A 230686-nucleotide genomic window follows, 5' to 3' on the forward strand; every position below is an offset into this window, starting at 1 on the left:
GAGATGATCTAAGCCGGTAATGACCGTTGCGCCAGTGGTGGTTAGCCCGGAAAACGACTCAAAAATAGACTCGGTAAAGTTTAAATCCGGATGTTCTAACAGGATAAAGGGAACCGCCCCCAAGCAACCGAGAACAATCCAGAACAGCACCACAATCAAAAAACCTTCTCTGGCTCTAAGTTGCTGTTTATATTCACGACAAGACCACCATAATAATGCGCCCACCGCAAAGGTAATGGAAAACGCTTCAAGGAATTCTCGACCGCCACCATCGCCATACACCAACGCCACCAAAGCCGGCAGAAGCATCGTAAGCGAGAAGCTCATCACAAGCACGCCCACAATGCGAATAATAGTAAAAAATTGCACAATTATTCCTTTTCTAAACTTAATTTGCCGGCAAATCGCTGGCTTAATGCTTGCTGGATTTTAGCAAATTCAGTCGGGTTTATCGCCAATTTTAAGGCAATCTTGTCGCTAAATTGCTGATCAAGTAACTCAATATCCCAATCGTTCATCATATGTTGTAGCGTGTTGAATTGCTCATATTCGCAGTGCAAGCGGTAGTTTTCACGTAAAACTTTGCGAATTTTCTCCACATTAAGCAATGCCTGCTGCACGCCATTACCGTAGGCCTTAACCAAACCGCCCGTACCAAGCAAAATTCCGCCGTAATAACGTACCACCACCGCCGTGATTTCGCCCAAGCCTGAGCCTAACAAATAGTTGAGCATCGGCTTACCTGCCGTGCCGGACGGTTCGCCATCATCAGAAAACCCATATTGTTGCGAATCTGTTGGCGTGCTGGCAACCGTAGCCCAACACCAATGCCTTGCCTGCGGATGTAATGCTTTGATTTCTGCCCAAAACGCTTTGGCTTGTTCCATACCTTCGGTGTGGCGGAGGTAGGTAATAAAGCGACTTTTCTTAATTTCTTCTTCAAAAATAACGTCTGTTTTAGGGATAAAAAATTCCATTTGAATACTCGTTGTCGCCAAATTGACATATTTTAGCAAAATTTCGCTAAGAGTTCCCCTTTCTCCCTCACAAAACCATTGCAAACGGTTGCGTAATCTTGTATATCTACCAAAAAACCAACATCAACAGGTAATGACTATGAAAAAAATCCCCTCTCTTTTTGTGTTAAGTACGCTCCTTTCATCACCACTTTATGCGCAGCCAGCCAAGCCTATCACGCTAGGAACAGGAAGTGAAACCGGGCTTTATTACGTAACCGGCAACGCCATTTGTCAATTGGTTAATCGCACCGATAATTTACCGGACTGCAAAGCGCTGGCAAGCGACGCCTCGGTTGATAATTTAAATGCGATTGCCAATGGTCAAATCGAGCTGGGGATTGTGCAATCCGACTGGCAATATAATGCCTATAACGGGGTCGGTTCTTTTGCTGATAAAAAGAATGACAAACTCCGTGCGGTGTTCTCTATTTATCCCGAACCTTTTACCATCATTGCACGTGATGATGCCAACATTAAAACCTTTGAAGACCTTAAAGGTAAACGCTTTAATATCGGCGTAGATGGTTCCGGTACGCAAGCGACAGCAAATGTATTACTTAATGCCAAAGGTTGGACGGCGGCGGATTTCAAGGTGTTAGATAAATTACCACCGGCAGAAATGGTTAAAGCCTTATGCAATAATGGGCTAGATGCGGCAAGCTATAATGTCGGACACCCTAACACGGCGCTGAAAGAAGCAACAGAAAGTTGCGACCTGCATTTAGTGCCGATTACCGGCGAAGTAGTTGATAAGCTCATTCAAGCGCATAGTTATTACGCCAAAGCAACCATTCCGGCAAAAACTTATAACGGTACCGATCAAGCGGTCGATTCTTTCGGGGTTTATGCAACATTGGTAACCTCTGCCGATGTGAGCGAAGAACGGGTTTATGATGTGGTGAAATCGGTGTTTGACAATTTTGAACGCTTCAAAAAATCCCACCCCGCCTTTGCGAATTTGAAAGAGAGCGAGATGATTAAAAATGCGCTTTCTGCACCGCTGCACGAAGGGGCAATCAAATACTATAAAGAACGTGGTTGGTTGTAAGTGTTTACATGTAAGAACATTTAATTTTTGTAGGGTGGGCATCCTTGCCCACCATTTGATTATCCGATTGTTATTTTGGTGGGCAGGGATGCCCACCCTACACCACTTCTTAAACACTAGCTTTTGTGCAAATACTGCATAATACCGTTCTTTTTTCTGATAAAATTTCACTACGTTTCATTTTACTTTTTAACTACGATGTCAAAATTAAATATTATCTTTGCCGGCACACCTGATTTTGCTGCGCAACACTTACAAGCCCTTTTAAACTCCGAACATAATGTAATTGCCGTTTACACCCAGCCGGATAAACCTGCCGGACGTGGTAAAAAACTGCAAGCAAGCCCAGTCAAACAGCTTGCCGAAACTCACCAAATTCCTGTTTATCAGCCGAAATCTCTTCGTAAAGAAGAAGCACAAGCTGAACTTAAAGCATTAAATGCCGATGTGATGGTTGTGGTCGCTTATGGCTTGATTTTGCCGGAAGCGGTGTTAAATGCACCGAAATACGGTTGCTTAAACGTACACGGTTCACTGCTTCCTCGTTGGCGAGGTGCGGCACCTATTCAACGTTCGATCTGGGCGGGCGATCAAGAAACCGGTGTAACCATTATGCAAATGGACGGGGGGTTAGATACCGGCGATATGCTTCATAAGGTAACTACCGCTATCGATCCACAAGAAACCTCTGCCTCTCTTTATGCCAAACTAGCAGAATTAGCGCCGCCTGCACTACTTGAGGTTTTAGACGGTTTGAGTGAACAACGCTTTAAGCCGGAAAAACAAGAAGAAGCACTAGCAAACTATGCAGAAAAGCTCACGAAGGAAGAAGCAAAACTCGACTGGAATTTAACCGCTTGCCAGCTTGAACGTAACATTCGCTCATTCAACCCTGCACCTATTGCATATTTAACGCTACCGGTAAACGGTGTGGAAGAGCGTATTAAAGTTTATCAAGCCGAAGTCTTGCCACATCAGGCTAAAGAGGCAGGCACCGTGCTGGCGGTGGAGAAAAAAGGAATTCAAATTGCCACCCATGAAGGGGTGTTAAACATTACTCAACTACAACCACAAGGCAAAAAACCGATGTCTGTTCAAGATTTCTTAAACGGTCGTGCAGATTGGTTTGTGGTCGGAGAAAAACTCTAAATGTTATCCATTCATCAGGCACAATTTTCGTTATACCAACATCGCAAACTGATTATTGAACAGCTTACCATTCACCCAACCGAATTTTGGGTTGTGGTGGGTGGCAATGGTTCGGGCAAAAGTGCATTGGCACAAGCCCTTGCCGGAGAAATCCCTTGCTATGGAGGAGAATACCAAAATACGTTTTCACGGATTGCATTACTCTCTTTTGAGCAACAGCAAAAAATCATTTCGCAGATTTTCAAGGACCGTAATAACGACACCGTTTCGCCTGATGACTTCGGTTTGACCGCTCGCCAAGTGATCTTAAACGGCAGTGAAAATTGGCAATTATGCGAACAATATGCACGAAAATTGCATATTGAGGCATTTTTAGATCGCCCGTTTATCCACCTTTCCACGGGCGAAAGCCGCAAAGTGCTTTTTTGCCAAATGTTAGTCAGCGAACCTGATCTCTTGATTTTAGATGAACCATTCGAGGGGCTTGATCAACAATCTGTTGCTTACTGGCAAAGTTTGTTGGCAGAACTTGCCGGCAAAATGGCGGTGGTTCTGATTTCAAACCGCTTTAATGATATTCCGACTTGTGCAACACACCTTGCTCTTTTGGATAATCTCCAACTGATTTTACAAGGTACTCGCTCAACCATAGAACAACAAGCGGTCTATTCTCAATTACAATTTGCAGAAAATCATCTTCATACGCCATTACCGAGTCGTGCAACGCCAGCGATTGCTCTTGACCCGCACACTAATCCCTTTGAACTCAAAGAGGTTACCATTCAATACGGCGAGAAAATCATTCTAGATAAATTGAGTTGGACGGTTGAACCTCATCAACATTGGTGGATAAAAGGCCCAAACGGTGCAGGGAAATCGACTTTGCTTTCGCTAATTACCGGCGATCACCCTCAAGCTTACGCCAATAAAGTACGTTTATTCGGACGGCAACGAGGATCGGGGGAAACGATTTGGGATATTAAGAAAAATATCGGCTATGTCAGCAGCCAATTACATATGGATTATCGGGTAAATAGCTCGGTGCTTGATGTGATTATTTCCGGTTTCTTCGACTCGATTGGCGTTTACCAACAAACACCGACCGCCTTTAAGCTCAAAGCAGAGGAATGGCTGGCTCGTGTTAATTTAGCACATATGGCAAATAAACCGTTTCGCACACTCTCGTGGGGACAACAACGTTTACTGCTGATTGTTCGTGCCATGGTTAAACACCCACCGATTTTAATTTTAGATGAACCACTACAAGGGCTAGACGGTATCCATCGTAAATTAGTCAAATAATTTATTGAGCAGCTGGTTGAGAATAGTCAAACTCAACTCTTGTTTGTTTCCCACCAAGACAGCGATGCACCAAATTGTATTACGCACTTGTTTGAGTTTAGGGAAATAGATAAAGGATATCGCTATCAGCAAACCCAAATTAAATCTTAAATTGCAAAATAAGCGGTCATTTTAGACCGCTTTTTTACAAATGCTACCAATCTCATCAAACAACTGCTGGATCTGCTCTGCTCGGTGTCCTAGCACTCGCACCATCAATCCACCTTCGTTAAGTTGAGAAAATCCGATCAACAGATTTTCACTGCTGGTAAACGTCTCTTGAAGTTGCTTCAACATCGCTTTGATTTCCAGCGCACTTTTGGATAAATTCAAATACGTCAGCGAACCTTGATGGCTATAATCTTCCATTTGGCTTAAGGCGGTTAGCGTCATTTTGCTTGGTAACCACTGAATACAATCAGAAACAAGCGGTCGTTTTTCGCCATTTTTTTGCAACGCATAAATTTTCAAATGGGAAGAAAACTGGCGGAACGCAAAACATTCATCATTTAGCACACGCCCAATCGCCACAATTTCGCCATAAATCAGCTCGCTGTTCTCCGCCATTTCGATGGTCGTTTTCTGCTTTAATGCCGAGTCTTTATGCAACACCAACGGATGCGGCAAATAAAATAAACGACTGGCTTCTGCCAGCTGAATTTGCGTGATTTGCTCGGCAAATTCGCCGTCATTCATTGCTTGCACACGGGTAAAAGCCTGTGTAGTGAGCGTAAGTGCGGTCGATTTTCGCAATGAAATTTGAATGTCCAAACGGTCGCCACCGAGCAAACCGGGCGATGAAGACATCTGCATTGCATTCAACCCCTTTTGCCACGCTTCTGCTTTGTTTGTGGAATAATCCGGCAACGTCATCAATTTAAACGGCGGCGAAACAAAATAGTCATCAAGCTGAGTATTACCGCTTGGGGTGAGTTTGGTTGAGATTAAAAGTTTACTATTCATTTTTGTAGGGGCAAGGTTTATCCTCGCCCGAAAGATTATTCAACATACCACGGGCGGGGATAAACCCCGCCCCTACGAATTAACGAACAAGAGAGCTAGGCTCTTCCACGTTTTTCAACAACGCATATTTTTCAATCCAGCCAATTACGCCATCGAGATTTTCTTTTTTCATCAGGTTGGTAAAGATAAACGGCTGACCGTTACGCATACGGCGTGCATCACGTTCCATTACGCTTAAATCTGCACCAACAAACGGCGCTAAGTCGGTTTTGTTGATCACAAGTAAATCAGAACGCGTGATACCCGGTCCGCCTTTACGTGGAATTTTCTCGCCCTGTGCCACGTCAATCACGAAAATGGTTACATCCGCCAAATCAGGGCTGAACGTTGCCGATAAGTTATCGCCGCCCGATTCGATAAACACGATTTCCACATCAGGGAAACGCGCAACCATTTCGTCCACCGCTTCTAAGTTCATTGACGCATCTTCACGGATCGCCGTATGCGGACAACCGCCCGTTTCCACGCCCATAATGCGCTCAGGTGGAAGTAAGCTATTTTTGGTTAAAAACTCCGCATCTTCTTGGGTGTAAATATCGTTGGTAATGACTGCCACGCTGTATTTATCCGCGATTTCACGGGTTAATTTTTCGATTAAAGCGGTTTTGCCCGCCCCCACAGGGCCTGCCACCCCGATTTTGATGTATTTACGCATTTGTTTTTCCTTTTTATGGACAGCGGACGCCAGCGTGGCGTCCCTACCAATCACGTTAAATTTATTTCCGAGAATTTTTCGGAAGTTGTAGGGACGCCATGCTGGCGTCCGCAAAAATCATGACATATATAAACGAGTATAAAGCTGCTCGTGCTGCATCGCTCGGATATCATTCGCTAGCGTTGCCGCCCCAAGCCATTCGAGGTCTGGCGTTAAGCTCTGTTCGACCGCTTCGGCTATTGGTTGGCGTAGGTCGAACAGAATATCCTGCCCGTCCATTTGGCTTAATGGGATCAATTTAACCCCGTTTGTAACCGCCCCCACCGCTGCATTGTAGTAGAACGCATAGAGCGTTTCCGCTTTATCTAATTTCATTGCCTGTGCCACCATCGCAAACACGATAGGGAAATAGCCCTGACAGCGTTTTTCGACAATCGCTTGTTGAAATTCGGCTAACAACGGGTGTTGTTCGTAGCGGATAAAAATTTTCAACAGACGAACACCGAGTTTATAGCTACCTTCACGGCTTTCTCGGGCGATTTTGGTCGCTGCCAATTCTTGATCGAGCTCGAGCAAGCGGTTTAAATCGTTCGCGTCCATCGCATCAAACGCCAGTGAGAGATAAGCACCGTCATTGTAAACCCAGTTTTGCAACAACTGCGTTTGCACATATTCCTCAAGACTGGCTTTGCTGTCCACCTTGCGTTGCTGGACGAAGGTTTCTAAACCGTTGGAGTGGTTAAAACCGCCGATAGGCAAAGTCGGATCGACCAAGTGCAACAATGCGCCGAGTTGTGTTAGTGCTTGTGCCAATTTCCATCTCCGTGATGATGATAGCCGTGATGGTCGTGGCTATGTGAATGAGAATGTCCGTGCCCTTGTGCGGAATTTGCCCGCAACGCTTGGCTTAAACGGCGTTCTGCTTTTTGCGGTTGAAATCCAGCCGCTTGTAGCCACTCAAACATCGGTTTATCGTAAGGTAAAGTAACCTCATCGCCATCTAAAAACAGTGGCGAATGTTTGTTACCGATTTCATAACACGCACGTGCCATTTCCGGTAATGTTTTTGGCGAAAGCACAATCACTTCGCTCGGGACAATTTCAATCGCAATCACAAGGCTATCGCTGATAAAAACAACATCATCGTGCTTTAATCGCTGCCCTTCTTTTAACAGACGAAACGCCACTTCACGCCCCGATTGAGAAGTTTTACGCAAAATGTTGCGTTCGCTTTCATACCATTGTAATTGAACGTAATCCACCGTTTGATCCGTGATTTTGCCTTCGGCACGAAGTGCGGTCAGATTACCGATAATTTCTTCCATAATGGGAAGGATTGGGTTAATTATTTGCATTATTCTTATATCCTATCTTGTCGCAGAGCGACAATACTGCACCTAACCACGTACGTGAGTGCGTGGCTAAACACTTGGCTTGGTATCATTCAACACGGCATACTTCCCATTCATCTCCTCTGCCCAAGCGGTCAAATTTGGGAAATTTTTTGCAAGATCGTAACCGATTTTATCGGCTCTAAATTGCCACCAATCAATTAAACAAACGGCGGTTAATGTGCCGATATTGAGTTCTGTACCGAATGGTTTTAAAGCCTCTTCGAGCTGGTTTAGGCTACGAATATTGCGTTCCATCAGCTGTTGATGACGGCTTGTCCACCATTCGTTTTCAGGACGGAGCATTTTTTCGGCGATCATTGGCATGATATTTTCCATAATGCCATCCGCCAAATTGTGCAACGCCAATACCGCCCAGCGAGGTTTACCACTTTCAGGCAATAGTTTGGGTTGCTTGCCTTTTTGATCGAGATATTCGCAAATTAACAAACTTCCGAAAAGCCAATTTCCACAATTTCGCTGCAATGCCGGCACTCGTCCAAGCGGATTGTCTTGATTGTGTGGCGAATTTGGGTCGAATGATGAAGTAATACGTAATAGTTCTGTTTTATCTTCAAGTTGTTGATGTTTTAAAGTTGCCAACGCTTTACGAGCGTATGGGCTAGTGGTGGAGTACCAAAGTTTCATAAAAACTCCTTAATTTGTTACGATTTGTAGCGAACTTGCTCACAAATAAACATTTTTAACAAGACTACTCAAAAATTCATTTTTTCTTTATAATTCCTTCGTTTTTTAACATAGGAGAATGAAAATGAGTGCTTGGATTTTACTTTTTATTTCTATTGCGGCTGAAGTTTGCGGCACAACCGCTTTAAAACTGAGCGATGGATTTACCAAACCCTTGCCAACGCTCGCCGCTGCGATTGCTTTTACGTTAGCGTTTTATCTGATTTCTGTTGTTTTCCGCACCTTGCCTGTCGGTTTAGTTTATGCCGTTTGGTCAGGTTTAGGCATCATTCTAACATCTGTAATTGCCTTTTTTGCCTTTGGACAAAAGCCTGATTTGTGGGGGTGTGTCGGAATAGCAATGATTTTAGGCGGCGTGCTAGTAATCAATTTATTGTCCAACAGTTCCGCGCATTAGCTACAAGCGGTCAATTTTACAAATTTTTTTGCAAATTCGACCGCTTACCATTAAAACATAAAATACCGCTGCGCAAGTGGTACTTTTTTCGCTGGTTCGCAGGTAATCAGTTCGCCATCAACACGGACTTCATAGCGTTCCGGATCAACGGTGATTTCAGGTGTTGCGTTGTTGTGAACAAGGTCTTTTTTACCGATGTTACGGCAACCTTGTACTGCAATCGTCTCTTTTTCAATACCAAAGGTTTCTTTGATATTGGCTTCAACACCTGCTTGTGAAACGAAGAACACCGCACTTTCTCGGTTGGCTTTTGCGTGCGCGCCAAACATTGGGCGGTAGAATACCGGCTGCGGTGTTGGGATAGACGCATTTGGATCGCCCATTTTCGCATAGCTGATAAAGCCTTTTTTCATCACGAATTCCGGTTTTACACCAAAGAACATCGGTTTCCAAAGAACGATATCCGCAATTTTGCCCACTTCTAATGAACCCACGTGTTCGCTAATACCGTGCGCAATCGCTGGGTTGATGGTGTATTTGGCAATGTAGCGTTTGATACGGAAGTTGTCGTTGCCTTCTGTGCCAAGCTCGCCACGTTGCGCTTTCATTTTGTCGGCGGTTTGCCACGTACGTGTTACCACTTCTCCTACACGTCCCATCGCTTGCGAGTCGGAACTCATAATCGAGAACACGCCGATGTCGTGCAAAATATCTTCTGCCGCAATGGTTTCAGGGCGGATACGGCTGTCGGCAAAGGCAACATCTTCCGGCACACGTTTATCTAAATGGTGGCAAACCATCAACATATCTAAATGCTCATCAATGGTATTGATTGTAAACGGACGAGTTGGGTTGGTCGAAGCCGGCAATACGTTCGGGTACATCGCTGCCTTGATAATATCCGGTGCATGTCCGCCACCTGCGCCTTCGGTATGGAAGGTATGGATAACACGTCCGTCAATCGCTTTCATGGTATCTTCTAAGAAACCGCTCTCATTTAAAGTGTCAGTGTGGATTGCCACTTGCACATCCATTTCATCGGCTACTTTTAATGCTGCATCAATCACAGCCGGCGTAGCCCCCCAGTCTTCGTGGATTTTTAAGCCTAACGCACCAGCACGAATTTGCTCTTTCAATGGTTCGAGTGTTGAGCAGTTGCCTTTGCCAAAAAAGCCCACGTTTACCGGTAAGGCTTCACAGGCTTGGAACATACGTTGAATGTTCCAAGCGCCAGGGGTACAAGTGGTCGCGTGCGTACCGTCTGCAGGACCTGTACCACCGCCAATCATCGTGGTAATACCGTTTTCAATGGCGTGCTGTGCTTGTTGTGGGCAAATCCAGTGGATATGCGTATCAATACCGCCGGCGGTTGCAATTAAATGTGCACCGTTATGCACCTCCGTGCTTGCGCCGATAATCATATTTGGGGTTACATTGTCCATTGTGTCAGGGTTACCCGCTTGACCAATGCCGACAATACGACCATCACGAATACCAATATCCGCTTTAATAATGCCGAGTTTAGCGTCAATAATCATCACGTTGGTTAAAGCAAAATCTAACACATTGGGATTATCACGGGTTGCCGTGCCTGATTGCGCCATACCATCACGCACCGATTTACCGCCACCGAATTTACACTCATCGCCTTTGGTTAATAAATCCTGCTCAATGGTCGCCCATAAATCGGTATCGCCTAAACGGACTTTATCGCCAACGGTTGGTCCATAAGTCGCCACATATTGACTGCGTGGAATTGTTAATGCCATTTTCTTTCTCCTTACAGTTTGCCATCAATTGCGTTATGGAAACCGTAAATGATTTTGTTTCCGCCAAATTCTACCAATTCTACCGTTTTAGCCTCGCCCGGCTCAAAACGAATAGCATTGCCTGAAGGCACATTTAAACGCATACCACGCGCCAAAGTGCGGTCAAATTCGAGTGCGTTATTGGTTTCAAAAAAGTGATAGTGAGAGCCAACTTGAATTGGTCGGTCGCCTTTATTTACCACATCTAATTTTACGGTCTTACGTCCAACATTGGCTTGAACATCACCGTCTGCTAATTTGTATTCGCCTGGGATCATTTTTTTATCCTTTTGTCTTGTAGGGGCGAAATATTTTTCGCCCTGAATGCCCACGATTGCTTAGGGCGAAAGATGTTTCGCCCCTACAATGTCCATTAACGGATTGGATTATGTACGGTTACTAATTTTGTGCCATCAGGGAAAGTTGCTTCAATCTGCACTTCGTGCACCATTTCCGCTACGCCTTCCATCACATCTTCAACGCTTAACAATGTTGCGCCGTATTGCATTACTTCTGCGACAGTCATACCATCACGAGCCGCTTCTTGTAAATGGCTGGCAATATAAGCAATCGCCTCCGGATAATTTAATTTCACACCACGAGCCTTACGTTTTGCCGCAAGTTCGCCAGCAAGAAAAAGCATCAGTTTTTCTTGTTCTCTTGACGTTAAATGCATATTTTGTTCCTTCTTTTAACAATAAATTGTTTGCGTAGGGGCGGGGCGATGTGCCCGCCCGATATTTCATAGGGAAAGCCCCTACAATCCATTATGGATTTAAAATTTTCACTAATTTGTTTTTATCAAAATTCGCTTTATCAACTTTGGATTTTACCAACAATAAAATCCAGCTGGCGACAATAAAACCGATGGTATAAGTTGCCAAACCGGTTTTTGCCACACCAAATTGAATGAACACCGCCATAAGCGAGCCTAAAATCACATAGGCAAAATTGCGTAATTTCGTGCCGGCAAAGGCGCAAGCAACCAATATCGGCGAGAAGCCATAAATCCCATTTGCCAAGCTATTTTGATCTACACCTAACAAATGATGAGCAAATGCCGTACCTATTGCGGCAGCGGCAATCCCCCACATTGCGGCAACGGGTGAGCTAATCGCAATCGCTAAGAAAAGTAACGCCCCTGTTACCGCACTTGAGCCAAAATTCACTTCCGCCCACGCATAAAATGGCGAACGTACCGCATCTACCGTATTGGTATAATCCGCTAATGCCGGCGTGGTTTGTGTTAAACCGAACAGCTCAAATTTCGACACCGCCCAGCAAAAAATCCAGCAACTTAAAACGAAAGGGAAAGTAAACGCCACACGCTTACGTTTCATAAACGCTCGCATAATTAACGTTGAAATAATGGCTGCGAGCAAGCCTAAAATCCAAATTAACGGGTTAGTCGCATCAGTTTCGCCAAAGGTAAACATCACGCACATAAACGCAAGGCTGGCGTTAAAGCCGTATAAGCCTTGATCGATTTGAGCCAACGGATAGCCTAATGCTTTTGCTGTAAGCGTCCCGATTAACGCCCCGAGCAAGCACGCCACCCCCAGTGTCCAATGGCTAAAGAACATCGCAATCACGATAACCAAGCCCGACAACCCGTTTTCTTGCAGAAAAATCTGCCCTACCCCCGTGAGGGTTTCTTTGATGAGTTTTTGCATATTACCTTCCTGTTGTGTTTTTATGGTTTTGTAAGATGTAATACTTTATCGGCTAATTGGTCGCAGAAATCTTGATCGTGCGAGGCAATCAGCATCGGCAACGGCAATGCTTTTAGAAGAGCAGTCAATTTTGCTTTATTTTTTGCATCTAAGCCGTTGGTCGGTTCATCAAGTAAGAGCATTTTCGGCTGCATTGCCAACACACCAGCCAATGCCGTGAAATTTTTTTCGCCGCCGGAGAGCAAATTCACAGGGCGATCTTTAAGATGTTCAATCCCAAGTTGTTGCAGCTGGTTCAGGGCAATCTCGTAGGCTTCTTGCTTATTTTTTCCCTGATTTAAGCAACCGAACGCTACGTCATCTAATACCGTTGGACCAAATAATTGATCGTCTGCATTTTGGAAACAAATCCCCACCGTACCACGCCAAGGCTCAAAATCCGCTTCGGTTTTACAAAGCGTGCCAAAGAGTTCAATCTCGCCCGAATGAATCGGCACAAACCCCAAAAGCGCCAATAATAATGTCGATTTCCCCGTACCGATTTCCCCTTGCAGGAAAAATTTTTGCTGATCGGTAATAGTAAAATTTAAATCAGAAATGACCGCTTGTTGATTGCGACAGAGGGTTAAGTTTTTAACGTTTAAAATCATTGATTTGCTTTCCTGTTTTACTCTTTCGTAGGGTGGGCATCCTTGCCCACCATTTATATCCGATGATATTTTCGGTGGGCAAGGATGCCCACCCTACGTATATTCTCTTTGAAAAATTAAACCCTAAACCCTCTCGCTTTCATTGCCATTTCTGCCTTTTCCGCTTTTAGCATTGCGTGAATAAGCAAAAGTGCCACACGTTGTGAATACACTTTGATTGTATAAAGATTGCACTTTGGCTGAAATCCCCTCGCTTTCATCGCTCTGTCCATTTTCTCGTTCAGCTCGCTTAACAGGGCAATATAACGCACCGTGAGAATAAACAGATGTTTGAGTTTTTTCGGTAGCGGTAATTTGGTGATCGCTTGCACTAAAATGGTGTCAGTCACATGGTGCAGAAAAAGCCAAACCGACAGCACAATCAAATTCATTCTCAGGGTTATCAACTTCGCTAAAGCGATACCGTGCGTATTCAGTTCTACGCCATCGGTGCCGATTTTCCAGCTTAACGTTGCCCAAACCAAGACGGAGAAAAGATTAAATTTCAGCCAACGTTTGAGCAAATGTTTTGGTTGATGGCTATGCAAAAAACACACCCAAGCGGCAATACAAGCGGTTAAAATCAGCAAGAATGTTGCAGATTGAATACTGCTTGCCACAATGCCGAAGATAAAGGCATAAACGAGGCGGTAGTGCGGTTCAAGAAATCGTGTTTGGCCTTCCGTCATCGTTGCAACGCCTCTGGCATCATTTTGGCGAGGGTTAAAATCACGCCTACGCTGACTAGGCTATCGACCACAAACACAGGCAAGTGTGAAACCAGCAACAAACCGATAAGATCGCCATAAGCCTTACCGCCGTCAAAGGCTAATACCAGCGAAGCAACCAATGCCGAACCGCCTACACCGATCACGCCAGCCAGCACGCCCGATAAAATCAACCCTTTGCGAGTGGTCGCTTTTCTTAACATTGGGAACACCAACAAACGCACTGCCAATGCAGGAAGCGCCATAATACAGAGGTTCACACCTAACACCGCAAAACCACCGAAGGAAAAGAGCAACACTTGCAGCACCAAAGCAATCAAAAATGCAGGGAAAACCGCCCAGCCTAAAAACAATCCAGCAATGCCATTTAAAATCAGATGTACGCTGCCAATCCCAACCGGAATATGAATGGTGCTTGCCACAAAGAACGCCGAAGCAAAAAGTGCGGTAATCGAAAGATGTTCATAATTCATCTTCTTTAAGCCAATCGCCACGCCCACCACGGCGCAAACCGCCCCGATTATCAAGGTTGAACTGTGTAACACGCCTTCAGACAAGTGCATTACTTCGCTCCTTTTCTGGCTTTTAGCAATGCCACAACGCCGAATAAACCGAGAATGTAACCAATGCCACCGATCACATCACGCAGATAAATTTTGTTTTTCAGTTGCTCGATCTCTTCACGCAATAGCTGAATATCCGCTGTGTTGGTTTGTGCGACGATTTTTTGCACTTGTGCCTCGGCACGATGCCCTTCCATACCTTCCACAATCACGGTAAAAACGCCGTCTTGCGTGAGAGGCAGAACGAATCGCCCTTCTTTATCGGTTTTGCCGTAAACAACCGGCTCGGTTTCGTTTGGTTTTACCGCTTCCACATACGTTTCTGCTACCGGTGTTTGGTCGGAATAATAGGCTTTGCCCGTGATTTGTTGCCCATCATATTGCGCCGATAAATGCATACCGTGGGCAAACAGATTGGTAGAAAACAGCAAAAAAATGACCGCTTGTAGGTGTTTCATTATTTCGCCTCAAACGTCAGCAAATATTCATAAGTGCGGTCGGTGTAATCCGGATTATCCGCCACTTTTTCCTCAAACTCCGCCCATACTTTATTAAACCCAACAGTTGGTGTGAAGTAAGCAATGCCTTGTTCATCGGTTAAATTAAACGGCTTATCTTCGCCTAAACCGACTTTAATCCCTTTAACCGGCTTCCCATCTTTTAACACTAAAATGGCTAGCGGTTTACCGACCACAGGTTCACTTTGCGGAACAAGCTCATAGGCTTGTTGATGGGCTTTTAACGCCTCGCCGTCCTCCCAGCTTAAAATCGCCTTGCCCAATTTCATCGGGTTCATCGAAAATTCTGCGTTTGGCGCTTCTTTTTTGGTTTTCTCCACATATTTACCGCTCGGCAATTTTGACCAAATACCATTGTTAAACTCAATAAAAACAATGTTGCCTTCCACCGCAATGACGGCTTCGCCTTTGTTGTTGTCCATTTTATTAAATGCAGGAGAAAGCGGGCTAATTTTGCCGTGAAAGAGTTGGCTAACAGAGGTTAGTTTAGAGAGGGGATAAGGTTCTGTGGTTTCGTGACCGAATTTAATGAGGTAATGAGGCATTTTAGTATTGAGAGGGGAACGTTCGAGCCAGACATTATGCGCTTGAGCAATAGTTGAGCCAAATAAACACACGGCGATTGCCGCAACACTTGTCAATTTAAACGAGAAAGCCATTTTCAACCTCTATTTATTTTAAGTGATAAAACAATTTGGGAATATTTTAGAATAGTTTTACTTATCGCTCAAATTAAAATTTCTAATAATCAAGTGAATTTTCTTTCATTTATATAAAAAGTAAATAGTTAAACTTTGCACTTTAAATTAAATTTAGATAAGATGTATAAAAATTTATCTGAGAAAGGGCAAAATCATGCTAAAAATGAATGAATTATCGACACTAACAAACACACCAAAATCTACGATTTTATATTACATTAAAGAAGGTTTACTGCCTGAACCTCATAAAGATAAACCTAATTTCCATCTCTATGACGAAAACAATATTCAATTAATTGAATTCATTAAATATCTGCAAACAAATTTCTCAGCTTCTATTTCTCAAATAAAAGCAATCTTTGAGCAACCTGACTTCGATTTATCAAATCCTTACAAAAGTTTGATCCATTCACTTCACTTAATTATTCACGCAGAAAGCGAACGTTTTACCCCGTCAGAACTTTGCGATGAATTTGGGATTACCGAAATTGAATTAAACGAATTAGTTGAAAATGGGCTTATCAATCCAAGAAATGGTATTTTTACGACACGAGAAAGAGATATGCTCGCCATCATTAGCCGATGTGATGGACAAGAATATCAACTTCTTCAGCAATATGCGGAAATGGCTAAAACACTTGCACAGCAAGAAGTTGAAATTGGCATGAATATCCTACATTCTCAAACCCAACAAAATGAGCGATTAAAGCATTTCTTTGATTTATTACTTTTACTCAAGCCTTACATGCTAAATCAACAAACATTTAATGCTTACCAACAGCTGTAAAAGTACAAAGAAACGCTTTACACTTTTATGAAATAATTCCACTTTTACCCATACCGCCGTTTCAAAATCTCCGTTAAGCGGTCAAACACAAACAGCACTCGTGGCGATGTGATGGTTTGATACGGGCGGTATAAATACAGTTGCCATTTATCAATCGGCAATTCAGGAAATAACTTCACTAACTCGCCACGCTCAAAATATGGTTTGCAGAACAGTTCGCTGATAAAGCCCACCACGTTGCCACGCAGCACTGCTTTTAGCTCACATTCAGGGTCGGAGCTGTAAAAAAGCACCTCTCTCGGTAGCAGTTTTTGCTCGTCATTCATCGCTAAATCCCACGCTCGCCCTGTTTCTACGTTGATCGGCAAGGAAAAGGGGAAATTGCGCTGCAAGTCATCTAAATCTTTCGGCGTTCCCAATCGTTCCAGTAATTTCGGCGAAGCGACAATCCAATCTTGTAAATCGGCAATTTTACGGATAATAAAATTCGGGTTCGGCTCAGGTCCAATACGCAAGCCAATATCAATGCGATGTTCCACCGCATCAAATTTGGTCATATCTTCACGCCAATCAATCACCAACTGCGGATAGGGCGCAAGTGCGGTCAAAAGTTCGTCCAGAATTTTGTCATTTTCACGCCAACGGGGAAAGGTAATCCGCACCACACCTGCCATTTCGTCCGTTTGTTGCTTGCCGAGTTTGAACAGATTATCGGTGTCCGCCAGCAGTTGTTTTGCCTTAATCAAAAACTGCTCGCCAAAATTGGTCAGGCGAATTTGTCGAGTGTTTCGCTTAAACAACTGCTCGCCCAATTCCTGTTCCAATTCCGCAATCACACGCGTGACTACCGAAGGCGAAACCGCCAACTGCATTGCCGTTTCCCGAAAATTCAGCGTTTCGCTGGCAAGGCAAAAATATTTAATCGCATCGAGCTTGTTCATTGGATTGCTCCTTCTTCAAAAAGCAGTCAGATTTTTGATCACTTTGGCTATTGCAAAATCTTGTCAAAATCCGACCGCTCTTTCGTTATAGTTTCTGTTCCATCAAGGTCTTAAGTGGCTCAAGCCCTAAACGTTCATAGAAACGAAATGCCCCTTGATTGTCATTCCAAACGTGCAACGTTACGCTATCGCAACCGTTCTCTTTGGCGTATGCCACCACGTGTTGATACAATTTCTCGCCAATTTTTTTACCCCGTTGCGAAGCGTCCACACAAAGGTCGTCAATGTACAACACCTTGCGATCAAATAAAGCCGGAATGCCCTGCGTAATTTGATATACACAAAACGCATAGCCTTGCACCGTGCCGTTTTCGTCTTCATAAACAAAAATCGGTTTTTGCTCATCTGCCAACAAAGCGACAATTTCTTCATCGTTGTATTTGCGCTTGCCTGCCTGAAAAATATCAGGACGAGCTTCAGCGTGTACAGCGTGAACTTGATACAACAACTCGGCAATACGTGCCACATCTTCGGTTTTTGCGGGTCTGATCATTGTTTTACTCCTTCAGCATTATTCTCTTTTTCAGAAAACTCTATTCTGTTTTTATTGATTGTAGTGCAATCAACCTCCCATTACAATACACCCATCAAAACCCAACAGGAGAACAAAATGAAAAAGGTTTTAGTGATTTCAGGACACCCGAATTTATCGCAATCTATCGCCAACCAAACCATTATTGACAGCTTAGCAAGCGGTCTAAATTCGGTGGAAATTCGCCGATTAGATACGCTCTACCCAACCGAACAAATTGATGTTAGCACCGAGCAGCAAGCTTTGCTCAATGCCGATGTGATTGTGTGGCAATTTCCGTTTTACTGGTATTCAATGCCGGCATTGATGAAAAAATGGCTAGACGAAGTGTTTTTACACGGTTTTGCTCACGGTTCAACGGCGAAATTAGGCGGTAAAAAATTAGTGATTTCCATCACAACCGGCGCCCCCGAAGTGGCTTATCAAGAAGATGCTGTGATGAAACACACAATGGCGCAATTAGTTGCCCCTTTTGAAAGTATTGCGGCGTTATGCCAATTAGATTTACAGAATATCAGCTATTTGAACGGTGTGAGTTATGTGGGGCGTAACGAAGAAAAAATCGCTGAGCAAAAACAAACAGCCCGTAAATATGCCGAGCAACTTATTCAAACCATCAATGAATTAATTGGAGAAAAATAATGTATTTAATTGATATTTCATTAAAAAATTCAACCTTATCCGAAGAAGAACAAGCTAAACAACTTGACGCACATCGTGCGTGGTTTGCCAAATATTTCCAACAAGGCAACTTTTTATTACTCGGTCCTTATTTAGATAAAGAACGTGCCGGTGTGATTATTGCCCAGACAGAAAGCCGTGAACAGTTAGAAAGTATTCTAGCAGAAGATGTTTATTACCCTAACTTAGCCGATTACCAAATCCGTGAATTTAAAGCGGCAATGGTGGCGGAAAATATTCAACAATTTCAAGGAGCATAAAATGAACAACATTGAAAACAAAGTCGTGATTATTACCGGTGCAAGTAGCGGTATTGGCGAAGCCACCGCTTATAAATTGGCACAAGCAGGAGCGAAATTAGTTTTGGGCGCACGCCGTGAAGATAAATTACAAGCCATCGTAAACAACATTAAAGCCAACGGTGGCGAAGCGGTGTATCGTGTTACCGATGTCGTCAAAGCGGAAGACAATCAAGCCTTAGTCGCATTAGCCAAATCCGCTTTCGGCAAAGTAGATGCGATTTTCTTAAATGCCGGATTGATGCCAAATTCCCCCCTTTCTGCGCTTGAAACGAATAATTGGAATGCGATGGTTGATGTGAATATTAAAGGTGTACTCAACGGAATTGCTGCCGTGTTACCGACTTTTGAAGCACAAAAATCAGGACATATTTTAGCGACCTCTTCCGTTGCTGGCTTAAAAGTTTACCCGGGTTGCGCCGTCTATTGCGGCACGAAATGGGCGGTTAAAGCGATTATAGAAGGCTTACGAATGGAAAGCGCACAAGCCGGCACAAACATTCGCACCGCAACCATTTACCCTGCGGCAGTACAATCCGAATTGGTAGCAGGCATTACTAACCCTGAAATGGCTGAAGCAATGCGTGGTTTATATGACACTTACGAAATCCCTGCCGAACGTGTAGCAAACGTGGTGGCATTTGCGTTAAACCAACCCGAAGATACCAATATCTCTGAATTCACACTGGGCCCGACTACTCAACCTTGGTAAATTTTTAGCTTGTGGGGCAAATGTGATTTGCCCCTACAAATAATTTCGTTATAGGTATAATACAATGAAAAAATGGGCTTTTTTATTAGGACTAACAATGAGTTTATCAACCCAAGCCGAACCAATTATTCGCATTTTTGAAATGCAAATCCGCCCCGAAAGCGTGGAACAATTCACTGAATTAGGCAAACACAATATTCGCCAATCGGTCAATACCGAGCAAGGTGTGTTGGGAATGTATGTCATGACCGACAAAACCGACCCGAACAAATTTTATGTCGTAGAAGCCTATGCCGATGAAACCGCCTATCAGGCACATCGTGCTTCGCCCCATTTTCAAGCGTGGCTCAATGGTGCCAAAGAGATGATTGTGTCACGCAAAATGATTGAAACCAATCCAGTGGTGTTTGGTTCAAAAGCGGTGTCTGTACCATAAAAGTGAAATTACCCCATAAAAAATAGGAGCAATAAATGATCCACGCATTTCCCCTTAACCAACCGATTTTAGCCGACAGTCCGATTTTTGAAGAAATTCATCGTATCGTTGAGCAAAATGCGCCAAAACTAGCAGCACTCAACAGCGGTTATCATTCCCCCGAAGAAGTGCGGTCGGTTTTTAGCGAAATATCAGGGCAAAAAATTGATGAAAGTGTCGTGATTAGCCTACCTGTGTATTCGGATTTTGGTAGCCATATTCGCTTTGGCAAAGAGATATTTATTAACAGCAATGTGATGTTTACCGATTTGGGCGGTATTACCATTGAAGATAAGGTGCTAATCGGTCCGAAAGCCAGCATTTTGACCGTCAATCACCCGACTAACCCCACACAACGCCGTGGCTTAATTCTCAAACCTGTTCACTTAAAGAAAAACTGCTGGATTGGTGCAAACGCCACGATTTTACCGGGGGTAACCGTTGGCGAAAATGCCATTGTTGCCGCAGGTGCGGTGGTCAGCAAAGATGTTCCCGATAATGCGATTGTGGCGGGCATTCCTGCCAAAGTCATTCAAATGATTGATTAACGACTTTTTAAGGTAACAACCAATGCAAAAAACAGGACTACTCGGCTTGCTGCTTTCGATCTTTATGTTCCAAAACACCGCTACAGCAGCCGCCCAAGAATTGACCGCACTTTTGCCTTTAACTCTGGAAATGCAGGATCACTTAAGCAATGAAACTAAAAACTCAACTCAAAACCCTTACTACCGCATTATTACTCGGCTCAACATTATTATCAGGAACAGCTATGGCAGATATTACGATTACCCCGGCAAAAAATGTCGCACCGTTAAACTTAACACAACAATGGGATAAAACCTTTAAACTCAGCGACCAAGTAGAACACCACAAAGTGACTTTCAGAAACCGCTACGGCATTACCTTAGCTGCCGATTTATACGTACCGAAAAATGCCAAAGGCAAATTACCCGCCATCGTGTTAAGCGGTCCGTTCGGCACAGTGAAAGAACAATCTTCTGGCTTACACGCTCACGAAATGGCTAAACGTGGCTTTGTAACCCTTGCTTTTGACCCGTCATTTACCGGTGAAAGCGGTGGCGAAGTGCGTGATACCGCTTCACCGGATATTTTCTCGGAAGATTTTAGTGCGGCGGTGGATTTTATCGGCTTACAATCTTTTGTGGATCGTGATCGTATCGGTGTGTTGGCGATTTGTGGCTTAACCGGTATGGGCGTAACCGCAGCAACCGCAGACAGTCGCATTAAAGCGGTCGCAACCACGGCAATGTACGATATGTCTCGCAGTATGAGCAAAGGTTACCAAGATTACTACACCCCTGAACAACGGGCGAAAATTGTCGATCACATCAGCCAACAACGTTGGAAAGATGCGGAAAACGGTACCTTCGCTAAAGGCTGGCACGAATTAGCCTTTGATGATAAAGGCAATATCATCACAGCACCAGCATTATTTCCTGAAACTGCTTTGCCAGAAGATGCGCCTGAAGTGGCGAAACGTTTCTTTGATTACTACAAAACGCCGCGTGGTTTCCACCCGCGTTCAATCAACTCAACCAGTGCATGGACAGCAACAACACCGATGGCATTTTTTGAGTTTAACTTGATGGATAATATTAAATCATATAACCGTCCGTTATTATTGGTAACAGGCGACAAAGCGCACTCTCGTTACTACTCTGAAACGGTGTATGAAAACGCCAACCAACCGAAAGAATTAGTCGTGGTTGAAGGTGCGGATCACGTGGATTTATATGATGACTTCAACAAAATTCCGTTTGATAAATTTGAACAATTCTTCAACGCGAATTTGAAATAATCATAGCGTTGTTACGCAAACGGTAGGGGCAAAACATAGGATTTAGCACAAAATTTTCCATTTGCAAAATATTCTAAATATCTTACCGCTTTCTTTTTATCGCCAAAATGTTACTCTGTTGTGAGAATAATTTTTTAACCGATAAAAGGATTAACCTATGCTACGCACCTACCCTTTCAAACTGGTAAACGTTTTTGCCGAACAACATTTTGGTGGAAATCCATTAGCGGTATTCCCTCAAGCGGACGGATTGAGCGATGAGGAAATGCAACAAATTGCTAAACAGTTCAATTTAAGCGAAACGGTCTTTGCCTTTAGATCACAAACGGCAGAGGCAGATTTACGCATTTTTACCCCAGCTTATGAATTGCCGCTAGCAGGACATCCAACATTAGGTTGTGCTTATGTTTTACTGCAACAACGCCAACTGCCTGAGCAATTTGTGCTGAATACTCGGGCAAAAGCGGTCAAATTAACGGGACAAAATGCAAAAATGGAATTGGCAATTCAAGGCTATGATATTAAACTTTGCCACGCCAGCCATAGCCAGTTAGCCAAAACAACTGGGCTTAATCAAACACAAATTGCCGATACGGCTTACTGGCTTAACAGCGGATCGCCACAGCTCTTACTGCAACTGAATGCTCGTTCTGCTCTTGATGATATTGTGATAGATATTGCGACACTTCACGACATTTGCGAGCAAGATCAGAACAGAACCGTGATTTACCTTTGGTGTGAAGAAAACGAGATCATTTTCTCTCGCCTTTTCTATGTGGCAAACGGGGCTTTGTTTGAAGACAGCGGAACCGGTTCCGCCTGCGCAAATTTAGGAGCCTATTTCCTTTCACAAAATAAATACCCTCTTGAACGCCAAGTTCATCAAGGCGATCAAATGGGCAGACCAAACCGCCTGACACTCAAACTGGACGAACAACAAACCATTTATGTCGGCGGACAGGTCATTGAAGTAGGCGAAGGGGTATTTAAATTGCCGTAAGTCTATGCCCTCCAAGCGGTCAGATTTTGGAAGGAATTTGCAAAATCATCTTATGGGGCAAATATCATTTGCCCCTACATCTATCTTTCCTTAACCAACACCGATGTCATACTGAGCGAGCCTGCGATCAGTTCGTCATTAAACAACGTAATCTCATCATTTTCATCACGTTGTGCCATCACATAAAGCAACGGCAAATAATGATCTGGTGTTGGGACGGAAAGGGTTGCGCTTTCGCCGAACTGTTCAAAATTGACTAATGCGTCATCGTTATGTTCACGCATTGCCTGATTGATTTCATCTCTGAACTGGTACGCCCAATCGTAGCCTGCGCCAACTTGATCGATATGTTCCCAGCTGATCGCCCTTAAGTTATGCACAATATCGCCACTGCCTAAAATCAACACGCCTTGTTCACGCAATGGACGTAATTTTTTCGCCAATTCATAATGCCATTGTGGGGATTTGGTACGATCCAAACTGAGCTGAACCACGGGAATATCCGCCTCTGGGTAGAGATATTTCAACACTGCCCACGCCCCGTGATCGAAGCCTCGAGTTGGGTTGATTTCCACTTGTTCGGGCGCAAGTAACCCTTGAATGTGTTGAGCAAACTCAGGATCACCTTTCGCTGGATAAACAATCTCGCTTAATTCCGGTGGAAAGCCATAGAAATCGTAAATCATCGGCGGATTTTCCGCCCCCATCACTTGCAATTTTGCGCTGTACCAATGGGCGGAAATACATAAAATCAACTTCGGTTTCTCAAAGGTTGCCGTGATTTGTTGAAAGCCTTGATTAAAGATATTTTGCGGATCTAACACATTCATCGGATTACCGTGTCCGACAAAAAGTGCGGGCATTTTTTTCATTGTTTTATTCCTTTTGGATTTAATGTACAAATAGAATAAACCTATTTCGAGCCAAAGAGAATTTAGTAAAACTAAAGAGAGAATTCAGTTGTATAATTTGCCTATCTTTCATATTAAAGAAATAATCAAAACAACAAAGGAGTGAAAGATGAATACACAATTTATGCATTTACAAGAACAATCAGGGTTACTTTTCGTTACATTAAATGAACAGAATTTGGCTTTAAATCTTGCTCGTGAAAAATTAGCAGCCGATATTCAGCATAGTCCAGCAACAAAAGAAGAAATCGAAGCGTTAATTTTAGTTATTGAAAATGAATTGGAAAAATACAGTGAAATGTTTAAGCCAATGCAGAATTTAACCCTTGTTTCAGCTATTCCTGCATTAGACGAAATTGCCCGTTTAGGATTTGGTCAATCAAAAGAGAATGCCATAGTCATTTCACGAGAACAAATCGAACAGCTTTTTACCCGTTTTTCTCGGGTCATCAACGGCTATCCAGCCAAAGCAGAAGGTTTGCCCGAAAGTGTCGATTTTGCTGTTTATTTAACCCTAATTCGCGAAATTATGCACCATTGGCATATTGAATGGTTGAGATGTGAATAAGCAGATTACAAGCGGTGGAATTTGAGAAAATTTTGCCAAACGCCCTAAAATCCCACCGCTTGTTATTGTTTAATGATTAAAACATCCCACGCCCACTTTCCGTTTTTTCAGGCACCGCTTGGATTACGTCCCAATGTTCTACGATTTTGCCGTTTTCACCGAAACGGAAAATATCCACCACCGCCTCGCCACGATCTTCATCGTTTAATTTGCTGTGAACGTGCAACATCACTAAATCGCCGTCCGCCACAACACGTTTAATCTCTGCGCGTGATTTCGGGTTCGCTTTTAAAAACGGTGCAAAGGCATCAACAAAAGCCTGACCGCCGTCCGCCACGGTCGGGTTGTGCTGCAAGTATTCTTTACCGATATATTTATCGGTCGCCTCTTGCACTTTGTGCTGATTGAACGCCATTTCATAGAACGCCAACGCATTCGCTTTATTTTGCTCTGGTGTAGTTTGTGCCATAGCAACGGTTGAAGAGAAAAGTGCGGTTAAAAGTAAAAGTGATTTTTTCATTGGTTTTTCCTTTTGTTAATTCATATATTCAGCATGATTGCTGTTGATGTGTGCATTATATTGAAATAAAAAAGAGAAAAAATAGCGATTTTTGAATATCACTGTTTCAGTTTTTGAAACAACCTTGATTAAATGGCATTTATCATCATAAACGCAGCTGTGCTTTTTGGTAGACATCACTTCGATCACGCCTGCCTACTGCGACCACTTGAATAACAATCTGTTCATCAACCACTTGATAAACCAAACGATAGCCGGAACTTCTCAATTTGATTTTGTAACAATCTTTCATACCGCGAAGTTTGGCACTTGGTACTCTCGGCTGTTCTATACGTTCTTGAAGTTTATCTAAAAATTGATTGGCAATTACCTTATCCAACTTCTGAAACTCTTTAAGAGCCTCTTTCCGGAATACCACACGATAAGTCATCGGCGTAAATCCTCTAAATTCACTTCAACTAACTCATCATTTTGGCGTTCTTCCACAATTCTTGCCAGCTCGGCATCATCTGCCAACTCAATGAGATATTCATAAATATGTGGAGGAACACAATAAAATGCAGGTTCATTACGGTTTAAAATGGCAATCGCTTCACCGCCTGCCGCGTTAAATGTTGCCATAGGATTGGTTTTTAGTTCAGTAATACTCGCAACGGTATTGGTTAAAACGATACTTGGCATAAATAGCACTCCTTTTTTAGGATTATTTATCGCTCTTTTTATCGGTTTTGTCAAGGTGATTTATAGGTTTATCTAGTTTTGGATAAAACAACACGAGAACTACCAACTCACCCCATTAAACCTCTCCACCAAAAATCCACAAGCGGTCGTTTTCGCAAAATCTTTTACAAAATGTCTCTCAAAAACTCTCTCAAACTCAAGCACTGCACTCCCTCAAACGTATTACCGTCAAATTCGTCCATCGTCACCACATATTTCGGGTAGTTGTCTTGGATTTTGAGCAGGTTGCCAAATTCTCTCTCAAGCGTTTTTTCTTCGTTAATCGTGAGTGTGGCTTGCACATAAATACGTTCGCCATTTTTCTCTGCCACGAAGTCAATTTCTTGGCTATTTAAACCGCCGATTTTGACATCGTAACCTGCGATTTGAAGATGATTGAATATGCAGTTTTCGAGCAGTTTGCCACGGTCTTGCACTCGATAGCCAATCAGGGCGTTTCGTAAGCCTAAATCTTCAAAATAGTATTTTTCGCCAATCTCAAAAATGCGTTTTCCTTCAATATCATAGCGTGGAACTTTATGGATTAAAAAAGCGTTGGCAAGGTATTCCGCATAATTTTGCACCTGTGTGCTTGAGGTGGTAATTTTCTGTGATTTTAAAAAATCAGAGATTTTTTTGGCGGAAAACAGGTTGCCGATATTGCTTGCTAAAAATTGCGTGAGCTGCTCTAAAAATTGCACATTTCGCAATGCATAGCGGTTCACAATATCCCGAATGGCAATGGTGGAATAGATATTCCGCAGATATTCAAACACGATATTGTCTTGCAACGGCAAGTCTTTTAAATAAGGCAAACCGCCGTATTTCAAAAACAGCGACATCGACTTATCGCTATCATCCAGTTTCATAAATTCAAGAAATTCAAAATAGGAAAGGGAGTGGACATTGATTTCAATGGCTCGCCCACTCAGGCTGCCTGCAATATCCCGAGAAAGCAAATGGGCATTGCTGCCCGTGCAATACAAATCCAATTCGTCATCTAATAAAAGCGAACGCAACGCTTGTTCAAAATCTGTAATTTCTTGAATTTCATCGATAAAAATGTAATTTTTTTGACCGCTCTTTTTCTGCTCTTGTACAAAATCATTCAGGCTTTCAGCAGTCGTAATGTGACTAAATGCCAAGTCTTCTTTGTTGATATAAATAATGTGAGCATTTTCATCCGCCGTCTGAATTTCTTGCATAATCTGAAACAGCAAATAACTTTTCCCCACACGGCGTTGCCCTGTGAACACTTTTATCAGACGTTTTCCCATAAACGGACGCACCGTTTCAAGGTATTTTTGGCGATAAACTAAATCTTTCTTCATAGCAAATTCCTTAATTTATACCTGATACTTTACCTTTAAATAAAAAAGTTTCAATCATACTTAAAACTTTTGTGAAAAACATCAAAACTTTCAATTATAAAATTAACATCCCACTACCAACTCACCCCATTAAATCTCTCCACCAAAAAATCCACCAATGTGCGGATGGTTAAAGGCAGTTTGTGGCGAGAGGAATATAGGGCGTAAATTTGATAGGTTGGGAGTTGCCAGTCGGTTAAAATTGGCACTAATTGTTGGCTGGCTAGATGCTCGTTTAAGAGATATTTCGGCAACATTGCGATGCCGCCGCCTGCGAGGGTGAGATTTAACAAGGCGCCGGTGTCATTGGTGGTAAATTGGCTGGTGAGTTCTAGGCTGATTTCACGCTCGTTTTGGTAAAACTTCCACTCTTTTCGGTTGATATTGGCGTGCGCTAAATAGATATGTTCCGCCAAATCCTGTGGTGTTTGAGGAACGCCTTTTTGCGCCAAGTATTCAGGGCTAGCAACCAATAGCGAATGGCAAGTCGCTAAAGGGCGAGCGATTAAATTCGGATCGGGCTGGTTGGTAAAGCGAATAGCCAAATCAATGCGTTCATCAATTAAATTGACCGACTGATCGCTTAATTGAAATTGAATGTTCAATTTGGGGTGGCGTTGCAAAAAGTCTTTGATCGCCAGTAACAAATGGGTACTACCAAATGATGAATTTGAGGCTATCCGCAGTGAGCCTTGCAACTCCCCTTGTTGTGCCAAGATGTCTTGTTCAATTTCAGCCGCTAAATCAACCATTTTTTGGCAATGTGCTACGGCTCGCTCTCCTGCGGAAGTCAGCGAAACTCGGCGTGTGGTACGTTGCAATAATCGCGCATTAAACCACTCTTCCACCAATGCTACTGCTCTGGTCACCATTGGACGAGATAAATCCAACCGATCTGCTGTTGCGGTAAAACTCCCCGTTTCAACCACTGTCAGAAAAATGTTCATCGCCTCAATACGATCCATATTAAACCCTTATTATTACAATTTTTGTAACAATTATATTCATAAAACGCTATTTTTACTATTTTTTATTTCAATATAATACCGCTCATTCATTACACAGAGGAAAAAAATGAAACGTTACGATTTAACCCAACCTGAAGACGAATTAAAAATTTATAGCTTTAACCCACAAGAGAACGGTTTATTTTCGGTCACTTCCACCATTATTGAGGCTGAAAATGAAATGATGCTGGTCGATGCCCAATTCCAAAAATATGACGCACAGTATCTTGTTGATACCATTAAAGCCACTGGCAAACCACTGAAAACCATTTACATCAGCCACTTTGACCCTGATTTCTACTTCGGTTTAAGCATTATTGCCTCCGCGTTTCCCAATGCCAAAGTCGTTGCACGCCCAACCACCGTGGAAGGCATTAAACGCAACTTAATCGGCAAAATTGAATACTGGCAACCGATTTTAAAAGAGCGTAACAATGCGCCGAGAATGTTTATGATCCCCGATGTTTATCACGAAGATCATTTTATGGTGGGCAAACATCGCATTGATATTAAAGGCATTGCGCGCGATCCAATGCGTACTTACTTATGGTCGGAAGAAACCAAAGTATTATTTGGCGGTGCTTGGTTGTTCCAAGGTATTCACCTTTGGATTGCCAGCAACCCAACCAAAAAATCTCGTGAGCAATGGATTGATATTTTAGGCGATATGGCAGCTCTTCAACCGAAAGCCGTTGCCCCAGCGCACTTTTTAGGCGCAATTTGCCCAACAGTTATTGAATTTAACAAACAATACTTACTTCGTTTAGAAGAAGAATTAGCTCAAGCTAAAAACAGCCAAGATCTCATTCAACGAATGAAATCAGCCTACCCTGAATTACGTGGCGATACCTACCTTGAAATTGGTGCAACTGTCGTAACAGGCGAAGTGGAATGGCTTTAAGACTTAATGATAAAAAGGAAAACACAATGAAACTATTTGCAAAACTTACCCTAATTTCGACCGCTTTAATCGGCACTTCTGCCTTTGCGGTGGATGTTGAAAACCGTTCTTTAGACGAACTTTATCAAGCAGCGGTTAAAGAAGGTGGCACCTTAGTCGTGTATGCCGGCGGTGACACCGCTGAACAACAAAACGGCATTAAAGCTGCTTTTGAAAAACGTTTCCCAAAAATGAAACTGCAAACCATCGTGGATTACAGCAAAGTACACGATGCTCGCATTGATTACCAACTGGAAACCAAAAATCTGCAAGCGGACGTGGTGCAATTACAAACCTTGCAAGACTACCCTCGTTGGAAAGCGGAAGGCGTATTAATGGCGTATAAACCGCTAGGCTGGGACAAGGTTTACCCTGCGTTTAAAGACAAAGACGGCGCTTGGACAGGCGTATTTGTCGATGCGTTTAGCAACGTCTCAAATAAAACAGCTCTCGGCGACATTCCAACGCCAACCACCTTTGCCGATTACACCAATCCGAAACTAAAAGGCAAAATTATCTCAACGTACCCGAACGATGATGATGCCGTGCTGTTCGGTTATAAATTAGCAGTGGATAAATATGGTTGGAATTGGTTACAAAATTTAATGAAAAACGAACCGCACTTTGTGCGTGGCACACAAGCACCAGCAGATGAAGTGGAGGCTGGAACTTATGCGGCGACTTTCTCAACCGATGGAATGTTAAAAGTTGATCCGACTGCGAAATCCCGATTTGTGTTACCGAGCGAAGAAGGTTTTGTGGCTTGGGCGCAACGTGCGGCGATTTTAAAAGACGCCAAACACCCGGCAGCAGCAAAACTTTATTTAAGCTGGTTATTAGATAAAGATTTCCAAGAAAATGTTTGGTATATGTGGCCTGTGCGTACGGACGTAAAACAACCTGAAGGCTATAAAGCCATTTGGGAATATCCAAACGCAAACTTAGCCCAATTTGAGCAATTTATGGAAAATCGTGCAGACGTGGAAAAATTCCGCGCCCAAATCCGTCTGTTTGTTGGCGATGTGAAAGGTGAATCTTCTGCCGGCGAATGGGGATTAACACCAAATCAAATGCGATAAGCATTGCACGTTAATGACTTGACACAAACAAGCGGTGAGATTTTAAGAGCAGTTTACAAATGCAAAATATCTCTTAAATTTGACCGCTTACGTTCTTTCTCCAAACTTTTCCTTTAAAAATTTTTCCAACACATCAAACACCACCAACACTCTTTTCGGGGTTAGCGTCTGATAAGGGCGGTACAGATAAAATTGCCATTTTTCAAGCGGTAGGTTTGGCAATAAAATTTGCAATTTTAACCTATGACGGAGCAATTACGGAGAACGTGCAAGGGCTAATCACATTAGCCCCACAAATTTGTTCATTAAAACTATAAATCCACAGGCTTCCACTCTTGCCCTACCACTGGCGGTAACCACGGGCTGCCTTTGATGCACATATCCCATAACATATCAGGAATACCGTAGTGATCGGCTTGCGTTGGGTCAAGCTCGCTGACAATTTCGTCCGCTCTACCTCCTGCCAATAATGTGCCGATAGTTGGGTTAATCATTACCGCTTTGCCAAGGGCGATAAACTCTGCCCAACCTGTGCTGTAGGCATCTAAGATTTGCTCAGCCGTTAATAAATTGCCTACGCCAATTAGCGGTAATTTGCCGCCAATACGTTCGTGAACTAATTGCATACGAGTGAGTGACGTATCTGCACCACGGCGTGCTTGCTTGTAGAAATCCCATAATGAAATGTGCAAATATTGCAACGGTTTTTCCACTAAGGCATCAATTAACGCAAAAGTATCCGCCATTGTTAAGCCATTTTCTCCCGGTTCCTCTGGCGAGAAACGGTAGCCGATAATGAAATCCGGGCGGTTGTGTCGTTGGCGTACTGCCGTCACTTTGTCGATAACTGCCATTGGGAACGCCATACGTTTTTCTTGGCTACCACCCCACGCATCGGTGCGGCGATTAGTTTGTGCTGAATAGAATTGTTGGATCAAATAACCGTTCGCACCGTGAATTTCCACGCCGTCAAAACCTGCACGAAGCGCCAAATCTGCGGCGTTGCCAAAAGCATCAATCAACGCCAAAATCTCAGCTTCCGTTAAAGCTCTTGCCTCCACCTCGGCATTTTCGCTTGGTGCGACCATATCCTTACCATTCAGCAACGCTGGAATAGATTTATCGCCACCGTGATGAATTTGTAAAATCGCCTTTGTGCCTTGTGCTTTAAGCAAATTTGCTGTGCGAGCAAGGCTGTCTAATTGACTTTCGTGGATCGCTTCAGGTTGCCTGACAAAGGCTTTCCCACCCTCTGCCACAAGGGTTGCGGCTGTAATAAACAAGCCGATATTTTCAGCACGATTGCTTAAAAAGCGTTGTTCTTGCTCACCCAATATACCATCTGGGTTTGAGGCAAAATGTGTCATCGGTGCAACCACAAGACGGTTCGAGATTTCCACTCCGTTATTTAAGACGTAAGGTTGAAAAAGTGCGGTCAATTTTTCTTTCATATTCTTTCCTTTTGTAGAATTTACTGAGTTTGATGACATGTCTTAATGAACACATAACCGAAAAAGAGGGCAAATAAAAAATCGCCTGCCCCATAAATGGCAAAGAAAATACCTAAAAATAGATTTTCATTCCATAGATTTACCAAAGCATCGCCGTTATTCATCAGCCAATATACCCACGCCGCCACATACACCCATTTTTCGATAAAAAACACTAAAATCAGTTTGGGTACTTGATGATAACGAGCAGAAACGGACAAATACGCCAGCCCCCATAAAATAATCCCCACTTGCCCTAACCAAGAGAATACCACAGGGTCAATAGTCGCAAGAGTTTGATCCGTAAAGAATTTAGTTGGTACTAAAATCCCTGTTAAGTTATAAAAGCCGGCTAACAGAAAACCGAATGTGATTTTTTTAGATACTAAATTTTGCATTGCGTTACTCTCATTATGAAATAATGCGTCATTGTAGCCCGATTATTATCTTGATAAAATCACTAATAAATACATTCTCTATCTCAAAAAATGGAATAATATGAATAAACTGGATGCATTACGTTACTTTTGTGTGGCAAGCGAAACCCTCAACTTTCGTGAAACAGCGGTACGCTTATCTGTATCGCCACAAGTCGTCAGCCGAACTATTGCGGAGCTAGAAAATACTTTGGGCGAACCACTATTCAAACGCAACACCCGTAACGTCCAGCTTACTGAGTTTGGTCAGCAATTTTTAGTGGAGGCACGACAATTTTTAAATGAAGAGGCACGTTTATTCAGTTTCGCCAAAACTAACCAACAGGCTATTCAAGGCACGGTGCGGATTACCCTGCCGCCACTGCCTAATCACACACAAATTTTAGCGGACTTATTACAAGCCATTGCGCCCTATCCTAACTTAGCTATTGATTGGCGTGTGGATTTAACCTCGTTAAAAGCGGTGGATAATCAAATTGATATGGGTATCCGCATTTGCCAAAAGCCCGAACCGGATTGGATTACGCATCATTTAGCCACTGTAGAAGAAAAAATTGTAGCCTCGCCAGCCTTAATCGAAAAATTGGGAATGCCTGCGGATCTCACCGATTTGGCTAAACGTTATCCACTGGCAGCGATGTTTAATGCTCTGCAAGGGCGTATTTGGCAGTGGCAAATCAATGCCGAACATACCATCACACCACCTGCCCCCAAATTTATCAGTAACGATATGGCAAGCGAACTGCAAGCAACCCTATCTGGGCAAGTTTGCTCACAATTATTAGGTATGTTCTGCCAGCCTTATTTGGACAGCGGAGAACTCGTGGAACTTTTCCCCGACATTCCGAAACAACCGTGGCAAATCTATCTCTACCGCCCATATCAAACCGTTACCCCTTTGCGAATTGTGAAAGTGTTTGAACTGTTAAGAGAGGTTTTGAGTAAGCGGTGGGATTTTCAACGTGGTTGGGCGTAAAAATACAAGCGGTGGGATTTTCAGGGAATTTTGCAAATGCAAAACTTATGAAAATTCCACCGCTCTTTTATAAGCGTTGTAAGTAATCCTTCAACCCTTGAATGTCCCCATACAACAACTGGCTCGGCACAATATGCAACCGTTCATCTTTTTCCACAATCAACTGCGGCACGCCTTGCACACCGCAATGGTGGGCGAGTTGTTGCCCGAATTGAAGACGTTGTTCCAATGCCGTTTGGGTAGATTGTTCGCTAAGCAATGGCACCGCTTGGCTAAGGTTGAGCTTGTGCAGCATCTGTTCAATCACCGCCAAATCCGCATTATCCAAACCGTCCACATAACGTGCTGTCTGCAATGCTGCCAACACGGCAAGCTCTTTTTCAGGGGCAATTTGTTGCACCGCTGTTAAAGCCAGCAAACTGTTTGCCGAATCAAAATCGCCTTCGCCTTGCAACACGTTTTCCAAATACGCCTGACTAAACGGCTGACCGGTCAATTTTTCAATCCGCTGATCGTTTCCCCACGCATAGCGGGCGAAATCGGCGTCCATTTTACGACCGCTTTGATAAAACAGACCCGTTGGCGTGAGTGTAAGCGGATAGATTTCATTCAGTTTTTGCAATGTTGCTGACGCCCCATAACACCAGCCACAAAGAGGATCGAATAAGTAGTAAATTTTCATTTTGTTTTCCTATTTTGCTGCCTGTTCAATCAATTCTACTGTCGCTTGCGGTTGCGAAATGATAGACAAATGACTGCCTGAAACGGTTTTGGTTTGAGCGTTAATCATCGCCGCAAAAGATTGTTGTGCCTTAAACGGCAAGGCGTTGTCTTGTTCCGCAAGCAAATAGTAGCTTGGTTTGGTTTTCCACGCTGGCTCTGCAACCGCTTGCCCAAAGGCTTTGGCGCTGATTGGTGTTTGAGTGGCAAACAAGCCTTGAACTTCCGACAACGGCAAGTCGTTCGCCATCACTGCCTGATACACTTCCGCATTTGGCAACCAAATCATTCCGTTTTCATCAGGCTGCAACCCTTCACTTGCTGCTTGATGACGTTCTAACGCCATTACTGCATTTTCGCCGCTATTTGGCACAATTGCCGACAAATAGACTAATTTTTTAACCTTTTCGTGCTGACCAGCTTGGCTAATCACCACCCCCGCCCACGAATGTCCAACTAGCACCACATCGCCATCTTGACGATCTAACACCTGCTTAACCGCCGCCACATCATCATCTAACGAAGTCAGTGGATTTTGCACCGCCGTAACCTGATAGCCTTTGGCTTGCAAAGATTGAATAACGGGGCGATAACTTGAGCCATCAACAAAAGCACCGTGTACCAAAACAATATTTTTAATCATCGTGTTTTTCTCCGTAGCCTGTGCCGTTACCGAAAGCCCGATTAGTGCGACACAAGCCAGTTTTTTCATTAGGTTAAACATTTTTCTGTACTATAAAATTGATTGGTGTGTGTATTCTAAGGAAATAAAAATAAAGAAAAATAGCAAATTTAGAATATAATTGTTTCGGATTAAGAAACAAAAAGGATAACTATGGACAAACTCACCGCTATCAAAGTCTTTCTGAGCGTTGCCGAAACAGGCAGTTTTACCGCTACCGCAGAACGTTTAGAAATTTCCAAACCGATGATCAGCCGTTATGTTGCTTTAATGGAAGAATGGCTGAACGCCCGACTGTTTCAGCGTTCCACCCGCAAAGTCGCCCTGACAGACGCAGGCGAGCAAGCGGTGCTTTTCTGCCAAAAAATTACCAATCTAACCGCAGAAATGGAACAGGAAATGATGGCACAGCAAGGCGAATTGCGTGGCGTGTTGCGTGTAACCAGTAGCCAAACTTTCGGGACGTATCATTTGGTACAAATGGTCAATCGCTTTTTGCAGCTGCACCCGAAATTGAATATTCAGCTATTGCTCAACGATCAGCCAATGGATTTAATCAGTGAGCGGATCGATCTTGCCATTCGGATTACCAACAACCCCGACCCGAATTTTATCGCCCGAAAACTTGCCGATTGCCATTCCTTGCTAGTGGCAACGCCTGATTATTTGGCAAAGTTCGGCACACCAACGCAGCCCAAAGATTTGTATCAACATCACTATTTGTCGCACCACAACATCAACCGCAAAGCGTGAAAATGCACACAAGGGGAACAAGAAGTGTTGCTCGACCTCAACAGCCGTTTCACCACCAACGACACCCAAGCCTTGCTCAATTCTGTGCTGGACGGCAACGGCATTGCGATGTTGCCAAAATATATGCTGGAAACCGAACTGCAACAGGGCAAACTGCAAGCTGTCCTACCCGACTGGCAACTGCCGACATTCAGCATTTATGCGATGTATCCGTCAAGGGATAAACTACCGCTTGCCGTGAGAAAATTGATTGATTTTTTGGTGGAGAGTTTTGAAGGGAAAGCGTGGTAGGGGGCGTTTGCTAATGCACTACTACCCCTTCAACAAAATAAAATGCTCTACTAAACGGATCATTAACTCTTTTTGTTCAGGCAAACTTTCTGCCACCAACAAGGCAAGGGCGACAAGGGTATTATCGTTAATCAATTCATTAACGGGTTTGGCAAGCAGGGCTTGATTTTGGTGTAAATACCATAAAAACAGGAAAGAACCAGTGCGTTTATTGCCGTCTGCAAGCGGGTGGTTTTTGATCACAAAATACAATAAATGTGCCGCACGGCTGGCAATATTTGGATAAAACCACTCTCCACCAAAGCCTTGTTCAATGGTCGCAATCGCTGATGCCAAACCATCACTTCGTAACTGCCCAAACAGCTCGGTCGCCTCGCCTTTGGCAATTAGTTCTTGTTTTAATTGCGAAATAGCGGTTAAAACATCTTCAAATACCAAGGATTTCATTTCAGGCTGCTGCACCGAAATCGCCGCTAGATTTTGCTCATCATACGCCTGCAATAAGCTCCAAGTTCTCGCATAGTCCTGCATCACACCAATAACCGCCTTACCTTCATCACTAATCAAGGCTTGGTTGGTGAGCGTTTGACTTAACAACGCCACTGCTTGGCTAAACTCCACACCTTTTTCCTGCAAGCGTTTTTGATTAATCGCATAACCTTGCACCAAAAATTGTTTCAAAGTTTGGGTTGCCCATTGACGGAATTGTGTCGCACGTTTAGAGCTAATTCGATAGCCCACAGAAATAATGGCATCAAGGTTGTAGTGTTTTCGTTTACGAGAAACCATTCTTTCACCTTCAGTTTGAACTTGTAAGAAATCCTTACAAGTTGAATTTTCATCAAGCTCTTGTTCTGCATAAACATTTCTCAGATGCATTGTTATGTTCTGAGCTTTAACCCCAAATAAGCTTGCCATTTGAGATTGCGTAAGCCACACCGTCTCATTATCCAATGAAACCTGTAAGGAAATTTTGCCGTCTGCGGACGTATAAAGTTGAATTTGGTTTTGCATAATTGATCCTGTTGAATTTGAACTTGTAAGAAATCCTTAGCAGTTAAAATTTAACCAATTCTTTTGAGTTGTTGCATTTTTTGCAATAGCTGAATTTTGACGTAAACATAGAACAAAACCGCAACCAAGAAAACAACAAGCGGTGATTTTTTCGATCAAGATCACAAAAATAAAATGTTGGACAAAAAAAGGGGCGTTCACACGCCCCCTACAAATACTGGCAAATCGCAAAATCTCATCAAAATCCGACCACTCTTTCCTAAGATCTCCCTGTACTCAACCCTGCTTTGCCGTTCTCCCAAAGGGTTTTGAATAACACTTTCCACGGCGAAAGTGTCGGATTTGGCTGTTTGCCATTGCCGATTAACGCCATTTGTGCCATATACCAATCCATTTCCAACACTGCACCGAGTTTGTTATCCACCGGGGCAAAACCTGTTTTTATGCGGGTGGTTACGATAGTTTGATAATTGCCTTGCTGAATTTGGTTTGGTAAATCGGGTTGTAAAGCAAAAGGTCGGGCGATGCCGATAAAATCCAGATGTCCACTTTGCAGTGCCTCGTTCATTGCATTTTCACTGCGGAAACCGCCTGTGATAATCAGCGGTACGTTGCAGACGGCACGGGCTTTTTCGGCATAATCCAAGAAAAACGCCTCACGCTTTTGCGTACTGGCTTTGGCGGATAACATTTCAGGGTTTTCATAATTGCCGCCTGAAATTTCAATAAAATCAATGCCTAATTCCGCCATTTTTTGCACCACTTGAATGCTGTCCGTTTCGTCAAAACCGCCTTTTTGGAAATCCGCCGAGTTGAGTTTTAAGCCGACCAAAAATTCAGGCTGCACCACCGCACGAATGGCGTGGTAAATTTCCACTAAAAATCGCATACGATTTTCAAGGCTGCCGCCCCATTTATCTTCACGGCGGTTGTGGTGCGGCGATAAAAATTGACTGATTAAATAGCCGTGTGCGGCGTGAATTTGCACGCCAGAAAATCCGGCTTTTTCGGCGATTTTTGCGGTGGTGGCAAATTGCTGAATTAAGGTGCCAATTTCGGCTTCGGTTAAGGCTCTTGGCGGATTGATAAAGCCGTCCATTCCCTGCAACGCTACCGCACTCGGTGCAACGGGCGTTGGCGATAACACTTTTGGCGACTGTTTGCCTGCGTGGTTAATCTGCATAATCAGCAACGTATCGTTTTGCGTGCCAGCCTTCGCCCATTGTTGCAAAATCGGCAAACTGCGTTCATCTGTGAGTACTACATCGTTGATCGAGCCTTTGCCGTTTTCAGCGACCATCACATTGCCCGTCACCAACACACCAGCGCCACCCTTTGCCCAAGTGTCATAAAGTTGCACCAACGGCATTGTCGGTTGGTTTTGTTTGGCAAGCTGTTCTTCCATCGCGGATTTGAAAAAACGGTTTTTGGCTGTTTTGCCGTTAGAAAAGGTAAAAGGTTGAAATAACATAAAATTCCTTGTTGAGATTATAGGTTTAAAAATATAAACCTATTTGGGTAAAAAATTACGGCTAAATACCAACAACTCTAGCAATAGCCGTGTTAGGTAATCATAAAAATTAGCTAGTCGTCCAATGGTTTAATACAACCATCTGCAATAAACGATGCCATCAAACGCCGAAAACGCTCGCCGGCTTGTTGTAGGCTCACGGTGTAATAACGCTCTTTGCCTTGCTGATCAACACGCACCAAACCGGCGTCCAACATAATTTTGAGATGGTGCGACACCGCAGGGCGTGATAAATGCAGTCGTTCGGTCAAATCATTGACATTCAAACTGCCGTTTTCAAACAAAATATGCAAAATCATCAAGCGGTTTTCATCGCTTAACACAGTAAAAGTCGGAATGCACTCACGCAAAATATCAACGGTTTTTTGGCTCATATTTGTTTATAGGTTTAAAAATTTGAACGGATTTTAAATGCGGTGGAGTGAATTGTCAAGCGGTGAAATTTCTGCTGGATTTTGGAAATGCAAAAATTTGTGGAAATCCGACCGCTCTTTTATCTTTCTTCAAAAGGATTAAACAACTTCACGCCAGTGCGGGCAAAATCGGCTGTGTTGCGTGTTACCAAAACCAAATTGTGTTGAATGGCACTAGCGGCAATCCAGGCATCATTTTCAGGGGCGTGATCGGGAATGTGCAATTTAGCGCAAATTTGGGCGGTTTGTTCGTTAATTTTTAGGATTTTGCCGTGAAAAGCAGGTTTCACGTCCATTTCAAACCAATGGCGCAAGAGTTCGCCTTGTGTTGTATCTTTACGCTCAATAGACATCACACCACGCTCTAATTCCATCATTACAACCGCATTTGTGAACATCAGATCTTTTGAGGTAGAACGAACCCAATCTGCAACATTCTTATCACATTTATTTTTTGCTAACTTTCTGATTTCGCTAATGATATTAGTATCTAATAAATACATTCTGCTCCCCTAATCATCAAAATCAACCGGGCGGCGTTGCACTCGACTGCGTGGTTGTAATTCCAATTCAACATCCGCCACGTCAGGATTGCTCGGGCAAAGCACATCGGCAATGCTCACAAACGGCTTGGCTTGTTGCACCTTTTCATATTCCGTATAGCTCATCAGCACAAACGCTGGCGTGCCACGATTAGTGATAATCACGGGTTCTTCTAAGGCATATTTTTGCGCTTGGCTGGAACGTTGGTTAAATTCACGGCTGGTCATAATCGGCATATTGCACCTCCAAATGTAGATAAGTAGATACAAGTTTAGTGCGTTTTTTCATAAAGTAAAGCAAAACAGCAAGAAATAAAATCACAAGCGGTAATTTTTTCGAGCGAGATCGCAAAATCTTTTGCAAAACCGACCGCACTTTTCCCCCCTTGCATTTAGTCCCACTTTTGACTAGAATTTCATTTTTAGTCAAAAACAGGACAATCTATGACATCAAAAACGGAAAGCTATTTTTCGGAAAATCCTGAATTTCCGAGTAAATTGATTGTAGCGACCTTATTTATCGGGGCTTTTTTTGGGTATTTGAACGACACTTTATTAAACGTGGCGTTGCCGACTTTGATGACCGAATTTCAGGTAGAGAAAACTACGGTGCAATGGTTGGTAACAGGCTTTTTATTGGTAATGGGGGCGTTTACGCCGATCAGTGCCAGTTTGATTGAGTGGTTTGAAACACGCAAATTGGTGCTGGCAACGCAGTTTACCTTTATTGTCGGGTCGGCGATTTGTACCTTTGCAACGCAATTTGAAATGCTACTTGTGGGGCGTATGGTGCAGGCGATTTCGGCGGCGTTGTTTGTGCCGTTGTTGTTCAATGCGATTTTGGCAATTTATCCGCCACATCAGCGTGGTATGGCGATGGGAATTGTCACGATGATGTTTACCGTTGCGCCGGCGATGGGTCCAACGATTTCGGGTGTGATTATCGACTATTTCAACTGGCGATATTTATTCGGGCTGACCGTGCCGTTTATGCTGTTGGCGATGTTGATTACCAGCAAATTTTTGACTGTGCGTTTAAATGAAATCACTCGCCCCAAAATCGATCTGCTCTCGGCATTTTTATCTATCACTGGTTTGAGCGGTTTGGTTTACGCCAGCAGCAACTTTGCAGCGTTGTCGTTAAGTGCGTTCTTCGCTTTGATGGCAATGTCGTTAGCGTTGATTGTTTGGTTTAGCAAACGCCAATTTGCACTCGCCACGCCACTGCTCAATTTGCGTGCCTTTCATCACGCTCAATTTCGCTATGCGGTCATCATTTTAGTTTGTGCTTATTTCCTATTTATGGGCTTAGAGGTGATGATGCCGATGTACACGCAACAGGTGTTAATGCTCTCGGCAACCGCAATGGGGCTGATTTTAATGCCCGCCAGCATTTCGCAAGCCATCGCCGCCCCGATATTTGGCGGTCTGTTAGATAAAAAAGGCGGAAGATGGGTGCTACTGCCTGCCACAATGTTGCTTGTCGGCGCATTGATTTTGATGTGGTTTTGGCTAGACCTTACCACTTCAACGCTGTTACTCAGCGCATTATTTGCTCTAATGGCATTGTCCGTTTCCGCTTGTATCACGGGCGAAACCCACGGTTTAAACGCCTTAACAAAAGAACTCAACCCACACGGCACGGCAATTTTAACCACCGTTAGCCCAATCGCCGCCGCACTCGGCACCAGCTTTTTTGTGGGAATGATCAATGTTGGCGAACATTTATCCAACGAACTTTCAAGCCAACAAGCCACCTTAAACGGCGTGCATTTATCAATGGCGAGTGCCTTAATTATTGCCGTGATCGCACTCTGGTTTGCCTTCAAAATCAAACCGCACTTATCAAAAGGAGAATTAAATGCATCTAATGGATAAACTGGGGCAGTCGATTGTGCATATCAATCGCCTCTACGAGCAATGGGCAAAGCAACAAGGCATTAGCAACAGCAATTTGCTGTGGGTTTATCACAGCTTAATTCATCATCAAAACCGCACCCAGCAAGAGATTTGCGATGAATTTGATATTGCCAAACAAACCCTATCGCCACTGTGTAAAGAGCTAGTGGCGCAAGGTATTCTAGAAATTTCTCCTATCTGCACCGATAAGCGTGAAAAACGCTGGCAACTCACAGGAAAAGGCCGCTTAGCCGCCACGCCTATTATCGAACGCCTGCGCCAATTTGAACAACAAGCCTTCGACACCCTCGGCGAACAAGAAAGCGAAAAACTGCTTGCTTTAACACAGCAGTTTGGGGAGATATTGGAAAGGCAGTTGCAGGGGAAAAGTTAGAAAGAAAGGCTAGAAAATGGAAAGCGGTGGGAATTGAAAAAATTTGCAAATTGTAAAATCTTCTTAAAATCTGACCGCTCTTTACTTTTATTATCTCGACTTATTCGTCACTTAAACACTTTAAGTTGTAATAACCATGGTGCAAAATATTATTTGACTCGCATACTCTCTCGTTTATAATTTCAACACAAATCTTGTTGTAATCGCAATGGAGTAGAATAAATGCAAGCATTAGGGGATGTTGCAAATATCCAAACAGGTTTTTTATTTCGAGCAAAAGTGCCTGAAGATGCGAACGGCAATGTGGTTGTAGTGCAAATGAAAGATTGTTCATTTTTTGATGGCATAACTTGGGATAACTGTGTTCGTACAAAGCTGGATAAAGTGAAAGAAAGTGATTGGCTTAAAAAGGGAGATATTTTGCTTGCCACAAGAGGCAACAATTATCAGCCGATTTTTGTTGAGTTTTCCCGGCAAAATTTACCAGCGGTTGCGTCACCCCATTTTTTTGTTATTCGTCCTAAAAATGCGGAAATCTTACCTGAATATCTGCAATGGTGGCTGAATTTGAAACAAAGCCAAAAGTATCTTATTCAAAATCTTGAAGGCTCGATTACCAAAAGTTTACGTCTTCCTGCCTTGGCAGAATTGTCGATAAAAATACCCTCTTTAGCAAAACAAAACGTTATCGTACAAATGGTAAAAACACTCGCTCAGGAGCGAAAAACCTTGCAAAAACTCATTGAAAATAATGAGAAGTTGATGAATGCCTTAGCCCAAGAGTTAATTTCACCGTAGGAGAAGAGCAATGAACGAATTAACCCAAACCTTTGAAAGTATTTTCCAAAATCACGGCTACAAAGGGCTTTATGGTGGATTAGATAATAAAGCTATTCACGCTCGCAAAGGGTTACAGAAAAATGAAAAAATTTTAGATCATATGGGTTCAACGGAGCTTGCCGCTAACCTATTCCGAGCCACGCAAACGGAAGAAAAACTACGTAGAGATAATATTCAGACGAAACAGGAAGCCAACCAAACCCATTTTGATGTAGGTAAAAAAGTTCGTCAAACTATTCAAGAACTTGGTGGTACAATGCCCGAAGATTTACCGACACCAGACAAAAGCATTAAAACCCTTGAAAATCATCAGAAAAAACTCACAAATAAGGAATAACCGATGTCCATTAACCAAGACGATATTAATAAAGCCCTGTGGTCTGCTTGCGATACCTTTCGTGGCACGATAAGCCCGGATACCTATAAAGATTTCATTTTAACGATGCTGTTTTTGAAATACATTTCAGACGTATGGCAAGACCATTATCAACAATATCAAGCGGAATACGGCGATGTGCCGGAATTGATTGAAGAAATGATGAAACAAGAGCGATTTGTATTGCCACCGCACGCTAATTTTTACCGCTTGTATGAGCAGCGGTTTGAAGCAGGTAATGGTGAACGTATCGATCAGGCGTTGCACGCCATTGAAGAAGCCAACGGCACAAAACTCAAAGATGCAGGCAAGAGCGTTTTCCAAGATATTTCCTTTAACACTGATAAACTAGGCGAAGAAAAGCAGAAAAACACCATTTTGCGTGAGCTGTTGGAAGATTTCGCTAAACCTGAATTAGATTTAAAACCAAGCAAAGTCGGTACGCTGGATATTATTGGCAATGCTTACGAATATTTAATTAAAAACTTTGCTGCAAGCGGTGGGCAAAAGGCGGGTGAATTTTATACGCCGCCTGAAGTATCGGATTTAATTGCCGAACTGCTCGATCCACAAATGGGCGACAGCATTTGCGATCCTGCTTGTGGTTCCGGCTCGCTGTTGATGAAGTGCGGTCAGAAAGTGGTGAAAAATCATCAAAGTAAAAATTATGCCTTATACGGACAAGAAGCGATTGGCTCAACGTGGTCGTTGGCAAAAATGAATATGTTTTTGCACAGTGAAGATAACCATCGCATTGAATGGGGCGATACTATTCGCAATCCAAAATTATTGGATAGCAATGGCGAATTGATTACCTTTGATATCGTTACCGCTAATCCACCGTTTTCATTAGATAAATGGGGTTATGACGAGGTCAGCCAAGATCGTTTTCAACGTTTTGAGCGTGGTTTACCGCCAAAAACAAAAGGGGATTACGCGTTTATCTCACATATGATTAAAACGCTCAAAGAGAAAACGGGCAGAATGGGCGTGGTTGTGCCGCACGGCGTGCTGTTCCGTGGGGCTGCCGAGAGTAAAATTCGTCAAAAATTGATTGATGAAAACCTACTAGATGCCGTGATCGGCTTGCCTGAAAAATTGTTCTATGGCACGGGTATTCCTGCGGCAATTCTGATTTTCCGTAAAAACAAAACGGACGACAGCGTGCTATTTATTGACGCCAGCAACGAGTTTAAGCTAGGTAAAAATCAAAATACACTTACTGCCGAAAATATCGAAAAAATCGTCCGCACTTACCGCACACGACAAGCGGTGGAAAAATATGCCTTTGTTGCAACTCTCGCCGATATTCAACAAAACGATTACAACCTGAATATCCCACGCTATGTGGATACCTTTGAAGAGGAACAGCTGATCGACTTGCAGCAAGTCCGTACCGAAAGAATGCAGTTAAAACAGCAGTTGGCGGAGTTGGAAACCAAAATGGAAGGTTATTTGAGGGAGTTGGGGTATTGATGGCGAGCTTGTAGGGGCGAGCCGACGTGTTCGCCCGAATATCACGAAATGTTAAATGGGCGGACACATCGGTCCGCCCCTACACAAGCGGTTAGATTTTAAGAAAATTTTACCAAATTAGGTGGGTAAATGAGCAAACAATTTAGTGATTTTATTGTTTACGTTGATGAAAGTGGAGATCATAGCCTGACATCAATAGATAAAAATTATCCTGTCTTTGTACTGGCTTTTTGTATATTTTACAAACAACACTACCGAGAAGTTATCGTCCCTAAAGTACAGCAATTGAAGTTTGATTATTTTGGGCACGATCTTGTCGTACTGCACGAAAATGAAATCCTAAAAGAAAAAGGTGATTTTAACATTTTTCGTTCTCAACAAGAGAAACTCGACTTTCTAGCACGGTTATCCGACATAATGCAAAAAAGCAATTTTGTCTTAGCCAGCTGTGTGATTGAAAAACATAAATTACAATCGAAAGACCGAGAATTACATCCATATCATTTTGCATTAAAGCATTGTTTAGAAACTCTCTTTGAGTTTGTTCAGGAGAAAAATCAGACAGAGAGAATAACGATTGTTGCAGTGGAAAGCCGTGGAAAAAAAGAAGATGCGGAGCTTGAGCTTGAATTTTTGCGAATTTGTAATGGCGAAAATCGATTTAAACAATCGCTCCCTTTCAAGGTAAAAATTGTATCTAAAATGATAAATTCAACAGGGTTGCAGCTAGCTGATTTGGTTGCTAGACCGATTGGTCGCTATATACTAGATCCAACACAACCAAATCAAGCAATTGAAATACTTAAAAATAAGTTTTATTGTGAAGGTGGTAGGAGTTGTGTTGGTCAAGGCTTTGATCAAAAAGGGTTAAAACATTTTCCATAGCCCTAAAAAGCGAAAAGCCTTGATGAAACCCACCAAGACTGTAACGCCGACCAAGCACCCTCGATCCATTTAGGGGTATTTTAAATGAAATGCGAGCCTTGTGTAAACAAAATTTACAGGGAATTAGGAAATAGTATATAGATGCTATTTCAAATTGATATATACAGCGGTTAAATTTTAAGAAAATTTTGCAAATTGGGAAAAGTGAATGAAGAAGTTGAAAGATGGGTGGGAAATAAAAACATTAGGTGAAATTGCAACAATTTCATCAGGCGGAACACCGAGCAGAAAAAATGAAAGTTATTGGAATGGGAGTATTCCTTGGGTAACTACAGCAGAAGTTAAATTTAATACGATTGTAGATACCGCTGAAAAAATTACTGATTTAGGGCTTTCTAATTCATCTGCTAAACTATTCCCGATAGGCACTATTTTAATGGCAATGTATGGTCAAGGTAAAACAAGAGGTCAAGTTGCAAAATTGGGAATAAAAGCAACCACTAATCAGGCTTGTGCTGCAATAATATTGAAAGAGAATTATCACGTTGAATTTTATTATCAATATTTGATGAGTAAATATGATGATATTCGAGAGATGTCAAATAGTGGAGGACAAGAAAATTTAAGTGCGAGTATTGTAAAATCTATCGCAATACCTGTTCCCCCACTAGAAGAACAAATCCAAATCGCCGAAACCCTTTCAACATGGGATAAGGCTATTCAAACTACGGAAAAACTGCTTGAAAATAGCAGACGGCAGAAAAAGGCGTTAATGCAGAAGTTGTTGGGAAAAGGAGAGCAAATTTTTCGATTAGAAGATTTGGGTAGTACATTCACTGGGTTGTCGGGAAAATCAAAAGTTGATTTTGGTAAAGGAAAACCATATATCCCCTATATGAATATTTTTACAAATTCACATATTGATATTCAACATTTAGAGCTAGTTGAGATTGGAAAAGATGAAACACAGAATAAAGTCAGGTATGGAGATATTTTCTTTACTACTTCATCTGAAACGCCTGATGAGGTTGGTATGAGTTCTGTGTTATTAAATGAAGTTGATGAACTATACTTAAATTCGTTTTGCTTTGGGTTTAGATTAAATAATTTTGAAAATTTATTACCTGAATATGCTCAATACTTATTTAGATGTGATGAGATAAGAAAGGCTATATCCTTATTGGGTCAAGGAGCAACTAGATATAATTTATCAAAAACACAGTTAATGAAATTAACTATTAAATTACCAAGCCTTGAAGAACAAAGAGAAATCGCCGAAATTCTTTCAACAGCAGATCAAGAGATCGAAACATTACAGCGTAAATTGGAGTGTTTGAAGTTGGAGAAAGGGGCGTTGATGCAGAGATTTTTGTAAATAAGTAAAAAGAGTAAGGAGTGTTGATATGAAAAAATTATCAGTTAGTGCGGCAGCGGATCACTTAAAAAGAATATCTCAAACATCATTTGAAAAAGCTGTTGCAGAATTAATTTGGAATGCCCTAGATGCAGATGCTACAAAGATAGATGTGTTTTGTAGTACAAATGAATTAGGAATTGAGAATATTAAGGTTGTGGATAATGGAGTTGGAATACCTGTAAATATTGCAGAAAAATCATTCTCTCAAGTAGGCAATTCTTGGAAGAAAAATTGTTTACAAACTCAAAATGGAAGAATAATTCATGGTCAAAAAGGGGAAGGTAGATTTAAAGCATTTGCATTAGGTAACAAAGTTGAATGGAAGACTATTTTCAAAGCTAATGACACTAAAAAGTACTCCTATTCTATATCATCATCTGTTAGTAGTTTAGATCATACAGATTTTTATCCTGTAAAAGAAGAACATAATGCTAATACGGGAACTACTGTTGAAATCTATAATTTAGATTCAAGAATACAAGGAGCAAAAATAGAAAATTTAATTAAAGGATTAACTGTTATATTTTCTAGTTATTTGTATTCCTACTCAGGCATTTCCATTTATGTGAATGGTATAAAACTAGACCCATTTGAAGAAGTATTAAATCAAACTGAGATACAATTAGAATTAGAAGACACTGATAAGCACACATTAAAAATTATAGAATGGAAAAATATATCAGAGAAATCAGTTTTATTGTGTAAGTCTAATGGGGCTATATTAGATACTTATAACCTGAAAAAACAAATAAGATCTCTAGGCTATAGTTTTTCTGCGTATTTATGTAGTCCTATACTAGATAACTTGAATGATGAAAATAGATTAGATCTAATAGAGTTAGATCAAAATGGTATTAGATTATTAAACTTATCTATAAATAAGATTAATGATTTTTTTAAAGAGAAAAGAAATGCTGAGTTATCTGAAAAAGTAAATAAGTGGAAAGAAGATGGAATATATCCATATATCAAAGAAGCAAAAACTGCTACAGAAATAGCTGAAAAAGAATTATTTGACATAATTGCTGTGAATGTAGAAGAGAAATTACCGAAATTTAAAACTTATGATAATCTCTCAAAGAAATTTACATTTACTCTATTATCTAAAGCACTACAAGATAATCCATCAGCTATCAAAAAAATTCTTACTGAAGTATTATCTTTATCACCAAAAGATCAAGATGCTCTAGCTAATTTATTGGAAAAAACAACATTACCTTCTATCATACGTTCTGCAAAAATTGTATCGGATAGATTGAATTTTATTACAGGATTAGAAGAATTATTGTTTGAACATAAAAAATCATTTTTAGAGCGAGATCAATTACATAAAATCCTAGAGAAAGAATCTTGGATATTTGGAGAAGAGTATCATTTATCTGTATCAGAAAAAAGATTATCGGATGTTTTAGAGAATAATTTAGGTATATTAGGAGAGCGTCAAGATATAAATAGTGACGGTTCGGTAGATAAAGACAGAATAGATTTAATGTTAAGTAGAGCTATTGAAGTAAGACCAGCAGAATTTGATTATTTAGTCGTTGAGCTGAAAAGACCTAGTAAAAAAATTGATAGTGAAGTAATTTCTCAAATTGAAAGATATGCAACAAAAGTGGCTAATGATTCGAGATTTGACAAATCTAAAACCAAATGGAAATTTTTAGCTATCTCTAATGAATTTGATGATGTAGCAGAACTAAAAGCAAATTCAAATAGTTTACCTAAAGGACAGATACTTTCTAGTGGGAATATACAAATTTGGATTTTCAAATGGTCTGAAATAATTGGAACTGCAAAAGCAAGACTGAATTTCTATAGAGAGCAGTTAAATTATGAAGCCGATGAGACTTCAATGCGTAAATATTTACAAGATACTTATTCAAAATATTTACCAGATACATTTAAAAATGAATCAAAATAGGATTTTTTTATGTTTTATGTCCCAAAATCCCTCGAAAAACACACCTCCAAACTCCCAGCCATTCTGTTGTTACACAATCTTGGCTGGCAGTATCTTTCTCCTAAACAAGCCTTAGCTTATCGTGGGGGGAAGGCGGTGAGTGTGGTGTTGGACGTGGTGTTGCGGGAGGTGTTGAGCCAACGTTCGATTTCCTATCTTGGGCAAGAGCGTGCTTTGTCGGCGAAGGCGGTGGATAACTTGGTGGCAGAGCTGACTAGCCCGAAGTTAAACGAAAGTTTGGTGGGGGCGAATGAGCATTTTTATAATCATCTGTTATACGGCATTACCGTTACCGAGTTTATTGACGGTAAGAAAATCAGTTGCACCGTGCCGATTATTGACTGGGAAAATCCTGAAAACAATCAGTTTCATTTTACCGAAGAATTTAGCGTGGAGAATACTAACGGCTCATCGCTGCGTACGCCTGATTTAGTCTGTTTTGTCAATGGCTTGCCGTTGGTGGTGATTGAAGCCAAACGCCCAGACGGCAAACCGAAAAGTACCATTGAAGAAGGCATTTCTCAACATTTACGCAATCAACGCCCTGCCGAAATTCCCCACCTTTTTGCCTATGCCCAACTGTTGTTAGCCGTTAATGGTTATGACGGACGTTACGCCACTTGTGCGACCCCTGCCAAATTTTGGGCGGCGTGGCGTGAAGAAGAACAATCCGAGTTGGAAATGAGCCAACTCAAAAATCTTGCTATTTCTGCCGAAAATCTGACCGCTCTTTTGCCAAAATCTGACGATCAGGCTTGGTATCAACAGCTCACCGCTCAGGGAAAATTAGCCGTAACAGGGCAAGACAGCTTGCTGATTAGCCTGTTACGCAAAGATCGTTTGTTTGAGATGATCCGCTATTTCAGTTTGTTTGATCGCAAATCGCACAGCCGCATTATCGCCCGTTATCCGCAAGTGTTTGGGGTGAAACGCTTAATTGAACGGGTAATGTCGCAAAGCGAAAAAGGGGCGAGAAACGGCGGCGTAATTTGGCACACCACAGGTTCGGGCAAGTCGTTTACGATGGTCTTTTTCTCGAAAGCCTTATTGCTCCACCCTGCCCTAAAACAGTGCCGAATTATAGTGGTAACGGATCGGGTGGATTTAGAACATCAGTTGAGCAGCACTTTTTATAACAGCGGCGAACTGGCGACCAAGCGAGATCGTAAAAATGCAATGGCGACCACTGGCAAGCGATTAGCCGAGCAAATCGGTTCCGGCAATGAACGCATTATTTTTTCGTTAATGCAGAAATTTAACACGGCGATTAACCAAGCGGAATGTTTTAATCCGAGTGCGAATATTATTGTGTTGATTGATGAAGGACATCGCACCCAAGGCGGTGAAAATCATATGGCAATGCGGCGAGCCTTGCCTAATGCGGCTTTTGTTGCTTTTACTGGCACGCCGTTGTTAAAAGACGATGAAACCACACAAAAATTTGGCAACATCATTCACGCTTATACGATGCAACGTGCGGTGGAAGATAAAGCGGTAACGCCACTGCTTTATGAAGAGCGGATCCCTGAATTGTCGGTGAATGAACAGGCGATTGATAACTGGTTTGAGCGGATCACCAAGTCGTTAAACGAAGGGCAAAAAACGGATTTAAAACGTAAATTCTCGCGTAAAGGGCAGATTTATCAAGCTGATGACCGTATTCATTTAATCGCTTTAGATATTGCGGAACATTTGGCGAATAAAATTCCGCAAGGCTTAAAAGGTCAGCTGGCGTGCGAAAGCAAAGCGACAGCAATTCGTTATCAGCGGTATTTGGACGAGATCGGGCTGTTTGAAAGTGCGGTGGTGATCAGCCCGCCTGACAGCCGTGAAGGAAATACGCAGCTTGATGAACAAGCAAGTGATGAAGTGGTGCGTTGGTGGGCAGCCAACGTGCAGGGCGATGAAGAACGTTACACGCAACAAGTGTTAAGTCGTTTTGCCGATCCTGAAAGTCCGTTGCGTTTGTTAATTGTGGTGGATAAGTTACTCACGGGCTTTGATGAGCCGAGCAATGCGGTGTTGTATATTGATAAGCCGTTAAAACAGCATAACCTTATTCAAGCAATTGCACGGGTAAACCGCTTGCATAAACAAAAAGAGTACGGACTGTTGGTGGATTATCGGGGCATTTTAAAAGAGCTGGACACAACGATTGCCAAATACCAAGATTTAGCCAACCGAACGCAAGGCGGTTATGCCACTGAGGATTTGGCTGGGCTTTATCGCTCAATGCAAAGCGAATATCTGCGTTTGCCGAGTTTGTATCAAGCGCTTTGGGCGATATTTGCCGAGGTTGAAAATAAAATGGATCTTGAGCAACTTCGCCGCCAGCTCATTCCAACTATGCAATTCGACCCAACAAGCGGCTTGTTTTTCGATAAAAACAGCAAAATACGCGATGATTTTTACCGAGCTTTAACTGCCTTTAACCGCTGTTTACAGGTAGCATTGCAGTCTGAAACCTTTTATCAAGACAAAAACTTTACCGATGCTGACCGCACTTTATATAAAAACACCGCCGCCTTTTTTGCCCAACTACGCCGCTTGGCACAACAGGACGCCGGCGAGCAAGTGGATTATCGCGAATATGCCCATCAAGTTGAGCAATTAATCAATAAGCACGTTGTTGCCTTAGGCGTAAAAGAAGCAGACGGCATTTATGCGGTCAATAAAATGGGCAAAACGGAATATCAAACGTGGAACGACACCAAAACACGCAACGAAGCCGATAAAATTCGCTCTCGTATTGCTCGTAGCCTTGAGATTGATTTTGACAACGATCCTTATGCCAAAGCCCGTTTTTCCGAATTATTGCAACAAGCCATTGAAGAAGCTGAAGCCTTGTTCGACCACCCGATAAAACAGTATCTGCTGTTTAAAGAATTTGAAGAACAAATGGCAGAACGTAAATTGCCCGATATTCCCGACCGTTTTGGCGGCAACTATGCGGCACAAGCCTATTTCGGTGTATTTAAAACAGTTTTACCTGAAACCCTATCGCAAGGTGAAGGTTTTTGGGTAGATTTGGCATTTGAGATCGATCAGGCGGTTTTACGCTGTTTAAGCGAACATTCCATCAACCTTGAACAAGTGGAAAAAGACATTCGCAAGCAGTTACTGCCGATGATATTTAAAATCTGCCAAGCCAACGGCAGCGGTATGTTACAAGCCAAAGAGATTGTCGAACGGATAGTACAAATTGTGCGAGTTGGGCGTTCAAATGGATAAGTTTGATCGGATTATCATTCCTTATGGCGACCAGCATTTTACCGTTCGCTTAATAAAGAATGCCAAATATAAACGGCTACGCCTAACCGTGCAACCCACGGGCGACATCATTGCTTATGCGCCGCCACAAGCGGTCAGAAATGAGCTTATTTTTGCTATCAGCAAACAAAGTCAGTGGATTGCCGACCAGTTACAATTTTTTCAACAAAACCCACCGCTTGTTGAACGGCAATATATCAGTGGCGAAAGCCACCGCTACCTAGGGCGACAATATCTGTTAAAGGTATATGAAACGCCAAATAACCCCAACCAAGTCCGCTTATGGCGTGGGCAGTTGGAAGTGTCTGTGCGAGAAAAAACGGCACGACAAGTTCAACAATGTTTGGATAACTGGTATCGACAAAAAGCCAAACAGATTTTTGCCGAACGTTTAAATTGGCTGCTACCGCAAACCTTTTGGGTCACAACAAACCCTCACATCCGTTTACGCACAATGAAAACCCGTTGGGGAAGTTGCTCCGTTCAAGGCTCACTATGCCTTAATCCCCACCTAATCAAAGCCCCGAAAGAGTGCATTGATTATGTGATTTTGCACGAACTCTGCCACTTCGCCGAACACAACCACAGCGAACGTTTTTACCGCCTAATGGGGCAAGTGATGCCACAGTGGAAGGAAGTGAAGACGAGGCTGGATAGGGTGGGTTAAGGCAAGCGGTGGGATTTTGAAAGAAATTTGCAAACTACGAGCTAGCCCTATTTGGAAAGGAATATTGCAAATAACTTGAAATATACTTAAGGATCCTCATATTTATAAAATAGAAAATTCGATTAGAGTAATATAAAAATGTCTATCAGATGGGAAAATATCAAACCTTTAAAAGGTTCTCAAAATAATGCTTTTGAAGAACTGGTGTGCCAATTAGCACGCCAAGAATTTCAATCACAAGGGAAATTTACCAGAATTTCTGCTCCTGATGGTGGTATTGAAGCAATGTGTGAATTCTCAGATGGTTCGTTATATGGATGGCAAGCCAAATATTTTTTGAGTTCATTTTCATCATCACAATGGCAGCAAATTGAAGATTCTTTTAAAGAATCTTTAAAAAACTACCCAAACCTTACAAAATATTATGTTTGTGTCGCAACTGATAGAGCAAATGCCAATATATCAGGAAACAAATCCTTTTTTGTTAAATGGGAGGAACAGGTCCAAAAATGGAAAGAATTCGCTCAATCACAAGGTCGTGAAATAGAATTTGAATTTTGGGGAAGTTTTGAGTTATCTAATTTATTATCAAAACCAGAAAATGCAGGTAAAAAATTCTTTTGGTTTAATGAAAATGAATTATCGGATAAATGGTTTGAACAATACAATCAACAAGCTATTAGCAATCTTGGCGTTCGTTATACACCAGAAATCAATGTTGATTTACCCATTGCAATACAATTAGAAAGTTTGGCACGAACAGAGAGTTTTAAAGAAAATTTTGGAAACCAATTTAGCCAATTATTAATAGATGTTAAATCACAATATCAATCTTTATATCGTAATGAAGAGTTAAGTCAGTATTTTGAACCTGTATATGAGCTTTTAATTGAAAAACTTAATTTATCAACAATTGATGATTTAGAAATAATCATTGATATTGATTTATTAATTCAGAAAATCAATGAGTTGATAATACATTTTGAAGATTTCTCTAAAAATCATTTAAATAAAGAAGAAAAAAACAATAATGACTATTACTATTTCAGAAAATTAATCAATGGATTAGAAGATATTATTCAACTATTAAATTCATCTGAATTGTCATTATTCAATGGCAAAGTGCTTGTTTTAACTGGTCAAGCTGGTAGTGGTAAATCTCATTTATTAGGAGATTTTGTCCAAAAGAGTCAAGATTCTGGAAGATATGCTTTATTGTTATTAGGTCAAGATTTTACTGAAAAATCTAATGTTTGGAGCCAAATTTTTAAACAGTTAAATCTTAACAATACAACGCCCGATGTTTTTTTGTCAGCTTTGAATAGCATAGGCGAAATGCAGAAAGAACGGGTTATTTTAGCTATAGATGCTTTAAATGAAGGTGAAGGAAAATCTTTATGGAATAATCAACTCAATGGATTGATTGAGTTGGTAAATCAATATCCAAATATTGGATTGGTTCTTAGTGTACGAGATAGTTACCAAAAAATTATTTTTAATCTTGAATTGTCAAACCAAGTGCAACGATTTTTTGAAGTAAACTTCATAAGGTGTTTTCCAACCTAAACATTTACGTGGTCGTAAATTCAGTTTATTGATCACCTGTTGAATATCAACTTCGCTCCACTGATTGATGTCTTGGTGCTTCGGAAAGTATTCACGAAGTAACCCATTTGTATTTTCATTCGTTCCCCGTGTCCACGGTTGATGCGGCTCGGGGAAGTAAAATTCTACACCCAGTGCTTCTGTTACCAAACGATGTTGGGCAAATTCTTTACCACGGTCTGGCGTAATTGACCGCAATATATGTGAATCCAGCAATTCAATCATGGCTTTTTGGACTGCTTCGGCTTTTTTGGCAGGAATTTTCTTCACCAACTCAAAACGACTTTTGCGTTCCGTCAGCGTCAGCAAACAAGCTCCACCCGCTTTACCCAGTACGGTATCGGCTTCCCAATGTCCAAAGCGACTGCGATTTTGCGCCGAAATGGGACGGTCGTTCAAATGGTTGGATATCTGAATTTTGCCACGTTTTTCATGATGATTTTTTGTATGCCGTGTTTTGCCTTTGTGGCGCAGTTTGCGACTGGCTTTGCGTTCGCCTATATCAAACAACCCTGAATAAATACCACGATAAATGGTTGAATAACTAATGGATAATTCAGATTTTTCCAATTTTAATCGTGCGCTGATTTGTTCGGGCGACCAGTTTTCTGTCAGAAACTTTTCTTGCACCAAATTGAAATATTCAGGCTGCTCTAATTTGCGCTGTGCTTTGCTATTTTGACGATGCTTCAAATAGCTGTTTTGTGCGTTCGTTGCACTGTAGCTTTCTAGAGCGTGTCGTTTCAGCTCGCGAGAAATGGTGCTGGAGCTACGTCCCAGTGCTTTGGCAATTTCTGCTTGTTTTTTGCCCTGTGCGAGTAAAATCATTATCTTTTCTCGCTCGTTTATTGTAAGATGTCGGTAGGAAGTACTCATCATTTGGAAGTGGTTTTTGTGTGGAAACAAAATTATATTCTAGTTGATGAGTACTTCTTTTTTTGTTGCACTTGGATTGTAAATTCAGCGTAAATAAAAATTATCTAAATTTATTATATAGTTAAGCTCTGATTTACCATTATAGCTATCAACAAAAGCAGGAAAATTATCCATTACTCTTGCCAAAATTTCGTATAAAGCCAACCATTGATATTTTTTACCAATTCGCTCAATTTTACCAGTATCGTCTCTTCGCCAATGTCTTGAACGGCTTTCCTTATCAAATTTAAGGTGCTTTTCATCATCATAGCCAAATTGCTCAAAAATCATTTGGCACGCATAATTGCTTAATAAATCAACATCAACAATATTACCCAGTTTATAACTTTTCCATCGACGAAACTTAGCTTCAAAAGTGTATCTGCCAAAATCACCATAACCGCAAATACCACGACCATACTCCGTTGTCATTGAATATATAATCGTTTTTTGTCCATCAGAATGATACTTTTCATCAATCTCTTCATTTGTTGGTAAAACATCAGGAAAAGAACTTCTGTATGGTGGTGTTATTCTTGCTCTGATTAAATCAATATCATTCGATGAATAATTATCTTTTTGTAAAGAAAATTCAATAATATGACGAGCATAATCACGAACCAAAACATTGGGATAGATTTCTTCTGTTTCAGGTTTATTAAATATTTGATAGTCTATCTCTAATGCAAGTGCTTTTAAATAAGATATATTTTCTGAATATACAACAGCCCCATGAATGGCAGATAAAATACCTTCCATCACATAAGGATCATTAACTGCATTAAATTCTTTAAATAATTCTAATGCAATGTCTAATCTATTCCATAATAAATGAGCTAGCGCATTGATATACTTATTTCTACTTTGTTTGTCAGTAGAAGTAAATAACCAACTTACAGCGATCGCACCCAACAATAATGCTTCTGGTTCAATATTTTCTTGACCACTTGATTTATGACACCAAATCAATAACCTATCTATTGCTGGGCATTGATAAGAATTTAACACAATAAAAGCAGTCCAAACCGCATCTCTATTTGCTAAAGAAAAAGAATGTAGTTTGTTATGCAAATATCTTATATTTAATGGATGGCCAATTTCAGTAGCTAATTGATATAAAACATCAGTCCAAGTTGCTTGATTAAAATATTGATGATTATTCAGAAAGTGTTGCAATTTGGGCATGTTGATTGTTTCAGGTAGTCTCCAAAAGAGATTTTCCACAATAATTTCAAACCAACCCCAATCTTTTGAGCAATCAAGCACTTCAAAGATTTCAAAATCAAATCGTTCGGGTAATAATACACTCAACGCTTCCCAAAATCCCTTGTCATAACCAACTCTGTTACATAGGGCTTTCCCTTGTTCGGTATTTAGCCATTGAATAAAATCATCTTGATTGTGAATGTTTTGCAATATCAAGTTAGCTTTTTGGTAATCTCCAATTCTTTCATAGTTAAAATAAACATATTCTTTATCTTTACCATAATAAGCATTTTTACTGATAACATTTTCTTTAATTAAGTAATCAAGAAATCTTTTGGCATCTGATTCTGCAATATCTTCTATTAACTCATCACGAACTTTTCTCTTGGCTGTAAGATAATCCAGGCTATATTTATCTTCTTCCAATTGTAATTTTGCAATTACATTGATTGCTCTTTGCACTAAGTTTGAGCCAATATCTTGTTCAATTTGTTCGCAGATACGTTTTTCAACACCCTCCAAATAAGATTTTATAATGTAATTAAATCCTTTATGACCTTTTGGAACACAAAATTCCCCTTGAAATTTTAAAGATTCACAAAATAATTTTAAATACAATGGGTTAGAAAATTCTGGATTAAGCAATGGTACGCTAGGTAATTGTAAGCCGTAGTAGGGGAAAAATATTTGAATGGCTTCAAACTCATTATCCATAAATCCTGTATGCTTGATATAACATAATTTATCTTTATTTTTTGTATTTAATTGATGCTGAATTTACAATCCAAGTGCAACAAAAAAAGAAGTACTCATCAACTAGAATATAATTTTGTTTCCACACAAAAACCACTTCCAAATGATGAGTACTTCCTACCGACATCTTACAATAAACGAGCGAGAAAAGATAATGATTTTACTCGCACAGGGCAAAAAACAAGCAGAAATTGCCAAAGCACTGGGACGTAGCTCCAGCACCATTTCTCGCGAGCTGAAACGACACGCTCTAGAAAGCTACAGTGCAACGAACGCACAAAACAGCTATTTGAAGCATCGTCAAAATAGCAAAGCACAGCGCAAATTAGAGCAGCCTGAATATTTCAATTTGGTGCAAGAAAAGTTTCTGACAGAAAACTGGTCGCCCGAACAAATCAGCGCACGATTAAAATTGGAAAAATCTGAATTATCCATTAGTTATTCAACCATTTATCGTGGTATTTATTCAGGGTTGTTTGATATAGGCGAACGCAAAGCCAGTCGCAAACTGCGCCACAAAGGCAAAACACGGCATACAAAAAATCATCATGAAAAACGTGGCAAAATTCAGATATCCAACCATTTGAACGACCGTCCCATTTCGGCGCAAAATCGCAGTCGCTTTGGACATTGGGAAGCCGATACCGTACTGGGTAAAGCGGGTGGAGCTTGTTTGCTGACGCTGACGGAACGCAAAAGTCGTTTTGAGTTGGTGAAGAAAATTCCTGCCAAAAAAGCCGAAGCAGTCCAAAAAGCCATGATTGAATTGCTGGATTCACATATATTGCGGTCAATTACGCCAGACCGTGGTAAAGAATTTGCCCAACATCGTTTGGTAACAGAAGCACTGGGTGTAGAATTTTACTTCCCCGAGCCGCATCAACCGTGGACACGGGGAACGAATGAAAATACAAATGGGTTACTTCGTGAATACTTTCCGAAGCACCAAGACATCAATCAGTGGAGCGAAGTTGATATTCAACAGGTGATCAATAAACTGAATTTACGACCACGTAAATGTTTAGGTTGGAAAACACCTTATGAAGTTTACTTCAAAAAATCGTTGCACTTGGTTTGACAATTCAAGACCAAAAACCCAAATTAAAATTTCACCACCAACCAGAACCCATTTATTTTCTCAATACCAAAATCAAGAACAATGTCAAACCAAACATTATTTTACTATTCAAGATGATGAATTGATTGATGATTGGGTTAAGGCTAATGATTTTCCTAATATTGAAAATTTGCTGGAATTGACGATTAATGGTGAAAAATGGCTTGTTTTGGAAAGACACGATGATTTTCGTGAAATAGCAAAATTTGGGCAAAAAGAAACTTATGATATTCAGAAATGGGTGCAAATACGTAGTTATTTAGTTAAAGCATATCAATATTCAAAAGCCAAAACTTGGTTGGAACAGCAAAATTTTATGGGAAGATGGATGCCAGAAGGTAAAGAATATTATGGGACTAATATTAATCAATTTTTTATTGAAAATATCTCCAATAAATGTAAATGGCAAGAAATTTCTAGATATAAAGATATTGAACCACCTTTATTTAAAGTGATACCTAGTGTAGATTCACATATTTGGGAATCTACTTATGGTAATGATGGTATTTCATTTTATGCACCTACTCCAATAATTTATCACGGAATGAAAATGCAAAATTCCATTAAAGATGGTTACTGGGTTGATTCACAAAATAATTTAATTTGTTTTAATCCTCAGATAAATGATAAGTTTCAAAATAGTTTATTGGTTAGAAAGGATGAATTCTTAAATTTCTTAAAAGAACATAAACTAAAATTGATTTGGACAGTTTTGGGAGAGAAACATGCTTATACACAAAGCAAATTTTTACAAGAGCTTTCGGGAGTTTATTATCTACATGGTGAAAATCAACAAGTAAAAGGTAAGGTTTCAAGCACTATTCAAGAGATCTCACACTGGGGGGCTGGATTTTAGATTTGGTGGAAATAGCAATATTTCATCGTATGTATAAACCACTCAAGTATTAGGTACTCAGCGTAAAGATTGGAAGTCTTTAACTCCAAAGCTGTTTATCATTATACTAATTTTGCTAACTAAAATAATGGGGCAAATATGATTTGCCCCTAGGCTTGCTACTCTTCTCTTCAATAAGTTACTGCTATTGCCCAAACACCTTCCAAAACGGAACAACCTCAATGATTTTCCCATCTACAATCATCTTATCTTCCTGATCAAAAGTGATAATCATGCCTTGTCCAAAATGGAAGAAATTCATTGCGTCAATAAATCCATCACGTTCACGAGCGATATTTTCCGCACTGAGTTGCCAGCTAAGAAACTCGCAAAATTCTACCGCACTTTTTACGCTATCACTCCGCTTTCGCCCTATCTTCCACCGTCACCGATGTCAATTTAGCCAATTTCGGGGCGAGGTATTCTCGTAGGTCGTCCATTAAGGAATAAACCACAGGCACGAACACTAGGCTCAATAAGGTTGAGGCGGTTAAGCCGCAGATAACGGCGATTGCCATTGGAGCGCGAAATGCCGCACCTGCACCGCTGGCGAACACGGCGGGAACCATACCTGCGACCATTGCGATGGTGGTCATTAAAATTGGACGAACACGTTCTGCGCCTGATTGAATAAGGGCTTGATGGCGTGCCATTCCTTGTTGGCGTTTTTCAATCACGAAGTCCACCAGCAAAATAGAGTTTTTGGTTACGATACCCATTAACATCAAAATGCCGATAACAGAAGACATATCCAACGCCGCACCGTAGGAGAGCAAGCCGACTGCCGCACCGCCGATGGACAGCGGAAGTGCGGTTAAAATCGTCAGCGGTTGCAAAAAGTCTTTGAACAATAACACCAGTACCAATAGCACCATTACCACGCCAGCTGCCATTGCAAAGCCGAATTGGCTGAACATTTCGTCCATCATTTCCGCATCGCCCGATGATGGCACACGCACGCCGTCAGGCAGGTTTTGCATTATCGGCAGTTCGTTGATTTGCGATAATGCGGTGCCGATGGTTTGCCCTAAGGCTAAATCCGCGTCCACTGCAATGCCGCGTTCACGGTCGAAACGTTCTAAACTTGCCGAACCTGCCCCAAATTGAATATCGGCAACGGTATTCAATGGCACGGTGCCGCCATTGCTGCTTGCCACCCGCAGCTGGCGAATGACTTCGGGCTGGTTGCGTTCGTTTTCCGCCAGCGTAACCCGAATAGGAATTTGGCGGTCGGGTAAATTAAAGCGTGCCGCATTGCCGTCCGTGCTGCCTAGCGTTGCAATTTGTAGCAAATTTCCCACCGCTTGTGGGCTAACACCTACTTTTGCCGCCTCGTCCGCACGCAATTTGACTTGCACTTCGGGTTTCATCAGCGGTGCGTTAATCTGCACATTTTCAACGGTGGATAAACCTTGCATTTGCTGTTTCAGTTCATTTGCCGTCTGCTGAAGTTTGATAGGGTCATTGCCGGTCAGCAAAATCGACACATCTCGTGCTGCCATTTCGTTGCGGAAAGTAATCCGCACGTCCGCAAATTGTTTCAAGGTTTCTCGCAATTTGTCTTCAAATTCCTTTTGCGAAATCGACCGCACTTGGTGGGGTTTCAGGCGAATAAGCACTTCACCCTTGTTGATTTCGCTGGAACCTGCAGTGGTAAACACCAGCGCTACTTCGTCATATTGGCGAATAGTGCGGTCAATTTTTTGCAAGATTTCATCGGTTTGTGCCAACGTGCTGCTTGGCGGCAGCATAACGTCTAACTGGCTCATTCCCGTATCGCCTTTCGGCACAAAGCCTGTGGGCAACTGTGGCAAAATCATTGCCGATGCCAACAAAAACACACCACCGAGCAATAATGTGGTTTTGCGAAAATGCAAGGCTTTTGCCAACAGCGTTAAGTAGGCTTTTTTCAGCCTGCTTGAAGAGGTTGTCGCAGATGTTTGAGCGGCAGTCGGTTGCAACAAATAGGCAGCCAACAAAGGCGTTGCCAAGCGAGCCACCAGCAAGGAACTCAACACTGCCACAGCCACCGTAATGCCAAACTGCCCGAAATACTGCCCGGTCATACCGTCAATAAAACTCACGGGCAAAAACACCGCCACAATACTTGCCGTAATCGCCACCACCGCCAAACCAATGGCATCAGACGCATCTAAGGCAGCCCTAAACGGTCGTTTGCCTTGATGAATGTGGGTTTCAATGTTTTCAATTTCAACAATGGCATCGTCCACCAAAATCCCAATCACCAAAGTAATGGCTAACAGCGAAATGCTATTGAGCGTATAGCCAAGCAGTTGCATTATCCAAAAGGCAGGCAAAATCGAAAGCGGCAAGGCAATCGCCGCCACCAAAGTCGCACGCCAATTTCGCAAAAACAGCCACACCACCAACACCGTCAATGCCGCACCTTCCAACAGGGTAGCAATCGCCACATCGTAGTTCTCTTTGGTGGTATTCACCGAATTATGCACTTCCGTAATCTGAATATCGGGATAATTGGCTGCCAACCTTTGCAACGCTTGTTGAACGCCTTTTTCCACCGCCGTATCGCTTGAGCCTTTGGAACGGAATACCTGAAAGCCCAACACTTCACGCCCATTCAAACGCGTACGGCTACGAACATCGGCGTGGCTGTCGCTAATGGTCGCCAACTCCGCCAATTTGACTTTACGATAATCGCTCAACGCAATGGGTAAATTAGCCAAATCCGCAAAACTTGGCTGACTGCCCACCACACGAATGGATTGCTCTTGGTCAAACCATTGCATACGCCCGGCAGGCACATTGGCATTGGTTTGTGCCAGTTGCTGGCTCACCTGTTCGGCAGTAATGCCCAACGCATCAAGCTTTGCCGATTGCAACGCCACACGCACTTCACGCTTTTCACCGCCAAGCCGTTTCACTTGCTGCACGCCATTGACCGCCAACAACTCACGGCTCACCGCATCATCAATAAACCAAGACAGCTCCGTTTGGTTCATATTCGGTGACTGCACCGCATAATAGCCCAACGCACCGCCTTCCGTATCCATTCGCTCCACCACAGGATTATCAATGTTTTGCGGCAAATTGCCCCGAATTTGCGTAATGGCATTTCGCACATCATTCACCGCCCGATCCGTGTCTGTTTCCAACCGAAATTCCACCGCCGTGACCGATGAACCTTCGGTAATGGTCGAAGTAATATGCCGCACCCCAGCCATTCCCGCTACCGCATCTTCCACACGGCGGGTAACGGTATTTTCCAATTCATCTGCCGACGCCCCCGTTTGCGTCACCGTAATATTCACCATCGGAAACCGCATATCAGGATCCGCATTTATCGGCAAGCCTTGAAAAGCACGAATACCAAGCACGGTTAAAAGCAAAAACAACACAATAATTGGGATTGGATGACGAATAGCCCAAGAGGAAATTTTGAAATTCATAAAAGTCCTTAAAATTACTAATTGTTGATAATTTTAGTAAATTTTAAGACTTGTTTCAAGTGGAGGTTGGGGAGATTGAAAAAGAAAGCGGTGGGGTTTTCTGAGTTTTTTGCAGATTGCAAAATCTTATGGAAATCCCACCTCTATTTTTAATACTTCAATACTTCGCTTTCTTTCGGCACAGCGACCTTGCTCAGTTTATTTTCTTTCACAAATTTCCGCATTTCATCTGATGTAACAGCAGCGTGATTTACGGCATCCATATGCACAGTAATGATGTCAGCTTTCGGGGCAACTTGACGAGCTTTGGCGACATCGGCTTTGCCCATAATAATGCCGTCTGAAAAACCTTGCAGTTGGGCGTAACCTGTATTCATTACAATGACTTCAGGTTTATAGCGATTAAGCGCAAAATCCACTTCTTCATTCCAAATGGTATCGCCTACGAGATACAGCGTCTTTTCGTTGTCTGCCTGCATTACTACGCCCATAGCGTCCCCTGCCAATTCAGCCAGCTGCGGAATAGAATACATTTGATCAGTCCCGTGCTGTCCACCTGTTTTGCTTAATTTTACCTTGTTAAATTCGGTATTTTTGCCCAAAACACGAACATCTTTAAATCCTTGCGAACGAATAATTTGTGCATCGCCTGCATTTTGCACGAAAATAGGCAAGGTTTTCGGTAACACTTTTTGTGCGTATTCATCCCAGTGGTCTGCGTGCGTGTGGGTAACAATCACCGCATCTACACCTTGAAGGACTTTTTCGACCGGCTCTGCCATTTCGATCAACGGATTACGTTTTTGGCTATTGATTGTGCCTTCAAATCCTGCGTAGCTGCCTTTCGGAGCAAGATAAGGATCGACCAAAAACGTACTGCCAGCTATTTCAATTTTAGCGGTGGCGTTGCGAATATGCTGATAGCTAATTTCAGCATTAGCACTGGTTGCAACGGTGGTTGCCATTAAAGCAAAAATAAGAGATTTCAGTTTCATTATGTTTCCTTTTGTAAAAAATAAGATAAATCAAACCGCTTGTATGCGATGGGTGTATTATGAAACGAACGAGAAATAAAAAATATTGACTTATTATTCAAATATCGTAAAAATCGGGTCAAATTCATTTAGCGAGTAAAACAGATGTCTATTCCAACCGTTGCCTTAGTGCTTTATCCTCAATTTAGCCCTTTTCATTTTTCCGTGCCTTATATGGTATTTTCTACCGAAATTGACGGCAAACCGTTATTTAACGTGAAAGTGGTCGCAGAAAACCCAACAGTTACCCAATCCAAGCCAGCGATTATTCAGGCAGACGGCGATTTGAGTTTGTTGGAACAAGCAGATTTTGTGGTGATGTTTGGTTGGGACAATTTGGCAGAAATGCCGTCTTCCGCCTTAATACAAGCATTGCAGCAAGCGGCACAGCGTGGAGCGACCGTGGTAGGATTGTGTTACGGCGCTTATCCCCTTGCCTATGCAGGTTTGTTGAATGGCAAAAAAGCCACTACCCACTGGCTGGGCGAAGCGGATTTCAGACAGCGTTTTCCGCAAGTGAAATTGGATTGTAATGCGATTTATATTGAAGATGAAAACATTATCACATCTGCAGGCACGGCGGCAGGGTTGGATTGTTGTTTAGCGATTGTTCGCCGACAATATGGCGTAAAAATTGCCAATCAACTGGCACGTTTGTTGGTCATCTCGCCCCATCGGGAAGGTGGACAGGCACAATTTATTGAACAGCCCATCACTCGCAAAACCGCCAACGAGAACATCAACGAATGGCTAGACATTATGCGAACCAACCTAAATGCCGATTATTCCATTGACACCCTCGCTGAAAAGCTAATGATGAGCCGCAGCACTTTTACCCGTCATTTTCGCAAAGCAACGGGAATGGCATTAACGGAATGGCTGATTGAAGTGCGGTTACAAAAAGGACGAGAATTGTTAGAAAGCACCAAACTCAGCATTGAAGAAATCGCCCACCAAATCGGTTTTCATTCCGCCACCGCCTTTCGTCAGCACTTTAAAGCGAAACATCACATCAGCCCAAAACAGTGGCAAAAACGGTTTTGGGGTGGTTGAAAAAGAAAGTGGTGGAATTTTCTAAATTTTTTGCAATTGCAAAATCCCCAAAACCCCACCGCCCTTTTACTCTTCCCCTTTCAATAATCTGTCAAAATCGCTTTCAAAATGTTGGTCTTGAATAACACGATATTTTTCAAACTCGCTCAAGGCGTGGGCTTTGGCGATTTCGGCGGTAACTTTGCCTGCGTCTTGTAACACAGCTCTGTCGGTGGCGTCTAAAAAGCGGTTGAGCCTGATTTCCCAATCTTGCATTGTCATCGGGATTTGGCGTAATGCCATATCTTCCGCCATATCCAAATAAGCGGACACCAAGCGCTGTAGTTGAGACAACTCATTGTCGGATAAATAATTTTTCGCCACTACTACATCAAAAGGATAAATTTTGCCCTGTGGTGCGTCTTTCCAAGTGGTCAAGCCCATATTCGGCTTGCTGGCGTTTGCTCGTTCCACAATCAATTCTGCAGCGGTATGACCGTGAATTGCCCAATGTAATTTGTTTTGCACCGTGGCAAAAAAGCGTTTGGTCGCTGTAGCGGTGCGGTCGTAATCAATGGAAGTCGCATAAATATCGGTGATTTTTTGGTAAAACTTGCGTTCCGACAAGCGAATTTCTCGGATACGGGCAAGTTGTTCTTCAAAATACTTTTTGCCTAAACGAGTGCCGTCATTTTTCAACCGCTCATCGTCCATCGCAAAGCCTTTGATGGTGTAGGTTTGAATAATCTCGGTCGCCCACTTGCGAAATTGCACCGCTCGCTCGGAATTGACTTTATAGCCCACGGCAATAATCGCTGAAAGATTATAGTGTTTGGTCTGGTAATTTTTACCGTCATCGGCAGTTATTCGAAAATTTCTAATAACTGAATTTTCCGATAACTCATTATCTTCAAAGACTTTTTTTAGGTGATAGTTAATCGTAGGCACTTCAACATCATAAAGCTGCCCCATCATTTTTTGGCTCAGCCAGACATTTTCGTCTGCATAAATGGCATTGACTTGGCTCTCGCCCGAAGCGGTCATAAAGGTGAGATATTCTGCTACCGAAGAAACAATTTCCGATTTGGTCATACAAACTCCTTAACTGAAATCTTGTTTAGTCTAATGGCATTTGCAATGTTGGCAAAGGGGAAAAAGAGCATTTTTTCGATGCGGATCGCAAAAACTTGTGAAAATCTGACCGCACTTCCCCGCTACTTCACCATCGGCTCAACCCGCTCCCCTTCGTTAATCAACGCCCCTGCCTTTTGCACCACTTGTTCACCGACTTTTAAGCCTGATAGGATTTCGGCTGTGCCTTGATTAACTTCGCCTAGGCTAATCGGGCGGCGTTCTATTTGTTGATTGCGATTGACCACCATCACAAAGGCGGTTCCGTCTGCGTTAAAATTGACCGCACTTAAAGGCAAAGTGGTTTGGGCTTGCATTTCGGGCAGTTTGATGATGGCTGTGGCTGGTGTGCCGAGCGTGATTTGAGCTGGGATTTGCAGCTGAATACGCACTTTGCCGGTACGACTTGTTTGGTCGATTTGGGAAGAAAGCAAGCGAATTTGGCCGCTTGTCGTTTGGTCAAGCACTTGAATTTCCGCCTGCAAGCCCGTTTTGAGTAAAGATAGGTCTTCCGCACTGGCATCAACGGTAACTTCCAACTCGCCATTGCGTGCAAGATGAAACAAGGCGTTGCTGTCCGTTAAATTGCCCACTTCCGCACGGCGTTGCGTAATAATGCCGTCCGCGGGGCAAGCACTTCGGCTTTTTTGCGTTGATGACGGCTGTCATCAAGCTGTGCCTGTACCTGAGCGATTTCCGCATTCGCCGCCTGAACCGCTGCACGAGCGGCACGGGCTTTCGCCTGTTGTTGCTCCAATTCCTGACGGCTTATAGCATCGCTTTTCATCAAGGTTTGATAACGTTTCAGCGTAGCTTCCGCCTCGGTTAAAGCGGATTGTTGCGAAACCAAATTCGCCTTAGCTCGCTGCAAATTCGCATCATTTTGACGCAATTGCGATTGCACATTGTTTGTTTCCAACGTGGCTAAAACCTGCCCTTTTTTAACCACATCGCCCACTTCCACATTGACCGATTGAATTTGCAAACCAAGCAATGCCGTCCCAACAGCAACATCTTCTTTCGCCGTAATCGAGCCTGAAAGACGCAACGTCTGCATTAATGCGGCAGGTTGCACCTGAACCACATTCACTTTCATTAATGCAGTTTCGGTTTGTTCGCTGTTTTGCTCTTGGCAAGCAGTCAGAAACAGACTTGGCAAGGCGAATAATAAAATCAATTTTTTCATTTTAAAGTCTCAAAAATTACTAGTTTGCGGCATTATTCGTTATTTTTAAGACCGTATTAAGTAAATTTTAAGACTATTTTTGCTTGAGTTTTTTATTTATGCTGTTAAACTAGGCTCAATTTTGATTATTTTTAGGACTAATTAAATGAGTGATTTTGAAAAACTAGGCAAACAAATCAGTGAAGTGGACGCTACAATGGACGCTTGGATCGCCAAATTAGGCTTGGGTTATAACCATTTTGCGGTGCTGTATTCGTTGGCAGCGGCGGAAAGTGGGCAATGTACGCAAAAGCAGATTTGCGATGAGTGGCTGTTGCCGAAACAGACGGTGTTTAATGTGTGCAAGGAATATAAGGAAAAAGGCTGGATTGAGTTTAGCGAAAGTGCTGTGGATAAACGGGAAAAAATGATGCGTTTGACCGCAGACGGCAAGGCGAAGGCGGAACCGGTTTGGCAGGCGACACAGCAGTTGGCGGATAAAACTTTTGCAAAATTAGGCGAGAAAAAGACCGCTCAACTATTTGCGTTGTTGGCGGAATTTTGCACGGTTTGCCGTGAGCAAATCGATAAAACGGATACGGTGGCTTGATGTCTTTAGAAAATATTGAACCGACCTTTGAGCCTACCCTTGAACCAACAATGTTCCGTTCGCTCAAAAACCTTGCTTTGCAACATAAAAAACGGCTGTTTGCCACATTCGGCTTGGTAGCGGCGGAAAATCTGCTGTTGTTGATTTATCCTTTGGTGGGCAGTTTTGCAGTGAATGCGGTGCTAAACGGGCAACTGGTTTCCGCTCTGGCTTATGCCTTGATGGTGCTGATTATTTGGGGTGTGGGGGCGGCTCGCCGTGCGGTGGACACTCGTGCCTTCACTCGTATTTACACGGAACTTGCCGTGCCGGTGATTTTGAACCAAAGGATTAAAGGCATGGACACTTCAACTACCACCGCTCGTGTGGCGTTGTCCCGTGAGTTCGTCAATTTCTTTGAACACCATTTGCCGACCTTGATTACTTCTGCGTTTTCGATTATCGGGGCGGTGCTGATGTTGCTGTTGATTGAATTTTGGTCGGGCGTGGTGGCATTGTTGATTGTGGTGGGCTTTGGCTTGCTATTGCCGCATTATGTGAAGGTCAATGACCGCTTGTATTTCAAACTCAACAACCGCCTTGAAAAAGAAGTGGATCGGGTGGAACGTGCCAAAAACAGCGAATTGATTAAACATTATCGCTTGGTGGAACGTTTCCGTATCCTAATTTCCAACCGAGAGGCATTAAGCTTTTTATGTATCGGCGTGGCAATGTGCGCGCTGTTTGGCGTAACGCTCACGGTTTTAACCCTCAAACAAGGCGTTACCGCAGGGCATATTTATGCGGTGATTACTTATCTTTGGACCTTCGCCATTAGCCTTGATGACGCACCCAGATTGGTGGAAGAGTTGTCGAAGTTGAAGGATATTGGGAAAAGGGTGGAGGTTTGATTAAGTCGAGATAAAACACTCTACTCCAACGCCTTAATTCCCTTAATAATCTGGCAATGCTCTACGTCTTCCGCTTGGCACTCAATGAACGGTTCAAGCATTGCTTTGATTTGGTTAAGTTGGGCGATTTGTTGTTCAATTTGGATTAAATGCTGGCGAGTGAGTTTATCCGCCACTTCGCAGCGGTTGTGCGGGTTGGCTTGGAGTTCTAGCAGTTGTTTGATTTCTTCCAAGCTAAAGCCAATCATTCGGCAGCTCTTAATAAAACTCAGTTGGTTGAGCTGCTTTTCACTAAAAAGACGATAACCGTTCGCCTGCCTTGTGGCAGCATCAATCAAGCCCAGCTTTTCGTAATAGCGGATTGTTTCTAAATTCACACCGCTTGCTTTGCTCAATTCACTTATTTTGAAAAATCTGCCCATTTTGCTTGACCCTGTAATAACTACGGAGTTTATATTGTGTCGTAAGTTAAATTTAAACACAAGGAAAAGAAAATGAGTTGTTCAAGTTCTTGCTGTGGCTCGCATAGCACACACCGTTCCCCGCAATACCGCCGTGCCCTATGGATCGCTTTGGCGATAAATTTCACGATGTTTATGGTTGAAATTGTGATGGGGGTAAAATCGGGGTCGGTATCATTGCTTTCCGACAGTCTCGATTTTTTAGGCGACAGTGCCAATTATGTGATTAGCCTGATCGTGTTACCCATGGCGTTAAGTTACCGAGCCAAAGCCTCTTTAATCAAAGGTGCAACCATGGGCGGTTTCGGGCTGTTTATTTTAATCACGACCTTATATCGCTGGTTCTACGGCGATCTTCCAAACCATAGCGAAATGAGCATTGTCGGCGTACTCGCCCTTTTCGCCAATCTCGCTGCATTATGGGTGCTTTACCACTTCCGTGATGGCGACAGCAATATGCGCAGCGTGTGGCTTTGCTCAAGAAATGACGCCATCGGCAATATCGCCGTTGTATTGGCTGGCGTTGCGGTTTATTTTACCCAGTCCAAACTCCCTGATTTAGCTGTTGCCTTTATCTTGGCGTTTTTAGCCCTACAAGCAGCAAGAGAGATTATTCTTCGGGCATTAGGGGAATTGAAAGAGAGTAAGTAAACAAGCGGTAGAATTTAAGACAAACTTTGCAAATCGCAAAATCTTCCCTAAATCCCACCGCACTTTTCACATTAAATTACTTGCTCGCCACGGTAAAGCGTTTAAACAAATGAGCTTGTTTTTCTGCATCGTCTGCGATGGCAATGGCTAAATCTGCAACGCTGATACCTGCTGGGGCTTCACCGTTCATTAGCAAATAATCATCGCCTAAACGGTATTCGCCTGTGCGCTCTTCGCTAAAACCTGCGTCTGCACCTAATAAAGCTGGTGGCGAAATGAATGCCCAGTTCACATCACGGCGGTCACGCAAGTCGTTGAGCAAATTACGCGCCGCATTTGCCCCTGCAAAAATCTCTTTCGGGAAAGCGTCTGTGTCAATCAGTTGCACATTTGGTGCAACATACAAGCTACCTGCACCGCCCACAATCAATAAATACGGCACTTGTGCTGCTTTTGCCGCTTCGGTAATCGCATTCGCTCCACGAGTAAAATCTTCGGCGATATTCGGGTTCGTCCAACCTGGGTTAAAGGCACTAATTACCGCATCAAAACCTTTTAATTGCTCGGCAAAATCAGCCGCATTCACATCAAAACTGACCGCTTGCACGTTGTCCGCTTTTGCTACTTTGTCGGTGTTGCGTGCAAACGCCGTTACTTGATGACCACGGTTCGCTAACTCCGCTACCACAGCACTACCTACATAACCTGTTGCACCAATTACTGCGATTTTTTTCATTTTGTTTTCCTTCCGTTAAGTTAATTAAGATTGCCGACTGGCTGATGTGGCGTAGTATAGATATAAAACTTACTTATGAGAAGTACTTACAAATTTGTAAGTTTGAAAATGGTTTTTAACTGATTGAAATTTAAGGAAATAAATTTTGAAATTTTTTGTGGGGGGAGTGTAAACGCACCATCAATGATAAAAAACAGTCGTTTTCGCAAAATCTTTTGCAAAAACGACCGCTCTTTAATCTCCAATTCATCTCGACTTCTTAAACGTCAAACAAAAACTTTCATCAATCAACTCATATAACAACGTCTCATCAATTTCCGCTAAATTTAGGCTCAACCAATGCTCTTTATTCATATGATAAGCAGGGTAAACGCCGTTCATCATTCGCAAAGAACCGATTTCTTCAGGTTTGGCTTTTACATTGACCACTTCAATTTTTTCACCATTTTCTAACCCAAGTTTATGGGCGGTAATGCTCATCAATATCGCAAACCATTTGCGATGGTGCGAATGACGAAACACCGCATAATCAGGGTACTTCGCCCAAGGATATTCAGGCTCAACGCCGTACTGCTGTTGAATGTAAGATGAAAGTGTTAATGTGTTCATGGTTTGATTATTTTGTTGTTTCTTGTGTAGGTTAGTAGAGTGTACACAAATTTCTTGATTTTTGGGTACATTATAAAATCGTAAAATTTTGACCGCGCTTTCCTAAGATCTCCCCGTACTCAACCCAGCTTTGCCGTTCTCCCAAAGGGTTTTGAATAACACTTTCCACGGTGAAAGTGTCGGATTTGGCTGTTTGCCACTGCCGATTAACGCCATTTGTGCCATATACCAATCCATTTCCAACACCGCACCGAGTTTGTTATCCACTGGGGCGAAACCTGTTTTTATGCGGTTGGTCACGATGGTTTGATAGTTGCCTTGTTGAATTTGGTTTGGTAAATCGGGTTGTAAGGCAAAAGGTCGGGCGATGCCGATAAAATCCAGATGTCCGCTTTGCAGTGCCTCGTTCATTGCGTTTTCACTACGGAAACCGCCTGTGATAATCAGCGGCACGTTGCAGACGGCACGGGCTTTTTCGGCATAATCCAAGAAAAACGCTTCACGCTTTTGCGTGCTGGCTTTGGCGGTTAGCATTTCGGGGCTTTCATAGTTGCCGCCTGAAATCTCAATAAAATCAATGCCTAGTTCCGCCATTTTTTGCACCACTTGAATGCTGTCCGCCTCATTAAAACCGCCTTTTTGGAAATCAGCCGAGTTGAGTTTTAAGCCGACCAGAAATTCAGGTTGCACCACCGTGCGAATGGCGTGATAAATCTCCACTAAAAACCGCATACGGTTTTCAAGGCTGCCGCCCCATTTATCTTCACGGCGGTTGTGGTGCGGCGATAAAAATTGACTGATTAAATAGCCGTGTGCCGCGTGAATTTGCACGCCTGAAAATCCGGCTTTTTCGGCGATTTTTGCGGTGGTGGCAAATTGCTGAATTAAGGTGTCAATTTCGGCTTCGGTTAAGGCTCTAGGCGGATTGATAAAACCGTCCATTCCCTGCAACGCCACCGCACTCGGTGCCACAGGCGTTGGCGATAACACTTTGGGCGACTGCTTGCCTGCGTGGTTAATCTGCATAATCAGCAAAGTATCATTTTGCGTGCCAGCCTTCGCCCATTGTTGCAAAATCGGCAAATTGCGTTCGTCCGTGAGTACCACATCGTTGATCGAGCCTTTGCCGTTTTCAGCAACCATCACATTGCCCGTTACCAACATTCCAGCGCCACCCTTTGCCCAAGTGTCATAAAGTTGCACCAACGGCATTGTCGGTTGGTTTTGTTTGGCAAGCTGTTCTTCCATTGCGGATTTGAAAAAACGGTTTTTAGCAATTTTGCCGTTAGAAAAGGTAAAAGGTTGAAATAACATAAAATTCCTTGTTGAGATTATAGGTTTAAAAATATAAACCTTTTGGGTAAAAAATTACGGCTAAATACCAGCAACTCTAGCAATAGCCGTGTTAGGTAATCATAAAAATTAGCTAGTCGTCCAATGGTTTAATACAACCATCTGCAATAAACGATGCCATCAAACGCTGAAAACGCTCGCCGGCTTGTTGTAGGCTCACAGTGTAATAACGCTCTTTACCTTGCTGATCAACACGCACCAAACCTGCGTCCAACATAATTTTGAGATGGTGCGACACTGCAGGGCGTGATAAATGTAACCGTTCGGTCAAATCATTGACATTCAAGCTACCGTTTTCAAACAAAATATGCAAAATCATCAAGCGGTTTTCGTCGCTTAACACGGTAAAAGTCGGAATGCACTCACGCAAAATATCAACGGTTTTTTGGCTCATATTTGTTTATAGGTTTAAAAATTTGAACGCATTTTAAATGCGGTGGAGTGAATTGTCAAGCGGTCAGATTTTATGAAAATTCTGCAAATGCAAAAACTTGTGAAAATCCGACCACACTTTTATCCCCCAACTTGCACACTCGGTGCTACACCAAAATAGCGTTTGTACTCTCGGCTAAACTGACTTGGGCTTTCGTAGCCCACTTGGTAGGCGGTTTCGGCAATTGCCATATTTTCTTGGAAAATCAATCGCTTTGCTTCCATTAATCGTAGGGATTTTTGGTATTGCAACGGCGATAGCGTGGTGATTTCTTTGAAGTGATGATGAAAACCCGACAGAGACATTCCGCATAACTCTGCCAGCGTTTCTATCCGCACCGTTTCACGAAAATGCTGTTGCAAATACTGGGTCGCCTTGGCGATTTTTTGTGTATTTGAACCAAAACTCACCATCTGTTTCAACTTGTTTCCCTGCTCCCCTTTGAGTAATCGGTAATAGATTTCTTGTTGAATAAGCGGTGCAAGAAATGCTATATCACTTGGATTTTCGTGCAAGAGCAATAAACGTGCAAAGGCATTTTTCAATTCACTCTCTAAATGCCATTGCGTAAAAGCGGGCGGATTTATCTCGGATTTTTCAACCGGCAAAGTTTGCTCTAACAGAATTTTATTCACCGCTTGTAAATCAATTTTCATTGATAACACCACAAAAGGCGCTTCGGGACTTGCCTTAGTAATCTTTCCACACATCGGAATATCCACAGGGCAGAACATAAAATGTCGCGGATCAAACAAAAAATACTGCTCTCCCAACCGCACTTCTCGCTCGCCGTTTATCACAATGCAAATACTCGGCTCTTGGATCACATTTTCATAGGAAAACGGCTGATCGCTATGATGAATAACCAGCCCTTTAATCGGTGAATGATAGGCTTGATTATGGGGTATAAGCTGTAATAAGCGTTTAAATTGATTATCTGAAAGCATTAAAATTTAGAGAAATAGGCAAGATGTTTACAGGAATGATATACCGCCAGAGTTCAGAAATCAATATACTGACAACATTCCGATACGGAACGAAATCAAAAAATTAAAAAGAGGAAAAATTATGGCAAACGCTAAACAAATCGAAATTTTACAAGCCTTCGCCAAAGGCTGGTTCGGCACTTCGCAACAACACAGTATTCACGCTGAAATTATTCGCCAAAAAGGCTTTGCGAAATTAGCCGACAAAATGCAAGAAGAAGCTGATGATGAATGGAAAGAAGCACAACGTGTGAACGCTCGCTTGTTAGAATTAGGCGAAACACCTGTGGTTGGGGCGGTGGAATACCCTGTTTTCAACGATGTACGTGAAATTCTTGCTTTCGATTTAGAAGAAGGTTACAAAGGTATGGCGTATTTGAACGAAGTGGTGAATGCGTTTTCGGACGACTACATCACACGCCGTATGTTCGAAGAATTTATCGTGGACGAACAAGAACACACCAACTGGTTGGCGGAACATTTGGGCTTAATTGACCAAATCGGCTACCAAAATTATTTAATGAAACAAATGTAATTAAGAAGAGGGCAGAATCATGCGAGTTTTTGATAAATCATTTTTACACAATCCGTTTAAAAAAGCGGTAATGCAACATCAAGTACAGCTTGGTTTCGGCGTAGTTTCAGGCTCAGCGACCAATGCGGAAATCGTAGCGGGTTCCGGCTATGACTTTATTTGGTTAGATGGCGAACACGGACCGAACACCATTGAAACCATTATCGACCAGGCACGTGCCATTGCCGCATATGACAGCCACGTTGTCGTGCGTCCGCTTGTGAGCGACCGTGCGTTAATCAAACAGCTTTTAGACGCAGGCATTCAATCGATTATCGCCCCAATGGTGGAAAGCAGTGAACAAGCGAAATATATTGCAGAATCAATGTATTACCCGCCACGCGGCAAACGTGGTTTCGGCGCCCCTGCCGTGCGTGCAGGACGTTGGGCGAGATTGCCTGAATACATCAAACACGCCGAAGACGAGTTGTTCCTTGCGGTGCAAATTGAGAGCAAATTGGGCGTGCAAAACGTGGAAGAAATCACTAAAACCTACGGTGTGGATGCGATTTTCTTAGGTCCTGCGGATTTAGCGGTAGATATGGGTTACTACGGCGATTTCTCAGGTGAAGAAATGCAAGCGACCATCAAAAAATTGATCACCGATATTCGCGGTTATGGCAAACCTGTTGGCACTATCGCAGGCAGCCCAGACGAAGCCCAACGCTACATCGAATGGGGCGCGAGCTTTGTGATCGTGGGAGCGGATACCGTATTCCTCGCCAACGCCGCCGACAGTATGTTAGAAGTATGCCGTCATTTGAAAAAATAATCCTAAAGTGCGGTTAAAAATCTTCCCGTTTTTATTACCGTACTTTGCCTCACTAGGAGAATACTATGTTAGATTTTGAAACCACTGTAAAAACTCGCCAGTCAATCCGTAAATTTTTACCAACGCCTATGACCGAAGCGGAAATCAAACAAACCTTAATGGATGCCCAAAATTCGCCATCGGCGTGTAACACGCAGCCTTGGCAGGTGCATATTGCGTCAGGTGAAACGCTGGAACGATTGAAAAAACGCTTTTTAGTCGCTGCGGCAGAAGGCAAATTCACGCCTGATTTTGAATTTAACCAAGCGAAGTTTTTAGGCAAATACGAAGCTCGTTGGCGTAACCAATACGAACACGTTTTCACTACCAGCTACGGCATTCCACGTGAAGACAAAGCCGCTCGCCAAGTGGTTTACGACGACAACTTCGTGGGCTACGGCGCACCACATATGGCATTTTTGTTTATGCCGAGCATTGATAATCATGACGTGAACGTAGCTGCAGATATGGGCATGTATTCGCAAACCTTTATGCTCTCGCTCACCGCACGTGGTTTTGGCAGCATTCCGCAATTAGCCTTGGCTTTATTTGCTGATGACGTACGTGAAGAGCTTGGTATTTCTAGCGATTACAAATTATTACACGTGATTTCATTCGGTCATCCGGACTGGGATGCAATGCAAAACCAAAAACATTTAGGGCGTATTCCTGTGGATGAAAGTGCGACATTGCATTGGTAAAAATAGAGAAATAGGCAAGCATTCTATAGGAACAGGCTACCGTTTTCAGACTGTATTCCGCTACAATGCTTGTATTCCAACCCAATCACAAAAGGACAACAATATGAAAATTTTCTATAAAACATCAGCAACCGCAACCGGCGGTCGTGACGGGCGTACTCAAGTGGATGACGGTTCTATCGGCTTTGATTTAGTCGGCTTTCAAAACGAAAGTGGTAAAGTCGGCACTAATCCTGAACAACTTTTTGCAATGGGCTATGCCGCTTGCTTTGACAGTGCAATGAACCACGTTGCCCCAAGTTTAGGCTTAAAACCAACCAAATCAAGTACCACCGTTGGCGTAGGTATTGGTCAAAAAGCAGACGGGGCATTTAGCTTGGATTTGGATATTACGATTACTGTTGCAGGTTTGAGCGTAGAAGAAGCAAAACAGCTAATTGAAAAAGCCCACGCCGTTTGCCCATACTCCAACGCAACACGCGGCAATGTTGATGTACGTTTGCATGTGAACGTGATTAGCTCATTTGATCTATAATGACAAGCGGTCGGATTTTGTAAAAATGTTGCAAAAACCGACCGCACTTTTATAAGTCAATGAAGGGAAATAATATGCCAACTAATCATCTCAATCAGTCTATCGGCGAAGCATTGCCACATTTCACGGCAGGGCGGCAACCTAACATTCAACAGCTTGTAGGGCGTTACACCATTATTGAGCCAGTGAATGTGGTGAAACATTTTGATGATGCTTACGCCTTTTATGGACCTGAAAGCCCTGAAACGCAGTGGACTTATTTACCGATTGATGCGTTTCAAAACAAAGACGATTTTCGTGCTTATTTTGAAAAAATGGCACAGTCAAAAGATCCTTACTATTTAGCCATTTTAAATAAAGAAACGGGCAAAATCATCGGCACATTTTCCTTGATGCGAATTGATACAGCCAACCGTGTGGTAGAAATGGGTTGGGTGCTTTACGGCTCCGAATTGAAACAGTCTCGCTTTGCTACCGAAGCTCAATTTTTGGTGATGCAATATGTGTTTGAAGTGTTGCGATATCGCCGTTATGAATGGAAATGCGACAGCTTAAATGCACCTTCAGGCAAAGCGGCAAAACGTTTGGGGTTCATATTTGAAGGCACATTTCGACGCGTGCAGGTCTATAAAGGCCGCAGTCGTGATACCAACTGGTATTCAATGCTCGAAGAAGAGTATCAAGCGATGAAACCGAAATTTGAAAAATGGTTACAGCCTGAAAATTTTGATAAAAACGGAAAACAAATTTCCGCTTTAAATGAGAATTAGGAGAAAAATATGATCACATTACACTATCTCAAACAATCTTGCTCACACCGCATTGTGTGGCTGCTCGAAGCACTCGGCGTAGATTACGAACTCAAAATCTACGACCGCTTAGAAGGCACAGGCTTCGCCCCTGCGGAATTGAAAGCCCAACACCCACTCGGCAAAGCACCCGTGTTGCAAGACGGCGATTTAACCATCGCAGAAGGCAATGCGATTATCCAACACTTGCTCGATCGCTATGATGACGAGAAACGCTTCACGCCAGCACATAAAACCAACGACTACTCAAACTACGTTTACTGGCTGGCGATTTCAGCGTCGATGTTCTCGGCAAATCTGCTCGCGTTAGTGTCGAAAAAAGGCGATTTAGGCGACTTTGCGCAATACACCGACGCCCAAGTCGGCTTATATTTCAACCACGTTGAACAATCGTTAGTAGGCAAAAAATGGATTGTGGGTGAGCAACTTACAGGCGCAGATTTCGCTTTAAGTTTCCCACTGCAATGGGGCTTGAATTATGTGGAGAAAGCCGATTTCCCAAATATCGTGCGTTATCTTGAACAAATCGAGAACCACCCTGATTATCTCAAGGCGAATGAAAAAACTGCAGGTCGTTTAGATTTGAGTCGGTTCTAACACAAGCGGTCGTTTTTGCAAAATCTTTTGCAAAAACGACCGCACTTTTATTTATTCCATCGATTTAATAAACTGACTAATGACAACATAACAGGAACTTCAACTAAAACCCCTACTACGGTTGCCAATGCTGCTCCTGAATGCAATCCAAATAATGAAATCGCAACAGCAACGGCTAATTCAAAAAAGTTACTTGTGCCGATTAAACAAGCTGGAGCAGCAACTTGATGGGGTAGTTTTAACCATTTAGCTAAAATATGCGCAAGAAAGAAAATACCATAGGTTTGAGCTAATAACGGGATGGCAATTAACAAAATAATCAATGGTTTTTCTAAGATGGTTTGTGCTTGAAAAGCAAATAACAACACGACTGTCAGCAATAATCCTAAAATAGAAAATGGCTTTAAGTTTTGGCTTAATCGCTGAATTTTTTCACTTGATTGTCCTAATACTTTTCGGGTTATCCAGCCAGCAAGAAGTGGCAATAATACATATAAAATCGTGCTGTATAACAACGTTTGCCACGGAATTTGAATATCACTAATTCCTAATAAAAATCCTGCTATTGGTGCAAACGCAAAAATCATAATGATGTCATTTATAGAGACCTGAACCAAAGTGTAATTGGCATCCCCTTTGACTAACTGTGACCATACAAATACCATTGCTGTACAAGGCGCGACACCAAGTAAGATCATGCCTGCGATATATTCTGTTGCCGATTGTGCATCAACCCACCCCGCAAAGAATACACGGAAAAAGAGCCAACCGATCAGCGCCATAGTAAAAGGCTTGACGAGCCAGTTAATAAATAAAGTTAAAGCCAAACCTTTTGGTTTCTTACCAACATTTTTAATTGCTGACCAGTCAATTTGGATCATCATCGGATAAATCATCAGCCAAATCAGCACGGCAACAGGTAAATTGATGTGTGCAATTTCTAATTTGGCAATCCCAGCGAATAATTCAGGCTGCCATACGCCTAATCCAACACCGACTATGATTGCTAATGCCACCCATACTGTTAAAAAACGTTCAAAAAATCCCATCATTTTGTCTCCGCCGTAATTACGCATCCATCTTCTTTAATAAAATCCGATGGCAAAGGGTAGGGCGAAATTTGCAAAAAAACTTCTGAAGGACGACATAAACGTACGCCTTTTTCTGTTATGACAATCGGACGATTGATTAAAATTGGATCGGCTAACATGGCGGCGATTAACGTATCATCGCTCAACGTTAAATCGTCTAACCCTTTTTCGAGATAAGGTGGCACATTGGTTCTCAATAATTGACGTGGCGTTAATGCCATTTTTATTAATAATTCACGTAAAACAGCTTCACTCGGTGGCTGTTCTAAATAATGAATAATTGTAGGCTCAATCCCCAAATGGCGAATAAGCGCTAAAGTATTACGAGACGTACCGCACTTTGGATTATGATAAATTGTTACACTACACATTCGTTTTCCTCAGATAATTCAAGAGTTATTGAAATAATAGGCGAAAAATTTTTAACAACAGTCAATAGAACAATGCTCATGGCTATTTTTACAACAATTTTGCGTCAAAAATGCGGTTAAATGCAGCATTAACGTTAAATTGGCGTAATAGCGGATAAACCGTCCTTCTTGAATGCTATAAACTAGCTCCGCCTGGCTTAAATTCTTTAAATGAAAAGAGAGATTATTGGGGGCAAGATTGAGCTGTTTCGCTAAATCGCCGGCTGTCATTCCTTCGGTTCCCATTGCAGAAAGGGTTTGAAAAATAGTTAAGCGGGTCGAAGACGAAAGGCTTTCAAATAAAAAACTGGCTTGCTCGGTATTCATAAAAATCAAATAAGATCACAATATTCACTATGATAACGTATTTTTTTAAAACATTTCAACAGTTATTGAAATATAATATTGCCATGAACCACTTTCAAATGAAAATTCAAGCGGTAGGATTTTGATAAATTTTTGCAAATTGCAAAATCTTGTGAAAATCCGACCGCCCTTAAAAGGGTAGTGTGTTTTAAATAATTTTTAAATAGGAAAATTATCCATTTGCAAAATCGGCTAATATCGCTTAGCATACCTATACTTACTTTATATAAGTACTTTCAAAAATGTAAGAAAATAATTTAAGGAAATAAAAATGGAAAAATTTTCAAATTCAATCGAACGAGGCTATGTGTTATCCGCTCAATGCCCTTCTCGTGAGATTTTGCAACATCTGACTAACCGCTGGGGCGTGTTGGTGATGATTGTGTTGATGAAAGGCACAAAACGGTTTAGCGAAATCCGCCGTGAGATTGACGGTGTGAGCGAGCGTATGCTGACCCAAACGCTACAACAGTTGGAACAAGACGGAATGCTTAACCGCAAATCCTACAATACCGTTCCGCCACACGTTGAATATTCGCTGACGGATTATGGTAAAGAGGCTGGCAGTCGCCTTGCGAATTTAGTGGATTGGTTGGAAGAGAATTTAGTCAGTATTTTAAAAGAGAAGAAAGCATAAAAAATGCCTATGAGTTAAAGCTCAATAGACATTTTGTTCTCTTGGCGTTTTTCGGTGTTTTCTAGGCATTTTATTTTTTATGCTTTATTTGCCCAATCCCAAATATTGGGCTTTATTTTATGCTTTTTTCAAGAGAACTAAATGCCGCTCTCCCACTAATTCAGGCACATCTAATTTAATCACTTCGACCAATTCAATCGGCTTACTCACTTCGGCTAATTCTTCCGGTTGATATTGTCCTTTTAATGCATAAAAATGACCGCTTGTATTCGGCAAATGGTAACACCAATCGACCATATCATTTAGAGAGGCAAAAGCTCGGCTTAATACGCCGTCAAATTGTTGCTCTTGATACTCTTCAACCCGACTTAACACAGGAGTAACATTGGTCAGTTTTAACTCACGAATGGCATTTTTGATGAAAGTAATGCGTTTGCCTAAACTATCTAACAACACAAACTGTTTATCTGGGTTAGCGATTGCCAACGGAATCCCCGGTAAGCCCGGGCCTGTTCCCACATCAATAAACTGTTGCCCCTGTAAATGTTGGCTAACCACAAGGCTGTCCATAATATGTTTGACCAACATTTCATCGGGATTACGTACAGAAGTGAGGTTATATGCTTTGTTCCATTTATCCAATAATTTCACAAAATCGACCAACTGCTGTTTTTGCTGATCGGTCAAAGAAATGTTTGCTTGACTGAGCAAGCGGTCTAATTTGGCTAACATTTTACAACTCGCCTCTTTTCAACATGCCTTGCTTTTTCAAATTCACCAACAAAATTGAAATCGCCGCTGGGGTAATGCCTGAAATACGGCTGGCTTGCCCGATAGACACCGGGCGGTGTTGCATCAGCTTCGCACGCACTTCGTTAGACAAGCTTTCCACTTTGTCGTAATCAAATTCAGCCGGAATTTGAGTGTTTTCGTGGCGTTTATGGCGTTCGATCTCTTGTTGTTGATGTTCGATATAGCCTTGATATTTAATCGAAATTTCTACTTGCTCAGCGGCTTCTTTGTCTTCAATCGCCGGCGCAAAAGGTGCAATTTGAGTTAAGGCTTCGTAAGTCACTTCAGGACGGCGAATTAAATCTTCACCGCTCGCTTCACGGGCGAGTGGGCTGTTTAATAATGCATTCACTTCTGCAAGGTTTGCCATTTGTAAGTGTGCCCAAGTCTGTTTTAAGCGAGCTTTCTCTTTTTCGATGTTTTCCATCTTCTCGTTAAAACGTGTCCAACGTGCTTCATCAATCAAGCCAAATTGATGAGCAATCGGCGTTAAACGGGCATCAGCATTGTCTTCACGCAACAGCAAGCGATATTCCGCACGGGAAGTAAATACACGGTACGGTTCTTTAGTACCTAAAGTGCAGAGATCATCTACCAATACGCCTGTGTAAGCTAAATCACGGGTTGGGAACCACGCTTCTTTTCCCTGTACCTGTAAACCGGCGTTAATCCCTGCCAATAAACCTTGTGCAGCTGCTTCTTCATAGCCCGTTGTGCCGTTAATTTGTCCAGCAAAGAATAAGCCTTCAATCGCTTTGGTTTCAAGGGTCGGTTTCAGATCACGCGGGTCGAAATAATCGTACTCAATCGCATAGCCCGGTTTGATAATACGGGTGTTTTCCAAGCCTTTCATTGAGTTTACAATCCCCATTTGTACATCAAACGGCAGACTGGTTGAAATACCGTTCGGGTAAACTTCAATGGTGGTTAAGCCTTCCGGTTCAAGGTAGATCTGATGGCTATTGCGATCGCTAAAACGCATTACTTTATCTTCGATCGATGGGCAGTAGCGTGGACCGATCCCTTCAATAATACCCGTGTACATCGGACTACGATCTAAACTATTGCGGATCAAATCGTGAGTTTGTTCGTTCGTATGTGTGATGTAACACGGAATTTGACGAGGGTGTTGCTCAACGGATCCCATAAATGACATTACAGGCAATACGTCATCGCCGTGTTGTTTTGCCAATACATCAAAATTGATCGTACGCGCATCCAAACGTGGTGGAGTGCCTGTTTTTAAACGATCAACACGTAAATTCAGATCACGTAAACGATCAGCCAACATCGTGGCTGCTGGATCGCCCGCTCGTCCACCAGCGTAGTTATCTAAACCAATATGGATCTTACCCGCCAAGAAAGTACCTGCGGTTAAAATTACGGCTTTCGCTTTAAAGATTAAACCCATTTTCGTTACTGCACCGACCGCACGATTGTTTTCAACCAAAATATCCACGACTTCTTGTTGGAAAATATCTAAATTCGGTTGATTTTCTAATGCTGTACGCACTGCTTGGCGATAAAGCACACGGTCTGCCTGCGCGCGAGTAGCTCGAACTGCAGGACCTTTAGAACTATTTAACGTACGGAATTGGATCCCGGCTTTGTCTGTGGCAGTAGCCATCAAACCACCCATCGCATCAATTTCTTTAACTAAATGCCCTTTACCAATTCCGCCAATGGCAGGGTTACAGGACATTTGTCCTAAGGTATCTACATTATGCGTTAAAAGTAGGGTTTTTAGCCCCATACGCGCAGGGGCAAGAGCTGCTTCCGTTCCTGCATGTCCACCACCCACGACAATCACATCGTAAGTTTTATTATAAATCATATATAGCCTTTTATATTTTATAAGAAATTTGTTCAAATGAAAGATCGACTATTTTACCTTAAAATCAGAAGATCGGGAAAAGAGATTTTTAGAATAAACCGATCCTTTTAGAGGATCGAAAGATCACTAATATTAAAATAGATCTTTTATATAGAGATCTTTATTATTATGATTATTAGCGGTCAGTCATAACAAGGATAACTACAAATTTTAAAGTAAAATCAAAGTGTTAAGGAGATCTTGTTATTGAAAAGATCTTGAGTAATGTAAAAGATATTCCTGTGGATAAAAAGTAAAGTTATCCACAGGGTGGAAAAAGTAATAAGGTTATTTTGAATAGATCTCAAGTTATTCTTGCGATTTTAGCAAAGTTATCCACAATGGGTTTGTCACGCTTTTTATGTGAGAGATTTCTTTTTTAAGGAAATAAGCGGTAAAATTTCTCTACTCTTTTACCTATTTGGAATAGAAAATGTTTGAAGAAAATAAAGCGTGTCCTTGTCAATCAGAGAAAGGTTATGCGGAATGTTGCCAACCCTTCCACTTAAATCAAGATTTTGCACAAATGGCGGAACAATTGATGCGTTCTCGATATAGTGCATATACGTTGGTCAATATTCCCTATATTGTGGCAACAACAGTGCCAAGCCAACAGGGATTATTAGATCAAGCAGCCATGAAAAAGTGGGGAGAAACGACGGTTTGGAAAGGGTTAGAGATTGTGCAGCATTTGCCAGCAATTTCCAAAATACATAGCATCGTGGAGTTTAAGGCCTTTTTTGAAACTGAAAACGGAATGGAAGCGCACCATGAGCGTTCATTATTTGTGAAAATCAATGAACGTTGGTTTTTTGTTGATCCGACTGTTCCACTTCCTTCGCAAAAACAGCCTTGTGTTTGTGGCTCAGGGAAAAAATTTAAACACTGCTGTGGCGCATTTTTATAGTAAAAAGGTGGGATTTCCCACCTTCTTAATCAGTTAATTTTATCTATTTGATAAACTTCAATATGTGATTTTAGTAAATATTTATCAATTTTGCCTTGAATACGCACTTTGGTATTTGGTGAAACGTCTAAGCCGTGCCAAATATGTTCTTCGATTTTTAATCTGATCAATTTGTTTTGCATATCTTTAAAATAGAACTCTTTTTTCTTTGCTTGACTAACGATATAGCCTTCTAACACCACCGTTGAATGATTTGGTAATGCTTCGGCTTGTTCAATGGTTTTGAGATTAGAATTAATCGGGATTAAATCCGGCAAAGGCAGAACTGCTAATGGCGCATAATGTAATAACGAATAGCTTTTTCATATAAACTCCATTTTTTGTTAAGGTAAACTGAGTGTAATTAAAAAATCTTAAGAAATTCTTAATTAAAATCAAGTTTATATAAATTTTTATATTACCATTTTATATTACAACATTTTATTAACATATATTCCATTTAGTTATTTGCCAGCAAAGAATTTTACTTTTACATTGGCAACCAATTTCAGCTTTACCTTTTTGAGGAATTCATTATGTTAAAAAAATTATCCGTTATCGCATTAACAACCTTAGCTTTAGCAACATCAGCAACTTCATTTGCTAAAGAAAGTTTACTGGAGCGCATCAATAATAAAGGCACAATTACCGTCGGAACAGAAGGAACTTATGCGCCTTTTACTTACCACGATGAGAACGGTAAATTAACCGGCTATGATGTCGAAGTAACTCGAGCTATTGCGGATAAATTAGGCGTGAAAGTTGAGTTTAAAGAAACCAACTGGGATTCAATGTTAGCCGGCTTAAAAGCAGATCGTTTTGATTTAGTGGCAAATCAGGTAGCATTAACTTCACCGGAACGTCAAGCAACTTTTGATAAAACCGAACCTTATAACTGGTCAGGGGCAGTATTAGCGGCGCCAAAAGATGAAACCCGCATTAAAAAAGTAGAAGATGTAAAAGGCTTAAAAGCAGCACAATCTTTAACTTCAAACTACGGCGAATTAGCGCGTAAATATGAAGCGGTTATTGTGCCGGTAGATGGCTTAGCACAAAGCGTGAAAGTCATTGAAACCAAACGTGCCGATTTTACCTTCAACGACTCTTTAGCGGTGTTGGATTATCTGAAGAAAAATCCAAAATCAGATTTAAAAATCTTTTGGGAATCAAGCGATAAAGTGGGCGCCGGTTTAGTTGCAAATAAAGGTAATCAAGAAGCCTTAGATAAAATCAGTGCAGTGATTGTTGAATTGAAAAAAGATGGTACTTTGAAAAAATTAGGCGAACAGTTCTTTGGACAAGACGTAAGTAACAAATAATCATCTCGATCATCGATATTTACCAAGCGGTTGGATTTGTAAAGTCTTTTGCAAATTTAATCGCTTTTCTATTTTTGAAATTTACTTTTATAGTTCTGGTGGGTAAACTTAAAACTAGATATATTTAAAATATAGTATAAATAATGGAAAAAAAGTCGTTAGTTTTCTCGAGCGGTATTTTAAAAATTGCACACCTTGAAAACTTTTTATGGGATTGCCAGATAATAAGAAGAAGGATGTGGAAGAAAACACTTCATGCTGAACAAGTTATTGGCTGGGGTCATAGACCATCTACGAAAAAAGCAAGACATTTTGCTCAAAAATATCAGATTCCTTTTATTGCGTTAGAGGATGGTTTTTTACGGTCTGTAGGATTGGGCGTTGAAGGATATTCTCCTCTATCCATTGTGTATGATGATATTGGTATTTATTATGATACAACAGTGCCATCTCGTTTGGAAAAATTAATTTTATCAGTTAATTTAACTAATGAATCTCATCAACAAGTTTCAGACGCAATTACTAAGATAAAGGAGTACCAGTTATCAAAATATAATCATGCGCCAGATTTTGAATTAAAGCACTTAAGCGATAAACCAATAGTATTAGTAATAGATCAAACTTTTGGTGATATGGCCGTTAAGTTTGGTCAGGCAAATGAATGGCATTTCAACCAAATGTTAGAGACTGCGATAAAAGAAAATCCACAAGCTGATATTTGGGTTAAAACACATCCTGATGTAATCAGTGGTAAAAAAAAGGGGTATTTAACTTGTTTACCACAATATGCACATCAAGTAAAAATCTTATCTGAAGATATAAGCCCTCTTTCCCTACTTCAATATGTAGATAAAGTGTATTGTGTGACTTCCCATATGGGCTTTGAGGCTCTACTAATAGGGAAAAAAGTGATTACTTTTGGTATTCCTTGGTATGCTGGGTGGGGGATTACTGACGATAGACATGAATCTATTGTTATGTTACAACAACAAAATCGTCGTTCTGCTAAAACATTTAATGAGCTATTCTTTGCTGCTTATTTTTCTTATAGTCGTTATATTAATCCGAATAATGGGCAAATAGGTTCAATCTTTGATGTAATTGAATATCTTAATAGAGTTAAACAGTGGAATAATCGATTAAGAGGTCAGTTATATTGTGTGGGGATGTCTTTATGGAAACAGGCTGTAATTAAACCATTTTTTAACTTGCCTAGTTGTAAAGTTCATTTTATTCGATCTCATAATGCGTTATCGAAGAAAAATTTGAATTTGGATGCTCGACTATTAGTCTGGGGAAATGGAAAAACAGAACAAATTAGATTTGCTCAACAAAATCAGTTACCTATATTAAGAATGGAAGATGGATTTATTCGTTCTGTTGGACTAGGGTCTAATTTAGTTGCACCTATTTCGCTTGTTATTGATGATATGGGCATTTATTTTAATTCTCAAATGCCATCTAGATTAGAAAAAATTTTACAAGAGCAAGTTTTTTCTAAAGAAGATATAACAATAGCACAAATGCTAAGACATTATTTGGTGGATAATAAAATTGGGAAATATAATGTTGGCGACATAGGTTTCCAATTAACTAAATCCTCGTTAAAAACAATTCTGGTTCCAGGACAAGTGGAAGATGATGCTTCAATAAAAACAGGTTCTCCTTATATAAGAACTAATCTAGATTTATTAAAAAGAGTTAGAGAATTAAACCCTGAAGCATATATACTTTATAAGCCTCATCCTGATGTGGTAAGTGGTAATAGAAAAGGAAATGTAGCATTTGAGGAAGTAAAAAAATTTGCTGATGATATTATTGAAACTGCTAATATATTAGATTGCATTATTCAGGTAGATGAAGTGCATACAATGACATCTTTAGCTGGATTCGAAGCGTTATTAAGGGGAAAAATTGTACATTGTTATGGGTTACCTTTTTATTCTGGTTGGGGGTTAACTAACGATCACTTTAGTTTAAGTGATAAAAATAGAAGGAAAAGACAGTTAAGTTTAGATGAACTTGTTTCAGGCGTATTAGTCTATTACCCGTTATATATTAATCCAAAAACAAATCAATTGATTGATGCTAAACAAGCTATTAATTCTTTAATGTTAAAAAGAGAAGAGTTGAGTTCTAATGGTATTAGAAGAAATTGGGTGGCTAAACAGTCAGAGAAGTTAAAACATTTATTTTATTCAATATTAAAAAGCAAGTGAAACTATGATTAATCATTATCTTGATGACCTATTAAATACTTCTCACCGAATTCTACTTTTGCAAGGACCGATAGGCGGTTTTTTCTTTGAATTTGGCCGATGGTTGAAAAACAACCAAAAGGAAGTTTATAAAATTAATTTTAATGGAGGTGATGCTTTTTTTTATCCGAATAGCACATCTAACACATTTAATTATCAAGATAACTTTATCTATTTAAAACAATATTTAATTGATTTTTGTTTGAAATATCAAATTGACTCAATAATTTGTTTTGGTGATAATCGTCCATGTCATAAGATAGCAAAGCATATTTCTAAGGAGCTGAATATCCGTTTTTGGGTATTTGAAGAAGGATATTTCCGCCCTCACTATATTACATTTGAAAAAGATGGTGTTAATGCATACTCACCTTTACCAAAGCAGGCTGATTTTTATCTTCGTTTGAGTTCTAGTATTGAGGGGGATATTGTTCCTAAAACTGTAGCCAAAGGTTTTTTTCCTATTGCTAAAAGGGCTATTCGCTACTATTGGGAAACTCACAAATTTGCTGAGCAATACCCACATTATAGACATCACCGACATTTAAGCTTATTTCACTATGGAAAATTATGGTCGGGTTCTCTTTTACGGAGAATATGTTATTGGTTGCATGAACGGAGTTTTTCCCAACGAGTGAACAGTGGCGCGTTTGGAAAATTTTTTATTGTTCCATTACAAGTATACAATGATAGTCAAATATCTGAGCATACGGATTTCCCAAGCGTTGAAGCTTTTTTAAGAAAAGTGTTGGACTCTTTTGCTAATGATGCTCCTAATTATTTAAATCTTATCGTGAAACATCATCCAATGGATAGAGGGTTTATTGATTATCAAACGGTAATAAGTGAATACTGTATAAAATATCCTCATTTAGATGGGCGTATTTTTTATATTCATGATGTACCTTTACCTGTATTGTTACGTAAAGGAATTGGTATGGTTACATTAAACAGCACCAGTGGGTTATCTGCACTTTTACATAATATGCCAGTAAAAACACTTGGTAGAGCTAATTATGACTTTGAAGGAATGACAGATCAAAAGGATTTAGCCGATTTTTGGCATAATCCAACCCCTCCTGACCATGCGGTGTTTAATGCATATAGGAAATTTCATCTGAATAAGACTCAAATAAATGGTAGTTTTTATAATGAAGTTCTTTTACCATAAAAAAAGATTATTACACCGTAGATATTTCCTTATTTACGGTGTTTTTATTTTTTTCAATAATTTAAGACTTTTTATTTTGTCTAAATTCACGTATGCTTAGTGAGTTCAATCCGAACACCAAATATAGCAAGTTATGTTTATTTAAGGTTCTACAATATGAAAAAACTTCTTATTGCTTCTATGCTAACGTCAGGTATGGCATACGCAGCTCCACTCTCTCAAGTTAATCCAAATACAGATCTTCATACTTATGAATTTACTAACACCTATGATTTAGTTGTACCAAAAGGTTCTCAGGGTGAAACGAAACTTTGGATTCCTTTGCCTTTTAATAGTGATTATCAAACTGTTAAATCTATTGAGTTTGAAGGTAATTATCGTGATGCATTTATTACGGAAAATAACCAGTATGGAGCCAAAACACTTTATGCAAATTGGGATGAAAAAGCAGATAAACGCCTATTAAAAGTGAAAATGGTTATTCAGACGCAGGACCGCGAACCTATGGTTACTGGGGCATTAAAAGATTATAAAATGCCTGACAAAATAGAATATTCTGTGGATGTGTTACCCTATTTGAAACCAACCGCTCATATTAAAACGGATGGGATTGTAAAAGAGTATGCGGATAAAATTGTCGGAAAAGAAACCAATCCACTTAAAAAAGCAGAATTGATTCATCAATGGATCGTAAAAAATATGGAACGTGATAATTCTGTTCTAGGTTGTGGCGATGGCGATGTTGAAAAAATCCTGACAACAGGCGTATTAAAAGGAAAATGTACAGATATTAATTCGGTCTTCGTTGCTTTAGCTCGAGCATCTGATATTCCTGCAAGGGAAGTGTTTGGTATTCGTTTAGGCGCAGCACCAAAATTAGAAAAGTATTCTAAAACTGCTTTTGGTAGTGCAAAAGAAGGTCTTGCTAATGTAAATGGTGGGCAACATTGTCGTGCTGAATTTTATTTAGCTGGATTTGGTTGGGTTCCTGTTGATTCGGCGGATGTGGCTAAAATGCGTTTAACAGAGAAAAAATCTGTAGAAGACAGTGATACTCAGACTGTGGCAAATTACTTATTCGGGAACTGGGAAGCTAATTGGGTTGGTTTTAATTATGCTCGAGATTTTAATCTTTACCCTAAACCAGAATTAGCACCAATCAATAACTTTGGTTATCCTTATGCTGAAGTTGGAGGCGATCCGCTTAATTCTTTTGATGCAAAAGAGTTTGGTTATGAACTTATCTCTAAAGAAATTAAATAATCGCTTTATTGCTAGTTGTGTTACTGCTGTTATTGCAGCAGTAACCTCTACACTATGTTGTATCGCACCTTTAGTTTATTTAATGTTTGGTATTTCTTCTACATGGTTGATGGAATTAAACCGTTTTGAATATTTACGAATACCTATGTTAATTGTTTCTTTAGGTGCCTTTGGCTATGGTTTTTGGTTATTAAATTTCTCTAATAAAATCATTTGTACCCGATATTTTTCTCGTCAAACGTTGATTGTTTTATATTGGGTTGTGTTTTTTATTATGTTATTTTTTCTATCTTATCCTACTTTGCTTCCTTATATATTAGAATGGATTTCATAAAAATGAAAAAATTATGGTTTATTGCTATTTTTAGTACCTTTATGCCTTTATCTTCACTTTATGCAGTGGAAAATTCTCAAAAACAGGAAAAAAATGTAGAGCGAGAGGTTACGCTTTTGATAAATGAAATGCATTGTCAGCTCTGTGTCTATTTAGTAAATAAGGAATTACGAGCTATAGATGGTGTTATTTCAACCAAAGCGGATATGCAAGCTAGAACAGTCAAAATTGTTACTCAAGCTCAAGTGACAAATGAACAATTAATAAAAGCGATTGGTAATTTACAATATACAGCAAAAGTCATTTAAAAATAACAGTTCCGATTTGTTTTAATGATTATTTTACGTAGAATTTATTTTCTAACTGATATTTATTTTGAAGAGACAATATGAAAAAAATAGTACTTTCAACGATTTTTGCATCGGTATTTTTTGCGCATTCTACACTTGCTCATAATATTACGCTGAATAGTGGTTTAGCGCCTGTGGCTGTTACCAAAGATGGTGAACTGATATTATCTAATGGTGATGTGAATTATCAATCTTGGCGTTCGGCGAATTTGGTGGGGAAAGTTCGTGTTATTCAGCATATTGCCGGGCGTAGTAGCGTAAAAGAAAAAAACGAAGCGCTAATGGATGCGATTAAAGCCGAAAAATTTGATGACACAAAATACCAAACAACGACGATTATCAATGCGGATGATGCGATTATTGGTACTGGCACTTTTGTAAAAAGTAGCGCAGAAAAAGGAAAAAAACAGAATTCGCATAGTCAGGTTATTTTAGATCAACAAAGCTCAGTCAAAAATGCTTGGGCATTGAAAGAAAAAGAGAGTTTGATTGTCGTGTTGGATAAAAGTGGTAAAGTCAAATTTGTGAAAGAAGGAAAATTAACACCGCAAGAAATTCAATCTGTGATTGCCTTGGTGAAATCTTTACTCTAAAAATCATTAAGCGGTTAGATTTGTAACATTTTTTGCAAATTTAACCGCTTATTGTTTTCCTTTCTCGTGTTATTCTTAACACATCTTAAACTGCTCTAAAATTATCTCTTCTTTCTATGATGAATAATAAAAAACGACCAACTTTACAAGATGTCGCTGATCATTTGGGTATAACTAAAATGACGGTAAGTCGCTATTTACGTAATCCTCAATTAGTGGCAGAAAATACTCGACAGAAAATTGCTCAAGCTATAGAGCTGTTTGGTTATATACCTAATCGTGTACCGGATATTTTATCAAATTCAAAAAGTCGAGCGATTGGTGTATTACTTCCCTCCTTTACTAATCATGTTTTTGCCGATGTGTTAAAAGGGATTGAAAGTGTAACGGATGCTGCAGGTTACCAAACGATGTTAGCACATTATGGATATAGTGAGCATAAAGAAGAACAACGGATAGAATCCTTACTTTCATATAATGTAGATGGTTTGATTTTATCTGAAAATCATCATACTCCTCGCACGTTAAAAATGCTTGAAGTGGCGAATATTCCCGTGATTGAGATTATGGATACGCACGAATTGGGTTTACAACAAACAATAGGTTTTGATAATGTTGTAGCGGCTCAAACGATGACTGATACAATGATTGCTCGAGGTTGCCAAAATATTGTGTATTTTTCAGCCCGAATGGATAAAAGAACAACATTAAAAATGAAGGGATATGAATTGGCAATGAAAAAGCATCGTCTTAAACCCAGATTTATTGCAACAGAGGAATCATCTTCTTTTACCTTAGGTGGACAACAATTACGGTTAGCGTTAGATAAATATCCTCAGATGGATGGCATATTTTGTACAAATGATGATTTAGCCATCGGTGCATTATTTGAATGCCAACGCTTGGGAATTCAAGTACCTGAGCAAATAGCCATTGCCGGATTTCATGGACATGATGTAGGGAGATCGATCACACCTAGACTTGCAAGTGTGATAACCCCTCGTTTTGAAATAGGAAAGGTTGCCGCAGAACAGCTATTACACCGTTTAACTCAACAACCTCCGCAAAGTCATTTGATTGATTTAGGATATCAAATTTATATTGGTGAAAGTATTTAATTTATAGATGGGGTTGGATAGCTTGGATACAAGCTTCGACCACCTCTTCAAATGAACCGCTAATATCAATATGAATCACATCAGGTTCATCTGTCTGAGGTACCTCAAGTGTTGCGAATTGGCTTTTGAGCATTTCTGTTTTCATATAATGCCCTTGCCGTTGCTTCATACGTTCTAATACTAATTCGAAACTTCCATTTAAGAATAAGAAACGCACATTTTTATTACCCTGACGTATTTGATCTCGATATTTCTTTTTGAGGGCAGAGCATATGATAATGCCCTTTTCACTTTTTTGTTCGAGACTAAATGCGGCATCGTTAATACGTTCTAACCAAGGGTGTCTATCTTCATCATTAAGCGGTTGCCCACTTCCCATTTTTATGATGTTTGCTCTTGGGTGTAAATCATCGCCATCGATTAATTTTAAGTGGAGGCGACGAGCAACCTCTGTACCAATAGTTGTTTTTCCTGTGCTAGATACACCCATTAAAATAAAACTTTGCCCATTCATATATTCACCTCTTTTTTTATAAGCATAACAGATTTTGTATTGATTGTTATCGGTAATTTTAAAATTTGTGATCTTGGTCTCAAATTTAACAAATAGTTATCATAAACACTTTACTATTACTCATTTTATATTTATGTTATCGGTAACAAAAACGGCGTTTAGCTTAGCTTCAAAAATGTGAGGTTATTATGTTAATTCTTATTATGGTCGCAGCAATTATTACATTGCTTGTGCTTATTATTAGATTTAAGGTGCATGCCTTCGTTGCGTTATTGATTGTGAGCTTATTAACAGCATTAGCAGCGGGTATTTCTGTCGATAAAATTTTACCAACCCTTTTAGGTGGTTTTGGTAGTACTCTCGCTTCGGTGGCATTGCTTGTTGGTTTAGGGGCAATGATCGGGCGAATGCTAGAAATTACCGGTGGGGCGAAAGTTCTGGCTGATACTTTAATCAATAAGTTTGGCGAGGAAAAGGCGCCTTTTGCCCTTGGTATTGCGGCTTTATTATTTGGTTTTCCTATTTTCTTTGATGCTGGTTTGGTTGTTATGCTTCCAATAGTGTTTAGTGTAGCTAAACAGTTTGGTGGTTCAGTGTTACGTTATGCCTTCCCAGTAGCTGGAGCTTTTGCTGTTATGCATGCTTTTTTACCTCCTCATCCTGGTCCAGTTGCTTCAGGTGATCTTTTAGGGGTAAATATGGGGTTACTCGTTTTAGTTGGTTTAATTTGTGCCATTCCAACTTGGTATATTGGTACATACTTATTCAGTAAATTTATCAGTAAACGTGTTTATGTGGAATTGCCAAAAGCATTTTTAAGTACAGCTTCTATTACAGAAACCTCAGTTCAAACACCTCCATCATTTGGAAGAGTTCTACTAGTATTACTATTACCGATCTTCTTAATTTTATTTGATACAGGTTTAAATACATTAAGTGTTGCAAAAGTAGTTGATGGTTCTGCTCTTTGGGTTCAAAGTTTACGTTTAGTAGGAAAAACACCTGTTGCATTATTGATTACACTCATTATTGCTATTTTATTATTACGTGGAGAACGTAGCTATGAACAAATTGAAAGTATTTGCAACAGTGCGTTAGGACCGATATGTTCGATTATTTTAGTTACCGGGGCTGGTGGTATGTTTGGAGGAGTATTACGTGCAAGTGGTATTGGCGATGAAATTTCCAAAATGCTATCAGATACGGGAATGCCGGTTGTTGTTGCAGCCTTTATTATTGCGATGGCTATGCGTGTTGCTCAAGGTTCTGCAACGGTCGCATTAACGACAGCCGCAGCATTAATTGCCCCAACGGTTGCAGCATCAACAGATTTAACTCAATTTGATTTATGTTTCATTGTCATTTCTATTGCATCAGGCGCTACCGTTCTCTCTCATGTGAATGATTCAGGATTCTGGTTAATGAGTCGTTTCCTTGAAATGGATACTAAAACGACATTAAAAACGTGGACAATGTTAGAAACATCAATAGGTGTTGTTGGTTTCGTGATTGCGTTAATAGGAAGTATTTTATTGTAGTTAATTTATTACTTTAAGAATAAATAAGGCGGTTGTTTTTAGATATTTTTTGCAAAAAAGAGTCATAAAATAACCGCTTATCTCTTTATATTCCTTTTTTATTTGTTCTATGCTTGTTTGTACATTTGCAAGCGGTCAGATTTCCCTTACAATCGGTAGAAATTGTTTTTAAGGACTGATTGTGTTAGAAAATCTTTTACTCCAAATCCCTTTTATGGATGAAGCACGTGTAAAGTTAGTCATTGATGCCTTTTGGCCAATGGTTGAGGCGGCGGTGCTTGTATCTATTCCTTTAGCGGTAGCCTCTTTTATTATTGGTATGATCATTGCGGTGGGTGTTGCGTTAATTCGTGTTACGCCGGTTAATGGTGTATTGCATCGTATTGCATTGGCTATCGTCAAGGTCTATATCTCTATTATTCGTGGTACACCAATGCTGGTTCAAATTTCGGTGGTTTTCTACGGATTACCTGCGATTGGTGTGTTTATTGATCCTATTCCGGCGGCGATTATCGGCTTTTCTTTGAATATTGGTGCTTATGCCTCTGAAACCGTTCGTGCGGCGATTTCTTCCGTTCCTAAAGGACAATGGGAAGCTGGTTTTACGATTGGTATGACTTATATGCAGACCTTTCGCCGTATTATTGCTCCACAAGCCGTGCGTGTCGCTGTTCCGCCGTTAAGTAATACGTTTATCGGATTGTTTAAGGATACTTCGTTAGCGTCTGTGGTAACCGTAACGGAGATGTTCCGTGTGGCACAGCAAATGGCAAATATGTCCTATGACTTTTTACCGGTATATATTGAAGCGGGTTTAATTTATTGGTGTTTTTGTTGGGTACTGTTTTATATTCAAGCCAAATTGGAAATTCGTTTTAATCGATTTGTCGCAAAATAAGCGTAAGGAATGAAGATGATAAAAATTAAGAACATTCATAAAACATTTGGGCAAAATACGATTTTACGGGGGATTGATTTAAGTATTGAAAAAGGGCAAGTGGTTGTTATTTTAGGACCTTCCGGTTCGGGAAAAACGACTTTCTTACGTTGCTTAAATGCGCTTGAAATGCCGGAACAAGGCACAATTACCTTTGATAATGCGCAACCGTTAAGCATTGATTTTGGGGCAAAACCGAGTAAAAAAGCTATTTTATCGCTCCGCCGTAAATCAGGTATGGTGTTCCAAAATTATAATCTTTTTCCACATAAAACTGCCCTTGAAAATGTGATGGAAGCGCCGGTTTTTGTTCAAGGCAAATCGGTGGAACAAGCAAAATCGGAGGCGTTAGCATTACTGAGCAAGGTTGGTCTGGAGGATAAAGTGGATTTATACCCTTATCAACTTTCAGGCGGGCAACAACAGCGTGTCGGTATTGCTCGAGCGTTGGCATTACAACCGGAATTAATGTTATTTGATGAACCAACCTCTGCTCTCGACCCGGAATTGGTGCAAGATGTATTAAATACGATGAAAGCCTTGGCAAATGAAGGCTGGACGATGGTAGTGGTTACTCACGAGATCAAATTTGCGTTAGATGTAGCGGATATTGTTGTTGTGATGGATGGCGGCGAAATCGTGGAGCAAGGCTCGCCGCAGCAACTGTTTGAAAACCCTCAACACGAGCGGACAAAACGCTTTTTACATCAAATTCGAGCCGATTAGCGTTTGACCTACCGATTTTTTAGTATTAAAGTAACCGCATTATTTTTCTTTTAAGGCAATATTATGAAAGACGAAAAACCAATTGAATGTACAGGTTGTAATACCTTTGATGTGGGTTCTATTTTAGATAATAGCGAAACGGTGGCAACTTTTGAACGTGTTTATGCAACAGAAGCAGAAGCAAATGATGCGCTTGCGCGTTTAACAGCGAAAGCACACGATGTAGAAAGTGAACCTTGCCAAATCAACAGCCAAATTGTGGCGGTGGAAAATGGCGTTAAACTTTCTGCCCAATTTGGTTTTAGTTGCCAAGCGGAAGTGGTTATTTTTCAATTAGGCACAAGAACCATTTAATGATTATTTGGAGCGAGAAATTTAAGTTTCTCGCTTTTTTATTTTTGTTTAATTTATTTCACAAAATAAAATAAACCCTCTCAAAGAGAAAAAAGACTTTAATTAACTAAATTTTAACAAATTGATGTTTTATAACGCATTTTTGATATGATTTTTGTTGAACATCCCCTTGAGTAGTGAGTATAATCTGGATGATCTTTTATTAAATTACAGTGTGGAAAAAAGGAATAATATGTCGGCTGTAATTACCCGAGCAAAACAACAATATATTAAAGCCATCAAATGGGAAATTGGTGTTATCTTACTCGGTGTATGTTTTGTATCATTGATTCAATTTTCAGCAAGCATGTCTTTTTTTGTCGGCGCATTTTCTGCGTTCCTTCCTCATTGTGTTTTTGTGTATTGGGTTTTCTTTAGAACCGCAAAAAATCAACAAAAAATAACCGCTTTTTATCGAGGCGAAGGTATAAAATGGCTGGTGGCAATAATATTGATTGCATTAAGTTTTATTTTTATCCCTCATCTTAAACTTCTTTTCTTTTTTATTGGTTATATTTTGGTTTTAGGGCTCAATATCGTTTTACCGATAGCGTTAAATCGGCAAGCTGTATAGTTTTTAATTTTAAAAGGATAAATTATGGCTGGAAATACCGCTGACTATATTAGTCACCACCTTTCGTTTTTAAAAACGGGAGATGGGTTTTGGAATGTGCACGTAGATACTCTGTTCTTTTCAGTGGTGTCTGCGGTAATCTTTTTATTCTTCTTCCACAAAGTTGCTAAAACGGCAACATCCGGCGTACCGGGTAAATTTCAATGTTTTGTTGAAATGATTGTGGAGTGGGTTGATGGTTTAATCAAAGAGAACTTTCATGGTACACGTGAAGTGGTTGCTCCATTAGCGTTAACCGTATTCTGCTGGGTGTTTGTCATGAATGCGATTGACTTAATCCCTGTGGACTTTTTACCTCAATTAGCCGCATTATTCGGTATCCATTATTTACGCGCAGTGCCAACTGCGGATATTAGTGCAACGCTTGGGATGTCGATCTGTGTCTTTGCACTTATTATTTTCTATACGATCAAATCAAAAGGCGTTTCTGGCTTTGTAAAAGAATATACACTTCACCCATTTAATCACTGGGCGTTTATTCCGGTAAACTTTGTGTTAGAAATGGTTACCTTATTAGCAAAACCGATCTCTTTAGCTTTCCGTTTATTCGGAAATATGTATGCAGGTGAGCTAATCTTTATCCTTATTGCCGTCATGTATATGGCTGATAACTTCCTACTTCAAGTATTAGGGTTGCCATTACACTTAGCTTGGGCGATTTTCCATATTTTGGTTATCACCTTACAAGCGTTTATCTTTATGATGCTAACGATTGTTTATTTGAGTATTGCTTATAACAAAGCAGATCACTAAACAAAATGAATGGGGAAGCGGTGGTATTTTACGAATTTTTTGTAAAAACAGACCGCTGACAAAACCCGAGAGTGTTTTTTCTTAACTTTTTTATTAACCCTAGCCTTTGGCTAAATTCCTTAAATTATGGAGAACATTATGGAAACTGTAATTACAGCAACGATTATTGGTGCATCAATCCTACTTGCTTTCGCAGCATTAGGTACTGCAATTGGCTTTGCGATTTTAGGTGGTAAATTCTTAGAGTCTTCAGCTCGCCAACCTGAATTAGCAAGCAGCTTACAAACTAAAATGTTTATCGTTGCGGGTCTTCTTGATGCGATTGCAATGATTGCAGTAGGTATTTCTTTACTTTTCATCTTCGCAAACCCGTTCATTGATTTATTGAAATAAGTCGGGATTTGATTAACCGTTATTCATTTGAATAACTTAACCGACTTTTAGGAGGGCGTTGTGAATTTAAATGCAACATTAATTGGTCAGTTGATTGCATTCGCACTATTTGTGTGGTTTTGCATGAAATTCGTATGGCCACCGTTGATTAACGCGATTGAAACGCGTCAAGCAAACATTGCTGATGCGCTTGCGAGTGCAGAAAAAGCAAAACAAGAACAAGCGGATACGAAAGTATTAGTGGAACAAGAACTTGTTAAAGCTCGCGAAGAAGCTCAGCATATTATTGACTTAGCAACTAAACGCCGTAATGAAATTTTAGAGTCTGTTCAAGCAGAAGCTGAAGCAGAACGTTTACGCATTATTGAACAAGGTTACGCAGAAGTAGAAAGTGAACGTAAACGAGTTCAAGAAGAGCTTCGTCAAAAAGTAGCAGCATTAGCCGTTGCCGGTGCTGAAAAAATTGTGGGTCGTTCTGTGGATGCAGCGGCAAACAATGACATTATTGATAAGCTAGTTGCAGAACTATAATAAGGTGGGGCAGATGTCAGAATTAAGTACAGTTGCTCGCCCCTATGCTAAAGCAGCTTTTGATTTTGCTTTAGAGCAAGGTCAGTTGGATAAATGGCAAGAGATGTTACAGTTTTCAGCGTTAGTGGCTGAGAATGAGCAAGTATCTGAATATATTTCAGCTTCTCTTGCAAGCGGTCAGATTGCAGATTTCTTTTGCAAAATTTGTGGCGAACAACTAGACCAATATGGGCAAAATTTCATTCGTATCATGGCTGAAAACAAACGTTTATCTGCATTATCTGCTGTGTTAGCCGAGTTTTTATCACTCAGAGCCGCTCATGAAGCAGTAAAAGAAGTAAACGTCATCAGTGCTACCGAATTAGATCAAGCACAAGAAGAAAAAATCTTGAGAGCAATGGAAAAACGTCTTGGTCAAAAAGTGCGTTTAACCACTCAACTTGATAAATCATTAATTGCCGGTGTGATCATTGAATATGATGATGTAGTAATTGATGGAAGTAGTCGTGGTCAATTAAACCGCTTAAATCAAGCGTTGAGCTTGTAAGAGGAATAAAAAATGCAACTAAATTCAACAGAAATTAGTGAATTGATTAAAAAGCGTATTGCCCAATTTAACGTGGTAAGTGAAGCGCAAAGTACCGGTACTATCGTGTCTGTAAGCGATGGTATTATCCGTGTTCACGGTCTTGCTGATGTTATGCAAGGGGAAATGATAGAGCTTCCGGGCAATCGTTATGCTATCGCACTAAACTTAGAACGTGATTCAGTCGGTGCGGTAGTGATGGGACCTTATGCCGATTTAGCAGAAGGTATGACAGTAAAATGTACTGGTCGTATTTTAGAAGTGCCTGTGGGTCGTGGTTTATTAGGTCGTGTGGTTAATACTTTAGGTCAGCCAATCGATGGTAAAGGCGAGATTGAAAACGATGGCTTCTCTCCGGTTGAAGTGATTGCACCGGGTGTTATTGACCGTCAATCCGTTGATCAACCGGTTCAAACCGGTTATAAAGCGGTAGACTCAATGGTACCAATCGGTCGTGGTCAGCGTGAGCTTATCATCGGTGACCGTCAAACTGGTAAAACAGCACTCGCTATCGATGCGATCATCGCACAAAAAGATTCAGGTATTAAATGTATTTATGTGGCTATCGGTCAGAAAGCTTCAACAATCGCAAACGTGGTGCGTAAATTAGAAGAACACGGTGCACTACAAAATACGATTGTTGTTGTGGCGTCAGCATCTGAATCTGCTGCATTACAATACCTTGCGCCATATTCTGGTTGTGCAATGGGTGAATATTTCCGTGATCGTGGTGAAGATGCGTTAATCGTTTATGATGATTTATCTAAGCAAGCAGTTGCTTACCGTCAAATTTCACTTCTTTTACGCCGTCCACCAGGTCGTGAAGCATTCCCGGGCGATGTATTCTACCTACACTCTCGTTTACTTGAGCGTGCAGCGCGTGTAAATGCAGACTATGTAGAACGTTTCACTAACGGTGCTGTAAAAGGTCAAACAGGTTCTTTAACCGCATTACCAATCATCGAAACACAAGCAGGGGACGTATCAGCATTCGTTCCAACCAACGTAATTTCGATTACCGATGGTCAGATTTTCTTAGAGTCGAGCTTATTTAACTCAGGTATCCGTCCGGCGGTAAACCCGGGTATTTCGGTATCTCGTGTAGGTTCTGCGGCACAAACTAAGGTAATCAAAAAATTATCCGGTGGTATTCGTACGGCATTAGCACAATATCGTGAATTGGCAGCGTTCGCTCAGTTTGCTTCAGATCTTGATGATGCAACACGCAAACAGCTTTCTCACGGTCAAAAAGTAACAGAATTGTTGAAACAAAAACAATTTGCACCGATGCCGGTAAGTGAACAAGCGTTAGTTCTTTTTGCTGCTGAGTTTGGTTATTTAGATGATGTTGAACTTGAACGTATTGGTTCATTTGAAGCAGCATTACTTGCTTACGCAAACAGCAACCATTCAGACTTTATGAAGGATTTAGCGAAATCAGGCGATTTTAATGATGCTATTAAGGATCAATTAAAAGCTATCGTTGAGAGCTTCAAAAAGAATGGTGCGTGGTAATCACGACTAGCGGAGAAAAATTATGGCAGGTGCTAAAGAGATAAGAACCAAGATTGCGAGTGTTCGTAATACCCAAAAAATTACGAAAGCAATGGAAATGGTTGCTACCTCTAAAATGCGTAAAACGCAAGAGCGTATGGCGTCAAGTCGTCCTTATTCGGAAACCATCCGTAAGGTGATCAGCCATATTGCGAAAGGAAGCATTGGTTACAAGCACCCGTTTTTAACTGAACGTGAAATTAAAAAAGTTGGCTATTTAGTGATTTCAACAGACCGTGGCTTATGTGGCGGTCTGAATATCAACTTATTCAAAGCGACTTTAAATGAATTTAAAACGTGGAAAGATAAAGACGTTAGTGTTGTACTTGGCTTAGTAGGATCAAAAGGGGCAAGTTTTTATCAAAACATTGGTTTAGATATTAAGGCTCAAGTAACAGGTTTAGGCGATAGACCCGAAATGGAAAACATTGTTGGGATCGTAAATGGTATGATCAATGCCTATCGTGAAGGCGAAATTGATGCCGTTTATGTTGCTTATAACCGTTTTGAAAATACGATGTCGCAGAAACCGGTTATTGCACAATTACTTCCGTTACCTCAGTTAGAGAATGATGAATTAGAAACAAAAGGTTCGTGGGATTATCTTTATGAACCGAATCCAAAAGTGTTATTGGACAGTTTATTAGTTCGTTATTTAGAGACACAGGTATATCAAGCAATTGTTGATAATCTTGCTTCTGAACAAGCCGCTCGAATGGTAGCAATGAAAGCCGCAACAGATAATGCGGGAACATTAATTGATGAATTGCAATTAGTGTATAACAAAGCTCGCCAAGCAAGCATTACAAATGAATTAAATGAAATTGTTGCAGGTGCTGCGGCAATTTAAGGTGAAAGAGGAACGGTAATGGCAACAGGAAAAATTGTACAGATCATCGGCGCGGTGATTGACGTTGAATTCCCTCAAGATGCAGTACCAAAAGTATATGATGCGTTAAAAGTTGAAACGGGTTTAACCCTTGAGGTTCAACAACAATTAGGTGGTGGCTTAGTGCGTTGTATCGCATTAGGTACATCAGATGGTTTAAAACGTGGCTTAAAAGTTGAAAATACGGGTAACCCTATTCAAGTGCCGGTAGGTACTCAAACCTTAGGTCGTATTATGAACGTATTAGGTGAGCCTATCGATGAAAAAGGTCCTATCGGCGAAGAAGAACGTTGGGATATTCATCGTGCAGCACCAAGCTACGAAGAACAATCTAACAGCACAGAATTATTAGAAACCGGAATTAAAGTTATCGACTTAATTTGCCCATTTGCGAAAGGGGGTAAAGTTGGTTTGTTCGGTGGTGCGGGTGTAGGTAAAACCGTAAATATGATGGAGTTAATCCGTAACATCGCAATCGAACACTCTGGTTACTCAGTATTCGCCGGTGTTGGTGAGCGTACTCGTGAGGGTAACGACTTCTACCACGAAATGACAGACTCTAACGTATTAGATAAAGTATCACTGGTTTATGGTCAGATGAACGAACCACCGGGTAACCGTTTACGTGTTGCGCTAACAGGCTTAACGATGGCGGAAAAATTCCGTGATGAAGGTCGTGATGTTTTATTCTTCGTGGATAACATCTATCGTTATACCCTTGCAGGTACAGAGGTATCAGCGTTATTAGGTCGTATGCCGTCTGCGGTAGGTTATCAGCCAACATTAGCAGAAGAAATGGGGGTATTACAAGAACGTATTACCTCAACCAAAACAGGTTCTATTACCTCTGTTCAAGCGGTTTATGTTCCTGCGGACGACTTAACAGACCCATCTCCAGCAACAACCTTTGCGCACTTAGACTCAACCGTTGTATTAAGTCGTAACATTGCATCATTAGGTATTTATCCGGCGGTAGATCCGTTAGATTCAACTTCTCGTCAATTAGACCCGTTAGTGGTTGGCGAAGAACACTATAATGTTGCACGTGGTGTACAAGGTACATTACAACGTTATAAAGAGCTAAAAGATATCATCGCAATTTTAGGTATGGATGAATTATCTGAAGACGATAAATTAGTGGTTGCACGTGCTCGTAAGATTGAACGTTTCTTATCTCAACCATTCTTCGTTGCGGAAGTATTTACCGGTTCTCCAGGTAAATATGTATCATTAAAAGATACAATCCGTGGCTTCAAAGGTATCTTAGAAGGCGAATACGACCATATTCCGGAACAAGCGTTCTATATGGCAGGTTCAATTGACGAAGTTGTGGAAAGAGCGAGCAAGATGTAATTGTTCCCTACCCCCATTAGGAACGAAAGGAGAACAAAATGGCATCTCAATTTGAGCTTAATATCGTAAGTGCAGAAGAAAAAATCTTTAGCGGTAGCGTTGTTAGCGTTCGAGTAACCGGTGTTGATGGTGAGCTTGGTGTTTATGCAGGACACACGCCATTATTAACATCCATTAAACCCGGAATGGTAAAATATACCCTACAAGATGGTCGTGAAGAGTTTATTTATGTATCGGGAGGCTTCTTAGAAGTACAACCGACAATCGTAACGGTGCTAGCTGATGTCGCAATTCGTGGCGAAGAGTTAGATCAACAACGAATTCTTGCGGCAAAACGTAAAGCTGAAGAGACATTAAGTAAAACAAATAATGCAGAACTTTCTGCAAAACTTTCTCGTGAGATTGCAAAACTAAGGGTTTATGAAATTGTGAACTCGAAGTTGGCAACAAGACGATAATATAAAAAGCCTCAGTCATTTGCTGAGGCTTTTCTATGAGCAAGGAAATATAGTGGCAACAATGAAAGATATTGCGAGTATAGCAGGAGTCTCGCTTTCAACGGTTTCTCACGTAGTAAATAATTCACGCTTTGTAAGTGAAGAAATTACTTTAAGAGTAAAAAAAGTCATTGAGGAGCTAAATTATCGTCCTTCATTGGTAGCAAGAAGTTTGAAGCTCAAGGAAACTAATACAATAGGAATGATTGTTACCACAAGTAACAACCCTTTTTTTGCTGAAGTCGTTCGTCATGTAGAACGTTATTGTGAACGCCATCATTATCATCTAATTCTGGTCAATACTGACGGCAATAGCCAAAATTTACAGCAACATCTAGAGCGATTACTATTGAAGCAAGTTGATGGTTTGTTGCTGATGTGTGCGGAACCCCAAAATTTTGACTTAAGTGTTATTACAAATTTAACACTGCCAATGGTTGTTATTGACTGGTGGCAACAGTCAATTTATGCTGATATTATTCATGAAAATTCAGAATTAGGTGGGTATCTTGCAACAAAAGCACTAATAGATGCTGGTTATCGTGATATTGCGGTAATTACGGGCGAATTGAGTAAGCCATTAGCAGTTAATCGCCTGGAAGGATACAAGCGGGCTTTTTCAGAGAACCATTTACCAATTCGTCCTGAATGGATTATTGAAAGCCATTTCCATTATGATGGGGGGATTGAAGCAATGACAAAATTATTAGTTTTACCTTCACGCCCTAAGGCTGTTTTTGCAATGAGTGACAGTATTGCTATTGGTGCGTATCAAGTAATTCAACGCGCAGGATTACGTATTCCACAAGATATTGCGATTATCGGCTACGATAATATTGAACTTGCTCAATATCTTTATCCTCCACTTTCCACCATTCATCAACCCAAAGCTCGATTAGCTAAAGCCGCGGTTGAGAAATTAATTCTGCGTATTCACCAGCCACAAACTGAAATAGAAACGATAAAACTTACCCCTGAATTAATTATACGAGAATCTTTTTAAACCTATTTTTTGAAGTACTTCACATTTTTAAACTAACTTAGTTGTTTTTTTATTATTTTTTGTCTATCTTTTAGTTATCGAAACGTTTCGATGGTTTTAAAAGGACGGTTTGGTAATGAAAAAGACAACAATCTTAAATGCTCAACTTTCTCATGTGATTGCCACAATGGGACATACTGACGGATTAACCATTTGTGATGCGGGTTTGCCGATTCCCGCCGAACAGCACTGTATTGATCTAGCCTTAACGCAAGGTATTCCGGACTTTCTTTCGACTTTACAAGCGGTATTAAGCGAACTCTTTATTGAAAAAATTCTATTAGCGGAAGAAATCAAAATACATAACCCTCACATTGAACAACAATTATTAGCTCTCATTAATCAAACCGCTCAACACCAAAATAAGCCTATTGATATTCTCTACGTGCCTCATCAGGACTTTAAACAGCAAAGCAATCATGCCAAAGCTGTCGTCAGAACGGGAGAATGCAGTCCGTATGCCAATGTTATTCTCTATTCGGGCGTACCGTTTTAGGTGGATATGATGAAAACCTTACTCAAAATTAGCGGAATAGATAAAGCCTTTCCAGGTGTTCAGGCGCTTAAAAATGCTTGCTTGAATGTCTATGCTGGTAGAGCGATGGCGTTAATGGGTGAGAATGGGGCGGGTAAATCCACCTTAATGAAAATTCTCACCGGAATTTATCAACGTGATGCCGGCACGATTGAATATTTGGGACAAGCGGTGACATTTGCCAATCCGAAGGCCTCTCAAGAAGCCGGATTAAGCATTATTCACCAAGAGCTGAATATTTTGGGAAACTTGTCGATTGCCGAAAATATCTTTCTTGGTCGTGAATTTACGCACCCTTGGGGCGGTATTGATTGGCGTAAAATGTATGCGGAATCCGACCGCTTGTTAGCCCGACTCGGTGTCACCCACTCTAGCCGTTTACCCGCTGGCGAGCTTTCCATCGGTGAACGACAAATGGTAGAAATTGCGAAAGCCTTGAGCTTTGAATCCAAAGTGATTGTGATGGATGAGCCGACGGATGCGCTGACGGATACGGAAACCGAAGCGCTGTTTGCGGTAATTCGTGAGTTGAAAGCGGAAGGTCGTGGCATTGTCTATATTTCCCACCGTATTAAAGAAATTTTCCAAATTTGTGATGATGTGACTGTTTTGCGTGACGGGCAATTTATTGGTGAAAAAGCCGTTGCTGATTTAAACGAAGATCAGTTAATTGAAATGATGGTCGGACGAAAATTGGAAGAACAATATCCGCATATCGACACCGATCAAGGCTCTGTGCGCCTTGAAGTCAATAATTTGACGGGAAGCGGTGTTCATCAAATCTCATTCAACCTGAAAAAAGGCGAAATTCTCGGCGTTTCAGGGTTAATGGGCGCCGGTAGAACCGAGTTGATGAAAGTGCTTTACGGGGCATTGCCTCGTACATCGGGTTCAGTCAAATTAGATGGCAAAGACATTCATAACCAGACTGCTCAAAATGGATTAGATAACGGCATTGTCTATATTTCCGAAGACCGCAAGGGTGACGGTTTAGTGCTAGGTATGTCGGTGAAAGAGAATATGTCGTTGACCGCATTAGAGCAATTTTCCCGCTACGGACGAATTGATAAAGTTCGAGAGAATATGGTCGTCACGGATTTTATTGAGCTGTTTAATATCAAAACCCCCAATGCCGAAAAAATTATCGGAGAACTTTCCGGCGGAAATCAGCAAAAAGTGGCGATTGCCAAAGGCTTAATGACCCGTCCGAATGTGCTGATTTTAGATGAGCCGACCCGAGGTGTCGATGTCGGGGCAAAAAAAGAAATCTATCAACTGATCAATAAATTTAAAGCGGAAGGGCTTAGTATCATTTTAGTGTCGTCCGATATGCCGGAAGTGTTGGGAATGTCCGATCGTATTTTAGTGATGCGGGAAGGACGAATCAGTGGTGAATTTAGCCGTCAAGAAGCGACGCAAGAGAAATTATTGGCGGCGGCAATCGGTAAAACAAGCGGTCAGATCTCATAGGAAATTTGCAAATGAATAAATCGTTTAATCTCACTAAATTTTTAATCGACCAACGGTCGATTATCGCGTTAATCACGTTGATTGTTGTGGTGTCATTTTTAAATCCGGATTTTTTTACCACGGATAACTTGCTTAACATTCTGCGTCAAACTTCGGTGAACGCCATTATTGCGATTGGCATGACCTTTGTGATTTTGATTGCCGGCATTGATTTATCGGTCGGTTCGGTATTGGCACTGACCGGTGCGGTAGCCGCAACGTTAGTCGGCATGGATTTACCGGTTTATGTGGTGATTCCTTCCGTACTGATTTTTGGCGGACTGATCGGCTTGTTGAACGGATCACTGGTGGCGTTCGGTAAAGTACAGGCCTTTATGGCAACCTTGATTACGATGCTGTTATTACGCGGCGTGACCATGATTTATATGGGCGGTCGCCCGATTAGCACCGGTTTTTCCGATAATGCCGATGCCTTCGCCGAAATCGGTACGGGGATTTGGCTCGGTATTCCGGTTCCAGTTTGGCTAATGTTCATCTTGTTTGCGTTAGGTTGGTTTGTTCTCACGCAGACGCGTATGGGACGCTATATTTATGCTTTAGGGGGAAATGAATCAGCAACCGCCCTTTCAGGCATTAATGTAAATAAAGTGAAACTCTTTGTATTTGCGGTCAGTGGTGTACTTGCTGCCCTTGCTGGTTTAATTGTTACGTCTCGATTAGGTTCCGCTCAACCTACGGCAGGAACAGGTTATGAATTAGATGCGATAGCGGCTGTTGTAGTCGGTGGCACCAGTCTTATGGGCGGTAAAGGTCGTATTATCGGCACATTAATCGGTGCATTAATTATCGGTTTCTTGAGCAATGCCTTGAATTTATTAGACATTGACTCTTACTATCAACTGGTTGCGAAAGCACTGGTAATCTTAGCTGCGGTTATCTTAGATAACTTCATTGGTCGTAAAAAAGTCTAGTTGTTCTAAGACATTATTCTTCATTACATAGGAGATTTTTATGAAAAAATTAACTTCATTAGCGATTGCATTAGGTTTAGCATTCAGCACATCAGCAATGGCAAAGGAAACTATCGCACTGGCAATTTCAACCTTAGATAATCCGTTCTTTGTGACCTTAAAAGAAGGCGCAGAGAAGAAAGCCAAAGAATTAGGCTATAACTTAGTTGTGTTGGATTCACAAAATGACCCGGCTAAAGAGCTATCCAACGTCGAAGATGTGACGGTACGTGGTGCAAAAGTGTTATTGATCAACCCAACCGATTCTGAAGCGGTAGGCACAGCCGTTGCGGTAGCCAATAAGAAAAATATTCCGGTGATCACCTTAGACCGTGGCGCCAATAAAGGTAATGTCGTGAGTCATATTACCTCTGATAACGTGGCAGGCGGAAAAATGGCGGGGGATTTTATCGCTGAAAAAGTCGGTAAAAATGCCAAAGTGATTCAATTGGAAGGTATTGCGGGCACTTCCGCGGCTCGTGAACGCGGTGAAGGTTTTAAACAAGCGGTAGAAACCAACCAATTTGAACTGCTTGCCAGCCAACCGGCGGATTTCGACCGTACTAAAGGTTTAAATGTCATGGAAAACTTACTTGCCAGCCACGGTTCTGCCAAAGCGGTATTTGCTCAAAATGATGAAATGGCATTAGGGGCTTTACGGGCGATCAAAGCATCGGGTAAAAATATCTTAGTGGTTGGTTTTGATGGTACGGATGATGCGGTAAAAGCCGTTAATGGTGGACAACTTGCTGCAACTATCGCTCAACAACCAGAAAAAATCGGTGAGTTAGGGGTAGAAGCGGCGGATAAAGTGTTGAAAGGTGAAAAAGTTGAAGCACAAATTCCTGTTCCGTTAAAAGTTGTAACGAAATAATCTTAAACAAGCGGTCACTTTTAGCAAAAAATTTGCAAAATCTGACCGCTTGTTTTTAGCAGGTGGTCAAAATGAAAAACAAACTTTGTGTTCTCGGTAGTATCAATGTCGATCACGTGATTCGAGTACCTTATTTCCCCAAAGCGGGTGAAACCTTAACGGGTTATGGCTATCAAATTGCCTATGGCGGAAAAGGGGCAAATCAAGCGGTTGCTGCAGCTCGTGTTGGAGCGAAAGTCAGCTTTATCGGTGCGATTGGCGATGATCAAATCGGACAAACGATGAAGCAAGCCTTTGAGCAAGATGGCATTGATACTTCAGCAATCAGTGTAATCCCAAATCAATCAACGGGCTTGGCGATGATTCAAGTCGCCGATTCGGGTGAAAATAGCATAGTTATTTCCGCTGGGGCAAATGCGGATCTTTCCGAATCCTTAGTTGAACAACATAAATCACAGATAGAACAAGCTGATATTTTGCTGATGCAGTTAGAAAGCCCGTTACAAGCGGTCACTTTAGCGACAAAATTTGCAAAATCAGCCGGGGTAAAAGTGGTGTTAAACCCCGCACCGGCTCAACCTTTACCGGATAGTTTGTTATCACACATTGACATTATCACCCCGAATGAAACGGAAGCGGAAATACTGACAGGGATTAAAGTGACCGATGAGCAAACTGCAGCAGTAGCAGCAAACCATTTTCATCAACTAGGGATCGAAACGGTATTGATTACCCTAGGTTCAAAAGGCGTGTATTACAGTGAAAAAGGGCAAGGCGAAATTATTCCGGGTTTCCGAGTTGATGCAGTAGATACAACAGCCGCAGGCGATACCTTTAACGGCGCTTTTGTGACGGCATTATTGGAAGGAAAATCAGCTAAAGATGCGATTCGTTTTGCACATGCTGCTGCAGCGATTTCGGTTACTCGAATGGGGGCGCAGACAGCGATTCCTAACAGAAAAGAAGTCGAACAGTTTTTAAATAATTCTTCTGTTGAAAAATAACCTGACTTAGAGTTCAAAATAATCTTTTTGAATCAAAAAACAACAAGCAGTTATTTTTTTTAAATTTTTTACAAAAAAGACTTGCGTAAGTTTCGAAAATCCCTATAATGCACCACACACAACGACGCACTGTTGTGAGTAAGTTAAATTGATTAGCAGTGCGTCGTTATTTTTTGTTCTTTAACAACTTATCAGACAATCTGTGTGGGCACTTGTTGATTGACTTTATTTGAAAATATTATTTAATTTTGAAGTCTTAATAGGTGCTTAAACTAGAAATTCATTTTTACTTAAAAGTAATATGTAAACTTTAGCTAAGCAGTTTATTGAGCGATTAAACTTTTTGAATTGAAGAGTTTGATCATGGCTCAGATTGAACGCTGGCGGCAGGCTTAACACATGCAAGTCGAACGGTAACAGGAAGAAAGCTTGCTTTCTTTGCTGACGAGTGGCGGACGGGTGAGTAATGCTTGGGAATCTGGCTTATGGAGGGGGATAACTACGGGAAACTGTAGCTAATACCGCGTAATATCTTCGGATTAAAGGGTGGGACTTTCGGGCCACCTGCCATAAGATGAGCCCAAGTGGGATTAGGTAGTTGGTGGGGTAAAGGCCTACCAAGCCGACGATCTCTAGCTGGTCTGAGAGGATGACCAGCCACACTGGAACTGAGACACGGTCCAGACTCCTACGGGAGGCAGCAGTGGGGAATATTGCACAATGGGGGGAACCCTGATGCAGCCATGCCGCGTGAATGAAGAAGGCCTTCGGGTTGTAAAGTTCTTTCGGTGATGAGGAAGGCAGGTAAGTTAATAGCTTACTTGATTGACGTTAGTCACAGAAGAAGCACCGGCTAACTCCGTGCCAGCAGCCGCGGTAATACGGAGGGTGCGAGCGTTAATCGGAATGACTGGGCGTAAAGGGCACGCAGGCGGTGACTTAAGTGAGATGTGAAAGCCCCGGGCTTAACCTGGGAATTGCATTTCATACTGGGTCGCTAGAGTATTTTAGGGAGGGGTAGAATTCCACGTGTAGCGGTGAAATGCGTAGAGATGTGGAGGAATACCGAAGGCGAAGGCAGCCCCTTGGGAATATACTGACGCTCATGTGCGAAAGCGTGGGGAGCAAACAGGATTAGATACCCTGGTAGTCCACGCTGTAAACGCTGTCGATTTGGGGATTGGGCTTTAAGCTTGGTGCCCGTAGCTAACGTGATAAATCGACCGCCTGGGGAGTACGGCCGCAAGGTTAAAACTCAAATGAATTGACGGGGGCCCGCACAAGCGGTGGAGCATGTGGTTTAATTCGATGCAACGCGAAGAACCTTACCTACTCTTGACATCCAAAGAAGAACTCAGAGATGAGTTTGTGCCTTCGGGAACTTTGAGACAGGTGCTGCATGGCTGTCGTCAGCTCGTGTTGTGAAATGTTGGGTTAAGTCCCGCAACGAGCGCAACCCTTATCCTTTGTTGCCAGCGGTTCGGCCGGGAACTCAAAGGAGACTGCCAGTGATAAACTGGAGGAAGGTGGGGATGACGTCAAGTCATCATGGCCCTTACGAGTAGGGCTACACACGTGCTACAATGGCGTATACAGAGGGAAGCAATATGGCGACATGGAGCAAATCTCACAAAGTACGTCTAAGTCCGGATTGGAGTCTGCAACTCGACTCCATGAAGTCGGAATCGCTAGTAATCGCAAATCAGAATGTTGCGGTGAATACGTTCCCGGGCCTTGTACACACCGCCCGTCACACCATGGGAGTGGGTTGTACCAGAAGTAGATAGCTTAACGGAAACGGGGGCGTTTACCACGGTATGATTCATGACTGGGGTGAAGTCGTAACAAGGTAACCGTAGGGGAACCTGCGGTTGGATCACCTCCTTACCAAAATGAAGCGACTGCAAGTGTTCACACAGATTGTTTGATAGGAAGTAGACAAGAAAGAGAACGAAACATCCTTTTGGGTCTGTAGCTCAGGTGGTTAGAGCGCACCCCTGATAAGGGTGAGGTCGGTGGTTCAAGTCCACTCAGACCCACCACTCGAATGTGAGATAGTGATATTGAGCAAAGATGAGTGAAAACTAAGAGAGATGTGATGAATTGGGGATATAGCTCAGCTGGGAGAGCGCCTGCCTTGCACGCAGGAGGTCAGCGGTTCGATCCCGCTTATCTCCACCAATCATCATATTTAAGCGAATAGGCAAAGATAGCATGCAAAGTGAAAGCAAGAATTGACCGTTTATTCATTTAAATATGATGATTATCCGAAAGGAAATTGTCTTTTTGTTCTTTAAAAAATTGGAAACAAGCTGAAAAACTGAGAGATTTTTCAAGTCAGCGATGAATAAGCAAATGATTCTGCTGATAAATAAGAAAAGTCTGAGTAGTAAAAAATCTTAACTGAACAAAAGCAGTTAAGTGTTTAGTAGTTAATATCAGTCTCGAATGTCTTATCTTTCTTTAAGATAAAGAAAGTAAAAATGTTTGAGGTTGTATGGTTAAGTGACTAAGCGTACACGGTGGATGCCTTGGCAATCAGAGGCGATGAAGGACGTGCTAATCTGCGATAAGCTTGGATGAGTCGATAAGAGGCGTTTAATCCAAGATGTCCGAATGGGGAAACCCAGTAGATGAAGAATCTACTATCACTTGTTGAATACATAGGCAAGTGAGGCAAACCGGGAGAACTGAAACATCTAAGTACCCCGAGGAAAAGAAATCAACCGAGATTCCGTGAGTAGTGGCGAGCGAAAGTGGAAGAGCCTGTCAGTAATAGCAGTTTTGTTAGAGGAATGAGTTGGGAAGCTCAGCAATAAAGGGTGATAGCCCCGTACTCGAAAACATTATTGTGGTACTAAGCTGACGACAAGTAGGGCGGGACACGAGAAATCCTGTTTGAAGATGGGGGGACCATCCTCCAAGGCTAAATACTCCTGATTGACCGATAGTGAACCAGTACTGTGAAGGAAAGGCGAAAAGAACCCCAGTGAGGGGAGTGAAATAGAACCTGAAACCGTGTACGTACAAGCAGTGGGAGCCCAAAAGGGTGACTGCGTACCTTTTGTATAATGGGTCAGCGACTTATATTTTGTAGCGAGGTTAACTGAATAAGGGAGCCGAAGGGAAACCGAGTCTTAACTGGGCGTTGAGTTGCAAGGTATAGACCCGAAACCCGGTGATCTAGCCATGGGCAGGTTGAAGATTGGGTAACACTAATTGGAGGACCGAACCGACTAATGTTGAAAAATTAGCGGATGACTTGTGGCTGGGGGTGAAAGGCCAATCAAACCGGGAGATAGCTGGTTCTCCCCGAAATCTATTTAGGTAGAGCCTTGAGCGGACACCTTCGGGGGTAGAGCACTGTTTCGGCTAGGGGTCCATCCCGGATTACCAACCCGATGCAAACTGCGAATACCGAAGAGTGATACTCAGGAGACACACGGTGGGTGCTAACGTCCATCGTGGAGAGGGAAACAACCCAGACCGCCAGCTAAGGTCCCAAAGTCTATATTAAGTGGGAAACGAAGTGGGAAGGCTTAGACAGCTAGGATGTTGGCTTAGAAGCAGCCACCATTTAAAGAAAGCGTAATAGCTCACTAGTCGAGTCGGCCTGCGCGGAAGATGTAACGGGGCTAAAATATAGCACCGAAGCTGCGGCATCAGTCGAAAGACTGTTGGGTAGGGGAGCGTTCTGTAAGCGGATGAAGGTGAATCGAGAGGTTTGCTGGACGTATCAGAAGTGCGAATGCTGACATAAGTAACGATAAAACGAGTGAAAAACTCGTTCGCCGGAAGACCAAGGGTTCCTGTCCAACGTTAATCGGGGCAGGGTGAGTCGGCCCCTAAGGCGAGGCTGAAAAGCGTAGTCGATGGGAAACGGGTTAATATTCCCGTACTTGGATAAACTGCGATGTGGGGACGGAGAAGGTTAGGTTAGCAGACTGTTGGATGTCTGTTTAAGCCGGTAGGTGGGAAGTTTAGGCAAATCCGGACTTCCTTAACACCGAGAAGTGATGACGAGTCTCTACGGAGATGAAGTAACTGATACCACGCTTCCAGGAAAAGCCACTAAGCTTCAGGTTTATCTAAACCGTACTGAAAACCGACACAGGTGGTCAGGTAGAGAATACTCAGGCGCTTGAGAGAACTCGGGTGAAGGAACTAGGCAAAATAGCACCGTAACTTCGGGAGAAGGTGCGCCGGCGTAGATTGTAATCCCTCGCGGATGAAGGTTGAACCGGTCGAAGATACCAGCTGGCTGCAACTGTTTATTAAAAACACAGCACTCTGCAAACACGAAAGTGGACGTATAGGGTGTGATGCCTGCCCGGTGCTGGAAGGTTAATTGATGGTGTTATCGAAAGAGAAGCTCCTGATCGAAGCCCCAGTAAACGGCGGCCGTAACTATAACGGTCCTAAGGTAGCGAAATTCCTTGTCGGGTAAGTTCCGACCTGCACGAATGGCATAATGATGGCCAGGCTGTCTCCACCCGAGACTCAGTGAAATTGAAATCGCCGTGAAGATGCGGTGTACCCGCGGCTAGACGGAAAGACCCCGTGAACCTTTACTATAGCTTGACACTGAACATTGAATTTTGATGTGTAGGATAGGTGGGAGCCTTAGAAGCAGTCACGCCAGTGATTGTGGAGGCGTCCTTGAAATACCACCCTTTAACGTTTGATGTTCTAACGAGGCGCCCTAATCGGGTGTTCGGACAGTGTCTGGTGGGTAGTTTGACTGGGGCGGTCTCCTCCCAAAGAGTAACGGAGGAGCACGAAGGTTTGCTAATCACGGTCGGACATCGTGAGGTTAGTGCAATGGTAGAAGCAAGCTTAACTGCGAGACAGACAAGTCGAGCAGGTGCGAAAGCAGGTCATAGTGATCCGGTGGTTCTGAATGGAAGGGCCATCGCTCAACGGATAAAAGGTACTCCGGGGATAACAGGCTGATACCGCCCAAGAGTTCATATCGACGGCGGTGTTTGGCACCTCGATGTCGGCTCATCACATCCTGGGGCTGAAGTAGGTCCCAAGGGTATGGCTGTTCGCCATTTAAAGTGGTACGCGAGCTGGGTTTAGAACGTCGTGAGACAGTTCGGTCCCTATCTGCCGTGGGCGTTGGAGAATTGAAAGGGGCTGCTCCTAGTACGAGAGGACCGGAGTGGACGCATCCCTGGTGTTCCGGTTGTGTCGCCAGACGCATTGCCGGGTAGCTACATGCGGAAGAGATAAGTGCTGAAAGCATCTAAGCACGAAACTTGCCTTGAGATGAGTTCTCCCAGTCTATAAGACTGTAAGGGTTGTTGGAGACTACGACGTAGATAGGCATGGTGTGTAAGTGTAGTGATACATTGAGCTAACGTGTACTAATTGCCCGAGAGGCTTAACTATACAACCTCAAGCGTTTTTGGAAGGAACGTGAGAGAGTTGATAAGCGAAAAGCTTAAACGAACTAAACAAAAAACGAATAAAGATACTCAGACAGCTTGTTTCGAATTAAGATTAAAGAAAGAACAAAAGAAAAGAGATAACAATCATCGACCGGATATTCTGGCGACCATAGTGCGGTAGTTCTACCTGACTCCATTCCGAACTCAGAAGTAAAATGCCGTAACGCCGATGGTAGTGTGGGGTTTCCCCATGTGAGAGTAGGGCATCGCCGGATTGAATTAAGGAACCCTGAGCTTAGAGATAGGCTTGGGGTTTTTGCTTTTTTATATTCTGTGTTGAAACTGTTTTTTGACTTTCGTGTTTTGGAATAGGGTTTACGCTATATCTATCCAAAGGAAAAGAATAAGCGATAGGATTTGCAAAAAGATATGCAAATCCTACCGCTTGATTAGGCTATAAATGACAAGCTTCATAAAGCGGTAATAATTCTCGAATAGTTTGACAAATAAATTCAGCTACATCTATTTTATCTAATTCTTCTTTCTCTATATTTTTTCCAATACAGAAAAAATCCTCTTTATTTTCTAAAATAAGAGAGTCTAAAGAAATCTCTTTTATTTTAGAAAAATCAGCATATTCACTTTCAGTGCCTCGCCAAATATCAAAATCCCCATGTTTTTCTTTATCTAAAAGCGATAGCCATTGATTATATTGGCTAACATTAATTTGTGAGCGATCTGCTCTGTAACAATGCCAATCTAAGCTAACAGATAAACGTCGACGATTTAAGATCACAGATAAAATGGCAGCCGAATTTTGATGAAATTCATATTTATAATAAGCAAAGAAATGCGCCCGGACTTGCCAACCATTACACCATTTTTCAATATGTGGTTCAGCAAATGGAAAACCTAATTTCTGATACACATCAAGGTTTAGTTTTTTCCATATTTCCCAATGTTTTTTATACTCAGACTTAATATGAGGAATATCTTCAGGGCAATATTTCTTCATTTGAGAAAATTGAAAGAAAGGGATATCAAAGAGTGAGCAGGATTCTGATGTGAGCATAATAATTCTAAGTGTATAAATTAAATAAGGGGTGTATTAACCCCCCTAAAGTGATTTATTAAAAGTCTTCAAAGAATTGCTGAATTTTAGCAGGGTCTTTGGTTTGTGTTAAAGCAAGCTGTAAAAGTACTCGTGCTTTTTGTGGATTTAGTGTACCAGAAGCACTGAAACCATATTTACTGTCATCAACTTCTGCATCTCGAGTGGTATATCCTGTTGGTACGCGAGAAGAACGCACAACGGCAACACCTTGTTTTGCTGCTTGTTCTAGTAACGCTAAATTCGCTGCATTCATATTGCCGTTTCCAACGCCGGCTACCACAATTCCTTGATAACCTGCATCAAGTAGTGCTTTAAGTGGTTCTGTTGGCATATTTGAATAAGCATAAATGATCCCAACTTTTGGCAGTTCATTGAGATTATCAACATTGAAAGGCGTGTTTGTTGTATGCTTACTTTCAGGAGAGCGTTCATAATCGACTTTACTATTATGAATGTAGCCTAACGAACCAAAGTTTGGAGAGGTAAAGGTTTGAACTGCAGTTGTACTCGTTTTGGTCACATCTCTTGCCCCCAATACTGTGCCATTCATTGCGACTAACACACCTCGTCCGGCAGAGGCTTTACTTGTTGCAACAACGACGGCGTTATATAGGTTAAGCGGACCATCAGCACTTTTTTCTGTTGCAGGACGCATTGCACCCACCAATACAACAGGTTTCTCACATTTTACCGTCATATCTAAGAAATAAGCGGTTTCTTCCATTGTATCTGTACCGTGAGTAATCACAAAGCCATCGGTTTCTTTACACTGGCTATTGATGGTTTTCGCTAATTTTAACCAAACATCATCACTCATATCTTGAGAGCCAATTTTAACAACTTGCTCGCCTTTAATTTTGGCGAGATTATTCATTTCAGGCACTGCTTCAATTAACGTTTGAATGGTTAATTGACCTGCTTTGTAAGCAGAATCAACGGAGCTTTTACCACTTCCTGCGATAGTGCCGCCAGTTGCTAAGATAGTAATATCAGGCAATTCGGCGGCGTAACCTGTTGAAATACCTAAACCTAACAGGGTTAAAGCGGCTAATTTTTTGAGTTTCATAGAGTACCTCTTCGGATAAGTTAATAGGAATGCGCTATTATCCTTTCAATAAGTAAAGAAGGTAAGAGCCTAAATTTACCGAATTTGATCTAGCTCAGAGGAGGAAATAATTTACAAGAAAAAAGATTTATTTGACCGCTTGTTGCTATTTTGAAGGCATTTTAGGGAATAGGAGCAAATGTTGCTATTTGCTCCTTAGAAAAGCTCTCTTTGGTATTAATTCCCAACGGATAAAAGCAATAAAGGAATCTGACCAATTAAGGCGATGGGAAGAAAAATAATTGAAAGTGGTTCTGTAACAACGGCTTCCAATACTTTTCCTGAATTCGTTTGACGTGTTTGGGTAATCCAGACCTCTTGATTGGCTTTTGCAATGTTGAACGGTTGGCTAAATTTAAGCTTTTGGATTAACTCATTTCGATTACTCACAGAAATTACCCTCCCACCATCTAACAACGCCCACGCATATAAAGCATCAGAAGGCTCATTATTCTCACGCCCAATTCGGAACGGTGCTTCATTGCGGATTTTATCCACAGCTAAAAGTTGCTGTTGCTCTTTTTTTGATAATTTATTTGCCGGCATAACCACACGATAAATAAAACTAACCGCTGGTTTATCATTTTTATGTTCTTTTTCGATCTCAATTTCAGGATAACGGTCCGACAGTCGCTTATGATAGTTTTTTTCAAAACTTAATATCGTAGAAAAGGCAGCAATATTATCTTGACCTTCCAATTCATAGTCATAGGTTTTACCTAAAACAACTAATTTATCACCGATAATTCCCGCCGCTAAAATCTGTTCATCATAAGATCGCTGAAATTTATTTTCCTGTGTTGAGGTGCAAGCCGTTAAAAACACACTGCTAAGAAGAAGTATTTTAGATAAGATTTGGGGATGAAGTAGATTAGCCCTAAATTCTACACCATTTTCTCAACGTTTTAAGTTGCTCTTTTGGTGTCCCAAAGTTAAACCGAAATTCACATTCCTTCAAGAATAAAGGAAAACTTTTTCGGTCAATTCCATTATATTTTCGGAGTATCCGCTTGCCGTTGATGTGATTTTGTTCCACCACAAACAACTCCTCATGGTTAATGCGTTCGTGGTGAAATTCACTTACATCAAGAGCATCATAGCTCCGATAAGTATCGGTATAAACCCGGCTGTCAGGCTTGATTTTTTGCGATAACAGGCATTAGCGTTCTTGTTTTCGTATCATTGACGACCACAGTAAACACTTTTCCTCGTCGTTTTGCCAAAAACAGCCACTTTTCCTGCCGCTCCACGACCTCGTTTTCCTTTATGATTACGATGTCCACAGAAATCGCTTTCATCCAGCCCAGTTTGCCCGTCAAATACTTCATCTGCTTCAAGTGCTAAATGATAGATGATAACCTCACGGATTTTGCGGTAAAACAGGATAGCTGAATTGGGCTGAATACCGAGTAAATCTATCGCTGATCGAGCTGTTACTTCTAATACAAAAAATTCAAGGAGCTTTTTCTGTATAGATTTCTTTAACTTACAATGAGTTATCTTCATTTTTGTAGGTTAGCATCCTAGCTAATCTACACCAGCCCCCATTATAAAATTAAAGCTTAAATATTCTTTCCTGATAGGCTTAAATATAATTCATGAGCATAGCTATCTGTCATTCCTGAAATAAAATCAGTTACCATCAATAGTCTATGATATAGTAGCTCACTTTCATCTTTAGTATTGTCTTTTAATTTTTCATATACAGCCAAGTGATTTTTTGCGATTAGTTGCCATAATTTTTTATCTAACTTTGATTTAGGTTCTGGCAATATCACTGCGGGAATAAATTTATCTAATAAAAATGTTAGTATAGTATGCCCTGCTATTTCTAGTTTTAAAATATCTTTGTTAGAAAATATTTTTTTCTTAGCGAATTCATCTAATACTTTATGTAGTCCCTCGCTATGTGTACCAAAAAATAAATCTTGATCAAATCCCCCCAACATAATTTTATCATAATTATTAGTGAATGAGAATTTGGCGGCATTAATCATTTTTGTACGTATATCTGAGAAGAATAAGTTAGGATTGTTTTTCTTATTATCAATTATTTCACTAATATGCTTTCCTTCATTATTTTTATCATAATTTTCTTTTTGTATTTTTAAGAAGTCTTTAAATTCTTCAAATGTTACAACATTCTTTTCTATAGCATCTTCAATATCATCTGTAAGATATGCAATATCATCAGCAGCTTCTAAAATAAATGTTAATGGATGTCTTGTTTTTTTAGTGGATGTTTCAGAAGTGATTTGATCAAAAATATCTTGTTCAGAAGAAAAGAATCCTATTTTTTTATCTACTAATTTTCCAGTTTTTGGTTCAGTAGATTTTCTAGTATATTTAATCATTGTATTTAAAGTTGCATAGGTTAAGTTCATACCATAATTCCCAGAAAAATTATGTAATTTTGTGACTATGCGTAATGCTTGAGCATTTCCCTCAAAATTAATTAGATCCTGAAAGTGTTCGGGTTTAAGAGAAAATTTTTCATTTTTCTTTTTTAAATGTTCATCAAGATTATTTTTAAACCATTCTCTAATGATATCTTCACCAAAATGACCAAATGGTGGATTACCAATATCATGTAATAAGCTAGCACTTTCTACTATGCGACATATCTTTTCTTTATATGGTTTTAATTCTTCTTTGTAGGTACAAATATCAATTGCAAGCTCTCTGGCAATCATTGCAACTTCAATAGAGTGAGTTAATCTCGTATGAATAAAATCATTTCTTTCTAATGGAAATACTTGAGTTTTATCTTGTAATCTTCTGAAGGCAGGGCTAGTTATAATCCTTTTATAATCACTATCGAAATTTGCAGAATTATTATTATTAGATAATCTTTTTTCACTTAATAAATTTCCCCATTGGAACATAAAACTCTCCTAATTCTAGAATTACTCATTGCTATATAACTATTTATTATATAGCAACAAATATGCTTCATTTTTATTTCATTGAAAACAAATAATTTATATTAACTATTTTATAAATAATAGTCTGTGATTAATTTTACATTATTGCAACACCACCCTCGCATTCCTAAAAATCCGCATCCAAGCCCCGTCTTCCGTCCAGTCTTCTGGATACCAAGAGTTGCTTACTGCGCGGTAAACACGTTCCGGGTGTGGCATCATAATAGCGACACGTCCGTCTAGGTTAGAAATGGCGGTAATGCCGTTTACTGAGCCGTTCGGGTTGGCTGGGTAAACTTCGGTTGGGTTGCCGTTATTGTCGATGTATTGGGCGATAACCAAGTTCTGTTTTTGTAAATTTTCAAGCTGATCTGACCGCTTAAATTCCACCTGCCCTTCACCGTGGGAAACGGCAATTGGCATATGCGAGCCAGCCATTCCGCTGAACCAGAGTGAGTTGGTGTCGTTGATTTTTACCAGTCCCACACGGGCTTCAAAGCGTTCGGACTTGTTACGCACGAAGCGTGGCCAGTTTTCTGTGCCAGGGATAATTTCCGCCAAGTTTGACACCATTTGGCAACCGTTACATACACCTAATGCAAGGGTATTCGGGTTGGCGAAGAATTGGCTGAATTGATCGCGTAGCATTGGGTTGAATAGGATCGATTTCGCCCAGCCGCCACCTGCACCGAGTACGTCGCCGTAAGAGAAGCCGCCGCACGCCACGAGAGCATTGAAGTCGGTGAGATTGCGTCTGCCAGCCATTAAGTCGCTCATATGCACATCAATCGCATTGAAGCCTGCACGGTCGAAGGCGGCTGCCATTTCGTAATGGCTGTTTACGCCCTGTTCACGCAAGATTGCCACTGTCGGTTTCACGCCACGGTTGATAAACGGTGCGGCAATATCTTCATTGACATCATAGGTTAAGAATGCGGATAAGCCTTTGTTATTTGGGCCTTTTTTGGTTTCAAATTCTTGATCGGCACATTCAGGATTGTCACGCAAGCGTTGCATTTGGTGTGTAAGTTCCGCCCAAATTCCACGCAATTCAGAGCGTTTTTCACTGAGTAATTTGCGTGTGCCACTGGTGATTTCAAACAGATCGCCTTCCGCTGCCGAGCCGATGTCTTTGGTAATGTGTAGCAAGTTGTGAGCTTTCAACACATCACGCACCGCATTTAAGTCGCTCTCTTTGATTTGAATAACCGCACCGAGTTCTTCGTTGAATAACACCGCTAAATCGTTGTCGCCTAATGCGGTGATGTGAGCCGATACGCCACAGTTTCCGGCAAACGCCATTTCTGCAAGGGTGGTGATTAAACCACCGTCCGAACGGTCGTGGTAAGCGAGTAATTTATCATCTGCGACTAAGGCTTGCATTGCGTTGAAGAAGTTTTTCAAGGTTTCCACATTCACGACATCAGCCGGTTTATCGCCAAGTTGTTTGTAAACCTGTGCTAACGCCGTTGCACCTAAGCGGTTTTTGCCTTCGCCTAAATCGAGTAACAATAAGCGAGTTGCACCTTTGTCAGTACGAAGTTGTGGAGTAACGGTTTTACGCACATCTTCCACGCGTGCGAAAGCTGAAATGACTAAAGAAAGCGGTGCGGTGACGGCCTTTTGCTCACCGTTCTCTTCCCAAGTGGTACGCATTGACATTGAGTCCTTGCCCACCGGAATGGTAATGCCTAGTGCAGGGCAAAGCTCTTCGCCCACCGCTTTCACCGCTTCATACAATCCTGCGTCTTCGCCTGCGTGACCTGCCGCTGACATCCAGTTTGCCGAGAGTTTAATGCGTTTAATATCACCGATATTGGTTGCGGCAATATTGGTAATACTTTCTGCTACCGCTAAGCGAGCAGATGCTCCGAAGTCAAGCAAGGCAACTGGTGCACGTTCGCCCATTGCCATTGCTTCGCCGTGGTAGCTGTCTAAACTTGCGGTAGTTACGGCACAGTCAGCAACAGGGATTTGCCACGGGCCGACCATCTGATCACGAGCCACCATTGCGGTTACCGAGCGGTCGCCGATGGTAATTAAGAAGGTTTTTTCTGCGACCACAGGTAAGCGTAACACACGGTGGAAGGCTTCTTTAAGCTGAATGTCTTCCTGTGCAAGCGGTGGGTTTTGAACGGTTTTTGACGAAACCTGACGGTGCATTTTCGGGGTTTTGCCGAGTAGCACGTTCATCGGTAAATCAATCGGGTTATTGTCAAAATGATCATCGTGCAGGGTTAAATGTTTCTCTTCCGTCGCTTCGCCGATCACCGCATAAGGCGCACGTTCACGTTGGCAAAGTGCTTCAAATAATGGCAATTTGTCGGCTGCAACCGCTAATACATAACGCTCTTGCGACTCGTTACACCAAATTTCAAGCGGTGACATTCCTTTTTCGTCACACAAAATTTTGCGTAAATCGAATTTACCGCCACGATCGCCATCGTGAACTAATTCCGGCATTGCGTTTGATAAACCGCCTGCGCCCACATCGTGAATAAATAAAATCGGGTTCTCATCGCCTAACTGCCAGCAACGGTCGATCACTTCTTGGCAACGGCGTTCCATTTCTGGATTTTCACGCTGAACGGAAGCAAAATCTAAATCTTCTTTAGATTTGCCAGACGCCATTGACGAAGCCGCACCGCCGCCTAAACCGATATTCATCGCAGGGCCACCAAGCACAATTAACTTCGCCCCAACAGGGATTTCGCCTTTTTGAACGTGTTCGGCACGAATATTACCGATACCGCCAGCGAGCATAATCGGTTTGTGATAACCACGCACTTCTTCTCCGCCAAAGCTGTTTACTTTTTCTTCATAAGTACGGAAATAGCCAAGCAACGCAGGGCGACCAAATTCATTGTTAAACGCAGCCCCACCAAGCGGACCTTCGATCATAATGTCTAACGCAGAAGCGATACGGTTCGGCTTAGAAAGCGGATTTTCCCACGGCTGTTCAAAGTTTGGGATTACCAAGTTAGACACAGAGAAGCCTGTCAAACCGGCTTTTGGTTTTGCCCCACGCCCTGTTGCCCCTTCATCACGGATCTCACCGCCTGAGCCTGTCGCTGCCCCTGGGAATGGCGAAATGGCTGTCGGGTGATTGTGGGTTTCTACTTTCATTAAAATATGTGCATCTTCTTGATGATAGCGATATTGCCCGTCCTGGTCTGGGAAGAAGCGACCTACGGTTGAACCTTCCATTACTGCCGCATTATCTTTATAGGCAGAAAGCACATAATCCGGGGTTTTCTCGAAGGTGTTTTTAATCATTTTGAACAGCGATTTCTCTTGTTTTTCGCCGTCAATCGTCCAGTCTGCGTTGAAAATTTTGTGGCGACAATGCTCGGAGTTCGCCTGTGCGAACATATAAAGCTCAATATCGTGAGGATTGCGGTTTAACGCCGTGAAATTTTCCACCAAATAATCAATTTCATCTTCCGCCAACGCCAAACCTAATTCCACGTTTGCTACTTCTAAGGCTTTGCGACCGCCGCTTAAAATATCTACTGTTGTGAACGGCTTCGGCTTGTGTTGGGCGAACAGTTGGCTCGCTTGGTTCTCATCGGTTAAAACGGTTTCTAACATACGGTCGTGCAACAAGCCTTTTAGGGTTGCCAACTCTGCTTCATTTAACGCTTGTTCAAACTCAAAATAGTACGCCAAACCACGCTCAATACGGTTTACTGCTTCTAGTCCACAGTTATGGGCAATATCTGTCGCTTTTGACGACCACGAAGAAATCGTGCCAACTCGTGGGGTAACAATCAAACAAAAGCCTGTTGGCTCGTGTTCCGCAAGGGTTGGACCATAATGCAACAGCTCTTGAATTTTTTGTGTTTCATCAGCTTCAAGCGGTCGATTTAACTCAACAAAATGCAAATACTCGGCATAGACCGATTTGACAGGCAGTTGATGTTGCTCGAATTTTTGTTGAAGTTGGTTTAAACGAAAGTCAGATAAGGCAGGTGAGCCACGAAAGGTTTGTACAGTCATTTGCATGTTCCGTATAAAAAATAAGAAAAATAACTTTGGCTATTATAACGGATAACGCAAACGTTTGCATTGGGAAATTATATCTGAAGAAATTCCTTATAAACTTCTTTTGATTGTTAATAAAAAGATAAAATTGTAAACAAAATATTTCTATTTGTTTAAATATACTTCTTTATTGGTATTTTTATTTGCGAATATGTTTAAACAAGCGTAGAATCCGACCGTCTTTGAGGGATAAGGCTCCATCAGGTCATTGTTTATTTTATTGATTATGTTTTTATAGAGGACATCATTATGAGTTTATTCTCAGAATCATCAAAACGTCGTTATGGCGTGGCGGTATTTGTTGGTATTGTTGCCGGCATTATTTCAGCATTCGTAAAATGGGGTGCAGAGCATCCGTTCCCACCACGTAGCCCAATTGATTTATTCACAGCTGCGTGTCCACAACCTGTATTGGATGCATTAAATTCAGGTGCATTAGCAATGAATGGTGCATTAGAACAATGTTCACGTGCAGTTTTAAACCCACCGGCAGTATTCTTACGTGATTACATCGGTATTGACCCTTATAACACAGTTGCATTCACTTTTGCAGATCACCCATTTAACTCAATCGGTGTAACACATATGATCTTCTCATTAGTGTTCGCAATTGGTTACTGTATCGTTGCTGAAATCTTCCCGAAAATTAAATTCTGGCAAGGTATCGGTGCAGGTATCATCGCAAATATCTGTGTTCACTACATCACATTCCCAGCGCTAGGTTTAACACCACCGGTTGCAGAATGGCCATTATATGAACACATTTCTGAATTAGTAGGGCATATCTTCTGGTTCTGGAGCATTGAGGTAATTCGCCGTGATTTACGTAACCGTATTACAGGTTTACCGGATGTTGATGAAGCAACACGTTATCCAAATGCGTAATGTTGTGATAAATTGATGAGAAAGCCGCAATATAAATTGCGGCTTTTTCTTTTGATTAAAGTCATAGATCAAGCGGTCAGATTTTGTCATTTATTTACACATTCCGACTGCTTGTCTATTTTAGGATATTAAGCGTAAATTATTCCGCATCCTCTTTTGCCCATTCAAGTGAACGTTTAACGGCTTTTTTCCAACCTTTATAACGGCGCTCACGTTTCTCTTCATTGTTATCTGGTAAGAATGTTTTTTCGACAATGGCTTTATCGCGTAGCTCTTCCAAATCTTTCCAGAAGCCGGTTGCTAAACCTGCTAAATATGCGGCACCTAAGGCAGTAACTTCACGTACAAGTGGTCGTTCTACATAAGTGTTGAGAATATCCGCTTGGAATTGCATTAAGAAGTTATTTGCCGTTGCACCACCATCTACACGTAATGCTTTAAGTTTTTCACCTGAATCGGATTGCATTGCTTCTAATACATCACGGGTTTGATAAGCGATAGACTCTAAGGTTGCACGCACGATGTGATTGCGATTTGCGCCACGAGATAAGCCAAAAATTGCACCTCGAGCGTATGGATCCCAATATGGTGCGCCTAAACCTGTGAAAGCTGGTACAACATAAACACCGTTACAATCAGGCACTTTGGTTGCAAAGTATTCTGAATCGAAACTATCGTGAACAATTTTTAATTCATCACGTAACCATTGAATAGAAGCACCTGCGATAAAAACAGAACCTTCTAATGCGTATTCAGGTTCGCCTTTGGCGTTACAAGCAATGGTAGTTAATAAACCATTTTTCGATTCAATCGCTTTATCACCCGTGTGGAGTAACATAAAGCAACCTGTACCATAAGTATTTTTCGCTTGACCGGCATTTACACATAAGTGGCCATAAAGAGCCGCTTGTTGGTCACCGGCGATACCCGCTACAGGAATACGGACGCCACCTTGTCCACCAATGTTCGTTTGACCATAAATTTCAGAGGAGTTACGAACTTCCGGTAGCATTGAACGTGGAACATTTAAAAGCTCAAGCATTTTGTCGTCCCACTGTTTGGTATGAATGTTAAATAACATGGTGCGTGAAGCATTGGTGTAATCTGTAACGTGTACACGACCTTGAGTTAATTTCCACACTAACCAAGTATCTACCGTACCGAATAGTAATTCGCCACGTTCTGCTTTTTCACGTGCGCCTTCAACATTATCTAAAATCCATTTAACTTTAGTGCCAGAGAAATAAGGGTCTACCACTAAACCCGTGGTTTTACGGATATATTCTTCATGTCCGTCGGCTTTAAGCTGATCAGTAATTGGCGAAGTACGGCGACATTGCCATACAATCGCGTTGTAAACAGGCTTGCCGGTTTCTTTTTCCCAAACGATGGTGGTCTCACGTTGGTTGGTAATCCCGATCCCTGCGATTTCATCAGGTTTAATTCCAGCTTTTGCGACGACTTCATTTAATACAGAACTTTGGCTAGACCAAATTTCCATTGGGTTGTGTTCTACCCAACCAGCTTTTGGGTAGTATTGAGTAAATTCACGTTGTGCGACTTCGACAATATTCGCATCTTTATCTAATAAAACGGCACGAGAACTCGTTGTTCCTTGGTCTAATGCAATGATATATTTTTTGTCAGACATGGTTATTTCCTTCTAAAAATTGGAATATGAACGGAAAATAATTTAAATGAACAAATTGCGTGAGCACCTTACTCTAAATATTTAATAAAAAAAATAACTATTTATTATTTTTTTGAAGCTGATCACAAAATTTCTGCAAGAAAAATAATTTTGTGATCTACATAACATTTTGGGAAAAATCTTATTGAACAAAAAATGAATATCTAGATAATGCTGAATCGCACTACTTTAAAAAAGTAGCTATATTAAAATGAACAAAATTGCTCAATGATTCATTCTAAATAATAAGAATGAGTTTATTATTTTTTATTCATTAGGAGTAATACTCATGAATGCTTATCTTGCAGAATTTATTGGCACAGCCATTTTAATATTAATGGGTAATGGAGTGGTGGCGAATGTATGTTTAAATAAAACAAAAGGTCAGAGTTCGGGGTGGATTGTCATTACCACAGCTTGGGCTTTTGCGGTTTATGTGGGAGTGGTTATTGCGGGTCCTTATAGCGGGGCTCATTTTAACCCCGCCGTTACGATTGCGCTTGCAGTAAAAGGCGCTTTTGAATGGAACATGGTTGCTGGCTATATTGGTGCACAAATGGCGGGAGCGATTGTGGGCGCTTTATTAGTTTATCTTTCTTATAAAGACCACTTTGCCGTAACAGAAGAGGAAGGTTTAAAACGAGCGTGTTTCTGTACAGAACCTGCAATTAGAAACTATGGCAGCAATTTTATTAGTGAAGCGATTGCAACCTTTGTATTGCTCTTTGTTATTTTCTATATTACTGGCGCAGAAATTACAATGCCTGGGGCAACGGAAGCAACTCCGATTGGTTTAGGTTCTGTGGGTGCTATTCCTGTGGCAATTTTAATTTGGGCATTAGGTTTAAGTCTTGGTGGTACAACAGGTTATGCATTAAATCCAGCTCGTGACTTAGGTCCTCGTATCACGCTTGGCGTGTTACTTGGCGGTGTATTAAAAACACCTGCAGACTGGGGATATAGTTGGGTGCCAGTGTTAGGTCCGATTACAGGTGGTGTATTGGCAGCCATTGTTTATAATGCAATTATGTAAATGATTTTGAAATACTAAAGAAACCTTCGATAAAGCCTCAAGTAATATAAATTGCTTGAGGCTTTTTATTTAATAGTGCCGATTTAAAGCAAAATAAAAACCTCAAAATAATCTCTTTATTTGAGGTTTCTATTTTACAAGCGGTTAATTTTGTAAAAGAATTTCCATATTTAACCGCTTGTGATTCTTAAAAGTTTATTTTTTCTTTAAGAATTCAACACCCGTATCAGGGAAGTCAGTAAACACGCCTGTTGCACCTGCTTTATTTAATAAAGCATCGTACATTTCGTTTACATTGGTAAAGAACTCAGGTAGTGCGTCTTTGCGTACTGTGTACGGGTGAAGTTCCATCTTATATTGGGCTAACTCTTTAACTAATGGAGTGTAAACAATGTTGCCTACTTTTGATTTCTCTTTGTCGATCAACATATACCAACCTGGTCCAACACCGTCTGCGTATTTCGCTACTTCTGCCATCGCACCTGGTTTGAACATCCAGTCGTAGTTGTAATTTACCCATTTACCTGATTTGTCTTTTTCTTCCGTTTCGTGCCAGTCAGTGTAAGCCACTAATTGTACAAGTTTCACGTCCATACCAAGTTTTGGTAGCAATTCTGTTTTGATACGTTTTAACTCGTTGAAGTCAAAGGTTTGTAGATAAACAAGATCTGATTTTTGGTCATAACCATATTTTTTCAACACTTTTAAAGTTTCCAGTGCAATATCTTTACCTTCTTGGTGGTGTAACCAAGGGGCTTTGATTTCAGGGTAGATACCGATTTTTTTGCCGGTGGATTTTTCTAAACCTTGGATAAATTCAATTTCGTCTTCAAAGGTGTGAATTTTGAAATCAGATTTCCACATTGGGAAGCGGTTTGGATAGACTTGAACTTGTTTGCCATCTTCTACTTTGAAGTTTTCGGTCATTTCAAGGGTTTGGATTTCTTTTAAAGTGAAATCTGCCACATAATAGCGTCCATCTTTTCTCGCACGATTTGGGAATTTTTTCGCGACATCGGTTAAACCATCAAGGAAATGGTCGTGAATAACTACGAGGCGATTATCTTTGGTCATTGCAAGATCTTGCTCTAAATAATCCGCTTGTTGCCCAAACGCTAGAGCTTTACTCTCTAAAGTATGTTCTGGTAAATAACCACTTGCACCACGGTGAGCGATAATTAATTTATCTGATTGTGTTGCGACTGGGGTTGATGTTGAGCAACCTGCTAATACTGCTGTTGCGACTAAACCTAATGCAAATTTTGTGAGTTTCATTTTGTTTTCCTTCTTATAGTGAGCTATTTTTTACATCTTGGCGTCATATCGTAAAAATAGAGTTCACTAATTTCACGATCATAGCCAGGATAAAAGCCTTTTGGCATCCCTAATACAATTTGTTTGCCTCGGTTAGAATGGATAATCATCTGTTTTGTTGTTGGATTAACAACAAGTCCTTCAATTTCTCCATAATCTTTAACATCTGAAAGTTCTCGTTCTAATACAACTCGACCTTGATTATGTTTATCGGAAATTTCAACGCGATAGAGATGGTCGTGTTCTTTTTCATCTGCAGTACCATCATCTGCGGTTAAATAGAGTTTTCCTTCAAAGGCATAGATACCTTGGATCCATTGTGGAACAGGCTGTAGGTGGACTTTGCGTTTATACTTACCCGTGGTTAAATCGTATTCATAGAGATAACGTCCACTTTCTTCTCCAACCCAAGATGCCATCCACACACTATTATTTACAGTATCTACAGCAATACCTGAAACTTCTACTTGACCGGAATCTGGATTAAAATCAACAGAGCGTTTTAATGCGAGGGTATCGGGATCGTGGATAGCAATTTGAATATTCGTGCCTACCCCATCGGCAAACCATTCTGATGAGATGTAAAGTTCATTGTTATGAATATCAATATCTCCGATATGATTGGCTTCTTTTTGATAACCGATAAAAGGTTGCTTATTTTCAAATATCAATTTACCGTTTAAGTCATATTTAGCTAGGCTAGCACTGCCAGAAACATAGAGATATTTCCCATCTGTCGTAATACCTTGCCGCCCATTTACTTCCATTACTTTATTAAGTTTGTAAGTATATTCAGGTAGGGCCTCACGATATGGCATTTGACACATGTCATTTGCATATAGTGTTGATGTAGCAAGTAAGCACCCGATAGAAACTGCAAGTGTATTTAATTTCATTGAGTCCTCCTGTAGTTGAGATAAAAAAGGAAGATCGTTACATCTTCCTTTTTACAATTAACTATTTACCATAGCTATCTTCTAATTTCGCTTTATGCTTACCTTCTTCAAGCATTACGATAAGCATGAGCAATACCGCCAATACACCACCTGCGATCATGACATAGAAGCCACCATCCCAGCCGTAGTATTCCGCTGCCCAACCAACTACAGCAGAAGCGGCTACAGTACCACCTAAGTAACCAAATAAGCCTGTGAAACCAGCTGCTGTACCTGCTGCTTTTTTCGGTGCAAGTTCAAGCGCATGTAAGCCGATTAACATTACTGGGCCGTAGATTAAGAAACCGATCGTAGTCATTAAAATGAAGTCCATCAATTGGTATGGATTTTCATACCAAGGAAGCGTTGCGTATTGGGCTAATTCAGCTTCAGGTGTAGCAGGGTTCATCCACAATGCAACCACGGCTGCGGTGGTAAGGATCATAAAGATGAAGCCTGTTAAACCACGTTTACCTTTGAACAGTTTGTCAGATACCCAACCACAGAGTAATGTACCTGGAATGGCTGCTAATTCATAAATGATATAGGCAGAAGCAGTCCCTTTGATGTTAAAATGCTTCACTTCTCCTAAATAAACAGGTGACCATTTCAATACACCATAACGAATTAAATATACGAATACATTAGCAATAGCGATGTACCATAATAGTTTGTTTTTCAGTACATAAGTCACAAAGATTTCTTTGGCTTTTAACTCTTGTTCTGATTTTGCTTCATCATAGCCATCAGGGTAATCATTACGCCATTTTTCTATTGATGGCAAACCACAAGATTGTGGAGTATCGCGCATTACGATGAACACTAATACTGAAGCAATTAACGCTGCAATACCAGGGTAATATAAAGCTTCTTGCCAAATATCTTTGGCAGTGGCTTCAACTCCTGTACGAGTAAAGAAGAAATAACCAGCTAAGAATACCATCAAACCTGGCACCATACCGCCTACATTGTGGGCACAGTTCCAAATTGACACAATAGTTCCACGCTCTGATTTAGACCACCAGTGAACCATTGTTCGACCACATGGTGGCCAGCCCATACCTTGGAACCAACCGTTTAAGAAAATAAGTACCGACATTACCACAATACCCGAGGTTGCCCACGGTGCTAACCCCATTAAGGTCATTGTCATACCAGATAAGAACAGACCGAATGCTAAGAAAGTTCTTGGGTTAGAACGGTCTGAGAAAGAAGCCATAAAGAATTTTGATAAGCCATAGGCTAAGCCGAACCAAGCCCCAATACCGCCTAATTCAGCTTTATTGTATAAGCCTGCTTCAATCAAGCCTTTTTGCGCTAAATCGAAGTTACCACGCACAAAATAGTATGCGGCATAACCAAAGAAAATCCCTGCAAATACCTGCCAACGAAGACGGCGGTATGTAGGATCTATTTTATCTGCCGGAAGCTCCGCAATATGAGGAGCCGGTTTAAATGGACCAAACATAAAACACTCCAAATTTATTATTTTGATTAAGTTTCAAACTAATTTAATACTTTTATATATTAAATGCCGCTGCATAATATATGAAATAAAAATAGATGAAAGAAGATTTAATTATATTTGTGATCTGGTTCACAAAATAAAAAATCTTTTTTTTATTTTCTTGATGTAAATAATTGTGTTTTTTAAAATGTACGCAGTTTTAATTATATATTATTTATTGTGGGAGAGAGTGTTATGCCTATATCACCTCGAATGTATCAAAATGCGGCGGATTTTTCGCCGATAAGTACCGATGTCATTATTATCGGTGGTGGCGCAACGGGGGCAGGGATTGCTCGAGATTGTGCTTTGCGTGGTTTGGAGTGTGTGTTACTTGAACGCCGTGATATTGCAACGGGGGCAACAGGACGAAATCATGGTTTATTACATAGTGGTGCACGTTATGCAGTAAATGACCGAGAATCCGCAGAAGAATGTATCAAAGAAAATATGATTCTCAAGCAAATAGCCCGTCATTGTATTGATGATACAAAAGGGCTATTTATTACCTTACCGGAAGATGATTTAAATTTCCAAAAAACCTTTATTGATTCTTGTACTGCCTCAGGCATTGAAGCGGTCGCCATTGAGCCGGATCTTGCAAAATTTATGGAGCCATCGGTAAACCCCAATTTAGTTGGGGCAGTTGTAGTGCCGGACGGTTCGATCGACCCTTTCCGTTTAACCGCGTCAAATATGCTCGATGCGACTGAACACGGTGCGAAAGTCTTTACCTATTGCGAAGTCAAAGGGCTTATTCGTGAAGGCGGCAAAGTTATTGGTGTAAAAGTATTCGATCATAAAAACCAAGTTGAACGCCAATTTTTTGCGCCTGTGGTGGTAAATGCGGGCGGTATCTGGGGGCAAGGTATTGCAGAATATGCCGACCTCAAAATCAAAATGTTCCCGGCAAAAGGGGCATTACTCGTGATGGGACACCGTATCAATAATATGGTCATTAACCGTTGCCGCAAGCCAGCCGATGCCGATATTTTAGTGCCGGGCGATACCATTTGTGTGATCGGTACAACGTCTAGCCGAATTCCGTATGATCAAATTGATAATATGGAAGTGACGCCTGAAGAAGTGGATATCTTATTCCGTGAAGGGGAAAAACTCGCCCCAAGCCTTCGTCATACTCGTGTGTTAAGAGCCTATGCCGGCGTTCGCCCATTGGTTGCGACAGATGATGATCCTTCAGGTCGTAATGTTAGCCGTGGTATTGTGTTACTCGACCATGCGGAACGTGATGGTTTAGACGGTTTTATTACCATTACGGGCGGTAAGCTCATGACCTACCGTTTAATGGCGGAATGGGCGACTGACTTAGTTTGCAAAAAATTGAATAAATCCGACCGCTGTATCACGGCGGAACGCCCATTACCGGGCTCAAATGAAAGCCGTGAAGAAACCAGTCAAAAAATTATTTCACTCCCAAATACAATTCGCCATTCAGCGGTGTATCGCCACGGTTCTCGAGCATTACGTTTGCTTGAAAAAGAACGTTTAGATAAAACGCTGGTGTGTGAATGTGAAGCCGTAACAGCGGGTGAAGTTCGCTATGCTGTTGAAGAGCTGAATGTAAGCAATCTTGTGGACTTACGCCGCCGCACTCGTGTAGGTATGGGAACATGCCAAGCAGAGCTTTGTGCGTGCCGAGCGGCTGGCTTGATGAATCGCTTTAATGTTGCAACATCAACACAATCTATTACGCAATTAGCCTCCTTTATGGAAGAACGCTGGCGTGGTATTCAACCGATTATGTGGGGAGATGCAATGCGTGAAGCGGAGTTTACCAGTTGGATTTATTATGGATTGTTAGGCTTAAATGATGTTCAACAATCTGAATCAGAGGGAGTAAATAGCAATGAATTTTGATGTAGTCATTATTGGCGGCGGTCTAGCCGGGCTGACTTGTGGCATTGCATTACAAGAACAAGGAAAACGTTGTGCGATCATCAATAATGGGCAAGCAGCTATTGATTTTGCTTCAGGCTCAATGGATTTACTTTCCCAGCTTCCAAGCGGTCAAAAAGTTGAAAATGTTTACCAAGCATTAGATGAATTAAGCCAGCAAGCACCAGAACATCCTTATAGCTTGATTGGTAAAGAGCGTGTATTAGCCAAAGCACAGCAGTTTGAACAACTGGCGAAAAAATTGCGTTTAGATTTAATCGGTTCGACGGCACATAATCATACAAAAGTCACCCCATTGGGAGGTTTACGCCGTACGTGGTTATCGCCAAATAGCGTGCCGATGTTAGAGGACAATGCACCTTTTGCTCATCAGAAAATCGCCATTTTAGGGATTGAAGGTTACCACGACTTCCAACCACAGCTTTTAGCGGATAATTTGAAACGCCAACCGCAATTTTCGCATTGTGAACTGACGATCGATTATTTGAACATTCCGGAATTAGATTATTTGCGTGAAAATAGCCGTGAGTTCCGTAGTGTGAACATTGCACAATTATTAGAGCACAAATTATCGTTTAACGAATTAGTCCAAGAGATTAAACAAAAAGCAAAAGAGGCAGATGCCGTCTTCTTACCGGCATGTTTTGGGTTGGACGATCAAAGTTTCTTTAACGGACTAAAAGAAGCGACACGTTTATCATTATACGAATTACCAACGTTACCGCCTTCATTATTAGGTGGTCGCCAACGTAAACAACTTCGCCACTATTTTGAAAGTTTAGGTGGGTTGATGATCAACGGCGATAAAGCGTTAAGCGCAACCTTTGAAGCGGGTAAAGTGAAACACATCTTTACCTCATTGCACGAAGACGACCCAATTGGGGCTGAACATTTTGTCTTGGCTTCCGGATCGTTCTTTAGCAATGGTTTAGTAGGCGAATTTGAGCGTGTTTATGAACCCGTTTTTGAAGCGGATATTTTAAATAGCAAAACATTTGATAAATCAGACCGCTTAACATGGACACATAGCCGCTTCGCTTCGCCACAGCCTTATCAATCGGCAGGTGTTGTGATTAACGGAAGTTGCCAAGTCCAAAAAGCAGGCGAAACTATCGAGAATTTATATGCGGTAGGGAGCGTGATTGGCGGGTATAACGGTATTGAATTAGGTTGTGGATCGGGCGTTGCGATTGTGACAGCGCTAACCGTGGCAGAGCAAATAGGAGCAGCAAAATGAGTATTATGGATTTAATCAATAATGCGAAAAAAGAGATGCAAGAGCCTGTTTCGCATCAATATTTTGACCCGAGTTTTGAGAGCTGTTTAAAATGTACGGCGTGTACTGCTGTGTGTCCGGTTACCAAAGTTAATCCGTTCTACCCGGGGCCAAAACAGTCTGGACCGGACGGCGAACGTTTACGCTTAAAAAGCGAGAACTTCTATGATGAAGCATTGAAATACTGCTTAAACTGTAAGCGTTGTGAAGTGGCTTGCCCTTCAGATGTTAAAATTGGCGATATTATCGTGCGAGCCAGAAATTCGCATATGGATCGCCAAAATAAACCGCTTGTTCATAAATTCCGTGATGCGATTTTAAGTAATACTGACATTATGGGAACGATGAATACGCCATTAGCCCCAATTGTGAATACCATTACGGGCTTAAAAGCAACGAAGTTCTTGCTTGAAAAAACGATTGGTGTGAGTAAACATCGCCAATTACCAAAATATGCGTTTGGTACATTCCGCAATTGGTATAAGAAAAAAATGATGGCGGAGCAAGCCAAATATACCGATAAAATAGCTTACTACCACGGTTGTTATGTGAACTACAACAATCCACAGTTAGGTAAAGAAGTGATTGAGGTCTTTAATGCCTTAAATATCGGTGTGGTCTTGCTTGAAAAAGAGAAATGCTGTGGATTACCGTTAATGGTAAATAGCTTCCCTGAACGAGCGAAAAAAATTGCGCAATTTAATACCGATTACATTGGCAAAATGGTTGATGAAAACGGCTTAGATGTTATTGGCGAGGCGTCAAGTTGTACATTGAATTTACGAGACGAATATCATCATATTTTAGGTGTCGATAACGCTAAAGTACGCCCACATATTCATTTGGCAACGGTTTATCTCTATAAATTGTTACAACAAGGGAAAAAACTACCGCTTAAACCGCTCAATCTTAAAGTGGCTTATCATACCGCTTGCCATGTAGAAAAAGCCGGTTGGGCGCCTTATACCCTTGAAATTCTGAAACAGATCCCAGGGGTTGAAGTGGTGGTTCTACCGTCTCAATGTTGTGGTATTGCCGGTACATACGGCTTTAAAGCAGAAAACTATGAAAGCTCACAAGCCATTGGTAAAACACTCTTTGAAGCCATCAATGAAAGCGGCGCGGATTACGTGATTTCGGAATGTCAAACCTGTAAATGGCAGATCGATATGTCGAGCAATGTTACGTGCTTACATCCGTTTACGCTATTATCAATGGCGTTAGCGAAGTAATATTTCTCTTTTCTTTGCTCCCTCCGTTTACGGAGGGAGCTAGGCGAAGCCTTGAGGGAGGGAAAAGATCAATTACACCTTTTCATCATATTGCAAATAAACCACATGCGTTTGCAGATATTCTTCTAAACCATGTTTACCATCGGCACCCCCAATACCGGATTTACGCCAACCGGCGTGGAAGCCTTGCATTGCTTCAAAGTTCTCACGATTTACATAGGTTTCACCAAATTTTAAACGTGAAACAACTTTCATCGCTTTATTGATATTTTGTGTGTAAACGGAAGAGGTTAAGCCATATTCACAGTCATTTGCTAATGCAATCACTTCATCAACGGTATCAAAGGTTGCAACAGGGATAACCGGAGCAAAAATTTCAGAACGGAGAATATCCATACTGTTATCCACATTATCAATGACGGTTGGTTCAAAATAGTAGCCTTTGCCTTCCACCGCTTTACCACCTGTTAGCACTCGTCCACCGGCTTGAACCGCTGCTTGCACCATCGCTTGTGCATGATCTAAACCCTGTTTGTTTACCATTGGTCCCATATCAAGCGTTTCATCTTCTAATGGGTTACCGGAACGGACTTTTTGCATACGTTCTACCAATTTTGCCACAAACTGATCTTTTACTTCACGTTGAACATAAACTCGCTCTGCACAGTTACACACTTGCCCGGAGTTGATAACTCGAGAAGCAACAATCGCGTTGGCGGCTAAGTCTAAATCAGCATCGGCAAAGACAATGGCAGGCGCTTTACCGCCTAGCTCAAGATTAACCTTCGTGATGTTTTGGCTTGCTGCTTCCATTACTTTACGCCCTGCCGGTTCACTTCCTGTGAGAGAAATTAAGCCCACTTTAGGGTTAGCGGCAAGTTCGTTACCCACATCAGCACCTGAACCGTGAACGACGTTAAAGACCCCTTTCGGCAACCCGACACTATCTACCACTTCGGAGAACAACACGGCATTGATTGGCGAATCCACACTTGGTTTTAAGACAATTGTATTACCTGTTACTAACGCCGGTGCCATTTTGCGAGCGATAAGGAAGAATGGGAAGTTCCAAGGAAGAATACCGGTGGTTACGCCAATCGGTTTTTTGTATAAGAAAATATGTTCATTTGGGCGGTCGCTTTGGATAATTTCTCCCTCATAACGGCGAGCCCATTCCGCCATATAGTCAATATAATCGGCAGTGAAATTCACTTCAACACGTGCAAGCGGTAAGATTTTTCCCATTTCTGACGAAATGACTTTGGCAATTTCTTCGGCTCTTCCTCGGATACCCCCGGCAATTTTACGCAAATAGCCGGCACGTTGAATGGCTGGTAATGCTGCCCACGCATCTTGTGCTGCTTCTGCAGCATCAATCGCAGCCTGTGCATCGGCAACCGTACCTTTGGTAATCACACCGATGACTTCTTCTGTCGCCGGATTTAACACCTCAAAGGTTTTGCCGCTATTTGAAATCACAAATTCACCGTTAATGTACATTGGCAATGTTTTCATAGAATTCCCCTTATGGTTTTGGTTTATCAATTGGGTTGTTCTATTTATCCGCAAGAAACAGACAAATGCAATGCTTTTTGGATAATTGTTAAAAATTTGTGAAATAAATCACAAAATAGACCGCTTATAGAGAGAAATAAAGAAAAAGACATGCCCGATTTTGACAAAATAAGTAAAATTCGGGCGGTGAGTAAAATGAGAAAATATGAATTTAAGTCGTTAAGCTTTGGTTAAAAAATTTCCTAGATGAATAAAAAAAGCTCGATCGAATGAAGTTGCTCGGATTTTTATTTACGAGAAGGAAAATCTATATTATTATGTGGTCTATCAATCACGGAGGAATGGTCGAGTGGTTGAAGGCACCGGTCTTGAAAACCGGCGAGGGTTTACGCCCTCCGTGAGTTCGAATCTCACTTCCTCCGCCATTAAATTTAGAAACCCCGTTATCGAAAGGTAACGGGGTTTTGCTTTTCTAGCTTTTTCCTAATAAGTCTTTAATTAATGTGAGTACAATCGGTAGCTCGGTTACGCCTTCTCGATCACAAAAATGTTGCCCCGTAGGAAAACGAATGTAATCCGCCCCCAAGTGCTGGGCGAGTTGATCGCTAAAAGAATGTTTGACGATTTCATCATTCAGCGAGGCGATGACAAATGATTTTTCAGGTCGGTAAGCGGTTAAATTGGCATAGCAATTTGCAAATGGGTCAAGTTCAGGTAGGTTGGGTAATGGTTGGTAAAAGCCGGAAACAAAAATTGTGCCTTTCACTTTTTTTTGTTCTGTGGCAAGTAAATTCAGGGTTGCGATACAACCTAAACTGTGTCCGACTAAAATCGTCTCTTCGTCTAAGGTAATTTGTGCTTGATGATAGGCGAGCCACTCTTCAGGGCTGGGATTTTCAGGATTTGGCATAGAGAGGCGTTGGCAAGTAATCCCGAGCTTGGTTAATTCATTTTCTAACCACGGGAACCAATGTTTGTCGCCGTTCGCCATATAGCCGTGAGTGATATAAACTTGTGTCATTTTTCCTCCAAAAAGTAAGCGGTCTGATTTTGCCATATTTTTGCAAAAAAGGGCAGAAATCAAACCGCTTGAATGGGGTTTAGTGTGAATTCCCTGAAAAAAGATTGATGACCAATACGCCGCCGATAATCATCGCCATACCAATTACGCCGGCGAAATCGGGCTTTTGCCCAAAAGCGAAAAAGGCAACGAGCGCGGTAAGAACGATCCCAACGCCGGACCAAACCGCATAAACAATTCCGAGCGGGAGGGTTTTGGTAATAATCGAAAGCAGGTAAAGGGCAATCACGAATGCGCCGATAGCGACTATCGTAGGAAGGGGTTTGGTAAAACCTTCGCTAGCTTTAATGCAGTTTGAGCCAATGACTTCAATAACAATCGCAAAGCCTAATAAAATCCAAGGGTTCATATGTTTCTCCGAGTAAAATTTTATTTTACCGCATTCGTTTAAAATAAAAAAACGGCTGGAAGCACCAGCCGTAGAGGAAGTTGTTATTAAGGTTGCTCGCCTTTTAAGGCACGAGGAAAGAGAATTTCATTCTCTAAATGCACGTGTGCAACTAAATCCTCTGCAAAGGCTTTTGTACCTTGATATAGATTTAGCCAAGTGTTACAAGCACCTTCCGGTGCGGTAAAGTGATTTGTTAATTGTTGGATCTGAGCCAAATCGTTATTCGCCTCATCGTGTTCTGCTTCCATGACAGAAATTGGCGCGGCAGCCATAGGACCTCTTCCGCTTTTAATTAAAGGGAAGAGAATTTGCTCTTCTTTCATCATGTGATGCACTAAATCATCATAAATTTTGCGTAATAATGTCGCTAAACCTTTCGGACAAGCAGGACTATCTGCGTGGCGGCTTTCAACTTTTTCTGCCATTGCAATAAGTTCAGGGAGCTGGGTGCGATGTTTATCGTGAAAATTTGGCAAAATAAAATCGATGATTTGTCCGAGAGGGGCATCGTTAAAATGATGGGTTGGGTTTGACATGATATTGCTCCTATAAAATAACCAACTATTTTAGTCAGATTTTAAAGGGCTTATCTTTTTCTTCTATAATCAAAAAGGGGTAAGGATATGATTTGGGTCAAAAAGCGGTCGAAATTTTCACTTATTTTGCAAAGCAAGAAAAATTCCGACCGCTTGTAATGCGATTAGTGATTTAACCACGCCATATATTCTGCCGTACCTTCTGCCACGGTTTTAAATTTACCTTGATAACCGGCAGCTCGTAATGCGGTAAGATCCGCTTGAGTAAAGGTTTGATAGCGAGATTTTAAGTGATCCGGGAATGGGATCGTTTCAATTTCGCCTTTGCCGTGATATTTAATGACCGCTTCAGCCACTGCACGGAATGACTCTGCATTGCCAGTGCCAAGATTGAAAATACCCGAAATACCGTTTTGCCACGCCCAAATGTTTACTTGTGCGACATCGCCAACATAAACGAAATCACGTAGGAAGTTTTCTGAGCCGGCAAATAATTTTGGATTTTCGCCTTTTAAAATTTGGTTATTCAAATGGAAAGCGACACTTGCCATCGAACCTTTGTGCTGCTCACGTGGGCCATACACATTGAAGTATTTAAAGCCGCATACCGGTGATTCTGCTTCCGGTAAAATTTTACGGACATATTCATCAAATAAGAATTTTGAATAGCCGTAAGCATTTAATGGCGATTCAAATTCACGTTTTTCGATGAAATTGTCTGAACGACCACCGTAAGTTGCTGCACTTGAAGCATAGAAGAAGGGGATTTGGCGATCTAAACAAAAATGTAATAACTCTTTAGAGTATTCATAATTGTTGTGCATTAAGTATTTACCGTCCCATTCTGTTGTGGCAGAACAAGCTCCTTCATGGAAAACCGCATCAATGTCGCCAAAGTCATCACCGGCAATAATTGAGGCAATAAAATCTTCTTTATCGCAATAATCAGCAATGTCTAAATCCACTAGATTGATAAATTTTTCGCCATTTTTTAGGTTATCTACCACTAAAATATCTTTACGACCAATATCGTTTAAAGCCTTAACGATATTGCTCCCAATCATTCCAAAACCACCGGTTACGATAATCATATTGTATTCCTTTATATAAACTACAACTGTGGATATTATGCCACGTTTTGCAAAATTTTGCCTAATTTAACTTCTTATTATATTTTTTATATCTACATATTGAAATAAAAATTATTATCATTATAGTTGTATTGTGTTTTTTCATTAATCATGTGAGGTATTATGAAATTTATCGCTTATCCATTTTCTAAAGTGAGTTTAGCCTTTTGGGTTATGTATAGCTCTTCTGTCTTCGCTACAGAGAATGTATCAGAAATTGGAGGGGTTATCGTTACCGCATCAGGTTCAGCTCAGCAACTTAAAAATGCGCCAGCAAGTGTTACGGTAATTAATCAGCAACAATTAAAGAACCAACCAGCAACTAATTTAATCGACATGTTAAAAGATGTTCCAAGTGTTGCTATAAGTGGCAGTGGAGTCAATAAACAAGACATTGCGCTTCGTGGCTTGCCTGCAGATTACACGCTCATTTTGGTAGATGGTAAACGCCAAAATAGCCGTGAATCTCGCCCAAATGGAAATGGTGGTTTTGAGAGCGGATTTATTCCACCAATAGGCGCTATTTCTCGCATTGAAGTTGTGAGAGGACCAATGTCATCACTGTATGGTTCGGATGCGATGGGTGGCGTTGTTAATATTATAACTAAAGAAGCCAGTAAAGAATGGACTGGCGCATTCTCGTTAGGTGGAACATTGCAAGAAAATGATAATGCTGGAAGTGGCTATGATAGTAGCTTTTTTCTCTCTGGTCCTATCATTGCGAATAAATTAGGTGTTCAAGTTTATGGTGGGGGTAATTTCCGCCAAGAAGATAAATTTGTAGGTGGATTTAATAAAAACAATAATAAAAATATCAATACGAAATTAACATTCACCCCAACAGAAAAACAAACACTTATATTTGAAATGGGTAGAAATGTGCAGAAAAAATCTGAGACGGCAGGGAAATCTTTGGCATTACAAACCTGTCGGGCAGGTAGTTGCACACAAAATAGCAATGTAACAACAGTGGCAAGCCGTAATCATTGGAGCTTAAGTTATTTAGTCGATTGGGATATTTTGCGTTCAGAATTAAGTATTTATCAAGAAAAAGCACGCCGCCAATTAGAATATGTAACAGGCTATAACTCTCGACAACCTGAAATCACTAACACCGTAGTAGACGCTAAATTTATGTTGCCTATCCAAAAACATTTCTTAGTATTTGGTGGGCAATATCAACACGGAAAATTATCAGATGATTCGGTAAAAAGCGTAAATCAAGTAACAAATCCAAGAACAGGGGCTACCCGTTCAACAGCTAATTTTGCTTTAACCAATAACAAAGCCATTCAAAAATCGCTCTTCCTTGAAGATGAAATTACACTAACAGATAAGTTACTGCTTACCCTTGGTGCACGCTTGGATCATCACGAAAAATATGGCTCGCACTGGAATCCACGTGGTTATTTGGTCTACCATTTAACTGATAATTTGAGCTTAAAAGGCGGTGTTGCCAAAGCATTTAAAGTTCCAAGCATTCGAGAAGTCAGTGAAGGTTATGTGACTTCAACGCAAGCTGGAGTGGGTGTCATTTATGGTAATGCAAACCTCAAACCTGAAACCAGTGTGAATCAGGAAATGGGCTTTGTGTATGAAAATGCTCAAGGTTTTAATTTCAGCACAATGTTATTTAATACCGATTTTAAAAATAAATTAACCAGTTACGCTACAGGTGGCAGAGATCCAATCACAGGCGCAAATTTATATGTTTACGACAATGTGGGTAAAGCGAATATAAAAGGGGTAGAAATCACCTCAAAAATTCCGTTACACCAAAAAGTGGATTTAGATCTAACCTACACCTTCCAACATTCAAAACGTAAAACCGATGAAGATCGGTCAGCCTCTGGCTTATCTTTAAAAGGCTATCCACTAGATAATACGCCAAAGCATTCAGCGTCAGTTAAATTAACTTGGACTGCAACGGATAAACTCAATTTATACTCACGAGTCCACTATCAAGGTAAACAAATTTGGGCAAATCAACGTAATGGCGACAATAGAAATATCGCTCGTTACCGTTCAGCATATAGTACGGTTGATATTGGTGGAAATTACCAGTTCAATAAAAACGTGTTATTAAATCTTGCAATACTGAACGTAGGTAATGAACGTTCAGATAAAATTGATACTAATGGCGGCAACTGGGCGGTTGAAGATGGTCGCCGCTATTGGGCGAATATAAATATCTCCTTTTAATCAATAGAAAAGGCTATTTTTAACAGTCTATAACTTATGCTGAAATTTATTCTTATCTTTTCATTACTTTTTACTGGTTCGGTTGGGAAAACTCAACCGAATCAAAGTATGCCTACAATTTCAAATACAATGAATAAACAATTTAACATCTTGATCGAAGATTTTCATTTTGAGGGAAAAAATTATCGTATTTTTGTAGCAGCACCACGACAAAAAACAACGTCAAAATATAAAGTTTTATATCTGTTAGATGGCAATGCTCAATTTCCCTTAGCGGTCAATTTGCAAAATTTAGATAAAAATCTACCGCTTATAGTTGGTATCGGTTATCCATCAGACAAAGCCTATCCGATTGCCGAACGCACTCGGGATTACACACCTTTTGCCGACGGAAAAGCCTTTGAACAAGGTGGTGGAGCTGCCAATTTTCTACGTTTTATCACTCAAAAAATAAAGCCTTATATTGCCCAGCATTATGATATTGATTTAAACGAACAGCATTTCTTTGGGCATTCATTTGGCGGTCTATTTGGCTTGTATGTATTGTTTAACCAGCCTGATATTTTTCAGCACTATACCATCGCCAGCCCCTCATTATGGTGGGGAAATGGCGTGATTGTGCCTAAAACAGCCATAAAACTAAAAATAAAACCAAGCTATTTGCAAATTATCTTAGGGGAATATGAGGAAAACCCTGAACGTAACCCAAATATAACACTAGAACGACTCACGAGAATAAAAGAAAGGCAAGGTGTTTTTTCCACCCGACAATTTGCAGAATTATTACAAAAACAAGGCATAGAACCTCACTTCCAAATAATTAAACAAAAAGATCACGGTAATGTTATTGAAGAGGCGATTAAGAACGCCATAGAGCATATCCAACAATAAAAAACAAGCGGTCATATTTCGCAAATTCCTACAAAATATAACCGCTTGCTTATAGATTACTTCGCTCGTGCAATCTGTTTTTTGAGTTTAACCATCTTCTCTTTAATACGTTGGCGTTTTAAAGGGGAAAGATGATCAACGAATAAAATCCCGTTTAAGTGGTCGATTTCGTGCTGAATACAAATGGCAAATAAACCGTCTGCATCATAAACCACTTCTTCGCCTTGGCGGTTGAGTGCTTTCACTTTCACTTTTTCTTTGCGTGGCACAAGTGCACGATGTCCCGGGATCGATAAACAGCCCTCTTCAATGCCGGTTTCGCCACTGCTTTCAATAATTTCCGGGTTAATCAGTACCACTTGGTTGGTTTTATCCCCTTCAATATCAATGGTAATTACACGTTTTAGCACATCCACTTGCGGTGCGGCTAAGCCGATACCTTCGTGTTCATACATCGTATCAAACATATCATCAATAAAGCGGTTTAATTCATCATCAACCACGGCAACCGGTTCACACACCTTTGCCAAATTCTCATCAGGGTAAAGAACAACCTCTAATACAGCCATTTTTTGCGATCTCTCTCGAAAATTTAAAAAGATTTAATTGGATATTTTAGCCGTTTTCTTATGATTAGGGAAATACTCGTGCTAAATTTACGCAAAGGAAGAAAGATGTCGCATTTAGAAGCCCTGCTAAAATTGATGCAAGTGCCGCAAATTGGTGCACAGAAAATTGCTCGTTTATTAGCAGAAGTGGATTTTTCAACGTTTTGTCAGTTTGATAAAACCCAGTTACGTCAAATAGGTTGGAATGAAAAGCAGATACAGCGTTGGTTTAACCCAGACCAAAAATGGATTGATGAGGCACTGATTTGGGGAGAGCAAGAAAATCAGCATATCCTCACGCTTTTAGATCCGCATTATCCTTTTTTGTTAAAACAAATCAGCACCGCTCCACCGATTTTATTTGTCCAAGGAGCGGTTGAGAGTTTGCACTTACCTCAAGTGGCGATTGTGGGGAGCCGAGATTATTCTCACTATGGCGAGTATTGGGCGGGGTATTTTGCCGCTGAATTAGTAAAAAACGGCATCGCCGTAACAAGTGGATTGGCGATTGGCATTGATGGATTTTGTCATCAGCGAGCGGTTGCCGAGAATGGGATTACAATTGCCGTGTTGGGAAGTGGTTTAGCCCAGATTTATCCCGCACGCCATAAAAAATTGGCAGAGCAGATTATTGAAAAAGGGGGCGCATTGGTTTCTGAATTTTTGCCCCATCAGCCCCCATTAGCGGAGAATTTCCCTCGCCGAAATCGAATTATCAGTGGTTTATCGTTAGGGACGTTAGTCATTGAAGCCACCATCAACAGTGGTTCATTAATTACCGCTCGCTATGCCTTAGAGCAGGGGAGAGAGGTGTTTGCGTTGCCGAATGCCGTGCAAAATCCTTACGCACAAGGTTGTCATAAATTGATTAAAGAAGGGGCGTTGCTTACAGAAAACATTGAAGATATTTTGCAGGCAATTCAATATCAACAGCAACGACTACCGGAACAAGTCGGATTATTCGATGATGAACAAGCGGTTGAAAATTCTTTTTCTTTTGTAACCTTTACCCCACCGCCTAAAAATGCAAAAGCGTTACCCGAAATGACCGCTTGTCAGCAACGGATTTTTACGCAAATAGGGCTTGAACCAATAGCCATTGATGATTTGGCAAAAGCATTAACGCTTGATGTTGCGGAATTATTGGTAGAGTTATTGAATTTAGAGCTCTTGTCGGTCATCAAGTCGGTAAATGGCGGCTATGTTCGAGCCTAAAGAAATTACATTTTTTTGTAAAATATCGTGTTAAATGGGCAATAAAAATGCTACAATCTGTCGCTTTAAAAAATTAGACGTCTATTTTCTACACAAATTTTAGGTTTTATATGGTTACTGAGAACAAAAACAAAGCTCCTGAACAGCTTGAAAATAAAGGAGTAAAAAGCAAAGGTTTAAATACAGCTTTATGGATTGTCGCAATTGTTCTTTTAGCAGTTGCAGCAGTAGGTAATGCTTATTTTGCATCTCATTTTTCAGCGGCAATCCGCGTTGTACTGATGGTGTTGTTAGTTGTAGGGGCAGTAGGTATCGCCGCTTTGACAAACCAAGGTCAGAAAGCAATTGGGTTTGCTAAAGAATCTCGCACAGAATTACGTAAAATCATTTGGCCAACACGTCCGGAAGCGACACAAACCACTTTAATCGTATTGGCTATGTGTGTGGTAGTTTCATTGGTACTTTGGGGAATTGACTCTCTTATCGTAGCATTAATTACCTTCTTAACTAATTTATAATAAGGCATAAAAGATGAGCGAAGTAGAAACAGTAAGTAAAAAACGTTGGTATGTATTACAAGCGTTTTCCGGTTTTGAAAACCGTGTTGCAGTAACATTACGTGAATATATTAAATTACACCACATGGAAGAGCAATTCGGCGAAGTATTAGTGCCTACCGAAGAGATTATTGAAAATGTGGGTGGCAAACGCCGTAAAACAGAACGTAAATTCTTCCCAGGCTATGTATTAGTTGAAATGGAAATGAATGATTATACGTGGCAATTAGTGCGTAGTGTGCCTCGTGTAATGGGCTTTATTGGCGGTACGGCAGATAAACCGGCACCGATTTCTAAGAAAGAAGCTGATCGCATTCTAAACCGTGTTCAAGAAACAGCGGATAAACCTCGCCATCGTAATGAATACTTCCCGGGCGAAAGCGTGCGTGTTACAGAAGGTCCGTTTGCAGACTTTACCGGCACGGTGGAAGAAGTGGATTACGAAAAAGGCCGTGTTAAAGTGTCTGTTTCGATCTTTGGTCGCGCTACACCGGTTGAGCTTGAATTTAACCAAGTGGAAAAACAAAACGGTTAATTTGCAAATTGATGATAAAAAGAGACCGCTTGTTACAGTGATGTAGCAAGCGGTTTTTTATAGTACACCCAAAGATTAACACAGAATAAATTTACTATCTCATAGAAAATGCTTGAAATTCGATCACTCTTTCAAGTATAATGCGCCATCATTTACGAGTTAGCTTGCCTAACTCGTATTTTTTGTGTAACAGGGGAGCCGGTATCGGCGTTATTACCCACTTAGAGGAAACTTAAAAATGGCAAAAAAAGTCCAAGCCTACGTTAAACTGCAAGTTGCAGCGGGTATGGCTAACCCATCACCACCAGTTGGTCCAGCATTAGGTCAACAAGGTGTTAACATCATGGAATTCTGTAAAGCATTCAACGCTCGTACTGAGAGCTTAGAAAAAGGTTTACCAATTCCAGTTGTAATCACTGTGTATGCTGATAAATCATTCACTTTCGTAACGAAAACTCCACCGGCAGCAGTATTATTGAAAAAAGCTGTGGGTATCAAATCTGGTTCAGGTAAACCGAACAAAGATAAAGTGGGTACAGTAACTCAAGCACAATTACGTCAAATCGCTGAAACTAAAGCAGCAGATATGACTGGTGCAACTATCGAAACCAAAATGAAATCAATCGCTGGTACAGCTCGTTCAATGGGCTTAATCGTAGAGGAATAATACAATGGCTAAATTGACTAAAAAAATGAAAGCAATTAAAGCTGGCGTAGATTCTACTAAAGCTTATGACATCAACGAAGCAATCGCAGTATTAAAACAATTCGCGACAGCTAAATTCGTTGAGAGCGTGGATGTTGCAGTAAACTTAGGTATCGACCCTCGTAAATCAGACCAAAACGTACGTGGTGCAACAGTATTACCACACGGTACAGGTCGTACAGCTCGCGTAGCAGTATTTACACAAGGCGCAAACGCAGAAGCAGCGAAAGCAGCGGGTGCAGACTTAGTAGGTATGGAAGATCTTGCAGAGCAAATCAAGAAAGGCGAAATGAATTTTGACGTTGTTATCGCTTCTCCAGATGCAATGCGTGTTGTAGGTCAATTAGGTCAAGTATTAGGTCCACGTGGCTTAATGCCAAACCCGAAAGTTGGTACAGTAACGCCAAACGTAGCTGAAGCAGTTAAAAATGCTAAATCTGGTCAGATCCGTTACCGTAACGACAAAAATGGTATTATCCATACTACAATCGGTAAAGCAGACTTCGCTCCAGAGCAATTAAAAGAGAACCTTCAAGCGTTATTAGCGGCATTAGTGAAAGCGAAACCGACAACAGCAAAAGGTATCTTTATCAAGAAAGTAAGCATCTCTACAACAATGGGTGCTGGTGTTGCAGTTGATCAAGCAACATTATAATTTCTTAATCAGAAGTTAAATCTTTACAGGGTCGTAGATTATCTGTATAATTTACGACCTTACCTTGCGAAAGCAAGATGATGGTGCTGAGCCTTATCTCCAGCCCCGTCCAAGACCGTAGGTGAACCTGTGTGAACAGTTTCTTAATGAAAACAACCTACGTAGATGGTGAACAGACAGAATTTTCTGCTTCTGGACACCTGAGCCTCAAGAAGATAGCCGTGCAAGCGGTTGAATTTTTGGGATTTTTTGTAATTTCGCCTCTGGCGAAGTGTATCAGGAGCTAAAACCAATGGCATTAAATCTTCAAGACAAACAAGCAATTGTTGCTGAAGTAAACGAAGCTGCCAAAGGTGCCCTTTCAGCTGTTGTTGCGGATTCTCGTGGTGTAACAGTTGAGAAAATGACTGAGTTACGTAAATCTGCTCGTGAAGCTGGTGTAACTATGCGTGTTGTACGTAATACTTTATTACGTCGTGCGGTAGAAGGCACAGAGTTCGAGTGCTTAAAAGATACGTTTACTGGTCCAACTCTTATTGCTTTCTCTCACGAACACCCAGGTGCAGCAGCACGTTTGTTCAGTGAGTTTGCAAAAGCAAACAAAGAGTTTGAACTTAAAGGTGCAGCCTTTGAAGGTAAAATCCAAGATGTTGCATTCTTAGCGACATTACCAACTTACGAAGAAGCAATTGCACGTTTAATGGGCACAATGAAAGAAGCTGCGGCAGGCAAACTTGTTCGCACTCTTGCGGCATTACGCGACAAATTACAAGAAGCTGCATAATTTTAGGCAGAAAACTTCTTTATTCGTTTAACAAATTTTTTACTTTAGGAATTGATTGTTATGTCATTAACTAACGAACAAATCATTGAAGCGATCGCTTCTAAATCAGTATCAGAAATCGTTGAATTAATCACAGCGATGGAAGAAAAATTCGGTGTTTCAGCAGCGGCAGCAGTAGCAGCAGCTCCAGCAGCAGGCGCAGCGGCAGCAGAAGAGAAAACAGAATTTGACGTAGTATTAGCAGACGCTGGTGCTAACAAAGTAGCTGTAATCAAAGCAGTACGTGGTGCAACAGGTTTAGGCTTAAAAGAAGCTAAAGACTTAGTTGAATCTGCTCCAGCTAACTTAAAAGAAGGCATCTCTAAAGCAGAAGCTGAAGCACTTAAGAAAGAATTAGAAGAAGCTGGCGCGAAAGTAGAAATCAAATAATTTTGATTTTTAGCCAACTTTTCGAAGTTCAAAAAGACCCCGATGTTTCCATCGGGGTTTTTTGTTGTCTCATAAGCCTGCTTTCTATTCTTGCTTGTCTGCTACTCTTGCTTTTCCTCTACCCAAGAACCATAAGATTTAAATTTCTCTAGCACAACTGCCATTTGTTCATTGGAAAGCAGAGGGATTTCTTTGCCGGTTGCCAATAGTTTTAAATACCAATCCGAAATCACTTCCACTTCGTGCGCAATGCTTAATGCTTTATCCAAAGAAACATCCGCGGTAATTAAGCCGTGATGAGCCAATAAAATCGCTTTACTTTTTGCAATGCCTTCACGGACATAATCGGCAAGTTGATGTGTGCCGAATGTGGCATAAGGTACGCAAGGAATATGATCTGTTCCGGTGCAAGCGATCATATAGTGAATAGGTGGAATATCTTGTTCTAAAATCGACACGGCTGCGCAATTTAATGCGTGATTGTGTACCACAGCATTAAGCTCCGGGCGAGCTTCATAAACGGCTAAGTGGAATTGCCATTCACTGGAAGGTAACTTACCTTCCTCGTGTTGCCCGTTGTTATCGACATAAACAATATCATCTTCCGTCATTTTTTCGTAAGGTGTGCCGGTTGGTGTGATGAGCATACCGTTTTGATAACGTACACTAACATTGCCTGCGGTACCTTGGTTTAGCCCGAGACGGGTCATTTCAAGACAGGTATCAATAATCTGTCTGGCAAGAGCTGTTCTGTTCATAATAAAACTCCATCTTTTCGTAAATTTTTCGTGATTTTTAACCGCTTGCCCTACACTGGGGTAACGCCTTTTTTCAAGATGATGTTGCCGTATTTGGCTAATTCGCCTGTAATCACTACGGCATAAGCGGTTTTTGCTCGGTCGTAAAAGGCAAAGCGTTCGACACGTTCAACAAGCGGTGCTTTTCTGTTAATTTTTGCAATTGCAGTGAGATAACGTTCTTCAACCGCTGGATCAAGGCTGTCGCCAGGAACCGCTTGCATCATTGCCAGTGGGCGTTCGACATATTGGTCATATTCAAATAATGGGGTGATCGCTTCAAGTAAGGTGGCAATTTGAATACCATCTGCACGGATCACTTTATGATGTAATTGATGTGCAGGAAAATGGGCATCTGACAATACGATCTCGTCGCCGTGTCCCATCTCTGCAAGCACTTTCAGCAATTCAGGGGAAAGTGCAGGGTGAATGCCTTTTAACATATATTCTCCTTGTATATGCCTCTCGCCCGCTTGCGGGAGAGAGACAGAATTGAGCAAAGCAACGTCTTTGCGAAAATCAGAGAGAGGGCACAAGCGGTTTGATTCCATTAATTTTTTACAACCCCTCTCCCTCCGAAAATCCTTCGGATTTTCTCCTCCCTCTCCCGTAAACGGGAGAGGGGAATTAAGTACCACTCGGCTCCACCCGTTTAAACGCAGGTTTCATTGCCTGTTGAGCTTGTTCGATATTCTCGAATACGCCTGCACCTGTGAGAGTGAACATTGCTGCACCTAACACGGTGGTTTCGGACATATCGACCACATCAATCGGGCGGTTAAGTACATCTGCACGGATTTGGTTCCATAAGCCATTTTTTGAACCGCCACCGACACAGATAATACTTTCTGCGTTGAACTGTCCGACTTGTTGCAATACGTCAAGTCCTGCTTTCAAGCGGTGAGCCATATATTCCAAACCGGCACGATAAATTTCGCCCCGTTGGGTGTGCATTGAAAGCCCTTCGATTGCGCCGGTTTGTTGGCTGGTGCCGTCAAAATTGCCGACCAGTTTTACGCCGTTTGAGCCTGCCGGAACTTGTGATCCTTCGTTAATCATCGTTGGATAATAATCCGATGTGCCTGCGACATCGCTAAAGAAGCGTTTACCGAGCCACTCCATAATGCCTGAGCTAACCCATTGCACACCGGGGTTGAAATAACCTGCTTGGCTGTCAAATTCAATGGTTAAACCGTCTTTGACATATTGCCATTCAGGTTTGGCTTGTTGGGTGCGAGCCATTAAAATTTCCCAAGTGCCTGAGCTTAATACAGGTTGGTTGTAGCCTGCGCCTGAACCGAAGATCGCAAATTGGGTATCGTGTCCGCAAGAGAGAACAGGAATATCCGCTGATAACCCCAGCTCTTCAGCAAGTGTTGGCAGTAATGTGCCGATTTTTTCCCCAGCACTTTTCATCGGTGGGAAATGATTTTCTGTTAAGCCCAACACATCTAACACTTCGCTATCCCACGAGTCGCTTGCAATGTTGGTCATCATTGATGTGCCAGCCATTGTTCTGTCGGTGCTTTGTACGTCTGTTAAACGATAAGTGAGAATGGAAGAAATAAACAAGAAACTTTCCGCTTGTGCGTAAAGTTCGGGTTTATGTTGTTTCAACCAAAGCAGTTTGAATAAGGTGTTAAAGCTGTAATGCCCTACGCCGTTACGTTGGTAGAGTTTTTCCACATCAAGATAATCGCCGAGTGCTCGCATAATCGGCTGAGTGCGTGGGCATTTCCACGAAATAATCGGGTAGAGCTGTTTGCCTTGTTTATCAAAAATCGCCCCATCCACCCCAAAGGTCGTGACCGAAATCCCGACAATATCTTGCCGTTGTTCAGGGGTAAGTTGTGCTAGGGTTTGTTTGGCGCAGGTCATTAGTTTTGACCAGATCTCTTCAATATCCCAAATGTGATAGTCGGTTGCTTCTTCACCTTGTTGGGTATTATTTGCAATGTGATGTACCGCCAGTAATTTGCCGTGATGATCCATTGCCACTGTACGTAAATTGGTTGCACCACAATCGAAGATAAATGCGATTGGCATAGAGCCTCCGTATCGTTGGTTACCTCGCTCCCTACGCTTGCGGAGGGAGCTGGGCGAAGCCCTGAGGGAGGGATTGCAACGGAGTTGCAAGAAATAAGTTAATTTTTACCGCTTGTATACCGCCTCCCTCCGCCTTCGGCACCTCCCTCCGTAAATGGAGGGAGGAAAGGGGAGGACGGTATGGAAAAGCTAACGATAAAGCGGCCCGAAGTTCGCACAAGCACGGTAATCTTGGCCTTCTTTATCTTGTCCGAACATACTCCACGCACTTGGGCGGAACACATCTTTATCTGCCACGTTGTGCATATTGACCGGAATACGCAACATTGAAGCAAGGGTAATTAAGTCCGCACCAACGTGTCCGTAAGTAGCAACGCAATGGTTAGCTCCCCAGTTTGCCATCACAGAGTAAACATCGGTGAACGCACCTTGTCCTGTTAAACGTGGTACAAACCAAGTGGTTGGCCAAGTTTCGTTGGTACGTTTGTTGAGAATGTCGTGGACGTGTTCAGGTAAGTCGATAGACCAGCCTTCCGCAATTTGTAATACCGGGCCGACACCTTTCACGAGATTGATGCGGTGCATCGTAAACGGCATTCCGCCTTTGGTGAGATATTGTGAAGATAAACCACCGCCACGGAAATATTCGTAAACCGCCGGACACCAACGGGTATTTTCTAAGCAACGTTTACCGTCTTCTTCTGTCACTTCCCAGCAAGGTTTTACAACCGGTTTGCCGTCTTTATCGGTATGTTGTCCTGTACCGTCTAATGCAGCTGAACCTGAGTTGATTAAGTGGATAAAGCCACTTTCCGGTCGCCAGCCAGTGACACGTTCTACGGAGTCTTGGCTCCAGTAAGTACGCACATCGGCAAAGATTTGTGCTTGACCGGTTAAGAGATTACCGAACAACATATTGACTGCATTGAGCGAGTCGTTTTCGGTCGCAAGAATATATGGCGGACGAACACCGTTCCAGTCATAAGTTGAGTTGAGTAAGGCTTCCATAAAGTCGCCGTTCGGGCTGTGGTCTGTCCAATGGCGTTGTCCTTGGAAACCGGCTGCGATCGCATTGTGGCCTAAGGCTTCTTCACCAAAATTGAGTTCAGCAAGTTTTGGATTACCCACCATTAAATCACGGGTAATAATGGTCATTTTCACCAAGGTTTCACGCAATTTTGCTTTTTCTTCTGCATTCATTTGGCTTTCAGGTACATTGACATCCACCCCTTCAATGCAGAATTCATTTGCCCATTTCAACGCCAACTCATACTCTTCTTTGTCATAAATGCCACGTTCCATACGGCGAGTGAGTTCAGACATATCGACATATTCGTTACGCATACCAAGGTAATCTTGGAAGAACTCTTGATTAACGATAGAGCCTGCGATACCCATCGAGACAGAACCGATAGAGAGATAAGATTTACCGCGTAAGGTCGCTACCGCTAAACCTGCACGGGCAAAACGAAGTAATTTTTCACGCACATCATCAGGGATAGATTGATCGCTTGCTTCTTGCACTTCTGTGCCGTAGATAGAGAATGCTGGTAAGCCCATTTGGTTATGCCCAGCAAGAGAAGCGGCTAAATAAACTGCGCCCGGGCGTTCCGTACCGTTAAAGCCCCAAATCGCTTTTGGCATATGCGGATCCATATCAATGGTTTCTGAACCATAGCACCAGCAAGGTGTTACAGTAATCACTGCACCCACATTTTCACGTTTAAATTTTTCAGCACAAGCTGCTGCTTCAAATACACCACCGATACAGGTATCGGCAATCACACATTCGACGAAATCTCCGTTTGTATGGCGAACTTCTTGGCTAATGAGCTTCGCCACCGCTTTCGCCATATTCATTGTTTGATCTTCCAATGATTCACGCACCCCAAGACGGCGACCATCAATGGTTGGGCGGATACCAATTTTTACTGGAGTTGATTTGAGTTGAGTCATATGAGTCCCCTTAACCGTAATTCGGCTTCCTGAATAATGGATTGTTGAAAGTATTTTGCCCCTTCTTTGTGGGGAGAGAAGTAATTTGTATGGTTTTTGTGAGTTGGTTCACAAAAAGGGCGGAGAAAGCGGTTAAATTGGGAGAATTTTTTGCAAAAGAGATGCCCGATTTACCAAAGGAACAGGAAAATCGGGCATATTGTCAAGAAAACGTAAGTGTAATAATATGATGATTGTTCATCTAACATGATGAGCTAAATTTAGGAATATATTTTTTAACAAATTTCAATTTTTACACAAGGAAATTCTCATGAAAAAAATGAAAATAGGTTCTTTATGTCTTGCAACATTAATTTTATCTGCTTGTGCTACTGAAGGTTCTAGAGTTATTGCACCAACATCAACTCAAGCAGCAACAACAGCACATCAATATAAAGGCGTAAAATCAGTTATTTCAGTAGGAAAATTTGATAACAAATCAAGTTTCCAAAACGGAGTTTTCTCTGATGGTCCAGATCAATTAGGTAACCAATCAAAAACAATTTTAATCTCTCATTTGCAACAAACTGGTCGTTTTTCTGTTGTTGATCGTACAAATATGAGTGAAATTGCTTCTGAAGCAAAAATCAAAGGAAAAAAACAAAATCTAAAAGGTGCAACCTATGTGATTACTGGCGATGTTACAGAATTTGGGCGTAAAACAGTAGGCGATCACCAATTATTTGGTATTTTGGGCAGAGGCAAAGAACAAGTTGCTTATGCAAAAGTAACTTTAAATGTCGTTAATGTAGAAACATCGGAAGTAGTTTATTCATCACAAGGAGCTGGAGAATATAATTTATCAAATCGTGAAGTACTCGGTTTTGGTGGTACGGCAAGCTATGATGCAACACTAAATGGAAAAGTTCTTGATCTTGCAATTCGTGAAGCTGTAAATAACCTTGTAAATGGCATTGAATCAGGTCATTGGCAACCATCTCGATAAGGAATAAATATGAAAAGAATAAAATATATTATTTTCCTTGTTAGCACAGCAATTTTATCGGCTTGCTCTTCTAATAATACAAATAAAAACCTTTATTATTGGGGAAATTATTCTGATGTTGTATATCATTATTACAATGAACCTGGTGATTTTGGTAAACAAGAAGAGAGTTTAAACCAAATTATTGCAGAAGCAGCGACACATAAAAAAACTGTTGCTCCCGGTGTATATGGGCACTTAGCGCTTGTATTACAAAAACAGGGAAAACAATCCGAAGCTCAAATAGCCTTAAAAAAAGAGCAGGAATTACACCCTGAAAGTGCAACATTTATACAATATCTACAACGTAATAAATAAGGATAATTTATGAAAAAGTTATTTTTTTTATTAACAAGCTTAATATTATTGTCTGGTTGTGCAGGACAAAAAGAAAATCCTTATGATTATACGGAGTTAAAAAATAGTAAACCAAAATCAATCTTAATGGTGATGCCTACAAATAGTTCTGTGGATGTAAAAGCAGATACGAGTGTTTTGGCTAGAGCAAGTTACCCTTTAGGTGAACTAGGTTACTATGTTTTTCCTGTTGCATTAGTTGATGAAATATTCAAACAGAATGGTTTAACTGATGGAAATGCAATCCGCTCAGCAAAAACAAACAAAATCCGTGAAATTTTTGGTGCCGATGCGATCTTCTATGTGAATATTGAGGAATATGGTACGAGCTATAAATTAATTGATAGCGTAACTAAAGTATCCTTAGAAGGAAAACTAGTTGATCTCAAAACAGGAAAAACCTTATGGGAAGGAACAGGTTCTTTCGCAGAAGGGTCATCAAGTAGCAATGATGGGCTATTAGTTATGCTAGTCAAAGCTGCTGTAAGTCAAATTATGGATACGAGTAAAGATAAAGGATATCAAGTCGCCGCTCCTGCAACATCAAATCTTATTTACTTAGGGAGAAATGGAGGTTTGCTTGTTGGGCCAAAACATCCTGATTATAATAAAACTCAAGTAAGTAAATAGAATACTTAAAACAAAATTGCTCTGTTCCTGAACCTAGACCGAAGTAAGGAGCAGAGCAACATTTTTTAAATAGTTATATTAATTTGATGTTGCTGACAATATGCCTGAATGTTGGGGGGCGGCATTTTATCGGTAAAAATATGATGAACGGAAGAGAGAGGCGCAAGCTGAATGAGGTCCTTCCGTTCAAACTTTGTATGATCGGCTAACAGAAAAACCTGTTTACTGGAAGCAAGCATTTTCCGTTTAGCAATCGCATTCATCTCATTCGATTCCCAAATAGTCCCTTCGGCGATGCCTGTGCAGGAAAAAATGGCGATATCAATGTTTAAACGAGAGAGCAAATGCCCAGAAAGTGAACCGTAAAAGGCATCATATTTCGCGGAATACACACCGCCGGTCGCAATAACTTCGATACTGGTTTTATTTGCCAATGCGCGAATGTTATGCATTGAACTGGTTACCACGGTGCAAGGCGTGTCCGGTAAAAGTTGGGCAAAATTCCAACTGCTCGAGCTGGCATCTAAGCCAATGACCGCGCCTTCAAAAAAATGGGCCAATGCATTTTCGGCGATGGATTTTTTCTCCTCGCTATTCATACGGCGGCGTGCATCAAAAGAACGCCCGATATCCCGATTTTTCAGGCTGACGGCACCACCATGGGTACGATGAAGCAAATGGGCATTTGCCATTTTATTTAAATCACGTCTAATGGTTTCAAGTGAAACATCCAGTTGTTCGGCAAGCTCTTGAACACTGGCTTCTTCGTAAGTTTCGACATATTTCAGAATACATTGTTGGCGATGTTGCATAGTGTTTATCCTTAAACAATAGAGATTTTGATTGTAGGGAATTTGGCAAAAAATAACAGGCACAATGTTTTTATTTGTGAACTACATCACAATTTAGTGATAAGAAAGTAGCAATTTTAAGTAGAAGTTTTAGACTGTTTGTGTATCTATTCATCATAAAAGGAGGAAGAAAATGGCAGAAACAACACCCGTTCAAGCAATGATTGAAGCGTTAGGCGGTGCTCAAAATATAGAAGAAGTTGAAGCCTGTATGACGCGTTTACGTGTTTCTTTAAAAAATAATGCTGCAATCAGTAAAGAAAAATTACTGGCAGCGGGCGCGTTAGACGTGTTAGAGGTTAATCAAGTGGTTCACGTAATTTTGGGGACAAAAGCCCAACAATATCGTGATGAAATCCAGCAAGTCTTAGCGGTTTGATAAATAAAGATAAGCGGTTTGTTTTCCAAAGAAATTTGCAAATTTCTTGTGAAAACGAACCGCTTAATTTAGGAGTTTAACTTTTATCGAATATCAAACAATACTAAAACGCAATTTTATACACTTCTAAAATTTCTTCTGCAGTGCAATCACGTGGGTTGCCGCCGGTGCAAACATCATTGAGAGCGTCAATAGAGAGAGCCGGTAAATCTTCTTCTTTTACGCCGATTTGGGAGAGTTTTGGTGGAATACCAACATCGGTAGAAAGTTGTCGAACGGCTTGAATTGCAGCGTTGCGATACTCTTCTTGGCTCATGTCATCAACGCCTTTCACGCCCATTGCTCGAGCGATTTCACGGTATTTTTCGCCGGTGTATTCTTTGTTAAATTCCATCACATAAGGCAGTAATACAGCGTTAGCGATACCGTGTGGGGTGTCGTAGTAGGCAGAAAGTGGGTGAGCCATACTGTGAACCACACCTAAGCCGACATTGGAGAAGCCCATGCCTGCCACGTATTGACCTAACGCCATACCTTCACGTCCGGCTGGGTCATTTTCTACTGCACCACGCAGTGAGCGAGCGATAATCTCAATCGCTTTTAGGTGAAGTGCATCGGTTAATTCCCAAGCTGCTTTGGTAATGTAGCCTTCAATAGCGTGGGTTAAGGCATCCATACCGGTTGCAGCGGTTAAGCCTTTCGGCATTGATGACATCATATCCGGATCGACAACGGCAACGGTTGGCACATCGTGAACGTCCACGCAGACGAATTTACGTTTTTTCTCTTCGTCAGTGATCACATAGTTGATCGTTACTTCGGCGGCAGTACCTGCGGTAGTTGGCACGGCAATGATTGGCACGCATTTTTGGTGGGTTGGTGCAACGCCTTCAAGGGAAAGGACATCGCCAAATTCAGGGTTATTGATGATAATACCGATACCTTTTGCACTATCAATCGGCGAACCACCACCGATAGCAATCATATAATCTGCCCCTGAAGCTTTAAAGCGTTCTACACCTTTTTTGATCACATCAACAGCTGGGTTTGCTTTCACTTCATCAAAAATTTCATAAGGTAAGCCTGCTTCGTCAAGTAAGTTAGTCACTTTTGCCACAACTTGATAACGCACGAGATCTTTGTCGGTAACAATGAGGGCTTTGGTAAAACTACGGCTTTTTACTTCGTGGACGATATGTTGAATCGCCCCTTTGCCGTGATAGCTGGTTTCGTTAAGGATAAGACGATTTGCCATAATATTTTCCTCTTAAAATTTATAAGATCAATATGCATAAGAGAGGGGAAAAGCGTAAACTTTGGATATTATGTTATCGTGTATTTATCGTAGGGGCAGGGTTTATCCCTGCCCTAAAATATGGTATTCCAACGGGTGGGGATAAACCCCACCCCTACGCATTTTATTACATAATGTCGTAAAATTTAGAAGAAAATAGACCGCTTGATCCCTCTCGGTATTATTTTCAGAGAGAGTAAATTTTACCCCTCTCCCAAATTTCAATTCTGAACGAATTGAAATTATCCCTCTCCCTCAAGGGGCGAGGGTTGTGTATGGTTGATATGGGGCGAAAGATCTTTCGTCCACAGATATGGATTAGTAAAGCACCGCTTTCGCTTCTGGCGAGTCGATGTTTTCTTTCGTGACATAAACTACACCGGTGTCGATAACTTTTTCGACTTTTTCGCCTTTGATGATTTTGCCGATAGTATCAACGCCTTTGTAACCCATTTGGTATGAAGATTGCACCACGATACCGTCTAAGGTTCCATCACGGACGAAGTTTTGGAGGTCTGAGTTACCATCAAAACCAACGGCAACGATTTTACCTGCGAAGCCTTTTTGTTTCACTGCACGAGCCATACCCACTGCGGTTGGTTCGTTTGCACCGAAGATCGCTGCGATATCAGGGTTAGAACCTAAAACGTCTTCAGTTTGGTTCAATGCGGTAACCATTTCTGAATTTGAGTAGTATGGACCGACAATTTTGTAATCTGCTTTAGATTTCACTTCATCAATGAAGCCGCCTGTACGTTCAATCGCAGAAGCTGCCCCTTGCGTGAATGACATCACAGCCACTTTACCGCCTTTCACTTTGGCTAATAATTTTTCAGCGGCTAATTTACCTGCTGCACGGTTATCGGTTGCAAGGAATGATTGATAGTATTTACCATCGCTGTTTAAGCCTGAGTCGATTAATACCACCGGAATACCGCTTTCATAGGCTTTTTTCACTGCCGGTACGAGTGCCACAGGGTCAGAAGCTGCAAGGACGATACCTGCAACACCACGGTTTACGGCGTTGTCCACCATATTAACTTGAGCGTCAATAGAGGTTTCAGCTTCAGGGCCTTGGAAAGTAACTTTATATTTTCCGCCTAAATCTGCGCCTGCAGTTTCTGCACCTTTACGCACATTTTGCCAGAAAGTTGAGTTAGCCGATTTTACGATGACTGCGATTTCGTCTGATTTTGCCCACGCAGAGCCTGCAAAGAGGGTTGATAAACCTAATACAGTTGCGGTTACGATTGCTAATTTTTTCATAGATAAATCTCCTATAGGATTAAGAGGATAATTATTTTTTACCGAGTTTTTTCGATTGGCGGAGCTGGTCTAAAGACACGGCTACGATAATCACTAAACCGATAACAATCATTTGCACAAACGATGAGACGCCATTCATATTCAAACCATTACGGAGTACACCGATAATGAATGACCCGATGAGTGTGCCAGGGATAGTACCTACACCGCCCATCAACGATGTTCCCCCAACAACGGCACTTGCGATTGCATCTAACTCGTAAGCCACGCCACCGTTTGGTTGTGCGGTTACTAAGCGAGAGGCAAGGATTACGCCGGTTAAGCCAGAGAGTAAACCACTGGCTACATAGGCATAAATTTTAATCACGTTAGTTTTGATCCCTGATAATCGTGCCGCTTCTTCATTTGAACCGATAGCATAGATGTAGCGACCGACTTTTAATTTCGTTAAAGCGAACGTAAAGAGGACAGTAATGAAGAGCATAATAATCACAGGGTATGGAATACCGGCAAACACCACTTTCGGTAAACCATTCGGACCTTCTTCCACAATTTTGAATAACGCACCGTTACCTAAGACAGCGAAACTTTCCGGCATACCTGAAACCGGTGCAGCGTTCGTTACATAAAGTGCTAAACCACGGGCCACCATCATCATACCGAGGGTGGCGATAAATGGTGGTAACTTCATTTGAGTTACGAGAATACCGTTGGTTAAACCACAAGCGCCGCCGACTAAAATACCGAGCACCATACCAATCGGCACAGGCACGCCGGCGTTTACAATCATTGCTGCGGCAACCCCTGAAAGAGCAACTACAGAACCGGTACTTAAATCAATACCGCCCGTTAAGATAACGCAAGTTGCGCCAATACCGATTAACGCAATGGTGGAAGTTTGTAAGCCAACGGTCATAATGTTATTAGAGGTAAAGAAATAGTCGTTGGTTACACTAAAGAAAATGACTAAGAGGATTAACCCTGCCAATGCCGCCATTTTGCGAAGCAGATCTTTATATTTATCACTCATTTTAAAGCTCCTTAGTTTTTATATTCGTTTTTGAACATATTTCTCACGCCAGTGGCATATTGCATAATCTCTTCTTGGTTGGTTTTCTTGGTTTCCAACATACCTGTCATTCTGCCCTCACGCATCACGATAACACGGTCGGTAATCCCTAAAATTTCAGGTAATTCAGAAGAAATCACAATCACACCGACACCATTGGCGGCAAGTTCATCAATTAACTGATAAATCGCATATTTCGCCCCAACGTCAATGCCTCGAGTTGGCTCATCGAAAATCATCACATTCGCATCACGGAACAACCATTTGCCGATAACTACTTTTTGCTGGTTACCACCACTTAAGTTGTTCACTAATTGCTCTGGTGTTGGCGTTTTAATTTCCATTTTCTTAATAAAGGTATCGCTCGCTTTCAGCTCCTCATTATGTGAAATAATGCCTAACTGATCGCACACTTTATCCATTGAAGCCATTGTGATGTTCTCACGAATAGACATTCGTACTGCCACCCCATTTAGCTTGCGGTCTTCGGACAGATAAGCAATACCGGCTTTAATCGAGTCGCTTGGGTCACGAATAACCACTTTCTTATTCCGAACATAAATTTCGCCACCATCAAGGGGATCTGCCCCAAAAATGGCACGGGCAAGCTCTGTTCGTTTCGCTCCAACCAAGCCTGTAATCCCCAACACTTCGCCTTTTAACAAGTCAAAGTTTAACGGTTCAAACACGCCTTTACGCTCTGCATTCATCACAGAAAGTAACAACTCATCACTGATTTTGGCGGTTTTTGGTGGGAAGTGGTTATCGAGTGTACGCCCAACCATTTTGGTAATGATTTCGTCCATCGTAATGTCTGAGAAACGGTGGCTAGACACATAAGTGCCATCACGGAAAATGGTAATGCGGTCGCAGATCTGTTTCAGTTCGTCCATACGATGAGAAATATAGACAATACACACGCCTTTCTCTTTCAAACGGCGGACAAGCTCAAATAATTTCTCAATCTCTTTTTCCGTCAGAGCGGACGTCGGTTCGTCCATAATCAAGACTTCCACATCAAACGAAAGGGCTTTGGCGATTTCCACCATTTGCTGACGAGCAACGGAAAGGTCTTTGACCAAATCGGTCGGCTTCACATCAATATCAAACATATTGAGCAAGTCAGCGGCATCTTTATTCATTTTAGCTTTATCTACGATGCCGAATTGGTTTGGCTCTCGAGCAAAAAAGATATTTTCTGCCACCGTTAAATGTGGAATAAGATTGAGTTCTTGGAAAATCATACTGATACCGTCTTTCTGAGCTTCTAACACAGAGTTGTAATTGACGGTTCTGCCTTTGTAGGTAATCTCGCCTTCATCGGCGTGATAAACCCCAATCAAGCATTTCATCAAGGTTGATTTTCCTGCACCGTTTTCACCCATCAGTGCGTGGGCTTCTCCTTTATGTAACTCCAGCTGAACATTCTTTAAGGCTTGAACGCCCACAAAAGATTTACAGATATTTTTCATCGAGAGTAACGGTGTGTCGGTTTTTAATGTCGTCATTTCTGCCTCCATTACAATCTGAAATTGGCTAAATAAGCAACTGTGAGTATAGTTCCATAAGCGATATTTTTTTACAAAGAGCTTTTGCAATGAGTTTCTGATTTTGTGAAACTCATCACAAAAAACGCAAAAAAGTATGATTTTTGACCGCTTGCACCTGCCCGATTTGGAGTCTTTTCAAGAAAATCGGGCAGCCTTAAATGAAAAGGGGTTTCTAAGTGAAAAATAAATGAATGGTGGGTATAAGTTTAATTTTAATGCGAAAAAGCAGCGTTCTCTTTATTGCCAAAAAATCATCAATTTGCTATAATTCGCAGTCCAAATTTTGCATTTTGGCTAGATGAATTTTCGTCTAGCCTTTTGTGCTTGAATAAAATTGGCTAAATTTGTGTCGTTTTAATTTAGCTAACTAATTGATTTGTTAGGAAAATTCTAACAAGCGGTGTGATTTTTAGAAAAATCTGCAAAACCGTTCCTCCCCGAGCTAACCGCTGCGGTAGCGATTTTTGACCCTTTGTGTGAACTCGGAAAACGACACCTCGTATCATTTTATAAATGCCACTTCCAACCGAGTCTTCTCGTGTCGGATTGTGAAATCTCAACCAACAAAGCAAAATCAGAGGCTATCTAACAATGGCATACTCCTATTCAGAGAAAAAGCGTATCCGTAAGAGCTTTGGCAAACGTCCACAAGTTCTGAACGTACCTTATCTATTAACACTCCAACTTGATTCTTATGAAAAATTTATTCAGCAAGATCCGGAAGGGCTACAAGGTTTAGAAGCGGCATTCCGTTCTGTGTTCCCGATTGTGAGCAACAACGGTGCAACAGAATTACAATACGTTTCTTACGAATTAGGCGAGCCGGTATTTGACGTGCGTGAATGTCAAATCCGTGGCACAACCTACGCAGCACCATTACGCGTAAAACTTCGTCTTGTGACCTTTGACCGTGAAGCGGCTGCAGGTACAGTAAAAGATATTAAAGAACAAAACGTGTATATGGGCGAAATCCCATTAATGACCGACAACGGTACTTTCGTTATCAATGGTACTGAACGTGTTATCGTTTCTCAGTTACACCGTAGTCCGGGCGTATTCTTCGATTCTGACAAAGGTAAAACCCACTCTTCAGGTAAAGTGCTTTATAACGCACGTATCATTCCTTACCGTGGTTCTTGGTTAGACTTTGAATTTGACCCGAAAGACAACCTTTATGCACGTATCGACCGCCGCCGTAAATTACCGGCAACTATTATTTTACGTGCGTTAGGCTACACCACTGAAGAAATCTTAGCGATGTTCTTCGAAACAGTGAAATTCACCGTTTCAAGCGATAACAAACTTCAAATGGAATTAGTGCCTGAACGTTTACGTGGCGAAACAGCATTATTCGATATTGAATCTGAAGGTAAAGTTTACGTTGAGAAAGGTCGCCGTATTACAGCGAAACATACTCGTGATTTAGTGAAAGCCGGTGTAACGAAAATTGACGTACCGGTTGAATATATCGTAGGCAAAGTAGCAGCAAAAGATTATGTTGATCTTTCAAGCGGCGAAATTATCTGCCCTGCGAATATGGAAATCTCTTTAGAAATGTTAGCGAACCTTTCGCAAGCAGGTTACAAAGAGATCGAGGTACTATTTACTAACGATTTAGACTACGGTCCATATATTTCTGAAACATTACGTGTAGACCCAACTTACGATCGCTTAAGCGCATTAGTTGAAATCTATCGTATGATGCGTCCGGGCGAACCACCAACAAAAGAAGCGGCAGAAGGTTTATTCGATAATATGTTCTTCTCTGCAGATCGTTACGATTTATCTGCAGTAGGTCGTATGAAATTCAATCGTTCATTAAACATTCCGGAAGGCGAAGGCTTAGGGATTTTAAGCAACGATGACATCATCGGCGTAATGAAAAAATTGATCGAAATCCGTAACGGTCGTGGCGAAGTGGACGATATCGACCACTTAGGTAACCGCCGTATTCGTTCAGTGGGCGAGATGGCAGAAAACCAATTCCGTATCGGTTTAGTTCGTGTAGAACGTGCAGTGCGTGAGCGCTTATCATTAGGCGATTTAGATGGTGTAACACCACAAGATTTAATCAATGCGAAACCGATTTCTGCGGCAGTGAAAGAGTTCTTCGGCTCATCACAACTTTCGCAATTTATGGACCAAAACAACCCGCTTTCAGAAGTAACGCACAAACGCCGTATTTCTGCATTAGGTCCGGGTGGTTTAACGCGTGAACGTGCAGGCTTTGAGGTGCGAGACGTACACCCAACGCACTATGGTCGTTTATGTCCGATCGAAACCCCAGAGGGTCCAAACATCGGTTTGATCAACTCACTTTCTGTGTATGCACGTACTAATAACTACGGTTTCTTAGAAACACCGTTCCGTAAAGTGGTAAATGGTCAAGTAACAGAAGATATCGAGTACTTATCAGCGATTGAAGAAGGTAACTACGTTATCGCACAGGCGAACTCAAACTTAGATGAGAACTTCCGCTTTACCGATACTTATGTAACCTGTCGTGGTGAACACGGCGAGTCTGGTTTATACAAACCGGAAGACATCCACTATATGGATATTTCAACGCAACAAGTGGTTTCTGTGGCGGCAGCGTTAATCCCATTCCTTGAGCACGATGATGCGAACCGTGCGTTAATGGGTGCGAACATGCAACGTCAGGCAGTTCCAACATTACGTGCGGATAAACCATTAGTTGGTACGGGTATGGAAAAACCAATCGCACTTGACTCAGGTGTTGCGGTAGTTGCAAAACGTGGTGGTACTATCCAATACGTTGATGCTTCACGTATCGTGGTAAAAGTTAATGAAGATGAAACGATCCCGGGCGAAGCAGGTATCGACATTTATAACTTAATCAAATACACCCGTTCGAACCAAAATACCTGTATCAACCAAATTCCTTGCGTGAAATTAGGCGAGCCGGTTGGTCGTGGTGAAATTCTTGCAGACGGTCCTTCAACGGATTTAGGTGAATTAGCATTAGGTCAAAATATCCGTGTGGCATTCATGCCTTGGAATGGTTATAACTTCGAAGACTCAATGTTAGTGTCTGAGCGTGTAGTACAAGAAGATCGCTTTACTACAATCCACATTCAAGAGTTATCTTGTGTGGCACGTGATACGAAATTAGGCGCAGAAGAGATTACTGCCGATATTCCAAACGTGGGTGAATCAGCGTTAAGCAAACTTGACGAATCAGGTATCGTTTATGTAGGTGCGGAAGTTAAAGGTGGCGACATCTTAGTTGGTAAAGTAACACCGAAAGGCGAAACCCAATTAACACCGGAAGAGAAACTTTTACGTGCGATCTTCGGTGAAAAAGCATCAGATGTTAAAGATAGTTCACTTCGTGTGCCAAACGGTACATCAGGTACCGTTATCGATGTTCAAGTATTTACTCGTGACGGCGTAGAAAAAGACAAACGTGCGTTAGAAATCGAAGAAATGCAACTTCGTGAAGCGAAAAAAGATTTAACCGAAGAGTTAGAAATTTTAGAAGCTGGCTTATTCACTCGTGTACGCAACTTATTAGTAGAAGGCGGCGTAAGCGAAGCAGAATTAGATAAAGTGGCTCGTGAGAAATGGTTAGAGCAAACTTTAGAAGATGAAGCAAAACAAAATCAGTTAGAACAGCTTGCTGAACAACACGAAGAGTTACGCAAAGAGTTCGAACGTAAACTTGAGATCAAACGTAACAAGATCATTCAAGGGGACGATTTAGCGCCGGGCGTATTAAAAGTGGTTAAAGTTTACCTTGCAGTGAAACGCCAAATCCAACCAGGGGATAAAATGGCGGGTCGTCACGGTAACAAAGGGGTTATCTCGAAAATTAACCCGGTTGAAGATATGCCGTACGATGAAAACGGTCAGCCGGTTGAAATCGTGTTGAACCCACTGGGCGTTCCTTCACGTATGAACATCGGTCAGATCTTAGAAACGCACTTAGGTTTAGCGGCACGTGGTATCGGTGATCAAATCAACGCAATGATTAAACAACAACAATCTGTTGCGAAATTACGTGAATATATCCAAAAAGCGTATGATTTAGGTCATGGTTCACAATCTGTGGATTTAAGCACCTTCTCTGATGAAGAAGTGATGCGTTTAGCGCAAAACTTACGTAAAGGTTTACCGCTTGCAACACCAGTATTTGACGGTGCGCACGAAAGCGAAATCAAAGGCTTATTAGAATTAGGTGGTTTACCGACATCAGGTCAAATTACTTTATATGATGGCCGTACAGGGGAAAAATTTGAGCGTCCGGTAACCGTAGGTTATATGTATATGCTCAAATTGAACCACTTAGTTGATGACAAAATGCACGCTCGTTCAACAGGTTCTTATAGTCTTGTTACTCAACAACCGTTGGGTGGTAAAGCGCAGTTCGGTGGTCAGCGTTTCGGTGAGATGGAGGTATGGGCATTAGAAGCATACGGTGCGGCTTATACATTACAAGAAATGCTAACAGTGAAATCGGATGACGTAAACGGCCGTACGAAGATGTACAAAAACATCGTAGATGGCACGCACTATATGGAACCGGGTATTCCAGAGTCATTCAACGTAATCACGAAAGAAATCCGTGCATTAGCGATTGATATGGAATTGGATGAAGCGTAAGAACGACAATTTGTAGGGACGCACTGCGTGCGTCCGTGGACACACTCAGTGTGTCCCTACATTCGTTCCCACAAGCGGTCAAATTTTGCAAAATATTTGCCAAAACCGACCGCTTGCAACCAAAGATTTTCAGTTGAAGTGGGCGACCATTTCAAGAACAAAAACCTCAAATCAGGGGCAAAAACGTGAAAGACTTAGTTAAGTTTTTAAAAGCACAATCTAAATCAAACGATGATTTTGATGTAATTAAAATTGGTTTAGCATCGCCGGACAAGATCCGTTCTTGGTCTTTCGGTGAGGTAAAAAAACCGGAAACCATCAACTACCGTACATTCAAACCAGAACGTGATGGTCTTTTCTGTGCACGTATCTTCGGGCCGGTAAAAGATTACGAATGTTTATGTGGTAAATATAAACGCTTAAAACACCGTGGTGTCATTTGTGAAAAATGTGGTGTTGAAGTAACTCAAACTAAAGTTCGCCGTGACCGTATGGGACACATCGAACTAGCTTGCCCTGTGGCACATATTTGGTTCTTAAAATCACTGCCGTCCCGTATCGGTTTAATCCTTGATATGCCGTTACGTGATATTGAGCGTGTGCTTTATTTTGAAAGCTATGTCGTTATTGAACCGGGTATGACCGATCTTGAAAAAGGTCAGTTATTAACTGAAGAACAATTCTTAGACGCAGAAGAGCGTTGGGGTGATGAATTCGATGCGAAAATGGGGGCGGAAGGTATCCAAGCATTATTACGCGATATGGATTTAGAACACCAATGCGAAACAATGCGTGAAGAGTTGCAAGAAACGAATTCTGAAACAAAACGTAAAAAAATCACAAAACGTTTAAAACTTTTAGAAGCATTCCAACAATCTGGTAATAAACCAGAATGGATGGTAATGACGGTATTACCGGTTCTTCCACCGGATCTTCGTCCATTAGTACCACTTGATGGTGGTCGTTTTGCGACTTCAGATCTGAACGATTTATATCGCCGTGTAATCAACCGTAACAACCGTTTAAAACGTTTATTGGATTTAGTTGCACCAGACATTATCGTACGTAACGAAAAACGTATGTTACAAGAGTCTGTAGATGCATTATTAGATAACGGTCGCCGTGGTCGTGCGATTACCGGTTCTAACAAGCGTCCATTAAAATCGCTTGCGGATATGATCAAAGGTAAACAAGGTCGTTTCCGTCAAAACTTATTAGGTAAACGTGTAGACTACTCAGGTCGTTCGGTAATTACCGTAGGTCCATACTTACGTCTTCACCAATGTGGTTTACCGAAAAAAATGGCATTGGAATTATTCCGTCCATTTATCTACTCTAAATTAGAAAGCCGTGGTATTGCTTCAACCATCAAAGCGGCGAAGAAAATGGTAGAGCGTGAAGAGCCGATTGTATGGGATATTCTTGCAGAAGTTATCCGTGAACACCCAATTCTGCTTAACCGTGCACCAACGTTGCACCGTTTAGGTATTCAGGCGTTCGAACCAATCTTAATCGAAGGTAAAGCAATCCAGTTACACCCACTTGTTTGTGCGGCGTTCAACGCGGACTTCGATGGTGACCAAATGGCGGTACACGTACCATTAACGTTAGAAGCACAGTTAGAAGCGCGTGCGTTAATGATGTCTACCAATAACGTACTTTCACCGGCAAGTGGTGACCCAATTATCGTTCCATCTCAAGACGTTGTATTAGGTTTATACTATATGACCCGTGAGAAAGTGAATGCGAAAGGGGAAGGTATGTACTTCCTTGACCCACGTGAAGCAGAAAAAGCATACCGTACCGGTCAAGCAGAATTACACGCACGTGTAAAAGTACGTATTACAGAATACGAGAAAAATGAAGCGGGCGAATTTGAGCCAAAAACTTCATTAGTGGATACCACCGTAGGTCGTGCAATTTTATGGATGATCTCGCCAAAAGGTATGCCATACAAATTATTCAACCAAACATTAGGTAAGAAAGCAATTTCAAAATTAATCAACGAATCTTACCGCCGTTTAGGTTTAAAAGAATCGGTAGTTTTAGCTGACCAAGTAATGTACACCGGTTTTGCGTATGCGGCACGTTCAGGGGCATCGGTTGGTATCAACGATATGGTTATCCCGGAACAAAAACACGAAATTATCCGTGCAGCAGAAGCAGAAGTTGCTGAAATCCAAGAACAGTTCAACTCTGGTCTTGTAACCGCAGGCGAACGCTATAACAAAGTGATCGATATTTGGGCGGCAGCGAACGAACGTGTTGCGAAAGCGATGATGGACAACCTTTCTACGGAAGAAGTGATCAACCGTGAAGGTAACCCAGAGAAACAAGCGTCATTCAACAGTATCTTTATGATGGCAGACTCTGGTGCTCGTGGTTCTGCGGCACAGATTCGTCAGTTAGCCGGTATGCGTGGTTTGATGGCTCGTCCGGACGGCTCGATCATCGAAACACCAATTACCGCAAACTTCCGTGAAGGCTTGAACGTTCTTCAGTACTTTATTTCAACCCACGGTGCCCGTAAAGGTCTTGCGGATACGGCGTTGAAAACAGCGAACTCTGGTTACTTAACCCGTCGTTTAGTAGACGTGGCACAAGACTTAGTGATCATCGAAGATGACTGTGGTACGGAAGAAGGTATCGTGATGACTCCACATATTGAAGGTGGAGACGAGAAAGTACCATTACGTGAATTAGTATTAGGTCGTGTTGTTGCTGAAGACGTATTAAAACCGGGTTCAGACGAAGTGTTAATCGCACGTAATACGCTGATCGATGAAAAACTTTGTGATGTAATCGATGAAAACTCAGTCGATAGCATCAAAGTACGTTCAGTGGTAACCTGTAACACAGACTTCGGTGTGTGTGCGAAATGTTACGGTCGTGATTTAGCACGTGGTCACTTAATTAACCAAGGTGAGGCAGTCGGTGTTATTGCGGCACAATCAATCGGTGAGCCGGGTACACAGTTAACGATGCGTACGTTCCATATCGGTGGTGCGGCATCTGCGGCAGCGAAAGAATCTAGCGTACAAGTGAAAAACAACGGTACGATTAAATTAACCAATGCGAAATACGTTACCAACAAAGATGGCAAGTTAGTTTTAACTTCTCGTAATACCGAATTAACGGTGATTGACACCTTCGGTCGTACCAAAGAGAACTATAAACTGCCATACGGTGCGGTATTAAGTAAAAACGACGGCGCAGAAGTGACGGTTGGCGAAGTAGTGGCTAACTGGGATCCGCATACAATGCCGGTTATCGCAGAGGTATCAGGTCGTATCCAATTCCACGACATCATTGATGGCTTAACCGTAACACGTCAAACAGACGAATTAACCGGTTTATCATCAATCGTGGTGCAAGATGTGGGTGAACGTGCAACGGCAGGTAAAGATTTACGTCCGGCATTAAAATTAGTTGATGCACAAGGTAACGATATCTTAATCGCAGGCACAGATGTACCGGCGCAATACTTCTTACCGGGTAAAGCGATTGTAACCCTTGATGATGGTGCAGAAATCGCAGTCGGTGAAGCATTAGCACGTATTCCACAAGAATCTGTGGGTACCAAAGATATTACCGGTGGTCTTCCACGCGTAGCAGACTTATTCGAAGCTCGTAAACCAAAAGAGCCGGCGATCCTTGCGGAAATCTCAGGTATCGTATCATTCGGTAAAGAAACCAAAGGTAAACGCCGCTTAGTGATTACCCCAGCGGAAGGCGAAGCATACGAAGAAATGATTCCAAAATGGCGTCAGCTCAACGTATTCGAAGGCGAGATGGTTCAACGTGGCGATGTGATTTCTGATGGTGCGGAAACACCACACGACATTTTACGCTTACGTGGCGTTCACGCCGTAACTGAGTACATCGTAAACGAAGTGCAAGAAGTTTACCGCTTACAAGGGGTAAAAATTAACGACAAGCACATCGAAGTGATCGTACGTCAAATGTTACGTAAAGCGGTAATTACCAATGCTTACGACTCTGAATTCTTAGAGGGCGAGCAAGTGGAAGTTGCACGCGTGAAAATCGCTAACCGCAAACGTGTTGCTGAAGGCAAACCGGAAGTGGAATTTGAACGTGAATTGCTTGGTATTACCAAAGCATCACTTGCAACAGAGTCATTCATCTCTGCGGCATCGTTCCAAGAAACTACCCGTGTTCTTACTGAAGCAGCTGTGGCAGGTAAACAAGACGAATTACGTGGCTTAAAAGAGAACGTTATCGTTGGTCGTTTAATCCCGGCAGGTACAGGTTTCGCTTACCACAAAGCCCGTGCAGAAAAACGTGCGGCAGGCTTACAAGCGGTAAAATTTGAACCGGAAGTTGCAACTCAAAACGCAAACAGCTTCGTAACCGATGCGGATATCGAAGAAGAGTTCGAATTTGTTGCAGACGACGCAACCCAAAGCCTTGCAGCATTATTAAATGCTGAAATGGATGCGGAAGAGTAAAAACGTAGGGTGGGCTTGCCAGAGTCCACCGTTATAGAAAAAGCCCCCAGAGCTAGTGAGTTCTGAGGGCTTAGTTATATAAATATTGAGAACGAACAGAAATAATATCAGTTATATAGTTATTTTTATTTTATTTATTTAAAATAGTAACTACTTGAAAATTAGTGTGGGAACCCTATTTGATGCGTAATTTATTTTCTCGTTGGGGAAGTGTTGATGGAATTAATGCTAAATCCACAGCATTGTCTCCCATTTTATGGATGTTTGGTATATCTTTTACAGGCATAGGTTTACTTTATTGGACCACAAATAATGAAGCTGTATTATATTTCGGTTTTTTTGTTATTGGAATAATCGGACTTGTAGCATTGGGGCTTACGATATTCTTTGCTATTAAGGATCCAGATAGATTGCAATCAGAAAAATTTTCAATTAGGAAGTTAGAAATATCTCAAGGGCTACTTGGCGATAATAATACAGGTCTTTTAGAAGAAGATAGTTCTAAAATAATTACAGATGCACACTATGAAACTAAGGAGGGGAATAATGTCTAAAAAATTTATTGTCCTTGTTGATGAAGCTTTTACAACAGATGAGCGGAATACTATATCGAAATATTTAAAAGATAAATTTGGGTATTGGCACTGGATTGGAAATGCTTGGTTGTTAATTACATCAAGAGATACAGATACAAGTCAGAACATTAGAGATGAGTTGATAAAATTAGTGAATAGAGGGACTATTATTGTCTTAGATATATCAAATAATAATGGGTGGGCAGGCTTTGGTAATACTAAGAAATTTGAGTGGATGCATAAAAATTGGGGAAAAAAGAGTAAGAAGCTAACTCCATAGCTAGCATAACTCTCTTGGCGCAAGTGTACTTGCTTGTGCCAGAATAGTTAAGCCTACTCCTCACTTTAAAGCTTCAATAAAATTCTCATCAATTCCCGAAAATATAAAGAATGTTTATTAGAAACTTTTAGCCTGTTGATGTAACTAACTTTTAGGATCGTAGCTTCCCTTAACAAATCTAAATAAACGATCAAATTGTGCGAAAAACTTACAAAATTCCACCGCCTGCATCAACAAAACAATCACTTCTTTTTTTTCTATTTGTGGTATATACTCGCAATATATACCAAATATAAGGAGTTCAATATGGAAGCCTCAGTATTTATGACAAATCGTAGCCAAGCGGTGCGATTACCCGCAGAAGTGCGTTTTGCGAGCTATGTCAAAAAATTGTCAGTGCGAGTGGTGGGCAATGAGCGAATTTTGGTGCCGATCAACCAAAGTTGGGACAGCTTTTTCTTAGGTTCAGCTACTGTCAGCGACGACTTTATAGAAGAGCGAGAAATCGGCATTTAGCCTGAACGTGAGGAATTCTGATGCTTACTTATATGCTTGATATCAATGTCTCAAAATAATTTGATAACCCATCATTTCCCCCAATCGTCACCCTCTCAAAAAACTGCTAAAATGCACAAATTTCTTTCTTACCAATAAATCTTATGTTGAAAAAGCTGTGTTCTCTTTTTGCCTTATTACCTGCGGTAAGTATGGCGCAATCTTATGTAGTATATGATTTTACCCACGATAGAGTATTAGAAAGCCGTTCGCCTCATTCTGTTCAGCCGATCGCTTCGGTAACAAAATTGATGACGGCGAATGTCTTTTTAGAAAATAATCAAAATCGAAATTGTGCGATTTCAATTACAGATGAAGATGCTGATTATATTAAAGGGACTTCTACCAAATTACCGACTTATACGCCGATTTCTTGCCAAGAGTTGCTTAAAGCGATGTTAGTCCATTCCGATAATTATGCGGCTCACGCACTTTCTCGGGCTGCTGGGATGTCTCGTACGCAATTTATCCAAAAAATGAATGAGAAGGCGAGAGAACTGGGTATGCGTTCAACACGTTTTAGCGATAGCTCGGGGCTCTCCAGTGCGAATGTGTCGAGCGTGATGGATTTAGTGAAACTGGCGAAGTATTCGTTAGGGAAAAGTCAGATTCAGGTTTTATCTAATATGGCAGCGGCTTATATTCATGCCGGGCGGAAAAATATTTTTGTGAAAAACACTAATAAGTTGGTTAGGGAAGAGCTTTTTAGTGCGGCAATCAATAAAACGGGTTATATCCGCGAGTCGGGGTATAATTTGGTGTTTATCAATAAGCAACCTTGTAATTCAGCAACGATTGGGGTCATTAGCTTAAATAACTCAAGCTCGGCATCTCGCTCACAATTTACTAAAAATAAATTGGAACAGTATGGTTGCCCTTCTTCACATGAAGAGTTGTACACTTCGGCAGAGGACACTGTGTATGACAATAGCTATGACCAAGAAGGCTTTGAGCGATTGATTCAACAATTTGCAAATTAAGGTTTGATGTAAGCGGTTATTTTCTATGAGATTTTTGCAAAATCCATGCAGAAAATAACCGCTTGTCTTTAATCTGGAATATGGAAGCGATGACGGAGTCCGGCATCATATAGTGCTTGGTTCGCTTCTTGTAAAAGGCTAATTTTCTCTTCAGGCGTTAAGCTATAAACAGATTTTTGCTCTAGTGCACCATGCAATTTATAGAGCAGTAAATCAGACCCCTCATCGCCTTGCTTAATTATATCGACAAAAGTGGCTAAATAGCCTTTCTGTTTAAACTCATCCACGTTGTGAATGTTGATTCTTTTTAAAATCCGTTCAATTTTCATATTGAGGTTTGTAAGAGAACGAATCTGTGTTTTGAGTTTTTCTTCTTTTCTTGTTCTTTCTTGACGAAGTTCATCTAAAATACTTGTTACCCAAGCAGGAAATTGGGTAGAGCTTAAAATATAAGAAATAGGTAAGGCATAAAAATTTTTCGTATGTATGCCGGCTTTGGGATCATCAAGCACAAAAACACCTTTGACTGCTTGAATATCGGCACTTGTTTCTTGGTTTGTCCTAAGGTAAATGTGGTCATCTTTATAAAGTGCGAACATAAAACCATCAGAAAAAATCCCATAATAAGAAAAATACGTTTTGATTCGAATATCACCAATAATCGGGTTAAAAATTTCATTTACAGTTTGCCTGATTTGATGAACGGGTTGCATGTTTGTGTTTACTCCTGTGTATTTGTAAGAAAAATCGAGGCTATTTTCTTGAATTTAGTTAGACTTTCAACCAATAAATGATGAATTTATGACCTTGCTCGAAAAATGTAGAAAAATATTTAGTTATAAAATATGAATTTGATGCATTTCAAATACAACGGTTCATATGGTAGTTAATGCTGGTATATTTTGCTTAAAGAAAGCCAAAGAAATTTAAAGAGATTAAGTAAAAAACGCTTGCAAAATGATCGTAGATTCTGTATGATTCACGCACTTTCTCGTACATCTTTGCGAGAAGATGTCTTGATAGTCGTTTGGTGTAATCATTTATCAAACGGTGTTACCAATTGGGTAACACATATAATGTTCCTAATCTTGGAACTATAACAGGTGTAACTGAGCTCCCTTATTCTTTATTAGGTAAGTGGTAGTTTGGTTTTTTTATTAGCTAAATTTTAATGGAGCTCTGGTCTAATGCAGAACCAAAGAATCCGTATCCGCTTGAAAGCATTTGATCATCGTTTGATCGATCAATCAACTGCGGAGATCGTAGAAACAGCTAAACGTACTGGTGCACAAGTTCGTGGTCCAATTCCTTTACCAACTCGTAAAGAACGTTTCACAGTGTTGATTTCTCCACACGTAAACAAAGATGCGCGTGATCAATATGAAATCCGTACTCACAAACGTTTAGTTGATATTGTTGAACCAACAGAAAAAACTGTTGATGCATTAATGCGTTTAGATCTAGCTGCTGGCGTTGATGTTCAGATTAGTCTAGGTTAATTGGGAATTTTAAGAGGTTATTACAATGATTGGTTTAATCGGTCGTAAAGTTGGTATGACCCGCGTTTTCACTGAAGACGGCGTGTCTATTCCAGTTACCGTTATCGAAATCGAAGCCAACCGTGTTACTCAAGTTAAAACCCTTGAAAACGATGGCTATTCTGCAATTCAAGTTACTACTGGTACTAAAAAAGCTAGTCGTGTAACTAAGCCAGAAGCAGGCCATTTCGTGAAAGCAGGTGTTGAAGCTGGTCGCGGTTTATGGGAATTTCGTACTGAAGGTGAAACTCAAGAGTTCACTTTAGGTCAAGAAATCAATGTTGACATCTTCACAGATGTTAAAAAAGTAGATGTTACTGGTACATCAAAAGGTAAAGGTTTCCAAGGTGGTGTTAAACGTTGGAACTTCCGTACTCAAGATGCAACTCACGGTAACTCTTTATCACACCGTGTACTTGGTTCTATTGGTCAAAACCAAACTCCAGGTCGTGTGTTTAAAGGCAAAAAAATGGCTGGACACTTAGGTGCTGAGCGTGTAACTGTTCAATCACTTGAAGTTGTTCGTGTAGATGCTGAGCGTAAATTATTATTAGTTAAAGGTGCTGTTCCAGGCGCAACTAATAGTGATGTTATTGTTAAACCAGCAGTTAAAGCATAAGTCTAGGAGATAGAGATGGAATTACAAGTTGTAGGTGCAAACGCACTAACTGTTTCTGAAACTACCTTCGGACGTGAGTTTAACGAAGCGTTAATCCACCAAGTAGTTGTTGCTTATGCAGCAGGTGCTCGTCAGGGTTCACGTGCACAAAAAACTCGTGCTGAAGTGTCTGGTTCAGGCAAAAAACCTTGGCGTCAAAAAGGTACAGGTCGCGCTCGTTCAGGTGATATCAAATCACCAATCTGGCGTTCAGGTGGTATCACTTTCGCAGCGAAACCACAAGATCACAGCCAAAAAGTGAACAAGAAAATGTACCGTGGTGCAATCAAAAGCATTCTTTCTGAATTAGTTCGTCAAGACCGTTTAGTGGTTGTTGAGAAATTCGAAATCGATGCACCAAAAACGAAAGCATTAGTACAAAAATTAAAAGATTTAGCGTTAAATGACGCTTTAATCATTACTGCAAACGTAGATGAAAATCTATTCTTAGCAGCGCGTAACTTATACAAAGTAGACGTTCGTGATGTTCAAGCAATCGATCCAGTTAGCTTAATTGCTTTTGATAAAGTAGTTGTAACTGTTGATGCAGTAAAACAAATTGAGGAGATGTTAGCATGATTCAACAAGAACGTTTGCTAAAAGTGCTTAAAGCACCACATATCTCTGAGAAAGCGACAAATAACGCAGAAAAAGGTAACACAATCGTATTTAAAGTAGCATTAGACGCTAACAAAGTGGAAATTGCGAACGCGGTTGAGCAACTTTTCGAAGTTAAAGTTGATTCTGTACGTACAGTGATCGTTAAAGGTAAAACTAAACGTCACGGTGCTAAATCAGGTCGTCGTAGTGACTGGAAAAAAGCTTACGTAACTCTTCAAGAAGGTCAATCACTTGACTTCGTTGAAGGTGCGGCAGAGTAATTCGGAGGAATAGAAAACTATGGCTATCGTTAAATGTAAGCCGACCTCCGCTGGTCGTCGTCATGTAGTTAAAGTTGTTAATGCAGAACTTCACAAAGGTAAACCTTTTGCAGCACTTTTAGATACTAAATCTAAAACTGGTGGTCGTAACAACTTAGGTCGTATCACTACTCGCCATATCGGTGGTGGTCACAAACAACACTACCGTTTAATCGATTTCAAACGTAACAAGTTAGAAATCCCAGCAGTAGTTGAACGTTTAGAATACGATCCAAACCGTTCTGCTAACATCGCGTTAGTACTTTATAAAGATGGTGAACGCCGTTATATCTTAGCACCAAAAGGCTTAGCTGCTGGTGATACGATTCAAGCGGGTGCTTCAGCGCCAATTAAAGTAGGTAACGCATTACCAATGCGTAATATCCCTGTAGGTACAACTGTACACAACGTAGAATTAAAACCTGGTAAAGGTGGTCAAATTGCGCGTTCTGCAGGTGCATACGTACAAATTATTGCTCGTGAAGGTAACTATGTAACTTTACGTCTTCGTTCAGGCGAAATGCGTAAAGTATTAGCTGAGTGTACAGCAACCATCGGTGAAGTTGGTAACTCAGAGCATATGCTTCGCGTACTTGGTAAAGCTGGTGCTAACCGCTGGAGAGGCGTTCGCCCGACAGTTCGTGGTACAGCGATGAACCCGGTAGACCACCCACACGGTGGTGGTGAAGGCCGTAACTTCGGTAAACACCCAGTTACACCTTGGGGCGTTCAAACCAAAGGTAAGAAAACTCGTCACAATAAACGTACTGATAAATACATCGTACGTCGTCGTGGCAAATAATTTAATACACTAAAAAGAGGATAACCCATGCCACGTTCTCTCAAGAAAGGTCCTTTCCTTGACCTACACTTGTTGAAGAAGGTAGAGAAGGCGGTGGAAAGCGGGGATAAAAAACCAATTAAAACTTGGTCCCGTCGTTCAATGATCATTCCATCAATGATTGGTTTGACCATCGCAGTCCATAATGGTCGTCAGCACGTTCCAGTTTATGTTTCAGACGAAATGATCGGACATAAATTAGGTGAATTTGCACCGACTCGTACATACCGCGGTCACGCCGCAGATAAGAAAGCTAAGAAATAAGAGGTAAAAGATGGAAACTATTGCTAAACATCGTTACGCTCGTACTTCTGCACAAAAAGCTCGCTTAGTTGCTGATTTAATCCGTGGTAAAAAAGTTTCTGCAGCATTAGAAATCTTAACTTTCACAAACAAAAAAGCAGCAGCTTTAGTGAAGAAAGTTTTAGAGTCAGCTATCGCGAACGCAGAGCACAATGACGGTGCAGATGTAGACGATCTTAAAGTTGCTAAGATTTTCGTTGATGAAGGTCCAAGCATGAAACGTGTTATGCCACGTGCGAAAGGTCGTGCAGATCGTATTTTAAAACGTACTAGCCACATCACTGTGGTTGTATCAGATCGTTAATCAGTAGGAGAATAACAATGGGTCAGAAAGTACATCCTAATGGTATTCGCCTTGGTATTGTTAAACCTTGGAACTCTACTTGGTTCGCGAATACACAAGATTTCGCTGACAACTTAGACGGCGACTTCAAAGTACGTAAATTCTTAAACAAAGAGTTAGCGAACGCTTCAGTATCACGTATCACTATTGAACGTCCTGCGAAAAGCATTCGTGTAACTATCCACACAGCTCGTCCTGGTATCGTTATCGGTAAAAAAGGCGAAGATGTTGAAAAATTACGTAACGCAGTAGCGAAAATCGCAGGCGTTCCAGCACAAATCAACATCGCTGAAGTGAAAAAACCAGAGCTAGATGCAAAATTAGTTGCAGATAGCATCGCTTCTCAACTAGAACGTCGTGTTATGTTCCGCCGTGCAATGAAACGTGCAGTACAAAACGCAATGAAATTAGGTGCTAAAGGTATCAAAGTTGAAGTTAGCGGTCGTTTAGGTGGTGCAGAAATTGCTCGCTCAGAATGGTATCGTGAAGGTCGTGTACCTCTACATACTCTTCGTGCAGACATCGATTATAACACTGCAGAAGCTCACACAACTTACGGCGTAATCGGCGTTAAAGTGTGGATCTTCAAAGGTGAAATTCTTGGTGGTATGGCTGCAGTGATTGAATCTGAAAAAGAACCAGCGGCACAGCCTAAAAAGGCGCCACGTGGCAAAGGTCGTAAATAAGGAGAATCACTGAATGTTACAACCAAAACGCACAAAATTCCGTAAAGTACACAAAGGCCGTAACCGTGGTATCGCGGGCGGTACTGAAGTGAGCTTCGGTACATTCGGTTTAAAAGCAGTTGGTCGTGGTCGTTTAACAGCACGTCAAATCGAAGCAGCACGTCGTGCTATGACTCGTGCAGTTAAACGTCAAGGTAAAATCTGGATCCGTGTGTTCCCAGACAAACCAATTACTGAAAAACCATTAGAAGTCCGTATGGGTAAAGGTAAAGGTAACGTTGAGTACTGGGTAGCTTTAATCCAACCGGGTAAAGTATTATATGAAATGGATGGTGTTTCTGAAGAAATCGCACGTCACGCATTTGCGTTAGCGGCAGCGAAATTACCAGTGAAAACCACATTTGTAACTAAGACGGTGATGTAATGAAAGCTCAAGAACTACGTAACAAAAATGTTGAAGAGCTGAATGCTGAGTTAGTAAACCTTTTAGGTGAACAATTCAAATTGCGTATGCAAGCAGCCACCGGTCAGCTTCAACAAACCCACCAGTTAAAACAAGTGCGTCGTAGTATTGCACAAGTTAAGACTGTATTAAACCAAAAGGCGGGTGAGTAATGACTGATAAAATTCGTACAGTACAAGGTAAAGTAATCAGCGACAAAATGGACAAATCATTTGTTGTTGCTATTGAACGTACAGTTAAACACCCTTTATACGGTAAGTTTATCCGTCGTACAACAAAATTACATGTACACGATGAAAACAACGAAGCTAAATTAGGTGATGTAGTTGAAATCAAGGAATGTCGTCCTGTTTCAAAAACTAAATCACACACTTTAGTACGTGTTGTTGAAAAAGCAGTTGCTTAATCAACAATAAAAATTAAAACCCCTAGCAGTAATGCTGGGGGTTTTTGTTTTACGCTTTTACAAGCGGTCGAATTTTCTTTATTTTCTGCAAGTTTTCGGTATCTTGTTACAAGAAGAAAGACGTTACTTGGAAGAGTTTTTCAATTTCGCTGACGTGTTTTTTATCGTTCACAAATAAAATCACTCGGTCGTTGGCTTGAATCTCGGTGGACTTATGCGCAATGATGACGTCTTGATTGCGTACAATTGCCCCTACAAGGGTGCCTTGTGGGAGTTTGAGTTCACGGACTTTTCTACCTACCACTTTTGAAGAATCTATATCGCCGTGAGCGATCACCTCAATAGCCTCGGCAATCCCCTGTTTGAGTGAAACCACTTTGACAATATCGCCTTTGCGAACATAGCTTGAAAGTGCCGAGATAGTGGATTGCTGCGGCGACATTGCAATATCAATGGTTCCCCCTTGTATGAGGTGGAGATATGCCATTCGTTGCACCAACACAATCGCCTTTTTTGCGCCTAAACGTTTCGCAAGGAGTGCCGCCATAATGTTGGCTTCATCATCGCTGGTTAGCGCTAAAAAGAGATCGATATTTTCAATATGCTCTTCAAAGAGCAATTCTTGATCGGAAGCATCGCCTTGCAGAACAAGTGCTTTTTCCAGTTGAGCGGAGAGTTTTTCAGCCTTTTGGCGATCTCGCTCAATGATTTTGACACTACACTGATTTTCAAGATCTTTCGCCAAACCCAAACCAATTGAACCACCACCCACAATCATTACACGCTTGTGGGGGCGTTCAAGGCGTTGCAGTTCGCTCATTATTGCTTTAATGTTTTGCGTTTCGCAAATAAAAAAGACCTCATCGCCGGCTTCAATAATGGTTGAACCTTGCGGAATAATGGCTTTTTCTTGTCGGAAAATCGCTACAATACGTGCATCAATATACGGTAGATGATCGTGCATAGCCGAAATTGGGTAGCCGACTAAAGGCCCACCGTAGTAGGCTTTTACGCTAACAAGGCTCACAAGCTCATCAGCAAAATGGGCAACTTGCAATGTCCCCGGGTAATCAATGAGACGGAGAATATCTTTCTGCACCAATAATTCAGGGGCGATCACGTGGTCGATTGGCAAATTATCGTTACCGAATAGGTTTTCCCTTTCTTTTACGTAGTCGCTATTGCGGATACGGACAATTTTGGTCGGTACTTTAAATAAGCTATAAGCCACCTGACTAGCGACCATATTGATCTCATCGCTGTCTGTAACCGCAACCAGCATATCCGCATCATTTGCGCCAGCCTCACGCAAAATACGAGGCGAAGCGCCATTACCTTTTAACACTCGCAAGTCGTGCTTATCTTGAATTTTATCAAGCAGATCTTGGCGGTCATCAATCAGGGTAATATCATTTTCGTCATTCGCAAGCGAGGCGGCTAACGTGGAACCGACTTGACCGGCTCCCAGAATAATTATTTTCATCGTTACTTTAGCACTTCATTAGTTTGGCATAGAAAAATCCATCGCCCCCATTGTTTTGTGGGAAGAATTGTTTTTCCAGTACTTTTTCTCCGTGGAAATCCATTTCAAGCAGTTTTGCATTCGGTGTGTTAGCAATAAACTGTTGAATTTGTTGGCTGTTTTCTTCAGGAAGAACGGAACAAGTGGCATAGAGCAAAATGCCGTTTGGTTTTAGTCTTGCCCATAATGCGTTGAGGATTTTGCTTTGTAATGCAGCGAGTTCAGCAATATCTTCTTCTTTGCGTAGCCATTTTATATCAGGGTGGCGGCGGATAACGCCTGTTGCCGAGCAAGGGGCATCTAATAAGATACGGTCAAACATCACGCCGTTATCTAACCACTGTTCAGGCTGGCTGGCATCGCCACAGATAACCGTTGCCCGTTGATTTAAGCGAGCAAGATTTTCTTTAACACGAGCAAGTCGAGCCTCTTCAATATCCAATGCAATGACTTTCGCTTGCGGGGCTTTTTCGAGAATATGGGTGGTTTTGCCCCCCGGTGCGGCGCAAGCATCCAAAATCAGTTCACCATTTTGGGCATCAAGCAATTCAGCCGACCATTGAGCGTGTGCGTCTTGCACGGTTGCCCAACCTTGCTCAAAATGCGGAAGCTGATTGACGGAAACGGCTTTTTCCAGCGCAATTGCACAATCAGGGAGGCAAGCGGTAGTATTTTCGGTATTTTTTGCTAAATCGCCTAACAACCCGACATAATCAGCACGGTTGGTATGTTGAGTGTTTACCCTAATCCACATCGGCGGTTTTTGGTTATTCGCTTCGACAATTTCACGCCAATTTGGATACGCTTTTTTCAACTTATTGACCAACCATTCAGGGTGGAGTGTTTGCCAATGTTTATCTACTTTTGCCAAAATCGTTTCTTGTTCACGTAAAAAACGGCGCAAAACACCATTGGTTAAAGCACGAAAACTATCAAGTTTGAGCGATTTAGTCGCATTTACCACTTCATCTACGGCAGCATGCGCCGGCACTCGCATATAAAGCAACTGATATAAGCCCACAAGCAATAAGCAATGTACCAGACGTGTTTTGCCTTTGAGCGGTTTTTCTACGAGCTGTTTGATGATGTGCTCTAAACGAGGAAGCACACGGCAAACGCCAAAGGCGATTTCTTGTACCAAAGGCAAATCTTTGCTCTCAACTTGCGATTGTGCTTCGGGGATAAGAGTGGCAAGCGATTTGCCTTGATCTAAGACCTGTAAAATAATGTGTGCCGCCACGGCACGGGCATTTTGTTTCTTTTTCATAACATTTAGCTAAAGCTTTCAGTATCACGCAATAAGTGAATATTCCCTTTGCGGCGTAAGAAACCGCTGCGGTCGAAATATTCAATAAGTTGTACGGTTAATTTACGTCCATATTGAATTTCATCACGGAGCTGATTAACGGAAATCGCTCCGTGTTCTGCAATAAATTGACGAATGAAATGGGCAAAAGCCGTAATTTGCTCACTTAATAAAAAGCGATCTTTCACGATAGGAATGAGATAGCCCAGTTTACCTGCTTTGTATAATAAATTACGCATTTCCGTTTCATCAACCGAGAGTTCGGTAGCAATATCCCGCACCCAAAGTGCTTGATTTGTCGCTTCAAAAAGTGGTCGAATTTGTTGCCAAATTTGCAACTCTTGAGGGTTAAACTCAATCCGATGTTCGGGTAAATGTAACCAACCTCGTGTTTGTGTTAATTGTTTGGCTTCAACGAGTTCATCAATAAATTGATAAACTAAAGGCTCCGGTTGTTCTAAAGCAGCAATGCGATAGAGACGAGCTTTAGTCAGTCCAAGCTGATCTTGATGATTTTCGTGATATTCTGCCATTTTATCTAAAATACGTTGTTGTATTTGTTGTTTAAATGCTGCGGTAAAAATCCATTTACTGGAAAGCTGAAAACCAAGAGGAGCAACATCCTCCAGAAAACATTGTTCTGCCCATAATAAGAAATCCGTAGGAACGGCTTTCTGTTGTAAATAGAGTTCGACACGTTGGCGGAAATGTTCGCAAGCGGTCGTTTTTGCCAATTTTTCTACCAAAGCCAAGCGTTGTTCGGTGCGTTTGTGACGTTTCGGTGAATGAATTTCTAAAACGGTTGCGCCGCCTAGCGTTTGGCTATCGTCTCCGCTACGTAAAATCAGTTTATCCGAGGTGGCGATATGCAATGGTTCGTCTAAAATAATTTCTGCAAAACATTGCTGATTTTTGACCGCTTGTTTGCGATTTAACAGATTGAGTTTACCGGTAATGTGTGAAGCAAAATGGTATAAATGCACCACACTATTTTCTTTAACCATTTGGTTAGCGGTAAAGGTTACGGTCACTCTTTCGCTTGCGTATTGTGGCAGTCGTTCACAAAGCCAATCGCCTCGTTTAATCTGCTCTTTCTCAACACCGGCAATGTTTAAGGCTAAGCGTTGCCCACCAAAACCAATTTCAGCTTCGTGATTTTGTGCGTGAATGCCTTTGATACGGACTTTCTGTCCGTTTGATAAAAAGATCTCATCGCCAATTTTGACTTTACCGCTTACCGCTGTGCCGGTAACAACTAACCCTGCCCCTTTAATGTTAAATACACGGTCAATCGCATAACGGAACGGTTTGTTTTCAGCCTGTGAATGTTGGTTTAAATCGATAAGATGTTGTTTTAAACTCTCAATGCCCTGTAATGTGGTGGCAGAGGTAATAAAAAATGGACTTTGTGCTAGGAAAGCGTAAGTTTGTTTAACTTTTTCAATCAGTTGTTGAATTTGATTTTCTTCCGCACGATCCGCCTTCGTGATGACCACCATAATATGTTGGAAATTTAAGAGTTTTAGAATTTCCAAATGTTCTTCAGTTTGTGGTTTGATCCCTTCTTCCGCAGAAATCACTAATAAGGCGTGTTGAATGCCGCCCACGCCGGCTAGCATATTCGATAAGAATTTTTGATGGCCCGGAACGTCAATAAAGCCCAAAATATCCTGTTTTCCTTCTGTATCGGTAATCGGTAAATAGGCATAACCTAAATCAATGGTTAAACCCCGTTTCTTTTCTTCAGGTAAATGGGCGGTGTGTGTGCCGGTTAATGCCTGTAATAAAGAGGTTTTACCGTGATCAACGTGTCCTGCGGTAACTACAATCATCTTAAATCATCTCATTTTTCTTAGCCGAAAATTATGCCCAATCATACCACAAGCACCCACGCTCGGCGTAGAAAAAAATCTTCACGCAACAAGGGCTTTTTAGGCTAAAATAAGCAAATTTTCGAATATAAATTTAGCAAAATAGGAAAAACAATGCGTACAAGTCAGTATTTATTTTCAACATTAAAAGAGACCCCGAATGATGCACAGGTCGTCAGCCATCAGCTTATGTTACGTGCCGGTATGATCCGCCCGATGGCGTCAGGCTTATATAACTGGTTGCCAACTGGGATCAAAGTGTTGAAAAAAGTGGAAAATATCATTCGTGAAGAGATGAACAAAGGTGGTGCAATTGAAGTGTTAATGCCGGTTGTTCAGCCTGCGGAATTATGGCAAGAGTCGGGGCGTTGGGAACAATATGGTCCAGAATTATTACGCTTTAATGACCGTGGTAACCGTGATTTTGTGCTTGGTCCAACCCACGAAGAAGTGATTACTGATTTAGTGCGCCGTGAAGTCTCTTCATATAAACAACTGCCATTAAACTTATACCAAATTCAAACCAAATTCCGTGATGAAGTTCGTCCACGTTTTGGCGTAATGCGTTCACGTGAATTTATTATGAAAGACGCTTATTCTTTCCACGTAGATAAAGCCAGCCTACAAGAAACCTATGATGTAATGTATCAAGTGTACAGCAACATCTTCACTCGTTTAGGCTTAGATTTCCGTGCGGTGCAAGCAGATACCGGTTCTATCGGTGGTTCGGCTTCACACGAGTTCCAAGTATTGGCGTCAAGTGGCGAAGATGATGTGGTATTTTCAACAGAAAGCGATTTTGCCGCAAACATCGAATTAGCTGAAGCGGTCGCTGTGGGCGAACGTCAAGCGCCAACCGCTGACATGCAATTAGTGGACACGCCAAACGCGAAAACTATCAATGAGTTAGTAGAGCAATTCAATTTACCAATTGAAAAAACGGTAAAAACTTTGATTGTGAAAGGTGCGACAGAAGAACAACCGCTTGTGGCATTAGTGATTCGTGGCGATCACGAGTTAAATGAAATCAAAGCACAAAAACATCCGTTAGTGGCAGACCCGCTTGAATTTGCTGATGAAGCTGAAATCAAAGCCAAAATCGGTGCAGGCGTGGGTTCACTGGGTGTAGTGAATTTACCAATTCCTGCGATTATCGACCGTTCGGTGGCATTGATGTCAGATTTTGGTTGCGGTGCAAACATTGATGGTAAACACTACTTCAACGTAAACTGGGAACGTGATGCGGCTATCCCTGAAATCTTTGATTTACGTAATGTGGTTGAAGGCGACCCAAGCCCAGACGGCAAAGGTGTGCTACAAATCAAACGTGGTATTGAAGTAGGGCATATTTTCCAATTAGGCACCAAATATTCCGAAGCGATGAAAGCAACCGTGCAAGGCGAAGACGGCAAACCTTTAATTATGACAATGGGTTGTTATGGTATCGGGGTTACACGTGTTGTGGCAGCAGCAATTGAACAGCACCACGATGAACGTGGGATTATTTGGCCTTCAGATGAAATTGCACCATTTACCGTGGCAATCGTGCCAATGAATATGCACAAATCTGAAAAAGTCCAAGCTTTCGCCGAAGAGCTATACAAAGCCTTAAAAGCGCAAGGTGTGGATGTAATTTTTGATGACCGTAAAGAACGCCCGGGTGTGATGTTTGCGGATATGGAATTGATTGGTGTACCGCATATGGTGGTTATTGGAGAGAAAAACCTTGAAAACGGCGAGATTGAATACAAAAACCGCCGCACTGGCGAGAAACAGATGATTGCCAAAGAGCAGTTATTGGCGTTTTTGGCTGAGAATGTGAAAGGGTAATTTTAAATGGCTGAATAGAATGGATATTCAGCCATTTTTATTAGGGGGAGTATTATGCAAAAAATTTTTAAAATTCTACCGCTTGTTATGCTTTTAGGCGGTTGCTCTGTTTCTGAAGTCATAAATCCCGATGAATATGATGCGGCTAAACATTCTCGCCTGAGAATTTTTAGTCATGGCAGTAATGCTGCTGCATTTTTTATTGGCGTAGATTGCGAAACCAACAAAAAAGGGACAAGAGTTTTAGCGGATGGGGTGGATGTTTTTGTCGGGGCACAAGACAAGCAAAAACGTATCGGAATGACACAAACAGATGCGACTGATTATGCACAATCTAAAGGCGGTATTTTTAAAGAATATGTTATTCCAGCCGGTAAAGTCGTTAATATTAGACCTTCTCATCAAATATCAAGAACAGTTTGTCGTGTTGCAGGAAAGCCTTGTACGATTGAAACGGAGGAGCTCTGTCAATATGGTTTTGGGAATGATGTGGTATCTAAAGGCATTAAGTCTATTCGCCAATTCTTTATTCGCACTATCACGCTAGGCGCAACAGATGGTGGAGAACCTCGCGATGATAGCCGTTCATTTATTCCAGAGGCAGGAAAACAATACGAATATGTACCAAATGGATGCAGCGTTGTGATTACTGATATTACTGAAGAAAAAGTAACCATTGTAAATACATCACCATTTTATCAATGTCCTAAAAAATGATGAAAAAACTCTATTTTATCTTTATCTGTTTATTGGCAGGCTGTATTACCCACATTAGCAAACCGATACAAAGTACAGAGCAAATTTATGCTTTTATGATCGAGAATGATAAAATTTATCTTGTTGGTAAAAAATCGGATTATCTTCTTCAAAATCAAGATGTGGGTGCAATGCGAGAGTTTTTAAATAGCCCTTATGCAAAGCAAGTGCTTTTCTTTACGATGAAACTCGATAGCCTTGATAGCGATGTTACCGGTGAATATGCGGTTTACTTAGATGAGAGTAAATATAACGAAGAAGAGAAAAAGCAACTTCAAAAACAGTTTTGGTTTAACCCGATTAGCTATATTCATCCTGATCTATTACCAGCATTACAGATGAGAAATACCGCTTGGCGGACAGACCAGCCGGCACTAAAACGCCAATATCGGGCTTTCGGAAAACGTGTTCGTTTTAAAAACCGCCAAGAAATTTTACAGAAATATGCAATGAATGAGCCTATGACGGTAATGTTATCGCAACGAATGTCGAGCAAAGAGGTAATTGCTGATGACATAGCATTAGATATTGTACGCAGTATTACGTTGTTGCCTGTTGCTGTGGCTTATTCTACTGCTTTAGCTGTAACTATTACGCCAATTGCGGCAACGATGGCGGTAATTTATGTGATAAATGGGCATGAAATGCGGAAATAATAAGCAAGTTTTTATTACTGTATTAAAAAATAGGCGAGGTTGTCCTCGCTATTTTTTTATCTTTTACTTGCAAGCGGTTAAAAAATGCTTATAATTTGCAAAGTTTTGAAACGAAACTTAAAACGAAACAAACTCAAAGGGTAATCGCAAAATGTCAAAACGTAATACACAACAACGCCGCCAAATGATTGTAAATATGGTTATTGAGCAAGGCGAAGTGAGTGTGGAACATCTTGCTCAGCTTTTTGAAACATCAGAAGTTACGATTCGTAAGGATCTTACTGTTCTTGAAGAAGGTGGTTTTTTAGTCCGCCGTTATGGTGGCGCAATTCGGCTCTCTTCGGAAATGATGGACGAAGAAAATGGTGACCAGTTATCGGCACAAAAATTGGCAATCGCACAAGCGGCTTGCCAATGTATTCGTGATCATAATCGTATTATTCTCGATAGCGGTAGTACGACAGGGGCTTTAGCGAAAATGTTACACCAATCGGGGTTAGTCGTGATGACCAATTCGTTGTCATTGGCGACAGAACTCACGGCGTCAGAAGCTGAACCAACGGTACTCATGACAGGCGGTACTTGGGATTCTCGTTCAGAGTCATTCCAAGGAAAAGTGGCAGAACAAGTATTACGTTCCTACGATTTTGACCAGCTTTTCATCGGAGCAGATGGGCTAGACTTAGAACGTGGCACAACGACTTTTAATGAATTAGTGGGCTTAAGTCAAGTGATGGCGGAAGTCAGCCGAGAAGTGATTGTGTTAATCGAATCCCAAAAAATCGGGCGTAAAATGCCAAATGTGGAACTTGACTGGCAACAAATTGACAAAGTGATTACCGATGATCAATTAAGTTTCGAACTGAAAGAAAGAATTGAAAGCAATGGTGTACAGGTCATCATTGCGTATTAAGCATTTATTATCTTAAATAAGGAAACAAATTTATGTGTGGAATTGTAGGTGCGGTTGCACAGCGTGATGTCGCAGCAATTTTGGTTGATGGTTTACACCGTTTAGAATATCGTGGTTATGACTCTGCCGGTGTGGCGGTATTAGGTTCAGATAAATCAATGAACATCGTGCGCCGTGTGGGTAAAGTGAAAGCATTAGATGAAGCTTTAGAAGCGAATCCATTATTAGGTGGCACAGGGATTGCACATACCCGTTGGGCAACACACGGCGAGCCGTCAGAAAATAATGCTCATCCACATCGCTCAGGTAAAATTGCGGTGGTTCATAACGGTATTATTGAAAACTACGAAGAGCTTAAAGCAGAATTACAAGCACGTGGTTATGTATTCCAATCTCAAACAGATACAGAGGTTATTGCTCACTTGGTTGAATGGGAATTCCGTTCTTCTTCATCACTTTTAGAAGCTGTGCAAAAAGCAGTAAAACAGCTACGTGGTGCTTATGGTACAGTTGTATTAAACGAAGAAGAGCCGGAGCATTTAATCGTTGCTCGTTCGGGTTCACCGCTTGTGATTGGTTATGGTATTGGCGAGAATTTCTTAGCTTCAGATCCATTAGCGTTATTAAGCGTAACTCGTCGTTTTGCTTACCTTGAAGAAGGTGATGTGGCAGAAATTACTCGCACGACAGTGGATATTTATAACCGTGCCGGCGAGAAAGTTGAACGTGAAATTCACGAAGGTAACTTTGAAGCAGATGCAGCGGATAAGGGACAGTATCGCCACTATATGCAAAAAGAAATTTTTGAACAACCTGTGGCAATTATGAATACCCTTGAAGGACGTATCACGCACGGTCAAGTAAACATTGAAGCGATCAGCAACAATGCTGAAGAGATTTTGAAAAAAGTAGAGCATATTCAAATCGTGGCTTGTGGTACTTCTTACAATGCAGGTATGGTGGCTCGTTACTGGTTTGAATCTATTGCAGGCGTGGCTTGTGATGTGGAAATTGCCTCAGAATTCCGCTACCGTAAATTTGTAACTCGCCCAAATAGCTTATTAGTAACAATTTCACAATCGGGCGAAACGGCGGATACTTTAGCGGCATTACGTTTAGCGAAAGAATCGGGCTTTATGGCTGCGATGACGATTTGTAACGTAGCAAGTTCATCGCTTGTACGTGAGTCTGACTTTGCCTTTATGACTCGTGCTGGCGTGGAAGTTGGCGTGGCTTCAACCAAAGCATTTACCACCCAATTAACCTGTTTATTACTTTTAACAACGGCATTAGGTCGCTTAAAAGGCAATGTATCAGCAGAGCAAGAAGCGGAAATTGTAAAATCATTACAACGCTTACCGGCACAAATTGAAAGTGCATTAGTGTTTGATAAAGAGATTGAAAAATTATCGGAAGACTTTGCAGAGAAACATCACACACTCTTCTTAGGTCGTGGTGAGTTCTATCCAATTGCAATGGAGTCGGCATTAAAATTAAAAGAGATCTCTTATATTCACGCTGAAGCTTATGCGGCAGGCGAGTTAAAACATGGTCCTTTAGCGTTAATTGATGCGGATATGCCGGTTATTGTGGTGGCTCCGGAGAATGATTTACTTGAAAAAGTGAAATCAAATATCGAAGAGGTGCGTGCACGTGGCGGTCAAATGTATGTCTTTGCCGATAGCGAAGCAGGCTTTAGCTCACAAGAGGGTTATAAAGTTTTAACTTTCCCACGTGTTGATAATGTAACTGCACCAATTTTCTATGCAGTACCATTACAATTATTGTCTTACCACGTTGCTTTAATTAAAGGTACAGATGTGGATCAACCTCGTAACTTGGCGAAATCAGTAACGGTTGAATAATCTAAAAATATCTTGTAAAAAAGGTCTAGCTATTTACTAGACCTTTTTATTTGAAGGAAAAACGGTTATTTTTGTGCATCCACAGCTTCTAAGGCACGCAGCGCATAAGTATAAGCAGCACCGGCATTGAGTGCGATAGCAGTCGCTAATGCACCGGCAATTTCGCTTTCTGTTGCACCGGCTTTTGCCGCTTTTTCTGCGTGAACACTGATACAGCTTTCACAGCGTGTTGTGATAGCTACGGCAATGGCGATCAGTTCTCTGGTTTTTTCATCAAGCGCTTCTGCGGCAGCTGCTTGATCTAAACTCATATAAGCCTGTAACATTTTAGGGTGCTTTTTACCTAATTCCCCGAATGCTTGCTTAACATGTGCTGTATGTTCAGGCCAATTTTGGAATGACATGAGAGACTCCTTGTAAATATAAATAAAAGCCTCGGTATTATGCGACTAATTTAAGCAACCTGCCAAGTATTTATCAAAAAAAGAAATAGAATTGATAAAATAGCTTGCAACGAACATAAAAATCCTTATAATACGCCTCCGTTGCTTTTCGCAATGTTCAATATGCCGACTTAGCTCAGTAGGTAGAGCAACTGACTTGTAATCAGTAGGTCACCAGTTCGATTCCGGTAGTCGGCACCATTTTCTCCTCTTTCTTTTTTCTTCGTTTTTAAATCGTCTTTCTAGTATCCAAAATTTTATTTTATCGTCCTATTTGCTATGCCATGTCTTTTATTTTTATAAAAAAATAGCGGCAAGATTTGCAATTTTCTTACAAAATCTTACCGCTTAAATTTTAAATAGATAGTGATTAGCAGTAACCGTAGCTCATTAAACGTTGGTAACGGCGATCTAATAATTGCTCGTTATCTAGCGTATCTAATTCGGCTAAATCCGCTAAAATTTGTTGTTTTAGGTTTTGTGCCATTTCAGCATAATTGCGATGTGCACCGCCAAGAGGTTCTTGAATGATGCCATCAATCAATTTTAACTCTTGTAAACGTTGCGCCGTTAAGCCCATCACTTCCGCTGCAGTAGAGGCTTTTTCAGCACTTTTCCATAAAATAGAGGCACAGCCTTCAGGCGAAATAACAGAATAAGTAGAGTATTGAAGCATATTCACTTTATCGCCAACGCCAATCGCTAAAGCGCCGCCTGAACCGCCTTCGCCGATAACCGTACAAATGACGGGTACTTTTAATTGTGACATTTCACGTAAATTACGTGCAATCGCTTCTGCTTGTCCACGCTCTTCTGCGCCAATACCTGGGTATGCTCCCGGTGTATCGATAAAGGTAATAATTGGTAAGTTAAAACGCTCTGCCATTTCCATTAAGCGTAAGGCTTTACGATAGCCTTCCGGCGCTGGCATACCAAAATTACGCATTACTTTTTCTTTGGTTGAGCGACCTTTTTGATGACCGATAACCATCACAGGGCGACCATCAAGGCGAGCAATGCCACCGACAATGGCTTTATCGTCTGCGAATGCTCTATCGCCTGCCAATTCATCAAATTCAGTAAAAATATGCTCAATATAATCTAACGTATATGGACGATTTGGGTGGCGAGCCATTTTTGAGGTTTGCCATGCATCAAGATTAGCAAAGGTTTTTTTGGTTAATTCTTCGCTTTTCTTTTGTAAACGTTTGATTTCATCATCAAGATTGATTTTATTATCTTGTTCAGCGACAGCACGGAGCGACTCAATTTTCGCTTCTAGTTCGGCAATCGGTAATTCAAAATCTAAGTATTCCATTTGTTATCCTATCTGTTGTACAGAAAATTCTACCTATTCTAACCGATAGACAGCAATTTGTGGGAAAAAGCGGTCATTTTTCCCTATTTTTTTGCAAATTTAGCAAGAGATCCGACCGCTTATTCAGTCACAATAAATTGCCCGATGGCACCTCTATCGCGGAGCATCAAATCAGAAACGCCAAAATTAAAGGGCAGTTCGGCAGAAGCATTGTGTTCAAATTTGACGAGAATGGTGGTTTCTTGGTCTTTCTTCAACCAAACGGTATCTTTCCACGCAAGGTATTTATTGGCAATACGTTGGCGGTTACGGGTTTCGACAATAAATTTCGCTCCTTGTAAGGTAAAGCCTATATCAACATTGCTGGTTAAGTACCAACGCTCAATACTCCCTTTTTTCACGCTAAAATCGATCCGTTTGGGGTCGAAACGTTGTTGATTGATCAAATAATCTAAAGGGCGTAGGGTAAATTTTCGCTCTTGTTGAATAGTAAATTGAAAATCTTCCGTATTAAATGGCACGGTTTGTGGTTTTTGTTGGAAAGCCGCAATCATACCTTCAGGGCGTAGCTCTAAAATGACGTTATCCGTTAGCTGATCATCATCGGCAAAGAGTAATTTCGCTTTATCAAGCAGATCACGTTTTTCTCCGGTAATCAAGCCAATGTTACTTTCTTTAACTTCAACAAGCACTTCGACACGTTCGCCAGGCACTAGGCTAACCACTTTTTGCTCAAGTGGTTCTGCCAACATCCCCATACCGGTGGCGATGAGATGAAGTGGTTGATCGTTGTCTAAACGTAGTTCATAGGTTCGTGAAAGGGAGGCATTGACGATACGTAATCTCACCCAACCCGGAGAAACCTTTAAATACGCAGACTCTTGCCCATTGACAAACAAGCGGTTACCAAAGAATTGTGCTTTATTGGTATCTAAAACTTGTTTGCCTTCTTTATTGAGTAAGACGTCTTGCAGAATAAGCGGAATATCATTAACCCCATATTTATTGGGTAGCTGTGCATTTTTGCTGTCGTTATCTTCAATGATCCAAAGTCCGGCTAAACCCCGATAAACTTGTAAGGCAGAGTTTAATAGCGTGTTTGCGCTATACCAACAAGTGCAAGCCGGTTGATTGATTGAGATAATCGGTGACCAACTGCTTTTCGGCTCTAGCACACGGTGTGCAGAGCCAATCATTTCAGTAGGAGCAAGCAAGCCTTGAATGTTCATTGAAACAGCTTGCGGCAAGTTGTTTACATAAGTGAGTTTGACAAAATCATTGGATTTAACTCGTACGGTTGGGGCGAGGTATTGTCCGTTTACGCCCCAAACATCTACTAATTTGCCGGCATCAAATTGGGTTTGAGCCGGACGAAGGTCGAGGCGGATTGGTCGCCCTCGTCCTACATCTAGCAGCGGTGGAATTTTTAATGGTTGGCGATCGCTTGCCCAAACCGTTTGAGGAAGGGAAAGCATACTTGAAGCAAGTACAGAACGTTTAAGAAACTGGCGGCGATTCACATTAACCCCACTTATCATCTTATTTTGCATCTAATTTAGCGACTTCGGCATCCAATTCAGCAATTTTGTCTTGCATAATGGTATGGCATTTTTCGATAAGCTCTTTCAGATTTTCACGGGTGTAGCCGCTGGTATCAATCGGTTCTAAAACTTCACAAATCACCGTGCCATTATTTAAGCGGTTTAAATCCACTTTATTATGCAGGGTTGAGCAAACAATCGGCACAATAGGCACACCGGCAGCAATCGCCGTATGAAATGCACCGGTTTTAAAAGGGAGCAAGCCACGACCACGGCTACGAGTGCCTTCAGGAAACATCCAAATTGAGATTTGACGTTCTTGAATGATTTTGCCGACTTTAGTCATAGTATCAATCGCTGCGCTACGTTTTTCACGGTTAATAAAAATATTCCCTGTTGCCCAATAAACCAAACCAAAGAATGGGATCCAAATCAGGCTCTTTTTGCCAATGGTAACGGTTTTAGGTGGAACCATAGAAGAGATGGTAACCATATCGTAATTATTTTGATGGTTGGCAATATAAATTGCCGGCTGATCAAATTCAGGACGTGGACGGCGAATAAGTTTGATGCCCACTAAAGGGTGCATTGCACTATACCAACGTGCGATTTGTCCTACGCAACTTGGATTGCGTAATCGGCATAAAGCATAAAGAGTACCAAAGACAGAAATCGTGATAGCAGCGACCAAAACTGCCAAAATACGGAGAAGTTTTAACATAATTGTTCCTCAAAAAATATTGTAGGGAGTATAGCGAAATTAGCCCAATTTTCCAAAGAATAATCTATTGAATTAAAAGGTTTTATTTCCTAGGGTATCTCGGGTATATTGCAAAAAGTTTTGTAAAAAAACGAGTAAATTTAACCGCTTATTTCTTTTGGAGATTTTATGGCAAACGTAACTTTAGCAGGTAGCCCAATTACTGTAGCAGGGCATTTCCCACAAGTTGGCGAAACAATCGCTGATTTTCAGCTGGTAAACAACGGATTAGAAGATATTGCATTAAGTCAATTTGACGGAAAACGTAAGGTATTAAATATCTTCCCAAGTATTGATACGGGAATTTGTGCGACTTCTGTGCGTGTTTTTAACCAAAAAGCCGCGAATTTAGATAATACCGTTGTGCTTTGTATTTCAGCTGATTTACCTTTTGCACAAGCACGTTTTTGTGGCGCAGAAGGGATTGAAAATGCACAAACACTCTCAACCTTCCGTAACAAAGCGGTACATACTGAGCTTGGTGTTGATATTCAATCTTCGCCGCTTACAGGCTTAACGGCTCGTGCGGTTATTGTTTTAGATGAGCAAAATCGTGTATTACACAGCGAACTCGTGCCGGAAATTAAGCAAGAACCAAATTATGAAGCGGCATTGGCAACATTAGGGTAGTGGTTAAAAAATAACCTATAAAAATTTAGATTTTTCCCCAATTGCAAAAAAGTAAGTAAGATCTTGTTTTACTTACTTTTTTTATCTTCTTCACTCACTTTCTTTAAGTTATACACTTTGATTTTTTAAATCTATCACATTTTTATCCACAGTTGATGGGGATAATTTGCCGGCTTCTGTGCATAAATAACAATTATTTTACAAGGTATGAAACGTTATCCAGATCTTTTTGAAATTTTCGCCAAAAATGAAGATCCGTACAGTAGAAAAAGATCGCTAAAATGATCGTTTTTGCGGAGTTGGAAAAATGAATAAGGAACAGAGTTTAGGTGGGTTATCTACGGCTAATTTAATGAGATCTGACAACTTATCCACAGATTTATGCACAATAACCTTTTCGGCTTGTATAAAAGCCCTATTTGTGAAACAATCTCTGCATTTTTAATTAAACAATTAAGGTGTGAAGTGATCGATTTCGATGGCTATCGCCCAAATGTTGGTATCGTCATCTGTAATAAGCAAGGGCAAGTTCTCTGGGCAAAACGGTTTGGACAAAATTCGTGGCAATTTCCGCAAGGGGGAATTAACGAAGGTGAAAACATTGAAACAGCAATGTACCGTGAGCTTTTTGAAGAAGTCGGCTTAACAAAGAAAGATGTGCGATTGATCTGGGCATCTAAGTATTGGTTGAAATATAAATTACCTAAGCGTCTTGTGCGTGAGAGTAATGGTTCTCAACCGGTTTGTATTGGACAAAAACAGCGTTGGTTTTTATTGCAGTTGGTTAGCGATGAATCCAATATCAATTTAAAAACGACAAAAACGCCTGAATTTGATGGCTGGCGTTGGGTGAGTTTTTGGTATCCTGTGCGGCAAGTGGTTTCGTTTAAACGAGATGTTTATCGCAAGGTGATGAAAGAATTTGCCTCCGTTTTATTAAGTGAAACCTTACCTTCTTCGGAAGAGAAAACCGAAAAGCCTCGAGAAAAATCAAGAGGACAAGAAGGGCGTGAACATCAAAAACCATATGCCAAGCAAGAATTTAAGAAACGCCGACCTTATCGCATATGGCAAGGACAACCAAAAGGGAAATAGTGATGATTGAAGTATTTTTAAGTTGTTTAGCGTTAGGGACTGTTGTTGGTTTTTTAGCAGGATTATTCGGCATTGGGGGCGGCTTAATTATTGTGCCCAGTTTGGTGTATTTGCTTCCGCTTGCCGGTGTTTCGCCTGAACATTTAATGTCTGCGGCATTAGGCACATCATTTTCAACGATTGTGATTACCGCATTTTCTTCCGCCCAGCGTCATCATAAATTAGGTAATGTCGATTGGAATGTGAGCAAAGTGTTTATTCCTTCGATTATGATTTCTGTCTTTTTATGTGGCTTAATTATTAGCGGTTTAGATGCGAAATTAATGTCGAAACTGTTTGCCGTGATGGTGGTCTATTTAGCATTGCGGATGATTTTTTCTTTGCAAAAAGAGCAAAAAATTAAACCGCTTACCACCCAAACAACAGTGATTGCAGGCGGTATTATTGGTGCATTATCCAGCGTTGCCGGTATTGGCGGTGGGGCCTTTATCGTACCGTTTTTAAATGGACGAGGCTTAGAAATGAAACGTGCGATTGGCACTTCTTCATTTTGTGGGGCTTTTTTAGGGCTCTCCGGTACTTTTAGCTTTATTGCCAGTGGTTGGAATGTGGAAGGCTTGCCGGATTACTCTTTAGGCTATGTTTATCTGCCGGCACTTTTGGGTATTACGCTGACTTCTTACTTTACGTCAAAACTAGGCGCAAATGCCGCAAATGTCCTGCCTGTCGCCACGTTGAAAAAAGCGTTTGCAGTGATGTTGGTGGTCATTGCAATCAATATGTTTTTGAAATAAATCTTTATTGCTCCCCCTTTTGAGGGGGATTTTTAATTAGGAAAAACAATGAACGAACAATTTATTACCTTTCCACAAATCGATCCGATTATTTTTAGCATTGGACCGATTTCACTTCGTTGGTACGGTTTAATGTACCTCATTGGCTTTGGTTTCGCCTACTGGCTGGGTATGCGTAGAGCGAAAAATTCCAATGGTGTGTGGACAACAGAAAACGTTGATCAACTTATTTATACCTGCTTCTGGGGCGTGGTTTTGGGCGGACGTATCGGCGATGTGTTCTTCTATAACTTTGACCGCTTCTTACAAGATCCGCTTTTCCTGTTTCGCATTTGGGAAGGGGGAATGTCGTTTCACGGTGGCTTGATTGGGGTTATCGTGGCGATGATTTGGGTCTCAGCTCGCCAAAAACGGAGCTTCTGGCAAACCTCTGATTTTATTGCACCGCTTATTCCATTCGGTTTAGGAATGGGGCGTATCGGTAACTTCATTAACGATGAACTTTGGGGACGTGTTACGGACGTTCCTTGGGCGGTATTATTCCCAAGTGGTGGCTATGTACCTCGTCATCCTTCACAACTTTACGAAGCCTTTTTAGAAGGTGTTGTTTTATTCTTTATTTTACAATGGTTTATTCGTAAACCTCGTCCGGCAGGCTCGGTCGCCGGTTTATTCTTAATTGGTTACGGTGTATTCCGTTTCTTAGTGGAATATGTGCGTGATTTTGACCCGAATGTGAATACAGCCAGCGACTTAATTACCCGTGGGCAGTTGCTCTCTTTACCGATGATTATCGGTGGAATAGTCATTATGCTTTGGGCGTATAAACGAAATCAAAAATAAGCAACAAGCGGTTAAATTTGAAGAAGACTTTGTAAAGTCGGAGAAAAATTTAACCGCTTCTTTTCATGATTTAGGAGAAATGATGTCTTATGCCATTGGCAAAGTATTTGCCTCAGATAAAAAGGCTTATCAAGCCATTGATGACTTGCTTGAACAAGAGGGGATTCGCCGCGATAAAAATTTAGATTATACCTGTGCAATGTACGATGAGAATGATGAGATTATTGCCACAGGAAGCTGTTTTGCCAATAGCTTGCGTTGTTTAGCGGTTTCAAAAAAACATCAAGGCGAAGGCTTGATGAATATGATTGTAACCCATCTCATCAATGAACAATTTGAGCGAGGCAATCCGCATATTTTTCTTTACACCAAATGTGAGTCTGCAAAATTTTTCCAAACATTGAGTTTTTACGAAATTGCTCGTATCGAAAATCAGATTGTGTTTATGGAAAATCAGCGTTCAGGTTTTGCCAATTATTTGAAAAATTTAACCGCTTGTTCGCCAATACCGCAAGCAGGGCAGCGAGTGGCGGCATTGGTAATGAATGCCAACCCGTTTACGCTCGGTCATCAGTATTTAGTTGAAAAGGCTGCCGCAGAAAACGATATTGTGCATCTTTTTATTGTGAGTGAAGATAAAAGCCTCGTGCCGTTTCAGGTGCGTAAAAAACTTGTACAAGAAGGGGTTGCGCATTTACCGAATGTATATTGCCATGAAAGCGGTTCTTATATTATTAGCTCGGCGACTTTCCCGAGTTACTTTCAAGAAAATGATAATGCGGTCATTGAAAGTAATGCGATGTTAGATTTACAAATTTTTGGGCATATAGCCAAAGCCTTGGGTATTCAACGCCGCTATGTGGGAGATGAGCCGTTTAGTCGTGTAACGCACCTTTATAACCAAATTATGCAAACGCAACTCCCGATGCAGGGAATTGAGTGTATCGTTGTGCCCCGTAAGGCAAATTCACAACAAATTATTAGCGCTTCTGCGGTACGGCAGGCGATTAAAGAGAATGATTTTGAGCGGGTAGAAGCAATGTTACCGCCAACCAGCTATCAGTTTTTTTGCAGCCCTGAAGCTCAGCCGATTATCACACGTATTCAACAAAGCGATAATGTTATTCACTATTAAACAATAAGGATAGGTAAATGATGAATTCAAAATATAAAGTGATTGGTTTTGATTTAGATGGAACCTTAGTAAATACCTTACCGGATCTGACTTTAGTGGTAAATTCGATGTTTTTAGAACACGGATTACCAACGACTACCCAAGAAAAAGTGCTGACTTGGATTGGTAAAGGTGCAGATATTTTCTTCCAAAATGCGATTGCTTATACCGGTAAGGTGTTTGACGCAGAGAAATTGGTTCAAATGCGCGTGAGCTTTGATAAGTTTTATGCGACTTATGTGTGTGAAGAGAGCCAACTTTACCCTAATGTGAAAGAGACGTTAGAAGCGTTAAAAGCTAAGGGCTTTACATTAGTGGTTATTACCAATAAACCGACTAAATTAGTGGAGCCGGTGTTATCTTCGTTCGGTATTTATCATCTGTTTAGCGAAACTTTAGGCGGACAATCTTTACCAAGAATTAAGCCGTTCCCTGATCCTATGTTATTTATTTGCGAGAAATTCGGTATTCAACCAAGTGAATTGCTTTTTGTCGGCGATTCAGAAAATGATGTTCTTGCTTCTCAAGCTGCCGGTTGCGATGTAGCGGGTTTAACTTATGGTTATAACTATAATGTTCCGATTGAGCAATCTCACCCAACCTTTGTGATTTCTGATTTTGCAGAGGTGCTTAACATTATAGAATCCGCCAAATAAAACGGGGTTAGAAAGCATTTTGAGGTGCATTTTGTTTAAAAAATAAAATAATCGTTTTTTATTTATCCAAACAATAAAAAAATGAGAAAATATGTTTGACTTCATTTCTAATTTCTCTATAATGCACCTCGTTGGTTAGCGATACTAACCAAGCACTGAAAAGTGCCCGAGTGGCGGAATCGGTAGACGCAAGGGATTTAAAATCCCTCGCCTTTCGGGGCGTGCCAGTTCAAGTCTGGCCTCGGGCACCATTTTAGAAAACGCGGGAATAGCTCAGTTGGTAGAGCACGACCTTGCCAAGGTCGGGGTCGCGAGTTCGAGCCTCGTTTCCCGCTCCATTCTAAATATAATGATAGCACCATGAGGTGCTTTTTTTATACCTAAAATTTCCTCTCTCTTTCTTATTTTCTTTCTAACTGATTACCTTTAGACGTAGAAAAGCGTAAAATAGCCCAAAATGATTTTTTGGCAGGAAAAATATATGAGCAAAACATTACAACAAAAAGCAGATGAAGCCCATAATATGTGTAAATTAAAAGGGAGTTCAATGTTGGATAATGCAGAAAGATCTCTTGCGTTTGAAGCCGTTTACGATACCCAAATGCAGGCAGAACAAGCGGTCGAGTTTTTTACAGAAAAAGCAAAATCGGTGGAAACGGAGCCTTGTCAAATTCGTAGTGAAATTCAACCGCTTGCAGATGGATTTTTAATGAAGATGTGGATTGAATTTAGTTGTCAGGCTGAAGTGATATTATTCCAAATGGCAGTAAGATAACCAAGCGTTAATATCCCCTGAATCAAGTTTGATGTCAGGGGCTATTTTGTCTGCTCAGTGATTACGGCGTTGTAAAAACAGGTAACATATTCCACATGGCTAGAAAATGGAAAAGCGCAGTACATACGCCAAAGAAGAAGACTATCGCAATTAAGAAGCGGTTTCCTCGGCGAGTTTTATAGGCTAAGAGTGCAGGGGTCATACACGTCCAGAGTGTTGCAACCGCACCGGCATAGCCTATTGCTTTTAAAAAGCCAAGTGGCGAGAGTAATGAGAAAAAGAGCGGTGGGAGAAAAGTAACCGCCCAAGCTTTTGTTCGTCCGACTTTATTGTCATCAAATTTGAAAAAGTCAGCAAGGAAATCAAAGGTTCCCAAGCCTACACCAATAAAAGAAGAAAGAATGGCGGCAATAGAAAACGCATTGAGCATTTGTTTGATATAGCTCGTTTCTAAAATGTTGCCAATGCTATCCAGTAAAACATCCAATTCGCTATTACTTGCGATGATTGGTCCGAATTTTTCTCGAGGCAATACGCCAAAAATACTGATAACCCATAAAAGATAAAGCACTAAGGCAATAAATGTCCCAATTGAAATCGCATATTTGGCTTGTTTTTCATTGCCATAATAGGCTCGCATGGAAGAGACCGAGTGATGATAACCGAAAGAGGTTAGGGCAACAGGGAAAACAGCAAGAACATACTTCGCATAGTCTGTGTCAGCCATATTCTGTGTATCAAAAAGATAGCTAACATTCAGGTTTGTGATCAAGCCAGAGATGCTAAGCACAAACGAAATCGCCATAAAGAGAATCAATATCACGGAAATGCGATCGACTAAACGCGTGGAATGCCAAACAAAGAACGAAAAGCATCCAACGAAAATAATCGACCAAATGCGGGAGCCGAATTCGCCTAAATCAATCCATGAATGTGTGAGATTTTCAAGAATACCACCGGAAGCCGTAATATAGGCGTACAAAAGAATACCACCCACGAAATAGACGGCAATGTTGTTGATAACATTCATTTTATTGCCAAGAATATTTTGCGTGACGGTATTAAAAGAAGCTCGTAGATCATAGTCTTTATAAACATCAAGCAAAAGCCAGCCTGAAAAAGTCATGACGAGCATGGTAAAGGTAATCGCAATGATCGTCCAAATTGTCCAAGCACTGGCACCAGAAGCGGGTAGTCCTAACATTCCAGCCCCCACACATACACCGGCAATAATGCATGCGCCTCCAAAAAGGGAAGGTTGTTTTTTCATGTGTTCTCCTAATATGAAAGAAAAACAAGCGGTCGTTTTTGATAAGAAAATAGCAAAAACGACCGCAAAAAGAGTAAATAAAAGCGTTAGTCTTGTGGTTTACGTGATGAACCGAGAATCAGAACTAACAGTAAGCCTAAAATGAAGCCTGCGCCAGCGCCAAATAATGCCCATTCCACGTAAGGTTTTGGGGCTGCGGTAACAGCGGGTACTTTAACGAAATGGAAGGCAACCAATTTATCGTCAAGCGGTTGTACTGATGTCATCATTTTAAGTTTATTTTCCCAGCTTACATCTAATTTGGCATCTGCGGCAGATTTGACTTGTTGGAATAAAGACTTCCATTTTGCTACCAAATCATTGTTTAATGTATCTTTAGTTTGAGTATTTACATAACGTAAATATTCCCCAAATAATTTTTCAGCTTCTTGGGTACTAAAAGAGTTTAAAGTGAGTACATCAGGTTGGTTGTTTCCTGCCACAAATTGGAAGTGTTTACTAAATTGTTGTGCAGCGGCTTGATCAGAGAGCCCTTCGATCTTAGCTTGTACTTTCACAATATCTGATGTGGCTAAAAATTGAGTTAATTTCTCTTGAGATTGAATATTTTTCTTAAATTCAGCATAACTTGCTTCAGCTGCTTTAGCTTCCATTTTGCTCATATCGGCAGCCGTAGCATCGCCACTGATTAAATGGTATGTAGAGAAAAGAGAAAAATAGTTACCTAATTCAGCAATTCGTGGTTGTTCAAATTGTGCAGAGGCCTGCCATTGTGTCGGTTGAAATTTTGCACTGGCAAAACCCACACCTGCGCCCACCGCAGTAACTAAAATTGTAGCGAAAAGTTTACGAAACATAATTTTGACCTTTTAAATTTTTTGTTGTTTTCTTGCACGGCGTTTCATGCGACGAACAAATCGCGTGATTTTCCATGCGCGGACAATCGAGTAAGCATAAAGAAAAAAGAGGGCAATAAAGCCAAGTACCATGGCGGATTGACTCCAATAATAGATCTCACCTAATACGCCAATTGTGGCACAAATGGCCGCCCAGAATGTAATCACCGCCAATGCTTGACGAGAGGTTAGCCCCGCTCGCATTAACAAATGATGTAAGTGCAAGCGGTCCGGTCTGAACGGACTTTTACCTTTTTTCAAGCGGCGGAAAATAACCGCAACCATATCAATGAGAGGAACCGCAATCAACCATAAACCGGTAATAGGGCTAATGGCATGTCCTTGTCCTTGGGTGCTGAGTAAGAGCATCCAAATAATGGTAAAACCAATCAGGGTACTGCCGGAATCTCCCATAAATACTTTCCACTTCGCACCAAACACACTAAGGTTAAAGAGTGCATAAGGTAACAAGGTAAGAATGATAGCTAAACACCAGTAGGCAATCGCATGTTCGCCATTGATCCACATTAATGCGCCGACACCAGCGAAACTCACGCTAGAAAGCCCTGCCAGCAAGCCATCAATACCGTCCACCATATTAAAGGCGTTGATTACCCCAATCGTAATGAATACGGTAAAGAGCAAGCTTAAAAAGCCAAGTTTAATACTAAAGGGGGCAATGATTTGCCCGAGGCTTTCTAATTCTAAACCGCTGTAAATCATCGCACCGGCAAGTACTGCTTGAATACCAGCACGCAATGCCGGGCTAATGTCGAAACGGTCATCTAATACCCCAATAATCAACAAAATGGTTACCGAGAGCAAATATAACCCCGGCAATGGCATAATGTCATATTGGAAGAGATAGAAGGTAAGATTGCCCAAGAATAATGCAATCCCCCCAATGAGTGGAATCAATCCTTGATGACGTTTACGAAAGTTTGGTTTATCTACCAAACCAATTTTTTCTGCGACAGGGCGCATAAAAATCAGTGAGGCAAAGGAAACCAAAATAACGGCTAAAAAGGTAAGCCACATAGACGTTTTCCTCAAAAAAAGTGAGACGATAAAATTGCGTGAAGCATAGCATAAAAGGCGGAGATCTTGAAAAATTTTTCTAAAAAATGACCGCTTGTTATTTGAAAAGTTGTACATGGTAGGGCTGATAACAGACCCTCTTAGTTTTCATTAAGCCTATCTATAATCTCTGTTTATATATCCATTTCTTTTTAAGCTGGTTTTCCAGTAAAATAGCGGTCAAATTTCGTCAAAATTTCGCAAAGGAAACAACAATGTCAAAATCAGAACAACTCTTTGAAAAAGCACAAAAAGTCATCCCTGGTGGGGTAAATTCCCCGGTTCGTGCATTTAAAGGGGTCGGTGGTACACCGGTATTTATTGAAAAAGCCGAAGGAGCTTACATTACCGATAGCGATGGTAAACGTTATATTGACTATGTAGGATCTTGGGGGCCGATGGTGCTCGGGCATAATCACCCAGCGATTATTGATGCCGTATTAAAAGCGGTGCCAAACGGTTTAAGTTTTGGTGCACCAACAGAAAGTGAAATTACCCTTGCAGAACTTGTGTGTAAATTAGTGCCGTCAATTGAATTGGTGCGAATGGTTAGTTCCGGCACAGAAGCGACAATGTCGGCAATCCGTTTAGCACGAGGTTATACCGGTCGTGATAAGATCATTAAATTTGAAGGTTGTTACCACGGTCATTCCGACTCTTTATTAGTAAAAGCCGGCTCTGGGGCTTTAACCTTAGGACAGCCGTCTGGCCCGGGCGTGCCGGCAGATTTCGCCAAACATACGCTTACTTGCACCTATAATGATTTAGACTCCGTAAGAGAAGCATTTGAACAATATCCAAATGAGATTGCTTGCCTTATTGTTGAACCGGTTGCCGGTAATATGAACTGTATTCCGCCAAAAGATGGTTTCTTACAAGGTTTACGTGAACTCTGTACGCAATATGGCACAGTCTTTATTATTGATGAAGTGATGACAGGCTTCCGTGTGGCTTTAGGCGGTGCACAAGCATATTATGGTGTAACCCCTGATTTAACCACGCTCGGTAAAATCATTGGTGGCGGTATGCCGGTTGGTGCATTTGGTGGTAAAAAAGAGATTATGGAATTTATTGCCCCAACCGGTCCGGTGTATCAAGCCGGCACATTATCAGGCAACCCGATTGCTATGGCGGCAGGGTTAGCGTGCTTAACCGAACTTTCAAAAGCGGGCAATGAAGAAAAACTGGCTGCACAAACCAAAACATTGGCAGAAGGTTTCAAAGCATTGGCAAATAAACACGGCGTGCCTCTGACTGTCCAATATGTTGGCGGTATGTTTGGTTTATTCTTTACTGAACAAGCGGAAATCAATAACTTCCAAGATGTGATGAAGTGTGATGCCGCGAAATTCAACCGCTTCTTCCACCTAATGCTTGAAGAAGGTGTTTACCTTGCACCATCTGCATTTGAAGCTGGCTTTATGTCGCTTGCTCATTCCGAGGCAGATATTCAAGCAACGCTTGAAGCGGCAGATCGAGCATTTGCTAAATTAAAATAAATATAATTTGTTAAACTGAAAAATCTGTGCTCTAGGGTGCAGATTTTTCCTATTTATTTGAATCAGGAGGTGAGATAATTTATGATAAACAAACAAGTAATAAACATCGCTTTAGCTGCAGATAGGAATTATGCGGAGCAAGTCATTACGCTAATTAAATCCGTTTGCTATCATCATAAAAATGTCCGCTTTTATCTCATTCAGCAAGATTATCCTGATGAGTGGTTTGATGCACTCAATAAACATTTAGTTAAGTTAGATGCTGAAATTATCCCTGCTACCATATTGGATTCATTTGAATTTGATTCAATACTCCAAAAACACATTACTCAAGCCTCTTTTTATCGTTATTTAATTCCTAAGATACCAGAAGAGAGAATACTTTATTTAGATAGTGATATTGTTGTAGATGGAAATATTGAAGAAATGTATTTTTCGGATTTTAATGAGAAATATGCTTTTGCTGTAGAAGATATGTATATTAGTCATACTAAACATTGCTATATGGAATTTCCCGAAATGAAACCGTATTTTAATAGTGGAGTATTATTAATTAATAATAAGTTATGGCAAGAATATGATTTATTTGAGCATTTAATTCAAACAACAAAGGCATATCCTAAAGTGATTTATGGGGACCAAGATATATTAAATATTCTTTTAAAGAATAAATGGGAGATTTTGAGTAATGTATATAATTATCAAACAGGTGTTATGTATGGTTCTCTTCCTGTAAATAAAAATTTATCGAATGAAGAAATTTTGGAAAAATATCAGAAGCAGGCTAAAGAAGTCCAACCTAAAATAATTCACTATACTTCAAAATATAAACCTTGGCTGAATAATGAATATTTTGTTTTGTTACGAGAAAAATATTGGTTCTATTATCAACTCTCTTGGGAAGAAATTAAAAAACACCACCAAGAGTTTTTTGTATGATAAATGAGAGTTTTTTGAACTTTACTTACATTATGAGTTTATAAAACTTCTAAAGTTTAGAATTATTGTTACTAATATTTGGAGGAACTAAATATTAGTAACAACTTTTCTTATTATGCCTTATTTCTTTATAGCTTAGAACCAGATAAAACTTATTCAGAGTAGTTTTATTATTTAGCTAATTTTTACAGCTTTATATTGACTTTGTGGCTCAACAATTAATGAACGAGCTTTAATAATTTGTAGTTCGTATTTTCCGCTTTGCTGAGTTACACTCATTACATCATTTACCGCATTGGCAGTATGTTCGAAAGCTTCTAAATCTGATTTACCATTGAGTAAATTTGCTAGGAATAGGCTACTTGTTAAATCGCCGACACCTACCGGATCTTTTCCTAAAAACTTATGTAGGGGACGACTAATATGCCAAATACCATCTTGATTCGCTAATACCATTTCAAACTGAGAAGGATTTTGTCCTACCTTGCTTAAATGTTTTACTAAAACACGCTTAACGCCTTTAGCACGGATAAATTTAATCGCTTCAATCGCTTGTTCAAAATTTTCGATGTCTAATCCGGTCAGTTCTCGTAACTCAACTAAATTTGGGGAAAGTATATCTGCTTTTGCCATCGCTTGATCACGTAGAAATTCAGCGACTCCTGGTGCGACGATACATCCTTTATCTGGATGACCCATGACGGGATCACAAAAATAAATTGCTTTGGGATTAACGGATTTAATACGTTCAACACACGCTAAAATTTCTGCTCCTTGTTCCGCTGCACCAATATAACCTGAAAGTACGGCATCACATTCATGTAGGACTTTAATATTATCAATTCCTTGGGTAATTTCACTAATTTGTTCTTTAGGTATAACCATACCTTTCCATTGACCGTATTGTGTATGGTTAGAAAATTGTACGGTGTTGAGTGCCCAAACATCAATACCTAGTAATTGCATAGGAAAGGTTGCGGCTTTATTACCAGCATAGCCGTAGACAACATGAGATTGAATAGATAACACATTTTTCATATACGGAACCCCTTTAAAATCTATATTTATACTTTAATCAGTTTGTGTTTATCAGACCGATATGATATCACACCACTTAAAAGAAATTTCTGCTATTCTATGAAAGAAATGATAAGGGTCCAGATATCATGTCTGAACCCTTTATTTATTCTAACTGATTTGTTGTGTTGGAATAATCGCTTTGCTGGCATCCCAGAAGTCCACAGGGGCATTCACAACAGGTATCACAATGCCGGCGCGGATCACAAAATCGCCAAAGGCTTCATTAGCTTCCCGTTCGGTTGCCCAGCGTCCGATTAAGCGGTCTAATTCCTCCAAAATTTCGCTAAGGGTACGGTTTTCTTGATATAAACGTGGAATACGATAACCCGGTCTGTCGCCACCAATATGCAAGTTATAGCGACCAATGGCTTTACCGACTAAGCCGATTTCAGCCAACATTGCTCGTCCACAGCCATTTGGACAGCCTGTAATACGAGTAATGATATACTCATTTGGAATGTTGTGTTTGGCTAACAGTTTTTCCATTTCAACGGTAAAGTCGGGTAAAACACGTTCTGCTTCCGCCATTGCCAATGGGCAAGTTGGGAAAGAAACACACGACATGGAATACTCACGTTGTTTACTAATCGGCTCAAGTAATCCATATTGGCGTGCTAATTGTTCAATGGTTTCTTTTTGATCTTCCGGCACGCCTGCAATAATAATATTTTGGTTCGCGGTAATGCGGAAATCGCCCTGATGCACTTTGGCAATCTCAAGCATTCCTGTTAGTAGCGGTTTTTGAGGATCGTTGTCGGTTAAGCGTCCACTTTCAACATAGAGTGTTAAGTGCCACTTATTATCTATACCTTTTACCCATCCTAAGCGGTCGCCTAGTTCGGTAAATTTAAAAGGTCTAATAGGTTCAAACGGAATACCCATACGGCGTTCGACTTCTGCTCTAAATCCGTCTAGCCCCATATTTTGAATAGTGTAACGAGTACGGGCGTTTTTACGATCCGCACGGTTACCAAAATTACGCTGTGTGGTAACGACCGCTTCTGCTGCCTGTAAAGTGTAACTTAACGGTATGTAACCGAGTTCTAACGAGATATTCGGGTAAGTAGCAGTGTTGCCGTGCTCCATAGAAAGCCCACCACCGACCAAGACGTTAAAACCAGCCAATTTTCCGTTTTCATCTTTAATAGCAACAAAGTTCATATCATTACCGTAAACATCCACATCGTTTAAAGGTGGGATCGAAACGGTTGTTTTATACTTACGAGGCAGGTAGGTTTTACCTAAAATCGGTTCTTGTTCTTTATCTAATACATCATCGGAGCTGGTTACTTTTTTGCCTTCAATCCAAACATCTAAGTAACCGCTTGTGCGAGGGAGCAAATGTTCGGAAATTTTCTTCGCCCATTCATACGCCTCTTGGTGTAATTCGCTTTCAATCGGGTTTGAAGTACACAGCACATTACGGTTCATATCTGCGGCAGTCGCAATGGAGTCCAAACCGATTTTATGTAACAAGCGGTGCATATCTTGTAGCTTGGTTTTTGGCACGCCGTGATATTGGAATGTTTGACGATTGGTCAAACGAATAGAACGGTAATAGGTGTTTTCACGGGCAAATTTATCAATTTCAATCCACTGATAAGGCTTGATAATCCCACCCGGTAAACGGCAACGTAATAGCATAAACTTGAGCGGTTCAAGTTTTTCATCTAAGCGAGTTGCACGAATATCTCGGTCGTCTTGTTCATACATACCGTGGAAGCGGATAAGCTGAAAATTATCGCCTTTAAAGCCGCCTGTTAAACCATCTTTGAGGTCATCTAAAATGGTGCCTCGTAAGAAATTACTCTCATTTTTTAAACGTTCGTTATCGGAAAGCGGTTTTTCTTGCCATTCCAATCCTTTCTTTTTGTTGCTGTCTGTCATAATGTTTCCCACACTTCGTTAATACTTTTTAATACACATCACGTTGATAACGTTTTTCTTCACGCAAATGATCAACATATTCTTCGGCTTCTTCTCGGCTAAAACCACCTTGCTGTTCAATCACATCAAGCAGGGCTTTATCCACATCTTTTGCCATACGTGAGGCATCGCCGCAAACATAAATATAAGCACCGTCTTGTAGCCATTGCCAAATGGCTTCAGCTTCTTCACGAATTTTATCTTGCACATAAATTTTTTCGGCTTGGTCACGAGACCACGCAAAACTATATTTATGTAAATAGCCGTCTTTTTGGAATTGTTGCCACTCGGTTTGATATAAGAAATCTTTAGTAAAATGTTGATTGCCAAAAATCAGCCAGTTTTTGCCTTCCGCTTCATCTGCCGCACGTTGTTGAACGAATGCTCGGAAAGGTGCAATTCCTGTGCCGGAGCCAATCATAATGATCGGTTTTTGAGGATCGCTTGGTAGACGGAAGTTATTGTTATGTTCAATGAAAACACGGACGGTTTCATCTTCGCCAACACGATCGGCTAAATAGCTTGAAGCCCCACCGGCTCTGGCTTTACCGTTATGTTCATAACGTACGACACCAACGCTTAAATGGACTTCTTCGCCTACTTCTGCCGGGCTAGATGAAATCGAGTACAAGCGAGGTGTGAGTGGACGTAATAATGCCACTAAATCCGTAGCACTGATCGCAGAAGGGAAGCGGTTAAAGAGATCAACAAGCGGTGTATTTTCTGTGAAATTTTGCAATTGTTGCGGATCGGCAACGAGTTGGTTTAATTCTGCATTATTGATTAACGCTGCATAGCCTTTGACTAAGGCTTGGGTGTTTTGCGTTAATTCCAATCGGCTTTGTAATGCGCTGCGCAAATTCAGTAATTCACCATTCAGGCTAACTTCTTCATCGCCATTGAGCGATAAGGCTGCGAAGATTTCTTCAACTAAAGCCGGATCGTTTTCAAACCAAACACCTAATACATCGCCTGCTTGGTAGCGTAGCCCTGAGCCGCTTAAATCAAATTCTAAATGGCGAACATCTTTTTCCGCAGTTAAATCGGTAATGCGCTGATTAGTCAATAAAGGGGCAGGGAAAGGATTGTCTTTATGATAAACGCTTGTCGCTACGGTTTCCGTTGAGGTTGAAACAGACGAGGCACTGGCTTGAGGCTGGCTATTTTTCTGTTTGACGATTGCCACGACCTCTTCAATCCACTGGTCTGCAACCGCTTTAAAATCTAAATCAGCATCTGCTCGTGGCAGTAATCGGCTTCCACCAAGTACTTCAAAACGCTGGTCAAAATCTTTTCCGGCTTGGCAGAAATTAGGATAAGAGCTATCGCCCAAGCCAAGTACCGCAAATTGCAAGCGGTCTAATTTTGGCGCTTTTTTACCATTTAATAATTTGAGTAGCACCACGCCTTCTTCCGGTGCTTCGCCCTCGCCTTGCGTTGAGCTCACTAACAAGACGAATTGTTCATCGGCAATTTGTTTGGCCTTGTAATCGCCAAGAGAGTGATGCGTAGCTTGAACGCCCTCGGCTTGTAAGCGCGCAGTGAGTTTTGCTGCAACGCCTTTAGCATTGCCGGTTTGCGAAGCCGATAACACCGTTACTTTTACTGGTTCCACTGCGGCAGTTGTTAATGTATTTTCGCTAAATGTTGCCGAAATTTGACCGCTTGCACCTTGCGCTTTTGCCCACGTATAGCCCGATAACCAGGCTAATTGCAATTTATCTAGTTTTTCAACCGCTTGTACCACATCAACCGATAACGGAAGCGTGCCGCTTTGTTCAATACTCATAATCACTCCCTCAAAAAATCTGAATGCGCTATTTATAAAGGGATTTTTTATAACGTAAAAATAATAAGAGAATATGTTTTAGATAAAATTGGAATAAAAAAAGTGAAAAACCGAAATGGATCAAATTTGAGGAGAAGCGAGAGGGGAATTCTTCCTTTTTTAGATCATTCAGGAATATCAGAGAAGATTTTGTTCTTTTAAATAAGTGTGCCAAAATGCAGTCTAGATATGGTTATCAGGATTTAAACACTATGCAGTCAAATTTGTATCTCGGCATGATGTCCGGCACGAGCCTAGATGGGGTGGATTTAGCCCTTATCGATTTTACGCAAAGCCCTAAATTGGTTGCCGCAGATTTTGTCCCAATGCCGGAAGATTTACGCACCGACCTTTCCCAATTGCTCAAAACAGGGGAAAGCAGTTTACAAAAACTTGGGGAACTGGACCATCGTTTGGGGTTATTGTATGCCGATGTGGTAAATCATTTTCTTGCCAAGCAGAAATTAAAACCCAGCCAAATTCAGGCGATAGGTTGCCATGGGCAAACTGTTTGGCATTCGCCGAATAGTCCTTTCCCTTTTACGATGCAAATTGGCGATATGAATATCGTGGCAGCCAAAACAGGCATTACGACCATTGGTGATTTTCGCCGTAAAGATATGGCGGTGGGCGGGCAAGGTGCGCCTTTAGTGCCGGCGTTTCATCAAGCGATTTTTGCCAAAGAAGATCAATTGACGGTGGTGCTTAATATCGGTGGGATCAGTAACATTTCTGTCCTTGCTCCACACCAAGCTACGATTGGCTACGATGTTGGTGTGGGCAATGCCTTGATGGACGTTTGGATCGAACAACATCAACAGCAACGTTTTGATAAAGATGCCGAATGGGCAAAAAGCGGTCAGTTACAACCTGAGTTATTGGCACAGCTCCTTGATGAACCATTCTTCACTTTGCCGCCGCCAAAAAGCACAGGGCGAGAGTTATTCAACTTAAATTGGTTGGCACAAAAATTGGCGGCATTCCCTCCGTTTAAAGCGGAAGATGTTCAGCGAACTCTTGCTGAATTTACCGTACAAAGCGTAGTAAATGAGCTGCAAAAACTCCAAACGGCAGATAAAAAAGTCTTGTTGGTTTGTGGTGGCGGGGCAAGAAATCCGTTACTAATGGCACGCTTCCAAACGCTTCTTTCCGATTGGCAAGTGGCTACCACAACCGAATACGGTTTAGATATTGATTATGTTGAAGCAGCAGCCTTTGCGTGGTTGGCTTATCAACGGACGAATAACCTTCCAAGCAATTTACCGAGTGTAACCGGAGCAACACAAGCGGTCAGTTTAGGCGTGATTTTTCCCAAGTAGGTACAAGATGAAAATTCAATTTTATACCTAGCACGCAAAATGCGTACTAGGTTACGCATAGTTGAGTGGCTTTGCCACTCTAATTCTCAGCCCCAAAGAAATTAAAGCACGCTATTCCCGCATTTTCCTGTCTGTTCAATTTCTAAAATGTTAGAAAGTGTCACATCGGAGATATTGTTTAACGCTTCTTCGGTCAAAAATGCTTGGTGTCCGGTAAAGAGCACATTATGGCAAGAAGATAAACGGCGGAAAACATCATCGGTAATCACATCGTTAGATTTATCTTCAAAGAAAAGATCACGCTCATTTTCATACACATCCATACCTAAGGCACCGATTTTTTGGCGTTTCAATGCTTCGATTGCGGCTTGGCTGTCAATTAACGCACCACGGCTGGTGTTGATGATCATCACGCCATCACGCATTTTATTAAATGCGGTTTCGTTGAGTAAGTGATAGTTTTCTGGCGTTGCCGGGCAATGAAGGCTGATTACGTGTGAACGAGCGTAAAGTTCATCTAAGCTCACATATTGACCGCCTAATTCCTCCACTTGTGGATTTTTAAACGGATCGTATGCCAATAATTCCATGCCAAAGCCTTTTAAAATACGCATAGTGGCGATACCGATTTTACCCGTCCCGATAATCCCAGCCGTTTTACCGTACATATTAAAGCCGGTTAAACCTTCGAGCGAGAAATTGGCATCACGCGTACGTTGGTAGGCTTTATGAATACGGCGGTTAAGCGTGAGCATTAAACCCACGGCGTGTTCTGCTACCGCTTCAGGCGAATAAGCCGGCACACGAACGACATTTAACCCCAATTCTTTAGCGGCGTCTAAATCCACATTATTGAACCCGGCGCAACGTAAAGCGATAGTTTTTACGCCAATTTTTGCCAGTTTTTCTAAGACCGCTCGGCTACCGTCATCATTAACAAAAATACAGACCGCCTCAGCACCTTCTGCCATTTTGACGGTTTTTTCACTTAATAAGAAATCGAAGAATTCGAGTTCGAAACCAAATTTTTGGTTTGCGATTTCAAGGTGTTTGCGGTCGTAGTTTTTCGTGCTATATACAGCGACTTTCATAGTACAGCTCCATTTCCTAGTAAAATAATAAGGTATATTGTACGCCTTTAAGCTAAAAAATATAGCAGGCTTTGGCTATTGTATTTATCTAAGTAACAAGCGGTCGTAAATTTTAAAACATTTACGACCGCTTTGATTATTTTAAGAGGCAAGTTTATCTTATTTCTGTCTTAAGAAAAGCGACAAGCCATTCTAAAAGTGTTTGATATAATTGCCTTTGCGTTTTTACCTTATTTGTTTTTTCATGTAAGCTCGGTAACCAACTAAGCAGGTTTTCTTTAATGAATATGCTTTGACTAAGTGAATTTGTTTCAATCAGTTTTATCAACACCTCAAGATAAACGCAGAGATGATCTGCAGGTTCATTTTTTACCTTATTGATTCCTAGCTTAAACTGTTGGAGGTAACCATCCATTTCAGCCAAATGTTGATCCAAAAAATCCCCTTCTAAATAAGCGGAAGCGTATGGTAATGCACTATTTTGCCCATCAAGTAAAAATAATTGAGCATAGTCGGCTGCAAGCTCTAAACGAGGATGTTGATACAGCATACAAGCGGTCAATTCCTGTCTAAATTTTGCAGTGTAATTTGCAAAACCTAATTCTGTCATAAAGCTCAAAAAGGGCTCAAATTTTCCTGCCTGTAAATCTTGTAATTGCTTGTCAGAGAGTTCTTGCCCAAGCAAATTACGAAACCAATCATAAATAAAGATACGCTCTTCGTTGGTTAAGTTTAGTGTCATTAGATACTTACCTCTATTGGGCCTGTAAATCCATTTGGTTCTGGAGCATTACCCACAAATTTTTCAACATTGACTAAACACGTATTTGCTGAAACAGCTTGAGCAAGGCTAGATGAACCGATATCAAGCGTCATCGTATTTGGATCTCCGTAGGTATCAATTGCTCCAATTTGTTCATCTAAAGGAGAATACCAAGCACCTTCTTGTAAACGAACAATACCTGTTGGGAAATTATCTGAGATCGCCGCGCCGACAATGGCTTGCCCGCGGTCATTATAAACACGTACTAAATCACCATCTTTAATGCTAAGTTTTTCTGCATCTTTCGGATTAATGTATAGCGGTTCTCGCCCTTGTACAGTGTATGTTTCACGTAGCTCTTTTGATTCGCAAAGCTGTGAATGTAAACGTTTATCTGGGTGAACAGATTGTAACCAGAAAGCAAATTTGTCTGATTTCGGACCGCCGTGAGAGCGTTCAACTTTCTCAAACCACATTGGATGACCTTTACAATCATCATAGCCATAACTCGCAATTTTATTGCTAAAGATCTCAATGAAGCCGGATGGTGTGCCTAACGCATGTAACTCAGGATCCTCACGAAAATCAGCATGGCGAACCCAAGGTTTACCTTCAGGGAATAAAACATAACCTTTTTGCCAAAACTCATTAAATTCAGGCATTTCAAATTTACCTTTATTTTCATTACGGCAATCGTTATAAAGTTTTTGTACCCATTGCATTTCATCCATTTCTCGACTGTATTCCTGATCTCGTCCAAAACGGCGACAAAGCTCTTTGAAGATTTCAAAGTCGGTGCGAGATTGGTAAAGTGGATCAACGAGTTTCTGCATTGCAATTACGCCTCGGTTGCTATAAGAACCATAAGCGTCAATATCATTACGTTCAAATGGCGTACAAGCAGGTAATACGATATCAGAAAAACGGCAAGTCGCAGTCCAGCTATAATTGATAGACACGACAGTTTCTAATTTTTGGAATGCTTGCTTCATTTTATTACGTTCGGAATGGCGATGCCATTGGTTACATCCCGTAAAAATTGCCATTTTATATGGTGCATATACTACTTTTTGCCCATTAAAGTTAATGGTTTCTCCTGCGTGGAGTAGTGAATCTGAGGCTCTCGCAACAGGAATTACCGCACTATAACCTTTATAGTCGCTATTGTCGTATTTTGGTTTTTTTCCTTCATCAAGATTTAAAGGGAATGCGCCAGGCATTGCTGCGCCAGATTCTGGAATACCAATAGAACTATAATGGTGAGCATAGCTAATACCGCCTCCAGGTAAACCAATTTGTCCTAGCATTGCAGCAAGAACAGCACCCATCCAATAAGGCTGTTCACCGTGTTGTTGGCGTTGAATTGCCCAACCAAAAATTAATTGTGTCCGTTTTCCTGCTAACAAGCGGGCAAATTCTTGAATTTTTTTACTTGAAATACCACAGATCTTTTCTGCCCATTCCGGCGTTTTGGCAATTTTGTCTTCTGTTTCACCCATTAAATAAGGTACAAACTTCTCAAAGCCAACGGTGTACATATCAATAAATTGTTTATCATACAAGTTTTCTGTATAAAGGGTATGCGCCAGAGCAAGCATAAATGCGACATCACTTTGAGGATTGATATAAAGTTGTTCGCAGCCTAGATAATTTTGTGTTTTACTTTTTACGGGATCGATTGAAATAACATTAATCGCTTTTTCAGCCACTTTTTGTTTAAGTTGCTCTAAATAAGCATATGCCTCATGCGTTTCACAGTTCCAACCTACTTGCAAGTTTTTTACCGGATCGCTAGCCCAGAAAATGATATTTTGGCTCTCTTTCAAGATAATTTCCCAAGATGTACCTTGAGAATAAACTTCGGTTGAACCAAGTACATAAGGTAGAATTGTTTGTCCAGCACCGGTTGAATAGTCACCAGCCGTACTGACACTACGCCCGTGCATTCCTATTGCTCTAATCATATGGTTGCCGCAGCTATGGAATTGACCGGTAGAACGCCAGCCTACATTCCCTGTATGTAGGGCCCAAGGGCCGTAGTCTTTTTGGATACGTTCTAGTTCTTCATAAAAAAGATCAAGGGCTTCATCCCAAGTAACACGTACAAATCGGTTATCACCACGTTGTGTTTTATCGCTATTTTGACGATTTTTAAGCCAGTCTAATCGCACCATTGGATAACGAATACGAGCTTCGCTATAAATAAGACCTTTGATACCATTAATCATCTCTGTTGGGTATTTATCATATTCAAATGGCTTAATTTCAGAGACTCGTCCATTAACGATTTTGGCGCGAATAGCCCCCCAATGTGATCCTGAAATTTTCCACTCACTGACATTTTGATTAGCTAATGCTTTTTGTGGAACAAGGAAATTAGGTACGGCAAAAGCACCAGCCATAATTGACATATTTTTTAAAAATTGACGGCGAGATTGTTGCATAGTCTATTCCTTTCCTTATTTACTTTCTGAATGTTTTTCAAAATCTGATGAGTGCATTTGTAAATAACGTAGCACTTCTTTTCCTGTTTGCTTATCAATGTTAGTAAAACCAACCATACCATTGAATAGACCAATCCAGCTATTTGAGTCAAAGTGAGCAACATCAGGTTGTCTGTGGCAAGTACTACATTGTGTTTTATAGATACTTTCTGCGTTTGCCCAAACTGCATTTAAATCTTCAATGAGGTTTGATTTTGCGATCCAAGCTTGCATTTTTACTTTCTGCCAGGTTAAACCAGTAATAGGATCTTCTTTGCGTTCTAATACTTCAAATAGTGGTTTGGTTGCCATAAATTCTTTGTTTAAAACCGCATTAGTAATGTTTTTACCAAAGTCATCATACCAAATCCGCCCAAATCCTTTATCTTTACGCCACATAGAAAGTTCAACTAAATCTGCATTGGTGCCTGATTTTACAAACATAACCGGAACAGCAGTTTCTAAATGTCCAATAGTGTTGTTCATCGTTTCATCACTGAACAGCTCAACATTTCCTTTTGTATAGTAAGTTTTGTTATCAGATAATGATTTTACGACTAAATTTTCAAATTTAGATTTTTTACCATTACCTTCATCTTGTTTTGGTAAATGGTGTGCAATACCTTTATGACAATCTACACAACTTTGATTTTTTTCTTTAGCCGGTAACATCGCTTTACGTGCTTTTTCCGACATCTTATCAAAGTCCATGCGAGCATAGTCGTGGCAAGCTTTACATTGTTTTGAACCATCTTTAGCAAAGCGAGCCCATTCACGTTCAGCCATTTCTAAGCGGTGTTTTTCAAAAGCCCCTTCTTCATCATATTTCCCTGTCATTTCTGCCCATACTTCACGAGCGGCCTCAATTTTGCGAGCATATTTACCAATGGTATCGTGCGGTAAATGGCAATCAGAACAAGTGGCAGAGACGCCAGAGGTATTTGCCCAATGAACGGTTTTCTTTAATTCTTCTAAAGGTTGTTTCATTGAATGACAACTCACACAAAATTCTTCTGTACTGGTTTTATCTAAAACCGTATTAAATGATTGCCATCCAATCACACCAGCAATCATCCCTCCAACCAGTATGGTACCTAATCCCCATTTTGCTGAGGGTTTGGTAAAAAAGTTCTTAATTGAACAATATAATTTCATATATGACCCCACAATAATAATTAAATGAGTAGGAAATATACTATACGATGTACAACTATACATTTGACTTAAGTCAAAGAACTAACCGGCAATAGGTAGAGGAGGGAGAGAATGGGGATTTTTTAGTAAAAAGCATTAGGTATTCTTTAAGAAATAATAAGTAATACTAATCATATAATTTTTTCATGAAATAAAATAATTCAATTAATAATTGGAGCAATAAAAAATAAGCGGTTGTAAATTGATAGGATATTGCAAATGAGGAGTTTAGTAGGGTGGGCATCCTTGCCCACCGAAAACATCATCAGGTATAAATGGTGGGCAAGGATGCCCACCCTACCGAAAGATATTTAGACTAAGAAAACATAAGGCAACACATTCATAATGCCGGCAGTCGTAACCGCTAGGATCATTTTTGACATACCAAACATCAAACCTTGATTTTTGCCTTTATCAAGTTTCACTAAAATATTTGCCAAAGTGGTATTCGCAAAGAGGCTGATAATCGCAAACACAATAAGATAAACAAACGCGGTTACTTCCGATAATGCTTGCAAGGTATAGAACCACGGTAAGAAGAGTAAAATAATTAAAACCGGGGCAATATACACCAACTTCGCCACGCCAAAATTCAATTTTCTGGAGAAATATGATTGCAACAGCACCGCAATTAAATTATTCAGAAAGAACGCTACGGAAACCAAACTTTGACGATCTAATAAGTTGGTAAAAATATAAGGGAAAATCACATAAAACGCCGTCCCCATTCCCAGCGGAATAAAAAGCAAAATATGCGCAAAAATGAACCGCTTGTTTAACACCTCTTTTAGTTGGCTAAAATGGAAGGTTTCTTTCTGCACGTTTTGGCATTCACTTTTTGGAATGCTTTTGAGCATAAAGATTAACATTGCCACTTCAATGGCACAGCTGAGCCAGATTAACCACTCCGCCTTACGGAAATAGATAAAAGGTAGCGCTAAAAGTGGCGCAACCATTGAAGCAAGGCTTGAAATTTTTAAAAATCTCCCTTGTGCGTGCGCTTTTGAAGCATAGTTATCCGCCGAATGGCTGAGCAGAAAAGCTCGGGCATTGGTGCTGAATAACGTACTACCTAAACCAAAACAGAATGTGGCTAATAATAAAAAACCATAATGGTGTGTGGTTAGAATTAAAATATAGGCAATGGCATCTAGCAAACAACCGAGTAACATCACGGCAGAGCGCCCGAAACGATCTCCCCACGAACCGGCAAATAAGGCAAATGCTTGGCTGGCAAAAACCAATAAAGAAAATGCCGTTGCAATTTGGTCGGCTTCAAAGCCTTTATAGTATTGCAAATAGATAAAGAACACGCTCTGCATTGCGGTATAGGCTAAGCCTGAAAAGAACTTTCGCCAAAGAATAAGATTTTGTACATCCATATTTGAACTCGTTATGACAAAAGAAAATTTAATGTGTAATATACCCGAAAAAACAGAGGGAATGATAATGAAACGAATAAAATTTTGGCACCCGATTGCGGCGGTCTTGTTAGGGCTTAGTTTATCGGTGGCAGCGAGTTATCCGGCAATTAAAATTATCCAAACAGAACGAGCACAACAGCAAAGTGAGATTATTGAGTTAGACCTTGCCTTGCGTAAGGCATTGATTGAACATGATATTCCGGCACTGCAAAATCTGTTGGCGGAAGATTTTGAAATTTATACCGTCAATCAAGGCGTATTGTCTAAGGGAGAATGGATCCGTAATGTTCAAAAACGTAGTATCAACTATACTAAGGTTAAAGAACTTGAAACGCCACAAATTCAGGGTAACCAAATTTCAGTACTTTCTGAAGTGAGTGGCGAATTTTGGGGGATTGAAACACAAGATAAACTGGTGCAGACGACCATTCGTTTAGTTGAACGTAAAGACAAATTGCAGATTAAATGTGTCGTCATTAAGTTGGTGTGAGGTTTTTATGACAGAACAAACGCTACTTCGCTCTCTTTCACAAATGATTACCGAGCAACGTAACCCGAATTCGCAAAATATTGACCAATTATCACCGCTTGAAATCGTGCAGATTATCAATCAAGAGGATAAACAAGTCGCCGTTGCGGTCGAGAAATGTTTACCTCAGATAGCACTTGCCGTTGAAAAAATCGAACACGCATTTTTAAATGGTGGGCGATTGGTTTATATCGGTGCCGGGACGAGCGGTCGCCTAGGGGTATTAGATGCCTCTGAATGTCCGCCGACTTATGGCGTCCCGCCGGAAATGGTTGTCGGCATTATTGCCGGTGGAGAGCGTGCGTTACGCCATCCGATTGAAGGCGCAGAAGATAACCGAGAGCAGGGCAAAGCGGATTTACAAGCGGTCAATTTTAATGAAAAAGATGTATTGGTCGGCATTGCTGCCAGTGGCAGAACGCCTTATGTGATTGGGGCATTAGAGTATGCCCGTTCACTGGGCGCCACAACGGTTGCGATTGCCAGCAATCCTCAATCAGCAATGGCGCAAATTGCCGATATTGCGATTGAAACGGTTGTTGGGGCAGAAGTGCTGACGGGCTCAAGCCGTATGAAATCGGGCACAGCACAAAAATTGGTGCTGAATATGCTGACCACTGCTGCTATGGTACGAATTGGCAAGTGTTACCAAAACCTGATGGTGGACGTGCAAGCAAGCAATGAAAAGCTTAAAGCCCGAGCGATTAAAATCGTGATGGAAGCGACCGATTGCTCTCAAGTAGAAGCGGAACAAACGCTCAAAGTCGCAGAAAATAACGCTAAATTAGCGATTATGATGATCCTCTCACAGCTAGATAAAACCGCCGCCGAGCAACTCCTTGCCAAACATCAAGGACGCTTGCGTAGTGCGTTGGTTAGTAAATAATGTGTCAGGAAGAAATAACTCCAATAACTCTTTTGTTTGTTTAAAAATGGAGTTATAATAACTCTATAATGAGTGATTAAGGGGTACTATGGATAGTCGAACGTTAAAGAAAATGCTAGAAGATGATGGCTGGTATGTTGTAGATGTAAAAGGTAGTCATCACCAATTCAAGCATAATGAAAAGAAAGGGAGAGTAACACTCCCGCATCCAAAAAAAGACTTACCAATAAAAACTGTTAAATCTATATTAAAACAGGCTGGGTTAGCATAGCCCCCTTTAATACTATAACGAACATTAAAAAGAGGAAATAGTATGCTTTATCCAATTGCAATCGAACAAGGTGATGAACAACAGGCTTATGGTGTTATCGTACCAGATATTCCAGGTTGTTTTTCTGCTGGTGATACATTAGAAGAGGCATTTCAAAATGCCAAAGAAGCTATTGAGTTCCATTTAGAAGGATTGGTCGAAGATGGTGAAGAAATTCCCAAGGCGAAATCATTAGAAGTACATAAAAATAATCCAGAGCTTTCGGGATTAACCTTAGCACTGGTTGAAGTTGATATTACTCATTTATTAGGTAAGTCAGAAAAAATCAATGTAACTTTGCCTTCGTTACTTATTCGCCGTATTGATGAATTTGTTGCAAGTCACCCAAATTATAAAACTCGTAGCAGTTTTTTAGCACAAGTGGCAAGCGAGAAAATTTTTGCGTAATTTAAAACCTACTTTAAAGATGTTTAAAGTAGGTTTTTTATGTGTTTCTTTTTGCACAAAGTGTTTTGTAATGCTTAGATAAAAAATCAATGACTTATATTTAGTACATTGAATTCTCTAACCCTTGTTTACGTTGGTACTTGTGGCCCCTTTTCAAGGGAACAGAGTATTGTGAAAGGTGGTAGAAATATCGCATATAAACATAAAATAAAATCAATATAACCATAAAATAGAAAATAAATAACATGTAAATAACGACATAAATAACTTGACATTTGTAGGTTAATAGTATAATATTTAAGTAAATAATAACGAAACAAAAGGGTTAAATATGGTAGAAAAAACAGAAAAGAAAACGTGCAGTGTAGCTGAACTTGAAAAACAAATCTTTGAAAAAGAAGGGGTAACTGTTGTGATTAGAGCACCATCAAATGTGCAAGTAGATAACTACCCATACGAAAGAAAACTAGCAGATAATAAAAATCTTGCTGATTTAAGAGATAGAATTGACAAAGCTATTGGTAATAGAGAGTTAGATTATTCAATTGTGCTAGGCGATGGAAATTCTTTGCCACACGGAAGAACTAATATGAGTACAGCAAGGGATAGCTATAAAAATTAAAAGAAAAAGGGTGTAGATGTTAAAATCTATGCCCTTTTCCTTGCGCAACGACAACATAGCTCTCATTCCTCCCTCCTTACCCCCTTAAATTATTCACTTTAAGTAAAGAGTGATTTAACTAAAGTAGTGTTTATCTCTTTTCTAGAAACTCTATAATACCCACATCAAAACGCAACGGCGTTTATATTATTCATCAAAATAAGGAACAGATTATGTTATACATTAGAAAAGCAAATGAACGTGGACACGCAAATCATGGTTGGTTAGACAGCTATCATACTTTCTCTTTTGCGGGCTATTACGATCCAAAATTTATGGGATTTTCGGATTTACGTGTCATCAATGAAGACAGAGTAAAAGCCGGATTTGGTTTTGGTACGCACCCTCACGACAATATGGAAATTCTCTCCTATGTTTTAGATGGCACGATTGCACATAAAGACAGTATGGGTAATGTGGAAGAGCTGAAAGCCGGCGAATTCCAAATTATGTCGGCAGGCACGGGGATCACTCATTCGGAATATAACCCAAGCAATGAAGAAAATCTGCATTTTTATCAAATTTGGATTATGCCGAATGAGCGTAACATTCAACCTCGTTACGATCAAAAAGCCTTTGCCGATAAAGAGGGGGCAACATTGATTTTATCGCCAAATGCCGAAGACGGTTCGTTCAAGGTTTATCAAGATATGAAACTTTGGCGTTATCAATTTAAAGCAAATCATCAAGAAGCCCTTGTGCTAAATGCTGAGCGCAACTATTGGCTTCAAGTGGTTAAAGGCAGCTTTACGCTGAATGGTCAAACGGTTGAAACCAGTGATGGTGTTGCGATTAGCCAAGAAACGTTAGCCAATATTGAAACCCAGAGTGATGTTGAGTTTTTATTGTTTGATTTGGCTTAAATCTATTATTTTTACTCATAAAAGGGACACACGCAGTGTGTCCCTACTTTTTCATAACGAAAATTTCCGTGATATTCCTTGAAAGTATAAAAAACGTTTTCACAGCCTATCTTCATCTCAAAATTTTGATTTTGTTCAAATTTACCCCTTCTTATTCCAAAAAGCTCTAAAACATATTTCCTTTTTATTTTTCAGCTATAAAAAATCAGTCTATAAATACCACACTTTCGACATCAAGTGATTTATGTTGAGGAATTAACGATGCACTTTTTAAAACCTGAGTTTTGGGAAATCCCGACACCGACAGAGCGAGATTTTGCAAATCTTGCTGAAAAAGAGACCGCTTTATTTGAGCGTATTCGGCATATTGCGAGTTCACATCAGAATGTGAAATTGGCGAGTAGTTTGGCGGTGGAAGATATGGTGATTACAGATGTGATTGCAAAAGCCGGTGTTCGGATTGGCGTGTTTACCCTGGAAACAGGGCGGCTCAATGCCGAAACGCTTGCGTTGGTTGATGAGGTCAAAAACCGTTACCCACAGTTGGATTTTCAGCTCTATTTTCCCGAGCCGGAAAAAGCGGCGCAATATGATCGACAAAAAGGTGCATTTGCTTTTTATGAAAGCGTGGAACTGCGCCGAGAATGTTGTTTTATTCGCAAAATCGAACCGCTAAACCGAGCGTTAAAAGATGCTGATGCTTGGCTCACAGGGCAACGCCGTGAACAATCGGTAACACGAACAGCGTTAGCCTTTCACGAGCAAGATCAGAGCCGAGCAATCGATAAATATAACCCGATTTTTGATTGGTCGGAGCGTGAAGTTTGGGCGTATATCTTAAAACATCAAATTCCGTACAACGCCCTCTATAAACAAGGCTATCCAAGCATTGGTTGCGAGCCTTGCACTAAACCGGTCAAAAAAGACGAGGATATTCGCGCCGGACGTTGGTGGTGGGAAAACAAAGACAGTAAAGAGTGTGGATTACATAAATAATCGCCGGTAAAGCATAAGGAACAACATATGACAACACAACATCAAATTGAAAACGGGCATTTAGATTGGCTAGAAGCCGAATCCATTTATATTATTCGTGAAGTCGTGGCGGAATGTAGCAATCCGGCGTTGCTGTTTTCCAGCGGTAAAGACTCAGTGGTTTTACTTGCGCTGGCTCGCAAGGCTTTCCAATTAGAAGGTAGAGAGTTGGTCTTGCCGTTTCCGCTGGTGCATATTGATACGGGGCATAACTATCCGGAAGTTATTCAATTTCGAGATGAGCAAGTGAAAAAATTGAATGCAAAATTGGTGGTAGGGCACGTTGAAGATTCCATTGAAAAAGGCACGGTGGTGCTACGCAAAGAAACCGACTCACGCAATGCCGCACAAGCGGTGACTTTATTGGAAACGATTGAAGCTAATGGCTTTGATGCTTTGATGGGCGGCGCAAGACGTGATGAAGAAAAGGCTCGGGCAAAAGAGCGTATTTTCTCCTTCCGTGATGAATTTGGGCAATGGGATCCGAAAGCACAACGTCCGGAATTGTGGTCGCTATATAATGCAAAACTCCACAAAGGCGAAAATATGCGAGTTTTCCCGATTTCTAACTGGACGGAATTGGATATTTGGCAATACATCGAGCGAGAAAAATTGGAGTTACCACCCATTTATTACGCACACGAGCGTGAAGTGGTCGAACGCAATGGCTTATTAGTGCCGGTTACGCCATTGACACCGAAACAAGTAAATGAGGAAAGCAAAACGGTATCGGTACGCTTTAGAACAGTAGGCGATATTAGCTGTACTTGCCCAGTTGCCAGCGAAGCTAAAACGCCATTGGATATTATTAAAGAAACCGCCGTTGCCGAAATTTCAGAGCGTTCCGCAACCCGTATGGACGACCGAGCAAGCGAAGCCGCAATGGAACAGCGTAAAAAACAAGGGTATTTTTAATTTATACACAACGTAACCCTCGCCCCTTGTGGGAGAGGGACAATTTCAATGCGTTTAGCATTGAAATTCGGGAGAGGGGAAGCGGTCAGATTTCCACGCTATTTTACAAATTCCCCTCTCTCTGCCAACGGCTTCTAAACGAAGCCTTTGGCTGTCTCTCTCCCACAAGGGGCGAGAGTAAAAAAATACAAATGTGCCGAATAATGATAAGAAAGGAACAAAATATGAGCCAGTTAAACCAATATGCACCACTAAGATTTATTACCGCCGGCAGTGTTGATGACGGCAAAAGTACCCTTATCGGTCGCTTACTTTACGACAGCAAAGCATTACTCAGCGATCAATTATTAAGCCTCAATAAAGCAAAAAATAATAATGAAGTGATTGATTTCTCTGTTTTAACGGACGGTTTAGAAGCCGAACGTGAACAAGGCATTACGATTGATGTAGCGTATCGCTATTTCTCAACTGCAAAACGAAAATTCATTATTGCGGATACCCCAGGGCACGAGCAATATACCCGTAATATGGTTACCGGTGCTTCTACGGCTCACGCTGCTGTTGTGCTTATTGATGCTTCGCAGTTGGATTTTTCCGGTAATGAGGTGGAATTGTTACCTCAAACCAAACGTCATTCAGCGATATTAAAACATTTAGGTACACCGCATATTATTGTGGCAGTCAATAAAATTGATTTGTTGGGCTTTGATGTTGCAAAATTTGAGGCAATTTCGACCGCTTATCAGAAATTAGCGCAACAATTAGGGCTTTCTGATGTGCGATTTGTGCCGGTTTCAGCTTTACACGGCGACAACTTGGTTTACAAAAGTGAGCGTACACCGTGGTATCAAGGCGAGCCTCTTTTAACGATTTTAGAAAATTTACCGAGTAATGAAAGTATTTCGGATAAAGCCGAAGATTTTCATTTCCCTGTGCAACTGGTAAGTCGTTTGGATCAGGATAAGGCAGATGATTTCCGTGGTTATCAAGGGCGTATTGAAGCAGGTTCTATTGCGGTGGGCGATGTTGTTCGTATTGAGCCAAATGGCTACCGCTCTACGATTGTTGAGATTATCAGTCCGAATGGCATTGTGGCAAAAGCAAGCGCAGGCGAGCAGGTAACACTCCGTTTAAAAGATGATATTGATATTTCTCGAGGCGATACTTTTGTTGCAGAAAATGCGGCTATTCAAGCCACAAAACAGCTTAAAGCGACCTTGTGTTGGTTTGACCAACGTGCCTTAAATCCGGCTCGTAAATACTTGCTTAAACATACCACTCAAACCGTTTTTGCAAAAGTTACGAATGTCGATCACGTATTAGATGTGAAAACCTTAACCAACTCAACTGAGGCACAAACTTTACAACTCAATGACATTGGCGAGGTAACGATGTCACTCCAAAAACCGATTACCGCAACGACGTATGCCCAAAATCAAGCAACGGGTTCATTTATCTTAATTGATGAAGCAACTTATCATACGGTTGCCGCCGGTATGATTTTGGAACTTGCTTAAATTCCAATAGACAGAAAAAACGTAGTGAGGCTTTTCTTACTACGTTTTTTTATTTTTACGGCAATTTCAGATGAGCAAATGTTATAATGCTTCCATTCTGAATATAACAGGAAAACAAAAATGAAAAAAATCGAAGCAATTATTAAACCTTTTAAGTTAGATGATGTGCGTGAAGCATTAACCGATGCGGGTATTACCGGTATGACGGTAAGTGAAGTTAAAGGTTTTGGCAGACAAAAAGGGCATACCGAGCTTTATCGTGGGGCGGAATATGCCATTGATTTCTTACCGAAAGTCAAAGTAGAAGTTGTGGTTGCTGATGAGCAAGTGGACGACTGTATTGAAGCGATCATTGATGTTGCACAAACAGGCAAAATCGGCGATGGAAAAATCTTTGTCTATGATGTGGAGCGTGCGATCCGTATTCGTACCGGCGAAGAGAATGAGGACGCACTTTAATGGTTAATACATTTGTCAAAAAAACAGGATTAGCGTGGCTTTGGTTAAGTTTGGTGGTTATTGTGGTTGATTTGTGGACAAAATATGTCGTTATCAATCATTTCCAACTTTACGAAACGGTAAATGTATTGCCTATTTTTAATTTAACTTATGCCCGTAATTATGGCGCAGCATTTAGTTTTCTTGCCAATCACGATGGCTGGCAAACCTATTTCTTTTTAGGCTTAGCGATTGTGATTTCTTGCGCTTTGGTTGTGATGTTATATCGTAATAAGGGCGATCAAGCGGTCAAAAAATGGGAAAATGCTGCATATGCGCTGATCATTGGTGGGGCGATGGGCAATGCGATAGACCGTGCTGTTGATAAGTGCAGTTTATTTAACATTATCCCTAACGAGCCTTATAACAAATTAAATGTTTGCCAAGGCTATGTGGTGGACTTTTTAGATTTTTACTGGAATTGGGACGGCTATCATTTTGCGACCTTTAATGTGGCAGATATTGCCATTTCGGTGGGTGCAGGATTGTTAGTGATTGCTTCATTAATCGAAGCGAAGAAGAAAAAGAGTGATTAGATGAAGATTTTATTAGCCAATCCGAGAGGATTTTGTGCCGGTGTTGATCGTGCGATTTCGATTGTAGAATTAGCCTTAGAAATTCATGGTGCGCCGATTTATGTTCGCCACGAAGTGGTGCATAACCGTTTTGTGGTGGACGGTTTAAAAGCGAAAGGGGCAATCTTTGTTGAAGAATTAGACGAAGTGCCGGACGACTCTATTGTAATTTTTTCGGCTCACGGTGTTTCTCAAGCTGTTCGCCAAGAAGCTAAACGCCGTGCATTAAAGGTGTTTGATGCAACTTGTCCGTTGGTAACGAAAGTGCATATGCAAGTTGCACGTGCCAGCAAAAAAGGGACAAAAGCGATTTTAATCGGACACGAAGGACACCCTGAAGTGCTAGGCACAATGGGGCAGTATGACAACAAAGAAGGTGGCATTTATTTAGTGGAATCGGTGGAAGATATTGCGAATTTACCGGTTTCAAATGATGATGAATTAACCTTTATGACGCAAACAACACTCTCCATTGATGATACAAGCGGTGTGATTGAGGCATTAAAAGAAAAATATCCGGCAATTCAAGGTCCTCGTAAAAATGACATTTGTTATGCGACAACTAATCGCCAACAAGCCGTAAGAGAGTTGGCAAAACAGTCGCAATTAGTCTTGGTGATTGGTTCTAAAAATTCGTCTAATTCTAACCGTTTGGCGGAATTGGCGAGCCGTATGGGCGTGAAATCACAGCTGATTGATGGGGCTGAAGATATTGACCCAAATTGGTTAGATGGCGTTGAAACGATTGGCATTACCGCCGGTGCTTCTGCACCGGAAGTATTGGTGCAATCGGTTATTAGCCACTTAAAAACACTGGGCGTAACCGAAGTCGCAAACTTGGAAGGCTTAGAAGAAAATATGTTCTTTGAAGTGCCGAAAGAATTACGGATTAACGAAGTAAAATAGGTAAAAAAATGGCAGAAATTAACCGCTTTAAATTGGAATGGGCGTGCCGTAGAGGGATGCGTGAATTAGATAAAATGATTATGCCGTTTTATCAAAATCATTTTGATAGCTTAACGGCTGCTCAACAGCAAACATTTGCTGAAATGCTGACTTATCCCGATCCGGAATTATTCCGTTGGGTTATGCACCAACTTCCGGCACCAACGCAAGAAATGACCGATTTGATTGAGCTGATGCGAAGTAAGATCGATCGTTAATCTGTTGTACCAAGTACAAAAATTTGAAGATAAATTTGATGAAAGTTTTGGTTGTAAAAACCTCCTCAATGGGCGATGTGATTCACACTTTGCCGGCTTTAACCGATGCACAAAAGGCAATTCCCAATATTCAGTTTGATTGGGTGGTGGAAGAAAACTTTGCGGAAATTCCTCGCTGGCATTCTGCGGTAAATCGTGTAATTCCGGTAGCAATCCGCCGTTGGCGCAAGAACCTCTTTTCTGCTCAAACGTGGCGAGAGTGGCAGCAATTCCACACAGCGTTAAAAGCAGAAAAATATGATGCGGTTATTGATGCACAAGGGCTGATTAAAAGTGCTGTGTTGGTTACGAAACTGGCGCAAGGCGTGAAATATGGGTACGACAAACATTCGGCTCGTGAGGGATTGAGTAGCTTATTTTACGATAAAACCTTTGATATTCCTTATCAGCAACACGCCGTTGAGCGAATTCGGACTTTATTTGCCATGGCTTTAGGGTATGAAAGACCCCAAGACATCGGTGATTATGGTATTGCTTCACATTTTGCAAAAAAATCCGAGAATTCAACCGCTTACATTGTCGCCATTCATGCCACAACAAGAGAGGATAAACACTGGAAAGAAGCCTATTGGACGGAATTGTTACAAAAATTGAGTATGCGAGAGTTAGAAGTTCGCTTACCTTGGGGAAATGAAACCGAAAAAGCCCGTGCAGAACGTTTAGCAAAAATTTCGCCTAACATTGTGGTTTTACCGAAAATGTCATTATCGGCATTAGCCGAACAGCTTGCAGGAGCCAAAGTAGTAGTGTCGGTGGACACGGGGTTGAGCCATTTAACTGCAGCACTTGATAAACCAAATGTGATTTTATACGGTGCAACCGACCCTAAATTGATAGGCGCTTATGGTAAAAATCAGCACTATTTAAAAGGGCAAAATATGGATAACTTAATGCCCTATCGGGTTTTGCAAACATTGGAAGATTTGATCATTCGTTAATCAATAAGCGTTTTATCGGATGCTTGACATTTGATCGTTATCAATCTAAAATTTACTGTCCTTTCAAGTCTGAAAGGCTATTTTAATCTTATTTTTAATAATTTTAACTGGAGCTTTATTAATGGCAACTATCAACCAGCTAGTACGCAAACCGCGTGTGAAAAAGGTTGTAAAAAGCAACGTTCCTGCATTAGAGGCTTGCCCGCAGAAACGTGGTGTATGTACTCGTGTATATACTACAACTCCTAAAAAACCAAACTCAGCGTTACGTAAAGTATGTCGTATCCGCTTAACAAACGGTTTTGAGGTAACTTCTTATATCGGTGGTGAAGGTCACAACCTTCAAGAACACAGTGTTGTATTAATCCGTGGTGGTCGTGTTAAAGACTTACCGGGTGTGCGTTATCACACTGTACGTGGTGCACTTGACTGTGCAGGCGTTAAAGACCGTAAACAAGGTCGTTCTAAATACGGCGTTAAACGTCCTAAAGCTTAATGGATCTCCGCTAAGTAAGGCCAAACGTCTAAATTTTTAAATTTATACCATAAACTCCAGTCAATCGTGATTATTTCGTCACAGTAGATGAGTTTTGGAATATCCTGAATAATATAAACGGAGTATTTACAATGCCACGTCGTCGTCGTATTGAACCTCGCAAAATTCTTCCAGATCCAAAGTTCGGTTCTGAATTACTTGCAAAATTTATTAATGTTTTAATGGTAGATGGTAAAAAATCTACTGCAGAAGCTATCGTTTACGGTGCATTAGAAACATTAGCTCAACGTTCTGGTAAAGAAGCGTTAGAAGCTTTCGAAGTTGCACTTGAAAACGTACGTCCAACTGTTGAAGTTAAATCTCGCCGTGTTGGTGGTTCTACTTACCAAGTACCAGTAGAAGTTCGTCCAGCTCGTCGTAACGCTTTAGCAATGCGTTGGATCGTTGAAGCAGCTCGTAAACGTGGTGACAAATCAATGGCATTACGTTTAGCAAACGAATTATCAGATGCAGCAGACAACAAAGGCTCAGCAGTGAAAAAACGTGAAGACGTTCATCGTATGGCTGAAGCTAACAAAGCGTTTGCTCACTTCCGTTGGTAATCGGTTAGTTACTCATATAAGAGGCTTCATCTCAATGGTTGTGATGAAGCCTATTGCTATAAATTCATATTAGATTCCAAATAAGGTAATAATAATGGCTCGTACAACCCCTATTTCACTTTACCGTAACATCGGTATCAGTGCGCATATCGATGCGGGTAAAACAACAACAACAGAGCGTATCCTTTTCTATACAGGCGTAAGTCACAAAATCGGTGAAGTACACGATGGTGCAGCAACAATGGACTGGATGGAACAAGAACAAGAACGTGGTATCACGATCACATCTGCTGCAACAACAGCATTCTGGTCAGGTATGTCACAACAATATCCACAACACCGTATTAACGTTATCGATACTCCGGGACACGTAGACTTCACAATCGAAGTAGAACGTTCAATGCGTGTACTTGATGGTGCGGTAATGGTTTACTGTGCGGTAGGTGGCGTTCAACCACAGTCTGAAACAGTATGGCGCCAAGCTAACAAATATAAAGTACCACGTATTGCGTTCGTAAACAAAATGGACCGTACAGGTGCAAACTTCTTACGTGTTGTTGAGCAAATCAAA

At 41.2% G+C, this 230686-nt stretch carries 230 protein-coding genes, 6 tRNA genes, 3 rRNA genes and 3 pseudogenes (2 of these 242 cut by a window edge); 145 read left to right on the plus strand and 97 right to left on the minus strand.

Annotation, left to right across the window (positions count from 1 at the left end):
- Positions 1-369 carry the start of a TrkH family potassium uptake protein gene (locus DDU33_RS02630; RefSeq protein ID WP_108922962.1) on the minus strand. Its footprint begins 1110 nt before the window's first position, so the window shows 369 of its 1479 coding nt (coding positions 1-369); the start codon lies at positions 367-369; its stop codon lies beyond the left edge, outside the window.
- Between the two features lie 2 nt (positions 370-371).
- Positions 372-977 carry a YigZ family protein gene (locus tag DDU33_RS02635; RefSeq protein WP_108922964.1) on the minus strand — a complete coding sequence of 202 codons (606 nt, stop codon included), beginning with the start codon at positions 975-977 and terminating at the stop codon, positions 372-374.
- Positions 978-1116: 139 nt separating this feature from the next.
- Here DDU33_RS02635 and DDU33_RS02640 point away from each other — a divergent pair, with 139 nt between their 5' ends.
- From DDU33_RS02640 to modF, 3 genes and pseudogenes are all read left to right on the plus strand, one after another.
- Complete coding sequence (locus DDU33_RS02640) at positions 1117-2067, plus strand: TAXI family TRAP transporter solute-binding subunit (RefSeq protein WP_108922966.1); 951 nt, start codon at positions 1117-1119, stop codon at positions 2065-2067.
- Between the two features lie 198 nt (positions 2068-2265).
- Positions 2266-3216: a methionyl-tRNA formyltransferase gene (fmt, locus tag DDU33_RS02645; protein WP_108922968.1), complete on the plus strand. Its 951-nt coding sequence runs from the start codon at positions 2266-2268 to the stop codon at positions 3214-3216.
- Positions 3217-4668: pseudogene (modF, locus tag DDU33_RS02650) on the plus strand (molybdate ABC transporter ATP-binding protein ModF).
- A gap of 21 nt (positions 4669-4689) precedes the next feature.
- Here modF and DDU33_RS02655 read toward each other — a convergent pair.
- The 5 genes from DDU33_RS02655 to DDU33_RS02675 all read right to left on the minus strand — a co-directional run bounded on the left by DDU33_RS02655 (position 4690) and on the right by DDU33_RS02675 (position 8274).
- The gene (locus tag DDU33_RS02655) at positions 4690-5520 is read right to left on the minus strand and encodes an urease accessory protein UreD (RefSeq protein ID WP_108922970.1); all 831 of its coding nucleotides are present in this window, start codon (positions 5518-5520) and stop codon (positions 4690-4692) included.
- 79 nt (positions 5521-5599) lie between these two features.
- A complete protein-coding gene (ureG, locus tag DDU33_RS02660; protein WP_005821677.1) occupies positions 5600-6235 on the minus strand; it encodes an urease accessory protein UreG in 636 nt (211 codons plus the stop codon).
- A 117-nt stretch (positions 6236-6352) separates the two neighbouring features.
- Complete coding sequence (locus DDU33_RS02665; protein ID WP_108922972.1) at positions 6353-7048, minus strand: urease accessory protein UreF; 696 nt, start codon at positions 7046-7048, stop codon at positions 6353-6355.
- Positions 7033-7590: an urease accessory protein UreE gene (gene ureE, locus DDU33_RS02670; protein ID WP_005821680.1), complete on the minus strand. Its 558-nt coding sequence runs from the start codon at positions 7588-7590 to the stop codon at positions 7033-7035. Before ureE ends, DDU33_RS02665 begins: the two co-directional genes overlap by 16 nt.
- A 66-nt stretch (positions 7591-7656) precedes the next feature.
- Positions 7657-8274 carry a glutathione S-transferase gene (locus DDU33_RS02675; protein WP_108922975.1) on the minus strand — a complete coding sequence of 206 codons (618 nt, stop codon included), beginning with the start codon at positions 8272-8274 and terminating at the stop codon, positions 7657-7659.
- 124 nt (positions 8275-8398) lie between these two features.
- Here DDU33_RS02675 and DDU33_RS02680 point away from each other — a divergent pair, with 124 nt between their 5' ends.
- A complete protein-coding gene (locus DDU33_RS02680) occupies positions 8399-8731 on the plus strand; it encodes a DMT family transporter (RefSeq protein ID WP_108922977.1) in 333 nt (110 codons plus the stop codon).
- Between the two features lie 50 nt (positions 8732-8781).
- Here DDU33_RS02680 and ureC read toward each other — a convergent pair whose 3' ends face one another.
- The 9 genes from ureC to DDU33_RS02725 form a co-directional block, all read right to left on the minus strand.
- Complete coding sequence (gene ureC, locus DDU33_RS02685) at positions 8782-10500, minus strand: urease subunit alpha (protein ID WP_108922979.1); 1719 nt, start codon at positions 10498-10500, stop codon at positions 8782-8784.
- An 11-nt stretch (positions 10501-10511) separates the two neighbouring features.
- Positions 10512-10817: an urease subunit beta gene (gene ureB / locus DDU33_RS02690; RefSeq protein ID WP_005825580.1), complete on the minus strand. Its 306-nt coding sequence runs from the start codon at positions 10815-10817 to the stop codon at positions 10512-10514.
- A gap of 95 nt (positions 10818-10912) precedes the next feature.
- Positions 10913-11215 carry an urease subunit gamma gene (gene ureA, locus DDU33_RS02695; protein WP_005825519.1) on the minus strand — a complete coding sequence of 101 codons (303 nt, stop codon included), beginning with the start codon at positions 11213-11215 and terminating at the stop codon, positions 10913-10915.
- Positions 11216-11306: 91 nt separating this feature from the next.
- Positions 11307-12212: an urea transporter gene (locus DDU33_RS02700; RefSeq protein WP_108922981.1), complete on the minus strand. Its 906-nt coding sequence runs from the start codon at positions 12210-12212 to the stop codon at positions 11307-11309.
- 20 nt (positions 12213-12232) lie between these two features.
- Positions 12233-12862: an energy-coupling factor ABC transporter ATP-binding protein gene (locus tag DDU33_RS02705; RefSeq protein WP_108922983.1), complete on the minus strand. Its 630-nt coding sequence runs from the start codon at positions 12860-12862 to the stop codon at positions 12233-12235.
- A 116-nt stretch (positions 12863-12978) separates the two neighbouring features.
- A complete protein-coding gene (locus DDU33_RS02710) occupies positions 12979-13590 on the minus strand; it encodes an energy-coupling factor transporter transmembrane component T family protein (RefSeq protein WP_108922985.1) in 612 nt (203 codons plus the stop codon).
- Positions 13587-14192, minus strand: a complete 606-nt coding sequence (cbiM, locus tag DDU33_RS02715; protein WP_108922987.1) for a cobalt transporter CbiM — start codon at positions 14190-14192, stop codon at positions 13587-13589. The genes DDU33_RS02710 and cbiM overlap by 4 nt, the downstream gene beginning before the upstream one ends.
- Complete coding sequence (locus tag DDU33_RS02720; RefSeq protein ID WP_108922989.1) at positions 14192-14650, minus strand: carboxypeptidase-like regulatory domain-containing protein; 459 nt, start codon at positions 14648-14650, stop codon at positions 14192-14194. Before DDU33_RS02720 ends, cbiM begins: the two co-directional genes overlap by 1 nt.
- Positions 14650-15369 carry a DUF4198 domain-containing protein gene (locus tag DDU33_RS02725; RefSeq protein ID WP_108922991.1) on the minus strand — a complete coding sequence of 240 codons (720 nt, stop codon included), beginning with the start codon at positions 15367-15369 and terminating at the stop codon, positions 14650-14652. Before DDU33_RS02725 ends, DDU33_RS02720 begins: the two co-directional genes overlap by 1 nt.
- 196 nt (positions 15370-15565) lie before the next feature.
- On the opposite strand from DDU33_RS02725, the gene DDU33_RS02730 reads away from it, so the two are divergent.
- Positions 15566-16198: a MerR family transcriptional regulator gene (locus DDU33_RS02730; protein WP_108922993.1), complete on the plus strand. Its 633-nt coding sequence runs from the start codon at positions 15566-15568 to the stop codon at positions 16196-16198.
- Positions 16199-16242: 44 nt separating this feature from the next.
- Here DDU33_RS02730 and DDU33_RS02735 read toward each other — a convergent pair whose 3' ends face one another.
- Both DDU33_RS02735 and DDU33_RS02740 read right to left on the minus strand, forming a co-directional pair.
- Positions 16243-17139 (minus strand): LysR family transcriptional regulator, encoded by an 897-nt coding sequence (locus tag DDU33_RS02735; RefSeq protein WP_005823208.1) that lies wholly within the window; start codon positions 17137-17139, stop codon positions 16243-16245.
- Positions 17140-17224: 85 nt separating this feature from the next.
- Positions 17225-17692, minus strand: coding sequence for a GNAT family N-acetyltransferase (locus tag DDU33_RS02740; RefSeq protein ID WP_108922995.1), 468 nt, complete (start codon positions 17690-17692; stop codon positions 17225-17227).
- A 117-nt stretch (positions 17693-17809) separates the two neighbouring features.
- Here DDU33_RS02740 and DDU33_RS02745 point away from each other — a divergent pair, with 117 nt between their 5' ends.
- The 7 genes from DDU33_RS02745 to DDU33_RS02780 all read left to right on the plus strand — a co-directional run bounded on the left by DDU33_RS02745 (position 17810) and on the right by DDU33_RS02780 (position 22720).
- Entirely contained in the window at positions 17810-18373 is a 564-nt protein-coding gene (locus tag DDU33_RS02745) for an NAD(P)H-dependent oxidoreductase (RefSeq protein ID WP_108922997.1), read from the plus strand.
- A complete protein-coding gene (locus tag DDU33_RS02750; protein WP_005823215.1) occupies positions 18373-18672 on the plus strand; it encodes a YciI family protein in 300 nt (99 codons plus the stop codon). The genes DDU33_RS02745 and DDU33_RS02750 overlap by 1 nt, the downstream gene beginning before the upstream one ends.
- 1 nt (position 18673) lies before the next feature.
- Positions 18674-19423 (plus strand): SDR family oxidoreductase, encoded by a 750-nt coding sequence (locus DDU33_RS02755; protein ID WP_108922999.1) that lies wholly within the window; start codon positions 18674-18676, stop codon positions 19421-19423.
- 97 nt (positions 19424-19520) lie between these two features.
- Positions 19521-19859 carry a putative quinol monooxygenase gene (locus tag DDU33_RS02760; RefSeq protein ID WP_157951826.1) on the plus strand — a complete coding sequence of 113 codons (339 nt, stop codon included), beginning with the start codon at positions 19521-19523 and terminating at the stop codon, positions 19857-19859.
- Positions 19860-19894: 35 nt separating this feature from the next.
- Positions 19895-20446 (plus strand): DapH/DapD/GlmU-related protein, encoded by a 552-nt coding sequence (locus tag DDU33_RS02765; RefSeq protein ID WP_108923003.1) that lies wholly within the window; start codon positions 19895-19897, stop codon positions 20444-20446.
- A 149-nt stretch (positions 20447-20595) separates the two neighbouring features.
- Complete coding sequence (locus DDU33_RS02775) at positions 20596-21720, plus strand: alpha/beta hydrolase (RefSeq protein ID WP_208620294.1); 1125 nt, start codon at positions 20596-20598, stop codon at positions 21718-21720.
- Positions 21721-21877: 157 nt separating this feature from the next.
- Positions 21878-22720: a PhzF family phenazine biosynthesis protein gene (locus DDU33_RS02780; RefSeq protein WP_108923009.1), complete on the plus strand. Its 843-nt coding sequence runs from the start codon at positions 21878-21880 to the stop codon at positions 22718-22720.
- An 80-nt stretch (positions 22721-22800) separates the two neighbouring features.
- Here DDU33_RS02780 and ygiD read toward each other — a convergent pair whose 3' ends face one another.
- Entirely contained in the window at positions 22801-23592 is a 792-nt protein-coding gene (gene ygiD, locus DDU33_RS02785; RefSeq protein WP_108923011.1) for a 4,5-DOPA-extradiol-dioxygenase, read from the minus strand.
- A gap of 148 nt (positions 23593-23740) precedes the next feature.
- On the opposite strand from ygiD, the gene DDU33_RS02790 reads away from it, so the two are divergent.
- Entirely contained in the window at positions 23741-24199 is a 459-nt protein-coding gene (locus tag DDU33_RS02790; RefSeq protein WP_108923013.1) for a hypothetical protein, read from the plus strand.
- 76 nt (positions 24200-24275) lie between these two features.
- On the opposite strand, the gene DDU33_RS02795 is transcribed toward DDU33_RS02790, so the two are convergent.
- The 5 genes from DDU33_RS02795 to DDU33_RS02815 all read right to left on the minus strand — a co-directional run bounded on the left by DDU33_RS02795 (position 24276) and on the right by DDU33_RS02815 (position 27774).
- A complete protein-coding gene (locus tag DDU33_RS02795; protein WP_108923016.1) occupies positions 24276-24719 on the minus strand; it encodes a nuclear transport factor 2 family protein in 444 nt (147 codons plus the stop codon).
- 145 nt (positions 24720-24864) lie between these two features.
- Positions 24865-25149 (minus strand): type II toxin-antitoxin system RelE family toxin, encoded by a 285-nt coding sequence (locus DDU33_RS02800; protein WP_108923018.1) that lies wholly within the window; start codon positions 25147-25149, stop codon positions 24865-24867.
- Positions 25146-25400, minus strand: a complete 255-nt coding sequence (locus DDU33_RS02805; RefSeq protein ID WP_108923020.1) for a type II toxin-antitoxin system Phd/YefM family antitoxin — start codon at positions 25398-25400, stop codon at positions 25146-25148. Before DDU33_RS02805 ends, DDU33_RS02800 begins: the two co-directional genes overlap by 4 nt.
- A 164-nt stretch (positions 25401-25564) precedes the next feature.
- Positions 25565-26770: an ATP-binding protein gene (locus DDU33_RS02810; RefSeq protein ID WP_108923022.1), complete on the minus strand. Its 1206-nt coding sequence runs from the start codon at positions 26768-26770 to the stop codon at positions 25565-25567.
- A gap of 113 nt (positions 26771-26883) precedes the next feature.
- Positions 26884-27774 carry a LysR family transcriptional regulator gene (locus DDU33_RS02815; RefSeq protein ID WP_108923024.1) on the minus strand — a complete coding sequence of 297 codons (891 nt, stop codon included), beginning with the start codon at positions 27772-27774 and terminating at the stop codon, positions 26884-26886.
- A gap of 109 nt (positions 27775-27883) precedes the next feature.
- On the opposite strand from DDU33_RS02815, the gene DDU33_RS02820 reads away from it, so the two are divergent.
- Together DDU33_RS02820 and DDU33_RS02825 are read left to right on the plus strand one after the other, a co-directional pair.
- A complete protein-coding gene (locus tag DDU33_RS02820) occupies positions 27884-28717 on the plus strand; it encodes an MBL fold metallo-hydrolase (RefSeq protein WP_108923026.1) in 834 nt (277 codons plus the stop codon).
- Between the two features lie 26 nt (positions 28718-28743).
- Positions 28744-29835 carry an ABC transporter substrate-binding protein gene (locus DDU33_RS02825; RefSeq protein WP_108923028.1) on the plus strand — a complete coding sequence of 364 codons (1092 nt, stop codon included), beginning with the start codon at positions 28744-28746 and terminating at the stop codon, positions 29833-29835.
- Positions 29836-30146: 311 nt separating this feature from the next.
- Here DDU33_RS02825 and DDU33_RS02835 read toward each other — a convergent pair whose 3' ends face one another.
- Together DDU33_RS02835 and DDU33_RS02840 are read right to left on the minus strand one after the other, a co-directional pair.
- Entirely contained in the window at positions 30147-31286 is a 1140-nt protein-coding gene (locus DDU33_RS02835) for an NADH-dependent flavin oxidoreductase (RefSeq protein WP_244175329.1), read from the minus strand.
- Between the two features lie 20 nt (positions 31287-31306).
- Positions 31307-31723 carry a hypothetical protein gene (locus DDU33_RS02840; protein ID WP_108923030.1) on the minus strand — a complete coding sequence of 139 codons (417 nt, stop codon included), beginning with the start codon at positions 31721-31723 and terminating at the stop codon, positions 31307-31309.
- 100 nt (positions 31724-31823) lie between these two features.
- Between DDU33_RS02840 and DDU33_RS02845 the strand changes: the two genes are divergently transcribed.
- Complete coding sequence (locus DDU33_RS02845) at positions 31824-32738, plus strand: LysR family transcriptional regulator (RefSeq protein WP_005821001.1); 915 nt, start codon at positions 31824-31826, stop codon at positions 32736-32738.
- A gap of 67 nt (positions 32739-32805) precedes the next feature.
- Here the strand turns inward: DDU33_RS02845 and DDU33_RS02850 are convergent, their stop codons facing one another.
- On the minus strand, positions 32806-33420 hold the full coding sequence (locus tag DDU33_RS02850; RefSeq protein WP_005821003.1) for a DsbA family protein: 615 nt from the start codon (positions 33418-33420) through the stop codon (positions 32806-32808).
- Positions 33421-33429: 9 nt separating this feature from the next.
- The gene (locus tag DDU33_RS02855) at positions 33430-34170 is read right to left on the minus strand and encodes an alpha/beta hydrolase (protein ID WP_005821005.1); all 741 of its coding nucleotides are present in this window, start codon (positions 34168-34170) and stop codon (positions 33430-33432) included.
- 123 nt (positions 34171-34293) lie between these two features.
- On the opposite strand from DDU33_RS02855, the pseudogene DDU33_RS02860 reads away from it, so the two are divergent.
- Positions 34294-35184: pseudogene (locus tag DDU33_RS02860) on the plus strand (LysR family transcriptional regulator).
- Between the two features lie 21 nt (positions 35185-35205).
- Here the strand turns inward: DDU33_RS02860 and DDU33_RS02865 are convergent.
- The 5 genes from DDU33_RS02865 to DDU33_RS02885 form a co-directional block, all read right to left on the minus strand.
- Positions 35206-36198 (minus strand): virulence RhuM family protein/type II toxin-antitoxin system death-on-curing family toxin, encoded by a 993-nt coding sequence (locus DDU33_RS02865; RefSeq protein WP_005821006.1) that lies wholly within the window; start codon positions 36196-36198, stop codon positions 35206-35208.
- A gap of 259 nt (positions 36199-36457) precedes the next feature.
- Positions 36458-37669 (minus strand): NADH:flavin oxidoreductase/NADH oxidase family protein, encoded by a 1212-nt coding sequence (locus DDU33_RS02870; protein WP_108923032.1) that lies wholly within the window; start codon positions 37667-37669, stop codon positions 36458-36460.
- A gap of 113 nt (positions 37670-37782) precedes the next feature.
- Positions 37783-38103: an ArsR/SmtB family transcription factor gene (locus DDU33_RS02875; RefSeq protein ID WP_108923034.1), complete on the minus strand. Its 321-nt coding sequence runs from the start codon at positions 38101-38103 to the stop codon at positions 37783-37785.
- 119 nt (positions 38104-38222) lie between these two features.
- Positions 38223-38645 carry a type II toxin-antitoxin system VapC family toxin gene (locus DDU33_RS02880; RefSeq protein WP_108923036.1) on the minus strand — a complete coding sequence of 141 codons (423 nt, stop codon included), beginning with the start codon at positions 38643-38645 and terminating at the stop codon, positions 38223-38225.
- 9 nt (positions 38646-38654) lie between these two features.
- Complete coding sequence (locus DDU33_RS02885) at positions 38655-38921, minus strand: type II toxin-antitoxin system prevent-host-death family antitoxin (protein WP_108923038.1); 267 nt, start codon at positions 38919-38921, stop codon at positions 38655-38657.
- Positions 38922-39128: 207 nt separating this feature from the next.
- Here DDU33_RS02885 and DDU33_RS02890 point away from each other — a divergent pair, with 207 nt between their 5' ends.
- From DDU33_RS02890 to DDU33_RS02940, 11 genes are all read left to right on the plus strand, one after another.
- Positions 39129-40562 carry an MFS transporter gene (locus DDU33_RS02890; protein ID WP_108923040.1) on the plus strand — a complete coding sequence of 478 codons (1434 nt, stop codon included), beginning with the start codon at positions 39129-39131 and terminating at the stop codon, positions 40560-40562.
- Complete coding sequence (locus tag DDU33_RS02895; protein ID WP_108923042.1) at positions 40546-40977, plus strand: MarR family winged helix-turn-helix transcriptional regulator; 432 nt, start codon at positions 40546-40548, stop codon at positions 40975-40977. Before DDU33_RS02890 ends, DDU33_RS02895 begins: the two co-directional genes overlap by 17 nt.
- Before the next feature lie 222 nt (positions 40978-41199).
- A complete protein-coding gene (locus tag DDU33_RS02900; protein WP_108923044.1) occupies positions 41200-41775 on the plus strand; it encodes a restriction endonuclease subunit S in 576 nt (191 codons plus the stop codon).
- A 10-nt stretch (positions 41776-41785) separates the two neighbouring features.
- Complete coding sequence (locus DDU33_RS02905; RefSeq protein ID WP_005821023.1) at positions 41786-42154, plus strand: hypothetical protein; 369 nt, start codon at positions 41786-41788, stop codon at positions 42152-42154.
- 3 nt (positions 42155-42157) lie between these two features.
- A complete protein-coding gene (locus DDU33_RS02910) occupies positions 42158-43669 on the plus strand; it encodes a type I restriction-modification system subunit M (RefSeq protein ID WP_108923046.1) in 1512 nt (503 codons plus the stop codon).
- A 129-nt stretch (positions 43670-43798) separates the two neighbouring features.
- A complete protein-coding gene (locus tag DDU33_RS02915; RefSeq protein ID WP_108923048.1) occupies positions 43799-44554 on the plus strand; it encodes a DUF3800 domain-containing protein in 756 nt (251 codons plus the stop codon).
- 208 nt (positions 44555-44762) lie between these two features.
- The gene (locus DDU33_RS02920) at positions 44763-45929 is read left to right on the plus strand and encodes a restriction endonuclease subunit S (RefSeq protein WP_108923050.1); all 1167 of its coding nucleotides are present in this window, start codon (positions 44763-44765) and stop codon (positions 45927-45929) included.
- Positions 45930-45957: 28 nt separating this feature from the next.
- Positions 45958-47892, plus strand: coding sequence for an ATP-binding protein (locus DDU33_RS02925; protein ID WP_108923052.1), 1935 nt, complete (start codon positions 45958-45960; stop codon positions 47890-47892).
- A gap of 9 nt (positions 47893-47901) precedes the next feature.
- A complete protein-coding gene (locus DDU33_RS02930; RefSeq protein ID WP_108923054.1) occupies positions 47902-51162 on the plus strand; it encodes a type I restriction endonuclease subunit R in 3261 nt (1086 codons plus the stop codon).
- Entirely contained in the window at positions 51155-51868 is a 714-nt protein-coding gene (locus DDU33_RS02935) for a M48 family metallopeptidase (protein WP_108923056.1), read from the plus strand. The genes DDU33_RS02930 and DDU33_RS02935 overlap by 8 nt, the downstream gene beginning before the upstream one ends.
- A gap of 138 nt (positions 51869-52006) precedes the next feature.
- Entirely contained in the window at positions 52007-53434 is a 1428-nt protein-coding gene (locus DDU33_RS02940; RefSeq protein WP_244175330.1) for an ATP-binding protein, read from the plus strand.
- On the opposite strand, the gene DDU33_RS02945 is transcribed toward DDU33_RS02940, so the two are convergent.
- Both DDU33_RS02945 and DDU33_RS02950 read right to left on the minus strand, forming a co-directional pair.
- On the minus strand, positions 53378-54352 hold the full coding sequence (locus DDU33_RS02945; protein ID WP_012478345.1) for an IS30-like element ISApl1 family transposase: 975 nt from the start codon (positions 54350-54352) through the stop codon (positions 53378-53380). The genes DDU33_RS02940 and DDU33_RS02945 overlap by 57 nt on opposite strands.
- An 81-nt stretch (positions 54353-54433) precedes the next feature.
- Positions 54434-56308, minus strand: a complete 1875-nt coding sequence (locus tag DDU33_RS02950) for a hypothetical protein (RefSeq protein ID WP_244175331.1) — start codon at positions 56306-56308, stop codon at positions 54434-54436.
- Positions 56309-56450: 142 nt separating this feature from the next.
- Here DDU33_RS02950 and DDU33_RS02955 point away from each other — a divergent pair, with 142 nt between their 5' ends.
- Positions 56451-57425 carry an IS30-like element ISApl1 family transposase gene (locus tag DDU33_RS02955; protein ID WP_012478345.1) on the plus strand — a complete coding sequence of 325 codons (975 nt, stop codon included), beginning with the start codon at positions 56451-56453 and terminating at the stop codon, positions 57423-57425.
- On the plus strand, positions 57388-58320 hold the full coding sequence (locus DDU33_RS02960; RefSeq protein ID WP_244175332.1) for a hypothetical protein: 933 nt from the start codon (positions 57388-57390) through the stop codon (positions 58318-58320). The genes DDU33_RS02955 and DDU33_RS02960 overlap by 38 nt, the downstream gene beginning before the upstream one ends.
- Positions 58321-58715: 395 nt before the next feature.
- On the opposite strand, the gene DDU33_RS02970 is transcribed toward DDU33_RS02960, so the two are convergent.
- Together DDU33_RS02970 and DDU33_RS02975 are read right to left on the minus strand one after the other, a co-directional pair.
- Positions 58716-61787: an efflux RND transporter permease subunit gene (locus DDU33_RS02970; RefSeq protein ID WP_108923058.1), complete on the minus strand. Its 3072-nt coding sequence runs from the start codon at positions 61785-61787 to the stop codon at positions 58716-58718.
- Between the two features lie 149 nt (positions 61788-61936).
- Positions 61937-62782: an MBL fold metallo-hydrolase gene (locus tag DDU33_RS02975; RefSeq protein ID WP_108923060.1), complete on the minus strand. Its 846-nt coding sequence runs from the start codon at positions 62780-62782 to the stop codon at positions 61937-61939.
- 144 nt (positions 62783-62926) lie between these two features.
- Here DDU33_RS02975 and DDU33_RS02980 point away from each other — a divergent pair, with 144 nt between their 5' ends.
- Positions 62927-63874: a GlxA family transcriptional regulator gene (locus DDU33_RS02980; protein WP_108923062.1), complete on the plus strand. Its 948-nt coding sequence runs from the start codon at positions 62927-62929 to the stop codon at positions 63872-63874.
- A gap of 66 nt (positions 63875-63940) precedes the next feature.
- Here the strand turns inward: DDU33_RS02980 and DDU33_RS02985 are convergent, their stop codons facing one another.
- From DDU33_RS02985 to DDU33_RS10980, 3 genes are all read right to left on the minus strand, one after another.
- Complete coding sequence (locus DDU33_RS02985) at positions 63941-64945, minus strand: virulence RhuM family protein (protein ID WP_108923064.1); 1005 nt, start codon at positions 64943-64945, stop codon at positions 63941-63943.
- Positions 64946-65067: 122 nt separating this feature from the next.
- Positions 65068-65577 (minus strand): efflux RND transporter periplasmic adaptor subunit, encoded by a 510-nt coding sequence (locus DDU33_RS10975; RefSeq protein WP_244175333.1) that lies wholly within the window; start codon positions 65575-65577, stop codon positions 65068-65070.
- A complete protein-coding gene (locus tag DDU33_RS10980; RefSeq protein ID WP_244175334.1) occupies positions 65565-66170 on the minus strand; it encodes an efflux RND transporter periplasmic adaptor subunit in 606 nt (201 codons plus the stop codon). Before DDU33_RS10980 ends, DDU33_RS10975 begins: the two co-directional genes overlap by 13 nt.
- 145 nt (positions 66171-66315) lie before the next feature.
- Between DDU33_RS10980 and DDU33_RS02995 the strand changes: the two genes are divergently transcribed.
- A complete protein-coding gene (locus DDU33_RS02995) occupies positions 66316-66759 on the plus strand; it encodes a MarR family winged helix-turn-helix transcriptional regulator (protein WP_108923066.1) in 444 nt (147 codons plus the stop codon).
- Positions 66759-67649: an ABC transporter six-transmembrane domain-containing protein gene (locus tag DDU33_RS03000; protein WP_108923068.1), complete on the plus strand. Its 891-nt coding sequence runs from the start codon at positions 66759-66761 to the stop codon at positions 67647-67649. The genes DDU33_RS02995 and DDU33_RS03000 overlap by 1 nt, the downstream gene beginning before the upstream one ends.
- Positions 67650-67669: 20 nt before the next feature.
- On the opposite strand, the gene DDU33_RS03005 is transcribed toward DDU33_RS03000, so the two are convergent.
- Complete coding sequence (locus tag DDU33_RS03005) at positions 67670-68071, minus strand: MerR family DNA-binding protein (protein ID WP_108923070.1); 402 nt, start codon at positions 68069-68071, stop codon at positions 67670-67672.
- 72 nt (positions 68072-68143) lie between these two features.
- Between DDU33_RS03005 and DDU33_RS03010 the strand changes: the two genes are divergently transcribed.
- Positions 68144-68761: a cation efflux transmembrane domain-containing protein gene (locus tag DDU33_RS03010; protein WP_108923072.1), complete on the plus strand. Its 618-nt coding sequence runs from the start codon at positions 68144-68146 to the stop codon at positions 68759-68761.
- 76 nt (positions 68762-68837) lie between these two features.
- Here DDU33_RS03010 and DDU33_RS03015 read toward each other — a convergent pair whose 3' ends face one another.
- From DDU33_RS03015 to DDU33_RS03035, 5 genes are all read right to left on the minus strand, one after another.
- On the minus strand, positions 68838-69497 hold the full coding sequence (locus DDU33_RS03015; protein ID WP_108923074.1) for an NAD(P)-dependent oxidoreductase: 660 nt from the start codon (positions 69495-69497) through the stop codon (positions 68838-68840).
- A gap of 246 nt (positions 69498-69743) precedes the next feature.
- Positions 69744-70106, minus strand: a complete 363-nt coding sequence (locus DDU33_RS03020; protein WP_108923076.1) for an MmcQ/YjbR family DNA-binding protein — start codon at positions 70104-70106, stop codon at positions 69744-69746.
- A 102-nt stretch (positions 70107-70208) separates the two neighbouring features.
- Positions 70209-71420 carry an NADH:flavin oxidoreductase/NADH oxidase family protein gene (locus DDU33_RS03025; RefSeq protein ID WP_108923078.1) on the minus strand — a complete coding sequence of 404 codons (1212 nt, stop codon included), beginning with the start codon at positions 71418-71420 and terminating at the stop codon, positions 70209-70211.
- 112 nt (positions 71421-71532) lie between these two features.
- Positions 71533-71853 carry an ArsR/SmtB family transcription factor gene (locus DDU33_RS03030; RefSeq protein WP_005823192.1) on the minus strand — a complete coding sequence of 107 codons (321 nt, stop codon included), beginning with the start codon at positions 71851-71853 and terminating at the stop codon, positions 71533-71535.
- A 119-nt stretch (positions 71854-71972) separates the two neighbouring features.
- The gene (locus tag DDU33_RS03035; RefSeq protein WP_108923080.1) at positions 71973-72839 is read right to left on the minus strand and encodes an AraC family transcriptional regulator; all 867 of its coding nucleotides are present in this window, start codon (positions 72837-72839) and stop codon (positions 71973-71975) included.
- Between the two features lie 121 nt (positions 72840-72960).
- Here DDU33_RS03035 and DDU33_RS03040 point away from each other — a divergent pair, with 121 nt between their 5' ends.
- The 6 genes from DDU33_RS03040 (at position 72961) to DDU33_RS03065 (ending at position 76905) form a co-directional block, all read left to right on the plus strand.
- Positions 72961-73413, plus strand: coding sequence for a ferritin-like domain-containing protein (locus DDU33_RS03040; protein WP_108923082.1), 453 nt, complete (start codon positions 72961-72963; stop codon positions 73411-73413).
- Positions 73414-73432: 19 nt separating this feature from the next.
- On the plus strand, positions 73433-74224 hold the full coding sequence (locus DDU33_RS03045) for an HpcH/HpaI aldolase family protein (protein WP_108923083.1): 792 nt from the start codon (positions 73433-73435) through the stop codon (positions 74222-74224).
- A gap of 65 nt (positions 74225-74289) precedes the next feature.
- Complete coding sequence (locus DDU33_RS03050; RefSeq protein ID WP_108923085.1) at positions 74290-74964, plus strand: nitroreductase; 675 nt, start codon at positions 74290-74292, stop codon at positions 74962-74964.
- A gap of 103 nt (positions 74965-75067) precedes the next feature.
- Complete coding sequence (locus tag DDU33_RS03055) at positions 75068-75499, plus strand: organic hydroperoxide resistance protein (RefSeq protein WP_108923087.1); 432 nt, start codon at positions 75068-75070, stop codon at positions 75497-75499.
- 74 nt (positions 75500-75573) lie between these two features.
- Complete coding sequence (locus tag DDU33_RS03060) at positions 75574-76269, plus strand: GNAT family N-acetyltransferase (RefSeq protein WP_108923089.1); 696 nt, start codon at positions 75574-75576, stop codon at positions 76267-76269.
- A gap of 9 nt (positions 76270-76278) precedes the next feature.
- Entirely contained in the window at positions 76279-76905 is a 627-nt protein-coding gene (locus DDU33_RS03065) for a glutathione S-transferase family protein (RefSeq protein WP_108923091.1), read from the plus strand.
- A 47-nt stretch (positions 76906-76952) separates the two neighbouring features.
- On the opposite strand, the gene arsB is transcribed toward DDU33_RS03065, so the two are convergent.
- From arsB to DDU33_RS03080, 3 genes are read right to left on the minus strand one after another with little or no spacing between them, the layout of a single operon-like run.
- Complete coding sequence (gene arsB / locus DDU33_RS03070; RefSeq protein ID WP_108925229.1) at positions 76953-77954, minus strand: ACR3 family arsenite efflux transporter; 1002 nt, start codon at positions 77952-77954, stop codon at positions 76953-76955.
- Entirely contained in the window at positions 77954-78367 is a 414-nt protein-coding gene (arsC, locus tag DDU33_RS03075; protein WP_108923094.1) for an arsenate reductase (glutaredoxin), read from the minus strand. Before arsC ends, arsB begins: the two co-directional genes overlap by 1 nt.
- A 51-nt stretch (positions 78368-78418) precedes the next feature.
- Entirely contained in the window at positions 78419-78733 is a 315-nt protein-coding gene (locus DDU33_RS03080) for an ArsR/SmtB family transcription factor (protein WP_005817601.1), read from the minus strand.
- A 310-nt stretch (positions 78734-79043) separates the two neighbouring features.
- Between DDU33_RS03080 and DDU33_RS03085 the strand changes: the two genes are divergently transcribed.
- On the plus strand, positions 79044-79409 hold the full coding sequence (locus DDU33_RS03085) for a winged helix-turn-helix transcriptional regulator (RefSeq protein ID WP_108923096.1): 366 nt from the start codon (positions 79044-79046) through the stop codon (positions 79407-79409).
- Positions 79410-79526: 117 nt separating this feature from the next.
- On the opposite strand, the gene rsmG is transcribed toward DDU33_RS03085, so the two are convergent.
- On the minus strand, positions 79527-80141 hold the full coding sequence (gene rsmG, locus DDU33_RS03090) for a 16S rRNA (guanine(527)-N(7))-methyltransferase RsmG (RefSeq protein WP_108923098.1): 615 nt from the start codon (positions 80139-80141) through the stop codon (positions 79527-79529).
- Position 80142: 1 nt separating this feature from the next.
- Positions 80143-82035, minus strand: coding sequence for a tRNA uridine-5-carboxymethylaminomethyl(34) synthesis enzyme MnmG (mnmG, locus tag DDU33_RS03095; RefSeq protein WP_108923100.1), 1893 nt, complete (start codon positions 82033-82035; stop codon positions 80143-80145).
- Between the two features lie 472 nt (positions 82036-82507).
- Between mnmG and DDU33_RS03100 the strand changes: the two genes are divergently transcribed.
- Positions 82508-82981 (plus strand): YchJ family protein, encoded by a 474-nt coding sequence (locus DDU33_RS03100; RefSeq protein WP_108923102.1) that lies wholly within the window; start codon positions 82508-82510, stop codon positions 82979-82981.
- Positions 82982-83010: 29 nt separating this feature from the next.
- Here DDU33_RS03100 and DDU33_RS03105 read toward each other — a convergent pair whose 3' ends face one another.
- Complete coding sequence (locus DDU33_RS03105) at positions 83011-83298, minus strand: YgiW/YdeI family stress tolerance OB fold protein (protein ID WP_157951827.1); 288 nt, start codon at positions 83296-83298, stop codon at positions 83011-83013.
- Positions 83299-83556: 258 nt separating this feature from the next.
- On the opposite strand from DDU33_RS03105, the gene DDU33_RS03110 reads away from it, so the two are divergent.
- The 8 genes from DDU33_RS03110 to gntR all read left to right on the plus strand — a co-directional run bounded on the left by DDU33_RS03110 (position 83557) and on the right by gntR (position 91426).
- A complete protein-coding gene (locus DDU33_RS03110; protein ID WP_005817614.1) occupies positions 83557-84339 on the plus strand; it encodes an amino acid ABC transporter substrate-binding protein in 783 nt (260 codons plus the stop codon).
- A gap of 143 nt (positions 84340-84482) precedes the next feature.
- A complete protein-coding gene (locus tag DDU33_RS03115) occupies positions 84483-86558 on the plus strand; it encodes a capsular polysaccharide biosynthesis protein (protein WP_108923106.1) in 2076 nt (691 codons plus the stop codon).
- A gap of 4 nt (positions 86559-86562) precedes the next feature.
- Positions 86563-87768, plus strand: a complete 1206-nt coding sequence (locus tag DDU33_RS03120; RefSeq protein WP_005817617.1) for a capsule biosynthesis protein — start codon at positions 86563-86565, stop codon at positions 87766-87768.
- A gap of 156 nt (positions 87769-87924) precedes the next feature.
- A complete protein-coding gene (locus DDU33_RS03125) occupies positions 87925-89031 on the plus strand; it encodes a transglutaminase-like domain-containing protein (RefSeq protein WP_108923108.1) in 1107 nt (368 codons plus the stop codon).
- A complete protein-coding gene (locus DDU33_RS03130; protein ID WP_108923110.1) occupies positions 89003-89365 on the plus strand; it encodes a mercuric transporter MerT family protein in 363 nt (120 codons plus the stop codon). Before DDU33_RS03125 ends, DDU33_RS03130 begins: the two co-directional genes overlap by 29 nt.
- A 2-nt stretch (positions 89366-89367) precedes the next feature.
- Positions 89368-89673, plus strand: coding sequence for a heavy-metal-associated domain-containing protein (locus DDU33_RS03135; RefSeq protein ID WP_108923112.1), 306 nt, complete (start codon positions 89368-89370; stop codon positions 89671-89673).
- 80 nt (positions 89674-89753) lie between these two features.
- Positions 89754-90308 carry a YtfJ family protein gene (locus DDU33_RS03140; protein WP_108923114.1) on the plus strand — a complete coding sequence of 185 codons (555 nt, stop codon included), beginning with the start codon at positions 89754-89756 and terminating at the stop codon, positions 90306-90308.
- Positions 90309-90427: 119 nt separating this feature from the next.
- Positions 90428-91426: a gluconate operon transcriptional repressor GntR gene (gene gntR, locus DDU33_RS03145; protein ID WP_108923116.1), complete on the plus strand. Its 999-nt coding sequence runs from the start codon at positions 90428-90430 to the stop codon at positions 91424-91426.
- A gap of 1 nt (position 91427) precedes the next feature.
- Here gntR and DDU33_RS03150 read toward each other — a convergent pair whose 3' ends face one another.
- Entirely contained in the window at positions 91428-91940 is a 513-nt protein-coding gene (locus DDU33_RS03150; protein WP_005817628.1) for a gluconokinase, read from the minus strand.
- 188 nt (positions 91941-92128) lie between these two features.
- Here DDU33_RS03150 and DDU33_RS03155 point away from each other — a divergent pair, with 188 nt between their 5' ends.
- The 24 genes from DDU33_RS03155 (at position 92129) to rrf (ending at position 114327) form a co-directional block, all read left to right on the plus strand.
- On the plus strand, positions 92129-93478 hold the full coding sequence (locus DDU33_RS03155; protein ID WP_005817630.1) for a GntP family permease: 1350 nt from the start codon (positions 92129-92131) through the stop codon (positions 93476-93478).
- Positions 93479-93659: 181 nt separating this feature from the next.
- Positions 93660-94376, plus strand: a complete 717-nt coding sequence (locus DDU33_RS03160) for an amino acid ABC transporter permease (protein WP_108923118.1) — start codon at positions 93660-93662, stop codon at positions 94374-94376.
- A 15-nt stretch (positions 94377-94391) separates the two neighbouring features.
- On the plus strand, positions 94392-95141 hold the full coding sequence (locus DDU33_RS03165) for an amino acid ABC transporter ATP-binding protein (RefSeq protein WP_108923119.1): 750 nt from the start codon (positions 94392-94394) through the stop codon (positions 95139-95141).
- A 63-nt stretch (positions 95142-95204) separates the two neighbouring features.
- A complete protein-coding gene (locus DDU33_RS03170; protein ID WP_108923121.1) occupies positions 95205-95495 on the plus strand; it encodes a YfcZ/YiiS family protein in 291 nt (96 codons plus the stop codon).
- Between the two features lie 232 nt (positions 95496-95727).
- Complete coding sequence (locus DDU33_RS03175; protein ID WP_005818251.1) at positions 95728-96108, plus strand: ATP synthase subunit I; 381 nt, start codon at positions 95728-95730, stop codon at positions 96106-96108.
- 24 nt (positions 96109-96132) lie between these two features.
- The gene (atpB, locus tag DDU33_RS03180; protein ID WP_108923123.1) at positions 96133-96921 is read left to right on the plus strand and encodes a F0F1 ATP synthase subunit A; all 789 of its coding nucleotides are present in this window, start codon (positions 96133-96135) and stop codon (positions 96919-96921) included.
- Between the two features lie 138 nt (positions 96922-97059).
- Complete coding sequence (gene atpE / locus DDU33_RS03185; RefSeq protein WP_005713637.1) at positions 97060-97314, plus strand: F0F1 ATP synthase subunit C; 255 nt, start codon at positions 97060-97062, stop codon at positions 97312-97314.
- A 60-nt stretch (positions 97315-97374) separates the two neighbouring features.
- The gene (gene atpF / locus DDU33_RS03190; protein WP_005818253.1) at positions 97375-97845 is read left to right on the plus strand and encodes a F0F1 ATP synthase subunit B; all 471 of its coding nucleotides are present in this window, start codon (positions 97375-97377) and stop codon (positions 97843-97845) included.
- Between the two features lie 13 nt (positions 97846-97858).
- Positions 97859-98392: a F0F1 ATP synthase subunit delta gene (gene atpH / locus DDU33_RS03195; protein ID WP_005818254.1), complete on the plus strand. Its 534-nt coding sequence runs from the start codon at positions 97859-97861 to the stop codon at positions 98390-98392.
- Between the two features lie 12 nt (positions 98393-98404).
- Complete coding sequence (gene atpA, locus DDU33_RS03200) at positions 98405-99946, plus strand: F0F1 ATP synthase subunit alpha (RefSeq protein ID WP_005818255.1); 1542 nt, start codon at positions 98405-98407, stop codon at positions 99944-99946.
- A gap of 22 nt (positions 99947-99968) precedes the next feature.
- On the plus strand, positions 99969-100835 hold the full coding sequence (gene atpG, locus DDU33_RS03205; RefSeq protein ID WP_005818256.1) for a F0F1 ATP synthase subunit gamma: 867 nt from the start codon (positions 99969-99971) through the stop codon (positions 100833-100835).
- An 18-nt stretch (positions 100836-100853) separates the two neighbouring features.
- On the plus strand, positions 100854-102227 hold the full coding sequence (gene atpD / locus DDU33_RS03210) for a F0F1 ATP synthase subunit beta (RefSeq protein WP_005818257.1): 1374 nt from the start codon (positions 100854-100856) through the stop codon (positions 102225-102227).
- Positions 102228-102265: 38 nt separating this feature from the next.
- Positions 102266-102685: a F0F1 ATP synthase subunit epsilon gene (locus tag DDU33_RS03215; RefSeq protein WP_005818258.1), complete on the plus strand. Its 420-nt coding sequence runs from the start codon at positions 102266-102268 to the stop codon at positions 102683-102685.
- A gap of 52 nt (positions 102686-102737) precedes the next feature.
- Positions 102738-103727: a substrate-binding domain-containing protein gene (locus DDU33_RS03220; protein WP_108923125.1), complete on the plus strand. Its 990-nt coding sequence runs from the start codon at positions 102738-102740 to the stop codon at positions 103725-103727.
- A gap of 115 nt (positions 103728-103842) precedes the next feature.
- A complete protein-coding gene (gene rbsD, locus DDU33_RS03225; protein WP_005818260.1) occupies positions 103843-104262 on the plus strand; it encodes a D-ribose pyranase in 420 nt (139 codons plus the stop codon).
- Between the two features lie 9 nt (positions 104263-104271).
- Positions 104272-105771: a ribose ABC transporter ATP-binding protein RbsA gene (rbsA, locus tag DDU33_RS03230; protein WP_108923127.1), complete on the plus strand. Its 1500-nt coding sequence runs from the start codon at positions 104272-104274 to the stop codon at positions 105769-105771.
- An 11-nt stretch (positions 105772-105782) separates the two neighbouring features.
- Positions 105783-106742: a ribose ABC transporter permease gene (gene rbsC, locus DDU33_RS03235; RefSeq protein WP_108923129.1), complete on the plus strand. Its 960-nt coding sequence runs from the start codon at positions 105783-105785 to the stop codon at positions 106740-106742.
- Between the two features lie 40 nt (positions 106743-106782).
- A complete protein-coding gene (gene rbsB, locus DDU33_RS03240; protein WP_108923131.1) occupies positions 106783-107655 on the plus strand; it encodes a ribose ABC transporter substrate-binding protein RbsB in 873 nt (290 codons plus the stop codon).
- Positions 107656-107726: 71 nt separating this feature from the next.
- Positions 107727-108659, plus strand: a complete 933-nt coding sequence (rbsK, locus tag DDU33_RS03245; protein WP_108923133.1) for a ribokinase — start codon at positions 107727-107729, stop codon at positions 108657-108659.
- Between the two features lie 345 nt (positions 108660-109004).
- Positions 109005-110546: ribosomal RNA gene (locus DDU33_RS03250) — 16S ribosomal RNA — on the plus strand.
- A 78-nt stretch (positions 110547-110624) separates the two neighbouring features.
- A tRNA-Ile gene (locus DDU33_RS03255) sits at positions 110625-110701 on the plus strand.
- 63 nt (positions 110702-110764) lie between these two features.
- Positions 110765-110840, plus strand: a tRNA-Ala gene (locus DDU33_RS03260).
- Between the two features lie 318 nt (positions 110841-111158).
- Positions 111159-114053, plus strand: a 23S ribosomal RNA gene (locus DDU33_RS03265).
- Between the two features lie 158 nt (positions 114054-114211).
- Positions 114212-114327 (plus strand): 5S ribosomal RNA (gene rrf / locus DDU33_RS03270).
- Together the 16S, 23S and 5S rRNA genes with 2 tRNA genes alongside form the textbook arrangement of a ribosomal RNA operon.
- Positions 114328-114506: 179 nt before the next feature.
- Here rrf and DDU33_RS03275 read toward each other — a convergent pair.
- The 6 genes and pseudogenes from DDU33_RS03275 to purL all read right to left on the minus strand — a co-directional run bounded on the left by DDU33_RS03275 (position 114507) and on the right by purL (position 123194).
- Positions 114507-115124, minus strand: a complete 618-nt coding sequence (locus DDU33_RS03275) for an HI_0552 family protein (RefSeq protein WP_108923135.1) — start codon at positions 115122-115124, stop codon at positions 114507-114509.
- A 58-nt stretch (positions 115125-115182) separates the two neighbouring features.
- Positions 115183-116232, minus strand: coding sequence for an L-asparaginase 2 (ansB, locus tag DDU33_RS03280; protein ID WP_005819231.1), 1050 nt, complete (start codon positions 116230-116232; stop codon positions 115183-115185).
- Positions 116233-116448: 216 nt separating this feature from the next.
- A complete protein-coding gene (locus DDU33_RS03285; RefSeq protein ID WP_167390534.1) occupies positions 116449-117096 on the minus strand; it encodes a hypothetical protein in 648 nt (215 codons plus the stop codon).
- 52 nt (positions 117097-117148) lie between these two features.
- Positions 117149-117777, minus strand: a pseudogene (locus tag DDU33_RS03290) (IS1595 family transposase).
- A 56-nt stretch (positions 117778-117833) separates the two neighbouring features.
- Entirely contained in the window at positions 117834-119156 is a 1323-nt protein-coding gene (locus tag DDU33_RS03295; protein ID WP_108923139.1) for a deoxyguanosinetriphosphate triphosphohydrolase, read from the minus strand.
- 141 nt (positions 119157-119297) lie between these two features.
- Positions 119298-123194 carry a phosphoribosylformylglycinamidine synthase gene (purL, locus tag DDU33_RS03300; protein ID WP_108923141.1) on the minus strand — a complete coding sequence of 1299 codons (3897 nt, stop codon included), beginning with the start codon at positions 123192-123194 and terminating at the stop codon, positions 119298-119300.
- A 294-nt stretch (positions 123195-123488) separates the two neighbouring features.
- On the opposite strand from purL, the gene DDU33_RS03305 reads away from it, so the two are divergent.
- The gene (locus DDU33_RS03305; protein WP_108923143.1) at positions 123489-124124 is read left to right on the plus strand and encodes a YagU family protein; all 636 of its coding nucleotides are present in this window, start codon (positions 123489-123491) and stop codon (positions 124122-124124) included.
- Between the two features lie 139 nt (positions 124125-124263).
- Here DDU33_RS03305 and glpK read toward each other — a convergent pair whose 3' ends face one another.
- Positions 124264-125775, minus strand: a complete 1512-nt coding sequence (gene glpK / locus DDU33_RS03310; protein ID WP_108923145.1) for a glycerol kinase GlpK — start codon at positions 125773-125775, stop codon at positions 124264-124266.
- Positions 125776-126103: 328 nt separating this feature from the next.
- On the opposite strand from glpK, the gene DDU33_RS03315 reads away from it, so the two are divergent.
- Entirely contained in the window at positions 126104-126847 is a 744-nt protein-coding gene (locus tag DDU33_RS03315; RefSeq protein ID WP_108923147.1) for an MIP/aquaporin family protein, read from the plus strand.
- A 195-nt stretch (positions 126848-127042) separates the two neighbouring features.
- Here the strand turns inward: DDU33_RS03315 and glpQ are convergent, their stop codons facing one another.
- From glpQ to glpT, 3 genes are all read right to left on the minus strand, one after another.
- Positions 127043-128122: a glycerophosphodiester phosphodiesterase gene (glpQ, locus tag DDU33_RS03320; RefSeq protein WP_108923149.1), complete on the minus strand. Its 1080-nt coding sequence runs from the start codon at positions 128120-128122 to the stop codon at positions 127043-127045.
- 23 nt (positions 128123-128145) lie between these two features.
- The gene (locus DDU33_RS03325) at positions 128146-129057 is read right to left on the minus strand and encodes a YncE family protein (protein WP_108923150.1); all 912 of its coding nucleotides are present in this window, start codon (positions 129055-129057) and stop codon (positions 128146-128148) included.
- A 61-nt stretch (positions 129058-129118) separates the two neighbouring features.
- A complete protein-coding gene (gene glpT, locus DDU33_RS03330; protein ID WP_005819253.1) occupies positions 129119-130564 on the minus strand; it encodes a glycerol-3-phosphate transporter in 1446 nt (481 codons plus the stop codon).
- Positions 130565-130816: 252 nt separating this feature from the next.
- On the opposite strand from glpT, the gene glpA reads away from it, so the two are divergent.
- The 3 genes from glpA to glpC are packed head-to-tail and all read left to right on the plus strand — an operon-like array spanning position 130817 to position 135028.
- Positions 130817-132481, plus strand: coding sequence for an anaerobic glycerol-3-phosphate dehydrogenase subunit A (gene glpA / locus DDU33_RS03335; RefSeq protein WP_208620303.1), 1665 nt, complete (start codon positions 130817-130819; stop codon positions 132479-132481).
- Entirely contained in the window at positions 132471-133757 is a 1287-nt protein-coding gene (glpB, locus tag DDU33_RS03340; protein WP_108923154.1) for a glycerol-3-phosphate dehydrogenase subunit GlpB, read from the plus strand. Before glpA ends, glpB begins: the two co-directional genes overlap by 11 nt.
- A complete protein-coding gene (glpC, locus tag DDU33_RS03345; RefSeq protein ID WP_108923156.1) occupies positions 133754-135028 on the plus strand; it encodes an anaerobic glycerol-3-phosphate dehydrogenase subunit GlpC in 1275 nt (424 codons plus the stop codon). Before glpB ends, glpC begins: the two co-directional genes overlap by 4 nt.
- A 72-nt stretch (positions 135029-135100) precedes the next feature.
- On the opposite strand, the gene aldA is transcribed toward glpC, so the two are convergent.
- Positions 135101-136543, minus strand: coding sequence for an aldehyde dehydrogenase (aldA, locus tag DDU33_RS03350; RefSeq protein WP_108923158.1), 1443 nt, complete (start codon positions 136541-136543; stop codon positions 135101-135103).
- Positions 136544-136878: 335 nt separating this feature from the next.
- Here aldA and DDU33_RS03355 point away from each other — a divergent pair.
- Positions 136879-136968 (plus strand) — tRNA-Ser (locus tag DDU33_RS03355).
- A 47-nt stretch (positions 136969-137015) separates the two neighbouring features.
- On the opposite strand, the gene DDU33_RS03360 is transcribed toward DDU33_RS03355, so the two are convergent.
- From DDU33_RS03360 to rfaD, 4 genes are all read right to left on the minus strand, one after another.
- Positions 137016-137564 (minus strand): RBBP9/YdeN family alpha/beta hydrolase, encoded by a 549-nt coding sequence (locus tag DDU33_RS03360; protein WP_108923160.1) that lies wholly within the window; start codon positions 137562-137564, stop codon positions 137016-137018.
- A 79-nt stretch (positions 137565-137643) separates the two neighbouring features.
- Positions 137644-137973 (minus strand): DMT family transporter, encoded by a 330-nt coding sequence (locus tag DDU33_RS03365; protein ID WP_005818225.1) that lies wholly within the window; start codon positions 137971-137973, stop codon positions 137644-137646.
- Between the two features lie 86 nt (positions 137974-138059).
- Positions 138060-138551, minus strand: a complete 492-nt coding sequence (locus tag DDU33_RS03370; RefSeq protein ID WP_005818226.1) for a hemerythrin domain-containing protein — start codon at positions 138549-138551, stop codon at positions 138060-138062.
- 164 nt (positions 138552-138715) lie between these two features.
- Positions 138716-139642, minus strand: coding sequence for an ADP-glyceromanno-heptose 6-epimerase (gene rfaD, locus DDU33_RS03375; protein WP_108923162.1), 927 nt, complete (start codon positions 139640-139642; stop codon positions 138716-138718).
- Positions 139643-139804: 162 nt separating this feature from the next.
- Between rfaD and DDU33_RS03380 the strand changes: the two genes are divergently transcribed.
- The gene (locus tag DDU33_RS03380) at positions 139805-141883 is read left to right on the plus strand and encodes a TonB-dependent receptor domain-containing protein (RefSeq protein ID WP_108923164.1); all 2079 of its coding nucleotides are present in this window, start codon (positions 139805-139807) and stop codon (positions 141881-141883) included.
- A 108-nt stretch (positions 141884-141991) separates the two neighbouring features.
- Positions 141992-142774 carry an alpha/beta hydrolase gene (locus tag DDU33_RS03385; RefSeq protein WP_244175335.1) on the plus strand — a complete coding sequence of 261 codons (783 nt, stop codon included), beginning with the start codon at positions 141992-141994 and terminating at the stop codon, positions 142772-142774.
- A gap of 56 nt (positions 142775-142830) precedes the next feature.
- Here the strand turns inward: DDU33_RS03385 and def are convergent, their stop codons facing one another.
- The gene (gene def / locus DDU33_RS03390) at positions 142831-143343 is read right to left on the minus strand and encodes a peptide deformylase (protein ID WP_005818228.1); all 513 of its coding nucleotides are present in this window, start codon (positions 143341-143343) and stop codon (positions 142831-142833) included.
- Positions 143344-143448: 105 nt separating this feature from the next.
- Between def and dprA the strand changes: the two genes are divergently transcribed.
- The 7 genes from dprA to rplL all read left to right on the plus strand — a co-directional run bounded on the left by dprA (position 143449) and on the right by rplL (position 148263).
- On the plus strand, positions 143449-144597 hold the full coding sequence (gene dprA / locus DDU33_RS03395; protein ID WP_108923168.1) for a DNA-processing protein DprA: 1149 nt from the start codon (positions 143449-143451) through the stop codon (positions 144595-144597).
- Positions 144598-144707: 110 nt separating this feature from the next.
- Positions 144708-145115, plus strand: a complete 408-nt coding sequence (gene secE, locus DDU33_RS03400; protein ID WP_005818231.1) for a preprotein translocase subunit SecE — start codon at positions 144708-144710, stop codon at positions 145113-145115.
- 13 nt (positions 145116-145128) lie between these two features.
- The gene (gene nusG / locus DDU33_RS03405; RefSeq protein WP_005818233.1) at positions 145129-145689 is read left to right on the plus strand and encodes a transcription termination/antitermination protein NusG; all 561 of its coding nucleotides are present in this window, start codon (positions 145129-145131) and stop codon (positions 145687-145689) included.
- A 238-nt stretch (positions 145690-145927) separates the two neighbouring features.
- The gene (rplK, locus tag DDU33_RS03410; protein ID WP_005818234.1) at positions 145928-146356 is read left to right on the plus strand and encodes a 50S ribosomal protein L11; all 429 of its coding nucleotides are present in this window, start codon (positions 145928-145930) and stop codon (positions 146354-146356) included.
- Positions 146357-146360: 4 nt separating this feature from the next.
- Positions 146361-147050, plus strand: a complete 690-nt coding sequence (rplA, locus tag DDU33_RS03415) for a 50S ribosomal protein L1 (RefSeq protein WP_005818235.1) — start codon at positions 146361-146363, stop codon at positions 147048-147050.
- 292 nt (positions 147051-147342) lie between these two features.
- Positions 147343-147834, plus strand: coding sequence for a 50S ribosomal protein L10 (rplJ, locus tag DDU33_RS03420; protein ID WP_108923170.1), 492 nt, complete (start codon positions 147343-147345; stop codon positions 147832-147834).
- Positions 147835-147894: 60 nt separating this feature from the next.
- Positions 147895-148263, plus strand: coding sequence for a 50S ribosomal protein L7/L12 (gene rplL / locus DDU33_RS03425; RefSeq protein WP_005818237.1), 369 nt, complete (start codon positions 147895-147897; stop codon positions 148261-148263).
- Between the two features lie 101 nt (positions 148264-148364).
- Here rplL and DDU33_RS03430 read toward each other — a convergent pair whose 3' ends face one another.
- From DDU33_RS03430 to fucI, 4 genes are all read right to left on the minus strand, one after another.
- Positions 148365-149021, minus strand: coding sequence for an L-fuculose-phosphate aldolase (locus DDU33_RS03430; protein WP_005826339.1), 657 nt, complete (start codon positions 149019-149021; stop codon positions 148365-148367).
- 50 nt (positions 149022-149071) lie between these two features.
- The gene (fucU, locus tag DDU33_RS03435) at positions 149072-149503 is read right to left on the minus strand and encodes an L-fucose mutarotase (protein ID WP_108923172.1); all 432 of its coding nucleotides are present in this window, start codon (positions 149501-149503) and stop codon (positions 149072-149074) included.
- A 184-nt stretch (positions 149504-149687) separates the two neighbouring features.
- Positions 149688-151106: an L-fuculokinase gene (gene fucK / locus DDU33_RS03440; RefSeq protein ID WP_108923174.1), complete on the minus strand. Its 1419-nt coding sequence runs from the start codon at positions 151104-151106 to the stop codon at positions 149688-149690.
- Positions 151107-151295: 189 nt separating this feature from the next.
- On the minus strand, positions 151296-153062 hold the full coding sequence (gene fucI / locus DDU33_RS03445; protein ID WP_108923176.1) for an L-fucose isomerase: 1767 nt from the start codon (positions 153060-153062) through the stop codon (positions 151296-151298).
- Positions 153063-153372: 310 nt separating this feature from the next.
- Between fucI and DDU33_RS03450 the strand changes: the two genes are divergently transcribed.
- The 3 genes from DDU33_RS03450 to DDU33_RS03460 are packed head-to-tail and all read left to right on the plus strand — an operon-like array spanning position 153373 to position 155073.
- Entirely contained in the window at positions 153373-154047 is a 675-nt protein-coding gene (locus DDU33_RS03450; RefSeq protein ID WP_005818273.1) for a CsgG/HfaB family protein, read from the plus strand.
- Between the two features lie 9 nt (positions 154048-154056).
- Positions 154057-154404: a DUF4810 domain-containing protein gene (locus DDU33_RS03455; RefSeq protein WP_108923178.1), complete on the plus strand. Its 348-nt coding sequence runs from the start codon at positions 154057-154059 to the stop codon at positions 154402-154404.
- Between the two features lie 9 nt (positions 154405-154413).
- Positions 154414-155073 carry a DUF799 domain-containing protein gene (locus DDU33_RS03460; protein WP_005818277.1) on the plus strand — a complete coding sequence of 220 codons (660 nt, stop codon included), beginning with the start codon at positions 154414-154416 and terminating at the stop codon, positions 155071-155073.
- 65 nt (positions 155074-155138) lie between these two features.
- On the opposite strand, the gene DDU33_RS03465 is transcribed toward DDU33_RS03460, so the two are convergent.
- Complete coding sequence (locus DDU33_RS03465; RefSeq protein WP_108923180.1) at positions 155139-155885, minus strand: DeoR/GlpR family DNA-binding transcription regulator; 747 nt, start codon at positions 155883-155885, stop codon at positions 155139-155141.
- A 172-nt stretch (positions 155886-156057) separates the two neighbouring features.
- On the opposite strand from DDU33_RS03465, the gene DDU33_RS03470 reads away from it, so the two are divergent.
- The gene (locus DDU33_RS03470) at positions 156058-156303 is read left to right on the plus strand and encodes a PTS sugar transporter subunit IIB (protein ID WP_108923182.1); all 246 of its coding nucleotides are present in this window, start codon (positions 156058-156060) and stop codon (positions 156301-156303) included.
- 103 nt (positions 156304-156406) lie between these two features.
- Here the strand turns inward: DDU33_RS03470 and fucO are convergent, their stop codons facing one another.
- From fucO to DDU33_RS03490, 4 genes are all read right to left on the minus strand, one after another.
- Complete coding sequence (gene fucO / locus DDU33_RS03475) at positions 156407-157558, minus strand: lactaldehyde reductase (protein ID WP_108923184.1); 1152 nt, start codon at positions 157556-157558, stop codon at positions 156407-156409.
- A 357-nt stretch (positions 157559-157915) separates the two neighbouring features.
- Positions 157916-158863, minus strand: a complete 948-nt coding sequence (locus DDU33_RS03480; protein ID WP_005818281.1) for an ABC transporter substrate-binding protein — start codon at positions 158861-158863, stop codon at positions 157916-157918.
- Between the two features lie 31 nt (positions 158864-158894).
- Positions 158895-159893, minus strand: coding sequence for an ABC transporter permease (locus tag DDU33_RS03485; protein WP_108923186.1), 999 nt, complete (start codon positions 159891-159893; stop codon positions 158895-158897).
- Between the two features lie 11 nt (positions 159894-159904).
- The gene (locus DDU33_RS03490) at positions 159905-161440 is read right to left on the minus strand and encodes a sugar ABC transporter ATP-binding protein (protein WP_108923188.1); all 1536 of its coding nucleotides are present in this window, start codon (positions 161438-161440) and stop codon (positions 159905-159907) included.
- A 633-nt stretch (positions 161441-162073) separates the two neighbouring features.
- On the opposite strand from DDU33_RS03490, the gene rpoB reads away from it, so the two are divergent.
- The 6 genes from rpoB to DDU33_RS03520 all read left to right on the plus strand — a co-directional run bounded on the left by rpoB (position 162074) and on the right by DDU33_RS03520 (position 172964).
- The gene (gene rpoB, locus DDU33_RS03495) at positions 162074-166105 is read left to right on the plus strand and encodes a DNA-directed RNA polymerase subunit beta (protein WP_005825476.1); all 4032 of its coding nucleotides are present in this window, start codon (positions 162074-162076) and stop codon (positions 166103-166105) included.
- Positions 166106-166290: 185 nt separating this feature from the next.
- Positions 166291-170574 carry a DNA-directed RNA polymerase subunit beta' gene (gene rpoC, locus DDU33_RS03500; RefSeq protein WP_108923190.1) on the plus strand — a complete coding sequence of 1428 codons (4284 nt, stop codon included), beginning with the start codon at positions 166291-166293 and terminating at the stop codon, positions 170572-170574.
- Positions 170575-170756: 182 nt separating this feature from the next.
- Positions 170757-171128 (plus strand): hypothetical protein, encoded by a 372-nt coding sequence (locus DDU33_RS03505; protein ID WP_108923192.1) that lies wholly within the window; start codon positions 170757-170759, stop codon positions 171126-171128.
- Complete coding sequence (locus DDU33_RS03510) at positions 171121-171429, plus strand: hypothetical protein (protein WP_108923194.1); 309 nt, start codon at positions 171121-171123, stop codon at positions 171427-171429. Before DDU33_RS03505 ends, DDU33_RS03510 begins: the two co-directional genes overlap by 8 nt.
- 306 nt (positions 171430-171735) lie before the next feature.
- The gene (vapB, locus tag DDU33_RS03515; RefSeq protein ID WP_108923196.1) at positions 171736-171945 is read left to right on the plus strand and encodes a type II toxin-antitoxin system VapB family antitoxin; all 210 of its coding nucleotides are present in this window, start codon (positions 171736-171738) and stop codon (positions 171943-171945) included.
- Positions 171946-172088: 143 nt separating this feature from the next.
- Positions 172089-172964 (plus strand): D-alanyl-D-alanine carboxypeptidase family protein, encoded by an 876-nt coding sequence (locus DDU33_RS03520; RefSeq protein WP_108923198.1) that lies wholly within the window; start codon positions 172089-172091, stop codon positions 172962-172964.
- Between the two features lie 68 nt (positions 172965-173032).
- On the opposite strand, the gene DDU33_RS03525 is transcribed toward DDU33_RS03520, so the two are convergent.
- Entirely contained in the window at positions 173033-173677 is a 645-nt protein-coding gene (locus DDU33_RS03525) for a TfoX/Sxy family DNA transformation protein (RefSeq protein ID WP_108923200.1), read from the minus strand.
- Positions 173678-174151: 474 nt separating this feature from the next.
- Between DDU33_RS03525 and rpsJ the strand changes: the two genes are divergently transcribed.
- The 11 genes from rpsJ to rpsQ are packed head-to-tail and all read left to right on the plus strand — an operon-like array spanning position 174152 to position 179122.
- Positions 174152-174463 carry a 30S ribosomal protein S10 gene (rpsJ, locus tag DDU33_RS03530; RefSeq protein WP_001181005.1) on the plus strand — a complete coding sequence of 104 codons (312 nt, stop codon included), beginning with the start codon at positions 174152-174154 and terminating at the stop codon, positions 174461-174463.
- Between the two features lie 25 nt (positions 174464-174488).
- A complete protein-coding gene (gene rplC / locus DDU33_RS03535; protein ID WP_005818306.1) occupies positions 174489-175121 on the plus strand; it encodes a 50S ribosomal protein L3 in 633 nt (210 codons plus the stop codon).
- Positions 175122-175136: 15 nt separating this feature from the next.
- Entirely contained in the window at positions 175137-175739 is a 603-nt protein-coding gene (gene rplD, locus DDU33_RS03540; RefSeq protein WP_005818308.1) for a 50S ribosomal protein L4, read from the plus strand.
- Positions 175736-176041: a 50S ribosomal protein L23 gene (rplW, locus tag DDU33_RS03545; protein WP_005818317.1), complete on the plus strand. Its 306-nt coding sequence runs from the start codon at positions 175736-175738 to the stop codon at positions 176039-176041. The genes rplD and rplW overlap by 4 nt, the downstream gene beginning before the upstream one ends.
- A gap of 19 nt (positions 176042-176060) precedes the next feature.
- The gene (gene rplB / locus DDU33_RS03550) at positions 176061-176882 is read left to right on the plus strand and encodes a 50S ribosomal protein L2 (RefSeq protein WP_005818318.1); all 822 of its coding nucleotides are present in this window, start codon (positions 176061-176063) and stop codon (positions 176880-176882) included.
- A gap of 27 nt (positions 176883-176909) precedes the next feature.
- Positions 176910-177185 (plus strand): 30S ribosomal protein S19, encoded by a 276-nt coding sequence (gene rpsS / locus DDU33_RS03555; RefSeq protein ID WP_005539416.1) that lies wholly within the window; start codon positions 176910-176912, stop codon positions 177183-177185.
- A 10-nt stretch (positions 177186-177195) separates the two neighbouring features.
- Positions 177196-177528 carry a 50S ribosomal protein L22 gene (rplV, locus tag DDU33_RS03560; protein ID WP_005706427.1) on the plus strand — a complete coding sequence of 111 codons (333 nt, stop codon included), beginning with the start codon at positions 177196-177198 and terminating at the stop codon, positions 177526-177528.
- Positions 177529-177545: 17 nt separating this feature from the next.
- The gene (rpsC, locus tag DDU33_RS03565) at positions 177546-178253 is read left to right on the plus strand and encodes a 30S ribosomal protein S3 (protein ID WP_005706400.1); all 708 of its coding nucleotides are present in this window, start codon (positions 177546-177548) and stop codon (positions 178251-178253) included.
- 13 nt (positions 178254-178266) lie between these two features.
- A complete protein-coding gene (gene rplP / locus DDU33_RS03570; RefSeq protein WP_005818321.1) occupies positions 178267-178677 on the plus strand; it encodes a 50S ribosomal protein L16 in 411 nt (136 codons plus the stop codon).
- Positions 178677-178868, plus strand: coding sequence for a 50S ribosomal protein L29 (gene rpmC / locus DDU33_RS03575; RefSeq protein ID WP_005818323.1), 192 nt, complete (start codon positions 178677-178679; stop codon positions 178866-178868). The genes rplP and rpmC overlap by 1 nt, the downstream gene beginning before the upstream one ends.
- Entirely contained in the window at positions 178868-179122 is a 255-nt protein-coding gene (gene rpsQ, locus DDU33_RS03580) for a 30S ribosomal protein S17 (protein WP_005818325.1), read from the plus strand. Before rpmC ends, rpsQ begins: the two co-directional genes overlap by 1 nt.
- 106 nt (positions 179123-179228) lie before the next feature.
- Here rpsQ and trkA read toward each other — a convergent pair whose 3' ends face one another.
- Genes trkA through selB form a run of 3 tightly spaced genes read right to left on the minus strand, consistent with a single transcriptional unit; the run spans position 179229 to position 183782 of the window.
- Positions 179229-180605, minus strand: coding sequence for a Trk system potassium transporter TrkA (gene trkA / locus DDU33_RS03585; protein ID WP_108923202.1), 1377 nt, complete (start codon positions 180603-180605; stop codon positions 179229-179231).
- A gap of 7 nt (positions 180606-180612) precedes the next feature.
- Positions 180613-181911: a 16S rRNA (cytosine(967)-C(5))-methyltransferase RsmB gene (gene rsmB / locus DDU33_RS03590; protein ID WP_108923204.1), complete on the minus strand. Its 1299-nt coding sequence runs from the start codon at positions 181909-181911 to the stop codon at positions 180613-180615.
- Positions 181912-181916: 5 nt separating this feature from the next.
- Complete coding sequence (selB, locus tag DDU33_RS03595; RefSeq protein WP_108923206.1) at positions 181917-183782, minus strand: selenocysteine-specific translation elongation factor; 1866 nt, start codon at positions 183780-183782, stop codon at positions 181917-181919.
- 153 nt (positions 183783-183935) lie between these two features.
- Between selB and proS the strand changes: the two genes are divergently transcribed.
- The 5 genes from proS to glmS all read left to right on the plus strand — a co-directional run bounded on the left by proS (position 183936) and on the right by glmS (position 189841).
- The gene (proS, locus tag DDU33_RS03600; protein ID WP_108923208.1) at positions 183936-185651 is read left to right on the plus strand and encodes a proline--tRNA ligase; all 1716 of its coding nucleotides are present in this window, start codon (positions 183936-183938) and stop codon (positions 185649-185651) included.
- Between the two features lie 54 nt (positions 185652-185705).
- Positions 185706-186368: a hypothetical protein gene (locus tag DDU33_RS10925; RefSeq protein WP_108923210.1), complete on the plus strand. Its 663-nt coding sequence runs from the start codon at positions 185706-185708 to the stop codon at positions 186366-186368.
- Complete coding sequence (locus DDU33_RS03610) at positions 186365-187063, plus strand: hypothetical protein (RefSeq protein WP_244175336.1); 699 nt, start codon at positions 186365-186367, stop codon at positions 187061-187063. The genes DDU33_RS10925 and DDU33_RS03610 overlap by 4 nt, the downstream gene beginning before the upstream one ends.
- 151 nt (positions 187064-187214) lie before the next feature.
- Positions 187215-187976 carry a DeoR/GlpR family DNA-binding transcription regulator gene (locus DDU33_RS03615; RefSeq protein ID WP_108923212.1) on the plus strand — a complete coding sequence of 254 codons (762 nt, stop codon included), beginning with the start codon at positions 187215-187217 and terminating at the stop codon, positions 187974-187976.
- 32 nt (positions 187977-188008) lie between these two features.
- Positions 188009-189841: a glutamine--fructose-6-phosphate transaminase (isomerizing) gene (glmS, locus tag DDU33_RS03620; protein WP_005818347.1), complete on the plus strand. Its 1833-nt coding sequence runs from the start codon at positions 188009-188011 to the stop codon at positions 189839-189841.
- A gap of 65 nt (positions 189842-189906) precedes the next feature.
- Here the strand turns inward: glmS and DDU33_RS03625 are convergent, their stop codons facing one another.
- Entirely contained in the window at positions 189907-190245 is a 339-nt protein-coding gene (locus DDU33_RS03625; protein WP_005818349.1) for a carboxymuconolactone decarboxylase family protein, read from the minus strand.
- A 164-nt stretch (positions 190246-190409) separates the two neighbouring features.
- Between DDU33_RS03625 and DDU33_RS03630 the strand changes: the two genes are divergently transcribed.
- A tRNA-Thr gene (locus tag DDU33_RS03630) sits at positions 190410-190485 on the plus strand.
- Between the two features lie 169 nt (positions 190486-190654).
- On the opposite strand, the gene accA is transcribed toward DDU33_RS03630, so the two are convergent.
- The 3 genes from accA to DDU33_RS03645 form a co-directional block, all read right to left on the minus strand.
- Complete coding sequence (accA, locus tag DDU33_RS03635; RefSeq protein ID WP_005825452.1) at positions 190655-191602, minus strand: acetyl-CoA carboxylase carboxyl transferase subunit alpha; 948 nt, start codon at positions 191600-191602, stop codon at positions 190655-190657.
- Between the two features lie 119 nt (positions 191603-191721).
- Positions 191722-193152 (minus strand): multicopper oxidase domain-containing protein, encoded by a 1431-nt coding sequence (locus DDU33_RS03640; protein WP_244175337.1) that lies wholly within the window; start codon positions 193150-193152, stop codon positions 191722-191724.
- A complete protein-coding gene (locus DDU33_RS03645) occupies positions 193142-193864 on the minus strand; it encodes a 1-acylglycerol-3-phosphate O-acyltransferase (protein ID WP_108923216.1) in 723 nt (240 codons plus the stop codon). Before DDU33_RS03645 ends, DDU33_RS03640 begins: the two co-directional genes overlap by 11 nt.
- A 168-nt stretch (positions 193865-194032) precedes the next feature.
- On the opposite strand from DDU33_RS03645, the gene tpx reads away from it, so the two are divergent.
- From tpx to DDU33_RS03690, 9 genes are all read left to right on the plus strand, one after another.
- On the plus strand, positions 194033-194533 hold the full coding sequence (gene tpx, locus DDU33_RS03650; protein ID WP_108923218.1) for a thiol peroxidase: 501 nt from the start codon (positions 194033-194035) through the stop codon (positions 194531-194533).
- A gap of 465 nt (positions 194534-194998) precedes the next feature.
- Positions 194999-195628, plus strand: coding sequence for an RNA pyrophosphohydrolase (rppH, locus tag DDU33_RS03655; protein ID WP_167390535.1), 630 nt, complete (start codon positions 194999-195001; stop codon positions 195626-195628).
- 2 nt (positions 195629-195630) lie between these two features.
- A complete protein-coding gene (locus DDU33_RS03660) occupies positions 195631-196422 on the plus strand; it encodes a sulfite exporter TauE/SafE family protein (protein WP_005819052.1) in 792 nt (263 codons plus the stop codon).
- Positions 196423-196470: 48 nt separating this feature from the next.
- A complete protein-coding gene (gene lgt / locus DDU33_RS03665) occupies positions 196471-197265 on the plus strand; it encodes a prolipoprotein diacylglyceryl transferase (RefSeq protein ID WP_108923222.1) in 795 nt (264 codons plus the stop codon).
- Positions 197266-197344: 79 nt separating this feature from the next.
- On the plus strand, positions 197345-198400 hold the full coding sequence (gene citC / locus DDU33_RS03670) for a [citrate (pro-3S)-lyase] ligase (protein ID WP_167390536.1): 1056 nt from the start codon (positions 197345-197347) through the stop codon (positions 198398-198400).
- A gap of 20 nt (positions 198401-198420) precedes the next feature.
- Positions 198421-199095 (plus strand): phosphoglycolate phosphatase, encoded by a 675-nt coding sequence (locus tag DDU33_RS03675; protein WP_108925231.1) that lies wholly within the window; start codon positions 198421-198423, stop codon positions 199093-199095.
- 164 nt (positions 199096-199259) lie between these two features.
- Positions 199260-199346 (plus strand) — tRNA-Leu (locus tag DDU33_RS03680).
- A gap of 11 nt (positions 199347-199357) precedes the next feature.
- Positions 199358-199433, plus strand: a tRNA-Gly gene (locus DDU33_RS03685).
- Between the two features lie 143 nt (positions 199434-199576).
- Positions 199577-199870: a YfcZ/YiiS family protein gene (locus DDU33_RS03690; protein ID WP_108923226.1), complete on the plus strand. Its 294-nt coding sequence runs from the start codon at positions 199577-199579 to the stop codon at positions 199868-199870.
- A gap of 61 nt (positions 199871-199931) precedes the next feature.
- Here the strand turns inward: DDU33_RS03690 and DDU33_RS03695 are convergent, their stop codons facing one another.
- The 3 genes from DDU33_RS03695 to wecA form a co-directional block, all read right to left on the minus strand.
- Positions 199932-201140, minus strand: a complete 1209-nt coding sequence (locus tag DDU33_RS03695) for an aromatic amino acid transporter (RefSeq protein WP_108923228.1) — start codon at positions 201138-201140, stop codon at positions 199932-199934.
- Positions 201141-201226: 86 nt separating this feature from the next.
- A complete protein-coding gene (locus DDU33_RS03700) occupies positions 201227-201997 on the minus strand; it encodes a hypothetical protein (RefSeq protein ID WP_108923230.1) in 771 nt (256 codons plus the stop codon).
- Between the two features lie 12 nt (positions 201998-202009).
- Positions 202010-203074 (minus strand): UDP-N-acetylglucosamine--undecaprenyl-phosphate N-acetylglucosaminephosphotransferase, encoded by a 1065-nt coding sequence (wecA, locus tag DDU33_RS03705; protein ID WP_005819007.1) that lies wholly within the window; start codon positions 203072-203074, stop codon positions 202010-202012.
- Between the two features lie 254 nt (positions 203075-203328).
- On the opposite strand from wecA, the gene hemL reads away from it, so the two are divergent.
- On the plus strand, positions 203329-204612 hold the full coding sequence (gene hemL, locus DDU33_RS03710) for a glutamate-1-semialdehyde 2,1-aminomutase (RefSeq protein ID WP_108923232.1): 1284 nt from the start codon (positions 203329-203331) through the stop codon (positions 204610-204612).
- 81 nt (positions 204613-204693) lie between these two features.
- Entirely contained in the window at positions 204694-205551 is an 858-nt protein-coding gene (locus DDU33_RS03715; RefSeq protein WP_108923234.1) for a glycosyltransferase family 8 protein, read from the plus strand.
- A 174-nt stretch (positions 205552-205725) separates the two neighbouring features.
- Here DDU33_RS03715 and pdxY read toward each other — a convergent pair whose 3' ends face one another.
- The 3 genes from pdxY to DDU33_RS03730 form a co-directional block, all read right to left on the minus strand.
- Positions 205726-206589, minus strand: a complete 864-nt coding sequence (gene pdxY / locus DDU33_RS03720; RefSeq protein WP_005819001.1) for a pyridoxal kinase PdxY — start codon at positions 206587-206589, stop codon at positions 205726-205728.
- 150 nt (positions 206590-206739) lie between these two features.
- Positions 206740-208518 (minus strand): assimilatory sulfite reductase (NADPH) hemoprotein subunit, encoded by a 1779-nt coding sequence (cysI, locus tag DDU33_RS03725; protein WP_108923236.1) that lies wholly within the window; start codon positions 208516-208518, stop codon positions 206740-206742.
- Positions 208519-208546: 28 nt separating this feature from the next.
- Entirely contained in the window at positions 208547-210346 is a 1800-nt protein-coding gene (locus tag DDU33_RS03730) for an assimilatory sulfite reductase (NADPH) flavoprotein subunit (protein ID WP_108923238.1), read from the minus strand.
- A gap of 251 nt (positions 210347-210597) precedes the next feature.
- Here DDU33_RS03730 and DDU33_RS03735 point away from each other — a divergent pair, with 251 nt between their 5' ends.
- Complete coding sequence (locus tag DDU33_RS03735) at positions 210598-211704, plus strand: anhydro-N-acetylmuramic acid kinase (RefSeq protein ID WP_108923240.1); 1107 nt, start codon at positions 210598-210600, stop codon at positions 211702-211704.
- A gap of 101 nt (positions 211705-211805) precedes the next feature.
- On the opposite strand, the gene DDU33_RS03740 is transcribed toward DDU33_RS03735, so the two are convergent.
- The 5 genes from DDU33_RS03740 to DDU33_RS03760 all read right to left on the minus strand — a co-directional run bounded on the left by DDU33_RS03740 (position 211806) and on the right by DDU33_RS03760 (position 218617).
- Positions 211806-212795, minus strand: coding sequence for a 2-hydroxyacid dehydrogenase (locus DDU33_RS03740; protein ID WP_108923242.1), 990 nt, complete (start codon positions 212793-212795; stop codon positions 211806-211808).
- A gap of 154 nt (positions 212796-212949) precedes the next feature.
- Positions 212950-213537 (minus strand): molecular chaperone TorD, encoded by a 588-nt coding sequence (torD, locus tag DDU33_RS03745; RefSeq protein WP_108923244.1) that lies wholly within the window; start codon positions 213535-213537, stop codon positions 212950-212952.
- On the minus strand, positions 213537-216002 hold the full coding sequence (gene torA / locus DDU33_RS03750) for a trimethylamine-N-oxide reductase TorA (RefSeq protein WP_108923246.1): 2466 nt from the start codon (positions 216000-216002) through the stop codon (positions 213537-213539). Before torA ends, torD begins: the two co-directional genes overlap by 1 nt.
- Positions 216003-216017: 15 nt before the next feature.
- A complete protein-coding gene (gene torC / locus DDU33_RS03755; protein ID WP_108923248.1) occupies positions 216018-217196 on the minus strand; it encodes a pentaheme c-type cytochrome TorC in 1179 nt (392 codons plus the stop codon).
- Between the two features lie 350 nt (positions 217197-217546).
- On the minus strand, positions 217547-218617 hold the full coding sequence (locus DDU33_RS03760; protein ID WP_108923250.1) for an MFS transporter: 1071 nt from the start codon (positions 218615-218617) through the stop codon (positions 217547-217549).
- A gap of 67 nt (positions 218618-218684) precedes the next feature.
- On the opposite strand from DDU33_RS03760, the gene DDU33_RS03765 reads away from it, so the two are divergent.
- The 17 genes from DDU33_RS03765 to fusA form a co-directional block, all read left to right on the plus strand.
- A complete protein-coding gene (locus DDU33_RS03765; protein WP_005820928.1) occupies positions 218685-219149 on the plus strand; it encodes a nuclear transport factor 2 family protein in 465 nt (154 codons plus the stop codon).
- A gap of 7 nt (positions 219150-219156) precedes the next feature.
- Positions 219157-220074: an N-acetylmuramic acid 6-phosphate etherase gene (murQ, locus tag DDU33_RS03770; RefSeq protein WP_108923252.1), complete on the plus strand. Its 918-nt coding sequence runs from the start codon at positions 219157-219159 to the stop codon at positions 220072-220074.
- An 88-nt stretch (positions 220075-220162) separates the two neighbouring features.
- Positions 220163-220345 carry a type II toxin-antitoxin system HicA family toxin gene (locus DDU33_RS03775; RefSeq protein WP_005820924.1) on the plus strand — a complete coding sequence of 61 codons (183 nt, stop codon included), beginning with the start codon at positions 220163-220165 and terminating at the stop codon, positions 220343-220345.
- Positions 220346-220387: 42 nt separating this feature from the next.
- Positions 220388-220792, plus strand: coding sequence for a type II toxin-antitoxin system HicB family antitoxin (locus DDU33_RS03780; protein ID WP_005820921.1), 405 nt, complete (start codon positions 220388-220390; stop codon positions 220790-220792).
- A gap of 331 nt (positions 220793-221123) precedes the next feature.
- The gene (locus DDU33_RS03785; protein WP_108923254.1) at positions 221124-221414 is read left to right on the plus strand and encodes a hypothetical protein; all 291 of its coding nucleotides are present in this window, start codon (positions 221124-221126) and stop codon (positions 221412-221414) included.
- A 212-nt stretch (positions 221415-221626) separates the two neighbouring features.
- Positions 221627-222316, plus strand: a complete 690-nt coding sequence (locus tag DDU33_RS03790; RefSeq protein WP_108923256.1) for a pirin family protein — start codon at positions 221627-221629, stop codon at positions 222314-222316.
- A gap of 261 nt (positions 222317-222577) precedes the next feature.
- Positions 222578-223312 (plus strand): phosphoadenylyl-sulfate reductase, encoded by a 735-nt coding sequence (locus tag DDU33_RS03795; RefSeq protein WP_108923258.1) that lies wholly within the window; start codon positions 222578-222580, stop codon positions 223310-223312.
- Positions 223313-223339: 27 nt separating this feature from the next.
- Positions 223340-224266: a sulfate adenylyltransferase subunit CysD gene (gene cysD, locus DDU33_RS03800; RefSeq protein WP_108923260.1), complete on the plus strand. Its 927-nt coding sequence runs from the start codon at positions 223340-223342 to the stop codon at positions 224264-224266.
- A 224-nt stretch (positions 224267-224490) separates the two neighbouring features.
- Positions 224491-225783, plus strand: a complete 1293-nt coding sequence (locus DDU33_RS03805) for a sulfate adenylyltransferase subunit 1 (RefSeq protein ID WP_108923262.1) — start codon at positions 224491-224493, stop codon at positions 225781-225783.
- Positions 225784-225903: 120 nt separating this feature from the next.
- A complete protein-coding gene (glnB, locus tag DDU33_RS03810; protein WP_005821282.1) occupies positions 225904-226242 on the plus strand; it encodes a nitrogen regulatory protein P-II in 339 nt (112 codons plus the stop codon).
- Positions 226242-226817, plus strand: a complete 576-nt coding sequence (gene lspA / locus DDU33_RS03815) for a signal peptidase II (protein ID WP_108923264.1) — start codon at positions 226242-226244, stop codon at positions 226815-226817. Before glnB ends, lspA begins: the two co-directional genes overlap by 1 nt.
- Positions 226818-227762 (plus strand): 4-hydroxy-3-methylbut-2-enyl diphosphate reductase, encoded by a 945-nt coding sequence (gene ispH / locus DDU33_RS03820; protein ID WP_005821286.1) that lies wholly within the window; start codon positions 226818-226820, stop codon positions 227760-227762.
- Positions 227763-227770: 8 nt separating this feature from the next.
- Positions 227771-228019 (plus strand): FAD assembly factor SdhE, encoded by a 249-nt coding sequence (locus DDU33_RS03825; protein ID WP_108923266.1) that lies wholly within the window; start codon positions 227771-227773, stop codon positions 228017-228019.
- A gap of 38 nt (positions 228020-228057) precedes the next feature.
- A complete protein-coding gene (rfaC, locus tag DDU33_RS03830; protein ID WP_108923268.1) occupies positions 228058-229017 on the plus strand; it encodes a lipopolysaccharide heptosyltransferase RfaC in 960 nt (319 codons plus the stop codon).
- A gap of 121 nt (positions 229018-229138) precedes the next feature.
- Positions 229139-229513, plus strand: a complete 375-nt coding sequence (rpsL, locus tag DDU33_RS03835; RefSeq protein WP_005543325.1) for a 30S ribosomal protein S12 — start codon at positions 229139-229141, stop codon at positions 229511-229513.
- Between the two features lie 131 nt (positions 229514-229644).
- The gene (gene rpsG / locus DDU33_RS03840; RefSeq protein WP_005821291.1) at positions 229645-230115 is read left to right on the plus strand and encodes a 30S ribosomal protein S7; all 471 of its coding nucleotides are present in this window, start codon (positions 229645-229647) and stop codon (positions 230113-230115) included.
- Positions 230116-230209: 94 nt separating this feature from the next.
- Positions 230210-230686, plus strand: the 5' end (the start) of a protein-coding gene (fusA, locus tag DDU33_RS03845; protein ID WP_005821293.1) for an elongation factor G. It continues 1629 nt past the right edge of the window; only the first 477 of its 2106 coding nucleotides appear in the window; it begins with the start codon at positions 230210-230212; its stop codon lies beyond the right edge, outside the window.

It is taken from the genome of Actinobacillus porcitonsillarum (assembly GCF_003101015.1).
Classification (GTDB): Bacteria; Pseudomonadota; Gammaproteobacteria; order Enterobacterales; family Pasteurellaceae; genus Haemophilus_A; species Haemophilus_A porcitonsillarum.

Bases quoted from the DNA above. Each gene is read 5' to 3' on its own strand.
- vapB (WP_108923196.1), top strand. From the start codon at position 171,736: ATGGAAGCCTCAGTATTTATGACAAATCGTAGCCAAGCGGTGCGATTA.
- DDU33_RS02880 (WP_108923036.1), bottom strand. From the start codon at position 38,645: ATGTATTTATTAGATACTAATATCATTAGCGAAATCAGAAAGTTAGCA.
- glpB (WP_108923154.1), top strand. From the start codon at position 132,471: ATGAATTTTGATGTAGTCATTATTGGCGGCGGTCTAGCCGGGCTGACT.
- citC (WP_167390536.1), top strand. From the start codon at position 197,345: ATGATGTCTTATGCCATTGGCAAAGTATTTGCCTCAGATAAAAAGGCT.
- cysD (WP_108923260.1), top strand. From the start codon at position 223,340: ATGACAACACAACATCAAATTGAAAACGGGCATTTAGATTGGCTAGAA.
- DDU33_RS02855 (WP_005821005.1), bottom strand. From the start codon at position 34,170: ATGAAAAAACTGGCTTGTGTCGCACTAATCGGGCTTTCGGTAACGGCA.
- DDU33_RS02740 (WP_108922995.1), bottom strand. From the start codon at position 17,692: ATGATCAGACCCGCAAAAACCGAAGATGTGGCACGTATTGCCGAGTTG.
- DDU33_RS02800 (WP_108923018.1), bottom strand. From the start codon at position 25,149: ATGACTTATCGTGTGGTATTCCGGAAAGAGGCTCTTAAAGAGTTTCAG.
- rbsB (WP_108923131.1), top strand. From the start codon at position 106,783: ATGAAAAAATTAACTTCATTAGCGATTGCATTAGGTTTAGCATTCAGC.
- rplP (WP_005818321.1), top strand. From the start codon at position 178,267: ATGTTACAACCAAAACGCACAAAATTCCGTAAAGTACACAAAGGCCGT.
- DDU33_RS03695 (WP_108923228.1), bottom strand. From the start codon at position 201,140: ATGAAAAAACAACCTTCCCTTTTTGGAGGCGCATGCATTATTGCCGGT.
- DDU33_RS02850 (WP_005821003.1), bottom strand. From the start codon at position 33,420: ATGAAAATTTACTACTTATTCGATCCTCTTTGTGGCTGGTGTTATGGG.
- atpD (WP_005818257.1), top strand. From the start codon at position 100,854: ATGGCAACAGGAAAAATTGTACAGATCATCGGCGCGGTGATTGACGTT.
- DDU33_RS03040 (WP_108923082.1), top strand. From the start codon at position 72,961: ATGGCAAACGCTAAACAAATCGAAATTTTACAAGCCTTCGCCAAAGGC.
- DDU33_RS02840 (WP_108923030.1), bottom strand. From the start codon at position 31,723: ATGCAAAATTTAGTATCTAAAAAAATCACATTCGGTTTTCTGTTAGCC.
- DDU33_RS02805 (WP_108923020.1), bottom strand. From the start codon at position 25,400: ATGCCAAGTATCGTTTTAACCAATACCGTTGCGAGTATTACTGAACTA.
- ygiD (WP_108923011.1), bottom strand. From the start codon at position 23,592: ATGAAAAAAATGCCCGCACTTTTTGTCGGACACGGTAATCCGATGAAT.
- DDU33_RS02780 (WP_108923009.1), top strand. From the start codon at position 21,878: ATGCTACGCACCTACCCTTTCAAACTGGTAAACGTTTTTGCCGAACAA.
- rplV (WP_005706427.1), top strand. From the start codon at position 177,196: ATGGAAACTATTGCTAAACATCGTTACGCTCGTACTTCTGCACAAAAA.
- DDU33_RS03315 (WP_108923147.1), top strand. From the start codon at position 126,104: ATGAATGCTTATCTTGCAGAATTTATTGGCACAGCCATTTTAATATTA.
- DDU33_RS02905 (WP_005821023.1), top strand. From the start codon at position 41,786: ATGAACGAATTAACCCAAACCTTTGAAAGTATTTTCCAAAATCACGGC.
- rbsA (WP_108923127.1), top strand. From the start codon at position 104,272: ATGAAAACCTTACTCAAAATTAGCGGAATAGATAAAGCCTTTCCAGGT.
- DDU33_RS03460 (WP_005818277.1), top strand. From the start codon at position 154,414: ATGAAAAAGTTATTTTTTTTATTAACAAGCTTAATATTATTGTCTGGT.
- dprA (WP_108923168.1), top strand. From the start codon at position 143,449: ATGTCGCATTTAGAAGCCCTGCTAAAATTGATGCAAGTGCCGCAAATT.
- DDU33_RS02675 (WP_108922975.1), bottom strand. From the start codon at position 8,274: ATGAAACTTTGGTACTCCACCACTAGCCCATACGCTCGTAAAGCGTTG.
- glpK (WP_108923145.1), bottom strand. From the start codon at position 125,775: ATGTCTGACAAAAAATATATCATTGCATTAGACCAAGGAACAACGAGT.
- arsB (WP_108925229.1), bottom strand. From the start codon at position 77,954: ATGGGATTTTTTGAACGTTTTTTAACAGTATGGGTGGCATTAGCAATC.
- gntR (WP_108923116.1), top strand. From the start codon at position 90,428: ATGAATAATAAAAAACGACCAACTTTACAAGATGTCGCTGATCATTTG.
- DDU33_RS03215 (WP_005818258.1), top strand. From the start codon at position 102,266: ATGGCATCTCAATTTGAGCTTAATATCGTAAGTGCAGAAGAAAAAATC.
- rplA (WP_005818235.1), top strand. From the start codon at position 146,361: ATGGCTAAATTGACTAAAAAAATGAAAGCAATTAAAGCTGGCGTAGAT.
- DDU33_RS03640 (WP_244175337.1), bottom strand. From the start codon at position 193,152: ATGCAAAATAAGATGATAAGTGGGGTTAATGTGAATCGCCGCCAGTTT.
- ansB (WP_005819231.1), bottom strand. From the start codon at position 116,232: ATGAAACTCAAAAAATTAGCCGCTTTAACCCTGTTAGGTTTAGGTATT.
- DDU33_RS03430 (WP_005826339.1), bottom strand. From the start codon at position 149,021: ATGAACAGAACAGCTCTTGCCAGACAGATTATTGATACCTGTCTTGAA.
- rplD (WP_005818308.1), top strand. From the start codon at position 175,137: ATGGAATTACAAGTTGTAGGTGCAAACGCACTAACTGTTTCTGAAACT.
- DDU33_RS02795 (WP_108923016.1), bottom strand. From the start codon at position 24,719: ATGAAAAAATCACTTTTACTTTTAACCGCACTTTTCTCTTCAACCGTT.
- DDU33_RS02910 (WP_108923046.1), top strand. From the start codon at position 42,158: ATGTCCATTAACCAAGACGATATTAATAAAGCCCTGTGGTCTGCTTGC.
- DDU33_RS03455 (WP_108923178.1), top strand. From the start codon at position 154,057: ATGAAAAGAATAAAATATATTATTTTCCTTGTTAGCACAGCAATTTTA.
- DDU33_RS02895 (WP_108923042.1), top strand. From the start codon at position 40,546: ATGCATCTAATGGATAAACTGGGGCAGTCGATTGTGCATATCAATCGC.
- DDU33_RS03735 (WP_108923240.1), top strand. From the start codon at position 210,598: ATGCAGTCAAATTTGTATCTCGGCATGATGTCCGGCACGAGCCTAGAT.
- DDU33_RS02710 (WP_108922985.1), bottom strand. From the start codon at position 13,590: ATGACGGAAGGCCAAACACGATTTCTTGAACCGCACTACCGCCTCGTT.
- DDU33_RS02655 (WP_108922970.1), bottom strand. From the start codon at position 5,520: ATGAATAGTAAACTTTTAATCTCAACCAAACTCACCCCAAGCGGTAAT.
- rbsC (WP_108923129.1), top strand. From the start codon at position 105,783: ATGAATAAATCGTTTAATCTCACTAAATTTTTAATCGACCAACGGTCG.
- DDU33_RS03035 (WP_108923080.1), bottom strand. From the start codon at position 72,839: ATGCTTTCAGATAATCAATTTAAACGCTTATTACAGCTTATACCCCAT.
- ureE (WP_005821680.1), bottom strand. From the start codon at position 7,590: ATGCAAATAATTAACCCAATCCTTCCCATTATGGAAGAAATTATCGGT.
- glpQ (WP_108923149.1), bottom strand. From the start codon at position 128,122: ATGAAACTCACAAAATTTGCATTAGGTTTAGTCGCAACAGCAGTATTA.
- ureA (WP_005825519.1), bottom strand. From the start codon at position 11,215: ATGCATTTAACGTCAAGAGAACAAGAAAAACTGATGCTTTTTCTTGCT.
- DDU33_RS03825 (WP_108923266.1), top strand. From the start codon at position 227,771: ATGGCAGAAATTAACCGCTTTAAATTGGAATGGGCGTGCCGTAGAGGG.
- DDU33_RS02885 (WP_108923038.1), bottom strand. From the start codon at position 38,921: ATGCCGATTATGACCAGCCGTGAATTTAACCAACGTTCCAGCCAAGCG.
- DDU33_RS02750 (WP_005823215.1), top strand. From the start codon at position 18,373: ATGTATTTAATTGATATTTCATTAAAAAATTCAACCTTATCCGAAGAA.
- DDU33_RS03020 (WP_108923076.1), bottom strand. From the start codon at position 70,106: ATGAACACATTAACACTTTCATCTTACATTCAACAGCAGTACGGCGTT.
- DDU33_RS03480 (WP_005818281.1), bottom strand. From the start codon at position 158,863: ATGAAAAAATTAGCAATCGTAACCGCAACTGTATTAGGTTTATCAACC.
- DDU33_RS02815 (WP_108923024.1), bottom strand. From the start codon at position 27,774: ATGGATCGTATTGAGGCGATGAACATTTTTCTGACAGTGGTTGAAACG.
- DDU33_RS03295 (WP_108923139.1), bottom strand. From the start codon at position 119,156: ATGTTCCAATGGGGAAATTTATTAAGTGAAAAAAGATTATCTAATAAT.
- DDU33_RS03525 (WP_108923200.1), bottom strand. From the start codon at position 173,677: ATGCAACCCGTTCATCAAATCAGGCAAACTGTAAATGAAATTTTTAAC.
- rpmC (WP_005818323.1), top strand. From the start codon at position 178,677: ATGAAAGCTCAAGAACTACGTAACAAAAATGTTGAAGAGCTGAATGCT.
- nusG (WP_005818233.1), top strand. From the start codon at position 145,129: ATGAGCGAAGTAGAAACAGTAAGTAAAAAACGTTGGTATGTATTACAA.
- rplJ (WP_108923170.1), top strand. From the start codon at position 147,343: ATGGCATTAAATCTTCAAGACAAACAAGCAATTGTTGCTGAAGTAAAC.
- trkA (WP_108923202.1), bottom strand. From the start codon at position 180,605: ATGAAAATAATTATTCTGGGAGCCGGTCAAGTCGGTTCCACGTTAGCC.
- DDU33_RS10980 (WP_244175334.1), bottom strand. From the start codon at position 66,170: ATGAAAAAATTGATTTTATTATTCGCCTTGCCAAGTCTGTTTCTGACT.
- secE (WP_005818231.1), top strand. From the start codon at position 144,708: ATGGTTACTGAGAACAAAAACAAAGCTCCTGAACAGCTTGAAAATAAA.
- DDU33_RS02865 (WP_005821006.1), bottom strand. From the start codon at position 36,198: ATGCAAAACCAAATTCAACTTTATACGTCCGCAGACGGCAAAATTTCC.
- DDU33_RS03005 (WP_108923070.1), bottom strand. From the start codon at position 68,071: ATGGGCAGATTTTTCAAAATAAGTGAATTGAGCAAAGCAAGCGGTGTG.
- DDU33_RS03610 (WP_244175336.1), top strand. From the start codon at position 186,365: ATGATGAAAAAACTCTATTTTATCTTTATCTGTTTATTGGCAGGCTGT.
- DDU33_RS03165 (WP_108923119.1), top strand. From the start codon at position 94,392: ATGATAAAAATTAAGAACATTCATAAAACATTTGGGCAAAATACGATT.
- mnmG (WP_108923100.1), bottom strand. From the start codon at position 82,035: ATGATTTATAATAAAACTTACGATGTGATTGTCGTGGGTGGTGGACAT.
- DDU33_RS03775 (WP_005820924.1), top strand. From the start codon at position 220,163: ATGGATAGTCGAACGTTAAAGAAAATGCTAGAAGATGATGGCTGGTAT.
- glmS (WP_005818347.1), top strand. From the start codon at position 188,009: ATGTGTGGAATTGTAGGTGCGGTTGCACAGCGTGATGTCGCAGCAATT.
- rplC (WP_005818306.1), top strand. From the start codon at position 174,489: ATGATTGGTTTAATCGGTCGTAAAGTTGGTATGACCCGCGTTTTCACT.
- DDU33_RS03510 (WP_108923194.1), top strand. From the start codon at position 171,121: ATGTCTAAAAAATTTATTGTCCTTGTTGATGAAGCTTTTACAACAGAT.
- DDU33_RS02875 (WP_108923034.1), bottom strand. From the start codon at position 38,103: ATGAGCCAAAAAACCGTTGATATTTTGCGTGAGTGCATTCCGACTTTT.
- DDU33_RS03505 (WP_108923192.1), top strand. From the start codon at position 170,757: ATGCGTAATTTATTTTCTCGTTGGGGAAGTGTTGATGGAATTAATGCT.
- DDU33_RS03110 (WP_005817614.1), top strand. From the start codon at position 83,557: ATGTTAAAAAAATTATCCGTTATCGCATTAACAACCTTAGCTTTAGCA.
- murQ (WP_108923252.1), top strand. From the start codon at position 219,157: ATGACAGAACAAACGCTACTTCGCTCTCTTTCACAAATGATTACCGAG.
- DDU33_RS02960 (WP_244175332.1), top strand. From the start codon at position 57,388: ATGAAGTTTACTTCAAAAAATCGTTGCACTTGGTTTGACAATTCAAGA.
- DDU33_RS03765 (WP_005820928.1), top strand. From the start codon at position 218,685: ATGAAACGAATAAAATTTTGGCACCCGATTGCGGCGGTCTTGTTAGGG.
- torC (WP_108923248.1), bottom strand. From the start codon at position 217,196: ATGAAATTATATTGTTCAATTAAGAACTTTTTTACCAAACCCTCAGCA.
- DDU33_RS03485 (WP_108923186.1), bottom strand. From the start codon at position 159,893: ATGAGTGATAAATATAAAGATCTGCTTCGCAAAATGGCGGCATTGGCA.
- fucI (WP_108923176.1), bottom strand. From the start codon at position 153,062: ATGACTCAACTCAAATCAACTCCAGTAAAAATTGGTATCCGCCCAACC.
- ispH (WP_005821286.1), top strand. From the start codon at position 226,818: ATGAAGATTTTATTAGCCAATCCGAGAGGATTTTGTGCCGGTGTTGAT.
- DDU33_RS02835 (WP_244175329.1), bottom strand. From the start codon at position 31,286: ATGAAAGAAAAATTGACCGCACTTTTTCAACCTTACGTCTTAAATAAC.
- DDU33_RS02920 (WP_108923050.1), top strand. From the start codon at position 44,763: ATGAAGAAGTTGAAAGATGGGTGGGAAATAAAAACATTAGGTGAAATT.
- DDU33_RS03740 (WP_108923242.1), bottom strand. From the start codon at position 212,795: ATGAAAGTCGCTGTATATAGCACGAAAAACTACGACCGCAAACACCTT.
- DDU33_RS02635 (WP_108922964.1), bottom strand. From the start codon at position 977: ATGGAATTTTTTATCCCTAAAACAGACGTTATTTTTGAAGAAGAAATT.
- DDU33_RS03690 (WP_108923226.1), top strand. From the start codon at position 199,577: ATGAGCAAAACATTACAACAAAAAGCAGATGAAGCCCATAATATGTGT.
- DDU33_RS02950 (WP_244175331.1), bottom strand. From the start codon at position 56,308: ATGGATAATGAGTTTGAAGCCATTCAAATATTTTTCCCCTACTACGGC.
- DDU33_RS03080 (WP_005817601.1), bottom strand. From the start codon at position 78,733: ATGAATACCGAGCAAGCCAGTTTTTTATTTGAAAGCCTTTCGTCTTCG.
- DDU33_RS03660 (WP_005819052.1), top strand. From the start codon at position 195,631: ATGATTGAAGTATTTTTAAGTTGTTTAGCGTTAGGGACTGTTGTTGGT.
- glnB (WP_005821282.1), top strand. From the start codon at position 225,904: ATGAAAAAAATCGAAGCAATTATTAAACCTTTTAAGTTAGATGATGTG.
- rpsG (WP_005821291.1), top strand. From the start codon at position 229,645: ATGCCACGTCGTCGTCGTATTGAACCTCGCAAAATTCTTCCAGATCCA.
- DDU33_RS03085 (WP_108923096.1), top strand. From the start codon at position 79,044: ATGGAAAAATTTTCAAATTCAATCGAACGAGGCTATGTGTTATCCGCT.
- DDU33_RS03325 (WP_108923150.1), bottom strand. From the start codon at position 129,057: ATGAAATTAAATACACTTGCAGTTTCTATCGGGTGCTTACTTGCTACA.
- rsmB (WP_108923204.1), bottom strand. From the start codon at position 181,911: ATGAAAAAGAAACAAAATGCCCGTGCCGTGGCGGCACACATTATTTTA.
- DDU33_RS02730 (WP_108922993.1), top strand. From the start codon at position 15,566: ATGCTAAAAATGAATGAATTATCGACACTAACAAACACACCAAAATCT.
- selB (WP_108923206.1), bottom strand. From the start codon at position 183,782: ATGATTGTAGTTACCGCAGGACACGTTGATCACGGTAAAACCTCTTTA.
- DDU33_RS02940 (WP_244175330.1), top strand. From the start codon at position 52,007: ATGTCTATCAGATGGGAAAATATCAAACCTTTAAAAGGTTCTCAAAAT.
- DDU33_RS03360 (WP_108923160.1), bottom strand. From the start codon at position 137,564: ATGACACAAGTTTATATCACTCACGGCTATATGGCGAACGGCGACAAA.
- atpH (WP_005818254.1), top strand. From the start codon at position 97,859: ATGTCAGAATTAAGTACAGTTGCTCGCCCCTATGCTAAAGCAGCTTTT.
- DDU33_RS03380 (WP_108923164.1), top strand. From the start codon at position 139,805: ATGAAATTTATCGCTTATCCATTTTCTAAAGTGAGTTTAGCCTTTTGG.
- DDU33_RS03015 (WP_108923074.1), bottom strand. From the start codon at position 69,497: ATGAAAAAAATCGCAGTAATTGGTGCAACAGGTTATGTAGGTAGTGCT.
- DDU33_RS02935 (WP_108923056.1), top strand. From the start codon at position 51,155: ATGGATAAGTTTGATCGGATTATCATTCCTTATGGCGACCAGCATTTT.
- rpsS (WP_005539416.1), top strand. From the start codon at position 176,910: ATGCCACGTTCTCTCAAGAAAGGTCCTTTCCTTGACCTACACTTGTTG.
- DDU33_RS02925 (WP_108923052.1), top strand. From the start codon at position 45,958: ATGAAAAAATTATCAGTTAGTGCGGCAGCGGATCACTTAAAAAGAATA.
- DDU33_RS02705 (WP_108922983.1), bottom strand. From the start codon at position 12,862: ATGATTTTAAACGTTAAAAACTTAACCCTCTGTCGCAATCAACAAGCG.
- DDU33_RS03055 (WP_108923087.1), top strand. From the start codon at position 75,068: ATGAAAATTTTCTATAAAACATCAGCAACCGCAACCGGCGGTCGTGAC.
- ureG (WP_005821677.1), bottom strand. From the start codon at position 6,235: ATGCGTAAATACATCAAAATCGGGGTGGCAGGCCCTGTGGGGGCGGGC.
- DDU33_RS03490 (WP_108923188.1), bottom strand. From the start codon at position 161,440: ATGACGACATTAAAAACCGACACACCGTTACTCTCGATGAAAAATATC.
- tpx (WP_108923218.1), top strand. From the start codon at position 194,033: ATGGCAAACGTAACTTTAGCAGGTAGCCCAATTACTGTAGCAGGGCAT.
- accA (WP_005825452.1), bottom strand. From the start codon at position 191,602: ATGGAATACTTAGATTTTGAATTACCGATTGCCGAACTAGAAGCGAAA.
- aldA (WP_108923158.1), bottom strand. From the start codon at position 136,543: ATGAAAACATTGCCAATGTACATTAACGGTGAATTTGTGATTTCAAAT.
- DDU33_RS03805 (WP_108923262.1), top strand. From the start codon at position 224,491: ATGAGCCAGTTAAACCAATATGCACCACTAAGATTTATTACCGCCGGC.
- DDU33_RS02755 (WP_108922999.1), top strand. From the start codon at position 18,674: ATGAACAACATTGAAAACAAAGTCGTGATTATTACCGGTGCAAGTAGC.
- DDU33_RS02845 (WP_005821001.1), top strand. From the start codon at position 31,824: ATGAATAAACTGGATGCATTACGTTACTTTTGTGTGGCAAGCGAAACC.
- DDU33_RS02870 (WP_108923032.1), bottom strand. From the start codon at position 37,669: ATGTTATTTCAACCTTTTACCTTTTCTAACGGCAAAACAGCCAAAAAC.
- DDU33_RS03450 (WP_005818273.1), top strand. From the start codon at position 153,373: ATGAAAAAAATGAAAATAGGTTCTTTATGTCTTGCAACATTAATTTTA.
- DDU33_RS03385 (WP_244175335.1), top strand. From the start codon at position 141,992: ATGCCTACAATTTCAAATACAATGAATAAACAATTTAACATCTTGATC.
- glpA (WP_208620303.1), top strand. From the start codon at position 130,817: ATGTATCAAAATGCGGCGGATTTTTCGCCGATAAGTACCGATGTCATT.
- DDU33_RS02720 (WP_108922989.1), bottom strand. From the start codon at position 14,650: ATGAAACACCTACAAGCGGTCATTTTTTTGCTGTTTTCTACCAATCTG.
- DDU33_RS03365 (WP_005818225.1), bottom strand. From the start codon at position 137,973: ATGAACCCTTGGATTTTATTAGGCTTTGCGATTGTTATTGAAGTCATT.
- def (WP_005818228.1), bottom strand. From the start codon at position 143,343: ATGGCTGTATTAGAGGTTGTTCTTTACCCTGATGAGAATTTGGCAAAG.
- fucO (WP_108923184.1), bottom strand. From the start codon at position 157,558: ATGGCAAATCGTCTTATCCTTAACGAAACCAGCTATCACGGCAAAGGG.
- hemL (WP_108923232.1), top strand. From the start codon at position 203,329: ATGTCAAAATCAGAACAACTCTTTGAAAAAGCACAAAAAGTCATCCCT.
- DDU33_RS03175 (WP_005818251.1), top strand. From the start codon at position 95,728: ATGTCGGCTGTAATTACCCGAGCAAAACAACAATATATTAAAGCCATC.
- DDU33_RS03030 (WP_005823192.1), bottom strand. From the start codon at position 71,853: ATGAGCCAAAAAACCGTTGATATTTTGCGTGAGTGCATTCCGACTTTT.
- DDU33_RS02975 (WP_108923060.1), bottom strand. From the start codon at position 62,782: ATGAAACTGAAATCTCTTATTTTTGCTTTAATGGCAACCACCGTTGCA.
- DDU33_RS02760 (WP_157951826.1), top strand. From the start codon at position 19,521: ATGAGTTTATCAACCCAAGCCGAACCAATTATTCGCATTTTTGAAATG.
- DDU33_RS02930 (WP_108923054.1), top strand. From the start codon at position 47,902: ATGTTTTATGTCCCAAAATCCCTCGAAAAACACACCTCCAAACTCCCA.
- rfaD (WP_108923162.1), bottom strand. From the start codon at position 139,642: ATGATTATCGTAACCGGTGGTTTTGGAATGATTGGGAGCAATATCGTT.
- lgt (WP_108923222.1), top strand. From the start codon at position 196,471: ATGAACGAACAATTTATTACCTTTCCACAAATCGATCCGATTATTTTT.
- DDU33_RS03100 (WP_108923102.1), top strand. From the start codon at position 82,508: ATGTTTGAAGAAAATAAAGCGTGTCCTTGTCAATCAGAGAAAGGTTAT.
- DDU33_RS03795 (WP_108923258.1), top strand. From the start codon at position 222,578: ATGCACTTTTTAAAACCTGAGTTTTGGGAAATCCCGACACCGACAGAG.
- DDU33_RS03170 (WP_108923121.1), top strand. From the start codon at position 95,205: ATGAAAGACGAAAAACCAATTGAATGTACAGGTTGTAATACCTTTGAT.
- DDU33_RS02890 (WP_108923040.1), top strand. From the start codon at position 39,129: ATGACATCAAAAACGGAAAGCTATTTTTCGGAAAATCCTGAATTTCCG.
- DDU33_RS02915 (WP_108923048.1), top strand. From the start codon at position 43,799: ATGAGCAAACAATTTAGTGATTTTATTGTTTACGTTGATGAAAGTGGA.
- DDU33_RS02985 (WP_108923064.1), bottom strand. From the start codon at position 64,945: ATGACCAAATCGGAAATTGTTTCTTCGGTAGCAGAATATCTCACCTTT.
- DDU33_RS02735 (WP_005823208.1), bottom strand. From the start codon at position 17,139: ATGAACAAGCTCGATGCGATTAAATATTTTTGCCTTGCCAGCGAAACG.
- DDU33_RS03130 (WP_108923110.1), top strand. From the start codon at position 89,003: ATGAACTTATCTCTAAAGAAATTAAATAATCGCTTTATTGCTAGTTGT.
- DDU33_RS03305 (WP_108923143.1), top strand. From the start codon at position 123,489: ATGAGTTTATTCTCAGAATCATCAAAACGTCGTTATGGCGTGGCGGTA.
- DDU33_RS02725 (WP_108922991.1), bottom strand. From the start codon at position 15,369: ATGGCTTTCTCGTTTAAATTGACAAGTGTTGCGGCAATCGCCGTGTGT.
- atpG (WP_005818256.1), top strand. From the start codon at position 99,969: ATGGCAGGTGCTAAAGAGATAAGAACCAAGATTGCGAGTGTTCGTAAT.
- rplL (WP_005818237.1), top strand. From the start codon at position 147,895: ATGTCATTAACTAACGAACAAATCATTGAAGCGATCGCTTCTAAATCA.
- DDU33_RS03025 (WP_108923078.1), bottom strand. From the start codon at position 71,420: ATGTTATTTCAACCTTTTACCTTTTCTAACGGCAAAATTGCTAAAAAC.
- DDU33_RS03120 (WP_005817617.1), top strand. From the start codon at position 86,563: ATGATTAATCATTATCTTGATGACCTATTAAATACTTCTCACCGAATT.
- DDU33_RS03140 (WP_108923114.1), top strand. From the start codon at position 89,754: ATGAAAAAAATAGTACTTTCAACGATTTTTGCATCGGTATTTTTTGCG.
- DDU33_RS03465 (WP_108923180.1), bottom strand. From the start codon at position 155,885: ATGCAACATCGCCAACAATGTATTCTGAAATATGTCGAAACTTACGAA.
- DDU33_RS02995 (WP_108923066.1), top strand. From the start codon at position 66,316: ATGAGTGATTTTGAAAAACTAGGCAAACAAATCAGTGAAGTGGACGCT.
- DDU33_RS03275 (WP_108923135.1), bottom strand. From the start codon at position 115,124: ATGCTCACATCAGAATCCTGCTCACTCTTTGATATCCCTTTCTTTCAA.
- DDU33_RS03115 (WP_108923106.1), top strand. From the start codon at position 84,483: ATGGAAAAAAAGTCGTTAGTTTTCTCGAGCGGTATTTTAAAAATTGCA.
- purL (WP_108923141.1), bottom strand. From the start codon at position 123,194: ATGACTGTACAAACCTTTCGTGGCTCACCTGCCTTATCTGACTTTCGT.
- fmt (WP_108922968.1), top strand. From the start codon at position 2,266: ATGTCAAAATTAAATATTATCTTTGCCGGCACACCTGATTTTGCTGCG.
- atpB (WP_108923123.1), top strand. From the start codon at position 96,133: ATGGCTGGAAATACCGCTGACTATATTAGTCACCACCTTTCGTTTTTA.
- DDU33_RS03790 (WP_108923256.1), top strand. From the start codon at position 221,627: ATGTTATACATTAGAAAAGCAAATGAACGTGGACACGCAAATCATGGT.
- pdxY (WP_005819001.1), bottom strand. From the start codon at position 206,589: ATGAAAAATGTGTTATCTATTCAATCTCATGTTGTCTACGGCTATGCT.
- DDU33_RS02970 (WP_108923058.1), bottom strand. From the start codon at position 61,787: ATGAATTTCAAAATTTCCTCTTGGGCTATTCGTCATCCAATCCCAATT.
- DDU33_RS03760 (WP_108923250.1), bottom strand. From the start codon at position 218,617: ATGGATGTACAAAATCTTATTCTTTGGCGAAAGTTCTTTTCAGGCTTA.
- rbsK (WP_108923133.1), top strand. From the start codon at position 107,727: ATGAAAAACAAACTTTGTGTTCTCGGTAGTATCAATGTCGATCACGTG.
- DDU33_RS03700 (WP_108923230.1), bottom strand. From the start codon at position 201,997: ATGTTTCGTAAACTTTTCGCTACAATTTTAGTTACTGCGGTGGGCGCA.
- fucU (WP_108923172.1), bottom strand. From the start codon at position 149,503: ATGTTAAAAGGCATTCACCCTGCACTTTCCCCTGAATTGCTGAAAGTG.
- DDU33_RS03135 (WP_108923112.1), top strand. From the start codon at position 89,368: ATGAAAAAATTATGGTTTATTGCTATTTTTAGTACCTTTATGCCTTTA.
- DDU33_RS02775 (WP_208620294.1), top strand. From the start codon at position 20,596: ATGAAACTAAAAACTCAACTCAAAACCCTTACTACCGCATTATTACTC.
- glpC (WP_108923156.1), top strand. From the start codon at position 133,754: ATGAGTATTATGGATTTAATCAATAATGCGAAAAAAGAGATGCAAGAG.
- rplW (WP_005818317.1), top strand. From the start codon at position 175,736: ATGATTCAACAAGAACGTTTGCTAAAAGTGCTTAAAGCACCACATATC.
- DDU33_RS03050 (WP_108923085.1), top strand. From the start codon at position 74,290: ATGTTAGATTTTGAAACCACTGTAAAAACTCGCCAGTCAATCCGTAAA.
- rfaC (WP_108923268.1), top strand. From the start codon at position 228,058: ATGAAAGTTTTGGTTGTAAAAACCTCCTCAATGGGCGATGTGATTCAC.
- DDU33_RS02945 (WP_012478345.1), bottom strand. From the start codon at position 54,352: ATGATGAGTACTTCCTACCGACATCTTACAATAAACGAGCGAGAAAAG.
- DDU33_RS02765 (WP_108923003.1), top strand. From the start codon at position 19,895: ATGATCCACGCATTTCCCCTTAACCAACCGATTTTAGCCGACAGTCCG.
- DDU33_RS02745 (WP_108922997.1), top strand. From the start codon at position 17,810: ATGAAAAAGGTTTTAGTGATTTCAGGACACCCGAATTTATCGCAATCT.
- DDU33_RS03780 (WP_005820921.1), top strand. From the start codon at position 220,388: ATGCTTTATCCAATTGCAATCGAACAAGGTGATGAACAACAGGCTTAT.
- DDU33_RS03125 (WP_108923108.1), top strand. From the start codon at position 87,925: ATGAAAAAACTTCTTATTGCTTCTATGCTAACGTCAGGTATGGCATAC.
- rpsJ (WP_001181005.1), top strand. From the start codon at position 174,152: ATGCAGAACCAAAGAATCCGTATCCGCTTGAAAGCATTTGATCATCGT.
- lspA (WP_108923264.1), top strand. From the start codon at position 226,242: ATGGTTAATACATTTGTCAAAAAAACAGGATTAGCGTGGCTTTGGTTA.
- DDU33_RS02900 (WP_108923044.1), top strand. From the start codon at position 41,200: ATGCAAGCATTAGGGGATGTTGCAAATATCCAAACAGGTTTTTTATTT.
- rpsL (WP_005543325.1), top strand. From the start codon at position 229,139: ATGGCAACTATCAACCAGCTAGTACGCAAACCGCGTGTGAAAAAGGTT.
- cbiM (WP_108922987.1), bottom strand. From the start codon at position 14,192: ATGCACTTGTCTGAAGGCGTGTTACACAGTTCAACCTTGATAATCGGG.
- torD (WP_108923244.1), bottom strand. From the start codon at position 213,537: ATGACACTAAACTTAACCAACGAAGAGCGTATCTTTATTTATGATTGG.
- rplK (WP_005818234.1), top strand. From the start codon at position 145,928: ATGGCAAAAAAAGTCCAAGCCTACGTTAAACTGCAAGTTGCAGCGGGT.
- rsmG (WP_108923098.1), bottom strand. From the start codon at position 80,141: ATGTTAGCCAAATTAGACCGCTTGCTCAGTCAAGCAAACATTTCTTTG.
- DDU33_RS02640 (WP_108922966.1), top strand. From the start codon at position 1,117: ATGAAAAAAATCCCCTCTCTTTTTGTGTTAAGTACGCTCCTTTCATCA.
- ureC (WP_108922979.1), bottom strand. From the start codon at position 10,500: ATGGCATTAACAATTCCACGCAGTCAATATGTGGCGACTTATGGACCA.
- DDU33_RS02825 (WP_108923028.1), top strand. From the start codon at position 28,744: ATGAAACTATTTGCAAAACTTACCCTAATTTCGACCGCTTTAATCGGC.
- DDU33_RS03155 (WP_005817630.1), top strand. From the start codon at position 92,129: ATGTTAATTCTTATTATGGTCGCAGCAATTATTACATTGCTTGTGCTT.
- rpsQ (WP_005818325.1), top strand. From the start codon at position 178,868: ATGACTGATAAAATTCGTACAGTACAAGGTAAAGTAATCAGCGACAAA.
- DDU33_RS03370 (WP_005818226.1), bottom strand. From the start codon at position 138,551: ATGTCAAACCCAACCCATCATTTTAACGATGCCCCTCTCGGACAAATC.
- ureB (WP_005825580.1), bottom strand. From the start codon at position 10,817: ATGATCCCAGGCGAATACAAATTAGCAGACGGTGATGTTCAAGCCAAT.
- DDU33_RS03000 (WP_108923068.1), top strand. From the start codon at position 66,759: ATGTCTTTAGAAAATATTGAACCGACCTTTGAGCCTACCCTTGAACCA.
- rpoB (WP_005825476.1), top strand. From the start codon at position 162,074: ATGGCATACTCCTATTCAGAGAAAAAGCGTATCCGTAAGAGCTTTGGC.
- DDU33_RS03520 (WP_108923198.1), top strand. From the start codon at position 172,089: ATGTTGAAAAAGCTGTGTTCTCTTTTTGCCTTATTACCTGCGGTAAGT.
- DDU33_RS03730 (WP_108923238.1), bottom strand. From the start codon at position 210,346: ATGAGTATTGAACAAAGCGGCACGCTTCCGTTATCGGTTGATGTGGTA.
- rpsC (WP_005706400.1), top strand. From the start codon at position 177,546: ATGGGTCAGAAAGTACATCCTAATGGTATTCGCCTTGGTATTGTTAAA.
- atpA (WP_005818255.1), top strand. From the start codon at position 98,405: ATGCAACTAAATTCAACAGAAATTAGTGAATTGATTAAAAAGCGTATT.
- DDU33_RS03645 (WP_108923216.1), bottom strand. From the start codon at position 193,864: ATGTTAAAACTTCTCCGTATTTTGGCAGTTTTGGTCGCTGCTATCACG.
- DDU33_RS10925 (WP_108923210.1), top strand. From the start codon at position 185,706: ATGCAAAAAATTTTTAAAATTCTACCGCTTGTTATGCTTTTAGGCGGT.
- arsC (WP_108923094.1), bottom strand. From the start codon at position 78,367: ATGTGTAGTGTAACAATTTATCATAATCCAAAGTGCGGTACGTCTCGT.
- fucK (WP_108923174.1), bottom strand. From the start codon at position 151,106: ATGCCAATCGCATTTATCTTCGATTGTGGTGCAACCAATTTACGTACA.
- DDU33_RS02955 (WP_012478345.1), top strand. From the start codon at position 56,451: ATGATGAGTACTTCCTACCGACATCTTACAATAAACGAGCGAGAAAAG.
- DDU33_RS02680 (WP_108922977.1), top strand. From the start codon at position 8,399: ATGAGTGCTTGGATTTTACTTTTTATTTCTATTGCGGCTGAAGTTTGC.
- rplB (WP_005818318.1), top strand. From the start codon at position 176,061: ATGGCTATCGTTAAATGTAAGCCGACCTCCGCTGGTCGTCGTCATGTA.
- DDU33_RS02790 (WP_108923013.1), top strand. From the start codon at position 23,741: ATGAATACACAATTTATGCATTTACAAGAACAATCAGGGTTACTTTTC.
- rbsD (WP_005818260.1), top strand. From the start codon at position 103,843: ATGAAAAAGACAACAATCTTAAATGCTCAACTTTCTCATGTGATTGCC.
- DDU33_RS02820 (WP_108923026.1), top strand. From the start codon at position 27,884: ATGAAACGTTACGATTTAACCCAACCTGAAGACGAATTAAAAATTTAT.
- cysI (WP_108923236.1), bottom strand. From the start codon at position 208,518: ATGACAGACAGCAACAAAAAGAAAGGATTGGAATGGCAAGAAAAACCG.
- DDU33_RS03065 (WP_108923091.1), top strand. From the start codon at position 76,279: ATGATCACATTACACTATCTCAAACAATCTTGCTCACACCGCATTGTG.
- DDU33_RS03615 (WP_108923212.1), top strand. From the start codon at position 187,215: ATGTCAAAACGTAATACACAACAACGCCGCCAAATGATTGTAAATATG.
- glpT (WP_005819253.1), bottom strand. From the start codon at position 130,564: ATGTTTGGTCCATTTAAACCGGCTCCTCATATTGCGGAGCTTCCGGCA.
- atpE (WP_005713637.1), top strand. From the start codon at position 97,060: ATGGAAACTGTAATTACAGCAACGATTATTGGTGCATCAATCCTACTT.
- DDU33_RS03675 (WP_108925231.1), top strand. From the start codon at position 198,421: ATGAATTCAAAATATAAAGTGATTGGTTTTGATTTAGATGGAACCTTA.
- wecA (WP_005819007.1), bottom strand. From the start codon at position 203,074: ATGTGGCTTACCTTTTTAGCCGTTATTTTGGTTTCCTTTGCCTCACTG.
- DDU33_RS03150 (WP_005817628.1), bottom strand. From the start codon at position 91,940: ATGAATGGGCAAAGTTTTATTTTAATGGGTGTATCTAGCACAGGAAAA.
- DDU33_RS03060 (WP_108923089.1), top strand. From the start codon at position 75,574: ATGCCAACTAATCATCTCAATCAGTCTATCGGCGAAGCATTGCCACAT.
- proS (WP_108923208.1), top strand. From the start codon at position 183,936: ATGCGTACAAGTCAGTATTTATTTTCAACATTAAAAGAGACCCCGAAT.
- DDU33_RS03625 (WP_005818349.1), bottom strand. From the start codon at position 190,245: ATGTCATTCCAAAATTGGCCTGAACATACAGCACATGTTAAGCAAGCA.
- DDU33_RS03715 (WP_108923234.1), top strand. From the start codon at position 204,694: ATGATAAACAAACAAGTAATAAACATCGCTTTAGCTGCAGATAGGAAT.
- DDU33_RS03010 (WP_108923072.1), top strand. From the start codon at position 68,144: ATGAGTTGTTCAAGTTCTTGCTGTGGCTCGCATAGCACACACCGTTCC.
- DDU33_RS02810 (WP_108923022.1), bottom strand. From the start codon at position 26,770: ATGAAGAAAGATTTAGTTTATCGCCAAAAATACCTTGAAACGGTGCGT.
- DDU33_RS02700 (WP_108922981.1), bottom strand. From the start codon at position 12,212: ATGCAAAAACTCATCAAAGAAACCCTCACGGGGGTAGGGCAGATTTTT.
- DDU33_RS03045 (WP_108923083.1), top strand. From the start codon at position 73,433: ATGCGAGTTTTTGATAAATCATTTTTACACAATCCGTTTAAAAAAGCG.
- DDU33_RS03470 (WP_108923182.1), top strand. From the start codon at position 156,058: ATGGCAGAAACAACACCCGTTCAAGCAATGATTGAAGCGTTAGGCGGT.
- DDU33_RS02980 (WP_108923062.1), top strand. From the start codon at position 62,927: ATGTCTATTCCAACCGTTGCCTTAGTGCTTTATCCTCAATTTAGCCCT.
- torA (WP_108923246.1), bottom strand. From the start codon at position 216,002: ATGCAACAATCTCGCCGTCAATTTTTAAAAAATATGTCAATTATGGCT.
- DDU33_RS03785 (WP_108923254.1), top strand. From the start codon at position 221,124: ATGGTAGAAAAAACAGAAAAGAAAACGTGCAGTGTAGCTGAACTTGAA.